Annotated in this window: 231 protein-coding genes, 4 tRNA genes and 9 pseudogenes (2 of these 244 cut by a window edge); 111 read left to right on the top strand and 133 right to left on the bottom strand. The window is 65.0% G+C overall.

Annotated elements, in window-relative coordinates; translation table 11 throughout:
- Both H9L13_RS09245 and H9L13_RS09250 read right to left on the bottom strand, forming a co-directional pair.
- Nucleotides 1-448, bottom strand: the beginning of a protein-coding gene (locus H9L13_RS09245; RefSeq protein ID WP_187537432.1) for an NAD(P)(+) transhydrogenase (Re/Si-specific) subunit beta. Its footprint begins 962 nt before the window's first position; only the first 448 of its 1,410 coding nucleotides appear in the window; it begins with the start codon at nt 446-448; its stop codon lies off the left edge, out of view.
- Nucleotides 441-752: an NAD(P) transhydrogenase subunit alpha part 2 gene (locus H9L13_RS09250; protein WP_187537433.1), complete on the bottom strand. Its 312-nt coding sequence runs from the start codon at nt 750-752 to the stop codon at nt 441-443. Before H9L13_RS09250 ends, H9L13_RS09245 begins: the two co-directional genes overlap by 8 nt.
- Nucleotides 753-927: 175 nt before the next feature.
- On the opposite strand from H9L13_RS09250, the gene H9L13_RS09255 reads away from it, so the two are divergent.
- The 3 genes from H9L13_RS09255 (at nt 928) to H9L13_RS09265 (ending at nt 4,581) form a co-directional block, all read left to right on the top strand.
- On the top strand, nt 928-3,222 hold the full coding sequence (locus tag H9L13_RS09255) for an EAL domain-containing protein (RefSeq protein WP_187537434.1): 2,295 nt from the start codon (nt 928-930) through the stop codon (nt 3,220-3,222).
- 457 nt (nt 3,223-3,679) lie between these two features.
- Nucleotides 3,680-4,102, top strand: coding sequence for a secondary thiamine-phosphate synthase enzyme YjbQ (locus H9L13_RS09260; protein WP_425326501.1), 423 nt, complete (start codon nt 3,680-3,682; stop codon nt 4,100-4,102).
- A complete protein-coding gene (locus tag H9L13_RS09265; RefSeq protein WP_187537436.1) occupies nt 4,099-4,581 on the top strand; it encodes a YbaK/EbsC family protein in 483 nt (160 codons plus the stop codon). Before H9L13_RS09260 ends, H9L13_RS09265 begins: the two co-directional genes overlap by 4 nt.
- Here the strand turns inward: H9L13_RS09265 and H9L13_RS09270 are convergent.
- The 3 genes from H9L13_RS09270 to H9L13_RS09280 are packed head-to-tail and all read right to left on the bottom strand — an operon-like array spanning nt 4,546 to nt 6,971.
- Complete coding sequence (locus tag H9L13_RS09270) at nt 4,546-5,673, bottom strand: NAD(P)/FAD-dependent oxidoreductase (protein WP_187537437.1); 1,128 nt, start codon at nt 5,671-5,673, stop codon at nt 4,546-4,548. The genes H9L13_RS09265 and H9L13_RS09270 overlap by 36 nt on opposite strands.
- A gap of 1 nt (nt 5,674) precedes the next feature.
- Entirely contained in the window at nt 5,675-6,805 is a 1,131-nt protein-coding gene (locus H9L13_RS09275; RefSeq protein WP_187537438.1) for a Re/Si-specific NAD(P)(+) transhydrogenase subunit alpha, read from the bottom strand.
- Nucleotides 6,806-6,821: 16 nt separating this feature from the next.
- The gene (locus H9L13_RS09280; protein WP_187537439.1) at nt 6,822-6,971 is read right to left on the bottom strand and encodes a hypothetical protein; all 150 of its coding nucleotides are present in this window, start codon (nt 6,969-6,971) and stop codon (nt 6,822-6,824) included.
- Nucleotides 6,972-7,100: 129 nt separating this feature from the next.
- Between H9L13_RS09280 and H9L13_RS09285 the strand changes: the two genes are divergently transcribed.
- Together H9L13_RS09285 and H9L13_RS09290 are read left to right on the top strand one after the other, a co-directional pair.
- Nucleotides 7,101-8,534 (top strand): sigma-54-dependent transcriptional regulator, encoded by a 1,434-nt coding sequence (locus tag H9L13_RS09285; protein WP_187537440.1) that lies wholly within the window; start codon nt 7,101-7,103, stop codon nt 8,532-8,534.
- A 17-nt stretch (nt 8,535-8,551) separates the two neighbouring features.
- A complete protein-coding gene (locus H9L13_RS09290) occupies nt 8,552-9,325 on the top strand; it encodes a phosphodiester glycosidase family protein (protein WP_187537441.1) in 774 nt (257 codons plus the stop codon).
- Here H9L13_RS09290 and folP read toward each other — a convergent pair.
- The 9 genes from folP to H9L13_RS09335 form a co-directional block, all read right to left on the bottom strand.
- On the bottom strand, nt 9,276-10,352 hold the full coding sequence (folP, locus tag H9L13_RS09295) for a dihydropteroate synthase (RefSeq protein ID WP_187537442.1): 1,077 nt from the start codon (nt 10,350-10,352) through the stop codon (nt 9,276-9,278). The genes H9L13_RS09290 and folP overlap by 50 nt on opposite strands.
- Before the next feature lie 131 nt (nt 10,353-10,483).
- A complete protein-coding gene (locus H9L13_RS09300) occupies nt 10,484-11,620 on the bottom strand; it encodes a site-specific DNA-methyltransferase (protein ID WP_187537443.1) in 1,137 nt (378 codons plus the stop codon).
- Nucleotides 11,621-11,754: 134 nt separating this feature from the next.
- The gene (locus H9L13_RS09305) at nt 11,755-12,447 is read right to left on the bottom strand and encodes a ribonuclease HII (protein WP_187537444.1); all 693 of its coding nucleotides are present in this window, start codon (nt 12,445-12,447) and stop codon (nt 11,755-11,757) included.
- A gap of 82 nt (nt 12,448-12,529) precedes the next feature.
- Nucleotides 12,530-13,708 (bottom strand): bifunctional hydroxymethylpyrimidine kinase/phosphomethylpyrimidine kinase, encoded by a 1,179-nt coding sequence (gene thiD / locus H9L13_RS09310; protein WP_187537445.1) that lies wholly within the window; start codon nt 13,706-13,708, stop codon nt 12,530-12,532.
- Nucleotides 13,709-13,793: 85 nt separating this feature from the next.
- Nucleotides 13,794-15,131, bottom strand: a complete 1,338-nt coding sequence (glmM, locus tag H9L13_RS09315; RefSeq protein WP_187537446.1) for a phosphoglucosamine mutase — start codon at nt 15,129-15,131, stop codon at nt 13,794-13,796.
- 18 nt (nt 15,132-15,149) lie between these two features.
- Nucleotides 15,150-15,800, bottom strand: coding sequence for an NnrU family protein (locus H9L13_RS09320; protein WP_187540302.1), 651 nt, complete (start codon nt 15,798-15,800; stop codon nt 15,150-15,152).
- A 5-nt stretch (nt 15,801-15,805) separates the two neighbouring features.
- Nucleotides 15,806-17,185, bottom strand: a complete 1,380-nt coding sequence (locus H9L13_RS09325; protein ID WP_187537447.1) for an amidohydrolase family protein — start codon at nt 17,183-17,185, stop codon at nt 15,806-15,808.
- A complete protein-coding gene (locus H9L13_RS09330) occupies nt 17,182-18,582 on the bottom strand; it encodes an amidohydrolase (RefSeq protein ID WP_187537448.1) in 1,401 nt (466 codons plus the stop codon). Before H9L13_RS09330 ends, H9L13_RS09325 begins: the two co-directional genes overlap by 4 nt.
- Entirely contained in the window at nt 18,582-20,222 is a 1,641-nt protein-coding gene (locus H9L13_RS09335) for a peptide MFS transporter (protein ID WP_187537449.1), read from the bottom strand. The genes H9L13_RS09330 and H9L13_RS09335 overlap by 1 nt, the downstream gene beginning before the upstream one ends.
- Before the next feature lie 118 nt (nt 20,223-20,340).
- Between H9L13_RS09335 and H9L13_RS09340 the strand changes: the two genes are divergently transcribed.
- Genes H9L13_RS09340 through H9L13_RS09350 form a run of 3 tightly spaced genes read left to right on the top strand, consistent with a single transcriptional unit; the run spans nt 20,341 to nt 22,285 of the window.
- Nucleotides 20,341-20,928, top strand: a complete 588-nt coding sequence (locus tag H9L13_RS09340; protein ID WP_187537450.1) for a nitroreductase family protein — start codon at nt 20,341-20,343, stop codon at nt 20,926-20,928.
- Nucleotides 20,929-20,976: 48 nt separating this feature from the next.
- Nucleotides 20,977-21,333, top strand: a complete 357-nt coding sequence (locus tag H9L13_RS09345; protein ID WP_187537451.1) for a GntR family transcriptional regulator — start codon at nt 20,977-20,979, stop codon at nt 21,331-21,333.
- A gap of 37 nt (nt 21,334-21,370) precedes the next feature.
- Nucleotides 21,371-22,285, top strand: a complete 915-nt coding sequence (locus H9L13_RS09350; protein ID WP_187537452.1) for an L-threonylcarbamoyladenylate synthase — start codon at nt 21,371-21,373, stop codon at nt 22,283-22,285.
- Here the strand turns inward: H9L13_RS09350 and msrA are convergent.
- Complete coding sequence (gene msrA, locus H9L13_RS09355) at nt 22,282-22,830, bottom strand: peptide-methionine (S)-S-oxide reductase MsrA (RefSeq protein ID WP_187537453.1); 549 nt, start codon at nt 22,828-22,830, stop codon at nt 22,282-22,284. The genes H9L13_RS09350 and msrA overlap by 4 nt on opposite strands.
- 40 nt (nt 22,831-22,870) lie before the next feature.
- Nucleotides 22,871-23,581: a PilZ domain-containing protein gene (locus H9L13_RS09360; protein ID WP_187537454.1), complete on the bottom strand. Its 711-nt coding sequence runs from the start codon at nt 23,579-23,581 to the stop codon at nt 22,871-22,873.
- A gap of 136 nt (nt 23,582-23,717) precedes the next feature.
- Between H9L13_RS09360 and H9L13_RS09365 the strand changes: the two genes are divergently transcribed.
- Both H9L13_RS09365 and H9L13_RS09370 read left to right on the top strand, forming a co-directional pair.
- The gene (locus H9L13_RS09365) at nt 23,718-24,107 is read left to right on the top strand and encodes a response regulator (RefSeq protein WP_187537455.1); all 390 of its coding nucleotides are present in this window, start codon (nt 23,718-23,720) and stop codon (nt 24,105-24,107) included.
- Nucleotides 24,104-24,958, top strand: coding sequence for an EAL domain-containing protein (locus H9L13_RS09370; protein WP_187537456.1), 855 nt, complete (start codon nt 24,104-24,106; stop codon nt 24,956-24,958). Before H9L13_RS09365 ends, H9L13_RS09370 begins: the two co-directional genes overlap by 4 nt.
- Here H9L13_RS09370 and amaB read toward each other — a convergent pair.
- The 3 genes from amaB to H9L13_RS09380 are packed head-to-tail and all read right to left on the bottom strand — an operon-like array spanning nt 24,917 to nt 27,527.
- Nucleotides 24,917-26,377, bottom strand: coding sequence for an L-piperidine-6-carboxylate dehydrogenase (gene amaB / locus H9L13_RS09375; RefSeq protein WP_187537457.1), 1,461 nt, complete (start codon nt 26,375-26,377; stop codon nt 24,917-24,919). The genes H9L13_RS09370 and amaB overlap by 42 nt on opposite strands.
- Nucleotides 26,374-26,682 carry an aminotransferase class I/II-fold pyridoxal phosphate-dependent enzyme gene (locus H9L13_RS13065; protein WP_425326485.1) on the bottom strand — a complete coding sequence of 103 codons (309 nt, stop codon included), beginning with the start codon at nt 26,680-26,682 and terminating at the stop codon, nt 26,374-26,376. Before H9L13_RS13065 ends, amaB begins: the two co-directional genes overlap by 4 nt.
- Nucleotides 26,683-26,708: 26 nt before the next feature.
- The gene (locus H9L13_RS09380; RefSeq protein WP_425326486.1) at nt 26,709-27,527 is read right to left on the bottom strand and encodes an aminotransferase class I/II-fold pyridoxal phosphate-dependent enzyme; all 819 of its coding nucleotides are present in this window, start codon (nt 27,525-27,527) and stop codon (nt 26,709-26,711) included.
- Nucleotides 27,528-27,661: 134 nt separating this feature from the next.
- Between H9L13_RS09380 and H9L13_RS09385 the strand changes: the two genes are divergently transcribed.
- Both H9L13_RS09385 and H9L13_RS12780 read left to right on the top strand, forming a co-directional pair.
- Nucleotides 27,662-27,922, top strand: coding sequence for a glutaredoxin domain-containing protein (locus tag H9L13_RS09385; RefSeq protein ID WP_187537458.1), 261 nt, complete (start codon nt 27,662-27,664; stop codon nt 27,920-27,922).
- A 27-nt stretch (nt 27,923-27,949) separates the two neighbouring features.
- Complete coding sequence (locus tag H9L13_RS12780; protein ID WP_235090876.1) at nt 27,950-28,273, top strand: hypothetical protein; 324 nt, start codon at nt 27,950-27,952, stop codon at nt 28,271-28,273.
- Here the strand turns inward: H9L13_RS12780 and H9L13_RS13070 are convergent.
- Nucleotides 28,238-28,366 (bottom strand): annotated as a pseudogene (locus H9L13_RS13070) (hypothetical protein); the annotation flags it as partial. The gene H9L13_RS12780 and the pseudogene H9L13_RS13070 overlap by 36 nt on opposite strands.
- A gap of 204 nt (nt 28,367-28,570) precedes the next feature.
- Between H9L13_RS13070 and H9L13_RS09395 the strand changes: the two are divergent.
- The 12 genes and pseudogenes from H9L13_RS09395 to H9L13_RS09450 all read left to right on the top strand — a co-directional run bounded on the left by H9L13_RS09395 (nt 28,571) and on the right by H9L13_RS09450 (nt 37,608).
- Nucleotides 28,571-28,969 (top strand): DUF2231 domain-containing protein, encoded by a 399-nt coding sequence (locus H9L13_RS09395; protein ID WP_187537459.1) that lies wholly within the window; start codon nt 28,571-28,573, stop codon nt 28,967-28,969.
- Nucleotides 28,966-30,258 carry a PQQ-dependent sugar dehydrogenase gene (locus H9L13_RS09400; protein WP_187537460.1) on the top strand — a complete coding sequence of 431 codons (1,293 nt, stop codon included), beginning with the start codon at nt 28,966-28,968 and terminating at the stop codon, nt 30,256-30,258. The genes H9L13_RS09395 and H9L13_RS09400 overlap by 4 nt, the downstream gene beginning before the upstream one ends.
- Before the next feature lie 75 nt (nt 30,259-30,333).
- Nucleotides 30,334-31,587 (top strand): cation:proton antiporter, encoded by a 1,254-nt coding sequence (locus H9L13_RS09405; protein WP_187537461.1) that lies wholly within the window; start codon nt 30,334-30,336, stop codon nt 31,585-31,587.
- A gap of 155 nt (nt 31,588-31,742) precedes the next feature.
- On the top strand, nt 31,743-32,801 hold the full coding sequence (locus H9L13_RS09410; protein ID WP_187537462.1) for a L,D-transpeptidase family protein: 1,059 nt from the start codon (nt 31,743-31,745) through the stop codon (nt 32,799-32,801).
- Nucleotides 32,746-32,898, top strand: a pseudogene (locus tag H9L13_RS13090) (hypothetical protein); the annotation flags it as partial. The gene H9L13_RS09410 and the pseudogene H9L13_RS13090, both read left to right, overlap by 56 nt.
- A 59-nt stretch (nt 32,899-32,957) precedes the next feature.
- Nucleotides 32,958-33,866, top strand: a complete 909-nt coding sequence (locus H9L13_RS13095) for a sensor histidine kinase (protein WP_483409553.1) — start codon at nt 32,958-32,960, stop codon at nt 33,864-33,866.
- A complete protein-coding gene (locus H9L13_RS09425; RefSeq protein ID WP_187537465.1) occupies nt 33,863-34,267 on the top strand; it encodes a response regulator in 405 nt (134 codons plus the stop codon). The genes H9L13_RS13095 and H9L13_RS09425 overlap by 4 nt, the downstream gene beginning before the upstream one ends.
- 434 nt (nt 34,268-34,701) lie before the next feature.
- The gene (locus tag H9L13_RS09430) at nt 34,702-34,944 is read left to right on the top strand and encodes a MoaD/ThiS family protein (RefSeq protein WP_187537466.1); all 243 of its coding nucleotides are present in this window, start codon (nt 34,702-34,704) and stop codon (nt 34,942-34,944) included.
- Between the two features lie 17 nt (nt 34,945-34,961).
- The gene (locus tag H9L13_RS09435) at nt 34,962-35,402 is read left to right on the top strand and encodes a molybdenum cofactor biosynthesis protein MoaE (protein ID WP_223176441.1); all 441 of its coding nucleotides are present in this window, start codon (nt 34,962-34,964) and stop codon (nt 35,400-35,402) included.
- A gap of 3 nt (nt 35,403-35,405) precedes the next feature.
- Nucleotides 35,406-35,942: a molybdenum cofactor biosynthesis protein B gene (gene moaB, locus H9L13_RS09440; protein ID WP_187537468.1), complete on the top strand. Its 537-nt coding sequence runs from the start codon at nt 35,406-35,408 to the stop codon at nt 35,940-35,942.
- Nucleotides 35,939-36,421 carry a cyclic pyranopterin monophosphate synthase MoaC gene (gene moaC, locus H9L13_RS09445; RefSeq protein WP_187537469.1) on the top strand — a complete coding sequence of 161 codons (483 nt, stop codon included), beginning with the start codon at nt 35,939-35,941 and terminating at the stop codon, nt 36,419-36,421. Before moaB ends, moaC begins: the two co-directional genes overlap by 4 nt.
- Nucleotides 36,421-37,608 (top strand): molybdopterin molybdotransferase MoeA, encoded by a 1,188-nt coding sequence (locus tag H9L13_RS09450; RefSeq protein WP_187537470.1) that lies wholly within the window; start codon nt 36,421-36,423, stop codon nt 37,606-37,608. Before moaC ends, H9L13_RS09450 begins: the two co-directional genes overlap by 1 nt.
- Before the next feature lie 450 nt (nt 37,609-38,058).
- Here the strand turns inward: H9L13_RS09450 and mobA are convergent, their stop codons facing one another.
- Both mobA and H9L13_RS09460 read right to left on the bottom strand, forming a co-directional pair.
- Complete coding sequence (mobA, locus tag H9L13_RS09455) at nt 38,059-38,637, bottom strand: molybdenum cofactor guanylyltransferase (RefSeq protein ID WP_187537471.1); 579 nt, start codon at nt 38,635-38,637, stop codon at nt 38,059-38,061.
- Nucleotides 38,634-39,374, bottom strand: coding sequence for a sulfite exporter TauE/SafE family protein (locus H9L13_RS09460; RefSeq protein WP_223176442.1), 741 nt, complete (start codon nt 39,372-39,374; stop codon nt 38,634-38,636). The genes mobA and H9L13_RS09460 overlap by 4 nt, the downstream gene beginning before the upstream one ends.
- 139 nt (nt 39,375-39,513) lie before the next feature.
- Between H9L13_RS09460 and H9L13_RS09465 the strand changes: the two genes are divergently transcribed.
- The gene (locus H9L13_RS09465) at nt 39,514-40,704 is read left to right on the top strand and encodes an alginate export family protein (RefSeq protein ID WP_187537472.1); all 1,191 of its coding nucleotides are present in this window, start codon (nt 39,514-39,516) and stop codon (nt 40,702-40,704) included.
- Here H9L13_RS09465 and H9L13_RS09470 read toward each other — a convergent pair.
- Nucleotides 40,701-41,450, bottom strand: coding sequence for a Crp/Fnr family transcriptional regulator (locus H9L13_RS09470; protein WP_187537473.1), 750 nt, complete (start codon nt 41,448-41,450; stop codon nt 40,701-40,703). The two genes, H9L13_RS09465 and H9L13_RS09470, sit on opposite strands and share 4 nt — an antisense overlap.
- A gap of 119 nt (nt 41,451-41,569) precedes the next feature.
- Between H9L13_RS09470 and H9L13_RS09475 the strand changes: the two genes are divergently transcribed.
- Nucleotides 41,570-42,061, top strand: a complete 492-nt coding sequence (locus tag H9L13_RS09475) for a hypothetical protein (protein ID WP_187537474.1) — start codon at nt 41,570-41,572, stop codon at nt 42,059-42,061.
- Here the strand turns inward: H9L13_RS09475 and H9L13_RS09480 are convergent.
- From H9L13_RS09480 to moaA, 9 genes are read right to left on the bottom strand one after another with little or no spacing between them, the layout of a single operon-like run.
- Nucleotides 42,018-42,227, bottom strand: coding sequence for a hypothetical protein (locus H9L13_RS09480; protein WP_187537475.1), 210 nt, complete (start codon nt 42,225-42,227; stop codon nt 42,018-42,020). The genes H9L13_RS09475 and H9L13_RS09480 overlap by 44 nt on opposite strands.
- Before the next feature lie 9 nt (nt 42,228-42,236).
- A complete protein-coding gene (locus tag H9L13_RS09485; RefSeq protein WP_187537476.1) occupies nt 42,237-42,554 on the bottom strand; it encodes a hypothetical protein in 318 nt (105 codons plus the stop codon).
- Nucleotides 42,554-43,462, bottom strand: coding sequence for a peptidylprolyl isomerase (locus H9L13_RS09490; RefSeq protein WP_187537477.1), 909 nt, complete (start codon nt 43,460-43,462; stop codon nt 42,554-42,556). Before H9L13_RS09490 ends, H9L13_RS09485 begins: the two co-directional genes overlap by 1 nt.
- Complete coding sequence (gene narI / locus H9L13_RS09495; RefSeq protein WP_187537478.1) at nt 43,459-44,250, bottom strand: respiratory nitrate reductase subunit gamma; 792 nt, start codon at nt 44,248-44,250, stop codon at nt 43,459-43,461. Before narI ends, H9L13_RS09490 begins: the two co-directional genes overlap by 4 nt.
- Nucleotides 44,247-44,945 carry a nitrate reductase molybdenum cofactor assembly chaperone gene (gene narJ, locus H9L13_RS09500; RefSeq protein WP_187537479.1) on the bottom strand — a complete coding sequence of 233 codons (699 nt, stop codon included), beginning with the start codon at nt 44,943-44,945 and terminating at the stop codon, nt 44,247-44,249. Before narJ ends, narI begins: the two co-directional genes overlap by 4 nt.
- Nucleotides 44,942-46,471: a nitrate reductase subunit beta gene (gene narH, locus H9L13_RS09505; protein WP_187537480.1), complete on the bottom strand. Its 1,530-nt coding sequence runs from the start codon at nt 46,469-46,471 to the stop codon at nt 44,942-44,944. The genes narJ and narH overlap by 4 nt, the downstream gene beginning before the upstream one ends.
- Nucleotides 46,468-50,265, bottom strand: a complete 3,798-nt coding sequence (locus tag H9L13_RS09510; protein ID WP_187537481.1) for a nitrate reductase subunit alpha — start codon at nt 50,263-50,265, stop codon at nt 46,468-46,470. Before H9L13_RS09510 ends, narH begins: the two co-directional genes overlap by 4 nt.
- 12 nt (nt 50,266-50,277) lie before the next feature.
- Nucleotides 50,278-53,061, bottom strand: coding sequence for a nitrate/nitrite transporter (locus H9L13_RS09515; protein WP_223176443.1), 2,784 nt, complete (start codon nt 53,059-53,061; stop codon nt 50,278-50,280).
- Nucleotides 53,062-53,101: 40 nt separating this feature from the next.
- Nucleotides 53,102-54,109, bottom strand: coding sequence for a GTP 3',8-cyclase MoaA (gene moaA / locus H9L13_RS09520; RefSeq protein WP_187537482.1), 1,008 nt, complete (start codon nt 54,107-54,109; stop codon nt 53,102-53,104).
- A gap of 108 nt (nt 54,110-54,217) precedes the next feature.
- Between moaA and hemN the strand changes: the two genes are divergently transcribed.
- The 3 genes from hemN to H9L13_RS09535 all read left to right on the top strand — a co-directional run bounded on the left by hemN (nt 54,218) and on the right by H9L13_RS09535 (nt 57,000).
- Entirely contained in the window at nt 54,218-55,576 is a 1,359-nt protein-coding gene (gene hemN / locus H9L13_RS09525; protein WP_223176444.1) for an oxygen-independent coproporphyrinogen III oxidase, read from the top strand.
- A 111-nt stretch (nt 55,577-55,687) separates the two neighbouring features.
- Nucleotides 55,688-56,290 (top strand): DUF6448 family protein, encoded by a 603-nt coding sequence (locus tag H9L13_RS09530; RefSeq protein ID WP_187537483.1) that lies wholly within the window; start codon nt 55,688-55,690, stop codon nt 56,288-56,290.
- Nucleotides 56,287-57,000 carry a cytochrome b/b6 domain-containing protein gene (locus H9L13_RS09535; protein WP_187537484.1) on the top strand — a complete coding sequence of 238 codons (714 nt, stop codon included), beginning with the start codon at nt 56,287-56,289 and terminating at the stop codon, nt 56,998-57,000. Before H9L13_RS09530 ends, H9L13_RS09535 begins: the two co-directional genes overlap by 4 nt.
- A gap of 32 nt (nt 57,001-57,032) precedes the next feature.
- Here the strand turns inward: H9L13_RS09535 and H9L13_RS09540 are convergent, their stop codons facing one another.
- Both H9L13_RS09540 and H9L13_RS09545 read right to left on the bottom strand, forming a co-directional pair.
- The gene (locus H9L13_RS09540) at nt 57,033-59,243 is read right to left on the bottom strand and encodes an adenosylcobalamin-dependent ribonucleoside-diphosphate reductase (protein ID WP_187537485.1); all 2,211 of its coding nucleotides are present in this window, start codon (nt 59,241-59,243) and stop codon (nt 57,033-57,035) included.
- Between the two features lie 72 nt (nt 59,244-59,315).
- The gene (locus H9L13_RS09545; RefSeq protein ID WP_223176445.1) at nt 59,316-60,533 is read right to left on the bottom strand and encodes an NnrS family protein; all 1,218 of its coding nucleotides are present in this window, start codon (nt 60,531-60,533) and stop codon (nt 59,316-59,318) included.
- 120 nt (nt 60,534-60,653) lie between these two features.
- On the opposite strand from H9L13_RS09545, the gene H9L13_RS09550 reads away from it, so the two are divergent.
- On the top strand, nt 60,654-61,070 hold the full coding sequence (locus tag H9L13_RS09550) for a hypothetical protein (RefSeq protein ID WP_187537486.1): 417 nt from the start codon (nt 60,654-60,656) through the stop codon (nt 61,068-61,070).
- Nucleotides 61,071-61,982: 912 nt separating this feature from the next.
- On the top strand, nt 61,983-63,074 hold the full coding sequence (locus H9L13_RS09555; RefSeq protein WP_187537487.1) for a sensor histidine kinase: 1,092 nt from the start codon (nt 61,983-61,985) through the stop codon (nt 63,072-63,074).
- 130 nt (nt 63,075-63,204) lie between these two features.
- Here the strand turns inward: H9L13_RS09555 and H9L13_RS09560 are convergent.
- Nucleotides 63,205-63,279 (bottom strand) — tRNA-Gln (locus tag H9L13_RS09560).
- A 110-nt stretch (nt 63,280-63,389) separates the two neighbouring features.
- On the opposite strand from H9L13_RS09560, the gene H9L13_RS09565 reads away from it, so the two are divergent.
- On the top strand, nt 63,390-63,722 hold the full coding sequence (locus H9L13_RS09565) for a DOPA 4,5-dioxygenase family protein (protein WP_187537488.1): 333 nt from the start codon (nt 63,390-63,392) through the stop codon (nt 63,720-63,722).
- On the opposite strand, the gene H9L13_RS09570 is transcribed toward H9L13_RS09565, so the two are convergent.
- From H9L13_RS09570 to H9L13_RS09610, 9 genes and pseudogenes are all read right to left on the bottom strand, one after another.
- Nucleotides 63,719-64,609: a branched-chain amino acid aminotransferase gene (locus tag H9L13_RS09570; protein WP_187537489.1), complete on the bottom strand. Its 891-nt coding sequence runs from the start codon at nt 64,607-64,609 to the stop codon at nt 63,719-63,721. The two genes, H9L13_RS09565 and H9L13_RS09570, sit on opposite strands and share 4 nt — an antisense overlap.
- A 46-nt stretch (nt 64,610-64,655) precedes the next feature.
- A complete protein-coding gene (locus H9L13_RS09575) occupies nt 64,656-65,480 on the bottom strand; it encodes a pyrroline-5-carboxylate reductase family protein (RefSeq protein WP_187537490.1) in 825 nt (274 codons plus the stop codon).
- Nucleotides 65,480-65,992, bottom strand: coding sequence for a type III secretion system chaperone family protein (locus tag H9L13_RS09580; protein ID WP_408022134.1), 513 nt, complete (start codon nt 65,990-65,992; stop codon nt 65,480-65,482). The genes H9L13_RS09575 and H9L13_RS09580 overlap by 1 nt, the downstream gene beginning before the upstream one ends.
- Nucleotides 65,992-66,291, bottom strand: a complete 300-nt coding sequence (locus tag H9L13_RS09585; RefSeq protein ID WP_187537491.1) for an accessory factor UbiK family protein — start codon at nt 66,289-66,291, stop codon at nt 65,992-65,994. The genes H9L13_RS09580 and H9L13_RS09585 overlap by 1 nt, the downstream gene beginning before the upstream one ends.
- A gap of 85 nt (nt 66,292-66,376) precedes the next feature.
- Entirely contained in the window at nt 66,377-66,895 is a 519-nt protein-coding gene (locus H9L13_RS09590; RefSeq protein ID WP_187537492.1) for a TspO/MBR family protein, read from the bottom strand.
- A pseudogene (locus tag H9L13_RS09595) lies at nt 66,888-67,625 on the bottom strand (TlyA family RNA methyltransferase); the annotation flags it as partial. The pseudogene H9L13_RS09595 and the gene H9L13_RS09590, both read right to left, overlap by 8 nt.
- A complete protein-coding gene (gene dxs, locus H9L13_RS09600) occupies nt 67,622-69,547 on the bottom strand; it encodes a 1-deoxy-D-xylulose-5-phosphate synthase (protein WP_187537493.1) in 1,926 nt (641 codons plus the stop codon). The pseudogene H9L13_RS09595 and the gene dxs, both read right to left, overlap by 4 nt.
- 94 nt (nt 69,548-69,641) lie before the next feature.
- Nucleotides 69,642-70,103, bottom strand: a complete 462-nt coding sequence (locus H9L13_RS09605; RefSeq protein ID WP_187537494.1) for a Fur family transcriptional regulator — start codon at nt 70,101-70,103, stop codon at nt 69,642-69,644.
- Between the two features lie 50 nt (nt 70,104-70,153).
- Nucleotides 70,154-70,531 carry a MerC domain-containing protein gene (locus tag H9L13_RS09610; RefSeq protein ID WP_187537495.1) on the bottom strand — a complete coding sequence of 126 codons (378 nt, stop codon included), beginning with the start codon at nt 70,529-70,531 and terminating at the stop codon, nt 70,154-70,156.
- A 90-nt stretch (nt 70,532-70,621) separates the two neighbouring features.
- Between H9L13_RS09610 and H9L13_RS09615 the strand changes: the two genes are divergently transcribed.
- The 3 genes from H9L13_RS09615 (at nt 70,622) to H9L13_RS09625 (ending at nt 72,218) form a co-directional block, all read left to right on the top strand.
- Nucleotides 70,622-71,659 (top strand): COX15/CtaA family protein, encoded by a 1,038-nt coding sequence (locus H9L13_RS09615; RefSeq protein ID WP_187537496.1) that lies wholly within the window; start codon nt 70,622-70,624, stop codon nt 71,657-71,659.
- Nucleotides 71,656-71,970 carry a divalent-cation tolerance protein CutA gene (cutA, locus tag H9L13_RS09620; protein WP_187537497.1) on the top strand — a complete coding sequence of 105 codons (315 nt, stop codon included), beginning with the start codon at nt 71,656-71,658 and terminating at the stop codon, nt 71,968-71,970. The genes H9L13_RS09615 and cutA overlap by 4 nt, the downstream gene beginning before the upstream one ends.
- 74 nt (nt 71,971-72,044) lie before the next feature.
- On the top strand, nt 72,045-72,218 hold the full coding sequence (locus H9L13_RS09625; protein ID WP_187537498.1) for a hypothetical protein: 174 nt from the start codon (nt 72,045-72,047) through the stop codon (nt 72,216-72,218).
- An 8-nt stretch (nt 72,219-72,226) separates the two neighbouring features.
- Here H9L13_RS09625 and H9L13_RS09630 read toward each other — a convergent pair whose 3' ends face one another.
- Nucleotides 72,227-72,523 carry a hypothetical protein gene (locus H9L13_RS09630; RefSeq protein WP_187537499.1) on the bottom strand — a complete coding sequence of 99 codons (297 nt, stop codon included), beginning with the start codon at nt 72,521-72,523 and terminating at the stop codon, nt 72,227-72,229.
- Nucleotides 72,524-72,780: 257 nt separating this feature from the next.
- Between H9L13_RS09630 and rplM the strand changes: the two genes are divergently transcribed.
- Both rplM and rpsI read left to right on the top strand, forming a co-directional pair.
- Nucleotides 72,781-73,260: a 50S ribosomal protein L13 gene (gene rplM, locus H9L13_RS09635; protein ID WP_187537500.1), complete on the top strand. Its 480-nt coding sequence runs from the start codon at nt 72,781-72,783 to the stop codon at nt 73,258-73,260.
- Nucleotide 73,261: 1 nt separating this feature from the next.
- Complete coding sequence (gene rpsI / locus H9L13_RS09640; RefSeq protein WP_187537501.1) at nt 73,262-73,894, top strand: 30S ribosomal protein S9; 633 nt, start codon at nt 73,262-73,264, stop codon at nt 73,892-73,894.
- Between the two features lie 61 nt (nt 73,895-73,955).
- On the opposite strand, the gene H9L13_RS09645 is transcribed toward rpsI, so the two are convergent.
- A complete protein-coding gene (locus H9L13_RS09645) occupies nt 73,956-75,818 on the bottom strand; it encodes a M3 family oligoendopeptidase (protein ID WP_187537502.1) in 1,863 nt (620 codons plus the stop codon).
- A gap of 136 nt (nt 75,819-75,954) precedes the next feature.
- Here H9L13_RS09645 and H9L13_RS09650 point away from each other — a divergent pair.
- A tRNA-Gly gene (locus H9L13_RS09650) sits at nt 75,955-76,028 on the top strand.
- Nucleotides 76,029-76,119: 91 nt separating this feature from the next.
- The gene (locus H9L13_RS09655; protein ID WP_187537503.1) at nt 76,120-76,413 is read left to right on the top strand and encodes a hypothetical protein; all 294 of its coding nucleotides are present in this window, start codon (nt 76,120-76,122) and stop codon (nt 76,411-76,413) included.
- Here H9L13_RS09655 and H9L13_RS12920 read toward each other — a convergent pair.
- From H9L13_RS12920 to H9L13_RS09665, 3 genes and pseudogenes are all read right to left on the bottom strand, one after another.
- A complete protein-coding gene (locus H9L13_RS12920; RefSeq protein WP_268825676.1) occupies nt 76,410-76,541 on the bottom strand; it encodes a hypothetical protein in 132 nt (43 codons plus the stop codon). The two genes, H9L13_RS09655 and H9L13_RS12920, sit on opposite strands and share 4 nt — an antisense overlap.
- A gap of 62 nt (nt 76,542-76,603) precedes the next feature.
- Entirely contained in the window at nt 76,604-78,502 is a 1,899-nt protein-coding gene (locus tag H9L13_RS09660; RefSeq protein WP_187537504.1) for a TIR domain-containing protein, read from the bottom strand.
- A gap of 67 nt (nt 78,503-78,569) precedes the next feature.
- A pseudogene (locus H9L13_RS09665) lies at nt 78,570-79,336 on the bottom strand (competence/damage-inducible protein A).
- A gap of 111 nt (nt 79,337-79,447) precedes the next feature.
- Here H9L13_RS09665 and H9L13_RS09670 point away from each other — a divergent pair.
- The 4 genes from H9L13_RS09670 to H9L13_RS09685 all read left to right on the top strand — a co-directional run bounded on the left by H9L13_RS09670 (nt 79,448) and on the right by H9L13_RS09685 (nt 83,823).
- A complete protein-coding gene (locus H9L13_RS09670; protein ID WP_187537505.1) occupies nt 79,448-80,497 on the top strand; it encodes a DUF5694 domain-containing protein in 1,050 nt (349 codons plus the stop codon).
- Nucleotides 80,498-80,537: 40 nt separating this feature from the next.
- Complete coding sequence (gene map / locus H9L13_RS09675; RefSeq protein ID WP_187537506.1) at nt 80,538-81,368, top strand: type I methionyl aminopeptidase; 831 nt, start codon at nt 80,538-80,540, stop codon at nt 81,366-81,368.
- Between the two features lie 74 nt (nt 81,369-81,442).
- Nucleotides 81,443-83,371, top strand: a complete 1,929-nt coding sequence (locus H9L13_RS09680; protein WP_235090886.1) for a DUF885 domain-containing protein — start codon at nt 81,443-81,445, stop codon at nt 83,369-83,371.
- A 62-nt stretch (nt 83,372-83,433) separates the two neighbouring features.
- The gene (locus tag H9L13_RS09685; RefSeq protein ID WP_187537507.1) at nt 83,434-83,823 is read left to right on the top strand and encodes an acyl-CoA thioesterase; all 390 of its coding nucleotides are present in this window, start codon (nt 83,434-83,436) and stop codon (nt 83,821-83,823) included.
- A gap of 20 nt (nt 83,824-83,843) precedes the next feature.
- Here H9L13_RS09685 and H9L13_RS09690 read toward each other — a convergent pair whose 3' ends face one another.
- Nucleotides 83,844-84,572, bottom strand: coding sequence for a phosphocholine cytidylyltransferase family protein (locus H9L13_RS09690; RefSeq protein WP_187537508.1), 729 nt, complete (start codon nt 84,570-84,572; stop codon nt 83,844-83,846).
- A gap of 52 nt (nt 84,573-84,624) precedes the next feature.
- Here H9L13_RS09690 and H9L13_RS09695 point away from each other — a divergent pair, with 52 nt between their 5' ends.
- The 4 genes from H9L13_RS09695 to H9L13_RS09710 all read left to right on the top strand — a co-directional run bounded on the left by H9L13_RS09695 (nt 84,625) and on the right by H9L13_RS09710 (nt 86,907).
- Entirely contained in the window at nt 84,625-84,963 is a 339-nt protein-coding gene (locus H9L13_RS09695; RefSeq protein WP_187537509.1) for a P-II family nitrogen regulator, read from the top strand.
- A 290-nt stretch (nt 84,964-85,253) separates the two neighbouring features.
- Nucleotides 85,254-85,460: a helix-turn-helix domain-containing protein gene (locus H9L13_RS09700; protein ID WP_187537510.1), complete on the top strand. Its 207-nt coding sequence runs from the start codon at nt 85,254-85,256 to the stop codon at nt 85,458-85,460.
- On the top strand, nt 85,460-86,302 hold the full coding sequence (hemF, locus tag H9L13_RS09705; protein ID WP_187537511.1) for an oxygen-dependent coproporphyrinogen oxidase: 843 nt from the start codon (nt 85,460-85,462) through the stop codon (nt 86,300-86,302). The genes H9L13_RS09700 and hemF overlap by 1 nt, the downstream gene beginning before the upstream one ends.
- Complete coding sequence (locus H9L13_RS09710; protein ID WP_187537512.1) at nt 86,299-86,907, top strand: GNAT family N-acetyltransferase; 609 nt, start codon at nt 86,299-86,301, stop codon at nt 86,905-86,907. The genes hemF and H9L13_RS09710 overlap by 4 nt, the downstream gene beginning before the upstream one ends.
- Here H9L13_RS09710 and H9L13_RS09715 read toward each other — a convergent pair.
- Nucleotides 86,856-87,650: a DUF7847 domain-containing protein gene (locus tag H9L13_RS09715; protein ID WP_187537513.1), complete on the bottom strand. Its 795-nt coding sequence runs from the start codon at nt 87,648-87,650 to the stop codon at nt 86,856-86,858. The genes H9L13_RS09710 and H9L13_RS09715 overlap by 52 nt on opposite strands.
- 96 nt (nt 87,651-87,746) lie before the next feature.
- Between H9L13_RS09715 and lipB the strand changes: the two genes are divergently transcribed.
- The 3 genes from lipB to H9L13_RS09730 all read left to right on the top strand — a co-directional run bounded on the left by lipB (nt 87,747) and on the right by H9L13_RS09730 (nt 89,215).
- The gene (gene lipB / locus H9L13_RS09720; protein WP_187537514.1) at nt 87,747-88,409 is read left to right on the top strand and encodes a lipoyl(octanoyl) transferase LipB; all 663 of its coding nucleotides are present in this window, start codon (nt 87,747-87,749) and stop codon (nt 88,407-88,409) included.
- 84 nt (nt 88,410-88,493) lie between these two features.
- Nucleotides 88,494-88,751, top strand: a complete 258-nt coding sequence (locus tag H9L13_RS09725) for a hypothetical protein (protein WP_187537515.1) — start codon at nt 88,494-88,496, stop codon at nt 88,749-88,751.
- Between the two features lie 98 nt (nt 88,752-88,849).
- Nucleotides 88,850-89,215 carry a hypothetical protein gene (locus H9L13_RS09730; protein ID WP_187537516.1) on the top strand — a complete coding sequence of 122 codons (366 nt, stop codon included), beginning with the start codon at nt 88,850-88,852 and terminating at the stop codon, nt 89,213-89,215.
- On the opposite strand, the gene queC is transcribed toward H9L13_RS09730, so the two are convergent.
- From queC to H9L13_RS09765, 7 genes are all read right to left on the bottom strand, one after another.
- Entirely contained in the window at nt 89,216-89,836 is a 621-nt protein-coding gene (queC, locus tag H9L13_RS09735; protein ID WP_235091330.1) for a 7-cyano-7-deazaguanine synthase QueC, read from the bottom strand.
- A gap of 41 nt (nt 89,837-89,877) precedes the next feature.
- On the bottom strand, nt 89,878-90,228 hold the full coding sequence (locus H9L13_RS09740) for a DUF3147 family protein (protein WP_187537518.1): 351 nt from the start codon (nt 90,226-90,228) through the stop codon (nt 89,878-89,880).
- Between the two features lie 169 nt (nt 90,229-90,397).
- On the bottom strand, nt 90,398-90,793 hold the full coding sequence (locus H9L13_RS09745; RefSeq protein ID WP_187537519.1) for a DUF3617 domain-containing protein: 396 nt from the start codon (nt 90,791-90,793) through the stop codon (nt 90,398-90,400).
- Between the two features lie 50 nt (nt 90,794-90,843).
- The gene (gene hslO, locus H9L13_RS09750) at nt 90,844-91,746 is read right to left on the bottom strand and encodes an Hsp33 family molecular chaperone HslO (protein ID WP_187537520.1); all 903 of its coding nucleotides are present in this window, start codon (nt 91,744-91,746) and stop codon (nt 90,844-90,846) included.
- 107 nt (nt 91,747-91,853) lie between these two features.
- Entirely contained in the window at nt 91,854-93,044 is a 1,191-nt protein-coding gene (locus H9L13_RS09755) for an aspartate aminotransferase family protein (protein WP_187537521.1), read from the bottom strand.
- A gap of 136 nt (nt 93,045-93,180) precedes the next feature.
- A complete protein-coding gene (locus H9L13_RS09760; RefSeq protein WP_187537522.1) occupies nt 93,181-93,681 on the bottom strand; it encodes a siphovirus Gp157 family protein in 501 nt (166 codons plus the stop codon).
- Between the two features lie 116 nt (nt 93,682-93,797).
- Nucleotides 93,798-94,625, bottom strand: a complete 828-nt coding sequence (locus H9L13_RS09765) for an ABC transporter permease (protein WP_187537523.1) — start codon at nt 94,623-94,625, stop codon at nt 93,798-93,800.
- A 64-nt stretch (nt 94,626-94,689) separates the two neighbouring features.
- Here H9L13_RS09765 and H9L13_RS09770 point away from each other — a divergent pair, with 64 nt between their 5' ends.
- The gene (locus tag H9L13_RS09770) at nt 94,690-95,352 is read left to right on the top strand and encodes a GcrA family cell cycle regulator (RefSeq protein WP_187537524.1); all 663 of its coding nucleotides are present in this window, start codon (nt 94,690-94,692) and stop codon (nt 95,350-95,352) included.
- A 31-nt stretch (nt 95,353-95,383) separates the two neighbouring features.
- Here H9L13_RS09770 and H9L13_RS09775 read toward each other — a convergent pair whose 3' ends face one another.
- The gene (locus H9L13_RS09775) at nt 95,384-97,195 is read right to left on the bottom strand and encodes an alpha/beta fold hydrolase (RefSeq protein ID WP_187537525.1); all 1,812 of its coding nucleotides are present in this window, start codon (nt 97,193-97,195) and stop codon (nt 95,384-95,386) included.
- A gap of 318 nt (nt 97,196-97,513) precedes the next feature.
- On the opposite strand from H9L13_RS09775, the gene H9L13_RS09780 reads away from it, so the two are divergent.
- From H9L13_RS09780 to H9L13_RS09795, 4 genes are all read left to right on the top strand, one after another.
- Nucleotides 97,514-98,419, top strand: a complete 906-nt coding sequence (locus H9L13_RS09780) for a diiron oxygenase (RefSeq protein WP_187537526.1) — start codon at nt 97,514-97,516, stop codon at nt 98,417-98,419.
- 23 nt (nt 98,420-98,442) lie between these two features.
- Nucleotides 98,443-99,003, top strand: a complete 561-nt coding sequence (locus tag H9L13_RS09785; protein ID WP_235090888.1) for an OsmC family protein — start codon at nt 98,443-98,445, stop codon at nt 99,001-99,003.
- Nucleotides 99,004-99,078: 75 nt separating this feature from the next.
- Nucleotides 99,079-99,912: a class I SAM-dependent methyltransferase gene (locus H9L13_RS09790; protein ID WP_235090889.1), complete on the top strand. Its 834-nt coding sequence runs from the start codon at nt 99,079-99,081 to the stop codon at nt 99,910-99,912.
- A 71-nt stretch (nt 99,913-99,983) separates the two neighbouring features.
- Nucleotides 99,984-100,175, top strand: coding sequence for a hypothetical protein (locus H9L13_RS09795; RefSeq protein WP_187537527.1), 192 nt, complete (start codon nt 99,984-99,986; stop codon nt 100,173-100,175).
- Here H9L13_RS09795 and H9L13_RS09800 read toward each other — a convergent pair whose 3' ends face one another.
- Nucleotides 100,176-100,430, bottom strand: coding sequence for a YdeI/OmpD-associated family protein (locus H9L13_RS09800; RefSeq protein ID WP_187537528.1), 255 nt, complete (start codon nt 100,428-100,430; stop codon nt 100,176-100,178).
- 68 nt (nt 100,431-100,498) lie between these two features.
- Between H9L13_RS09800 and H9L13_RS09805 the strand changes: the two genes are divergently transcribed.
- From H9L13_RS09805 to H9L13_RS09815, 3 genes are read left to right on the top strand one after another with little or no spacing between them, the layout of a single operon-like run.
- On the top strand, nt 100,499-101,686 hold the full coding sequence (locus H9L13_RS09805; RefSeq protein WP_187537529.1) for an MASE1 domain-containing protein: 1,188 nt from the start codon (nt 100,499-100,501) through the stop codon (nt 101,684-101,686).
- Nucleotides 101,676-102,497: a sensor histidine kinase gene (locus H9L13_RS09810; RefSeq protein ID WP_187537530.1), complete on the top strand. Its 822-nt coding sequence runs from the start codon at nt 101,676-101,678 to the stop codon at nt 102,495-102,497. The genes H9L13_RS09805 and H9L13_RS09810 overlap by 11 nt, the downstream gene beginning before the upstream one ends.
- Before the next feature lie 10 nt (nt 102,498-102,507).
- Nucleotides 102,508-102,912: a response regulator gene (locus H9L13_RS09815; RefSeq protein ID WP_235091331.1), complete on the top strand. Its 405-nt coding sequence runs from the start codon at nt 102,508-102,510 to the stop codon at nt 102,910-102,912.
- A 22-nt stretch (nt 102,913-102,934) separates the two neighbouring features.
- On the opposite strand, the gene H9L13_RS09820 is transcribed toward H9L13_RS09815, so the two are convergent.
- Nucleotides 102,935-103,723 carry a MauE/DoxX family redox-associated membrane protein gene (locus tag H9L13_RS09820; RefSeq protein ID WP_187540320.1) on the bottom strand — a complete coding sequence of 263 codons (789 nt, stop codon included), beginning with the start codon at nt 103,721-103,723 and terminating at the stop codon, nt 102,935-102,937.
- Between the two features lie 76 nt (nt 103,724-103,799).
- On the opposite strand from H9L13_RS09820, the pseudogene H9L13_RS09825 reads away from it, so the two are divergent.
- A pseudogene (locus H9L13_RS09825) lies at nt 103,800-104,187 on the top strand (MerR family transcriptional regulator).
- A gap of 45 nt (nt 104,188-104,232) precedes the next feature.
- On the opposite strand, the gene H9L13_RS09830 reads toward H9L13_RS09825, so the two are convergent.
- Nucleotides 104,233-104,748: an Hsp20 family protein gene (locus H9L13_RS09830; RefSeq protein WP_187537532.1), complete on the bottom strand. Its 516-nt coding sequence runs from the start codon at nt 104,746-104,748 to the stop codon at nt 104,233-104,235.
- A 228-nt stretch (nt 104,749-104,976) separates the two neighbouring features.
- Here H9L13_RS09830 and H9L13_RS09835 point away from each other — a divergent pair, with 228 nt between their 5' ends.
- Together H9L13_RS09835 and parE are read left to right on the top strand one after the other, a co-directional pair.
- Nucleotides 104,977-105,414 (top strand): DoxX family protein, encoded by a 438-nt coding sequence (locus tag H9L13_RS09835; RefSeq protein WP_187537533.1) that lies wholly within the window; start codon nt 104,977-104,979, stop codon nt 105,412-105,414.
- Nucleotides 105,415-105,480: 66 nt separating this feature from the next.
- Nucleotides 105,481-107,463 carry a DNA topoisomerase IV subunit B gene (gene parE, locus H9L13_RS09840; RefSeq protein ID WP_187537534.1) on the top strand — a complete coding sequence of 661 codons (1,983 nt, stop codon included), beginning with the start codon at nt 105,481-105,483 and terminating at the stop codon, nt 107,461-107,463.
- A 5-nt stretch (nt 107,464-107,468) separates the two neighbouring features.
- Here parE and H9L13_RS09845 read toward each other — a convergent pair whose 3' ends face one another.
- Nucleotides 107,469-108,176: a hypothetical protein gene (locus H9L13_RS09845; protein ID WP_187537535.1), complete on the bottom strand. Its 708-nt coding sequence runs from the start codon at nt 108,174-108,176 to the stop codon at nt 107,469-107,471.
- 60 nt (nt 108,177-108,236) lie between these two features.
- On the bottom strand, nt 108,237-108,596 hold the full coding sequence (locus tag H9L13_RS09850; RefSeq protein ID WP_187537536.1) for a hypothetical protein: 360 nt from the start codon (nt 108,594-108,596) through the stop codon (nt 108,237-108,239).
- Between the two features lie 252 nt (nt 108,597-108,848).
- On the opposite strand from H9L13_RS09850, the gene H9L13_RS09855 reads away from it, so the two are divergent.
- Genes H9L13_RS09855 through H9L13_RS09865 form a run of 3 tightly spaced genes read left to right on the top strand, consistent with a single transcriptional unit; the run spans nt 108,849 to nt 109,642 of the window.
- Complete coding sequence (locus H9L13_RS09855; RefSeq protein WP_187537537.1) at nt 108,849-109,055, top strand: cold-shock protein; 207 nt, start codon at nt 108,849-108,851, stop codon at nt 109,053-109,055.
- Between the two features lie 57 nt (nt 109,056-109,112).
- Nucleotides 109,113-109,328 (top strand): hypothetical protein, encoded by a 216-nt coding sequence (locus H9L13_RS09860; protein WP_187537538.1) that lies wholly within the window; start codon nt 109,113-109,115, stop codon nt 109,326-109,328.
- Nucleotides 109,325-109,642, top strand: coding sequence for a DUF6481 family protein (locus H9L13_RS09865; protein WP_187537539.1), 318 nt, complete (start codon nt 109,325-109,327; stop codon nt 109,640-109,642). Before H9L13_RS09860 ends, H9L13_RS09865 begins: the two co-directional genes overlap by 4 nt.
- Before the next feature lie 21 nt (nt 109,643-109,663).
- On the opposite strand, the gene H9L13_RS09870 is transcribed toward H9L13_RS09865, so the two are convergent.
- A complete protein-coding gene (locus H9L13_RS09870; RefSeq protein WP_235091332.1) occupies nt 109,664-111,637 on the bottom strand; it encodes a TonB-dependent receptor plug domain-containing protein in 1,974 nt (657 codons plus the stop codon).
- A 19-nt stretch (nt 111,638-111,656) separates the two neighbouring features.
- Entirely contained in the window at nt 111,657-112,373 is a 717-nt protein-coding gene (locus H9L13_RS09875) for a Crp/Fnr family transcriptional regulator (protein WP_187537540.1), read from the bottom strand.
- 234 nt (nt 112,374-112,607) lie between these two features.
- On the opposite strand from H9L13_RS09875, the gene H9L13_RS09880 reads away from it, so the two are divergent.
- Entirely contained in the window at nt 112,608-113,933 is a 1,326-nt protein-coding gene (locus H9L13_RS09880; protein ID WP_187537541.1) for a L,D-transpeptidase family protein, read from the top strand.
- Here the strand turns inward: H9L13_RS09880 and H9L13_RS09885 are convergent.
- Both H9L13_RS09885 and H9L13_RS09890 read right to left on the bottom strand, forming a co-directional pair.
- Nucleotides 113,899-115,173, bottom strand: coding sequence for a sugar transferase (locus H9L13_RS09885; protein WP_187537542.1), 1,275 nt, complete (start codon nt 115,171-115,173; stop codon nt 113,899-113,901). The two genes, H9L13_RS09880 and H9L13_RS09885, sit on opposite strands and share 35 nt — an antisense overlap.
- Before the next feature lie 100 nt (nt 115,174-115,273).
- A complete protein-coding gene (locus H9L13_RS09890) occupies nt 115,274-116,593 on the bottom strand; it encodes a UDP-glucose dehydrogenase family protein (RefSeq protein ID WP_187537543.1) in 1,320 nt (439 codons plus the stop codon).
- 104 nt (nt 116,594-116,697) lie between these two features.
- Here H9L13_RS09890 and H9L13_RS09895 point away from each other — a divergent pair, with 104 nt between their 5' ends.
- The 6 genes from H9L13_RS09895 to H9L13_RS09920 all read left to right on the top strand — a co-directional run bounded on the left by H9L13_RS09895 (nt 116,698) and on the right by H9L13_RS09920 (nt 123,079).
- Nucleotides 116,698-117,744 (top strand): potassium channel family protein, encoded by a 1,047-nt coding sequence (locus tag H9L13_RS09895; RefSeq protein ID WP_235090893.1) that lies wholly within the window; start codon nt 116,698-116,700, stop codon nt 117,742-117,744.
- 439 nt (nt 117,745-118,183) lie between these two features.
- Nucleotides 118,184-119,536, top strand: coding sequence for a 30S ribosomal protein S12 methylthiotransferase RimO (gene rimO, locus H9L13_RS09900; RefSeq protein ID WP_187537544.1), 1,353 nt, complete (start codon nt 118,184-118,186; stop codon nt 119,534-119,536).
- 70 nt (nt 119,537-119,606) lie between these two features.
- The gene (locus tag H9L13_RS09905) at nt 119,607-119,840 is read left to right on the top strand and encodes a WGxxGxxG family protein (protein WP_187537545.1); all 234 of its coding nucleotides are present in this window, start codon (nt 119,607-119,609) and stop codon (nt 119,838-119,840) included.
- Nucleotides 119,841-119,901: 61 nt separating this feature from the next.
- The gene (locus H9L13_RS09910) at nt 119,902-120,348 is read left to right on the top strand and encodes a Flp family type IVb pilin (protein WP_187537546.1); all 447 of its coding nucleotides are present in this window, start codon (nt 119,902-119,904) and stop codon (nt 120,346-120,348) included.
- 140 nt (nt 120,349-120,488) lie between these two features.
- Nucleotides 120,489-121,901 (top strand): type I glutamate--ammonia ligase, encoded by a 1,413-nt coding sequence (gene glnA / locus H9L13_RS09915; RefSeq protein ID WP_187537547.1) that lies wholly within the window; start codon nt 120,489-120,491, stop codon nt 121,899-121,901.
- A 326-nt stretch (nt 121,902-122,227) separates the two neighbouring features.
- Nucleotides 122,228-123,079: a PilZ domain-containing protein gene (locus H9L13_RS09920; RefSeq protein WP_187537548.1), complete on the top strand. Its 852-nt coding sequence runs from the start codon at nt 122,228-122,230 to the stop codon at nt 123,077-123,079.
- Here the strand turns inward: H9L13_RS09920 and H9L13_RS09925 are convergent.
- The 7 genes and pseudogenes from H9L13_RS09925 to H9L13_RS09955 all read right to left on the bottom strand — a co-directional run bounded on the left by H9L13_RS09925 (nt 123,076) and on the right by H9L13_RS09955 (nt 134,106).
- Nucleotides 123,076-124,473: a hypothetical protein gene (locus tag H9L13_RS09925; RefSeq protein WP_187537549.1), complete on the bottom strand. Its 1,398-nt coding sequence runs from the start codon at nt 124,471-124,473 to the stop codon at nt 123,076-123,078. The genes H9L13_RS09920 and H9L13_RS09925 overlap by 4 nt on opposite strands.
- On the bottom strand, nt 124,473-125,753 hold the full coding sequence (locus H9L13_RS09930) for an MFS transporter (protein ID WP_235090895.1): 1,281 nt from the start codon (nt 125,751-125,753) through the stop codon (nt 124,473-124,475). Before H9L13_RS09930 ends, H9L13_RS09925 begins: the two co-directional genes overlap by 1 nt.
- The gene (locus H9L13_RS09935) at nt 125,750-126,103 is read right to left on the bottom strand and encodes an endonuclease domain-containing protein (RefSeq protein ID WP_187537550.1); all 354 of its coding nucleotides are present in this window, start codon (nt 126,101-126,103) and stop codon (nt 125,750-125,752) included. Before H9L13_RS09935 ends, H9L13_RS09930 begins: the two co-directional genes overlap by 4 nt.
- A gap of 61 nt (nt 126,104-126,164) precedes the next feature.
- Entirely contained in the window at nt 126,165-127,634 is a 1,470-nt protein-coding gene (locus tag H9L13_RS09940) for an amino acid permease (protein ID WP_425326487.1), read from the bottom strand.
- A gap of 63 nt (nt 127,635-127,697) precedes the next feature.
- A complete protein-coding gene (locus H9L13_RS09945; protein WP_235090897.1) occupies nt 127,698-131,864 on the bottom strand; it encodes a translocation/assembly module TamB domain-containing protein in 4,167 nt (1,388 codons plus the stop codon).
- A gap of 3 nt (nt 131,865-131,867) precedes the next feature.
- Nucleotides 131,868-133,843, bottom strand: a pseudogene (locus H9L13_RS12790) (autotransporter assembly complex protein TamA).
- Nucleotides 133,844-133,896: 53 nt separating this feature from the next.
- Nucleotides 133,897-134,106 (bottom strand): hypothetical protein, encoded by a 210-nt coding sequence (locus H9L13_RS09955; protein WP_187537551.1) that lies wholly within the window; start codon nt 134,104-134,106, stop codon nt 133,897-133,899.
- Between the two features lie 222 nt (nt 134,107-134,328).
- Between H9L13_RS09955 and H9L13_RS09960 the strand changes: the two genes are divergently transcribed.
- Nucleotides 134,329-134,502 carry a hypothetical protein gene (locus H9L13_RS09960; RefSeq protein ID WP_187540448.1) on the top strand — a complete coding sequence of 58 codons (174 nt, stop codon included), beginning with the start codon at nt 134,329-134,331 and terminating at the stop codon, nt 134,500-134,502.
- Here H9L13_RS09960 and H9L13_RS09965 read toward each other — a convergent pair whose 3' ends face one another.
- From H9L13_RS09965 to H9L13_RS09975, 3 genes are all read right to left on the bottom strand, one after another.
- Nucleotides 134,503-135,150: a S24 family peptidase gene (locus tag H9L13_RS09965; protein ID WP_187537552.1), complete on the bottom strand. Its 648-nt coding sequence runs from the start codon at nt 135,148-135,150 to the stop codon at nt 134,503-134,505.
- A gap of 590 nt (nt 135,151-135,740) precedes the next feature.
- Nucleotides 135,741-136,214, bottom strand: coding sequence for a hypothetical protein (locus H9L13_RS09970; RefSeq protein WP_187537553.1), 474 nt, complete (start codon nt 136,212-136,214; stop codon nt 135,741-135,743).
- A gap of 36 nt (nt 136,215-136,250) precedes the next feature.
- On the bottom strand, nt 136,251-136,808 hold the full coding sequence (locus H9L13_RS09975) for a type 1 glutamine amidotransferase domain-containing protein (protein WP_187537554.1): 558 nt from the start codon (nt 136,806-136,808) through the stop codon (nt 136,251-136,253).
- 27 nt (nt 136,809-136,835) lie between these two features.
- On the opposite strand from H9L13_RS09975, the gene H9L13_RS09980 reads away from it, so the two are divergent.
- Entirely contained in the window at nt 136,836-137,879 is a 1,044-nt protein-coding gene (locus H9L13_RS09980; RefSeq protein ID WP_187537555.1) for a DNA topoisomerase IB, read from the top strand.
- Between the two features lie 48 nt (nt 137,880-137,927).
- Entirely contained in the window at nt 137,928-139,040 is a 1,113-nt protein-coding gene (locus H9L13_RS09985) for a mechanosensitive ion channel family protein (RefSeq protein ID WP_187537556.1), read from the top strand.
- On the opposite strand, the gene H9L13_RS12795 is transcribed toward H9L13_RS09985, so the two are convergent.
- A complete protein-coding gene (locus H9L13_RS12795) occupies nt 139,022-139,171 on the bottom strand; it encodes a hypothetical protein (RefSeq protein ID WP_244954844.1) in 150 nt (49 codons plus the stop codon). The two genes, H9L13_RS09985 and H9L13_RS12795, sit on opposite strands and share 19 nt — an antisense overlap.
- Here H9L13_RS12795 and H9L13_RS09990 point away from each other — a divergent pair.
- The 6 genes and pseudogenes from H9L13_RS09990 (at nt 139,106) to H9L13_RS10015 (ending at nt 144,947) form a co-directional block, all read left to right on the top strand.
- Nucleotides 139,106-139,494, top strand: a pseudogene (locus tag H9L13_RS09990) (MaoC family dehydratase). The gene H9L13_RS12795 and the pseudogene H9L13_RS09990 sit on opposite strands and share 66 nt — an antisense overlap.
- Before the next feature lie 10 nt (nt 139,495-139,504).
- Nucleotides 139,505-140,683: an acetyl-CoA C-acyltransferase gene (locus H9L13_RS09995; RefSeq protein WP_187537557.1), complete on the top strand. Its 1,179-nt coding sequence runs from the start codon at nt 139,505-139,507 to the stop codon at nt 140,681-140,683.
- Between the two features lie 158 nt (nt 140,684-140,841).
- A complete protein-coding gene (locus tag H9L13_RS10000) occupies nt 140,842-141,441 on the top strand; it encodes a DUF4126 domain-containing protein (RefSeq protein ID WP_187537558.1) in 600 nt (199 codons plus the stop codon).
- A gap of 22 nt (nt 141,442-141,463) precedes the next feature.
- Nucleotides 141,464-141,712 carry a hypothetical protein gene (locus tag H9L13_RS10005; protein ID WP_187537559.1) on the top strand — a complete coding sequence of 83 codons (249 nt, stop codon included), beginning with the start codon at nt 141,464-141,466 and terminating at the stop codon, nt 141,710-141,712.
- Nucleotides 141,709-143,112 (top strand): MFS transporter, encoded by a 1,404-nt coding sequence (locus H9L13_RS10010; protein ID WP_187537560.1) that lies wholly within the window; start codon nt 141,709-141,711, stop codon nt 143,110-143,112. Before H9L13_RS10005 ends, H9L13_RS10010 begins: the two co-directional genes overlap by 4 nt.
- Nucleotides 143,113-143,177: 65 nt before the next feature.
- Nucleotides 143,178-144,947: a tetratricopeptide repeat protein gene (locus H9L13_RS10015; protein WP_187537561.1), complete on the top strand. Its 1,770-nt coding sequence runs from the start codon at nt 143,178-143,180 to the stop codon at nt 144,945-144,947.
- Between the two features lie 79 nt (nt 144,948-145,026).
- Here the strand turns inward: H9L13_RS10015 and H9L13_RS10020 are convergent, their stop codons facing one another.
- The gene (locus H9L13_RS10020; RefSeq protein ID WP_187537562.1) at nt 145,027-146,259 is read right to left on the bottom strand and encodes a polyhydroxyalkanoate depolymerase; all 1,233 of its coding nucleotides are present in this window, start codon (nt 146,257-146,259) and stop codon (nt 145,027-145,029) included.
- A 182-nt stretch (nt 146,260-146,441) separates the two neighbouring features.
- Here H9L13_RS10020 and H9L13_RS10025 point away from each other — a divergent pair, with 182 nt between their 5' ends.
- Nucleotides 146,442-147,431 (top strand): phosphatase PAP2 family protein, encoded by a 990-nt coding sequence (locus H9L13_RS10025; protein WP_187537563.1) that lies wholly within the window; start codon nt 146,442-146,444, stop codon nt 147,429-147,431.
- A gap of 35 nt (nt 147,432-147,466) precedes the next feature.
- The gene (locus tag H9L13_RS10030) at nt 147,467-149,245 is read left to right on the top strand and encodes an ABC transporter transmembrane domain-containing protein (RefSeq protein ID WP_187537564.1); all 1,779 of its coding nucleotides are present in this window, start codon (nt 147,467-147,469) and stop codon (nt 149,243-149,245) included.
- 4 nt (nt 149,246-149,249) lie between these two features.
- Here the strand turns inward: H9L13_RS10030 and H9L13_RS10035 are convergent, their stop codons facing one another.
- From H9L13_RS10035 to phaR, 3 genes are all read right to left on the bottom strand, one after another.
- Complete coding sequence (locus H9L13_RS10035; RefSeq protein ID WP_187537565.1) at nt 149,250-149,726, bottom strand: hypothetical protein; 477 nt, start codon at nt 149,724-149,726, stop codon at nt 149,250-149,252.
- Between the two features lie 517 nt (nt 149,727-150,243).
- Nucleotides 150,244-150,711: a hypothetical protein gene (locus H9L13_RS10040; protein ID WP_187537566.1), complete on the bottom strand. Its 468-nt coding sequence runs from the start codon at nt 150,709-150,711 to the stop codon at nt 150,244-150,246.
- Between the two features lie 5 nt (nt 150,712-150,716).
- Nucleotides 150,717-151,223: a polyhydroxyalkanoate synthesis repressor PhaR gene (gene phaR, locus H9L13_RS10045; RefSeq protein WP_187537567.1), complete on the bottom strand. Its 507-nt coding sequence runs from the start codon at nt 151,221-151,223 to the stop codon at nt 150,717-150,719.
- A 97-nt stretch (nt 151,224-151,320) separates the two neighbouring features.
- Here phaR and H9L13_RS10050 point away from each other — a divergent pair, with 97 nt between their 5' ends.
- The 6 genes from H9L13_RS10050 to H9L13_RS10075 all read left to right on the top strand — a co-directional run bounded on the left by H9L13_RS10050 (nt 151,321) and on the right by H9L13_RS10075 (nt 157,129).
- Nucleotides 151,321-152,310, top strand: a complete 990-nt coding sequence (locus H9L13_RS10050) for an alpha/beta hydrolase (protein WP_235090906.1) — start codon at nt 151,321-151,323, stop codon at nt 152,308-152,310.
- A 12-nt stretch (nt 152,311-152,322) separates the two neighbouring features.
- Nucleotides 152,323-152,399 (top strand) — tRNA-Arg (locus tag H9L13_RS10055).
- 165 nt (nt 152,400-152,564) lie between these two features.
- Entirely contained in the window at nt 152,565-153,989 is a 1,425-nt protein-coding gene (locus H9L13_RS10060) for a sensor histidine kinase (RefSeq protein ID WP_235090908.1), read from the top strand.
- Between the two features lie 26 nt (nt 153,990-154,015).
- Nucleotides 154,016-154,426, top strand: coding sequence for a response regulator (locus H9L13_RS10065; protein WP_223176507.1), 411 nt, complete (start codon nt 154,016-154,018; stop codon nt 154,424-154,426).
- Complete coding sequence (locus H9L13_RS10070; protein WP_187537569.1) at nt 154,426-155,463, top strand: sensor histidine kinase; 1,038 nt, start codon at nt 154,426-154,428, stop codon at nt 155,461-155,463. The genes H9L13_RS10065 and H9L13_RS10070 overlap by 1 nt, the downstream gene beginning before the upstream one ends.
- Nucleotides 155,464-155,518: 55 nt before the next feature.
- Nucleotides 155,519-157,129 carry an MFS transporter gene (locus H9L13_RS10075; protein ID WP_187537570.1) on the top strand — a complete coding sequence of 537 codons (1,611 nt, stop codon included), beginning with the start codon at nt 155,519-155,521 and terminating at the stop codon, nt 157,127-157,129.
- Here the strand turns inward: H9L13_RS10075 and H9L13_RS10080 are convergent.
- From H9L13_RS10080 to paaI, 10 genes are all read right to left on the bottom strand, one after another.
- Nucleotides 157,126-158,178 (bottom strand): AI-2E family transporter, encoded by a 1,053-nt coding sequence (locus tag H9L13_RS10080; RefSeq protein WP_187537571.1) that lies wholly within the window; start codon nt 158,176-158,178, stop codon nt 157,126-157,128. The two genes, H9L13_RS10075 and H9L13_RS10080, sit on opposite strands and share 4 nt — an antisense overlap.
- 68 nt (nt 158,179-158,246) lie before the next feature.
- On the bottom strand, nt 158,247-159,458 hold the full coding sequence (locus tag H9L13_RS10085; protein ID WP_187537572.1) for a dihydrolipoamide acetyltransferase family protein: 1,212 nt from the start codon (nt 159,456-159,458) through the stop codon (nt 158,247-158,249).
- Between the two features lies 1 nt (nt 159,459).
- Nucleotides 159,460-161,511, bottom strand: coding sequence for an alpha-ketoacid dehydrogenase subunit alpha/beta (locus tag H9L13_RS10090; RefSeq protein WP_187537573.1), 2,052 nt, complete (start codon nt 161,509-161,511; stop codon nt 159,460-159,462).
- Nucleotides 161,504-162,703 (bottom strand): amino acid aminotransferase, encoded by a 1,200-nt coding sequence (locus tag H9L13_RS10095; protein WP_187537574.1) that lies wholly within the window; start codon nt 162,701-162,703, stop codon nt 161,504-161,506. The genes H9L13_RS10090 and H9L13_RS10095 overlap by 8 nt, the downstream gene beginning before the upstream one ends.
- 45 nt (nt 162,704-162,748) lie before the next feature.
- On the bottom strand, nt 162,749-163,822 hold the full coding sequence (locus H9L13_RS10100) for a 2Fe-2S iron-sulfur cluster-binding protein (RefSeq protein ID WP_187537575.1): 1,074 nt from the start codon (nt 163,820-163,822) through the stop codon (nt 162,749-162,751).
- A 106-nt stretch (nt 163,823-163,928) separates the two neighbouring features.
- Nucleotides 163,929-164,570, bottom strand: a complete 642-nt coding sequence (paaC, locus tag H9L13_RS10105) for a 1,2-phenylacetyl-CoA epoxidase subunit PaaC (protein ID WP_342354492.1) — start codon at nt 164,568-164,570, stop codon at nt 163,929-163,931.
- Entirely contained in the window at nt 164,549-164,767 is a 219-nt protein-coding gene (locus H9L13_RS12800) for a phenylacetate-CoA oxygenase subunit PaaI (RefSeq protein ID WP_244954804.1), read from the bottom strand. Before H9L13_RS12800 ends, paaC begins: the two co-directional genes overlap by 22 nt.
- A complete protein-coding gene (paaB, locus tag H9L13_RS10110; protein ID WP_187537576.1) occupies nt 164,767-165,051 on the bottom strand; it encodes a 1,2-phenylacetyl-CoA epoxidase subunit PaaB in 285 nt (94 codons plus the stop codon). Before paaB ends, H9L13_RS12800 begins: the two co-directional genes overlap by 1 nt.
- A 129-nt stretch (nt 165,052-165,180) precedes the next feature.
- Nucleotides 165,181-166,161, bottom strand: coding sequence for a 1,2-phenylacetyl-CoA epoxidase subunit PaaA (gene paaA, locus H9L13_RS10115; RefSeq protein WP_187537577.1), 981 nt, complete (start codon nt 166,159-166,161; stop codon nt 165,181-165,183).
- A gap of 31 nt (nt 166,162-166,192) precedes the next feature.
- On the bottom strand, nt 166,193-166,618 hold the full coding sequence (paaI, locus tag H9L13_RS10120) for a hydroxyphenylacetyl-CoA thioesterase PaaI (RefSeq protein ID WP_187537578.1): 426 nt from the start codon (nt 166,616-166,618) through the stop codon (nt 166,193-166,195).
- A gap of 26 nt (nt 166,619-166,644) precedes the next feature.
- Between paaI and paaG the strand changes: the two genes are divergently transcribed.
- Nucleotides 166,645-167,424 (top strand): 2-(1,2-epoxy-1,2-dihydrophenyl)acetyl-CoA isomerase PaaG, encoded by a 780-nt coding sequence (paaG, locus tag H9L13_RS10125; RefSeq protein WP_187537579.1) that lies wholly within the window; start codon nt 166,645-166,647, stop codon nt 167,422-167,424.
- 157 nt (nt 167,425-167,581) lie between these two features.
- Here paaG and H9L13_RS10130 read toward each other — a convergent pair whose 3' ends face one another.
- Both H9L13_RS10130 and H9L13_RS10135 read right to left on the bottom strand, forming a co-directional pair.
- Nucleotides 167,582-168,601, bottom strand: a complete 1,020-nt coding sequence (locus H9L13_RS10130) for a phosphotransferase family protein (RefSeq protein WP_187537580.1) — start codon at nt 168,599-168,601, stop codon at nt 167,582-167,584.
- Nucleotides 168,598-169,833 (bottom strand): acyl-CoA dehydrogenase family protein, encoded by a 1,236-nt coding sequence (locus H9L13_RS10135; protein WP_187537581.1) that lies wholly within the window; start codon nt 169,831-169,833, stop codon nt 168,598-168,600. Before H9L13_RS10135 ends, H9L13_RS10130 begins: the two co-directional genes overlap by 4 nt.
- 47 nt (nt 169,834-169,880) lie before the next feature.
- Between H9L13_RS10135 and H9L13_RS10140 the strand changes: the two genes are divergently transcribed.
- The 4 genes from H9L13_RS10140 to H9L13_RS10155 all read left to right on the top strand — a co-directional run bounded on the left by H9L13_RS10140 (nt 169,881) and on the right by H9L13_RS10155 (nt 175,066).
- Complete coding sequence (locus H9L13_RS10140) at nt 169,881-170,633, top strand: SDR family NAD(P)-dependent oxidoreductase (RefSeq protein ID WP_187537582.1); 753 nt, start codon at nt 169,881-169,883, stop codon at nt 170,631-170,633.
- 306 nt (nt 170,634-170,939) lie between these two features.
- A complete protein-coding gene (gene paaZ, locus H9L13_RS10145; protein WP_187537583.1) occupies nt 170,940-172,958 on the top strand; it encodes a phenylacetic acid degradation bifunctional protein PaaZ in 2,019 nt (672 codons plus the stop codon).
- 30 nt (nt 172,959-172,988) lie between these two features.
- On the top strand, nt 172,989-174,644 hold the full coding sequence (locus H9L13_RS10150) for an FAD-dependent oxidoreductase (protein WP_328282551.1): 1,656 nt from the start codon (nt 172,989-172,991) through the stop codon (nt 174,642-174,644).
- Nucleotides 174,641-175,066 carry a CBS domain-containing protein gene (locus tag H9L13_RS10155; protein WP_187537585.1) on the top strand — a complete coding sequence of 142 codons (426 nt, stop codon included), beginning with the start codon at nt 174,641-174,643 and terminating at the stop codon, nt 175,064-175,066. Before H9L13_RS10150 ends, H9L13_RS10155 begins: the two co-directional genes overlap by 4 nt.
- Nucleotides 175,067-175,069: 3 nt before the next feature.
- On the opposite strand, the gene H9L13_RS10160 is transcribed toward H9L13_RS10155, so the two are convergent.
- From H9L13_RS10160 to H9L13_RS10195, 8 genes are all read right to left on the bottom strand, one after another.
- Nucleotides 175,070-175,621, bottom strand: coding sequence for a F0F1 ATP synthase subunit B family protein (locus tag H9L13_RS10160; protein WP_187537586.1), 552 nt, complete (start codon nt 175,619-175,621; stop codon nt 175,070-175,072).
- Nucleotides 175,614-176,105: a F0F1 ATP synthase subunit B family protein gene (locus H9L13_RS10165; protein WP_187537587.1), complete on the bottom strand. Its 492-nt coding sequence runs from the start codon at nt 176,103-176,105 to the stop codon at nt 175,614-175,616. The genes H9L13_RS10160 and H9L13_RS10165 overlap by 8 nt, the downstream gene beginning before the upstream one ends.
- Nucleotides 176,106-176,123: 18 nt before the next feature.
- Nucleotides 176,124-176,360 carry a F0F1 ATP synthase subunit C gene (locus H9L13_RS10170; RefSeq protein ID WP_187537588.1) on the bottom strand — a complete coding sequence of 79 codons (237 nt, stop codon included), beginning with the start codon at nt 176,358-176,360 and terminating at the stop codon, nt 176,124-176,126.
- Nucleotides 176,361-176,384: 24 nt separating this feature from the next.
- Complete coding sequence (locus tag H9L13_RS10175; protein WP_187537589.1) at nt 176,385-177,161, bottom strand: F0F1 ATP synthase subunit A; 777 nt, start codon at nt 177,159-177,161, stop codon at nt 176,385-176,387.
- 8 nt (nt 177,162-177,169) lie between these two features.
- Nucleotides 177,170-177,511, bottom strand: coding sequence for an AtpZ/AtpI family protein (locus H9L13_RS10180; protein ID WP_187537590.1), 342 nt, complete (start codon nt 177,509-177,511; stop codon nt 177,170-177,172).
- Between the two features lie 113 nt (nt 177,512-177,624).
- Nucleotides 177,625-178,023, bottom strand: coding sequence for a YdbL family probable chaperone protein (locus H9L13_RS10185; RefSeq protein ID WP_187537591.1), 399 nt, complete (start codon nt 178,021-178,023; stop codon nt 177,625-177,627).
- A complete protein-coding gene (locus H9L13_RS10190) occupies nt 178,020-178,220 on the bottom strand; it encodes a YnbE family lipoprotein (protein WP_187537592.1) in 201 nt (66 codons plus the stop codon). Before H9L13_RS10190 ends, H9L13_RS10185 begins: the two co-directional genes overlap by 4 nt.
- 5 nt (nt 178,221-178,225) lie before the next feature.
- Nucleotides 178,226-181,453 carry an intermembrane phospholipid transport protein YdbH family protein gene (locus H9L13_RS10195; RefSeq protein WP_187537593.1) on the bottom strand — a complete coding sequence of 1,076 codons (3,228 nt, stop codon included), beginning with the start codon at nt 181,451-181,453 and terminating at the stop codon, nt 178,226-178,228.
- A gap of 140 nt (nt 181,454-181,593) precedes the next feature.
- Between H9L13_RS10195 and radC the strand changes: the two genes are divergently transcribed.
- A complete protein-coding gene (radC, locus tag H9L13_RS10200; protein ID WP_187537594.1) occupies nt 181,594-182,292 on the top strand; it encodes a RadC family protein in 699 nt (232 codons plus the stop codon).
- Nucleotides 182,293-182,295: 3 nt separating this feature from the next.
- Here the strand turns inward: radC and H9L13_RS10205 are convergent, their stop codons facing one another.
- Nucleotides 182,296-182,538, bottom strand: a complete 243-nt coding sequence (locus H9L13_RS10205) for a hypothetical protein (protein ID WP_187537595.1) — start codon at nt 182,536-182,538, stop codon at nt 182,296-182,298.
- A gap of 89 nt (nt 182,539-182,627) precedes the next feature.
- On the opposite strand from H9L13_RS10205, the gene purB reads away from it, so the two are divergent.
- Both purB and H9L13_RS10215 read left to right on the top strand, forming a co-directional pair.
- Nucleotides 182,628-183,950 carry an adenylosuccinate lyase gene (gene purB, locus H9L13_RS10210; RefSeq protein WP_187537596.1) on the top strand — a complete coding sequence of 441 codons (1,323 nt, stop codon included), beginning with the start codon at nt 182,628-182,630 and terminating at the stop codon, nt 183,948-183,950.
- On the top strand, nt 183,947-184,741 hold the full coding sequence (locus H9L13_RS10215; RefSeq protein ID WP_187537597.1) for a phytochrome family protein: 795 nt from the start codon (nt 183,947-183,949) through the stop codon (nt 184,739-184,741). Before purB ends, H9L13_RS10215 begins: the two co-directional genes overlap by 4 nt.
- Here the strand turns inward: H9L13_RS10215 and dnaJ are convergent.
- From dnaJ to fabD, 4 genes are all read right to left on the bottom strand, one after another.
- Nucleotides 184,738-185,856, bottom strand: coding sequence for a molecular chaperone DnaJ (dnaJ, locus tag H9L13_RS10220; protein WP_408022135.1), 1,119 nt, complete (start codon nt 185,854-185,856; stop codon nt 184,738-184,740). The genes H9L13_RS10215 and dnaJ overlap by 4 nt on opposite strands.
- Nucleotides 185,857-185,897: 41 nt before the next feature.
- Nucleotides 185,898-187,829, bottom strand: coding sequence for a molecular chaperone DnaK (dnaK, locus tag H9L13_RS10225; protein ID WP_187537599.1), 1,932 nt, complete (start codon nt 187,827-187,829; stop codon nt 185,898-185,900).
- Between the two features lie 117 nt (nt 187,830-187,946).
- On the bottom strand, nt 187,947-188,684 hold the full coding sequence (gene fabG, locus H9L13_RS10230; RefSeq protein ID WP_187540339.1) for a 3-oxoacyl-[acyl-carrier-protein] reductase: 738 nt from the start codon (nt 188,682-188,684) through the stop codon (nt 187,947-187,949).
- Nucleotides 188,684-189,610: an ACP S-malonyltransferase gene (fabD, locus tag H9L13_RS10235; protein WP_187537600.1), complete on the bottom strand. Its 927-nt coding sequence runs from the start codon at nt 189,608-189,610 to the stop codon at nt 188,684-188,686. The genes fabG and fabD overlap by 1 nt, the downstream gene beginning before the upstream one ends.
- A 105-nt stretch (nt 189,611-189,715) precedes the next feature.
- Between fabD and H9L13_RS10240 the strand changes: the two genes are divergently transcribed.
- Both H9L13_RS10240 and H9L13_RS10245 read left to right on the top strand, forming a co-directional pair.
- Entirely contained in the window at nt 189,716-190,615 is a 900-nt protein-coding gene (locus H9L13_RS10240) for an APC family permease (protein WP_187537601.1), read from the top strand.
- On the top strand, nt 190,582-190,983 hold the full coding sequence (locus H9L13_RS10245) for a hypothetical protein (RefSeq protein WP_187537602.1): 402 nt from the start codon (nt 190,582-190,584) through the stop codon (nt 190,981-190,983). Before H9L13_RS10240 ends, H9L13_RS10245 begins: the two co-directional genes overlap by 34 nt.
- Here H9L13_RS10245 and H9L13_RS10250 read toward each other — a convergent pair.
- The gene (locus H9L13_RS10250; RefSeq protein ID WP_187540341.1) at nt 190,931-192,130 is read right to left on the bottom strand and encodes an aromatic ring-hydroxylating oxygenase subunit alpha; all 1,200 of its coding nucleotides are present in this window, start codon (nt 192,128-192,130) and stop codon (nt 190,931-190,933) included. The two genes, H9L13_RS10245 and H9L13_RS10250, sit on opposite strands and share 53 nt — an antisense overlap.
- A 35-nt stretch (nt 192,131-192,165) precedes the next feature.
- Entirely contained in the window at nt 192,166-192,906 is a 741-nt protein-coding gene (locus H9L13_RS10255) for a hypothetical protein (RefSeq protein ID WP_187537603.1), read from the bottom strand.
- Nucleotides 192,907-193,426: 520 nt separating this feature from the next.
- Here H9L13_RS10255 and rpsF point away from each other — a divergent pair.
- The 4 genes from rpsF to H9L13_RS10275 all read left to right on the top strand — a co-directional run bounded on the left by rpsF (nt 193,427) and on the right by H9L13_RS10275 (nt 195,413).
- The gene (gene rpsF / locus H9L13_RS10260) at nt 193,427-193,843 is read left to right on the top strand and encodes a 30S ribosomal protein S6 (protein ID WP_187537604.1); all 417 of its coding nucleotides are present in this window, start codon (nt 193,427-193,429) and stop codon (nt 193,841-193,843) included.
- Nucleotides 193,843-194,067, top strand: a complete 225-nt coding sequence (gene rpsR / locus H9L13_RS10265; RefSeq protein WP_187537605.1) for a 30S ribosomal protein S18 — start codon at nt 193,843-193,845, stop codon at nt 194,065-194,067. Before rpsF ends, rpsR begins: the two co-directional genes overlap by 1 nt.
- Before the next feature lie 12 nt (nt 194,068-194,079).
- A complete protein-coding gene (gene rplI / locus H9L13_RS10270; RefSeq protein ID WP_187537606.1) occupies nt 194,080-194,730 on the top strand; it encodes a 50S ribosomal protein L9 in 651 nt (216 codons plus the stop codon).
- 173 nt (nt 194,731-194,903) lie between these two features.
- Nucleotides 194,904-195,413: a hypothetical protein gene (locus H9L13_RS10275; protein ID WP_187537607.1), complete on the top strand. Its 510-nt coding sequence runs from the start codon at nt 194,904-194,906 to the stop codon at nt 195,411-195,413.
- 69 nt (nt 195,414-195,482) lie between these two features.
- On the opposite strand, the gene H9L13_RS10280 is transcribed toward H9L13_RS10275, so the two are convergent.
- Nucleotides 195,483-195,869: a DUF6456 domain-containing protein gene (locus tag H9L13_RS10280; RefSeq protein WP_235091334.1), complete on the bottom strand. Its 387-nt coding sequence runs from the start codon at nt 195,867-195,869 to the stop codon at nt 195,483-195,485.
- 171 nt (nt 195,870-196,040) lie between these two features.
- Between H9L13_RS10280 and H9L13_RS10285 the strand changes: the two genes are divergently transcribed.
- Nucleotides 196,041-196,604 carry a helix-turn-helix domain-containing protein gene (locus H9L13_RS10285; protein ID WP_187537608.1) on the top strand — a complete coding sequence of 188 codons (564 nt, stop codon included), beginning with the start codon at nt 196,041-196,043 and terminating at the stop codon, nt 196,602-196,604.
- Nucleotides 196,605-196,647: 43 nt separating this feature from the next.
- A tRNA-Val gene (locus tag H9L13_RS10290) sits at nt 196,648-196,723 on the top strand.
- Between the two features lie 6 nt (nt 196,724-196,729).
- On the opposite strand, the gene H9L13_RS10295 is transcribed toward H9L13_RS10290, so the two are convergent.
- Both H9L13_RS10295 and H9L13_RS10300 read right to left on the bottom strand, forming a co-directional pair.
- On the bottom strand, nt 196,730-197,089 hold the full coding sequence (locus H9L13_RS10295; protein ID WP_187537609.1) for a S24 family peptidase: 360 nt from the start codon (nt 197,087-197,089) through the stop codon (nt 196,730-196,732).
- A gap of 476 nt (nt 197,090-197,565) precedes the next feature.
- Nucleotides 197,566-198,489 (bottom strand): MarR family winged helix-turn-helix transcriptional regulator, encoded by a 924-nt coding sequence (locus H9L13_RS10300; protein ID WP_187537610.1) that lies wholly within the window; start codon nt 198,487-198,489, stop codon nt 197,566-197,568.
- A 155-nt stretch (nt 198,490-198,644) separates the two neighbouring features.
- Between H9L13_RS10300 and H9L13_RS10305 the strand changes: the two genes are divergently transcribed.
- Nucleotides 198,645-198,923, top strand: coding sequence for a hypothetical protein (locus H9L13_RS10305; RefSeq protein ID WP_187537611.1), 279 nt, complete (start codon nt 198,645-198,647; stop codon nt 198,921-198,923).
- On the opposite strand, the gene cysQ is transcribed toward H9L13_RS10305, so the two are convergent.
- On the bottom strand, nt 198,911-199,735 hold the full coding sequence (gene cysQ, locus H9L13_RS10310) for a 3'(2'),5'-bisphosphate nucleotidase CysQ (RefSeq protein WP_235090918.1): 825 nt from the start codon (nt 199,733-199,735) through the stop codon (nt 198,911-198,913). The two genes, H9L13_RS10305 and cysQ, sit on opposite strands and share 13 nt — an antisense overlap.
- Before the next feature lie 2 nt (nt 199,736-199,737).
- Nucleotides 199,738-200,517 carry an SDR family NAD(P)-dependent oxidoreductase gene (locus tag H9L13_RS10315; protein ID WP_187537612.1) on the bottom strand — a complete coding sequence of 260 codons (780 nt, stop codon included), beginning with the start codon at nt 200,515-200,517 and terminating at the stop codon, nt 199,738-199,740.
- 199 nt (nt 200,518-200,716) lie between these two features.
- On the opposite strand from H9L13_RS10315, the gene H9L13_RS10320 reads away from it, so the two are divergent.
- On the top strand, nt 200,717-202,030 hold the full coding sequence (locus H9L13_RS10320) for a L,D-transpeptidase family protein (RefSeq protein WP_187537613.1): 1,314 nt from the start codon (nt 200,717-200,719) through the stop codon (nt 202,028-202,030).
- A gap of 67 nt (nt 202,031-202,097) precedes the next feature.
- On the opposite strand, the gene H9L13_RS10325 is transcribed toward H9L13_RS10320, so the two are convergent.
- From H9L13_RS10325 to H9L13_RS12805, 4 genes are all read right to left on the bottom strand, one after another.
- Nucleotides 202,098-203,066, bottom strand: a complete 969-nt coding sequence (locus tag H9L13_RS10325) for an outer membrane protein (protein ID WP_187537614.1) — start codon at nt 203,064-203,066, stop codon at nt 202,098-202,100.
- A gap of 154 nt (nt 203,067-203,220) precedes the next feature.
- Nucleotides 203,221-203,496 (bottom strand): hypothetical protein, encoded by a 276-nt coding sequence (locus tag H9L13_RS10330; RefSeq protein WP_187537615.1) that lies wholly within the window; start codon nt 203,494-203,496, stop codon nt 203,221-203,223.
- A gap of 90 nt (nt 203,497-203,586) precedes the next feature.
- Entirely contained in the window at nt 203,587-203,718 is a 132-nt protein-coding gene (locus H9L13_RS12925) for a hypothetical protein (protein ID WP_280528163.1), read from the bottom strand.
- Between the two features lies 1 nt (nt 203,719).
- Nucleotides 203,720-203,908, bottom strand: a complete 189-nt coding sequence (locus H9L13_RS12805; RefSeq protein ID WP_244954805.1) for a hypothetical protein — start codon at nt 203,906-203,908, stop codon at nt 203,720-203,722.
- A gap of 90 nt (nt 203,909-203,998) precedes the next feature.
- Between H9L13_RS12805 and H9L13_RS13075 the strand changes: the two are divergent.
- Both H9L13_RS13075 and H9L13_RS12815 read left to right on the top strand, forming a co-directional pair.
- Nucleotides 203,999-204,187 (top strand): annotated as a pseudogene (locus tag H9L13_RS13075) (hypothetical protein); the annotation flags it as partial.
- 125 nt (nt 204,188-204,312) lie between these two features.
- Nucleotides 204,313-204,552, top strand: coding sequence for a hypothetical protein (locus H9L13_RS12815; protein ID WP_244954807.1), 240 nt, complete (start codon nt 204,313-204,315; stop codon nt 204,550-204,552).
- Here H9L13_RS12815 and H9L13_RS10340 read toward each other — a convergent pair.
- The 3 genes from H9L13_RS10340 to H9L13_RS10350 form a co-directional block, all read right to left on the bottom strand.
- Nucleotides 204,525-204,902 carry an HK97 family phage prohead protease gene (locus H9L13_RS10340; RefSeq protein WP_244954808.1) on the bottom strand — a complete coding sequence of 126 codons (378 nt, stop codon included), beginning with the start codon at nt 204,900-204,902 and terminating at the stop codon, nt 204,525-204,527. The two genes, H9L13_RS12815 and H9L13_RS10340, sit on opposite strands and share 28 nt — an antisense overlap.
- A 73-nt stretch (nt 204,903-204,975) precedes the next feature.
- Nucleotides 204,976-205,254 carry a DUF6127 family protein gene (locus tag H9L13_RS10345; protein ID WP_223176508.1) on the bottom strand — a complete coding sequence of 93 codons (279 nt, stop codon included), beginning with the start codon at nt 205,252-205,254 and terminating at the stop codon, nt 204,976-204,978.
- Nucleotides 205,255-205,280: 26 nt separating this feature from the next.
- Complete coding sequence (locus H9L13_RS10350; RefSeq protein WP_187537618.1) at nt 205,281-206,402, bottom strand: phage portal protein; 1,122 nt, start codon at nt 206,400-206,402, stop codon at nt 205,281-205,283.
- A gap of 189 nt (nt 206,403-206,591) precedes the next feature.
- Between H9L13_RS10350 and H9L13_RS10355 the strand changes: the two genes are divergently transcribed.
- Nucleotides 206,592-206,867: a DUF1294 domain-containing protein gene (locus H9L13_RS10355; protein WP_187537619.1), complete on the top strand. Its 276-nt coding sequence runs from the start codon at nt 206,592-206,594 to the stop codon at nt 206,865-206,867.
- Here H9L13_RS10355 and H9L13_RS10360 read toward each other — a convergent pair.
- The 11 genes and pseudogenes from H9L13_RS10360 to H9L13_RS10405 all read right to left on the bottom strand — a co-directional run bounded on the left by H9L13_RS10360 (nt 206,864) and on the right by H9L13_RS10405 (nt 215,111).
- The gene (locus H9L13_RS10360) at nt 206,864-208,183 is read right to left on the bottom strand and encodes a terminase large subunit domain-containing protein (protein ID WP_235090923.1); all 1,320 of its coding nucleotides are present in this window, start codon (nt 208,181-208,183) and stop codon (nt 206,864-206,866) included. The two genes, H9L13_RS10355 and H9L13_RS10360, sit on opposite strands and share 4 nt — an antisense overlap.
- The gene (locus H9L13_RS10365) at nt 208,146-208,718 is read right to left on the bottom strand and encodes a hypothetical protein (protein ID WP_187537621.1); all 573 of its coding nucleotides are present in this window, start codon (nt 208,716-208,718) and stop codon (nt 208,146-208,148) included. Before H9L13_RS10365 ends, H9L13_RS10360 begins: the two co-directional genes overlap by 38 nt.
- Before the next feature lie 330 nt (nt 208,719-209,048).
- The gene (locus tag H9L13_RS10370) at nt 209,049-209,561 is read right to left on the bottom strand and encodes a hemerythrin domain-containing protein (RefSeq protein ID WP_187537622.1); all 513 of its coding nucleotides are present in this window, start codon (nt 209,559-209,561) and stop codon (nt 209,049-209,051) included.
- A 77-nt stretch (nt 209,562-209,638) separates the two neighbouring features.
- A complete protein-coding gene (locus tag H9L13_RS10375; RefSeq protein ID WP_187537623.1) occupies nt 209,639-210,064 on the bottom strand; it encodes a DUF1801 domain-containing protein in 426 nt (141 codons plus the stop codon).
- Nucleotides 210,065-210,224: 160 nt separating this feature from the next.
- The gene (locus H9L13_RS10380; protein ID WP_187537624.1) at nt 210,225-210,986 is read right to left on the bottom strand and encodes a YadA-like family protein; all 762 of its coding nucleotides are present in this window, start codon (nt 210,984-210,986) and stop codon (nt 210,225-210,227) included.
- 243 nt (nt 210,987-211,229) lie between these two features.
- Nucleotides 211,230-211,607: pseudogene (locus tag H9L13_RS13080) on the bottom strand (hypothetical protein); the annotation flags it as partial.
- A 114-nt stretch (nt 211,608-211,721) separates the two neighbouring features.
- Nucleotides 211,722-212,255, bottom strand: a complete 534-nt coding sequence (locus tag H9L13_RS10385) for a helix-turn-helix transcriptional regulator (RefSeq protein WP_187537625.1) — start codon at nt 212,253-212,255, stop codon at nt 211,722-211,724.
- A 92-nt stretch (nt 212,256-212,347) separates the two neighbouring features.
- Entirely contained in the window at nt 212,348-212,698 is a 351-nt protein-coding gene (locus H9L13_RS10390; RefSeq protein WP_187537626.1) for a hypothetical protein, read from the bottom strand.
- A gap of 198 nt (nt 212,699-212,896) precedes the next feature.
- On the bottom strand, nt 212,897-213,424 hold the full coding sequence (locus H9L13_RS10395) for a hypothetical protein (RefSeq protein WP_187537627.1): 528 nt from the start codon (nt 213,422-213,424) through the stop codon (nt 212,897-212,899).
- 130 nt (nt 213,425-213,554) lie between these two features.
- Complete coding sequence (locus H9L13_RS10400; RefSeq protein WP_187537628.1) at nt 213,555-213,944, bottom strand: low affinity iron permease family protein; 390 nt, start codon at nt 213,942-213,944, stop codon at nt 213,555-213,557.
- A 6-nt stretch (nt 213,945-213,950) separates the two neighbouring features.
- Nucleotides 213,951-215,111 (bottom strand): glycosyltransferase, encoded by a 1,161-nt coding sequence (locus tag H9L13_RS10405; protein WP_187537629.1) that lies wholly within the window; start codon nt 215,109-215,111, stop codon nt 213,951-213,953.
- 919 nt (nt 215,112-216,030) lie between these two features.
- Between H9L13_RS10405 and H9L13_RS10410 the strand changes: the two genes are divergently transcribed.
- Both H9L13_RS10410 and H9L13_RS10415 read left to right on the top strand, forming a co-directional pair.
- Entirely contained in the window at nt 216,031-218,322 is a 2,292-nt protein-coding gene (locus H9L13_RS10410) for an ATP-dependent helicase (protein WP_187537630.1), read from the top strand.
- Between the two features lie 32 nt (nt 218,323-218,354).
- On the top strand, nt 218,355-219,696 hold the 5' portion of the coding sequence (locus H9L13_RS10415) for a S9 family peptidase (RefSeq protein WP_187537631.1). Its footprint extends 584 nt past the window's final position; the window shows 1,342 of its 1,926 coding nt (coding positions 1-1,342); the start codon lies at nt 218,355-218,357; the stop codon falls past the right edge of the window.

Below are 219,696 nucleotides of genomic sequence, written 5' to 3' on the forward strand. Positions count from 1 at the left end.
CGATCACCGAGCCGGAGAAGGTGATCGCGCCGATCGCTACGCCGAGGCCCATTTCGATGCGGCTGACCGGCTCGATGCCATCGGGCCCGAGGATGCCGAACGCGCCGGGATTGAGGAACGCCGCCGCGCCGACCAGTACTGCGGCCATGCCAACGAGGCTATGAAAGGCCGCAACCAGCTGCGGCATCGCCGTCATCTGGATCTTGCGTGCGGTGATCAAACCGATGCCGCCGCCGATCGCCACCGCGGCGAGGATTTCGGGCAGGCTTGCAATCTCATGCACCGCGAGCGTCGTCACGACCGCAATGGCCATGCCGATCATCCCCGCGCGGTTGCCGCGGCGGCTGCTTTCCGGGCTCGACAGTCCGCGCAGCGCGAGGATGAAGCAGACCCCGGCGATCAGATAGGCGATCAGCACCCAGGCGGGCGTCGCCGCCGCCTCATGCATGGGTCTTGTCTCCCTGCGGAACCGGACGCTCCTTCTTCTTGTACATCGCGAGCATCCGAGCGGTGACTGCGAAGCCGCCGAAGATGTTGACGCTCGCCAGCACCACGCCGAGCAGGCCGAGCCACTTCGCCGCCGGGCTCGCCGCCGAAGCCGCCGCGATCAGCGCGCCGACGATGATCACTGACGAGATGGCGTTGGTCACGCTCATCAGCGGGGTGTGAAGCGCGGGGGTTACCGACCAGACGACATAATAGCCGACGAAGCAGGACAGCACGAAGATCGACAGGATTGAAACGAAGTCCATGAGCCCTCCGCCAAGCAGCAGGCGTTTGTGGCCGCTCGCTTCCAGGCTGTCGAGAGGGGTTTGGAATGGAGGTTCAACGCGCCGGACCGAACGTTGTTAATTCGAACGGGGTTATCGAATTAATAACCTTTCCCCGCGCACACATATGCCCGTGTTCAATGGGGAGAAGTGCTCGGTGCGCTCTCGGGAGGAAAAGACAGCTGCGCGGTCGCCGTCTTGGCTCCTGCTATGGACGGCGCTCGCCGGGCTGATCTTCGGCCTGATCCAGTTCGGCGAACCGCTGGAGGATGCGCTTCGCACCCTCCGCAATCAAACGCATTCCAATCGAGCAAGCGGCGATATCGTCATCGTCAAGATCGACGAAGCATCTGTCCGTGAGGTCGCCGCATGGCCCTGGTCGCGCCGCGAATACGCCCGATTGACCGACGAGCTGGCCCGGTCCGGTGCGCGCCGGATCTTCTTCACCACGCCGTTCTACGGTCCGACGACCGCAGCCGACGACCGGAAATTCGCCGATGCGCTGAAACGCTCCGGGCGAAGCGTATTGGCGGTCAAGACCGTTACCGGCAGCAGCTCCAGCCTGCAGACGGGCGCCTTGCCCTATGCGCCCCTGGCAGACGCAGCCCAACTGGGATCGACCAGCGTCCGGTACAATTTCCGCTACACGGCATGGAAAATGCCGTTCGCGATGCCGATCGATGGGCGGACGCTGCCGTCCTTCTCAGCCCTGCTCGCCAATGTCGAGGGCCGGGCAACGGGCGAAACCTTCATCGTTGATTATTCCATCGACCCTGCCAGCATCCCCTCGGTTTCAGCGCGGTCCGTGCTCGGCAACCGGCTTCCGGCTGAGTTCGTCCGCGGCAAGGACGTCATCGTCGGACCGACCACGACAACCGCCGCCAATGAGCTGTCGAACATTCCCGGTATCGGCGAAATGGGCAGCGTCTATCTTCATGCGCTGGGAGCGGAGACACTCAAGGACGGACGTCCACTCTACCTCGGCTGGGTGCCCTTCTATCTGGCGGCGATGGTGCTTGCTGCGCTCTCCCTGCGGTTAAGGCATTCGCGCCGGCAGGTCCCGCTCATCGGCGGCTTTATTGCTTTCCTGCTGGTCGGGACGATCCCGCTCGAAGCGCGCGGCATCCACGCCGATATTACGCCAGCCTTGTTCGTCATCCTCACCGTGACGTCCGCGATCGCCTGGCGGCAGTATCGACAGCGAGGCATGCTGAACGCCGTCTCCGGGTTGCCGAATCTGACCGCACTCCAGGCGAGGCGCGCCGGCCGGAACGAAGCGATGATCGTTGCACGCATCCTTAACTATGCGGAAATTGTCGCAGCCTTGGCGGCCGAAAACGAAAAGCAGCTCGTCGATCAGATTGTCGCCCGACTGTCGCTCGGCTCGAAAGACCGAACCTTCTATCACGGGGACGGCGGGCTTTTCGCCTGGTTCGAGCAATCGGCGGAACCGTTCGGACATCACATCGATGCGCTTTACGCGTTATTCCGCAATCCAGTGAGGATCGCGGGCTTGCCGATCGACGTCGCGATCAGCTTCGGCGTCGAGATCGGCAGCGGCCGTTCGCTGGCCAACCGTCTCGCCAGTGCCACCGTGGCTGCCGAGGAAGCCGCGCATGCAGGCCTCAAGTGGAAATATCACGATCCCGGCACGATCGAGGATGCGTCGTGGAAGCTATCGATGCTCAGCCAGCTCGACTCGGCCATCGACAAGGGCGAAGTTTGGATTGCTTTACAGCCTCAGCTCGACCTTAGGACTGGTCGCATCTCTGGCGCCGAAGCGCTGGCGCGATGGACGCACCCGGAAAAGGGGCCGATCGCCGCATCCGAATTCGTCGCCGCGGCTGAACAACACGACCGCATCGGCAAGCTGACCGACTTCGTCCTGGAAAAGGCCATTGTGGCCGCGGCGGAAATCAACAGTCGCGGCCATGAATTCGGGGTGGCCGTGAACCTGTCCGCACGCCTTTTGTCGGACCGCCAACTGACCATGCGGGTTGCCGCGCTCCTCTCCCGCCATGGGCTTGCGCCCAAGCACCTCACCCTTGAGCTGACGGAGACGACGGAGTTGGCGGAAGGCGGGGAGGCGCTCGCCATGCTTTCGCGGCTGCGCGACCTCGGTGTCGAGATTTCGATCGACGATTACGGCACCGGCCTGTCGACGTTGAACTATCTGAAGAAGATCCCCGCCAACGAGATCAAGATCGACCAAAGCTTCGTCAAAGGATTGTGCGACAATCGCAGCGACCGCTTGATGGTGCAGTCGACCATCAGCCTTGCTCATTCGCTCGAGCGGCGAGTCGTTGCCGAGGGGGTCGAGGAACGCGAAACGCTCGATACGCTTGCGGAAATGGAATGCGATCTGGCGCAGGGATACATCATCGGCCGTCCGATGAGCCTTGAAAGCCTAATGAAACGCATTGTCGCCGACTCGCGCCGACGCGTCGCGTAACTTCAAACAACTTGCGGAATTGGTGCACTTGCTTGCTGACGTAGGTGCGCGACTTGAACGAATTGGTTAATCTGTTGCTAACCATCTCAATTAAGGTTAATGTCCCCTCAACTGCCGAATCGCAGTTTGAACAGGGGAATGACGATGAAAAAGCAAACCCGTGGGTTCTGGGATCTGCTTGGTTGGTTTTGGCGCTAAGCCGAAGCAAGATTAGCTGAGGCCGGGCTTCCGGCTTAAATCTCAGGCAAATCAAAACGTTAAGGCGTCTGCAGGAATGCGGGCGCTTTTTCGTAGTTGCGTCTCCCATCTATTGCGAAGTGCGGCGAAGTAACGATCCGAGGCGGACCGGCCTGACCCCTGCCGCGAGTTGGCGACTCGGACCGAATGCGTCCGCTCACGACTGGTATTGCGATCGTCCCCTGATCTTGGCCCAATGCCCTGCTACAGCGCCAACATGCTGCGTCAGTTCATCGGCTCCGTCATCGTTCAAGCGCCCGCCCAAGGCCTTCATCCTGTGGGTCGCGAGGTCGGACAGTGGCTTTCCGCACAGCCGATCACTGACGGCTTGCTGACGCTCCTTTGCCGCCACACTTCGGCTTCCCTTCTCATACAGGAGAATGCGGCCCCGGCGGCGCGGCGCGACCTCGAAGCATATTTCGCCCGCGTTGCGCCCGAGAGCACCGATTACGAGCATGATGACGAGGGCCCGGACGACATGCCCGCGCACGTTCGTTCGGCGCTGACCCAGACGTCGCTGTCGATCCCGGTATCCCGGGGCCGCCTGACGCTCGGCATGTGGCAGGGCATCTACCTGTTCGAACATCGCCGCCAGCCGCCCGCGCGAGAGATCGCGCTGCATCTCATCGGCGAACCGGGATGAGCCTGGAAAGCGTCCGCGCCTGGCTGGCCGAAAATGCGCCCGACCTGCCCCTCATCGAGGTCGACGCCAGCACCGCGACCGTCGAAAGTGCAGCCAAGGCGCTCGGTGTCGAGCCGGCACGAATCGCCAAGACGCTCGCGATCCGCGCGGGCGATCTGACGTTCCTTCTTGTCACACGCGGCGACGCGCGGCTCGACAACCGCAAGTGCAAGGATGAATTCGGCGCAAGGCCGCGAATGCTTGGCGCGGCGGAGACGCTCGACCTGACCGGCCATCCGGTCGGCGGGGTCAACCCCTTCGGACTGAAGGCGGCGTTGCCGGTCTATCTCGACGTGTCGCTGCGACCGTTCGATGTCGTTTATCCGGCCGGCGGGTCGCTCAATACCTCGGTCGAAGTGCCGACGAACCGGCTGTTCGACCTCGTCGGCGAACGCTGGGTCGATCTATGCCGCTTGCCCGAGGAACCGGGCGGGGCTTAGCTCGCCGGGCGCGGCATCTGCGACCGGCCACGGCGTGCTGGCAATGAGCGATTCGACGATCGCGGCCACCGCCGGTGCCGTCTGCAACCCCGCCCCGCCCTGCCCCGCCAGCCAGAAAAAGCCCTCCGCGTCAGGCGCGAAGCCGACGACCGGCAGGCGGTCCGGTGCAAAGCTCCGCAGTCCGGCCCAGCGGTGCACGATGCGGCGCACCTTCATCACCGTCCGCTCCTCGATCCGGTGCGCGGCCAGGGCCATTTCATATTCTTCGGGCTGTGCATCGCATGGGTCGGTCGCGACCTCGTCCATCGGCGAGGCGAAAATGCGCCCGGCTTCGGGGCCGAAATAGACTTCGTCGCCGACCGTCTTGGTGAACGGCAGGCGCGCGACATCCACGCCGTCCGGCGCGTCGAACACGATGATCGTGCGCCGCATCGGCTGTAGGCCGATCGGCGTGACGTGCGCGAGCCGCGCCACGGCATCAGCCCACGCCCCCGCGGCGTTGATCAACAACGGCGCTTCGAATGCGTCCCCGCGCTCGGTGTCGAGCCGCCACCCGCTCCCCGTTCGCGCGATCGTCGCGACTCGGCCATTGCCATGAACCTCGCCGCCGTATGCGCGAAGCTGGTGCACGAGCCCCTGCAGCAGCGCATGACCGTCAAGCTTCAGCGCCGTTCGGTCGATGAACCCCCGCTCCGCCTCGCCGGGCCCGATCCGCAGCACCGGACATTCGGCGCGCAAGCCATCGGCGTCGAGCCAGTCGATCTCGGTGAAGGGCGTCAGGTCGTCGGCCAGTGCCTCCAGCTGCGCGAACTCGCTTTCGCGCGCGGGCGTCAGGATCGGGAGGCGCGTGGACAGTTCGCCGAAACCCTCGGGCGGGATTTCGAAAAAGTCGCGGCTGGCCTGCGTCAGCCGACGTACCGGCGGGTTGCCGAGCGCATAATGGAGCAGCGCGGCACTTCGACCCGAAGAATGGAAGCCCGGCTGCTCCTCGGCTTCGACGACGCGGACCCTGGCGTGCCGGGATAGCGCTGCTGCCGCCGACAACCCCGCGACGCCCCCGCCGATGACCAGGATGTCGCTGATGTGCGTCACCTCACGCCGCGGTCAGGCGCTCGTGAATCACTTTCCCGCCTTGTGTCAGACGGATTCCGCGAACGATCTCATCGTCGTCGGGAAGCACCGGGCGGCCCTGCTCCTTGTCCCAGAAGGCGGACAGGAAGTTGAACAGGTTGCGCGCGAACAAGGCCGAAGAATCCGCCGGCAGGCTGCGCGCCAGATTGGATGCCCCGATAAGGGTCACGCCATGCTTGGCCGCTTCCTCACCGGCAACCGTCCCTTCGACATTGCCACCGGCATCGGCCGCCATGTCGACGACCACGCTGCCCGGCCGCATCGTCGCCAGTTGCGCGTCGCTGATCAAGCGCGGCGCGGGCCGCCCGGGGATCAGCGCCGTGGTAATGACGATGTCCTGCTTGGCGATATGGCTCGAGACCAGCTCCGCCTGGGCTTTCTGATATTCCTCGGACATTTCGGTGGCGTAGCCGCCGGCGCCTTCGCCCTCGATCCCCGCGACATTCTCGACAAAGATGGGCTTGGCCCCCAGCGACTGGATCTGCTCCCTGGTGGCCGAGCGCACATCGGTCGCGCTGACCTGCGCGCCGAGCCGCCGAGCGGTGGCGATCGCCTGCAGCCCAGCGACCCCGACGCCCATGACAAAGACTTTCGCGGGGCTGACCGTGCCCGCCGCGGTCATCATCATCGGAAAAGCGCGGCCATAGCGCGCCGCGCCGTCGATCACCGCCTTGTATCCGGCGAGGTTCGACTGCGACGACAAGATATCCATCGACTGCGCGCGCGTGATGCGCGGCATCCATTCCATCGCCAGCGCCTCGAGCCCTGCCTTGGCATAGGCATCGACGGCTTCCCTGCGCCGCATCGGATCGAGCGCGCCGACCAGCAAGGCGCCGCTTTCCGCGCCCTTCAGCTCGCCCGCCTCGGGCCCGTTGATGCACAATATGATGCCGGCGCCCTTGAGGACCTCGGCGCGGTTGCCAACCTTCGCGCCTGCCGCCGCGAAGTCGGCGTCGGGGATCGATGCCTGCGCCCCTGCCCCGCTCTCGACTGCGACCTCGGCGCCCAGCGCGGCGAATTTCTTCACCGTCTCCGCAATCGCCGCAATGCGCGTTTCGCCCGCGGCCGATTCCTTGAGGACGGCGATTTTCATGGCGATTGCGAGCCGCCTAATTGGCGATGATGACGACGACGATCGCGGCGATCACGAAGGAGATCACCGCGCCCCATTTGAACATTGCCGTGAACCACGAATAATCGCGGACGTGCGGCACCATTTCCGGCTTGGGATTGGTGAACAAAGATTCGTCCTGGCTCATGTCGCTTTCAACTCCCTTGCACGCAGCGCGCGTCGTGGGGTGTCCATAACAAGGCAATCGGGCCCGCCCAAGCCCTCCTTTAAGGCGGCCTTTACCCCTCGCATCTACAATGAGCGGCGAAAGGCCGACATGACCGAAGACCGCGTCCGCTCTTTGCTGCTGCTCGATTCCGACGCCGATGAGCGCCGGTTGATCTCGGCCAATGCTGCGCGGGTGGGCTGGAGTGTTGTGGGGGCAGCAGACGAGGAAACCGCGACCGCGCTTCTGCAGGGGCCGCATGGCCGCGAGGTTCAGGCCGCGCTTCTGGGGTCGTGGAGTGCCGAGCACGGGCCGCAGATGATCGCCAACCTGCGCAATCTTCGGCCCGATCTGCCGGTCATCGTCCTGTCGCATGGCGATAGCGTATCGGTTGCGGTCGAAGCGATGCGCGCCGGCGCCTCCGATTTCCTGGTCCGTCCGGTCGCGCCCGAACGCCTGCTCGACGCGCTGGCCACCAGTTCCGACCGCCGCAAGGCCGTTGGCGAACTTGCGCCGGTGTCCGAAAAGCTCGCGCCGTGCCTGTCGCTCGAACAATTGATCGGCGCCGCCCCTGAGTTCCGCTCGGCCCTGGCGGTTGCCGCCAAGGCGGCGCGCAATCGCCTGCCGATCCTGATCATCGGCGAGCCCGGTACCGGCAAGGAAACGATCGCCCGCGCCATTCATTCGGCCAGCCTGCGCGCCAAGGGGCCGCTACTCACGCTCGATTGCAAGGCAGTCGCCGCAAACATCATCGACAGTGAGCTGTTCGGCCACGAAAAGGGTGCCTTCCCCGGCGCGTTCGCGGCCAAAACCGGCAAGCTGGTTCAGGCCGACACCGGCACGCTGCTGCTCGACGAGATCGCCGCGCTGCCGATGGAAACGCAGGAGCGGCTCGACCGCGCACTCGCCACCGGCGAGGTGCGGCCGGTGGGCCTCAACGGCAGCTATTCGGTCGACGTGCGGGTAATCGCGACCAGCAGCCGTCCTCTGCCCGACGATTTCCTGCCCGGCCTGGCCGAGCGGATCGCGACGACCGTTACACTGCCCCCGCTGCGGGAACGTAGCGGCGACATCCCCGGCCTCGCCCGGCACCTGTTGCAGCGGCTCGGCGAGCAGACCGGCCTGCCGCCGCTGTCGATCGGCAATGACGCCCTTGCCGTGCTGATGCGCTACGGCTGGCCGGGCAACGTGCGCCAGCTGGCGGGCGTGCTGTTTCGCGCGGGCCTGCAGTGCGATGGAAGTTCTCTCACCGCCGAACATTTCCCGCATATCGCGGTGCAATCGCGCTTCTCCGGCCGTCGCAGCGATTTCACGCCCAACATCGGCAAGGGCGGCCGCGACGAAGCGATCGGCGGCCTTCCCGGCGTCACCTTGTACGAAAGCGACGGCAACCTGCGCCCACTCGAAGAGATCGAAGCCGACATTATCCGCCTTGCCATCGGCCACTATCGCGGCCGCATGACCGAAGTCGCGCGGCGCCTGGGGATCGGGCGCTCGACGCTTTACCGGAAGCTCGGCGAACTGGGCATCGACACCGCCGCCTGAGGCGCTAGCCTCGCGCCATGCGATTGCTGCTTGGCGCTCTCCTGCTCACCCACACCTCATGCGACCGGCCAACCGCAAAGGCGGAGGCGCCGCCATCCCCATGCCGCGAGGAGCGCTTTGACGGATCGCGCTTCACCGTCTGCGACCCCAAGGGCGGAGAGCTCGTCCTCGTCGCGGCAGGGAAAGGCGAGCCGCCTGCACGAAGCTTCGCCGAAGTCGGCGGCACGATCGACGCGAACCGCGTCGCCTTCGCCATGAACGCGGGCATGTTCGACGAAGACGGTCGGCCGATCGGTCTTGCCATCGTCGACGGGCGCGAGGTGCGCGCCCTCAACCGGCGCGAGGGCGGCGGCAATTTCCACCTCATGCCCAACGGGGTCTTCCAGGTTACGCGTGACGGCAATGCCGCGGTTATCGCTACCACCGCGTGGAAGCTGAATCCCAACATCAGGTTCGCGTCGCAATCCGGGCCCATGCTCGTCATTGGCGGCAAGCTTCATCCGAAGCTCGGTCATGACGGGACGTCGCGGCTCATTCGCAACGGCGTCGGCACGCACAAAGGCAAGGCGCTGTTCGTTATCTCCGAGGATGGCGTGTCGCTCGGCAAGTTCGCGCGCTTCTTCCGCGATCAACTCAAAACGCCGGACGCGCTCTACTTCGACGGGTCGGTCAGTTCGCTGTGGGATCCGGCCAACGGCCGCCAGGATTCGCTGACGCCGCTGGGGCCGATCATCATTGCGCTCAAACCCGCGGCGTCAGCGCCTGGTCGCGGAAGCCCCGCCACACCTTGAGCGCCTGCACTGTCTCCGGAACGTCGTGGACGCGGATCACTTGCGCGCCCTGCTCCGCCGCCTTGAGCGCAAACGCGAGGCTGCCCGCCAGCCGTTGATCGGCGGGCGCTTCGTTGGATAGCGCACCGATTGTCCGCTTGCGGCTCGCACCCAAGGCGATCGGGCAGCCGAGCGAATGGAATAGCGCAAGGCCGTTCATCAGCTCGAGATTGTGCCCGACATTCTTGCCGAAGCCGAAGCCGGGATCGATCAAGATCTTGTTGCGCGCGATTCCCGCCGCTTCCGCCGCCGCGATCCGCTCTTCGAGCCACAAATAAACCTCCACCAGCACGTCGGCGTAGCGCGGGTCGTCCTGCATCGTCGCCGGATCGCCCCGGTGGTGCATCAAGACTACGGGAACGCCCGCCGCCGCCGCCGTCTCTGCCGAACGAGGGTCGTAAGTCTGTGCCGACACATCGTTGATGAGCTGCGCGCCGGCCTGCACCGCTGCCGTCATGACGTCAGCCTTGCGCGTGTCGACCGATACCGCCGCGCCGCCGCCGGCGAGTTGGCGAATAACCGGCACGACGCGCGCGATTTCGTCGCCTTCCCAGACGGTCTGCGCGCCGGGGCGGGTCGATTCCCCGCCGACGTCGATGATCGCGGCGCCCGCTCCAGCCATGTCGGCCCCCGCCGCCGCAGCTTCGGCCGCATCGGCGAAGCGACCGCCGTCGGAAAAGCTGTCTGGGGTGACGTTGAGGATTCCCATCACCTGCGGTTGATCGAGCCGGATCGTGCGCCCGCCCAGCTGCAGCGGCGCGCGCGCACTGGTCAGCGCCGCCCACTGCCCGGCCATGTCATCGTCGAGACGGCTTTCGATGTCAGCGATCGGCGCCAGTTCGGTGGCGGTCCTGCGGCCATTATGAATCGAAATCAGTTCGACCATCGCGAAGAAATTGAGCCCGCCGGCCAGCCGCGCGACCTTCCCGTCGTGACCGAAAGGAGAATCGACGAAGCCGGTGGGTCGGAGCAGGGTTCGCGTTGCCATATGTTCGTTCGTCCTGAGCGAAGTCGAAGGGCGCTGGCAAGCCGGTCGTGCCAAGCGCCCTTCGACGTAGTTTATCCTGAGTGACGCCGCAGACGGCGTCGAAGGGCTTCGCTCCGCTCAGGACGAACGGATTAGGTCAGCGCGCTCAGATGCTGTTGCCGCAGCTCGTCCAGCACCTGCAGCTTGCCGCCTGCGACGTGCCAGAAGGTCCAGCCATTGCACGACGGCGCATTCTGCAGCGCGGCGCCGACCTTGTGGATCGATCCGGCGTGGGTCGCGCAGGCGATCGATCCGTCGGCGCGGACCGTGGCGGTCCAGCGGCGCTTGGCGTCGGTCAGCGCGGTGCCCGGCGGCACGAGGCCGCTTTCGACCAGCACCCCGAACGCTACGCGCGGCGCTTCGCGCTTGTCGGCCATGGTCTGCATCGCGCTTTCGTCGAGCGGCAGCGTTGCCGCGATGCGCTCGCGTGCAACCTTTACGTAGGCCGGCTCCCGCTCGATCCCGATCCACCGCCGGCCGAGCCGCCGCGCCACCGCGCCGGTCGTGCCGGTGCCGAAGAACGGGTCGAGCACCACCTGCCCCGGCTTGGTGCAGGCAAGCAGGATCCGGTACAGCAACGCCTCGGGCTTTTGCGTCGGATGCGCCTTCGCTCCGTTGGCGCCCTTGACCCGCTCCTGACCCGCGCAGATCGGCATCAGCCAATCAGACCGCATCTGAAGATCGTCGTTCAAACCCTTCATCGCGCGGTAATTGAAGGTGTAGCGCGCGCCCTCGTTCTTGGCGCACCACAGCAAGGTTTCATGCGCGTTGGTAAAGCGCGTGCCGCGAAAATTGGGCATCGGGTTGGTCTTGCGCCAGACGATGTCGTTCAAGATCCAGAAGTCCGCGTCCTGGAGCAGCGACCCGACGCGGTAGATGTTGTGATAGCTGCCGATCACCCAGATCGTGCCGTCATCCTTGAGGATGCGCCGCGCCTCCGCCAGCCAGGCGCGAGTAAAGGCGTCATAGGTGGTCAGGCTATCAAACTTGTCCCAATCGTCGTCGACCGCGTCGACGCGCCCGCCCTCGGGCCGGAACAGGTCGCCGCCAAGCTGCAGGTTGTACGGCGGGTCGGCAAAGATCATGTCGACGGATTTGTCGGGCAGCTTGGCCATCTCCTCGATGCAATCGCCTTCGAGGATGACGTTGAAGGGCAGGAACTCGCGCGGGCCGATCGGCTTGGGGCGCAGCAGTCCGCGCTCATCCGCAATGCGGGCGATCAAATTCATAGGCCTTATCGTCCCCCTATTGCCGGGGAACGTGAGTCAGCGCGGACTCGCGGTCAACATCGAAGAGGTTAACGGGAGCCCGCCAGCCACGAGAACAAGACAAGTCCGTAACGATCCGGACACAAGATATTGAGTCAGGCGGCGGCGCGCGGACCCAACTGGTGGTGGTGTGGCGCGGAGGACTCGCCTGGGCGCTTTTCCGCCATCTTGAGCTCGGGCTGCGCCGCGGCGTCGATCATCTGGCGCACCAGGCCGAAGCTTTTGCGGTGCAGCGGGGTCGGCCCGAGCTCGCGCAAGGCGCGGCGATGATCGGGCGTCGGATAGCCGCGGTTGCGCTCCCAGCCGTAGCCCGGATGCGCCTCGGCATAGCTGACCATCATGCGGTCGCGCGTCACCTTGGCGATGATCGACGCGGCGGCGATCGAGCGGCATTTGGCGTCGCCGTCGACGATCGCCTTCGACGGCCGGGACCATTTGGGGCAGGCGTTGCCGTCGACCAGCACCCACGCCGGATCGAGCCCCAGCGCCTCGACCGCGCGGGTCATCGCCAGCATCCGCGCCCAGTAGATGTTGATCTCGTCGATTTCCTCGACCGTCGCGATCCCCACGCCCCACGCCGCGACTTTGGTGATCTTGGCGTAAAGCGCCTCGCGCTTCTCCAGCGGCAAATTCTTGCTGTCGTCGATCCCGCGCGGGAATTTGGCGCGGTCGAGGATCACCGCCCCCGCCACCACCGGCCCCGCCAACGGCGCACACCCCGCCTCGTCCACGCCCGCAAGCGGCTGCGGATAATCGAGCTCAAGCCGGAAAGAACAGCGCCGGGGCATGGCGCTTGTTATTCGTCATTCCCGCGAAGGCGGAAACCCGGATTTTTGCGCACGAAGCCACAATCCACAAATAAGTGCGGATTCAATCCCTCATCCGCCACGGCGGGAAGCGGCGCGCCTCGCCGGCTTTGTAGAGGAAAATGATGTTGCCGTCCGGGTCGCGGAGGCGTGCTTCGCGCCACATCCATGGTTGGTTGCGCGGGCCGTGTTCGAAGATGAGGCCGCTGCGCGCGAGCTGCTCGACCCGGCTGTCGAGATCGTCGCATTCGAAATAGACCGCAGTCGTGGCGATGATCTTTTCCTCGGCGTCGATCTGGACCGAGAAGGTCGCGCCGCCGGCGGTCTCGAAGCGCGCATAATCGGGCGGATTGTCAACGATCTGCTTGAGCCCGAGCTTGAGGTAGAATTCGACCGAGCGCGCATAATTGGTGCCGGTGACCGTCACCTGGTTGAGCCGCGGCGCGCCGCCGACGTCAAGGCGCACATTGGCCTGGCCGATCGGCCCCGCCCCCTGCCCCAGCCCCGGCGCATCGTGCAGCGCGACGCGGACAAACTCGCGCGCCCGCGCCACCGCGTCGGACAGGCTCGCGCCGCCAGCGAGGAAGAACGCGATCGCGCTGGCGAGGGTGCAGCCGGTGCCGTGGGTGCTCGTCGTGTCAATCCGCTGGCCCTGCCAGCTGGTCATATTGTCGGTTTCGATCAGCGCGTCGGCGAGTGCGTCGCCTTCCTCGTGCCCGCCCTTGATCAGGACCGCGCAGCCATGCTCGCCCACCAGATGCAACGCGGCAGCGACCGGGTCTTCTTCGGCGGTCAGGCGGCTCAGTTCGGGCAGATTGGGGGTGACGATCGTCGCGACCTTCATCAGCCGCCCAAACGCCGCGACGGTGGCGTCGTCGGCGAGCGTCGCGCCGCTGGTCGCGACCATCACCGGATCGAACACGATCGGCAGGCCGGGCTGATCGGCGCGCAGCCGTTCGAGCCGCGCCGCCACCTGCTCGGCGGTGAAAGCGCTCCCGATCATCCCGATCTTGACCGCGTCGACCCCGATGTCGTCCACGACGGCGTCAATCTGCGCGAGGATTATTTCGGCCGGCACAGGATGCACTGCGGTCACGCCGAGCGTGTTCTGCGCAGTGATCGCGGTGACCGCAGTCATCGCGTGACCGCCGAGCATGGTGACGGTCTTGATGTCCGCCTGAATCCCGGCTCCGCCGCCGGAATCGGAGCCAGCAACGATCAGGATCCGCGCAGTCGACGTCATTGCATTTGACCTCGACCCCCGCGTCGGGGCGAAGTTGTCCATGTGCACGATGTCGTGCGTAGGGGGAAAAGTCCCAACAAAGCGTTCACGCGGCGGCCTGGACCGCCTCACAGATGCTGTCGACAAGCCGCTCGACCTGCGCGGCATCATCGCCCTCGGCCATGACGCGGATCAAGGGTTCGGTGCCCGATTTGCGAATGAGCAAGCGGCCGCGGCCTTCAAGTTCGGCTTCAGCCGCCGCGATGCGCTGCTTGACCTCGGCCGCTTCGAGCGGCGCGCCGCCGTCGAAACGGACGTTCTTGAGCAATTGCGGGACCGGTTCGAACTGGCGCAGCAGCTCGCTCGCGGGTCTTTGCGCCTCGACCAGGGTCGCAAGAACCTGAAGCCCCGCGACCAGCCCGTCGCCGGTGGTCGAATGGTCGGTCAGGATGATGTGCCCCGATTGTTCGCCGCCGATATTGCAGCCGCTGCGCCGCATCTCCTCAAGCACGTAGCGGTCGCCGACTTGCGTGCGGGCAAGCCTGATCCCCGCCGCTTCCATTCGCCGCTCGAGCCCGAGGTTTGACATCACCGTTGCGACGAGGGCGTTACCGCGCAACTCACCGCGCCGCTGCAGGCCGAGCGCGATCAACGCCATCAATTGGTCGCCGTCGACCAGCTGGCCTTTCTCATCGACCACGATCAGCCGATCGGCGTCGCCGTCGAGGGCAAGCCCAATGTCCGCGCCGCTCGCGACCACGGTTTCCTGCAGCGTCGCCGGCTGGGTCGACCCGCAGCCGTCGTTGATGTTGAGCCCGTCAGGCGCAACTCCGAGCGGTACGACCTCGGCGCCAAGCTCCCACAAAGCTTCGGGCGCCACCTGGTACGCCGCGCCATTGGCGCAATCGACGACCACCTTGAGGCCATCGAGCCGAAGTTGCTCAGGGAAAGTGGTCTTGAGGAAATGGATGTAGCGGCCACGCGCGTCGTCGATCCGCCGGACCCGCCCGATCGCACCCGGATTGGCAAGCTCGCCCTTGCCCTTCATCCGCGTCTCGATCTCCATCTCGGCTTCGTCGCTGAGCTTGTAGCCGTCGGGGCCGAACAATTTGATGCCATTGTCCTGGAAGGCGTTGTGCGAGGCGCTGATCATCACACCCAGGTCCGCGCGCATCGACCGCGTCAGCATCGCCACCGCGGGGGTCGGCAACGGGCCGAGAAGGACGACATCCATGCCGACGCTGGCAAAGCCCGCGACCAGCGCCGATTCCATCATGTAGCCGGAAAGTCGCGTGTCCTTACCGATCACCACGCGATGGCGGTGGTCGCCGCGCAGAAAATGCGCCCCCGCCGCCATGCCGACGCGCAGCGCGGTCTCGGCCGTCATCGGTTCGCTGTTGGTGAGCCCACGAATGCCATCGGTGCCGAACAATTTGCGCGTCATGCGGCGCCCCTAGCGCGATTAGCCGATCCAGCGCCAGAAGCCTGCGGGCATCGGGTGAAGCCAGGTCGCAAGCAGGAACAGCAATGTCCCGCCGACCAGCGCGACCATGCCGGGGTTCGCAAGCCCCCGCGTGAACGGCACGAAAGCGGTCTGCGCGGTCCATTCGTGAAAACGTTCACCCATGCGCGCGGCTTTCTTGCGGTCCTGTCCGACCGATCCGGCGAGCGCGAGGACGAGGATCGCGCCATCAAGCAGAAGCGATTTCGGAGTCGCGACGACGATCAGGTGAACGATCGCCCAGATGGCAAAGCCCCACATCATCGGGTGGCGGGTGATGGCGAACACCCCGTGCGGAAGCATGCCCTGCTCGAGCCGCGCGCCCGGCAACGCGGGGTTGCGCACGAATGACCCGACGAGGAGGATCGAGCCGAACCACATCAGCAGGCTGGCCAGGATCCAACCGGCATCGCTCGCGACCCAGTATGGCGTCTGATCGCCGATCCGGCCGTAGATCCAGATCGCGACACCGAGCGTGACCAGCGCAATGAGCGAATAGAATCCCTGAAACGCTCTTTCGCCCATGCCCCGGACGAGGAGCTCGCGCAGCGGGTGCGACATCAAGAAATGCGTGCCGACGAAGGCCGCAAGGGCAAGCGCAAGGCCGCCCATCCCGCTCAATGCCGGTACGCCTCCGGCAGGTCGCGCTTGGTGAGGTCGCGGTAACGGTCGCGCAGGCGTGTCTGATGGTTGTCGAGTGGCTGGCGGACGCCGTCGATGAAGACCATTTCCGCCGCGCTCGTGCCATCCAGCGGGTCGCCTGACCAGACGACCACGTCCCCGCGCCGGCCCGCGGCAATGCTGCCAATCTCCCCGCCCATGCCGATGGCCTGCGCCGGGCGCGATGTGATCATCGCCAGCGCCTCGCCCCAGCTGACGCCGCTGGCGCCCGGCACGCGCTGCAGCGCAACCAAATTCCCGGCATAGTTGCGCTGGCGGAATACCATGCGGGTATCGTCGTCATCGATGGTCCCGATCGCCACCTGCACCCCCACCGCGCGCATTCGGCCGACGTTGGACTGGGTCGCGGCAAGCTGCTCGAAGCTGGCCGGAAGGTCGTTCACGGCGGAAGCGATCACCGGCACGCCGGCGCGGGCGATGCGATCCGCTACTGTCCAGCCTTCGCTGGCCCCGACGAGGACGAGCTTGAGCGACGGGAATTCGCGCTTGAGTCCCAACACCTGAAGGATGTCGCTGGCCCGCTCGACATGGACCAGCAGATATTGCCGGCCTTGCAGCACGGGCACGAGAGCGGTCGCGTCAAACCGCGTCAGCAAAACGTCATCGTTGCGCTGGGCGTCGAAGACGCGCGATTCATTGGGATCACGGACCACGGGGTCGAGGCGCGCGTCTGGCTGATCACCACCGCCGCCCTGCACGGAGGGTGCGAAGCGCCGCAGCTGACTGGCTTCGCGCAAGGCATTGCGGAACAAGGCATAGGCCGCCGAGCGCGAACCGCCAGCGGTGCCCGCGCCCGATTCGCCCAGTTCGACGAACTGGAACCGGCGCGCCGCGGTGATCGGCTCCATGTCGGCGCCGGTATCGATAACGGCACCCTGCCCCGCGAAGATGCTCTTCCCCGTGCTTGGCGCGACGATCGCGCGAGTCACGCCATCGTGGCGGTTGACGGCAATGGCGGACGCGAGCGGATTGATCGAAGGCACGACATCGAGCGCCGCGCTGAACGGAGAGTTGTTCGCTTCGCTATCGTTCGTGGCGTCGACCGCGTCGACTTCGACGAGGCCGAGCCGTGAAAAGCCACCGACGATGCCCGGCGTGATCCATTTGCCCGTCGCATCGACCACTTGCGCATCCGCGGGGATACGAATGCCAGCGCCGGCCGCGACGATACGGCCATTGCGGATGACGACCGTCCCGCCCTGCACCGGCTCGGTCCCATCGCCGGTGGCGAGGATGCCGTTGGTGATGGCGATGGTTTGCGCCTGTGCCGGTAAAGCAGCGGTGAGGAGCACCACCGCGAGCGCGGCGCGGATCACTTGACGTCCCCTTCGCCGGGCTGGCCAAGCTCGAAATCGCTGACCGGGCGCCTTTTCGGATCATTTGCGTCGTACATCAGCGCGCCGTCAATCCACACGCGCTCGGGCCGGCTGTAATGGCTGAACGGATTGCCGTTCCACAGCACCACGTCCGCCATCTTGCCCGCCTTCAAGGTTCCCGTTTTGTCGAGGATCCCAAGCGCATAGGCGGGATTGCGGCTGAGCCAGGTCCAGGCGATCGGTTCTGACAGGTTGGGCACCCCGGCGCGAATGCCGTCGGCAAGTGCCTTGGCGGCTTCCTGGTTGAGGCGTTGGATCCCGTTAGGATCGTCGGAATGGACGATCGCGCAGGCGCCGGCATTGTGGACGAACGGGATATTCTCCTTGATCCCGTCGTAGCTTTCCATCTTGAAGCCGTACCAGTCTGACCACATCGCCGAGCAGATGCCTTCCTTTGCGAGGATGTCGGCGACCTTGTAACTTTCGACCGCGTGATGGAACGTGCCGATGCGGTAACCGAACTCCTTGGCCATATCGATCATCTGTGCCATTTCGTCGGCGCGGTAACAGTGATTGTGGATGATGATCTGCTTGGCCAGAACGCCGCGCAGCGTATCCATGGCGATATCGCGCTCGGGCATTTCGCCGCCGTTGCGCTCGTACCGGTCCCATTTGCGCTTATAGGCCTGCGCCTTCAGCCACACGCCGCGCGCATAAGCGATGTTCCCCATGCGCGTCTGCGGCATCTGCCCTTTGCCGCCGTAGTTGCGCTTGGGGTTTTCGCCGCACGCCATCTTGAGGCCATAGGGCGCTCCGGGGAACTTCATGCCCTGCGCGGTGCGCGCCGGCACGTTCTTGAGCGTGACCGAGCGGCCGCCGAAGAGATTGGCCGACCCCGGCAGCACTTGAAATGTCGTGACGCCGCCGTTGATCAGCGCGCGCGAAAAGCCCGGGTCCTGCGGCCACACGCTATGTTCGGCCCACACTTCCGGGCGCGCCGGCGACGTCGATTCATTGCCGTCCGAATGCGCCGGTACGCCTGGCGAGGGATAATTGCCGAGGTGACTGTGCACGTCGATGATTCCGGGCGTTACATATTTCCCCGTGCCGTCGATGACCTGCGCGCCGGCCGGAACCGGCAGGTCCGCCCCGCCGACGCCAACGATCGCACCGTCGGCGAAAACGATCGTGCCGTTGTTGATCTGCTGCCCCTCGCCATCGAACACCGTGGCGCCGCGGATCACCGTCGGCACACCGGCATAGCGCTGGTAGGTCGACGGATAGGGGTTGAGATTGACCTTGATCGGCGGCGCGGCCTTGGGCTTCGGGGCCAGCGACGCACAACCGGACAGCGCCAGCAACGCCAGCGCCGCCCCTGCCAGCCGTCCGGTGCGCATCAGCTGCGCGCCGGTCCCGGGGTGGTCTCGTCCTGCGGACGCATGCCCGGCGCGGCCGGTTCGGCAAGCTCATCGCGTCCCGCGAGCGGATCACGATCCTGCAGCGTGTCGAGGTGCATCCACCTCTTGACGATTGGCGAGAGCGCCAGGACGGCAACCGCCGCACCGATCGAGATCCAGCCGAACAAGGCGTAGATTTCGAGCAGCTTGTCCTTGCTCATTTCGCCGCCGTGGCCGCCAGTCGCTTCACCGATCTTGCCGGCGACGAAATTGCCGACCGCGGTCATGTAGAACCATGCACCCATGATCAGAGACGCGAGAAAGGACGGTGCAAGCCGGTTCATCGCGCTGAGGCCGACCGGCGACAGGCACAGCTCGCCGGTGGTGGCGAGCAGGTAGTACAGGAAGACGAAGATGACCGGGGTCATCGCCGCCAGCCCGTACGCCTGCGCGCCCCATACGAGCACGAGGTTGGCGAGGCCCATTTGCGCCAGCGCCAATCCGAACTTGGCCGGTGCAGACGGCTCCTTGCCGCGCTTGGCGAGCTGGACCCACAACCCGGCAAATAGCGGGGCGAGCAGGATGATGTAGATCGGATTGATCGACTGGAAGATCGACGCCGGAACGCCGGAACGGTCGACGAAACGATCGGTGAACAGATTCATCGATCCGCCCGCCTGCTCGAATAGGCCCCAGAAAAGCGGATTGAGCGCGATCAGGAAGAGGATCGCGAACATCCGCTCGCGCGGCTCCTTGTCGAGCTTGAAGCTTTCGTAAAGCACGTAGCCAAGCAGCCCGATGCCCGAGACAACGAGCAGCGACTGGATGATGTCCTGATACTGGACCAGGGCCCAAATCACTGCCACCGCGCCGATGCCGATCGCATAGAGAGTCCATTCCTTGGACTTGGAGAGCGCGCGGGGCGCTTCGCCAGCGCCGTGCAAGGCGCCTCTGCCGAGGACGAACACGACGAGGCCGGCAAGCATGCCCAAGCCGGCAAGACCGAAGCCGTAGCCCCAGCCGATCGTCTGGCCGAGGTAGCCGACGAGAATCGTGCCGACCGCCGCGCCGAGGTTAATGCCCATGTAGAAGATGGTGTAGGCACCGTCGCGGCGAACGTCGGTGAGTTTGTAGAGCTGGCCGACCATCACCGAGATATTGGCCTTGAGAAAGCCCGAGCCGACGATGATGAAGGCGAGCGCGGCCCAGAAAACGTTGATCGTCGGGTCCGACTGACCGCCGACGCCTTCGACCGCCATCAAGCTGTGCCCCGCGGCAAGCAGCACACCGCCAAACAGCACAGCCTTGCGCTGACCGAGGTAGCGGTCGGCTAGGTAGCCGCCGAGAACCGGCGTGATGTACACCAAACTGGTGTAGGCGCCGTAAATCAGCGTCGACTTGGAATCGCTGAAAAGCCAGTGTTGCGTCAGATAGAAAATCAGCAGCGCCCGCATTCCGTAGTAGGAGAAACGTTCCCACATCTCGGCGAAGAAGAGCATGTAGAGGCCCTTGGGATGGCCCGCGAATTCCGGCTCTTTCTGGATGGCGACCTTGGCGCCGACCGTCAGGAAGATGGCGAGAACAAAAACGGCAACAGCGGCGATCCAGTCGCCTTCCTGCCACAAGCCCATGGGTTTCATGCAAAAAGTCCCGTGCTGCAGGCGTGCAAACGCCCCGAATACCGGCGCAACCTAACGGCCCAATCTGATCTGTGAAGCGCATTGTTGCATTCCGCCGCCGCCTCTAGATGGGCGGGGCATGCTCAACGACTGCACTTCCGCCCGTTCCCTGCTGGAGACGCGACGCTCGGGCCGCCCGGCCGAAATGACCGGCCCAGGCCCGACGCCCGATGAGCTGAACGCCATGCTGGCAATCGCCGCGCGCACGCCCGATCACGGCAAGCTCTGTCCATGGCGCTTCGTCACGGTGTCGTCGCTGCAGCGCGATGCGTTCGCCGACCTCCTGCTGCGCGCACTCGCGGAGGCGAATCCGCACGCCAATGACGCGCATCGGGAGAAGGAAGCGGCATTTGCATATTATCCCGGCCAGCTGGTGGTCCTCGTCTCGGCCCCCGTCCCCGACCACAAGATCCCGCTTTGGGAGCAGGAGTTGTCGTGCGGCGCGGCAGGGATGAACCTGCTTCACGCCGCGAGCGCATTGGGTTTCGTCGGTGGCTGGCTTACCGGATGGCGCGCTTACTCGGAGCGTGTGCGCGCGGCCTTCTGCGCCCCCGGTGAACGAATCGCCGGTTTCATCTTCATCGGCCATCCGGCGCGCGAGCTGGAGGAACGGCCGCGCCCCTCCCTGACGCAAGTCGTCCGTAGCTGGCAGGCGCCGATAGCCTGAAACTCTCTTCACCATTGCTTTTTCTGCGCGGCGCTGTATTACAACAGCATGACGCTTCGGACGCAGCATGAGAAGCCGGTTTACGTCCGCCTTCGTGAGACGATCGCGGATGCGATCCTGACCGGCCAATATGGCGATGGCGATCCGCTACCCTCGGTACGTGCCCTTGCCGCAGACGAGCAGGCCAACCCGTTGACGGTGGCCAAGGCCTATCAGGGCTTCCAGGACGAAGGTCTGATCGTCGTGAAGCGGGGCGTCGGCATGTTCGTCGCGCCCGGCGCTCGCGCCCGGTTGCGCGAATCCGAGCGATCTCGCTTCGTGACTGAGGAATGGCCCGAAATTCGCGCACGTATGAAGCGTTTGGGCCTTGATCCTGTCGAGTTGCTGGACCGAGAACGCGCCTGAGCTTCCGGCAAGCGCCGGAATCCCCTAGCGGCGGCGCATGGCGACCGCCAAAACCCGTGTCCTTGGCTATGACTGTGAGGCCATTGCCGAAGCCGCGCGGCTGATCCTGGCCGGCGATCCGGTCGCGATGCCGACCGAGACCGTCTACGGCCTCGCTGCCGACGCGACCAACGCTCAGGCAGTCGCGCGCATTTATGAAGCCAAGGGCCGGCCGAGTTTCAACCCGCTGATCGTCCACGTCCCCCACCTCGCTGCCGCAGAGATGATCGGCGTGCTGGACGATGCCGCCATTGCCCTCGCGGAGCAGCATTGGCCCGGCCCCCTCACCCTCGTCGTCCCGCTGAATCCCACGGCAGGCATCACATCAATCGTAACCGCAGGGTTGCCCACGGTCGGCATTCGCGTGCCCGCACATCCGGCGATGCAGGAACTGCTGCAGGCAGTCGGCCGCCCGCTGGCCGCACCATCCGCCAACGCCAGCGGCGCGATCAGCCCGACGCGCGCCGAGCATGTCCTGAAGAGCCTGGGCGGCCGCATCCCGCTCATCGTCGACGGCGGGGCGACCGAACGGGGCATCGAATCCACCATCGTCGCGGCCACCGGCGGCCCATTGCGCCTCCTCCGCGCAGGGCCGATCGAGGTCGAAGCCGCGCCCGTTTCTGGATCGAAGATCGAAGCGCCGGGACAACTCGCCAGCCATTACGCGCCTTCGAAGCCGCTGCGCCTCAACGCCACGGCGGCGGCGGCGGACGAATTCCTCATCGGCTTCGGCGCCGTGGCTGGTCATGCCAACCTCAGCTCAACCGGCGACCTCGTCGAAGCCGCGGCGCGCCTGTTCGACCTGCTGCATCAAGCGGATGCAGCGCCGCAGCCCCGGATCGGCGTCGCGCCAATCCCTGGAGAAGGGCTAGGCGCCGCGATCAATGACCGCCTGCTCCGTGCCGCGGCTTAAGCTGCGGCAGCGGAACCTTTCGTGCGTGCCTGGAAGCTTTTCCGCAATTTCTGCAACTTGGGCGGAATGGTTGCCAGGCAATAGGGATTGCGCTGGCCTTCGCCCGACCAATAATCCTGATGATAATCCTCGGCCGAATACCATTCGCCCATCGGCTCGATGGTAGTCACCACGCGCCCGGCCTGCTCGTTGTTGGCCCGCGCGATGCCCGCTCGTGCTCCCTCAGACTGTTCCTCGTTCTGCGGAAAGATCGCCGAGCGATATTGCGTGCCGACGTCGTTGCCCTGGCGATTCAGCTGGGTCGGGTCGTGCGTGGCAAAGAAGATGTCGAGCAAGTCGGCGTAACTGACCTCATCGGGATCAAAGGTTATGCGGATCGCTTCCGCATGGCCGGTGTCGCCACCGCACACCTGCTTGTAGGTCGGATTGGCGACGCTGCCGCCGGTGTAGCCGCTTTCGACCGATTTCACCCCGACGACGTCGAGAAACACCGCTTCGGTGCACCAGAAACATCCGCCCGCCAGGACGGCGACTTCCTCGGCCATATCTTCGCTCCTGTCTGATCAGGTGCTTAGATAGGTCGGCTCAATTGCGGTTGTAAGACGCCTTCAGGCTGGCGAGCTCGAGGCGCTTGCCCACCCATTCGGCAAGCTCGTCGAAGTCGAGCGGCTTGTCGAACACGATGCCCGCCTTGCGCTCATTGTACCAGCGCACCTCGCCCTGGATCGGCTTGAGGCTTTCGACCACGACGATGACCTTCTTGCCGACGCAATATTCCTCGATCGGCTCGACCTTCATTCCGCCCAGCGAAATGTCGTGCACGTCCACGGTATAATAGAGCTTCCCGACACGCACCGACGCCTTGCACGGGATTTCCAGGCGCGGCGGGCGCGGGCGGAAGCCGTGGCGCGGCTTGCGCCCAGCGAGAAGTTCGCCGAGGTCGACATTCTGGTCGAACTTGAAGCCGACCGTGTCGTCGCGGGTCCAGATCACCGTCGACGGGATTTTTTGCGACGAAAGTTCGACGTGAACGTGGCTACCTACCGACGGCGTGGGCGAAACGATCGCCATCAGCCCGCCGGCGGAAAGATTCTTGACGCGGATCAGTTGCTGTTCGCCCGACGCATCGCATATTTTTCCGACGCGAAGCGTGGACGAGACGCGTGCATCCGATCGTTCTTCCGACGACGGCCGCGGCACGGCCGTTGAAAGGGAGACCGTGGTCGAGTCGAAGGCCAACTCGGCATCGCGAGAGGCGAGATGAGCCGGTTTCCTGCGGATTAGCGAGCCGAACATGCGCGCAGATGCCTCCAATGGCGAAGCGAACCGCTCCAAATTGGGACTTTAGGGCTCACAGGGTTAAAAGAGCGTTTCTCCGGTTGACCTCGTGGGTAGCGGGAGCGCACTCACGCGGTCGGGGAGAGAGGTATTGATGGCGCAGCCGCGCTTGCTGTTGATCGATGACGAGCCGGCGCTTGCCGATTTCCTTGCCAGCGCCGCGGGAAATTGCGGGTTCGATCCGGTCGTCACCGCCCGTGACGACGAATTTCGCGCTGAATTCCTCGCACATCGGCCCGATACCGTCGCCCTGGATCTTGGGATGCCGGGCATGGACGGCGTGGAATTGCTCCGCTTTCTCGCCGATCAGGATTTCCGCGCGCCGGTCTTGATTGTCAGCGGCTTCGACCGCCGCGTCCTTGAATCCGCTTTTCGGCTTGGCGAAGCGCTCGGCCTAACGATGGCCGGTCCGCTCGCGAAGCCGGTCAGGCTTGCCGACATGGAAGCGCAGCTTCTTCAGCTGAAGGCCATGCTTACGGCATGACTCGAACAGGCGAAGCCCGATTGCTCAGCGGGTTCGAAACGGCCCTGGCCGAACATCGCCTGCACATGGTCTATCAACCCAAGGTGGCGCTTCGCGACGGTCATCTGATTCGCGTCGAGGCGCTCGTTCGCTGGGAGGATCCCGAGCTTGGAGCGGTCGAGCCATCGCGCTTCGTTCCGCTGGCGGAGCGCCACGGGCTGATCGATGACCTCACGCAATGGGGCCTTCGCACGATTCTCAAGCAATGGCGGCGGTGGCGCGACGAGGGCATCGAAACGTGCGTCGCCTTCAACATTTCCGCGCTTAGTCTGGAGCATCTCGATTTCCCCGACCTGGTCGAGCGCATGTGCCGTGCGCTCGACGTGCCGACCGACCAGCTTGTGCTGGAGCTGACCGAGGGCGCGACACAGCCGCTGATCAAGCTGATGGACACGCTGACCCGATTCCGCATCAAGGGCATCGGCCTCGCCATCGACGATTTCGGGACCGGCTATTCGTCGCTAATGCAGTTGCGGCAGTTGCCGTTCACGGAAGTGAAGATCGACAAGGCGTTCGTAGCCGACATCACACGCTCGCGTGATTGCCGCCTCATCGTCCAGTCGATCGTCGATCTGGCGCATGGCCTGGGGCTGACGGCGACGGCGGAAGGCGTGGAAACGATCGAACAATTGCGGCTGGTGCGCGAACTGGGCTGCGATCTTGCTCAGGGCTTTCTGATCTCGCAGCCGTTGGAGCCCTCGAAGATGGGCGAATGGCACAGGTCATTCCGCAGCGCCTGGCCGAAGATGCTTGCCGACGACGATCTCGAGCTATGGAGCGACGTCGAACCGGATGCCTTGGGCCAAAGGTAGGTCCGTCCCATAATTCACCGTGTTCGTCTGCCGCCGCATATAGGCGCGCCAACTGTCCGACCCGCTCTCCCGACCGCCGCCGGTTTCCTTCTCTCCACCGAAAGCCCCACCGATCTCCGCGCCAGACGGGCCGATATTGACGTTGGCGATGCCGCAGTCCGAACCCGCCGCTGACATGAAGCGCTCCGCTTCGCGCACCTCACTGGTGAAGATTGCCGACGATAGCCCCTGAGGAACGGCATTGTTGAGGCGCAGCGCCTCATCGAAGTCCGAATAGCGCACGACGTAGAGGATCGGCGCGAAGGTCTCCTGCATCATCGTGCCGCCCTGCGCGTCGAGCTCGACGATGGCAGGGCGGACGTAGTGCCCACCTTCGACCGCCGCCACGCGTTCAGCCTTGTCGCCAATGACCCGCGCCATGCCCTCGAACGCGCCTGCGTCGATCAGCGGGCCGATCAGCGTGTCGGGATCCCGCGGATCGCCGATCTTGATCGCCGTAAACAGCTGCTTGAGGCGCGCGACCAGCCTGTCGGCAACCCCCTCATGGACGATCAGCCGCCGGAGCGTGGTGCAGCGCTGCCCCGCCGTCCCTGCCGCCGAGAACAGGATCGCGCGCGCGGCAAGCTCCAGGTCGGCGCTCGGGCAGACGATCATCGCATTGTTACCGCCAAGCTCCAGCAGCACGCGCCCGAAGCGCTTCGCCACGCGCGGGCCGACGGCGCGGCCCATCGCGGTCGATCCGGTCGCCGACACCAAAGCGATGCGTTCGTCGTCGACCAGCTGCTCGCCAATCTCGCGGCCGCCCTGCACCACCTGCAGCAGCCCGTCGGGCGCGTCGAAGCGCGCCAGCGCGCGCCGCGCCAGCGCCATCACCGCCTCGGCGGTCAGCGGTGTTTTCTCGCTCGGCTTCCAGATCACCGGATTGCCGCAGACCAGCGCCAGCGCCGCATTCCATGCCCACACCGCCACCGGGAAATTGAAGGCGCTGATCACCAGCACGGGGCCGAGCGGATGCCACTGCTCCATCATCCGGTGGTTGGGCCGCTCGCTGGCGATGGTCAGCCCATAGAGCTGGCGCGACAGTCCGACCGCGAAGTCGCAGATGTCGATCATCTCCTGAACTTCGCCCAGCCCCTCCTGGACGATCTTGCCTGCTTCGAGCGTGACCAGCCGCGCTAGCGGTTCCTTGGCCGCGCGAAGCTCCTCGCCCAGCAGCCGCACCAGTTCGCCTCGGCGAGGTGCCGGGATCGTTCGCCACTCAAGGAAAGCGGCCTGCGCCAGCTCTGCCGCGCGCGCGGGATCGCCCGACTGAACGCGCCCAATCTCCTTGCCGTCGATCGGAGAGTGGCTCGCCAGGTCGCCCGCGCTCGCGACGCCAAGCTGCTGCAGGATCGCGGCGGCATCTTCGGCCGGGCTCATGCCAACATCTCCTTGGCCTTGATCATCGCCGCGACCCCCGCATCGATCGTCTCGTCCTTCTTCCCGAAGCACAGCCGCACCAGATCGCGCGAGGGCTCCTGCTCGGCAAAGGCCGACAGCGGCACCACAGCGACCCCCGCTTGCTCGACCGCGGCCTGGGCGAAGCTATCGTCGTCCATTGCAATGCCCGATCTGGGCAAATCGACGCTGAGGAAATAGGTCGATGCGGCGTCTAGAACATGAAATCCCGCATCGCGCAGCCCCGCCGTCATGCGATCACGCGCCCGCGCAAACCGCGCTTGCATCGGCCCAATCCAAGCATCGCCGTCGTTCAAGCCGTAGGCCACCGCGGCCTGGAGATTGGGGCGGTCGAAAAGGTCAGGAACTGGTGCGCGCGCGCCGCCACGGCGGCAAGCTCGGGCGCAGCGACCATCCAGCCCACCTTCCATCCGGTTAGCGAGAAGATTTTCCCCGCCGAGCCGATCTTGATTGTCCGCTCAGCCATGCCGGGGAGCGACGCCAGCGGCACGAAGGTTTGCTCATCGAGCAGCACGTGCTCCCATACTTCGTCGCTGATCACGATCAGGTCATGCGCCTGCGCGAGGCCGGCGATCACCGCCAGCTCGTCGGCGTCGAACAGACGCGCCGCCGGGTTGTGGGGGTTGTTGAAGATGATCGCGCGGGTCTTGGGGCCGATCGCCGCCTCGATGCTCGCGCGCTCGATGCGCCACTCGGGCGGCTTCAGCGCGACTTCGCGGGGCACGCCGCCCGCGCGCCGCACCATCGGCGCATAGCTGTCATAGGCGGGGGTGAGCAGGATGACCTCGTTCCCCGGCTCGACCACCGCGAGGATCGCCGCGCCCAGTGCTTCCGTCGCGCCGCTGGTTACGCACACATGATCGGCGTGGAGATTCAACCCCTGATGCCGTCCATAATGCGCCGCAACGGCGTCGCGCAGCGCAGGCAGCCCGCGCGACGGCGCATATTGGTTCGATCCTTCGACCACGGCGCGTGCGGCGGCGTCGAGAATCTCGGGCGGCCAGCCAAAATCGGGAAAGCCCTGCCCCAGGTTCACCGCGCCATGCTTCGCCGCGAGACCGGACATGCGCTCGAACACGCTGACCTTCATTTGCTCGTAGATCGGGTTCATCCCCGCGCCATAGCGAGGGCGCACGGCAACCGCGAGACTGGCGTCTGGCCCATCGCCGCAACGTTTCGTCGGGGTTCGGCCGGGCCGCTCCTGCCGCGACGCCACCTTTCACCGCCTCGCGACGTTGAACCCGCATGACCGAAGCCCGCAAAGCCACCCTATACCGGATGGTCCTTCCCGATCACGTCTGCCCGTTCGGCGTTCGCGCGCTGCAGGCCTTGGAACGCCATGGATTCGAGGTGGACGATCGTTCGCTGAAAACCCGGATGGAGGTCGACGCCTTCAAAACCAAGCATGGGGTGTCGACGACGCCGCTGATCTTCATTGGTGGAAAACCCATTGGGGGCAGCCGCGACCTTGAGCGCTATCTGGCCAATGAGACGGCCAGGACCTGAGATCAACCGCCACCCAGCACCGCGCTGATGGCCGCCAGCGGTCGCGCCAGCGCCGACTGGACTATAATCACCATTCCGAACGTTAAGATTGCCGGCGATGGCAATCACGCCGGCGAATTCCAGGCGGCGGCCGCGAAAGCGGCTATCGTCCGGACGCAAGCAGCGGCGGCGTTCGCCTCCCGCCCCAGCGACGGCGGGAAGCGACGGCACCTCGCCAAGGATCATGATATCCTCGACGGGGACCCGAACGTCGCTCACCACACCAAGCCGCGCGCCTTCGACCCACACCACTCGGGCAATGATCACATGGCGCTGGTGACGCAGCTCAATCGATGTCCCGGGCTCCACTAACCCGCGCGAATGAAGCATTAAGCCCCGGCTCGACACGTTGAGGATGCAGGCATCACTCCACCCGCCTGTTGCACGCAGTCGTGCAGGTAGCATGACGCGCCGCCGCAATTCTCGGGGGCGCCTGCCCAAGGATGATTTCAGGTCCACTGCACGATGCTGCGCGCGGATTCTCTCGGCGCCATTAAGCTTCCCGCCGTTCCGGACCGACTTTGCAGAGATCGGAGGGGAAACCGAACGCGGGCGTCCTCGTTAGACCGTTCGGCGCTTGCTAACCGCGTCTAGATCGGAACGGCCACTTTGGACCGAAACCCAGCTCGCTCGATCCATCCGCTGCATGCCGCGCTGATTGCGGGGGCTCTGCCTTTGGTTCTCGGCGCCTTCCTGGCCGATATCGCCTACGCGCGAAGCTTCGAAGTGCAGTGGAAGAATTTTGCCTCATGGCTCATCGCCGGTGCGCTGGTTTTCGCAGGCTGTGCGCTGCTGTGGGCCGTCGTCGACCTTGTCCGCTTCCGATCGAGCCGGGCCGTGCTTTACTTCGGCACGCTTCTCGCAGCCTGGGCACTTGGCCTGGTCAACGCATTGGTGCATGCCAAAGACGGCTGGGCGAGCATGCCGGCGGCGACAATCCTATCGATCATCGTCGCCATATTGATAACCGCTGCCACAGCCTTCGCTTTGTCACCAGGTTCGCGATGAAAGTCCCGCTGGCAATCAGCCTCGCAATCGCCGTCGCAGCTTGCGGAAGCGATCCCGATCCGGCGCAATATGGCGCCAACCCCCAACTTCCCGAGCCTGAACGCGGCCTCCTGCCGCCAATGAAGATTGCTAGCCCCGCCGAATGGGGCGATGAGCGGCCCAGGGTCCCACAGGGCTATACGATCACGCCGATTGCCACAGGCTTCAAGATCCCACGGCAGACGCTCGTCCTGCCCAACGGCGACATCCTGGTTGCCGAGGGCAAGGGAGGTGGTGCCCCCAAGCTCACCCCGAAGGATGTCGTCGCGCCCTTCTTCAAGGCCAAGGGGACCAGCCCGGTAAAAGGCGGTAACCGGCTGTCGCTTCTGCGCGATGCGGATGGCGACGGGACCTATGAAGGCCGCGCCATTTTCGCCGATGGCTTGAATGCGCCTTACGGTCTCGCCCTGGTCGATGGGCGTCTTTACGTCGCCAACCAGGATGCGCTGGTGCGCTTCGACTATCGGGTTGGCCAGACGCGCGCATCGGGTCCACCGGTGACCGTTGCCGCGCTTCCCGCGGAACTCAATCATCACTGGACCAAATCGCTCGCCGCCAGCCCGAATGGTCGTTTCCTCTATGTCGGCATCGGTTCGAACAGCAACGTTGCCGAACGTGGCATGGCGGCCGAAGTCGGCCGTGCCGAAATTTGGGAAATCGACGCGCAGACCGGCGCGCACCGGCCTTACGCCACCGGCATTCGCAACCCTACCGCGCTCGCCTTCCAACCGGGCGCCAACCGTTTGTGGGCCGTCGTCAATGAACGCGACGAGATCGGCGCCAATCTCGTTCCCGATTACCTGACCTCAATCCGCGACGGCGGTTTTTACGGTTGGCCCTACAGCTATTGGGGCCGAACAGTGGATACGCGCGTGCGGCCTCAAAATCCGCAAAAGGTCGCTGCCGCCATTCGCCCCGATTTTTCGCTAGGATCGCACGTCGCGCCGCTCGGCCTTGCATTCTCAACCGCCGCCATGGGTGCCCGCTTCGCCGAGGGCGCGTTTGTGGGTGAGCACGGCAGCTGGAACCGCAAGACGCCGGTCGGCTACAAGGTCGTATTCGTGCCCTTCCGCAACGGCCGTCCCGCGGGTCCGCCGGTCGACTTCGCAACCGGCTTTCAGGGCTCGGACGGCAAGACCCGCGGGCGCCCCGTCGGCGTCACCGTCGATCCGCGCGGCGCGCTCATCATCGCCGACGATTTGTCCAATACCATCTGGCGTGTGACACCAGCGCGGCGCGCGGCAGCATAACGCCGGCGAACTTTCGATTGCATCGCGCGCGCCAACCACGCGCCGGCGCGTCATCCTCATTCGTAAGGCCCGTCGATGTTCGAACTTTCCCCCTACCATCTGCTCTTGGCGGCGTTCGGCCTAGCGATCATCCTTGCTTACTGGCTGCCGCGTTTCTTTTCGGGGCGCGAGCCCGCGGCATCAGCCCTGCTGATCGGCTTGGGGCTGCTCACCTTCGGTTGGATTCCGGGCATGCCCTCGGCAATCGACCCGATCGCCTTGCCCAAGCCATGGGAAGTCCTCAGCGAGATCTGCGTCGTCGTCGGCCTGTTCGGCGTGGGCCTTCGCATCGATCGCCTGGCCGATCGCAAGACATGGGCGCCGACCGTCCGGCTCCTCGCGATCGGCATGCCGCTGTGCATCGCAGCGGTGGCTTATGCGGGATGGATGTTTGCGGGGATGACCTTTGCCGGTGCCCTGCTCCTGGCAGCGGTCCTGGCGCCGACCGACCCGGTTCTTGCCGGCGACGTCCAGGTCGGGCCGCCGCTCGAAGGCGGCGAACATCCCGTGCGCTTCTCGCTGACCACCGAAGCCGGGCTCAACGACGGCCTTGCCTTTCCCTTCGTCTATCTGGCGCTCGCCGTCGCCGCCGCCGGCGGGTTCACCGGGGAGGTCCTCGGCGACTGGCTGTGGCGCGATGTCGCCTATCGCATCGTCCTCGGTGTCGCCGCCGGCGCTTTCCTTGGCTGGCTCCTCGGCAAGATCATGTTCGATTGGCCTAGCAAGAATGCGCTCGCCAACACCGAATCCGGTGTGATCGCGCTGGCCGGCGTGCTCGCGGTCTATGGCCTGACCGAACTGGTCGAAGGCTATGGCTTCATCGCCGCCTTCGTCTCGGGCCTGACCTTGCGGCGGCAGGAATCCGACCATGAATTCCACACCAAGCTTCACGATTTCACCGAATCGATCGAGCATGCGCTGACGGCGGTGATTCTCATCGCCCTGGGCGCTGCGCTGCCCGCCTTGTTGCCGTCGTTGAGCTGGGCGGCGGCCCTGATCAGTGCCGCGCTCATATTCGTCATCCGGCCTACCGTCGGCTGGCTCTCGCTGATCGGGACGATGGATCACGGGCGCGAGCGGATGGTCGTCGCATTCTACGGCGTGCGCGGAGTCGGGTCGATCTACTACTTGGCTTATGCGGGATCGCACATGGAACTGACTAACGAGGCCGAACTATGGGCCGCGGTGGCGGTGACGATCCTGCTTTCGACCATCGTGCATGGCTTTACCGCGGGCCTCGCCGTGGAGCGGGCGACCGGGGATAACGAGCCTGCCACTCCGCGAGAGTGACTGCTGAATCAGCGCCGAGATGATGCGAACAAGATTGCGCATGGCGACGGCGATTCTGCTGCGAGGCAGGACGAACGCTGCGCCTTCAGGGTGATGCCGGCCATAAGGGAATCACCGTAACGACGAGGACCGCGTGTCAGGCGATCATCCGGGCCATGACACTCAATCGCTGGATCGCAATCTCCTGGACTATCCTGGCGCTTGGCACTGCCGCGTCGGGCGCAATTGCCCAACAGGTTGACGTTGCCTCAGGCTCGGTCGTTCAGTCCGTATTGAAACTCCGTCCGGGCGAATATGTTTGGGAGCCCGACCTCGCCCCTAGCGGCCCAACTCTGCTCATCGTCAACACGACGGCACAACGCGCGCTGCTCTACCGGAACGGCATTCCGATCGCCGCTACAACCGTCTCCACGGGCCGACCCGGCTACCGGACACCGATCGGCATGTTCACCATTTTGCAAAAGCGCGTCGAGCATTATTCGAGCACGTACAACAATGCGCCGATGCCTTATATGCAACGCCTCACCTGGAAGGGCGTGGCACTGCACGCCGGCCAGCTGCCAGGCTATCCCGCGTCGCATGGATGCATCCGTCTGCCAAAGGGCTTTGCTCGCCTGCTATATGGCGTAACGACGCTCGGAATGACCGTGGTCGTGACGGATCACGCGACCACGCCGCGGGTGGCACCAACGCCGGAGATCGCGCTCGGTAAAGGCGTACCGGAGCTGCAGAGCGCCAGGACCAGCGAATGGAATCCCGGCAAGGCTCCTGCAGGGCCGGTATCGATCATCGTGAGTGCGGCCGACGGCCGCGCGATCGTGCTGCGCAACGGGGTCGAGATAGGCTCAGCTCCGGTGCGCATCGAGGGTCCCGTCACGGGCACGTGGGCCTATACGCTTCGCGGCATCGATGGCGATGGCCCGCATTGGCTGCGCATGGACCTTTCCGATGGGGGCGCCACTGACCGGCCTGTGCCGCGCGAGGAGTGGCGGCGGTTCCATGCACCTGAAAATTTCCGGCGTGCGGTGGCCGGGGTCGTGCAGCCTGGAACGACCGTCATCGTGACCGCCGACTCGCTGCAGCCTGGCGCTCCGGTTACGTGCCCGTCCGCGCCGAGGTCGTCAGCCTCGGCATATTCTGGCACGGACCGTCGCGGACATGATCGAATTGCGTATAGGCAGTCGGGTGGCGGAAGAGCGAAAGAAATCGCTTGAACGTCAGTCGGAGTTGCTGCGGGCGACCATTGACCACGTGCAGCAGGGCATTGGAGTGTTCGATTCCGACCTCAAGCTGGTGCTTTGGAACGACCTATTATTCGACTTGCTGGAGCTGCCAGGGAGCTGTGTGCAGAAGGATGCGACGCTGAGGTCATGCTGCTGGCAGCCGCGAAGGCGGGCATTTTTGGGCCAGGCAGTGTGGAAACGCTGGTTGGGGACTTGCTCGATTCCATTCGTTCGGCGCCCAGCCGCCGCTTGGACGTTCACTTGGCAAGTGGGCGCGTTTTGGACGCTTGGCGCGCGGCTATTTCCGAGGGTCGATCCATTCTTGCTGTCCAGGATGTTACGGAACAGCGCGGCGCGGAGCGGATGAAGGACGAGTTTGTTTCGACGGTCAGCCACGAGCTCAGGACGCCGCTGACGTCGATCAACGGCTCGCTCGCCATCCTGTCCAAGAGCTCTGAGGGGCGCCTCGATCAAACTGGGCAGCAAATGCTCGATATCGCTATCAGAAATATCGATCGCTTAAATAGGCTGATCAACGACATCCTCGACATCGAAAAGCTTGGGTCAGGGTCCGTTGTGATGCATGTCCAGCGGCTTGAGCTTGCTGAGCTGCTGAGCTGCGTCGTTAATGAAAATCGTCCCTTTGCGAATACCCATGGCGTCGATGTCCAGCTTGAACTTCCTGACGAACCTGTCCTGGTGTTGGGGGATCAGGGGCGGCTCGTACAAGCCGTCACCAACTTAATTGCCAACGCCTGTAAATTCTCGCCGCCTGGCGCGATCGTGGATGTGAGTTGCCAGAAAGCTGACGGCCGGGCAATCATCGAGGTTCAGGACACTGGACCGGGTATCCCCGTTGAGTTTCGGCCTCACGTCTTCCAGCGATTTGCTCAAGCGAGCCCCGACCATCAGCAGGGCAGATCAGGGTCGGGCTTGGGGTTGGCCATCACCAAAGCCATCATCGAACAGCATGAAGGGAACATCGGCTTTGACTCCGTAGTCGGGTCCGGGTCACGATTCTGGCTGACGCTGCCGCTGTTGGGAGAGCAAAGTTGAAACAACTGCGGCACGTCGTGCTGGTGGAAGACGACCCTGATATTGCGGCTCTCGCGCAAATCGCGTTGCGTGATTTTGGGCAGTTAGAGTGCACGCATTTCTCTTCTGGCGAGGAGGCGTTGGAGCGCTTGCCTGCTATCGCGCCCGACCTAATCGTACTCGATTTTCGGCTTCCTGGGATGAATGGTCAGCAGGTACTCGAGAAGATCAGGTCGGATGGCGCCAACCCGCAGCCACCCGTCGTCTTTATGACCGCGAGCCTGATGCCTAACCATGTCGAAAAGCTGATTGCGGCGGGAGCGCTCGCGGTCCTGCCCAAGCCGTTCGATCCCCTCGCCCTGCCTGATCGGCTCAAGGAGATTTGGGAAAGCACGCAGTGCATGCCTTCGCGAGTGCAATAACGAAAAATCAGTTTCACGTGAGCTCATAACCTGGCGTTTTTGCTCAGCTGGGCTTCGGCGCGCGCCCTGGAACCAAAGCGTATGCCCAAAGTACCTCGCCGCGAAGTTGGCGATATTCACTCATGACAAAAGTGACAAAATGTCATGAGTAGCCGTAATGCGACTGTCAGCCTCGAAAATGATCTGGATCATCGCTTATTCTGACGGGCCGTTTCATGAAGGTGACGAGAGGTTCGGACGGACACCCACCCAGCCCCTCGTTCCGGACCGCTCGGTCTGTCCCGGATCCCCTTCCGGCGGACATGAGTGCTGAAAGCCCCGGCTGCCGACGCTGATAAAGGCCGGGGCTTTTTGCATCTACTGGACTGTTGACGCCAAGCGCACTTCGACCGAAGTCCGGGGGCGCGCAATCATTACCGACTATAAGGTGGTGCGTGAAAGTTCGATCCTACGGCAAACTGGCAGACCTGCTGGGGCAGGAAAGGATCGTCCACCTCCAGGCGCCATGCACCGTCGCCGAGCTGCGCGCCTGCCTGGCCGCGGAATGCCCCGAAGCCGCCCAGCCGCTTGCGAGCAGGCGGGTGCTTGCCTGCGTGGGAGATTTGGTCGTTCCCGACAACCATGTCGTGGCGCCAGGAGAAACGGTCGAGTTTCTTGCTCCCGTGTCGGGCGGCTGATGCCTTTCAGAGCCAGGTTGGCTGAGCATGCTTTCGATCCCGCGGCCGAGCTCGCCGAGCTGACGCGCTGCGCCGCCGGCGACGGGGCCGTGGTGAGCTTCGTCGGTCTCGCCCGGCCTGTCACCAAAGCGGGCGAGGCGCTGCAAGCCCTCGTCCTCGAGCATCACCCCCGCCTGACGGCCAAGTCGCTAGATGACATCGCCTCGAATGCGTTGCTCCGCTTCGCCGTCAGCCACGTCCGGGTGGTACATCGATGCGGCGAGATATCTCCCGGCGAGCCGATCGTGTTCGCGGGGGCAAGTTCGATGCACCGGCGCGCCGCGTTCGAGGCGGCAGACTATTTGATGGACCGCTTGAAAACCGAGGCGATCTTCTGGAAGCGCGAGGAGGGTCCGAATGGTTCTTCCTGGATTGAGCCGACCGAAGCGGATTATGCGGACCGCCACCGTTGGGAGTGAGCCTTGGCTGGAATCGACGAGACGCTGACCTTCTATCCGTTGCGGATCGCGGTGCTCACCGTCTCTGACACTCGCGACGAGAACAGCGACAAGTCGGGCGCCTTGTTGGCCGAGCGGCTAACGAATGCGAGGCATGAGCTGGCCGGAAAGGCCATCGTGAAGGATGAGGTCGAGGCGATCCGCCAACGGGTCCAGGATTGGGTCGACGATGAATCCGTGGACGCCATCATCTCCACCGGCGGCACCGGCTTCGCGCCGCGCGACGTCACGCCAGAGGCGGTCAAGCCGCTTTTCCGGCGCGAGATGGACGGCTTCTCCGTGCTGTTCCACCAGGCGAGCTTCGGCACGGTCGGCCTGTCGACCTTGCAGTCGCGGGCCTTTGCCGGACAGATCGGGGACACCTTCATCTTCTGCCTGCCAGGCTCGACCGGTGCGTGCCGGGACGGATGGGACCTCGTCCTCCGGCACGAACTTGACAGCCGCTACCGCCCGTGTTCGCTCGCCGGACAGATTCCGCGGCTGAGGCACCTCTGCGCATGACCAGGCTGACCCATCTCGACGACGAGGGCCGCGCGCGGATGGTTGACGTGTCCGGCAAGGAGCCCACCGCTCGGGTAGCGACCGCCGAAGGCACGCTTTCCTGCGCCCGCGAGACGCTCGATCAGGTGCGCGCCGGAACGACGCCCAAGGGCTCGGTCGTCGGCACTGCCGAGCTTGCCGGCGTGATGGCGGCGAAGCGAACGGCAGACCTCATCCCCCTCTGTCATCCGCTGCCGCTCACCAAGGCAGAAGTTCGCGTCGAGTTGGACGATGACCTACCCGGCTTCCACGTAACGGCTCAGGTCAAGACGACTGGCGTCACAGGCGTTGAAATGGAGGCCCTCACCGCCGTGTCCATAGCCTGCCTGACCCTGTTCGACATGCTGAAGGCGATCGATCGGACCATGGTGATCGGTGCGATCCAGGTCACTTGCAAGAGCGGCGGCAAGTCAGGCGACTGGAAACGCTCGCAGGCCTGATGATCAGTTTCGACGAGGCTCTCGCGCACGTCCGGGCGGTCGCCCAACCGCTTGGTAAGGAAGTAGTAGCGGTCAGCGAGGCTGCAGGCCGCGTGCTGGCCGCGCCGGTCATCGCCCGGATTTCGTCTCCGCGCTCCGATGTCTCGGCGATGGACGGCTATGCCGTCCGCGAGGCGGACCTTGCTGCTCTCCCGGCGCAGCTAGGGGTGGTCGGCGAGTCCTTCGCGGGGAGCAGCTGGGACGGGACTGTCGGCTCCGGCCAGTGCGCCCGCGTCTTCACTGGAGCGCCCGTCCCAGCCGGTGCGGATCGGGTGGTCATCCAGGAAGACGTGCGCCGCGAAGATGACGTGGCCATCGTCGAGCGACATCCGGGCAACGCCCGGCACATCCGCAAACAAGGCGGCGATTTTGAACAGGGGGACGAGGTCCTCCCCGCGGGACGGCTGCTCGACAAGCGCGCCATCGTCGCAGCGGCTGCGGCCGACGCGGCGATTGTCGAGGTCTTCACTCGTCCCCGCGTGCACATCCTGAGCACGGGTGACGAACTCGCCGAGCCGGGGACGGCGGCGGAGACGCCCGATGCCATCCCCGAGAGTGTGTCGCTCGGCGTCGCCGCGCTCGCGGCGGAATGGGGCGCGGAGGTCGTCGGCCGGACGCGGCTCCGCGACGACCTCCGAGCGATGGAAGTAGCGGCAGCGCAGGCGATCGTTGACGCCGACCTGGTCGTCGTCACGGGCGGCGCGTCGGTCGGCGAGAAGGACTTCGCCAAGACGATGTTCGAGCCAGCTGCTCTCGACGTCATCTTCGCCAAGGTCTCGATCAAGCCGGGCAAGCCAGTGTGGCTCGGCCGCGCCGGCAACGCGTTGGTCATGGGGCTGCCGGGCAATCCTACGTCCGCGCTGGTAACCGGCCGCTTGCTGCTCGCGCCGTTGTTGGCCGGGCTCGCTGGGCAGGAGGTCGCCGATGCCCTGCATTGGCGCAGCGCTAGGTTGGGCAGTCCGCTTGATGCCTGCGGTGCTCGCGAAACGTTCCACCGCGCCCAATGGATCGGCGATTCAGTGGAACTGCTGCGCTTTCAAGATTCGGGAGCCCAGAAGGCCCTTGCGGAAGCCGATGTTCTCATCCGCCAGTCCGCACATTCCTCCGCTCTTCCCCTAGGCTCGGAAGTGACGATTCTCGACTTCTGACGAGTGATCCAGATCAACGAGGCCGCGTGCGCGAAGCCTAGATTGCACTCATGCGCCGGGAATCCATGACCGAGCGGGCAAGCCCGTCACACCTTGCCCGACAAGCCGAACGCCTCGAACAAGCCGCGGCCTTCATGAGCAGGCCGGACTGTCGAACGCACATCCTGGAAAAGGCGGCCGAGTTTCGCGCCCAGGACGTGCTGATGAGAATCTCGCGGAGATACGCTGGAGACCGTTTGCATACTGCCTGAGGCCGCCCGCTGCTGCTTCAAGGACATGAAGGGAGGCGACAGTGGACCTGAACTATTTCCTTTATCGCCAGCAGGTCGAGCGGACCTTGGCTCAAAGCGCGGCGTGCCCGGAAGCGCGCGCCGTCCATGCGGAGCTTGCGGCGCCTTACGAGGCCAGAATCGAGCGAGCGACCAAAGGGAATCTGACGTTCATGCGCGCTCAGCGAAGCCGTTGCTCCGCCGCCGCGAGATCCTCGGCAGCGTTGATATTGAAGAAAGGATCCGCCGGGTCTGCGGGCCATTCCACGACCACGTATCCGACGGCTTCGGCGAAGCCCCTGAGCGACCGGTTGCCAGTACTGAGATAGCCGGGCACGTATTGAAGGGCGGAGGTCGGCCACAGCCCGCAAACCGGGTGCAAGTGACCGCCGCTGGCAGCGATCGCGGCCTGGTGGCCGCTCACTGCGGACGCCAAGCGACCGGGAAGATCGGTCGGCAAGAACGGCATATCTGCGGGGATGGTCAGCAGGCCGTCGCAGCCCAGAGCTTTGGCCTCGCGGAGGGCGGCCGCCAGCCCGGCAAGGGGGCCCTCGATGCCCGGCTCGTCAAGGATAGAAAAGGACTCCGTTCCAGCCGCCTGCGGCCGGTCCCGCACGGCGACGAAGACGAGGCCCGACCATTGCCGCGCCTGCTCAACCGCGCGATTGAGCAAGGTCCGGCCTGCGAGCACCCGCAAGGGCTTGTTGCCGCCGATACGGCGCCCCTGCCCCCCGGCAAGGATGACTACGGCGATCCTCAAGTGACGAACAGCTTCAAGGCGGCGATCACGAGAACGATTGCAAGGCCTTGCAGCAATCGAGGCCGGGGAAGGCGCGCGACGCCCAGCCAGGTTCCAACCAGCGCACCACCGAAGACCGAAGCGACGAGAATCGGCAGCTCGGCTGGCAGCCGCTGGACGCTAGCCAGATTGCCGAGCAGCCCCGCGGCCGAATTAAGTACGATGAATGCGGCGGCGATACCGGAGGTCTTCCTCGCATCTTCCCAGCCGAACAGGATGATCAGCGGGCTTAGGAATATCCCACCCCCAGTTCCCGTAAGACCAGCGAGCATGCCCAGAGCCGCTCCGGTCGGAAGCGTGACCGCCAGCGACGGCGCGTACGCGGGCCTGGCAGCCCGCCGCTCTGGTTGCCAGAAAAGCCGCACGGCGGCGCCCAACAACACCAACCCGACGAGTGGGCGATATACTGTCGGCGGAAGCTCAATGCTGCCGCCGATATAAGCCGCAGGAACGGCAGTCGCCGCAAAGGCTGCGAGAAGCCGCCAGTTCGTCTGGCCCTTCAGTGCAAATCGCGCCGCTGCGAAGGTCGCAACGACGAGATTCAGTGCGAGTGCTGTCGGGCGCATCGTCTCCGGCGTGACCGAAAACAGCGCCATGATCGCGAGATAGGCCGACGCGCCGCCGTGGCCGACGCTTGAGTAAAGCGCGGCGGCGATTGCCATGAGCGCGGCAATCCAAAAAACAATGGCCGGGTCCAATTTCCCTCCATAGCGGCCGCCCTGGCGAGCTTTGCGCCAGATCACTTCCACAGCGCATCCGGTGGCGTAGTGAAACTGCTAATCTCTACAAGGGGGAGCGTTGGCGATGCGGACTTTCGTTGTGATCTTGGGAGCGACAATGCTCTTCGTGCCGGCGGCCGCGCATGCAGCGGAAGCAGATAAGGAAGCGATGTCGGAGACGCTGCAGATCAAGCCGATCGTCGATGCCAGGCTGCGATGGGAGAGCGTCGACCAGGGCGAGCTCAACGCGGACGCGGTGACTTTGCGGCTGCGCGCCGGAGCCGAGGTCAAGCTCGGGGCTTTCTCATTGTTTGCGGAAGGCGAAGGAACGGTTGCGCCGGTCAACGACTATAACGCCTTCCCCTTCCCCATCGACGACGGTCAGCGGCGCCCGCAGTTCGCGGTCGTCGCCGACCCGCAGAACGCCGAACTCAACCGGCTGCAGCTACAGTATAAGTCGGAACCGCTCACCGCGACGGTTGGCCGGCAGCGCATCAACCTCGATGACCAGCGCTGGGTCGGTTCGGTCGGATGGCGGCAGAACGAGCAAACCTTCGATGCGGCGCGAGGCGAGGCGAAACTCGGACCGGCTTCCCTCGACCTCACCTATGCAATGGCTCAGCGCACCATCTTCGGCGAAGATGCAGGGCCGCAGACATCCTTTCGCGGAGACTTCGTCTTCGCGGGCATCGGCTCCAATCTGGGCCCGGTGGAGGGCAAGCTCTTCTCCTACGTGCTGGATTATGACGAGGACTTCTTCCTCGCCAACAGCAGCCAGACGTACGGCGGTTTCCTCAATGGCACCTTCCCCGTGAGAGCCGCAAAGCTGTCGCTTCGCGCCAGCTATGCGCGCCAGTCGGACTATGGCAGCAACCCCTTCGACTTTGCCGCGGATTATTGGTCGTTTGAAGGCGGTGCGAAGCTCGCGGGCTTCACCCTCACCGGAGGGTGGGAGCAGCTGGGCAGCGACAATGGCCGCGCGCTCCAGACCCCGATGGCGACGCTGCACAAGTTCAATGGCTGGGCGGACCTCTTTCTGACGACGCCGGCATCGGGCCTAGAGGACGCTTATGTCTCAGTCGGAAAGACATTCGACGGCATGAAACTCCTCCCCGGCCTGAACGCCAATGTCGTGTTCCACCAGTTCGACAGCGCCGTGGGGGACGTCGAATATGGGACCGAGTGGGATGCCTCTCTGAGTTTCAAGATCGGCAAGGTCGGCCTGCTCCTGAAATATGCCGATTACAATGCACAGGACTTCGGCGCCGATACGCGCAAGCTGTGGCTCCAGGCCGAGTGGGCCTTCTAGCCCAAAACCTCGGCAGTCTCCCCCTGCGCCATTCCCCGAAGCGCGTCGCGATCGAGGACCTCGACACAACTTTGCGATTGCAGTCGAATGAGGCCGCGGCTCCGCAGGTGCGCAAGCATCCGGCTCACCGTTTCCTTGGTGAGGCCTAGATAATCGGCGATGTCGATCCGGGTCATCGGCAGGTCGAAGCTCGTCTCGCGCTCGCCGCTGACGCGCTCGGTCCGCTCAAGCAAGGACAGGAAAAAGCTCGCCAGCCGCTCGGCGGCCGCCTTCCTGCCGAGCAACACCATCTGCCGCTGCGCTTCGGCCAACTCGTGCGCCGCTAGCCGGTAAAGCTCGCGCTCGATCTGTGGATGTTCACCCACGAACCGGTCGAATGCCTCGCGCGAGAACCACCACAATTCCGTGTTTTTTAAGGCTTCGACGGTGAAGGCATATTCTTCGTCGACGCTGACGCCGAGGAAATCGCCGGGAAACATGAAGCCCGTGATTTGGCGCCGCCCGTCCGCAAGCAAGGTATAAAGCTTCAGCGCGCCCTGGGTGACCATGAACACCCGCTTGGCCGGGTCGCCTTCATGGAAGGCGGATTGCTCCGACCGCAGCCGCTGCATCGTTCCCAGTGAGCGCATCCCCGCCAGCGTCGCCGCATCGAGACCGCGGCAGATAGTTATCGGTCGCACGGGGCAGGTCTCGCACGGGTGCCCATGCGGCAGGTCGGTTAGCTTCCCGGTCGGTACGTAGGGCAATGCGACTTCCCCAAAGGCACCATCCGCCTGCTGCGCGACGAATGATCTGGCTCAAGGGTGCAATAGCTGATCCCCTCTAGCGTTCAAACTCCCACAGCTTGTGGAGCGCATGAGGGCCGATGCAGGATTTGATTGTCCAAGCGATCGACAAGGAGCAGCTTGCGCTCGCCTACCCGCTGGTCCGGTCGGCAACGCGGGTCAGCCTCGAACGATGGGAACAGTTCGGGGGTGAGCTTGTCTCCGATGGTGGTGGAGTGCTCGCTGTGGTCTCGCCTGATAATTGCGTCCACGGAGTCGCCGCCTATCGCCCGGGACGCAACTTGCGCCACGAACAGAGCCTCGATGTGGAAGTGATCGTTGCGTTCGACCTGCAAGGCGGCGACCGGGTCCGATCCGCACTATGCGATGAACTGGAACGGATCGCGTCGATGTTGGGCTGCAGCGCGGTGAACTTCACGGTCGCGGCGAAGAGCGCCGAGCCGGCTTCGCGGGCGCGATCGCGCCTCGAGCGGCTCGGGCTCAAGTTCGATACGGCGAGCTTCGTCCGCGAACTGCCCGAAGAGAGGGCTAGACGAGGAAATAGACCGCTAGCGCGACGCAGACGACGGTGACGACCAGCCAGATTATGGGCCAGCCCTCGCCTTCCCGTTCCTTCGCGGAGGTCGTGTCGATCGGCGCAGGGGATGACTCCTTCGTCGGATACACGGTCTCCGTCCCGCTTTTCAGTGCGGGATTGAGCGGGGCATCGCGCCGCCCGTCCTTGGATTGATCAGTCATGGTTTCCCCTCAGCCATTATGGGCAATCGCGGGTGAGTGCTCAGCGCAGCCGCGCGCGGTCAAGCGCCAGTGCACCATTGCGAGAAGGCAGACGGTGCCCGGGTCGTCGCTGTCCTTGAGACTTGACGTGAGCGTCGCCCAGTCCTCCTCGGCGGCAAAGCGATTGAAGTCCGCTATCGCAGCGCGGACATAGCCGGTCGGGGTCATCCCTTGCTGTCTCGCCGCAGATTTGACGTCCGCCGCGAGTGCTGCGTCCGACCGCTCAAGCCATGCCTGGAAACCGCTGGATGAGGTCCTCGCCGCAGCCAGCAGGTCGCCGAGCATCATTAGTCCGATCCTCCGATGGTCACCCCTTCGACGTGGCTGCGGGCGGCGACCTCGGCAACGTACCGGGCGGCCTCGACCGACCAGCTGCGCGCCTCGAGCATGTCGGCGATCCTGGCGCGAACCATGTCGAATTCCAGGGTCCGGCCGGCGATGCGACGATGAAGTCTGAGGATGTGCCAGCCGAAGCGCGACCGAACCGGCTCACGCGCAGTCGTCCCCTCCGTGAGCGCTTCGAGGCCGGCCTGAACCTCGGGCACGAGCTCACCGCGGCGGATCTGGCCCAGCGATCCGTCCTGCTGGGCCGAGGTGCAGCCCGAATGGGCGCGAGCCGCTTTCGCGAACGCCGCCGGGTCGTCACCGACCTCCGACACGATCGCACGCGCCCGCTCGAGCGCCGCGCTCCACGCTTGGTCGTCCGAGCCTTCGGGCTCGATCAGGATATGTGCGGCTTCGAACAAGTCGGGAGTCCGGAACCGGTCGACATTGGCATCGTAATAGCGGCGGCACTCCGTATCTCCCGGCTCCGCCGGCTCGACCTCCTCTTCGAGCAGCGCGCGGATGACTGCATCCTCTTCGATCTCGGCTCGCCCCGCCTCATCGGTCGAAGGATCGGCGGCGACGCAGGTGCGGCGGGCTTCCTGCAGCAGCAACTCGCGGACCGCTAAGGCGCGCGCCGCTTCGACCCAAGCTGTCTCGGCGTCGGGCGCGGGATGGTGCTGGATCTCCTGCGCGATTGCTTCCGGCGGAATCTCGACGCCGTTGACGCGGACTTCACCGAAGCTGGGGGGCGGCGGGATCAGAGGCTCCGGCCCTCCGCCGCAGCCGCCCGTTTCGCAGCTGCTCATCATCTTCGGCGTCGGGCGCTGCCCCGGATCGTCGAGATTAATGACGTCGAGGCGCCGGCTCATGCGCCCTCCTGCCCGCTTTCGGCGAGTTGGCGCAGGACTGTCGGTCCGCCGTAGCTCGGCGCTCCGCCCGCCGGCCCGTGGGTCGGCGAAGGCTTTCGCTTGGTGCTGCGCGACCGCACGATCTGGAAGCCCGGACGAAGCAGGTACCAGACCGGCGCGCTCCAAATGTGCACTAACCGCGTGAACGGCGTGATCAGGAACAAGGTCAGGCCGAGGATGATGTGCAGCTTGTAGACCAGCGCGACGTCCTGAATCTGCTGCGGCGCTGCGGGGTCGAGCGTGAGGATGCCATTGGCCCAGTTCATGAACCGCAGCATTTCGCTTCCGTCCAGATGTTCGAGCGTCCACCAGGTCGTGAGAATGCCGAGTGTCAGCTGGACCCAGATCAGCACGAGCACGAGGATGTCGCCGATCGACGAGCTCTTGCGGATGCGAGCGTCGAAAAGCCGCCGATGAAGCAGGAGCGTACAACCGACGTAGGCGGCGACGCCGGCGATGCCGCCGACGACAAGCGCCGCAGTCTGCTTGAAGCTATGGCTGATGCGTAGCGTGTCGATGACAGTGACGGGAGTCAGCAATCCCACGAGATGGCCGAAGAAAAGAACAATGATTCCCATGTGGAACAGGTTCGATCCAATCACCATCTGCCGGCGCCGCAGGAACTGGCTTGATTGTGATCGCCAGCTATACTGGTTGGCGTCGAACCGCAGGATGCTGCCGACCACCAGCACGGTCACAGCGAGATAAGGGTACCAGCCGAACGCCAGCTGGTTGATGAAGTCCATCATCGTGCGACCTCCTGGTTCACGGGCCGATTCGACGCCCTGATCTTCGCGACCACGCCGGTGGGGCCGCCCATTTCATGCGCGCCGCCGAGGTTGAAGGAGACCGGCGCGTCCTCCCATTCGGCATCGATGTCGGCGCCGTCCTCGGCCGGCGTATTCTCGTCGACCACGGCCCGCGCGTCGGCGTCGATCCGCGTTTTCGCGAGCGACACGAGGCAATGGAAGATGCCCGCATAATCCGTCCCGCGCTTGTCGAGCCGCTCGGCGAGCGCCGCGAACACGTGCGCCGGCTGGCCGAGCATCTCGCGCGTCTCTTCCAGCGGCAGGCATGACGCATATTCGAGGAACACCGGCACGAAGTCGGGGAACTCGCCGCCGTCTAGGAAGAAGCCGCTTTCGACATATTGCTGGCCTAAGTCGATCATTGCCTGGCCGCGCTCGCGGCTGTCGCCGTGGACGTGCTCGAACAGGTGAAGCGACAGAGACCGCGAGCGGTCGAACAGTTCGCTATAGCCTGCCTGCAGGTCCAAAAGGTCCTCGCGCTCGAAACGGCGCAGCAAGGGCTCAATGCGGGAAAAATCCGCAACGCTTAACAGCCCGTCGCGGATGATCGCTTTGCGGACTTCGCCGATATTAGACTGCAGATCGCTCGACGGGTAGCCGAGCAAGGCGGCAAGTGCTCTCAAGGTCAGCTTCATGTGGGGATATCCATTCTCGGTTCGCGCTTGGCACGGTCGGAGCCGCCGCCGAACAGGTTGACTTTCGTCTTACCTCTGGTCGCCTCATTGAAGCCGAACCCGGAGGAGCCGCGCAGCACGTAGGCGTCCTCATCGAGCTCGCGCCGGGCGGTCGGGATCACGTAGCGGTCTTCGTAGGCGGCGAGCGCCATGATCCGGTACATCTCCTCGATGCGGTCGCGGGTCAGGCCGACCCGCTCGGGGATGCTCTCGTCGATGCGGCCCTCGACGCTCTTCGCCCGCATGTAAGAGCGCATTGCGAGCATGCGCTCGAGCGCAGCCGCAATCGGCTCCTCGTCGCCAGCGGTGAGGAGGTTGGCCAGATATTTGAGAGGGATGCGAAGAGACCGGACATCCGGCATCCCGTCCTGCACCGACATCTTGCCAGCCTCGGCCGCCGACTGGATCGGCGACAAGGGCGGCACGTACCAGACCATCGGCAGCGTCCGGTACTCCGGGTGCAGCGGGAAGGCGATCTTCCACTCGACCGCCATCTTGTAGACCGGCGAGCGCATCGCGGCCTCGAGCCACTGGTCGGTGATGCCCTCAGCCCGCGCCGCCTCCTGCACCGTGACGTCATTGGGATCGAGGAACACTCCGAGCTGCGCCGGATAGAGGTCCTTCGGGTTCTCGACCGACGCCGCTTCCTCAATCCGGTCAGCGTCGTACAGGACAACGCCGAGATACCGGATCCGCCCCACGCAGGTTTCGGAGCAGACGGTCGGCTGCCCCGTCTCGATGCGCGGGTAGCAAAAGATGCACTTCTCGGACTTACCCGTCGCCCAGTTGTAGTAGATCTTCTTGTACGGGCAGCCCGAGACACACATCCGCCAGCCGCGGCATTTTTCCTGGTCGATCAGGACAATGCCGTCTTCGGCTCGCTTATAAATCGCTCCCGACGGGCATGATGCGAGGCAGGACGGGTTGAGGCAATGCTCGCACAGCCTCGGCAAGTACATCATGAACGTCTTTTCGAACTGGCCGTAGATTTCCTTCTGGACGCCGTCGAAGTTGTAGTCGTGGCTCCGCTTCTCGAACTCGCCGCCAAGCATATCTTCCCAATTGCCCGACCATTCGATCTTGTTGAGCCGCTCGCCGGTGAGCAGCGAGCGCGGCCGCGCCGTCGGCTGCGCCTGCAGCTCTGGCGCCGACTGCAGCCACTCATACTCGAACGTATAGGGCTCGTAAAAATCGTCGATCTCGGGCAGGTGCGGGTTGGCGAAGATCTTCGACAGGATGCGCCACTTGGCGCCCTGGCGCGGAACGATCTTGCCGTTCTTTTTGCGGACCCAGCCGCCCTTCCAGCGCTCCTGGTTCTCCCAGTCCTTCGGGTAGCCGATGCCCGGCTTGGTCTCGACGTTGTTGAACCAGACATATTCGACGCCCTCGCGGTTAGTCCAGACGTTCTTGCAAGTGATCGAGCAGGTGTGACAGCCGATGCACTTGTCGAGGTTCAGGACCATCGCAATCTGCGCGCGGACCTTCATCGTTCCATCTCCTTGTCCGCTGCCTGACCTTTGACGCCGGTCCCCCAGTCCGCCGTTCCACCGTCGACGTTGGCGCTGTCGTCCGCGGCTTTGTCGAACCAGTTCACCTCGCTCATCTTCCTCACGATCACGAACTCGTCGCGGTTCGCCCCGACCGTCCCGTAGTAATTGAAGCCGTAGGCGAGCTGGACGTAGCCGCCGATCATGTGCGTCGGCTTCATGTTGATGCGGGTCACGCTGTTATGGATTCCACCGCGCTGGCCCGTGATTTCCGAGCCCACCGTGTTCGTGAGCTTTTCCTGCGCGTGGTACATGATGGCAGAGCCCGGCATGATGCGCTGTGACACAATCGCGCGAGCGGTCAGGGCGCCGTTGATGTTGAAAACTTCGATCCAGTCGTTGTCGACAATACCAGCTGCCTTTGCGTCGTCCTCGCTGATCCACACCGTGGGCCCGCCTCGGTTAAGGCTGAGCATGATGAGGTTCTCGGTATAGGTCGAATGGATACCCCATTTCTGGTGGGGCGTGAGGATGTTGAGTAGGATCTCCTTGTTTCCGTTCGGTAGCTTGCCCAACACCTGCCCAACGGTCTTGGTGTCGATTGGCGGCCGCCAGGTAACGAATCCCTCGCCAAACGCGCGCATCCAATGATGATCTTGGTATAGCTGTTGGCGCCCGGTCAGCGTCCGCCAGGGGATCAATTCGTGGACGTTTGTGTAGCCCGCGTTGTAGCAGACATGCTCGCTTTCGAGCCCCGACCAGATCGGCGATGAGATGATCTTGCGCGGTTGGGCCGCAACATCGCGGAAGCGAATTTTCTCCTCTTCCTTGCCCTCGGCGAGGTGGCCGTGATCCCGACCCGTCGCTTTGCTGAGCGCCTGCCACGCCTTGACCGCAACCTCGCCGTTGGTTTCCGGCGCCAGCATCAGGATAGTCTCGCAGGCATCGATGTCAGTATCGATTTTTGGCCGGCCCGCGGTGGGGCCGTCGAGCACCCGACCATTGAGGTCGCCAAGCAATTCGACCTCGTGCCCGGTGTCCCAATTGAGACCCTTCGCACCATTGCCCAGCTTTTCAAGCAATGGGCCCATTGAGGTGAACCGGGCGTAGGTTTCGGGATAGTTGCGCTCAACCAGGGACACGTTCGGCATGGTCTTGCCCGGGATCGGGTCGCACTCGCCCTTAAGCCAATCCTTCGGTTCATATGCCTGCGCCAACTCGGCCGGCGTGTCGTGCAGGATCGGGGTCATCACCAGGTCGTGCTCGACGCCAAGCACCTCAGGAGCAACGTCCGAGAATTTCTTCGCAATGGCGCGGAAGATGTTCCAGTCGCTCTTGGTCTCCCACGCCGGGTCCACCGCGGCCGACAGCGGATGGATGAACGGGTGCATGTCCGACGTGTTGAGGTCGTGCTTTTCGTACCAGGTCGCCGTCGGCAAGACGATGTCGGAGTAAAGGCTGGTGGTCGACATCCGGAAGTCGATGTTGACCATCAGGTCGAGCTTTCCGACCGGAGCCTCGTCGTGCCACACGACGTCTTTGGGTCGCTCCAGCCCAGCGCCCTCCTCGTCCGTGCCAATCACGCCATGCATCGAGCCAACGAGATGCTTCAGGAAATATTCGTGCCCTTTGCCGCTCGCTCCGAGCACGTTCGAGCGCCAGAAGAACATGTTGCGCGGCCAGTTGACCGGATTGTCGGGATCGAGGCTGGCGGGCTTGAGCTCGCCCGACTTGAACGCGTCCGCAATCGCCTGCGCGGGGTCGGCACCGGATTGCTTCAGGCGATTGCCCCATTCAATGGGACTGGCGTTGAACTGGGGTGCCGAGGGCAGCCAGCCCATCCGTTCTGCCTTGGCATTGTAGTCGAGCATGCTGCCCGACCAGTCTCCCTCCGGCGCCAGCGGCGACAGAATTTCCGACATCTTCAGCGATTCATAACGCCATTGATCGGTGTGCGCGTAAAAGAAGCTGGTCCCGTTCATCTGGCGTGGCGGCCGCGACCAGTCGAGACCGAAGGCGAGCGGCAGCCAGCCTGTTTGCGGACGCAGTTTCTCCTGCCCGACATAGTGCGACCAGCCGCCGCCCGACTGGCCGATGCATCCGCACATAATGAGCAGCGAGATGATCCCGCGGTAGCTCATGTCCATATGGTACCAATGATTGAGTCCGGCCCCAAGGATGACCATCGACCGGCCCTTGGTAATTGCGGCGTTGGACGCAAATTCACGAGCGACCTGGATGATGGCCTGTCGCGGCACGCCGGTGACCTTCTCTGCCCAGGCCGGTGTGAAGGGCACATCATCGTCGAAGCTGAGGGCGACATTCTCGCCGCCGAAACCGCGATCGACTCCGTAGTTCGCGCAGTAAAGATCGAACACTGTTGCGACGGCGGTCGTCGAGCCGTCGGCGAGCTTGAGAGTCTTTACCGGGATGTTGCGCAGCAGGACGTCGTCATGCGCTGTCGCGACAAAGTCGTGCGGCGCATCGCCGCCGAAATAAGGGAAAGCGACCGCCTCTATCGAGTCATGATCGTCCGCCAATGTCGTACGCAGCCGGACATCCTTGCCCTTGCCGTCCTTTTCTTCGAGGTTCCACTTTCCCGGGTCACCCCAGCGATGCCCGGCGGAACCGAGCGGGCAGACCAGCTTTCCACTGATCTCGTCATAGGCGAGGGCCTTCCAGTCCGGGTTGGCCTTCTCTCCGAGAGCGCCCTTGATGTCCGCGGCACGCAGGAGGCGATCGGCAACCAGCCGTCCGTCGCGCTCCACGAGTTTCACCAGCAGTGGAAAGTCTGAATATTTCCGCGTGTAGTCGCTGAAATATTCGGTCTGCTTGTCGACGTAGAATTCGCGCAGGACAACGTGGCCGAGCGCGAGAGCAAGGGCGGCGTCAGTCCCCTGCTTCGGGTGCAGCCACATATCGGAGAATTTCGCCGCCTCGTTGAAGTCCGGGGCGATGACCACGCTCTTGGCGCCGCGGTAGCGCACCTCCGAATAGAAATGCGCGTCGGGCGCTCGGGTCATCGGGATATTCGATCCCCAGACCAGCAGGAACCCGGCGTTGTACCAGTCCGCGCTCTCGGGCACGTCGGTCTGCTCGCCCCAGGTCTGCGGGCTCGAAGGCGGGAGGTCGCAATACCAGTCGTAGAAGCTGAGTAGGGTGCCGCCGATCAGCGACAAATATCGGCTTCCGGCCGCATAGCTGATCATCGACATTGCCGGGATCGGCGAGAAACCCGCGACCCGGTCCGGGCCATATTCCTTGATTGTATAGGCGTTGGCGGCGGCGATGATCTCGGTCACCTCGTCCCAACCGACGCGTACGAAACCGCCACGCCCGCGCTTCGACACCCAATCGCGCCGCTTATCGGTGTCCTGCACAATCGACTTCCACGCTGCGACAGGAGTCAGCGATTTGCGCGCTTCGCGCCAGTGTCGGATCAGCCGCGCCCGAACGAGCGGATATTTGATGCGGGTCCCCGAGTAGAGGTACCAACTGTAGCTGGCGCCGCGCGGACAACCGCGAGGTTCATGGTTGGGGAGGTCCGGCCGAGTCCGCGGATAGTCAGTCTGCTGCGTCTCCCAAGTGACGATCCCGCCCTTTACGTAAATCTTCCACGAACATGATCCGGTGCAGTTCACCCCGTGGGTCGACCGGACGATTTTGTCCGCCGCCCACCGCTTGCGGTACGCGTCTTCCCACTCGCGCGCCTCGTCAGTCGTGATGCCGTGGCCGTCGGAGAACTTCTCCTGTGTCCGACGAAAGTAGGTGAGGCGGTCGAGGAAATGACTCATCCCGGGATCCTTCTATGCGGGCACGGTTGTGGGTGATTGGACAGCGCGTTTACGCTCTGCCTCGCGCAGCAGGCCGCGAGGGCCGCTATATGCGAACCGGGTCAGAGCGGCACAGCTGACGTAGAACAGTAGGAAGCCCCAGAGCGCGGCGTTTGCCGTTCCCGTAAGCTCGATTGATGAGCCATAGGCCTTCGGGATGTAGAAGGCGCCGTAGGCGGCAATGGCGGAAGTGAACCCGATCACAGCCGCCGACTCCCGCTCCGCCTGCGCCCGTCGCTGCGCTTCTGGAAGAGCCGGCTCCGTCCGGTCGACCTCGATGCGCATGATGCCGGGCACCATCTGGAAGGTTGAAGCATTGCCGACGCCGCTCGCCAGGAATAGCAGCAACACCATGGCGAAGAAGCCGGGGAAGCTGCGAGCGTCCAGGAACCAGATCATTCCAAGGATCGCGACGATCTGGACAGAGAACACCCAGAAACTTACTCGCGCCCCGCCGTATCGGTCCGAAATCCAGCCCGTGGCGGCCCGGGACAACGCTCCCAGCAGCGGACCGATGAAGGCGTATTTGAGAGCGTTTACTTCGGGGAAGACGAGCTTCGCCAGCAAGGGAAAGCCGGCCGACATACCGATGAACGTGCCAAAGGTACCGGTGTAGAGCCAGCACATCAGCCACGTGTGGATTCTGCCGAAGATCGCGGCCTGATCGGCAAAGGATGATTTGGCGCTGAGAATGTCGTTCATCCCGAACCACGCCGCGATTGCACCGGCCATGATTAGAGGGATCCATACGAACCCCGCATTCTGCATCCAGAACTGGGTTCCGTCAGAGGCGACTTGCGCCTGGCCGCCGAGGGCTCCGAACAGGCCCATGGTGATGACTACCGGGACCATGAATTGCATCAGGCTGACCCCAAGGTTCCCAAGGCCCGCATTGAGCGCCAGCGCATTTCCCTTCTCCGACTTTGGGAAGAAGAAGCTGATGTTTGCCATCGATGAAGCGAAATTGCCGCCTCCGAGCCCGCACAACAGCGCAAGGACGAGGAATAGCAGGTAAGGCGTTTCCGGATTCTGCACAGCGTAGCCGATCCCGAAGGCCGGAATCAGCAACGAGGCGGTGGAAAGGGTCGTCCACAGCCGGCCACCGAAGACCGGTACTAGGAAGGCATAGAAGATGCGCAAGGTGGCGCCCGAAAGCCCGGGCAGTGCCGCCAGCCAGAACAATTGGTCAGTCGTGAAGTCGAACCCGATGGCCGGTAGGCGCGCGACGACTACGCTCCAGACCATCCAGACGGCGAACGACAGCATTAGGCAATAAGTAGAAATCCACAAATTGCGCCGGGCTACCGCGCGACCCCGCTTGCGCCAGAAATCTGCGTCCTCGGGCCGCCAGTCTTCGATCGGGCCAGCGATGCGCGGGGGTGCCTTGATTCCAGGCTCGCCGAAGCTCCGCATCTCCGGGAGTTCCGGAACCTGCGCCTGTTCGCCGCGACCCGCCGCAGAGTGTTCCATCTGGCGAACGGCAAAGTGCATCCACGTGAGGGCCACTGAGACCAGTACGAAGAGCAGGACGAATGAACTGGTCCAGACGCCCGTCAGGTCAAGCAGCGCGCCGAATGCAAGCGGCAGGACGAACCCGCCGAGGCCGCCGATCATGCCAACGAGGCCGCCCACCGCGCCGACATGGTTCGGGTAATAAACCGGAATATGCTTGAACACCGCCGCCTTGCCGAGGCTCATGAAGAAGCCGAGCACGAAGATCGTCACCAAGAATGGAGCGAGGCTCATTTCCGTCCGGAAGGTAATCGGGCCACGAATGCCTTCGATGATGTAGGTGGTCGGCGGATAGGACAGCATGAAGGTGGTCAGCACCGAAATCCCAAACGTCACGTACAGCACGGATCGGGCGCCGTAGCGGTCCGAGAGTTTTCCGCCGTAGATCCGGAACAGGCTTGCCGGGACCGAATAGAAGGCAGCGAGCATGCCGGCCGTCTTCACGTCGAGGCCATAGACACCCATCAGATACCTGGGCAGCCACAAGGCAAGCGCCACGAAGGCGCCGAAGACAAAGAAATAATAGAGCGCGAAGCGCCAAACCTGGACATTTTTCAAGATCGCAAGCTGCGTGCTCATGCTAGCGGCCTTGCGCCCCGAACTGGCCCGCTCGAGCTGTTCCGGATCTTCTTTCGTGAGAAGCAGGAACAGGACGGCCGTGACGATCAGCGCGGCGGCCCAGACCTGCGCAACCGCCTGCCACCCCATCGCGACCATTACGAACGGGGCCAGGAACTTGGTCACCGCCGAGCCGACATTGCCGGCGCCGAAAATACCGAGCGCGAGGCCCTGCTCATTCTTCGGATAGAATTTAGACACGTAAGTAACGCCGACCGAGAACGCACCGCCCGCAATTCCCACGCCGAGCGCTGCGGTCAGCAGCTCGGCATAGGTGTCTGCATATGAGGTAAGGAAGGTCGCGATCGCGGCGAGTACCATCACTCCGGCAAAGACACGCCGGCCCCCGAACTGGTCAGCCCAGACGCCGAGGAATACGCGGGTAAGCGACCCGGTTAGAATCGGCGTGCCGACAAGCAGCCCGAACTCGGTTTCGCTCAGGCCGAGCTCTTCCTTCACGCCAAGACCGATGATCGAAAAGATCGTCCAGACGGCAAAGCAGACAGTGAAAGCAATCGTGCTCGACCAAAGTGCCTGGTTCGCGCCGCTCGCCGGCTGCTCCCTCGTTAGAACCACCACCCTTACCCCCGCCATCCGCGATTCGTGACGCAGTGCCTCTCGCAGCACGCGGTGGGGTAGCGATTGATCAGAATCATTTCGCTGCTGCTCAGCCCCCCGTCACGCTCATATGCCTCGCAACTGCAGGAGCGCCCCCGATCCTGAATTCATGCCGCCTTGGTTTGCCTGCCAAGAGCCGATCCATCAGCTCGTCGACCGCTTGAGCACCGCCGCACCGGAGTGCGTCGCGCAGCTCCACCTTTTGATCGTGGCCAAGGCAGCCGTAGACCGTGCCGGTCGCGGCGATGCGGATGCGGTTACAGCCGTCGCAGAAATTATTGGTGAGCGGCGTAATAATGCCCAGCTGCGACTGCAGCTCGGGAATGTCGAAATAGCGCGCCGGACCACCGGTCTTCTTGACCGACGGCACGAAGGTGAACTGCTGTTCCAGGCGCCGCTTGACAACGTCGAGGGGCAGATAGTGATCGGTGCGGTCCTCCTCGACCTCACCCAGCGGCATCGTCTCGATTAGCGTCAGGTCGACCGCCATCGCCGCGCACCAGCGCAGCATGTCCTCGATCTCGTCCTCGTTGATGCCGGCGAGCGCGACCACGTTGATCTTGACCGCCAGCCCGGCCGTCAGCGCCGCGTCGATCCCACGGAGCACCTGGTTCAGGTCTCCGCCGCGGGTTATGTGCGCGAACCTGTCCGGCCGCCGACTATCGAGGCTGACGTTGATCCGCCGGATTCCTGCCTCGAACAGCTCACCCGCGAACCGCTCGAGCCGAGTGCCGTTGGTCGTGAGCACCAGCTCGTCCAGGCCGGCGCCAATCCTCCTGCCTAGCGACCGGATCAGTTCCATCACACCCTTTCGGACCAAAGGCTCGCCGCCGGTCAGCCGGATCTTGCGGACCCCACGCGTGATCAGAATGTCCGCAAGCGCAGTCATTTCCTCGAACGTCAGGATTTCACGCTTGGGGAGGAACTGCATGCGCTCGGCCATGCAATATCGACAGCGCAGGTCGCAGCGGTCGGTGACCGAGAGCCGCGCATAGGTGATCCCTCGACCAAAGCTGTCAACGAGACCGACCGATTTTTCCGCCGCAAATTCACTCACGACCTGGGCCACTCCGTGCTTCCACGCCCAACGGCTATTTGGTCGCGTACGCCGCGTTGATGATCTGGATCAAGTGTGCGCCTCAATGATTCCGATAGCTCGCTCGAAATGATCGATACGCTGTCCCCTGACCTCCTTCACCGCTACGCCGAAGCACGCATACCGCGTTACACGAGCTATCCCACCGCCCCCAATTTCTCGGCCGATGTGCGTGAGGCGCAATACCGCTCGTGGCTGGCGTCGACCTGCAGCGAGAATGCTTCTCTTTACTTCCACATCCCGTTCTGCCGAGCCATGTGCTGGTACTGCGGCTGTCACACTACCCTGGCAGCGCGAGAGGCACCGGTGCTTCGCTACCTCGATTGCCTCTGCAAAGAGGTTGAGCTGGTGGCTCGCTGCACAGGCGGACCGCTGTCCGTGGGCTATGTTCACTTCGGCGGCGGCACGCCGACCTTGGTTCCTCCCGAGCAGCTGCGGTTGCTGATGGCGGACCTACGGCGTCACTATGGAATCCGGCGGGATGCCGAGATCGCGATCGAGATCGACCCCCGGACCTTGACGGGGGAAATGGCGAAGATGCTTGGCGCGTGCGGCTTTAATCGAGCCAGCCTCGGCGTGCAGAGCTTCGACCCGGCAGTTCAACGCGCGATCAACCGCGTCCAGAGCTTCGAAGAAACCGAAGCGGCGGTCCGCTTGCTGCGCAGGAACGGCATAGATCGGATCAACTTCGACCTAATCTACGGCCTTCCGCTCGAGTCAGCGGAGTCCTGCCTCGCCACCGTGGAGCAGGCGCTCGAGCTCGGCCCCGACCGGTTCGCCGTCTTCGGCTATGCCCATGTGCCTTCCTTCAAGCCGCACCAGCGCAAGATCGACGAGGCAGCATTGCCTGACTCAGAAGCGCGCTTTGCTCATTCGCGCGCCATCGCGGATGCGCTGGTCGGCGCTGGCTATATCGAGGTAGGGTTTGACCATTTTGCACTGCCCGGCGATCCGCTCGCGATCGCGGCAGCGAGCGGTGGGCTGCACAGGAACTTCCAGGGTTATACGACCGACGATGCCGACCTGTTGATCGGCTTTGGTGCGTCTGCAATCGGACGAATGCCGCAGGGCTTCGTACAGAATGAGGTTCGCATTCCGGAATACCAGAGACTGGTCAGCGGCGGCCGGCTGCCGATCGCGCGCGGTCATCGCTTCACTGGCGATGACCGAGTCCGCGCCGAAGTGATCGAACGGCTGATGTGCGATCACCGGGCCGACGTCGGCGCAATCTGCGATCGCTTCGGCGCCGATTCCAGCGGGCTGCTTGGATCGGCGGGAGGATTGGATAGGCTAGAGGGTGAAGGACTCGCAAGGCGCAGCGGCTCGGTCATCGAGGTGACCGACGCGGCTCGACCGCTGGTCCGTGTCGTGGCCGCCACCTTCGACCGGTATCTCGATGCCGGGACCACCTACTCACGCGCGATCTGACAATTCGAGCGTCGTCGTTCGCCATTGATCTCGGTCAACACGCGCGCCGCTGATCGGCGCATGGAAGCCTCCAACCATCTTCAATAGGATGCCGACATGCGTCTTACCTCCTTGGTCGCCGCCGCCACATTTGCCGCCGCCCTTACGATTCCAACGCCGGCGCTCGCCCATTGCGACGGGCTGGATGGGCCGGTTGTCGCCGCCGCCAAGAACGCGCTCCAATCCGGCAATCCCAATCCTGTTCTGATCTGGGTTCAGCCCGCCGATGAGCCTGAGATTAAGCGCGCCTTTGCTGAAGCCGAGAGGGTGAGGAAGCTCGGGCCCGAAGCCCGCGAGATGGCCGATCGCTACTTTTTCGAGACGCTCGTCCGCATTCACCGTGCTGGTGAAGGTGCTCCGTACACCGGGCTCAAGCCTGCCGGTCGCGACCTCGGTCCCGCCATACCGCTCGCAGACAACGCCGTCGCGACCGGCTCGGCTAGAGAGTTGAGCGCCTTCGCGGTGAAGGAAGTCGAGCGCGGCATCGCCGAGAAGTTCGCCGACCTCCAGAAGAAGCGGAGCTTCCAGCCCGACGAAGTCACGGCAGGACGCGCATATATCGCCAGCTATGTCACGTTCGTGCACTATGTGGAGGGCATCCACCAAGCGGTCGAAGCAGGGGCTGCCGGACATTATTCGGAAGGGCTGCCTGCGCCCGCGGAGCACCACCAATGACATCCGAACGCAACATCAGGGTGTGGGATTGGCCCCTGCGGCTCTTTCACTGGCTGCTCGTGTTCGCCATCGCCATCGCCTTCCTCTCTTCGGAAGAGGACAGCGCTCTCAACCAGTGGCACGTGCTCTCCGGATGGGTGGCGGCAGTGTTGATCGCATTCCGCCTCGTGTGGGGGTTCGTCGGCGGAGAACACAGCCGCTTCACGGACTTCATCCGCCCGGCGCGCATCGCCGAGCACATTTCTGGGCTCCTGAGCGGGCGCAGAGAAGCGTCGCTTGGTCATAATCCGCTTGGCGCGATCGCCGTAATGCTTCTTCTCGCGCTAACTGGCGCCACTGTCTGGACGGGCGCGTTCGGTGGCGAAGCGTTCGAGGATTTGCACGAGCTCATCGCCTGGATTCTCCTCGCGATGGTTGGGCTGCACGTCGCGGCTGTGATCGTAATGTCGCTGCTTGAACGAGAGAATCTTGCCCGGGCAATGGTCACCGGCAAGAAGCCGGCAGCGCGTCATCCTGATGCCGCCGACGCAAAGCCGCCGAGCGCAATTGGGCTGTTCCTCGCGTTCGCGGTTATTGCAGTGAGCGCTTACGCCATTCTCCGCTACGACCCGCAGGCATTCACGTTGCGACGCGCTGAGTCATTCGAGCACCGGGCTAACGCCGGCAGCGGGCCGTCCGCCGCTGAAGAGGAGCGCGAGCACGAGGACTGATGGTGAAAGCCTGCTTTTTGAGCGGGCATTCTTTAGCCGCATTTCGAATAGCCGCAGTCGAGGCAATTGTTGCAGCCTTCCACCTTGACCAGGGCCGACGCCCCACATTGCGGGCATCCCGGCATCCCCTTCGGCGCGGCGGAAGCGAACGCGTTGGCTGGCACTGGCTCAGGCATTAATCCGCCTAAGTGCCGCTCGACGACATCGCCGATCGCCGCAAGCAATGAGGGTACATATCGACCTTGCATCCACGCGCCGCCGCGTGGGTCGAACACGGCTTTCAGTTCCTCTGCTACGAAGGCGACATCGGGGCTGCGGCGAAACACCGCGGAAATCATCCGCGTCAGCCCAAGCGTCCAGGCATAATGCTCCATGTTCTTGGAGTTGATGAACATTTCGAACGGCCGCCGCCTGCCCTCCTGGTCGACATCGTTGATGGTCACATAGACGGCGTGCGCACTCTCCGGCCATTTGAGCTTGTAAGTCGTGCCGTGAAGCTGCTCAGCACGCGGCGCGAGCGGCGGCTCGGCAACTTCAGGCTCGGGCGTCGCCGTGGTGCCCACGCTCAGGACCGATCCCGTCACGGCATTGGGACGGTACGTGGTCAGCCCTTTGCAACCAAGATGATAGCCTTCGACATAGATGTCCGAAAACTCATCGAAGCCGATGTCCTCGGGGCAGTTGACCGTCTTGGAGATTGAGCTGTCGATCAGCGCCTGCGCGGCCGCCTGCATTGTCAAATGGTCTGACGGTGAGAGGGTCTGCGCGCTGACAAACAGCTCTGCAGGAGGCGGCGCGTCGCCCCTCAGCTCGCACCAGACTCGCATCGCATAATCTTCGACCTGCTCTTCGCGCGTCGTGCCGTCCTGCTGGCGGATCTTGCGCGCGTAACTGTACGCAAACACCGGCTCGATCCCCGACGAGACGTTGCCGGCTAGCAGCGACGTTGTGCCGGTCGGCGCGATTGAAGTCAGGCAGCCGTTACGCAAACCATGGTCCGCGATCAGTGCGCGCGTCTCCTCATCGAGATCGGCCAAGTTGGGCCGATCGAGCATCACTGCGTCGTACAGCGGGAACGATCCCTTCTCGCGAGCGAGGAGCGCCGAAGCGCGATAGGCCTCGCGCTTGATGACTCCCAGCCACTGCCGCGTTAGCGCAACCGCCTCACTGCTACCGTATGCCGCGCCGCAGAACAGCAGGGCATCGGCCAGGCCAGTAATCCCGAGGCCAATCCGCCGCTTTGCCTTTGCTTCGGCCTCCTGCTCTGGAAGCGGATACCGAGAAATGTCGATAACATTGTCGAGCATCCGCACGGCAATATGTGTCAGCCCGCCAAGCTGGGCTTCATCGAGCTTGCCCCCTTCAAACGGCCGATCGACTAGCCGCGCCAAGTTGATCGAGCCGAGCAGGCACGCGCCGTATGGCGGGAGCATTTGCTCGCCGCATGGATTGCTGGCGCTGATTGTCTCGCAATGCGCAAGATTGTTCGCGGCATTGACCCGGTCGACGAAGATGACGCCCGGCTCGGCAACATCGTAGGTCGCGCGCATAAGCCGCTCCCAAAGCTCACGCGCGCGAACCGTCCGCGCCGCCTCCCCGTTGAAGACGAGGGGCCAGTCCCCATCGCTTCCCAGCGCGGACATGAATGCGTCCGTGACCAGCACAGACAGATTGAAGTTGCGGAACCGGCCCGGATCGCGCTTCGCGTCGATAAATGCTTCGATGTCCGGATGGTCGATGCGCAAGCACCCCATCATCGCCCCGCGCCGCTGCCCCGCGGAATGGACCGTGCGGCACATCGAGTCCCAACAGTCCATGAAGGTCAGCGGCCCCGACGCGTCCGCGCCCACGCCCCGTACCAGGCTTCCCGCGGGACGGATGTTCGAAAAGTCCATGCCGACCCCGCCCCCCTGCTGCATGGTCAGCGCCGCCTGCTTCAGATGCTCGAAAATCCCATCCAGGCTGTCCGGAATGGTCCCCATGACAAAGCAGTTGAACAGCGTGACGCTCCGCTCCGTGCCTGCCCCGGCAAGAACCCGGCCGGCCGGGATGAAGCGCATGTCGGCGACGGCGTCGCGGAACCGCGCTTCCCACTTCTCCCGCAGTTCCGGGGCCTCCGCCAGCGCCACGGCCCGAGCGACCCGCTCGGCGGTTTCCACGAAGCTCCGATCGCCTTCTCCCTCGCGCGGAGCAAAGCGGTACTTGACCGTCCAGATCTCTTCCGCAAGCGCCAAGTCGAACATCTGCCCCCTCCCACATGTTGCGGGGAGATCGTGGCAGGCCACAAGATGCTGCGATTGATCTAGCGCAATTCGCTAGCCGGCCGCACTTTCGCCGAGCCGCGGGCCGAACAGCATCGGACCGTAAGCGACCAGAAACAGCAGGAACGCGCCAATCCACGCCGCGCCCGCAATCTCCATCCCGAGCCGATAGTCGATGAGCCCGAGTGGAGCCGTCACCCGCAACAGCGCCCCAACAGTCACGAGCGCATAGGCCGCCTGCGTCACCGCACCAGCGCGAAGTTCGCGGCCAGTGTGGCCGAGCGTCGCCCGGCTCATCACCGCGAGGATCATCGTCGCCATCGCCCCCGCCGTCAGCGCATGGACCGCCGCGGATCGCGGCACCGGCTCGCCGAAATCGACCGCCGCAAGCAAGGCCAGACCAATCGGCACCCAGGCATAGCCAACGTGAAGGATGAGCACGAGCGGATCTGCCAGCGTCCTCCACCCTTTCCAGCGCGCCAAGCGAAGCGCCTGCCCAGCCGCCGCGGTTGCGAACAGCGCGCCGGTGAACCAGCCCGGAGGCGCCGTGATCCAGGCGAGGAAGGCCAGGGCCGTCAGTAAGATGACACCGAGATCAAATCGGTTCGGCTGAAGCGGAAGGCTTTCACGAACGCCCTGCTTGGCCAGCCAATTGCGGGTGAACGACGGGACGATCCGGCCGCCGATAAGCGAAATGAGGACGATCACCAGGGCGACAGCACATTTCCAAGCGAGGTCCGGATCCATCAACCCCGCCGCACCGGCATGGTCGAAGCCGTTCACGACTCCGAACAGCAAGACGAGCCCGACGACCGGCAGATTACGGTTGCCGGCCTGCAGTACTTCCCGAGCACCGACGAACGCTAGCAGAAGGAAGAAGCCGACGTCGATCGCCGCCGCCAGCCACGCTCCCGCTACGGCGGAAAAAAGCACGGCCACCCGCCCCGCGAGCCAGAAAGCGAACAGGGCGGCCAGCGGCGTGCCAGCGATCGGAAGACGCCCGGTCCAGTTCGGGATCGCGGTCAGCAGGAAGCCCGCGATCACCGCCCCGACAAAGCCAAACAGCATTTCGTGCCGGTGCCAGGTGAGTGCATCGAACGCGGAGGGCACGCTCGCGCCTGTGGCCAGGACCACGAGCCAGACGGACAGCGCCACGATCGCCCAGGCGGCCCCGCCCAAGAAGAACGGTCGAAAGCCGCCGCGCAGGAATGCGGGCGCCGCCGCCATCCGCTCCTTCCTCAATGCCAACATCAATTCGCCGCGGGTCTGCACATGTACCTCCATCCAATCGGCCGACCAGTGCCGCCCCGCCGGTCGCCGGCTTTTGATCTACGTCAAATCACCTGGTTGGGCTGCGCTTACGATTCACCCCCATAAGAGGAGAACAAGTTCATGCGTCGCATCGATCAAGCCAAGCTTATTGCTTCTGAAGAGGTCGTCGAAAGCCCGACCGCGCGCGCCTGCCAGGATCAGAGTTTCGAGCTGCCAACCGGCGTCTATGTCGCTATGGCGCTCATGTTCGCCGGCTTCGTCACGGTGCTCGCCTTCGCGTTTCACGGCAGCATGGCGGTGTCTTACGGAGTGATTTTCACCTTCCTAACCGCCTTTTTTGCAATCCCGGCGATTTTTCCTCGCATGGCGCGCGAACCCCGCTCCCAGCCACTGCAATGGAACCAGTTTCTTTCGCGCGGAATCGAGACTGCCACCGGGCACACAAGCGCGGCCTCAGCCACGGTTCTGGTGCTTACCTTGCCGTTCTTGATTTTGTGCTTTGCCGTTGCAATCGCGACGATCAACGCTCTCGTTTGACACAATCAGCTCGATCAAATGGTCAGTGCTCCCAGCGCGACGGCGACGGCGTGGGCTGCGAGCGATGATTTGGCGCGCCGAGCGTGCTACCCAATGCGCTTTGTGACCAAGGTTGCGATTGCGCTCGTCGCGTCGAATTTCCTGCCGCCTGGAAAGGCGGGCGCGCAAGTGGTCCAGCACGGAACAACATTCACCTGTACGCCCATCGCGGTGTGGGACGGCGACGGCCCGATTTGGTGCGCTGAGGGACAGAAAGTCCGCATTGCCGGCGTTGCCGCGCGGGAACTGGATGGGACTTGCCGATCACGCCAGCCCTGCCCGCCGGTCAAGCGATCGACGCGCGCGACCGGCTTGTGCGGTTGCTGGGCGGGCCCCGGGGCGTCCGGCCCGAAGGCCACGTCCGTGTATCCGCAAGCCCCATGACCTGTGTCAGCGAGGGATCCGCCGGCGGCTCAAGGACGGCCGCTTGGTGCCGCTCGCGCGCAGTGTCGGCGACCTGTCGTGCGCCGTGTGCAAGCTGGCGGTGCCGTCCGCTGGCCGCGTTATTGGAAGGGGCACACATGCTGAAGGACGCGGAGAGACGGCCAAAGCCCCTCCCCCCCGTCGTGACGCACATGTTGTGAAAAGTATTTTGGATACGCTTCAAAACCGCGAAACACGCGTCAAACAGCGCGGATAGGGCTGCTTTTAGTACCGGTGGCGAAATGCGAAAATGATGACTTTGGCACGACAGCCGCTGACCGCGTGTCACTCATGACAAATGGCGTAAAATGTCCTGGGTGCTTAATGTCAGCTTTCGACCCATTGCGGACATTAGCAGATTGGCGTCGCTACGTGTAAGACACTGCATGGCTGAACTTTAAATCTGGCCAAGGTCTGCCTCGACGGGCCGAGTATTCGGAGTTTTAGCCAATGTCAGGGACCAGTTCATCCTCCAGAGAGGCCGCGCGGATTGCAGCCGTACGGCGGTACGACATTCTGGACAGTCCACCCGATGGGGCGTTCGATCGTATTACGGCGCTGGCTGCTCGCAGATTTGCGGTTCCAATTGCGATCATCAGCATCGTCGATGCGGACCGGATCTGGTTCAAGTCGCATCATGGGTTGCCGGTTCATCAGATCGACCGTGAGCCCGGGCTGTGCGCCTCGGCCATTCTGGGCGACACGCCCTATCTGATCGAGGACGCACGGAAAGATCCGCGATCGTTGGCGAACCCGCTCGTCGCAGGGGACTTCGGCTTACGCTTCTATGCTGCCGTTCCTCTCACCACCGACGATGGTCACAACCTTGGCACCTTATGCGTAATCGACAAAGAACCTCGCCCGATCGAACCTGACCAGATCGAGGATTTGAAGGATCTTGCCTCGATCGTGATGGATCAGCTCGAGCTTGGCCTGTCGGCCCGGCACGCGGTGGGTAAGGCGAACCTGATGGCGAAGGAGATCGATCACCGGGTAATGAACAGTCTTCAGTTCGTTTCTGGCTTACTCTCGATGCAAAGCCGATCACTCGGAGAGGGCAGGGCCGCCGTTCACCTTGAGCTAGCGGCTCAACGCGTTGCTGCGGTCGCTCAAGTTCATCGCCACTTTTATGCAGGCGCAGCGGTTGAGGTTTCGTGCGTCGACTACCTGCGGCGACTTTGCGGAGATCTGGCGTCCATCCTTGATCGAGAAGTCGTCGTTGAGGGCGATGAGGAAATGGTCCCGGCGGCTTCAATTCAATCCATTGGATTGATCACGAACGAGCTTGTGACGAATGCCGCCAAACATGGCGCCGGCCGAATCGAGGTTGGCTTCCGAGTGTCGGGCAACACGAACCGGCTCATAGTCTGCGACGAAGGATGTGGTCTGCCTTCAGGCTTCGATCCGCTCTCAGCAAACACCGGTCTCGGAATGCGGGTAATCACTACCTTGGTGAAGCAAATCAAAGGCACGGTAGAAGCGGGTCCGCGAGCGGGCGGGATCGGAGCTTGTTTCACCGTACAGTTCCCGCGCGCCGCGTAACGTCTGTTTTCCACCCAAAGCAGACATTGAGCCCGCTTGCGTGCCAGTACGATTTTCATCCTCATCCGGGGCTTCAGTCCGCAAATTGCGGAACGAAGTGCGGAACGGTAATCGGAAATTGAGCTAGTGTTGGCTGGGGCGGCAGGATTCGAACCTGCGAATGCCGGTACCAAAAACCGGTGCCTTACCACTTGGCGACGCCCCAGCAGGCGCCCGTCTGGCGGGAGAAACGCGGCTTATAGCCGCCGCGCCGCGCAAGAAAAGGGCACATGGTTGTGACTTGAAGGCAGCGCAACGGGCGGCGATGTTCCCCGAATGAGCCAGATCATCCGCGACTTCCATGCGCATATCTATTTCGATCCCGAACAACTGGCCGAAGCGCAGGCGCTCGGCGCCGCCGCGCGCGACCGCTTCGGGGTTCCCGTCGGCCATTTCCACGTCCGCCCCGTCGGCCCGCATCCGCGGGGCAGCTGCCAGCTGACGGTCCAGCCAGAGCAATGGGGCGAATTCTCGCAATGGATCGCCCTCAACCGCCGCGGGCTGACGATCTTCGCGCACACCTCGACCGGCGACGATCGCGCCGACCATACGGAGAATGTCATTTGGTTCGGTCCGAGCGAGCCGCTCAACCTCGCCATGTTTGATTAAGCGTTGGGGATGCGCCCGTTGACCAGGTCGTCGTAATCCTTGGCCAGCTGGCGCGACAAGTCGCCAACCTCGAAATTCCAAGGGCCCACTTCGCGGATAAACGTCACCTCGGCCGCGCTGCCGGTGATGAACATCTGCTCGAAGCTTTCCAGCTCCTCGGGCCAGATCGCGCGCTCGGTCACCTCGATCCCGCGATTGCGCGCCAGGTCCATCACCGTGCGGCGCGTGATCCCGTCGAGGAAACAGTCAGGCGTCGGCGTATGGATCGCACCGTCGCGCACGAAGAATGCATTGGCGCCGGTCGCTTCGGCAACTTGCCCGCGCCAGTCGAACATGATGGCATCGTCATATCCGCGCGCCTCGGCCTGCTGCCGGGCAAGCGTGCAGATCATGTACAGGCCACTCGCCTTGCTGTGCACCGGCGCGGTGTAGGGTGCCGGGCGCCGCCACTTCGAAATGTCGAGCCGCAGCCCCTTGGCGGCAATCTCCGCCGGGAAATATTTGCCCCAGTCCCAGGCGGCGATGGCGACGTGGCACTGCGTCCCCCGCGCAGTGACGCCCATTTGCTCCGACCCGCGCCACGCGACGGGGCGCATGTAGGCATCGACCAGATTGTTCGCCTTGATCACGTCGTTGCAGGCGGCATTCAGCTGTTCGACGCTGTAGGGGATTTCCATGCCGAGCAATTGGGCGCTCTTGTGCAACCGCTCGCTATGCTCGTTCAGCTTGAAGATTTCTCCGCCATAGGCGCGCTGCCCTTCGAACACCGATGAGGCATAATGCAACGCGTGGGTCAGGACGTGGATCTGCGCATCGCCCCACGGCACCAACTTGCCGTCGAGCCAGATCCATCCCTCACGGTCGTCGAAGGGGCGCTGCTCTGCCATTCAATGTCCTGCCGTCGTTGCTGGAGCGCGCCTAGGCGAGCCCCGCTTATTCGGCAAGCGAACCGGACTTTGCCTCGGCGGCAAGCGCTGCGCCGCGCCGCGCCGCGGCCTCGATGGTGCGAATGACCAGGTCGCGCAATTCCGGATCGAGCACCGCAAGCCCCGCCTCGGTTGTGCCGTTGGGGCTGGCAACGCGCCGCGCGACATCGGCCGCATCTTCACCCGTCGTCGCCTGCATCCACGCCGTGCCGAGCACCGTTTCCAGCGCAATCGTGCCCGCGATTTCGCGCGTCAGCCCGCGTTCGACGCCGGCGTCCGAAAGCGCACCAATGAATCGCGCGACATAAGCCGGGCCAGCACCCGCTACCGCGCCAATCGCGGCGAACTTGGCTTCGTCCGCGGCCCACATGGCGAAGCCGAGCGCCGCGAACAGATCGCCGAGCATGCGCTGCGAATCGGGGTCGAGCGGCTCGCCGTACAGCGCCGTAACCCCGCGCCGGATGGCGACTGGCAGGTTGGGCATGGCCCGAACGATCTTGCCGGCGTTTGAGAAGCGTTCGCGCAGGGACTGCACCTCGACTCCGGCGAGCAATGACACCACTGTCGATTGGGAGGTAAGCCACGGGTTGAGCGCGGGCCCGACTTCGCCGAGCTTCTGCGGCTTGAACGCGAGCACGACGAGTTGCGGCGCAAGCCCGGCATCGTCGAATTTCTGCACGGTGCGCATGCCGGGTACTGGCGTCCCGCTAGGCCGGATGACGACGGCGCTGGACAGGTCGATGCCTGCCGTCCGCCAGCCTTCGACGATCGCCCCGCCCATATTGCCGCAGCCGACGAACCAGGTCGGAACGGGAAGTTCGGGAACGGCCATCAGGCTTCGCCGTGCGTGTCGATCAGGGCGGCGGCGATGGCTTCGCCCGGCGCTTTGCCGCCCCACAGTACGAATTGGAACACGGGATAGAAGCGCTCGCATTCCTCGACCGCGGCCTCAGCGATGGCCTCAGCCTGCTCAAGGCTCAGCCCCTCGTCCTCGCGCGCGTCGAGGATGGTTGAATGGCGAAACACGACCAGGCCCGAGCCCGACCACATCTCGAAGTGCCCGAGCCACAATTGCTCGTTGATCAGGCTTAGCGCTTCGAAAATGGCGCTGCGTTTTTCGGCCGCGACCTTGATATCTGGGAAGGCGAGGAATTGCAGGACTTGGTCTTCGGGCCGCCACACGCCGCGCAGTTCATACTGTGCCCAGCTGCCCGTGGCCGAGGCCACAATCTCGCCCTCGCCGGTACGCTCGCACGCCCAGCCGCGCGCCTCGAAATATTGTTCGAGAACCTCAATCGGCGCGCCGTCGTCGCGCTCTTCGGTCACCTGTTCCTCGCTCAGGATCAGGCCCCGGGGCCCGGCTTGGGCTTGGCGGCTTTCTTCGGGGCGGCGGCAGCGCTGACCCCTTTGGCTTCAAGCGCGGCGATGCGCGCTCTGAGCGCCTCATTCTCGTCGCGCGCGGCGGCGGCCATCGCCTTGACCGCTTCAAATTCATCGCGGCCAACAAAATCCTGCCCGCCAATCCATTCGCGGAATTTCTCGCGCGCCGAGCCTTCGGCTTCGCGGCCCATGCCGGCCATCGTGCCGGCAAAGCCGTTCACCATCTTCACGAAGTCGTCGAACATCCTGTTCTCGGACTGCATAGGAATATCCTCCGCTATCGCGGCGGAAATAGGGGGTCGCCGCACCTTCTGCCACCCTTCGGCGGCAGACTATCCCCAGCTATCTTCAGCCAAACAGGGCCGTTCCGGCACCGTGATTGAGATCCTCGATCGCCGAATTCAGGGTCGCGGCGAAGATCAGCCACGCAAGGTACGGGATCAGCAGCAACCCGGCCGTCCGACGCAAACGCAGGAACTGGCCCGCGGCTCCCGCGGCAACCACGGCCATGACGAAGATGACATATTTGGCCAGCGTGATGTCATGTGCCGCGAAGAAGATCGGTGACCAGGCGAAATTCATTGCAAGCTGGACGAAAAAAAGGACGAGCCCGGTTCGACGCCGCTGCGACGGCGGCTCCGACAAGACCATTGCCAGCGCCACGCCCATCAACGCGTAGAGAATTGGCCAGACCAGGCCGAACGCCCAGCCCGGCGGCATGAAGAACGGCTTCCGAAGACCGTCGAACCAATCATTGCCGTAGCCGCTGTTCGACAGCCAGCCGCTGGCCGAGCCTAGCAAGACGATCAGCGGGACCGTGACGATCGCGATCCTCGACCAGCTTCGCGTGCGTGCGGCATCAACCATCTTTTTCCGCTCCAAGCAGGAATTCGATATTGCCCTCGGGCCCAGTAATCGGGCTTTGGACCACGCCAAGCACGCGCCACCCCTGCCCTTCAACCCAGCCTTTGGCCTCGGCGCAAACGCGCGCGTGGACCGCCGGGTCCCGCACCACCCCGCCCTTGCCGACCTCGCCACGTCCCGCCTCGAACTGCGGCTTGACCAGCGCCACAAGGTGCGCACCCGCCCTGGCGAGCCGGAGCGGCGCTTCGAGCACCTTCGCAAGCCCGATGAAGCTGGCGTCGCACACAACGATGTCGATCGCTTCCGGAATCTGCTCTCCGGTCAGGTGGCGCGCATTGGTCTGCTCCAGCACAATGACTCGATCGTCCTGCCGAAGTTTCCACGCGAGCTGGTTCGTCCCGACATCCACCGCATAGACTCGCGCCGCGCCGCGCGAGAGCAGCACATCGGTAAACCCGCCGGTCGAACTGCCGACGTCGAGCGCGATGGCGCCGATGACGTCGATCCCGAAATGGCTCAGCCCATGATCGAGCTTGATGCCCCCTCGCGACACCCACGGATGGTCCTTGCCCCGCACCTCGAGCGCCGCATCCTCGGCTAGCAGGTCGCCCGCCTTGGCGATCTTCCGCTCCCCGGAGAAGACCGCGCCCGCCATGATCAGCGCCTGCGCCCGCGTCCGGCTATCAGCGAGCCCGCGAGCGACAAGAAGCTGGTCGACGCGGAGCTTGGCTACGCCAGTGCCTCCTCGACCCCCACGCTGTTGGAGCGCAGCGCCTTCAGCACCGTGTCGACGATGTGCGGCGCATTGAGGCCGGCTTCCTCATATTGCTTGTCGGGCTTGTCATGATCCTGGAAGCGGTCGGGCAGACGCAGCGTGCGGATCTTGAGGCCGCCGTCGAGCAGCCCCTCGTCGCTGGCGAGCGTCAGCACGTGCGCGCCTAACCCACCGATCGACGCTTCCTCGATCGTCACCACAACGTCGTGCGTGGTCATCAGCCGGCGGATCAGCGCGACGTCGAGCGGCTTGGCGAAGCGCAGATCGGCGATGGTCGTCGACAGCCCCTTGGCCTCGAGCTCGTCGGCGGCCTTCTCGGCTTCCGCCAGGCGCGTGCCGAGCGACAGGATGGCAACCGTCTTGCCTTCGCGGATGATGCGGCCCTTGCCGATCACCAGCGGCTCGGGGTCGGCGGGCAGCGGCACGCCGCGACCCTCGCCTCGCGGATAGCGCACCGCGATCGGTCCGCTGTCATGCTGCTGCATGGTCTTCACCATATGCGCCAGCTCGGCCTCGTCCGACGGCGCCATGACAATGAAATTGGGCAAGGTGCAGAGGTAAGCAAGGTCGAAGCTGCCGGCGTGGGTCGCGCCGTCGGCGCCGACCAGTCCCGCGCGGTCCATCGCGAAGCGTACCGGCAAATTCTGAATGGCGACATCGTGGACGACCTGGTCGTAGGCGCGCTGCAGGAAGGTCGAGTAAATGGCGACGAACGGACGCATGCCCTGGGCCGCGAGGCCGGCAGCGAAGGTCACGCCATGCTGCTCGGCAATGCCGACGTCGAAGGCGCGGTCGGGATGCGCGGCGGCGAACTTGTCGACCCCGGTGCCCGACGGCATCGCCGCAGTGATGGCAACGATCTTGTCATCCCTATCGGCCAGCTTGGCGAGCGTTTCGCCGAACACATTCTGGTAGGAGGGAGGTCCGCCGCCCGCGCCCTTGTCCTGCTTGCCCGACACGACATCGAACTTGACCACGCCATGATATTTGTCGGCGCTGCTTTCGGCCGGGCCGTAGCCCTTGCCCTTCTGAGTCACGACATGCACGAGCATTGGGCCGATGTTGGCGTCGCGGACATTTTCGAGAACTTCGACCAAAGCGTTCACGTCGTGCCCGTCGACCGGGCCGACATAATAGAAGCCCAGTTCCTCGAACAACGTCCCGCCGGTGACCCAGCCGCGGACATATTCCTCGGTCCGCTCGGCGAAGCGCTGGACGGTCTCGGGCATCTTGCTGGCGAGCTTTGCGGCAAGCGCGCGCGGCGTCAGATATTTCTGCGAGCTGACCAGCCGCGCGAGGCTGTTGCGCAAGCTGCCCACCGGCGGGGCGATCGACATGTCATTGTCGTTGAGGATGACGATCAGCCGGTTGCCTGCGGCCTCGGCGTTGTTCATCGCCTCATAGGCCATGCCCGCGCTCATCGCGCCGTCGCCGATCACCGCGATCGCGCGACCTGGCTTGTTCGACAGCTTGTTGGCGATGGCGAAGCCAAGCGCGGCGGAGATCGAAGTCGAGCTGTGCGCGGCACCGAACGGGTCATATTCGCTCTCGCTACGCTTGGTGAAGCCACTGAGGCCCCCGCCCTGCCGAAGCGTGCGGATACGGTCGCGGCGGCCGGTGACGATCTTGTGCGGATAGGCCTGGTGGCCGACGTCCCAAATCAATTTGTCGTCGGGCGTGTCGAACACATAGTGCGCGGCAACGGTCAGCTCGACCACGCCAAGGCCTGCGCCCAGGTGCCCGCCGGTCACGGACACCGCCGAAATCATCTCCTGCCGAAGCTCATCGGCAAGCTGGGGCAGGTCGTCCTTGTCGAGGGCGCGGATGTCGGCGGGATAGCGGACCCTGTCGAGCAGGGGGGTGTGCGGTCGGTCGTTCATCGGGCGGGGACATTAAGGGCCACGGGCGCGGAAGTCATCAACCTGCCCCAAGGCCTGTACGATTTCAGAGATTGCTCAGAGGAAGCTCAGGCGCTCAGTCGCCGCAATCGCCGCAGGTACCGCGCACTTCGATGACCGGGCGCGGAGCGGTGAAGCCGGCAGTCTTGGCGGCATCGCGGACACCCCCGGAAAGGCTGTCGTCGTCGATATGCACGGTCTGCCCGCACGTGTCGCAAATCAGGAAGATGCAGTCGTGCAGGCAGTCGGGATGCGCGTTAGCGACGTAGGCGTTAGCGCTTTCCACCCGCCGCGCGAGGTTGGCGCCGACGAACAGGTCGAGGATCCGATAGACGCTGTTGGCGGCAACCCGGCGGCCCTGCGTGCCGGACACCGCTTCCGCGATATCATAGGCCGACGCCGGCTTGTCGAAACCGGCCAGCGCGTCGAACACCGCTGCACGCATGTCCGTCCATTGTTCGCCCTGCTGGGTCAGCCGGTCGCGCGCTGCGCTCTTGAGCGAGTCGCCTTCGTGGAGCTGGTGATCGTGCCTGGTCATCGATGTTGGACAGATAGTCCCGCGTGCCCTGTCGGGCAAGCAATCGGCGGCTATTCGCCGGCGATGAAATTGAGGCGGTGGCCGAGCGCGACGATGCCGACGCCGATCATCGTGTAAAGCGCCTCGGTCCCGTCGTGCGGCATGGTCAGCGCGCCCGCCATCACACCAAGGCCAAGTCCGCCAACCGCAACCGGCATCATGAAGCCATGTTCGACAACGCCGCGGTAGAGCGCGGTGGCGCCGAGCAGCATCGCAAGCGTCAGCCCGACTTCGTGGATGATCGGTGCGCCGAGGAATCCGCCCGCTGCCGACAATACCGCCAGCGCCACCGCCGTCGCCAGGCAATGGACCAGGCAGAGGCCCGACAGGCCCATCGCAATCCGGTCGAGGCGAGAGGTGGCAAGCGTCAGCTGCATCGTCGCCGGCATATAGCGCGGCTCAAGCGAAGTTACAACATAACATAGCAAAGATTCGGCCTCTTGTCCGGCAGGCCTGCGCCCGCGCATAGGCGCTTGCCAATGGCTTCCGAATCCCCCTCGTCCGCCCGGCCGCGCGGCCTGAGCAACCTGTTGCTCCTGACGGCCGCGCTTGTATTCGCGATGGTGATCGTGGGCGGAATCACGCGGCTCACTGAGAGCGGGCTGTCGATCACTGAGTGGCGGCCGATCAGCGGGGCGATCCCTCCGCTCAACAGCGCCGATTGGGATCATGCCTTTTCGCTTTACCAGCAGACTCCGGAGTATCGCGAGATCAACGGGCCCGCAGGAATGACGCTGGCGCAGTTCAAGCAGATTTATTGGTGGGAGTTTCTCCACCGCCTGCTGGGCCGGGTCGTTGGGCTCGTCTTCGGGCTTGGCCTGCTTTGGTTCGCTATCCGCCAGGCGATTCCGCGAGGCTATGCGTGGAAAATGGTGGCGCTGTTCGTGCTGGGCGGTCTGCAGGGCGCGCTCGGCTGGTACATGGTCGTATCCGGTCTCAGCGATCGCACCGACGTCAGCCACTTTCGTCTGTCGGCCCATCTGCTCTTGGCGCTGGCCATAATGGCTGCCTTGATATGGACTGCTCTCGATCTCCGGCGGCTTGCGGCGAGTGGTGAGGACCGCCCATCAAGACTGACGCGCGTCGGCCTAGTCACTGCCGCCATCCTGTTCGTGCAATTGCTCTACGGCGCCTGGGTCGCCGGGCTAAATGCCGGGCAAGTCTCGCCAACCTGGCCCGATATGCAGGGCCGCTTCATCCCCGACGGCATCGATTGGTCGCAAGGGATTGGTTGGGCGCTCTCACATGACCCCTATCTCATCCACTTCATCCACCGATGGTGGGCATGGGTCGCGGCCGCCGCGTTGGTCATTTTTGCGCGCAAGGTGCGCGCGGTGCCGGGCGGGCGACCGGCGTCGATCGCCATCCATTCCGCTTTTGGGACTCAAATCATCATCGGCACCCTGACCGTGCTCAGCGGCGTCGCGATCTGGCTTGCGGCCCTTCACCAAGCGATCGGTGCCATGCTCGTTGCCGCCGTGGCGTGGGGTGCGCATGTCCAGGGTCGGCGCACGTGACCATTGTCTCGGTCTACGCCGTCTTTGCCAACGCCGAGGAGGCCGAACGCATCGGCCGCGCCGTCGTCGAGGAGGGCCTCGCCGCCTGCATCAACATCTTCGCCCCGGTGCGTTCGATCTATCGATGGAAAGGCGCGGTAGAATCGGCGAGTGAGGCCGCTGCAATCCTGAAGACAACGGTCGACCGCGCCGACGCGCTGATCACGCGGATCGCCGCCCTGCATAGTTATGAGGTGCCATGCCTCGTCACCTGGCCGATCGACAAGGTGATCGGCCCTTACGCGGATTGGGTGGAAGACAGTACGGGCTAGCACTATCCCACTGTAACGTAAGTAATTCTGCCGTCGTGTCAGCCGTGCTAGTCCCCCGCGTAGAGGGGGCGTACGTGACGGCGTACAGACTGTACTGGCTTGATGGGGCGGGAAAGATCCTGACGGCCGAGTGGCTCGAAGCCGTGGATGACGATTGCGCCTTGGCGGAGATCCGCGCTCGCAACGAAAACCGGTCGTGCGAAGTCTGGGAGCAGCGGCGGCTGGTTGGCCGTATCGATCCGAATTGAGTGAAGGCTTAGCCGGTCTTCTTGGTGGAGGTGAACGGCACCGCGTCCAGCTTGCGCTGCAGGTCATCCATCGACGCCCGGTCCGCGTCGGACCCATAGCGCGCCTCCAACTCGGCCTCGTCCGGCGATTGTTCGCGGAAGTAGGTGATGGTCAGCCGCTTCCCGAACACTTCGTCGCCGCGGATCTTCATTTCCGCCTCGTGGCCGTCGGGCAAATTGTCGCGGATGGTTTCGAGATAGCGGATAAGGTCGTCCAGCGAGGTATATTCGCTGATGTCGATGAAGTCCTTGACGCGTCTCGGCACGGCGCCACTCTCCGCTTTTACTGTTTCTGCTGGAGCGATGCGTTCCTAATGCCCGCATTGGCGAAGGGCAATTGTCAGGTCCGCTCGTCCGGCCCGGTTCTCGCCTGCTGTTGGCAGCCCTGATCGTGAAAGGGTATTATTTTACCCGCCGCGAATGCGTGACTTTTCCTTGACTTTTGACCCGCGGAACGCAAATAGCCGCCGCATTGCGCTGCCCCGCTGGCGGCGCTTTTTCGTTTTTGAAAAGAGGATCCGCCATGAAGGCGCTGATGAAGACGACGAAGTCGGCGAAGCCGGCCGAGGTCGAAAAGAAGTGGCATCTCATTGATGCCGACGGCCTGGTGGTCGGACGCGTGGCGTCGATCATCGCCAACATCCTGCGCGGCAAGCACAAGCCGAGCTACACGCCGCACGTCGATTGCGGCGACCATGTCGTGGTGATCAACGCCGACAAGGTCCGCTTCACGGGCAACAAGCTCAAGCAGAAGATCTATTATAAGCACACCGGCTATGCCGGCGGCTTGAAGGAAGTGACCGCGGGCAAGATCCTCGAAGGCCGCTTTCCCGAGCGCGTGCTTGAAAAGGCGGTCGAGCGGATGATCCCGCGCGGGCCCCTGGGGCGCGACCAGATGCGTGCCTTGCACCTCTATAACGGCACCGAGCATCCGCACGGCGGCCAGAACCCGCAGACGCTCGACGTGGCGTCGATGAACCGCAAGAACAAGGTGGGCGCATAACATGGCCGACAAGAAGAAGAGCCTCGCCGACCTCGGCGCATTGACCAACCCGGAGCCTGAAGCCCCGGCGGTTGCCGAACCTGCGGCTGAAACCGCGGCCCCCGCGACCGACGAGCCCGCGCCGATGGCACCCGCGCCTGCGCCGGAAGCCAAGGCCGACACCGAAGAGGCCGCGCCCGACAAGGATGGTGTTTCCACCCAGGGTCCGCAGATCCAGGCCGTGCTGCGCGAACAGCAGCTCGACAAGCAGGGCCGTGCTTATGCAACGGGCCGCCGGAAGGATGCTGTTGCGCGCGTCTGGCTCAAGCCCGGCTCTGGCAAGATCACGGTCAACGGCCGCGAGCAGGAAGTTTACTTCGCACGCCCGACATTGCGCCTGATCATCAACCAGGTGTTCGACGTGACCGATCGCAAGGGCCAGTATGACGTCGACGTCACGGTCAAGGGCGGCGGCTTGTCGGGCCAGGCGGGCGCCGTTCGCCACGGCATCTCGACCGCGCTGACCCGTTACGAGCCGGCGCTGCGCACTACCGTCAAGCGCGAGGGCTTCCTGACCCGCGACCCGCGCGTCGTCGAGCGCAAGAAGTACGGCCGCGCCAAGGCTCGCCGCAGCTTCCAGTTCTCGAAGCGCTAGGCTATACTCCAACCTTACGCGAAGGGCGGCCGGGCAATCCCCGGCCGCCTTTTTTTCGCCTTCAGATCAGCGCTTCGGCCTGATCGAGCACCTTGCTGAAGCTGTCGACCAGCAGACGGTAGGGTTCCGCCGTCGCCATATCGAGCCCGCCCTTCTTGAGCAGATTGTAGCCGAAGTCCGACCCGCCGGCGCGCAGCACCGCGAGATAGCGGTCGCGCTCGGCCGCGCCGCCGCTCATCACCTTTTGCGCGAAGTAGTTCGCCGCGGTGATCGAGGTCGCATACTGCCAGACGTAGAAGCCGTTGTAGAAGTGCGGGATGTACGCCCATTCGGCGGCATAGGCCGGTTCCATCCGCACCCGCGGGCCATGGTAGCGCTTCAGCAGGTCGTAATAGAGCGCCGACATCTTCTCGCCCGACAGCGCCTCGCCCTTGTTGGCCATGTCGTTGATGGCCAGCTGGAATTCGGCGAACATCGATTGGCGGAAGAATGTCCCGCGGTAATTCTCCATCGCCTGTCCAAGGTAGAAGAGCTTTTCTTCCTTGGTCCTAGCGCGCTCGACCATCATGTTCGACAGGAATACCTCGTGCGCGGTCGACGCGACTTCCGCGGTGAAGGTCGGATAATAAGCCGTCTCGAACGGCTGCGCGGCCTTGGCAAGCAAGGTGTGCATCGCGTGGCCCCATTCATGCGAATAGGTGGTGAGGCCGTCATATTTGTCGCTAAGGTTGAGCAACAGATAGGGGTGCACGTCATAGCCCCCGCTATTCATGTACGCGCCGGACGCCTTGCCGGGCCGCGGGAACGGATCCATCCACCGCTTGGAGCTCGCGTCGGCGAAGATCCGGCCATATTCCTCGCCAAGCGGCTTCAAGGATTCCAGCGTCAGCTGGCGCATTTCGGCGAGACTGTAGCTGCGGTCCGATTTCACTAGCGGCGGGTAGATGTCCCAGTAGCCAATGTCGGGCAGACCGAGCATGCGCCGCCGAAGCTCGAAATAGCGGTGCAGCACGGGCAATCCGCGATTGGCTTCGGCGATGAGCGACCGGTACACGGCTTCCGGCAGGTTGCTGCTGTCGAGCGCCGCCTGAAGCGCGCTGTCGTATTTTCGGGCCTTGGCGATGAACTTGTCGCCGTTGACCTTGGTCGCCAGCACCGTGCCTAGCGAATTTTCGAACCCTTTGTAGCTCGCCCAGAATTTGTCGAAGACCATCTTACGGTCGTCACGGTTGAGCGCGCCCCGGGCGATCGTATAGCCCTGGTCGTCGAGGCGGATTTCGCGGCCTTCGCTCAGCTTGACCGTGGGCCGCGGGATGTCCGAGGCGGCGAGTTGGTCGCGGATGTCGCTAGGGCCCGCAAGGGGCGATCCGGCCGCTGCGAGCAGGGCTTCCTCCGAAGGCGACAATGTGTGCTCGGCGGTGCGGAGCGTGTCGCGCAGCTGAAAGGCGAATTTGTCCAGTCCGCGGTCCGCGGCGATGAAGGCATTGACCTTGGCTGCCCCCAAAGCGACAATTTCGGGACTGGTCCAGGCGGTCGCTTCACCGAGTGCGGTGAAGACATCTTGGGCCTTGCTCTTGCGCTCCTGATTCGGCGCAATCCGCACGTCCTCGTCCGCCTTGAGCGACGCATAGGTAAACAGGCGCAGGGTGCGGCGGCTGATGTCCGACTGTTCCTGGAGCACAGAGCGCATCGTCGCCGCACTGCGGCCCAGCGTCCCCTGGTGCCGCTTCAGCGCCGGAATGGCGTTCATCAACGCCTGCCGCTCGGTTTCCCACGCGGCATCGTTTGGGAACAGGTCGGTCAGATCCCACGCCGCGCCGCCTGCAGTGGCGGCCGCTCCCTGCGCCAGCGCACCCACCGGAACCGACGACAAAGCGGTGGCCAGCGCCCCCGTTGCGAGCAACTCCCGACGCGAAACATCCATCCTGCAGCTTCCCTCCCCCAATGCCCCGGATTGGCATGGTGGCCCGCGCTTCGCCAAACGCTGATCGACGAACCGGCAAACGGCGGGTGGCGCGTTGACGGGCCGGGCCCGCGCACCTAATTCAAGCCGCGCTCGAGCGGGCGTAGCTCAATGGTAGAGCAGAAGCTTCCCAAGCTTACGACGAGGGTTCGATTCCCTTCGCCCGCTCCACGCCGGCATCCAGGAGCGGACCGAAGCGTTGGAGCATATTCGCCAAGCCGGTGGAAAGGCTGCTGGATCCCAAGCATCCGGGCGCGTGCTTATGACTGGTATTTCCCAACCCTACCCGGTCACGCCTGACGGTCGCTACTTCGTCGTTCGCGGGCGGTTGTGGCGTATGAGCGACCCGTCGCTCGATCCCGCGCGGCGCGATGCCCTCGTGCGCGAATTGATGGATGCGCGGCGCAAGCGCGACCGCGCGCGCGTCGACGCTGCCAAGCGCGCGCTGGGCGAGCGCGGCCTGCCGTGGTGGAACGACGGGACGCCGGACTTCAATCGTTATCTCGCCAAGAACACGCCCTATGCGGACTGGTTCGCGACGATCCCTGCCAGCTAGAGGCTGCGGTCGTCGGGATTGCCTTCGGGTTCAGGGGCCGGCGCGCGGCGATCGTCCGGATTGCCGCGGTCGTCGGGACTGGCAGGCCGTCTTGGCTCGTCGTTCGGACCGGTCGAAATATTGACCATGCTGGCTCTCCTCCTGAAGGGGTGCCACGGATCGCATGAATCCGGCGCGTGCGATAGCCCGCTCACGCAAAGCCCAGACTGTGCACCAGGCCGCGATAGCGCGGCTCGTTCGCCAATGGCGCCAGAAACGGGTCGGTGGCGAGCGCGACCAGGCCCGAATCACCCACCGCGCGAGCCCGTTCCAGCCGATCGAGCGCGTCGTTTGATCGCCCCCATTGCGCCAGCACTTGCGCCTGCTGGTAGAGCGCGGCGTCGCCTTCTTGCGCCACCAGGTCGCGGAAGCTGGCCTCGGCCAGCGCGGCGTCCTTCGCCTTGTGCGCGTAAATCGCCAATCCGGTGAGTCGGAACATCGCGCTGTTTTCCTGGTCGAGCGCGGCCCGAGCCTCGGGCAGCCGCCCCAATCGGATCAACGCATAGCCCTTGAGCGCGTGCGCGTTGGACATTGCGGGATTGAGTGCCAGCGCCTTGTCGAACCGGCTGATTGCCTCCTGCGCGCGACCCGAAGCAAAGGCGATCGAGCCCGCGGCGCGCCACGTCCGGGGGTTGAGCGGATCCAGCGCGAGTGCGCGCTCGATCGCATCGCGCGCCTCGGCAAAGCGGCGCGTGCGCACGGCATAGATGGCGTAGAGCAAGACGATATCGGCATCGCCGCGCCCATAGCGATAGGCGGCGTCATAAGCGGCGCGGGCACCGCGAACGTCGAGGAAGCCCGCGAACCGCGCATAAGCCAGTGCAAGATGCCCCTCGGCCCGGGTCGGCGCAAGAGCGATGGCATGTTCGGCATGGCCGACCGCGGCAGCGTAGAGCGGCTTCAGCTCGCGCGCTTCGGCATGGGTCGAGGCAATCGAGGCAATCGCCCGCGATAGCGCCGCATGCGCCAGCGCGAAGCGCGGGTCGGCGCCGATCGCAAGCTCGAAGTTCGCCCGAGCCGCACGGTCGCTCGCCTCGTCCTTGGCAAGGTTGTAGAGCGCCTTGCCGCGCAAATAGGCCTCGTACGCGCGGACGTTGCGCGTGCCTCCGGCCACCGGGGCATCGGTCGCCAGCCGCACCGACAATGCCTGCGCGATGCTTCTGGCGATCTCGCTCTGGAACGCGAAGATGTCGCCCAGTTTGCGGTCTACGCTTTCCGACCAGGTGGAAAATCCAGTGCGCCCGTCCGCGAGATTCATCGCCACGCGCACGCGGTCGCCGGACCGCTGCACCGACCCATCGAGCAGATGCGCGACGCCAAGTTTCCTGGCGACTGAGCGCGCATCGCCTGGTTGATCACGGACAGCATTGGAACTGGTGGCTGCGAGCACCAGCAGGCCGAGGTTGCGTGACAACGCCGAGCGGATTTCCTCGGTCAGCCCTTCGGACAAATAGGATTGCCGCGGATCGCCACTGAGGTTCTTGAACGGCAACACGGCGATACTGCGCGCCTCCGCTTCGCCTGGGGCCAGCAAACCGCTTTGCCAGGCGATCAGGCCGCCGCCGACGACCGCAGCCGCAGCGCCCGCAGCCACGGCTTGCCGACGGGTCAGAAGCGTTTCGTGCACTGCCCGCGGCGGCGGCGGATCCTGGCCGAGCGCTATGCTTACCGCGCGTCGAACGGCCTCCATCTGCACGCTATCGGCACGGCCCCGCCAATGCGACAGGTCGATGACTTGCAACTGCCGAAAGCCGAGCGGCGGCTGAGTGCCGTCAAGTGTCAGCGGGACCAGGCGATGGCGGTCGCGTCCCTGCGCTGCTTCATCCCTGACCCAATCCGATTCGATCGAATGACGCGACCACAGGACGACGACCGCGTCGGCCTTCTGCAGAGCCTCGTCGATCGTTGCGGCATAACGGCTGCCGCCTTCGATCAATGCATCCCACCAGATCGTATAGCCGGACCGTTCGAGCGCCTTGGCAACGCGCCGCGCCTGCGGCTGGTCGCGATGCGCATAGCTCAGGAAGATCGTCGGCTCGGCGCTCGACATGTACCCCCGCCTCCCCGCGCGGTCCGATAGGCTTAGTGCCTATTGGCGGTGCGGGAAATAGCGGTGCTCAAATGCCGCCCACGACCGGATCATATCCCGCCGTGCCAAGCCGCGTGCAAAGGTCGTCTGCAGTTGCTTGCGCCAATTCTTCATCGTCCGAACGGATGACGAAGTTGGCGCCGTAGCGGCCATCCTTGAAGAAAGGATAGCTGCCGATCGCCACTCCCGGGTGCGCCGCTTCGGTTTCGCGCAGCAAATCGGCGACGTCGCTTTCCGGCGCGCGCGCGCCGACCGTCAACGAAACCATGGGTCGTCCACCCTCCAGCTTGCCTGTCAGCGCCTCGAGCATGCTCGCAGCGATGTGCGGTACGCCGGCAAGGATATAGACGTTGCCGATGTTGATCCCGGGCGCGCCCGAGGTCGGGTTGGCGATCAGGTCGGCACCCTTCGGAAAGCGCGCCATGCGCAGCCGCGCCTCGGTCAGCCCGCCCGGACGGTCGCGATAATAATCCTCGAGGATCTTGCGCGCCGCGGGGTGCACGATGACCTCGACGCCGATCGCTTGGGCGACGGCATCAACGGTAATGTCGTCATGCGTCGGGCCAATGCCCCAGTGGTGAAAAGATAGTCGTACCGTTCACGCAGCGCATTCACTGCCTCGACGATGCGCGCCTGATCGTCGGGCACGACGCGCACTTCGGCAAGCCGGATACCTTGGTCGTTCAACCAGGTCGCGACCTGCGCGACATTCTTGTCCTGCGTCCGCCCCGACAGGATTTCATCGCCGATGATGCACAGGGCGGCGGTCCAAACACGAGTCATGCCCGCCGCCATACGCCTAGCCGCCACGCAAGATCAAAGTGCTTGACCAAGACTACACGTGTAGCGGATGGTGCGGTTCGATCTCAGCAGAATTTGAGGTTGTCAGAGAAGGGGGACGGATCGATGTTTCGGATCGTTGCGGCATTGGCGACACTGGTTGCCGCACCGGCCATGGCGCAGGGCCCGCTGGGATCGGTTCCGATCAACGGCCCCAAGACCCAGGTCATGACGCTCGGCAGCATGCACTTGTCCGAACATGCCGGCTGGAGTCCGGCAATGCTCGAGCCTCTGCTGGCCAAGCTTTCGGCTTTCGCTCCGGACGTAGTCACGATTGAGGGCTTGTCGGGCCAGCAGTGCGCTGCGCTGAAGTTGTTCCCTGACGTCACCGGACGCGCCTACAGCCAATATTGCTGGAATCCGGATGAGATCATCGCCGACACCCGGCTGAGCGTTCCCCAGGCCGCGCTTGAAATCCGCCAGACGCTCGCCGCCTGGCCAAAATCACCCACGGCCTCTCAACGGCGCAAGCTTGCGCTCCTCTTCCTCGCCGCGGGTGAGCGAGCCTCGGCACGGGTGCAATGGCTGCGTCTCGCCCCGGCGGAGCGCCGCGCCGCCGACGGCCTGACCGACAAGATGATCGAGATCATCACCCGCAAGGGTCGCCCAATGAATGAGAGCTATGAGGTCGCCGCCGTCCTTGCAGCCCGCCTCGGCCATGAGCGCGTCCATGCGGTCGACGACCACACGAGCGATGCCATCTACGCGGATGTCCCTGATGATTATTACGATGACTTCGAAAACCGCGGGAAGGAGCCTGCGCTTGTTGCCAGCCTCGCCGCCAACAAGGCGCAGATCGCACGCGTCGTCGACGGCGCGACACTGCTCGACGTCTATCGGGAAATGAATTCGCCAGACGGGGTAAAAAATCAGGTCCTTGCGGATTTCGGCGGGGCGCTGGTGATGCCGTCAAAGCGCTATGCGGGTCGGACCTATGTCGGCTGGTGGGACGTGCGCAACCTGCGCATGGTCGCCAACGCCCGCGCCGCCTTCGCGACGCGTCCCGGCGCGCGCGTGCTCAACATCGTCGGCTCGTCGCACAAGCCGTGGTACGATGTGCTGTTCGCGACCATGCCCGATGTCGAGGTCGTCGACGCCGCTGCAGTGCTCCGCTGACCGGGTCGCAATTTGCGGCCGTTCCCATTATTTAGCGGCCATGACCCAATACATCACTGTCTCCGCCGACGATCGTGTCGAAGCGCGCAACGGCGTCATCAAGCTTCACGGACCCGAAGGGTTTGAAGGCATGCGCCGCGCCGGGCGTCTGGCGGCGGAGATCCTCGACGCGCTCGCGCCGCACGTCGTCCCCGGCGTATCGACTCAGGAACTGGATGATTTCGTCTATCAGCGCATGCTTGACGGCGGCGCGGTTCCCGCGACGCTCGGCTATCGCGGCTACACCAAGAGCAGCTGCATCTCGATCAACCATGTCGTCTGCCACGGCATCCCAGGCGAAAAGACGCTCAAGGACGGCGACATCGTCAATATCGACGTGACGCCCCTGCTTGACGGCTGGCACGGCGATACGAGCCGGATGTTCCTGGTCGGCGACGTCGCGATCAAGGCGCGCAAGCTGGTCGACGTGACCTACGAATGCCTGATGCTGGGACTCGAGCAGGCGAAGCCCGGCAACCATCTCGGCGATATCGCCAACGCCATCCAGCGACACGCCGAAAGCCGCCGCTACAGCGTCGTTCGCGATTTCTGCGGTCACGGCGTCGGCCGCCTGTTCCACGACAGCCCCGAAGTGATCCATGCAGGCCGCCCCGGAACGGGTCCGGAGCTTCGCCCCGGCATGTTCTTCACCGTCGAACCGATGATCAACATCGGCCGTGCGGACGTGAAGGTGCTCGACGACGGCTGGACGGCGGTCACCCGCGACCGCTCGCTGTCGGCGCAGTTCGAACATTCGATCGGCATCACTGAAGACGGTTGCGAGATCTTTACGAAGAGCCCCACGGGCCGCGATCAGCCGCCTTACGCTTGAGTGTCGACATGCAGTAGACGACGGCGACGAAGCAGCTAAACAGACCTCCTGCATTCAGCTTGGGGGTCACGCTCGTGAAACTTGCACTTCCGTTTTCCGCGCTTCTTCTCGCCACCGCCTGCGCGACAACCGCGCCGGCCCCGGCGCCGCCGCCCCTAGCGGAGGCGCCGCCGCCTGCAGCGCCGGCACCCGCAATCGACTCCGCGGCCGAGGACAAGCGCCTGATGGCCTTCCTCGACGCCGCGTTTGAGGAACAACTGGCACGGTCGCCCCAAGCGCTGACCCAATTGGGCCGCAAGGAGCAGTACGACCGGCTGAACAATTTCACCGACGCATATCGCCAACAGGGACTTGACCTCTCGCGCCGCCAGCTTGCCGACATGCGCGCCCAGTTTCGGCCCGAGAATCTGACCCCCGCGGGCCGCCTCAGCTATCGCCTGTTCGAGGTTGAAGTGCAGCAGGAGATCGATGGCTTCCAGTGGCGTTGGCACGGCTTTCCCGCGAGCACCAATGGCAGCCCCGCAGGCAGTTTTCCCGTTTTCCTCATCAACAATCATCGCGTCTCCAGCGTCGCCGACGCGGAGGCCTATATTGCGCGCCTGCGCGAGGTCGAGCGCGCGATGAACGAGATCACCGCCAACATGCGTCAGCAGGCGGCGATGGGAATTGTCCCGTCCAAATTCAATTTCGCGCCCGTCCGCGCGGATACCCGGCGCGTGCTCAACGGGGCGCCTTTCTCTACCGGAGCCGACACGCCGGTCTGGGCCGACTTCAAGGCGAAGGTTGCCAAGCTCGATGCGCCGCAAGCCGAAAAGGATCGTCTGATGGCCGCTGCGCGCGACGCGCTCACCGGACCGTTTCAGCGTGGCTACCGAACCTTTGCCGCGACGTGGGATTCCCTCGAGGCGCAGTCGCAGGGCAACCGAGGCGCCTGGAGTCTGCCCAATGGCGCGGCGTTCTACGCGCACCAAGTGAAGACATCGACGACGACCGACCTCACGCCCGACCAGATCCACCAAATCGGGCTGCAGCAGGTCGCCAGCATCCATGCCGAGATGGAGCGCATCAAGACTCAGGTCGGCTTCCGCGGCACGCTGCGCGAATTTTTCAAGGAGATCACCGCCGGCGCGAAGTACAAATATCCCAACACCGCGGCCGGGCGTCAGCAATATCTGACGGATGCCAAGCGCTATGTCGCACAGGTGATGGCGGCGTCGCCGCAATGGTTCCGTCGCCTGCCCAAGGCCCCGCTCGATGTCCGCGCGGTCGAAACCTGGCGTCAGGAAACCGCGCCGATCGCTTTCTACAACAGCCCGTCGGAAGACGGCACGCGGCCCGGCATTTATTACGTCAACCTCGCCGACATGAACCAGGTGCTGAAACCGCAGATCGAGGCGATCAGCTATCACGAAGGCGCGCCGGGCCACCACTTCCAGATCGCGCTGGCACAGGAACTTCCCGACGTTCCCAAGTTCCGCCGCTTCAGCGGCTATGGCGCGTATTCCGAAGGTTGGGGTCTTTACGCCGAACGCCTGGGCAAGGAGATGGGCTTCTACCAGGACCCGATCTCCGAATTCGGCATGTTGTCGACGTCGCTATGGCGCGCCGTGCGCCTGGTGACCGACACGGGCATCCATCACAAGCAATGGACCCGTGAACAGACCATCCAATATTTCCTCGATAATGCTCTGTTGTCCGAGCGCGACGCGACCAAGGAGGTCGAGCGCTACTTCAACTGGCCCGGCCAGGCGACGAGCTACATGATCGGGCAGATCAAGATTTTCGAGCTGCGCGACAAGGCACGCCGGGCGCTCGGGCCGCGCTTCGACATTCGCGATTTCCACGCGGTGGTCCTCGAAAATGGCTCGGTTCCGCTCGACGTTCTCGAGGAGCTGGTGGACGGCTATATCGCCCGGGGCGGCAGTGCACCGGGCTACACGCCACCCGTCGCCCCGGCATCTATGCCGGCGGCAACGGCCGCCGAACGCGGTGAACGGGGCTAGAAAAAGCGCAAACGGAACAGGAGCTTATTGACAGGCGTGTCAGCAGGTGAGAGCCTGCTGGCATGTTCCGCTATGCCGTCGCCATCCAGCCGTCCGACATCGACCACATGGGTCACGTCAACAACAGCGTCTATCTGAAATGGGTGCAGGACGCGGTGGTCGATTACTGGCGCAGTGTCGCCCCGCCCGACGCCGTTGCCAGCCACTTATGGGTCGCGCTCAAGCACGAGATTTCCTACCGCAAGCCGACTTTCCTGCAGGACAAGGTCGTGGCCGAGGTGATTGCGGAAAAGGTCGAGGGCGCCCGCGCCCATTTCACCACCGTGGTCCGACGCGGTCATGAGGTGCTCAGCGAGGTCAAGAGCACTTGGTGTTGCCTCGACGCCAACAGCCTCCGTCCCTCGCGTCTCGCGCGGGAAGTGGCGGCGCGCTTCCTGCCGCCCCAGAACTGACGCCGCCCCAGAACTGACCTCTAGGCCGAATCCCACCGGGCGGTCAGGTCGCGGGCCCGCTTGACGTCCTCTGGGAAATCGACCTCGCCCCACTCTTCGCCGCTAATATCGAGCGTCCACACGTCGCTGCCCTGCGCGATGTGATTGATGACGCGCAGATACCAGATGGTCGTGCCTTCAGGCGTGCGCATTGCGCGCTCGATCGCCTCGCGGAACGTCTCCGCACCGCCGGCACGAAAGGCGAGGAGACCGATGGATTCGGCGTTGACCCCGTCGCTCAGCCGCTTGCCGATGGCCTTAAGCCGCCCTTCGGCCTCGACGACCTTCATGTCGTCGCTGTCGTACGCTTCCTTCCGATCGATGGTGACGCAGATCCCGGACCGGTCGTTCTCGACGACACGGCGCATCAGCGCGTCGGAAACCAGCGTGTCGCCGTTCCACACCAGGCAATCGCCGCTGAGCGCCTCCCGCGCCATGTAGAGCGATCCAGTATTGTCGGCGACCTTGTAGAAGGGGTTGAAGATCGTCTGCACCCGCGGCCCGCCGCTGCGCGCCGCAATCGCAGCATCGACCAGTTCGTCGTGGAAGCCGGTCACGACCAACGCTTCCTCCACCCCGTTGGCCGCCAGCGTATCCAGCTGCCGGTCAAGCAGGCTGCGCCCATTGAAGTCGATCAGGCACTTGGGCCGGTCGTCGACCATATGGCCCAGGCGGCTGCCCTGCCCCGCGGAAAGAATGATGGCTTTCATGTGGGGCGCGGACTGCCTTTCAAATGCGGCGGCGATTGGGCATGAGGGCTGCGTGAAGAAGATCGAAGCGATCATCAAGCCGTTCAAGCTCGACGACGTGAAGGACGCGCTCCACGAGGTCGGCGTGTCCGGGCTGACCGTCGCCGAGGTCAAGGGCTTCGGCCGCCAGAAGGGTCATACCGAGCTCTACCGCGGCGCCGAATATGTCATCGACTTCCTGCCCAAGGTGAAGGTCGAGGTGGTGGTCGAGGATTCGATGGTCGACAATGTCGTCGAAGCGATCGAAAACGCCGCCCGCACCGGCCGCATCGGTGACGGCAAGATCTTCGTGATCGATGTCGTGCAGGCGGTGCGCATTCGGACGGGCGACCGAGGGGCAGACGCGATTTGAGCCGCCGAGCGTAGCGTAACGATTGCGACGCAATCGGGTCGCAGCGCGTAGAGACGGCGAAAACCGGACGGCCTGCCCGCGAAGACGGGACAGGACCGACGGCGCGAATTTACTTCGCGCCGGCCCACGCGCCAATGATCAACCAACCAACCCCGCTCATCTTGAGAAGGGTCGGAGCGCAGCGAGGGGCTGTATCGAAGGATGCACCACGGTCCTTCGATACGCCGCTTGCGCGGCTACTCAGGATGAGCGGGGTTCCAGAGGCATACATCCTGTGGCTAAGACGAATCATGGACGAACGCCTCGCCTCCATGTCTCCCGACGAGTTGCGGTCCGCGATGCGCAGCCTTGGCTACCGCACCCAAAACGACCTCGCCCAGGCGATCGGCGTGTCTCGATCGGCGGTCAGCCTGTGGCTCGAAGGCAAGGTGGGCGTCCCTCGCCCGGTGGCAATGTTGCTGCGCATGCTGCTCGCGGCGCAAAGACGACCGTTCTGATGCAAGCCCTCGACAATCAGCAGCAGGCCGCGCGCGAGTGGTTCGAAAGCCTGCGCGACCGCATCATCGCAGAGTTCGAGGCGATTGAGCGCGAGGCCGGGTCCGACGCCGCGTTCGACTACATCCCGTGGGAACGCACCGATCCTAGCGGAGAACCCGGCGGCGGGGGCGTGCGCGGGCAGATGCACGGCAAGGTGTTCGAAAAGGTCGGCGTCAACGTCTCGACCGTCGGCGGCACCTTCAGCCCCGAATTCGCCATGTCGATCCCCGGCGCCGAGGACGACCCCAGCTTCTTCGCCACCGGCATCAGCCTGGTCGCGCACATGGCCAACCCACACGTGCCCGCGGTGCACATGAACTGCCGTTTCCTGACCACGACCAAGCGCTGGTTCGGCGGCGGCGCCGACCTCAACCCGGCAATCCCCTATGCGGAAGATACCGACGCCTTCCACGCCCGGCTGCGCGCCGCCTGCGCCGCGCACGACCCGACCTTCTATCCGCGCTTCTCCAAATGGGCCGAGGACTATTTCTGGCTGCCTCACCGCAATGTCGCGCGAGGTGTCGGTGGGATCTTCTATGACCACCTGGAAGATCATTTCGATGCGCATTTCGCCTTCACCCGCGACGTGGGTAAAGCTTTTCTCGACATCTTCCCGCGGATTGTCCGCGGCCGCCGCGACACTCCATTCACGGAGGCGGATATGCAGCGACTGCTGGAATTTCGCGGCCGCTATGTCGAATTCAACCTTCTCTACGATCGCGGGACGCTGTTCGGGCTAAAAACCGGCGGCAACATTGACGCTATTCTGATGAGCTTGCCCCCGCTTGCGAGGTGGTCATGACACGCGATCGCGTCCCCGACGGCGAACTGGCCGCAATCGTTACCCATCTCGAGATGCGCCAGGCGTCGGCGGCGCCGATGCCGGAGGGGACGCTTCGCCTGAGCCGTGTGGCCCAACCCACCCCTGACCAATATCGCGCGATCTTCCGCAAGGTTGGTGCACGCTGGCTCTGGTTTTCGCGGTTGGTGATGGACGACGCCAGGCTCGAATCAATCATTACCAGCCCAGCGGTCGAGCTTTACGAGGTCACTGCTGTCGAAGCCGTGGTCGGTATGCTGGAGCTCGACTTCCGCAATGCGGGCGAATGCGAGCTTGCCTTCGTCGGCCTCGTTCCCGAACTTTCAGGCCAGGGCCACGGACGCTGGCTCCTCGCGCGGGCACTTGATCTGGCGTGGCGCGACAGCATCACCCGCGTTCACGTTCACACCTGCACGCTCGATCATCCGGCGGCGCTTCCCGCCTATCTCCGCGCCGGCTTCAAGGCCGTGCGCCGCGAGGTCGAGCACTTTCCGGACCCACGCCTGGCCGGTATCCTCCCGGCCGATTGCGCGCCTCAGGTCCCGCTGCTGGGAACGCTGACTTGTGCGGAAGCGCCAGCCAGCTGAGCGTAGATCCGGCCGAGCATTCCTAGGTAGAAGATCAGCAGCAGGCTGGTCACCACTTGCGTCACCAACGCCGTAAGCAATCGCGTCAGGCTCATCGGCTCGCTCGGCCCGAAGGCGGCCGCAACGACCGAACCGAACACCAGTTCAACAGCTAGAAGAACGCACAATGCCGCGATCAGGAACAGCATCAGGAAAGCGAACAGCCGCCACCAGCTGCCGCGAGTCAGCTGCCAGCTCCGTCGGATTGCGGCGATAGGCCCGATCGGCTCCTCGCTAACAACGGCGGGAAGGACGATCATCCGCACGACCGCCAGGATGATCACGACAAACAGGATAATGATGGCAAGGGAAACGCCAAGGCTCGGCTGGCCGCGGGTCATGGACTCGCCCAACGCGACCATGATCGCCGCGAGCGGCAACAGCCACAACAAGACTGCCGCAAGCAGGGTCAAAAGACGCCGCACGCCGTGTGCGATGGCTTCCTTGACCGAAGTGCCGGGTGCCGCGAGCAAGCGGATGATCGCCAGCTGCCCCACAATGCCGAGGAGGGTCGCAACGCCGGCAATCGCAATCCACGGTCCCGCCGGCGGAAGCTGCCCCGGCGTCGCATCGGGCGTCACGAGCCCTTGAACAGTGCCCGGAAGCGCCATGAGGGCAAGGGCAACTGCCGCCAGCAGCCGTCCGTTGCGAATGACGGCGCCGCGGCAATCTTCCCAGGCCTTGGATAGCGACAGGCGTTTCATTTGCGCTCCTCGAGAAAACGGCTCCTCTTATGGAAAGCCGCGACCGCCGGCGCAATCGTCCTTGCCGCCCGCAGCTTGCGGCGCCATTTCCGCTGCGTGGAGGTCATCGACGACATCGAATGGCGGGTCAGTGCAGCGCCCGTGCCTTATGCCGACGCGCTTGCGGAGATGGAGGCGCGCGCCGCGGCCGTTCGCGAAGGGACGGCGCGGGAGCTCATTTGGCTGCTTGAACACCCGCCCTTGTTTACCGCCGGGACCAGTGCCGACCCGGCCGAGCTGTTCAATCCGCACGGCTTTCCAGTGCATCAGGCGGGGCGCGGCGGGCGCTACACCTATCACGGGCCCGGGCAGCGGATTGTCTATGTCATCCTCGATCTCGACCGTCGCGGACGCGATATCCGCGGTTTCGTACATGGGCTTGAAGGGTGGATGATTGCCGCGCTGGCGCAACTTGGCGTTGCCGCGCACCGTGCGCCAGGACGCATTGGCATTTGGGTGGGAGAAGGCGCCGACGAGTCCAAGATCGGCGCGCTCGGAGTTCGCGTTAAGCGCTGGGTGACGCTGCACGGCTTCGCCATCAACGTGTCACCGGACCTGTCCCACTTTTCGGGCATCGTGCCGTGCGGAATCGCCGAGTTCGGGGTCACCAGCCTCGCAAAAGAAGGGAAACAAATTGGGCTGACAGGTGTTGATGCCGCCCTGAAGCGTGGTTTCCAGCCGTTTCTCAACGGCTTGCAGGGTCCCTCCAAAGTCTCTTGATGGAATGAAGCGCTTCAGACTATTGTCCGCGCGATTTGCGAACGGGTGGACCCGTGCAGATCGCAAATAAATAGGGAGTCTTGAATGCGTGCTCTTATCCTGGTCGCTGGTGCGGCCCTGGCCGTTGCAGCTTGCAGCAGCAACGAAGATGCCAACAACACCATGATGAACGAAGACCTCAACGCGGTCGACATGAACGCGACGATGGACATGAACGCGATGGACATGAACGCGGCCGACGCGAACATGACCATGGACGCTGCCAACAGCGCGATGGACGCGAACAACGCTGCGGACGCTGCAAACGCCGCTGCCGACGCGACCGCCAACAACGCGATGTAATTTTAACGCCTCCCGCAACGGAGGCGTTGGCGTTTGAAGAGGCTGCCGGTATTTGCCGGCAGCCTCTTTTTTTGGCCCTTGGTTTTTGGGAGTCGGCAATGCGCGGATGGATGCTGTTGACGGGCGCGGCGATGGTGCTTGCGGCGTGCGGCCAGGACAATCAGGCCGAGGACGGCGGCGACCTCAACCAGAGCCTGACAGCACAGAATATCGTCGCCAATGACGTGACTGCGATCGATGCTGTCACCGGCCAGGCCGCCAACATGGCGGCCGATGTCGATTTCACCGACGCATTGGCCAACGAACTCGACGTGCCGGACGGCAATCGTGCGGCATCTGGGATGACACCCCGCCGCCCCGCGGCGTCCGGTCGCCCGGCGACGGAGCGGCGAACGCCCGAGGAAAGCGCACCAGGGCCGGCTCCCGCGCCTGCCGCCGAATCCACGCGCAACGCGACCGAATAATCAGGTCAACGCCGGATCGGGCCAGCCCGCCTCGGCAAAGCCCTTGGCGCGCAAGCGACAGGATTCGCACGCGCCGCACGACCGCCCGTCCGACTGCGGGTCGTAGCAGGACCAGCTCATCCCCGGATCGAGCCCCAGCCGTCGCGCCTCGCGCACGATGTCGGCCTTGCTCATCGCGATCAGGGGCGCGTGCACCGTGAACCCGTCGCCTTCGTCGCCCGCCTTCGTGGCGATCCCCGCCAACTTCTCGAACGCGTCGATGAAGGCCGGGCGGCAATCGGGATAGCCCGAATAATCCAGCGCATTGGCGCCGATGAACAGGTCGCGCGCGCCGCGCGCCTCGGCCAGTGCCAGGGCCAGGCTAAGGAAGACGGTGTTGCGCGCGGGCACGTAGGTCACCGGGATCGCGTCCCCCGCAGCCTCCTTCGGCACGGCAATGTCGTCGGTCAGCGCCGATCCACCGAATGCCCGCAGGTCGAGCGGCAGGACCAGATGCTCTTCGGCCAATTCGGCGGCGATCCGCGCCGCCGATTGCAGCTCGATCCGGTGGCGCTGGTTGTAATCCACCGTGAGCGCCAGCACGCGGAAACCCGCTTCTTTCGCAAGCCCCGCGCAGACCATCGAATCCAGCCCGCCCGACAGCAGCACGACTGCCGCCGGGCTCACAGTCGCACCCCCAGTCGGGCGCTGACGGCCGCCATCGCCGCGTAAAGGGCAATGGTCATTACGCATGCAATGGCCATCGTCAGCCAGAAGCCTACGCCCGCCCGAAGCAGCATCGGAATGACCAGGAACATCGGGACCGAAGGCAGGAAGAACCAGAAAGTGCTCATCGCCTGGGCCGAAATCTTCTCGGCATCGCCCGTGTCACGCCACAGCCACATCATCGCCAGCACCGATGTCAAAGGTAGCGAGGCCAGCAGCCCGCCCCACCCTGGCTGCCGCCGTGCCACTTCAGAGATGACCGCGATCAGCACGCCCGAAATTGCGGCTTTGATGAGGAGGTAGAGCATAGCGGCCGCGCTATAGAAGTTCGGCAGGCCCAACGAAAAGAGGGCCGCTCCCCAAAGGAAGCGGCCCAGTGATCGGACTTACGCCCGATTGGGAGGAAAGCGTGCCAAATCCGGCACGACGCATGTGTACATCAAGACGGTTAAACGCCGCCTTAATGGCGGGTGCCGGTCATCCGCGCTCTGGACAATCGCCGACGCGCCGCGCCTGAAGCGTGTAACTGAACGGCAGCCGGTCGGAGATTCCCTGAGTCTCGATCTTGAGCGAGCGGGGCGTCACGACGGTCACCTTGCTCCGTCCGAAATCGCCGCCCGAACACTCATATTGGATCACGACGCTGCTCGCGCTTTCGGTCAGAAGGTTGCGCTTGCAGCTCTTCTGGCGGTGCTCGAATTGCGCCAGCGTCGCGACATCCGCGACGCACTGCCGCACGTTTGCCTGCGCCCCGGGCGCACCCGAGACCTCCCAGACGCCTGCGCTGGCCTGCGCAAGCGCCGACGGCCTTTGTGCCGCCGTAAGCGTCAGCGCCGCAACGGCACCAGCCACGAAGATCACCCCGAGTCTCATGCCCGACTCTCTAGCATGATTCGGTTAAGCCATGACTACAGCAGCGCTTCTTAATCGAATTCTTCGAGTGCGAGCGGAAAGCTGGTCGAGCAGAACTCGCAATCGACGCGAATCAGGCCGTCCTCGCCTACCATGTCGGCACGCTCCTCAGCCGGGAACTTGGCGATGACGGAGCGGACGTAATCCGGGTCGCAGCGGCATCCCTTGCGAAGCGCGATCGCGTCCAGCGTGCGCACTTCGTCCTCTTCGTGGAACAGCCGCCACAGCAGATCGTCGAGCGGAAGCCCGGTATCAGTCAACTCCTCCGCTTTCACCGATCCGGCGAGGATCGCGACATGCGGCCAGTCAGGATGGTCGAGCCGCGTGTGCAGTCGCTCGCGCCCTTCCTCGCCCTCCGGAAGGTGCTGGAACAAGAGGCCGCCCGCGCTCCAGTGCCCGTCGCGCTTCTGGGCGGCGAGCCGGACGATGCTTGGGATCTGCTCCGACTGCGCGAAAAAGCTCTGCGCCGCTTCGCCCAGGCTTCCGCCCTCCAGCGGGACGATCCCCTGATAACGCTCCTTCATGCCGGGATGGTCGAAGGTGATCGCAAGATAGCCTTTGCCGAACAGCGCAAACAGCGACGGCGTCGGACCCGCCTCGGCCAGCCGCTGGGGATCGTAGCGAATGTAGCCGCGGAGTTCGCCGCTGCGGTAATCGCACACCATCAGGTCGATGACGCCAGCCTCGGTCTGCGCCTGCATGGTGATCTGCCCTTCGGGCTCCTTGAGCAGCGAGCCAAGCAGGGCCGTCAGCACCAAAGCCTCGGCCAGCAACCGCTCGATCACCGGCGGATAATCGTGCTTTGCAAGCACGTCGTCGACCACCGACCCCAGCCGCGCCAGTCGGCCACGCGCATTCCGCGAAGGGATCGCCACGCCCAGCGCGACGTCAGTGCTCAATTCCGTTGTGGGCATGGAAAGAAGATAGGGAGACAAACCGCGGCGCTCAACCATCCGGTCCCGACGCGCCTCGTCGCTCAGCGACGGCACTCCTTGCCTCCGCCTAACGAATGTTTGAACGGTCAAGCGGCCGCGGCCGGCACCTCATATTCCGCCGCCGCCGCCGACAGGCCATCGACGAACTCGCGGATATGGCTTTCCTCGATATTGAGCGGGGGCAGCACGCGCAGCACATTGTCACCTGCGGCGACCGCCAGGATGCCGCGTTCGCGCAGATAGGCGACAAACGCCCGGCTATCGGACTTGAGCTTGACGCCGAGCATCAGCCCAGTCCCGCGCACGCTATCGAACAGATGATCGTGGTTGGGGATCATCTGCTCGAGCGCGGCGCGCAGCCGGTCACCCTTGCTGCGTACCGCAGCCAGGAATTCGTCGTTGGCGACGACGTCGAGGACAGCCTGCCCCGCGGCCATCGCCAGGGGGTTGCCGCCGAAAGTCGATCCGTGCGTGCCGATGACCATCCCCGCCGCCGCTTTTTCGGTGGCCAGGCACGCGCCCATCGGAAAGCCGCCGCCGATGCCCTTGGCGGTCGCCAGGATGTCGGGCTCGATGCCGTACAATTCGTATGCGTAGAGCGCGCCGGTGCGCGCCACGCCCGATTGCACTTCGTCCAGCACCAGCATCAGGTCATGCTCGTCGCACGCCTTGCGCAGGCCGGTCATGAAGTCGTGTGTCGCCGGTCGGATGCCGCCCTCGCCCTGAATCGGCTCGAGCAGAAAGCCCGCGGTATGTTCGTCGACCGCCGCGAGCGCCGCGTCGAGATCGTTGAACTCGACCACGGTGAAGCCCGTCAGCAGTGGCGCGAAGCCTTCGCGCAGCTTGGCCTGGTCGGTCGCGCTGATCGTCGCCATCGTCCGCCCGTGGAAGGCGTTGGAGAAGGTGATGAGGTTGTGCTTTTCCGGCTTGCCTTTGGCGAAGTGGTAGCGGCGCGCGGTCTTGATCGCGCACTCGACCGCCTCGGCGCCCGAATTGGTGAAGAACACCGTATCGGCGAAGGTCAGGTCGACCAGCCGCTGCGCCAGCGCCTCGCCCTGCGGTGAGCCGTACAGGTTGGACACGTGCATCAAGGTCGCCGCCTGATCCTGGATCGCCTTGGTCAGCACCGGATGGCCGTGGCCCAGCAGGTTGACCGCAATTCCCGCCGCGAAGTCGAGGTATTTCTCGCCGTTCTCGCCGTACAGATATGCCCCCTCGCCCCGCACCGGACGAACCGGCGATCGCGGATAAACGGGCATAAGCGGCGTGATGGCCATGGCGGACGGCTCCAGGTCTAAGAGATGCGAAAACGGCCCCCCAGGACCGCGCCCGAGCTATAGCCGCGAGCCCTGAAAAGAAAAAGGCGCCGAGGATTTCTCCCCGGCGCCGATTCCAGTGACGTTAGCGCGATGCTCAGTCGGGATCGCGATCTTCGTCGTAATTGCGGCCACGGTCGCGCTCGAAGCGATCGTCGAGACCGTCGCGGTCACGGTCGTAATAACCGTTGCCCCACTGGCTCTGGCCCCAGCGGCGGCCGTCCCAAGCGTCGCGCACCAGGCGCTGCTCAAGCCGGACGAGGCGATATTCGATGCGCTGCGCCTCGACCGGGTGCAGGCCATTGCGGCTGGCAACGCGCAGGCGATACTCCAGCTCGCGAGTGGCTTCGCGCAGGCGGCGCGCTTCGCGTTCGCTGATACGGTCGCGGTTGTCGAGCCGCGCGATGCGCCGCTGCAACTGATCGATCCGCGCCTGAAGCGACCGGATGTGGCCCCAATTGTTATAGCCGTAGTTGTTGTAACCGTAGGCGTTGCCGTACGGAACCGGAGCCACCGGGCCCCACTGGGCAGCGGCAGGCGCCGCGACCGCGAGAGCCGAGGCAGCAGCGACGGCAGTCAGAATCAATTTACGCATCATGGCTCTCCTTTGAGCAACGTTGATGCGTATCTTCTGGCCGAGTCGCAGTGATTGAGGTCTGAACGCGTCCGTTATTCGCCGTTCAACAAGCTTAACTCGTTAACCGCTTGAAACGACTAGGCTTTGATCTTCCAGCCACTTTTGAGCAGCGCGTAGCAGAGCACGAACAGGGCGATGTTCAGCGCCAGCAGCGCCACCCCGCCGACCCACAAAGGCGAATCGCTGACCCCAAGAAAGCCGGCGCGGAAACCTGAGATGACGTAGAAAAAGGGATTGGCGTGGCTGATTGCCTGCCAGGTCGGCGACAGTTGGTGGACCGAATAAAAGGTGCCGCTGAGCAGCGACAACGGGGTCACCACGAAATTGCTGACCACCGCGGCATGGTCGAACTTTTCGGCCCAGATGCTCGTCAGCAGGCCGAGGAACGACAGCATCAGCGATCCCATCAGTCCGAACCACAGCAATAGTTCGGGCCGCCGCACCGCGACCGACACGCCGGGCCACAACAGCATCGCCAGCCACACCGCGCCCCCGACCAGCGCCGCGCGAGTCACCGCGGCGCCGATCAGTCCCGCGATCAACTCGCCAGTCGATAGCGGCGGCATCAGATAATCGACGATATTGCCCTGGATCTTGCCGACCAGCAGCGAGAAGCTGGAATTGGCGAAGGCGTTCTGGATCATCGCCATGACGATCAGGCCCGGGGCGAGGAAGTCGGCGAAATGCACCCCCATCACCGTCCGTCCGCTGCCGCCGAGCGCGACGGTGAAGATCGCAAGGTAGAGCAAGGTGGTGATCGCTGGCGCCCAGACGGTCTGCATCTGCACCTTGAAGAAGCGGCGCACCTCCTTGATATAGAGGGTCTGCAGGCCACCCCGATTGACGCCCTTCAGCACCGGCTCGCCCGGTGCATGGCGCACCCAATTGCGGGGTTGGTCGTTCACGTGTGAGCGCCTATCGGCTGGGGCCGGTGGCCGCAAGCTCGGCACAGATGGAGCGAAACTTTAAATGTCTTGGACCGACGAGCGCATCGAGCGCCTGAAGAAGATGTGGGCCGACGGCGCGACCGCCAGCCAGATCGCCGATGAGCTCGGCGGAGTCAGTCGCAACGCCGTGATCGGCAAGGCCCACCGTCTCGGCCTCGAGCAGCGTCCCTCCCCGGTCAAGCCGGGCGAGGAAAAGAAGGCCGCCGCGACCGCCCCGGCGGCGGCAGCCGCACCGGTCAAGCCCGCCGCTCCGCCCCGCGCCGAGACGCCCGCGCGCACGGCGCCCGCGCCTGCGTCCCCGGCGCAGTCCACGGCCGCAACCGGTACCCCTCAGCGCCCGCAGGCAGAACTGCAGTATCGCTCGATCGGCCCCGGCGGCTTCGTTCGCCAGGGTCCCGGCGACCAGCAGGCGCCGATCCCGCCCGCGCCCCCGCGCCGCCTGGTCCCCGCCAAGCCGAGCCCCGAGGTCGCCGACAAGACTGGCCTGCTCGACCTCAACGACCGCATTTGCAAATGGCCGATCGGACATCCCGGCGAGCCCGACTTCCACTTTTGCGGCGAGCAAGCCAATCCCGGCTTCCCCTATTGCGTCCAGCATTGCGGCGTCGCCTACCAGGCGCAACTGCCGCGCCGCGACCGTCGTCCGCCGCCGCCGCTCCCTTACGGTGGACCGCGCGTTCGATAATCAACCTCCGTTCCCGCCTGCGGGAGGGAGTTCAATCGTCCAGAAATCCCCGCATTTCATGGATGAAGCGGCGAAACGCCGGCTCATCGCCGAGCAGGATATGATTGGCGCTGTCGAGCGGGACGAACTGGGCGCCGGGAATGTCGCGGGCCAGCAGTTCGCCCTGCGTGAACGGTACCGCCTGATCGTTGCGCGCGTGCAGCACCAGCGTTGGCACCCGCACCTGCGGCAGCAGGTCGCGCACGTCGAGCGCGGACAGCACGCGCATCAGCTTTGCGGCATTTTCGGGTGAAGTACTGCGCCGCTGAAGCTCATTGTACCAATGCACCTGCCCCGGCTTCGCGCCGGGAACGTAGAGGTTGGTAAAGATCTGCCGATAGGCGGGATTGTCATTGCCCCAGCCAAGTTCGGTCAGCGTCACCATCGCCTCGCGGCGGCTGATCTCCTCATTGTCCGCCCGCGCGCGCCAGCCGCAAGCGTAACCGCCGAGCAGCACCAGCCGGCGCACGCGATTGGGATATCGCACCGCGTAAGCGATCGACACCGGCGCTCCCTGCGAAATGCCGAACAGGTCGAAGCGATCGAACCCGGCGTCGTCGACCACGCACGCGAGGTCGTCGACGAACGCGTCGAGACTCATCTGGGGCGTGTCCCAGTCGCTCAAGCCATTGCCGCGCTCGTCGTAGCGCAGGAAGGCAAAGTGCGCGCTGATCTCGCGCAGCCACGGCTTCCAAATGGGGCTTTCGAAATCAAACACCAGGTGGTTGAGCCAGTTCGCGGTCTTTACCAGCGGCCGTCCTTCGCCGACGATCGAATAGGCTAGCCGCGTTCCGTCGGAGGCCTCGCAGTAGCGCACTTGCTGTGGCGGCAAGGGCTTGCCCGCGGCGGCTTCGACCGCAGCGCGCTCCTCGGCCTCGACGCGCTTGCGCCATGTCGCGGGCGGCTCGCCAAATTCGCGCTTGAAGGCACGGTTGAACGCGGCCTCGCTGTTGAAACCGACCGAATATGCGATGTTGGCCGTCGAATCCTTGCCTTCGCGCAGCATGATCGATGCGATGCGCATCCGCCATCCCGCGCAATAGCGCATCGGCGGCTCGCCGATCAGCTCGACAAAGCGTTCGCCGAGCACGGTGCGCGACACCCCCGCCTCGCGCGCCAGCTCCTCCACGTCGAGGTCCTCGGCATAGCGCGAATGAATGATCGAAAGCGCCCGCGAGACCGCGGGATCGGTCAGCCCGCGCAGCCATCCGCCCTGCCCTGCCGGCAGCGCGGCAATGTAGGTGCGGATGGCTTCGGCGAAGAACAGTTCTGCCAAGCGCGCGACGAGATCGGCCGACGGTTCCTGCTGGGACATGAAGCGGAGCGACGTCTCAAGCCATGTCTCCTGGCTTTCGTGCACATCGAGCACCAGGATCGGCGGCAGGCTGTCGAGCAAGGGGTGGTGGCTGGTCGACACGCCGAGATAGCCGCAGAACATCTCGGTCGCCTCGCCGTCGCCCGAAACGGTGACGCGCTGCAGTCCCGAGGGCAGAATTTCGATCTTGTCGCCGATGTCGGCCGGCTCAAGCCCCTCGCGGCTGTAGAGCAGGTGCGGGTCGTTGCGCGGCAGCATGACGACGTGGCCGGCCGGCACCTCGACCGGCGGATGCCCTTCGAGCCGCGCGGTCAGCTTGCCCGACCGCACATAATGATAGCCGATGATGTGTCCGGGCACGGGGAAAAACGGCGCGCAATCCTCTTCAGTGAATTGCGACAGCATGCACCAGTCGCCGCGCGCGGACGCGTCGATGACCACGCCGCCGGTCAGGCGCAGCGAAGCCAGAATGTCACTCAGGACGTCCATCGCGAGCCCCCGCCGGACGCGTTTCCGGCGTTTCGATCAAATTATCCGGCAGCGCGGTCATTTTGGCAATCTCGCGTCAAGCGTAGAAACTGATCCATCAACTGCGGGCGAGTAACCCGACGCTGGAAGCATCCGCTTTCGGCGGCGGTGGAATTCGTCCCAAGAAAAGGGACAAGAACATGAGTGGCTATCAACTTTCACTTCGCATGCAGAGCGCGTCGATCTTCGTGGTCTTCGCCATGTCCAGCGTGTCGGCCTTCCTGACTTCGCTGGTCCTGCTCACCATGCTCGGCTGATTGCTTCGAAAAGGGGATCATCATGTACCATGACTTCAACTATCAGGCGACGCTGGCGACATCCCTCCGCGCGCAGTGGCAGCTCGATGACGTGCTGCGCGCGGATCAGGAGCTCGATTTCACCCGCAATTTCATGCCCGAAAGCCTGGCACGGACCGCGGCGCTCGATACGCTAAATCCGTACGAGCAGCGCATCCTCAACCAGATCAGCGCGCATCAGTACCTGTGCATTTTCGGGGTGGTCGAGGAGTTCATCCTCCCGTTCCTGCTCGATCATGCGCGGCCCGCGCTGCGCGGCGACGATTGGCGCATCCGCGCTTTGATCAACTTCGCCAGCGAGGAAGCCAAGCACATCCATTTGTTCAAGCGCTTCCACGAGGCGTTCGCCCGTGGCTTCCCGGTTGAGTGCCAGATGATCGGGCCGTCCGAAGCGATCGGCGCAAAGGTGCTGAGCCACGACCCGCTCGCGGTCGGGCTCGTCATCCTGATGATCGAGTGGATGACGCAGCAGCATTATCTCGGCTCGATCCGCGACGAACGCGACATCGACCCTTTGTTCAAAAGCCTGATGCGGCATCACTGGATCGAGGAGGCGCAGCACGCCAAGCTCGACACGCTGATCGTCGATGCGCTTGGGCAAGGCCGCAGCGAGGACGAGGTTGACCGCGCGATCGACGAATTCTTCGCGATCGGCGGTTTCCTCGACGACGGGCTGAAGGCGCAGGCCGGCTTCAATCTCGACGCGCTCGAAAAGGTCATCGGACGCAGCCTCGACGACCGTGACGCGATCCTTGCGCAGCAGCACCAGGCCGCGCGCTGGACCTACCTCGGCTCGGGCATGGTCCACGACCGCTTCAAGGCCACGCTCGAAGCCCTGTCGCCCCGCGCTGCCGCACGAATCGCCGAAGCGGCGCCGATGTTCGCTTGATCATCTGTCAGAAGGAATTGAACATGCTTGATAAAGTGCAATCCCGCGTCAACGGCCTCGATCTCACGGCCCTTGGCGAGACCGTCGAAGCGATCGAACAGGATGCCGCCAAGGCGCTGGTCAGCTTCGATGTCACGACCCGTTGGACGGGGCAGACCCGCAGCGAATCCACCGTGACCGGTTTCACCCTCGCCGGCGAGCGGATCGCGCGCAGCCACACCATCGTCGCCGACGAACCTTGCGAGCTGCTCGGCACTGACAGCGCCCCTAATCCGCAGGAGCTGCTGATGGCGGCGCTCAATGCCTGCATGATGGTCGGCTACGTCGCGGGCGCCTCACTCAAGGGCATCAATCTCGACACGGTCGAGATCGTGACTCGCGGTCAGCTCGACCTGCGTGGCTTCCTTGGCCTCAGCGACGATGTCGCGCCAGGCTACGAAGCGATCGACTATGACGTCCGCATCACGGGCGACGGCACGCGTGAGCAATATGAGGACATCCACCAGACGGTGATGAAAACCTCGCCCAACTACTTCAACCTCAACCGCCCCATTCGCATGAATGGCCATTTGACGGTTGCTTGAATCCAAGTTCCCGGGCGCGCCGAACCCTTTCCCCTCCAGGCGTGTCCGGGACACCTATTTGACAGGAGACCTATTGTGGCCGACCTCGGCATTCCTATGACCAATCCCAACAAAGCGCTTTGGGAAAAGGGCGACTTCACGCGCATTGCATCGACCATGCGGCGCAGCGGTGAAGAGCTGGTCGACACGCTTGGCATCCAACCGCACATGAAGGTTCTTGACCTCGGCTGCGGCGACGGCACCATCGCGCTGCCCGCCGCGCAGCGCGGCGCCATTGTCCTGGGCATCGACATCGCCGACAATCTCGTCGCGGCGGGCAACGCCCGCGCCGCCAAGGCAGGACTCGACAACATCCGCTTCCAGCAGGGCGACGCCAGCAAGCTGACCGGTATTGCCGACGGCACCTTCGATCTTGTCGTCAGCATCTTTGGCGCAATGTTCGCCCCGCGCCCGTTCGACGTTGCGCATGAAATGGTCCGCGTGACCAAGCCGGGCGGCCGGATCGTCATGGGCAATTGGATCCCCGGCGATCCCACGCTCGTCGCGCAGATCCTCAAGATCAGCGCCGCTTACACCCCGCCGCCGCCCGAAGGCTTCGTCAGCCCGATGACCTGGGGCGATGAGGCACTCGTCACGGAGCGCTTCGGTGCCGCCGGCGTTCCGGCCGACAATATCAGTTTCGATCGCGTAACCTGGCACCTCCGCGGCGATGGTCCGCCGGAAGAGCTCTTCACCATCTTCCGCGATTATTACGGCCCGATGATGAACGCGTTCGAATCCGCCGACAAAGCTGGACGCCGCGCCGAGCTCGATGCCGAATTGAAGGCGTTGTTCGTCGCGCAGAACCGTGGCGGCGATGTGACCGAGGTTCCGGCCACCTATCTCAAGGTCACGGTTCGTAAACGCTGAGCTGCTAAACGCCCCGGGCGCTTGTCGTCCGAAACCCGCCGCGCCCGGGGTTTTTTTCGAAGGTCTTGTTGATGAAGCACGAGAAAATTGGCGACGACGCGCGCGTCTGGACCGTCACGCGCGGTCCGACAGGACGCTTGAAGCCAAGCATCGATCCGCAACTCTTCGCTGCCCTCAACCCCGGCATGAGCTCCGCGCAAATCGAAGAAGCGATCGCTATTGCGGCCGGCACTATGGAGGTGGCGAAAACACGCGTCTGGTAGCTAACGGTGCGGGCAGCCCGGCCAGCAGCAGGGTCGGCGCTTGCCGTCGCGCAGGTTCTCCGTGCCCCAAGTGATGCGCTTTGCACGCGTTTCGGCCTTCTTCGCCGACGTCACCCAGCAGATCCATTCGTTGCGGGCGAGCGGCGTGATGTCATGCCACGTCGCTTGGGCCACTTCGTCAACCAATAGGGCTTGGCAGAGGTCGGATGGCAGGTCGTGGACAACCCCACCGGGAAGGCGTGCGTCATTTCCCATGACCCGGTCTTACCGTGGGCTGCGGTTGATCCAAGGGGCGCGATCATTTTGTCCCCTCGAGTGCACCTTTGGCACGATCGTCCAGCGGGCGTGCGGGGGAGCTCTGGCGTCGGCGCGTGCTTCGGGTAAATGCCGGTTCATCTGAGTCGGACTCGAAACGATTGATTATGACGCAAGCTGCTCGCCAGAGAGCGATCCTCGTCATCTTCGTAGTGACTGTACTCGCCTACGGCGTTTCCGCGCAGCTTGGGCTTCAGCTTATCGATCCAGCGCGCAAGATTGCTTTGTTCTGGCCCGCCGCGGGAATTGCCGTCGGATTGATGGCGTCGGTGAGAACCCGTCATGTGCCCGTCGTCGCACTTGCTATCTTCACCGCTGCTCTTGCTGCCAATCTCGCCGTCGGAAAGGACGTTGGTCCAACCCTCGTCCTATCGCTCGCGAATGCCTTCGAAGCCATGACGGCCGCATTTTTGCTTCATGGCCTGGATAGGAATGACCGCTTTCGCTTGACCGACCTCGTGTCGCTTCGGCGCTTCCTCCTCAGTACGGTTGCCGCCGTCGCAATCGGCGGCGGGATCAGCACGTTCGGACTATATTTGACTGGGGAGGTTTCGGCGCCCCTTCTCTCGTCGTGGCTCGTCTGGGTCCTGGGTAATGGGGTGGGCATCCTGACGCTCGCGCCGCTGATCATTGTCGCGACCGATCGATCCTATTGGTTTCAGCCCGAACGACCGTGGGAGACTGCGGGCGCTATCACTGTTCTGGGCGCGGTCTTGCTGGTGGTGATTCAGCCTGATCGAAACGCATGGTATCAACTTGCGCCGCTCGCGGTGCTTGCTCCACCACTGTTGTGGATTGCTCTTCGCGGCAACACGCTCGCGGCGGCCAGCGCGCCTGCCCTGACTGCCTTGGCCATCGTCGCCGGCACGGTGCACGGTCTCGGACCTTTTGCGGATGCCGCCGACGGTTCGGCATCCAGTTTCTACGCGGCGCAAGCAGCCCTTACGACCGCATCAATAGGGTCGCTGGCTGTCCATTTCCTTTTGCTCGAGCTCCAGTCGCGGAATGCCGAACTGAGCTCACTTCTGAAGGAGGCGCCGCTCGGCCTCGCCTTCTTCGACGATGAATATCGATATCTGAGGATCAACGACGAACTGGCCTCAATCAACGGAATTCCCGCGCCCGATCATCTTGGCCGGACGATCACCGAACTGCTTCCGGTCAACGCGGTCAGGCGTTCGCCCGGTGATCGATGAGGTGTTCGAGAATGCCCGCGTCATTCGCGACCTGGAAATCGTCGGCGAAACGCCGCTTAAGCCGGGCGAGGAACGCTATTGGCTGACCGGCTTCTTCCCGGTGAAGCGAAGTGACGGAGCCGTCAGTTCATGCGGCGCGTGGGTGGTGGAAGTCACTGACAAGAAGCGGGTCGAGCAGGCGCTGGTCGAAGCCAATCAAGCCAAGGATGTGTTGCTCTACGAGGTTAACCACAGGATCAAGAATTCGCTGCAACTCGTCGTTTCCCTACTCACGTTGCACGCCCGGGGAATGACGGACGATGGTGCTCGGACGGCATTGGGCGATGCGCAACAGCGGATCGAAGTCATCGCCCGAATTCACCAGAACCTGTATTCACTTGGTCGACACGACCATGTGGATTTCACCTCTTTCGTGGGTGAACTCGCATCGGGGATCGCCGATTCCTTGATTGGAGGACGAAAGGTTCGGCTAACCGTGAATGCCGAGCCCGACATCATTCTTCCGATCGACCGGGCTGTGCCTATGGCGTTGGCGATAAGCGAGTTGCTGACCAATGCCATCAAGCATGGCGCGAACGCCCCCCGGGGTGCGAACGTTGGGGTTGAATTGGCTAAGGCTGCCGATGCCATCCGGATCGCGGTCTTCGATGATGGGGTCGGCCTTCCCACGGATTTCAACTTCGACACGGCGTCAGGCCTGGGCATGAAGATCGTCCGATCACTTGTGCATCAGGCACGAAGCAGCCTGACGATCACCGATCGTGCGCCCGGTACCGAGTTCGTGATCCTCCTTCCTCTTTCGAAAGCCTGACGTGCGGATCATGATCGTGGAAGATGAGGCACTGGTCGCACTGCTCATCGAAGATATTCTGCTTGCTAACGGCCACGAGGTCGTGGGGATCGCCGACGACGCGTTGAGTGCACTGGCGGCTGTCGACGGCGATCAGCCCAATCTGGCGCTTGTCGACGTTTGCCTGGCCGGCAACGCGAACGGGGTCGATGTTGCTAAGGCGTTCGCCGACCGCGGAATCCCGAGCTTATTCGTCACGGGAAATTGCCCCGCCGAGGATATGCCGATTGCCATTGGATGCCTTCACAAGCCTTTCACCGAAGAAAGCCTCTCCGCCGCCGTCGCTTGCGCCGAACGTCTTCTGGAAGGCCATGCGGCAAGAAGCCTTCCGGCCAATATGCACCTCTATTCCAGCTTTGCTGCCAACGGCAGGTAGTAAGCCCTGCGGGCAATCGAGGTCAGGCCGCACCTTGGGCGACATGTGGTGCCATTCCAAAAGCCGATAGTGCCATCCACAGCGCCATCGCGATCATCATCAGGTTTTCGGTCAGCGAGATGAAGCCCAGCGGCACGTTGCCGCCCCCGCCGACGCACGCGCATTTGAGCTCACGCTTGTCGACATAAACCGCCTTGAACACCGAGACCGCGCCGATTGTCCCGATGAACAGCGCGATCGGCACCGACAGCCAGGTCAGCGCGCCCGCGACCATCAGCACCCCTGCAACACCTTCGGCAAATGGATAGATGTAGCTGTACGGCACCCACCGCTTGGCGAGGAGATCATAGTTGAGGAACATGGTCGCGAACGTCTCGACATTCTGCAGCTTCAGCAATGCCAGCACGACCATCGACATGCCGATGAACCATTCCGCTGCGCGCAGCGTGAACGCGCTTCCCGTCACCGCGTAGCTGGCCGCCATCGCCATCAGTGCAGTCATCGTGAAGAGGGCAATGACCGGGCGGTAACTGGTCGCCTTGGGATCCGCGACCGTTTTGCCTAGGAACCGGCGCAGATCGTCATAGCCGCCGATCCGCTTGCCGCCGATAAACACCTGCGGCGTCGTCTGCACCTTATGAGCTGCCTTGAACGCGTCGGTTTCGGCGCGTGTCGTCAGATGATGATCCTCAACCGCATAACCCGACCGTTCAAGCAAATCCTTTGCCTTGAGGCCGTACGGACAAGTGTGTTCCGGCATCACCATGCGGTGCAGCACCGCCGTCTTCGCCGCCTTGGGGTGGTTGGTCATGTCCGACACGTCAGCTCTCCATTTGCGATCTCGTCGGCGCTGATATAGCCTCCGTACCGTGGTACAGAGTCAAGGGCTGCAATCGATCACCATCGGCCGGCTTGCCGCCGCCGGCGGCGTGGGGGTCGAAACGATCCGCTTCCTATCAGCGCAAGGGCCTGATCGATCAGCCAACGCGCGACGGCGGCGTTCGCCGCTACGGCAGCGAGGACGTCCGGCGACTGCGCTTCATTCGCCAGGCGCAGGCGGCGGGCTTCACGCTCGACCAGATCAAAGAGCTGCTCGACCTCGACGCCGGGCAGGACCGCGCCCGCGCCCGCGCGCTGGCGAGCGACCGCATCGCCGCTCTCGACGCGAAGATCGCGGACCTTAAGAAAGCCCGCGATTCCCTTCAGCGTCTCGCCCGCGAATGCGGCAAAGGCGAGACCGGCCCCTGCCCGATCCTCACCAGCTTCGGCGTCTGAAGCGCAAAAAAAGCCCCGGAGGCGCGGAGGCTTCCGGGGCTCGTGTCATCGCCAATGATCAGGCGTGTTCAACCTCGGCGTCGACCGTCTGGCGCGATGCCGGGGTGTCGCCGCCCCGATCGCCGAGCGCTCGGCGCCGGTGCCGATGTCGATCTTGCGCGGCTTCATCGCCTCCGGGATTTCGCGGACGAGATCGACCACCAGCAGGCCGTCGCGCATGTCGGCGCCCTTGACCTGGATATGGTCGGCAAGCGCGAAGCGCCGCTCGAACGAGCGGTTGGCGATCCCGCGATAGACATAGTCCACGCGCTCGTCGCTGGTTTCATCGGACTTGCGGCCCGATACCAGCAGCACGTTCTGCTGCGCGGTGATCTCCAGTTCCTCGGGCTTGAAGCCGGCGACGGCAAGCTCGATGCGATACTGGTTCTCGCCGGTCTTGATGAGGTCGAACGGCGGGTAATTTTCCTGGCTCTGGCCGGAGCTGTTTTCGAGCATGTCGAACAGCCGGTCGAAGCCGACGGTGGAGCGCCGGAAAGGCGCGAAATCGAAAGCACTACGCATATCATCCTCCTCTGATGAGCAAGGCGGGCGGCGCAGCCGTCGAAACGGCATCGACCGTCCCGTCACCGGGCCCCTGAGGCACCCGGCGGCGCTGATTTGGGTCGCGCCATCGCCGTTTCAAGGGCCTCGGACAGGCCTTTCGACGGGTCGAAACGCACCATTGGTCGAAGCAGGCTTGGCGGCACGCGAGGACCGCGCTTTACGGTTGGCAAAACGGGAAGGGGACCCATGACGGCTCGCGATTTTCTATTTCTGCCGCGCAATGCGCGCTTCGCCGATCTCGGCCTGCTTTTGCTCCGTGTCGTGACCGGCGCTTTCCTCATCTATCAAAGCCACGACAACGTCTTTTCCGCCGCGCGGATGGACGAATTCGTCAAGTTCCTGACCGCCTTCGGCTTTCCCGCACCCGAAATGATGGCGCCGCTGTCGGTCTACGCCCAGTTCGGCGCCGGCATCGCCTTCATCCTGGGCCTGTTCACCCGCTGGGCGGGCCTCATCACCGCGTTCAACTTCATCGTCGCGGTCTACATGGTCCACTTCGCCGACCCCGTCCCCAAGATCTGGCCCGCCGCCATCCTCATCTTCCTCGGCCTCTACTTTGGCCTGCGCGGTAGCGGCCGCTACGGCCTCGACCCCATGCTGGAAGGCCGCGCTGGCCCGCGTTAGCTGGGGATAACTCCCCCTGCCCCGCCTTGGCACCGCCGGAATCGCGGTCTTATAGCGGAACGGACCATGTCCGACCTCTTCGCTTCGTCCGCCGCTGCGTCCGCGCCCGACAGCTATGACGCCTCTTCGATCGAGGTGCTCGAGGGACTCGAACCCGTCCGCCGCCGCCCCGGCATGTACATCGGCGGCACCGACGCCCGCGCGCTCCATCACCTCGCGGCCGAAGTCATCGACAACAGCATGGACGAGGCGGTCGCCGGCCACGCCAGCCGGATTGAGGTCACGCTCGAGTCCGGCAACCGCTTGACCGTCGCCGACAATGGCCGCGGCATCCCCGTTGCCGAGCACCCCAAATATCCCGGCAAGTCGGCGCTCGAGGTCATCATGACCACGCTCCATTCGGGGGGCAAGTTCGAAGGCAAGGCGTACAGCACCAGCGGCGGCTTGCACGGCGTCGGCGTCAGCGTCGTGAACGCGCTGTCGACCGAAACCATCGTCGAGGTGGCGCGCGACAAGCAGCTCTATCGGCAGACCTTCGCGCGCGGCCTTGCCACCTCGAAACTGGAGCAGGTCGGCGCCGCGCCCAACCGTCGCGGCACCACCGTCGCCTTCACCCCCGATCCCGAGATTTTCGGCGCCGACGCGATCTTTGACCCCGCGCGTCTGTACAAGCTCGCGCGGTCCAAGGCCTACCTTTTCGCCGGGGTCGAGATCCGCTGGCGCTGCGATCCGTCGCTGGCCTCTGCGGAAGTTCCGGAAAGCGCGGTGTTCCAATTTCCCGGCGGACTTGCCGATCACCTTGCAGAGCAGCTGGGCGAGCGGCCCGCGGTTACCAACCAGCCCTTCACCGGGCGCCAGGCTTTCCCCAACGATCAGGGCAGCGCCGAATGGGCCGTCGCCTGGCCGCTCTATTCGGATGGCAGCGAAAGCTATTACTGCAACACCATCCCGACCCCCGACGGCGGCACCCATGAGGCGGGCCTGCGCGCGGCGCTGACCAAAGGCATCCGCGGCTTCGGCGAGCTGGTCGGCAACAAGCGCGCCAAGGACATCACCGCCGACGACGTGTTCAACGGCGTCGAGCTGATGCTCAGCGTGTTCATCCGCAATCCGCATTTCCAGAGCCAGACCAAGGACCGCCTCACCAGCCTCGAAGCCGCGCGCTTCGTCGAGGCTGCGGTACGCGATCATTTCGACCATTATCTCGCCGACAATATGGATCGCGGCCGCGCGCTGTTGGGTTCGATCGTCGAGCGCATGGAGGAGCGCCTCAAGCGCCGCGCCGAGCGCGAGGTGCAGCGCAAGACCGCCACGTCCGCGCGCAAGCTGCGCCTGCCCGGCAAGCTCACCGATTGCAGCAGCGACGACCCCGAAGGCACCGAATTGTTCATCGTCGAGGGGGACAGCGCGGGCGGCAGCGCCAAGCAGGCACGCAACCGCAAGACGCAGGCGATCCTGCCCATTCGCGGCAAGATCCTCAATGTCGCCTCCGCCACCGCCGACAAGATCCGCGCCAACCAGGAAGTCGCCGATCTCCAACTCGCACTCGGCTGCGGCACGCGCGACAAGTGGAACGAGGAGGCGCTGCGCTACGAGCGCGTGATCATCATGACCGACGCCGACGTCGACGGCGCCCACATCGCGACCCTGCTGATGACCTTCTTCTTCCAGGAAATGCCTGAGCTGGTGCGGCGCGGCCACCTGTTCCTCGCCCAGCCCCCGCTCTACCGCCTAACCGCCGGCGCTAAGACGCTCTACGCCCGCGACGACGCCCACCGCGCCGAGCTCGAAGCACGCGAATTCAAGGGCAAGAAGGTCGAGGTGTCACGCTTCAAGGGATTGGGCGAAATGAACCCCAACCAGCTCAAGGAAACCACCATGGACCCGGCGAGCCGGTCAATGCTCAAAGTCACCCTTCCCGCCGCTTACGAAGACCGCCAGCCGGTCAAGGATCTCGTCGAACGCCTGATGGGCAAGGACCCCGCCCACCGCTTCGAATTCATCCAGCGCAGCGCGTCCGCCGTCGACGAGGACGCAATCGACGCCTGACGCCGTCAGTCCTTCGGAATTGAAGCGGCCTTGACCGAAACTCGGCTGCCGTCGGGAAGCACGCACGGCCTGAAAAGCAATTCGCGAACCGCAGTCCTGTCTTCAGGCGCGAATTGCAGGTCGAGCGACTTGGCATTTGCAAGCCACTGAGTGCCGCCAAGCCGCAGAATATCATTCGATCCGCGAGCGGACGCCACGGCGCGCGCAAGGCGATCGCGCGACACGTCTGTCAGTTGTGGATGCTTCTCCAACGTCTTGAGCTCGTTGATGATATCGAATTCGCGCTGGTTCATGCCGCGGATCGCCTCGGTAAACGCGAACAGATTGGCGTAATCATTGCGAACGTTGGCGGGCATGTGCGCGACCGCGCCGGACGCCGTTGCCGAATCCCACGCCGAGGTCGACCACAAGCGCAGCGCGCCCATGTTGATGTCCAGGTCGTTCGTGGCCCGCGTGCCCGCGATCACCTCATCGAGAAAGTCGAGTTGGTGGGCGGTGCAAGCATGCAGCGCGATCCGTTCGGTGCTCGCATATTTGGACTCGAGCAGCTGGCTGTCGAGGCTCGCACGCGCCTCCGCCACGTCGCCTCGCCAGCGGCGGCTCTCGACCAATTCCTGCCCTGCGAGCGCGATCAGCACGCCAGCAACGATGATCCCGACTTCGCCGAGAAACTGACGCCATCCATGCAGCGGCTTGATCGCGGGAATTCGCATCAGCTTTTACCTTCGGGCAGGAAAGGGATCGGCAAGGGGACGAGGCGCCTGGGCACGCGCTTATCCCTGGACCTTCAAGGGCTGGCAGATCACCGATTTCCGAACATGATCGCGCATCGAGCGCGCAAGCGATTGGCCGATACCGTCGATCCGCGGAAGCCGGCCGGTGCGGCGCGCGTCGGCCAGAATTTGCGTCAATTCATTCAACCGCCGATCCATGCACGGCTGCTGGAACGTGCGCTCCTCGAAGCTCTTCGCGTTGAGCGCGAGCTCGGCCTCGACCGCGGCGAGCGATTCGCGGGCACGGCGCCGGTCGTCCCAATCGGAAGCCAATTGCTGCGCGCCCAGTGCGATCAGCACGCCAAGCACGATGATCCCGACTTCGCCCCAGAACACGCGCCAGCCGTTAATCGGCTTCACTAACCGCAAGATCGGCGCCCCCCAAAGCCCGTTCCAGCGCGAGCGTAACAGCGGCCCGCCGAAACGCCAGCGCCTTCGCGGCCGCCGCGCCCAACGGCCCTGCACTAACAATCGGCGTGAAAGTCCCTATATGAGTGCCTGCTACAGTCGCAATCAGACGGTCTTCGGCGCTTTGCGGCTCCTATTCCTTCTCGCTTCTACAGCAACGAAAAGGGGCCGCTTCGGCCTCTTCATCCGTAAAGGAATATGGATATGCCGATCGGCACCGTGAAATTCTTCGACATGGCCAAGGGCTATGGCTTCATCACCAACGAATCCGGGGGCAGCGATGCCTTCGTCCACATCAGCGCGGTCGAAGCCGCTGGCATGCACTCGCTCGAAAAGGAGCAGCGCATTTCCTACGAGCTCGAGAATGACAAGCGCGGCAAGACCAGCGCCGTCAATCTCCAGTCTGCGTAACAAGGAAGGCGGGTGTCGAAAGGCACCCGCCTTTTTTTTCGATTTGAAGGGAGCGTCATGACCGTGCAGCTGGACTTCTACCGCAAGCAGGCCGCCGACGCGCGCGCCGGCGCGGATGCCGCCACGCTGGCCAACATTCGCGATCGCTGGCTCCGGTCCGAAGCGACTTGGATGCAACTTGCCGATCGCAGCGAGCGCGCGGAAAAATTCCGCCAGACGCTCGCTGCCAAGCACGCGGCTCCGCCGGCTCAGGGCGAGACCGCCGCTTCGTGAAGGGGTTTAAGGAGCCCGATTTCCACGACCGTATCTCCCGCGCGGCGGAGGCCAAGGCGAAAGCGCTCGATCAAATGCGCGCAAGGCCGGCGATGGACGAAGCAACCTTGGCCGCGCGCGCCGAACAAGCCCGCAGACGCGATGCCGCCGCCGCCGCCAACCGCGATGCCCGCAAAGCCGCCACCCAGGCTGCCAAGGATGAAAAAGCGGCAACCGCCGCCGCCAAGAAGGCGGCCGTCAAACCCATCCTCACCGACGTCGAGCGCAAAGCCGCGCGAGACGCCCGCTACGCCGCGCGAAAGAAGCGAAAATAGGCCTTTGCGCAGCGCCGGCGCTCAGTGCGCCCCGCCAAACCGCAAACGCACGCCGCCGTTGAGGACGAAGCCATCGGTCGGCGCCCATACCTCCACGGTCCACCGACCATCGGGCGCGCGCGCCGGCAACAGCACCGGTTCGTAACGCGTCTGCCGCACATTCAGCAGGTTTTCCGCGTTGACGAACAACCTGGCCTTGCCGACGACGACCTCGCCCAGCACGCCAAGGTGAACATAGGGCCGACTGACTGACCGGTAGGGATTGTCGTCGAGCCGTTGGCGACCGGTGTAATAGGCCTCGACCCCGACCCGGCCCTTGTCATGGTCTTCCCACATCGCGACCAGCCCGCCCGTGTGGCGCGGCGTCAGCGGGGTACGCACCCGCCCCCCGCCATCCGGATTTGGCTCGGTCGAATGAGTAAAGACGTAGCTGCCGCTGACCGTCATCTGCTTCCAGCGATAGCGCAGCAGCAGTTCGGTGCCGCGCACGCGCGTCGGGCCATCGACATTGACCAGCCGCACGCGATCCGCCGCGACGGGGTCTATCCGCGTCGCATGGGTGATATTCGATCCGAACAGCGTCATGCTCGCCTCGACCGGCCCGCGCGCATAGCCCACATCGATCGAAGCTGACCGCGCGGTCTCCGCCTCCAGGTCGCCGAGGGGCTCCAGCCGCGACAACCCTGCCTCCTCGATTTCCTCGACGAAGGGCGTCGGCGCGTAGAAGCCGCGGCCCACCGATGCCCGCACGCGCCACGGTCCGGGCCGGTACAACATCGACAGCCGCGGGCTGAGCTGCGTGCCGTAGACGCTATGGACATCCAGCCGCGCGCTCGCGGCCACGGTCAACGCTTCGTGAAGGTCGTGCTCGACTTGGCCGAACACCGCCGGGACCGTGTGGGTATAATCGAATGCCGGGAAGGTCTCCGACCGAAAGACGTCGCGCTGGATGGCGACGCCCGCGACCCACGGCGTGCCCGCCGAGCCGCCGGCAACCGACGCCTCCGCGAACAATGTCCCGTGACGGTCATCCTCGGCGACATCGCCGAACAGATGATCGTGCCCCTGGGTCATCGCGGCCCCGCGGAAGTGCACCGTCCCAAGCCCGGCGACGGGAGCCTCGGCGACAATTCCGGCGTCGAACCGTCGCGTGCGCTGTTCCTGCGGGAATGCGCTTCCATCGGGCACGGTGGCGCCCGGTTCGGTGCCGCCGACCCTGTCCTCCACCATCGCCCCTGCTGTGAGGTAGGCTGACGCGCCGTCACGCCCCTCCCAGAACAGCCGTGGACGGACCGACCAGCGCGCGTAGCGCGGCATGTCGATCCAGCCGTCGTCGTCCAGGTCCTGGCGGCTTTGCCGATGAAACCCGCCAGTCATCGAAGCGCCCAGGTCCGGCCCGATCTTTCCCGCCGCATACGCGGTCACGTCCTGTCCGCCGCGCGTCGTCGCATTCAGCAGCGTCTCGATCTCGGGCTCCTCCCCGGGTCGCCGGGATACGAGGTTGATCACCCCGCCCAGCGCCGAAGGCCCGTAGAGCGCCGAAGCCGCGCCCTTGATCACCTCGACCTGGCCAAGATCGGTTGGTGCGACCTGCAGTACGCCGAGCGAAGACGCTTGCCCGCCGTAAAGCGGCAGTCCGTCGGCCAAGAGCTGCGTGTACCGCCCGTCCATACCCTGGACACGGATGTTCGCCGCTCCCAGCGACGGCGCCGTCACCTGGACCCGCACCCCGCCCGTTTCGTTGACCAGCATGGCAATATTGCCCGGCCGCATCAGCAATTTCTCTTCGATCTCTTCGCGCGTGATCACCTCGACGCGAAGGGGTTCGTCCTGCACTCGCCGCCGCGACCGCGTTGCCTGAACGATGATCTCTTCGTCCTCGTCCTCTTCCGCCTCGACGACGCTTGCGACGTCCTGCGCGAGGGCGACCGATGGATTGATGGGGACAGAAACTGGGAGAAGCGCCCAGCGCAGATGAGCGCACATTTTCATCATTTTCACGCGAGCGCTGCTCTCAACTCGGCTTCTGCCGCAGGTAGAGATAGCGCGGGTCGAACTCCCCAATTTCCCGCAGCCGGGCGTGGTCGTGGATCGTCAGATAGCGCTGCTCGAGCGTGATGAGGCCGTCGGCGCGAAGGGCCTGCAGCGTCCGGTTCACGTGCACGGGGGTGATTCCCAAGCATTCGCTGAGCTGGGCCTGGGTCAGAGGAAGAGCATAGCCGTCGTCGTCTGCCAACCCGCCGACGCGCAGCCTTTCGAACAATTCGCAGAACAGGTGCGCGGCCCGCGACATTGCGCTTCGGCTGCCAAGCGAGAGCGTCAGTTCGCGCTGGATCGAAGCGTCGACGTTGGTCATCAGCCAGTAGAGTCGCGTAAGCCGCGGAAAGCGCTCGGTCAGCCGCGTCAGCCGATCGTGCGGCACGACGCCGAGCCGCACGGGGGTCAAGGCAATGACGTCATGATCGAGCGCCTTGAGCGTAAAACTGTGGAGATCGGCAAAGTCGCCGGGGACGTGCAGCTCGAGGATCTGGCGGTTGCCGCGCTTGACGTCCTTGGCGCGGGCCAGCCAGCCGTCGAGAAGCAGCAGGCTGACATTGAGCTCGACGCCCTCGTGGATCACTGTCTTGTGGGCGGAAAAAGTCCGGACTTCCGACACCAGTTCGCGTATCGCGTCTTCTTCCGCGGCACTCACCGAGTCACGCATTCGAAGCTTGCGCAAATGTGCTTCCATCGCCTTCTCCTACCCGGCGCGCTGAACGTTCATCCAGGAATTTCGTCGCGACGGCGCGGTTGGGTTTGTTCGGCCGAATCGTCAAGCACTTGAAAGGCCTGCATTTTCTGCGCATCTTCGTTCACTGCAGAGGCAGGATTGGCGCTTTACCGGAGGCGCGATAGACCTAAGCGCATTCTGGGGCGTTGAGCTTCAAGCAAACAGGTGCCGCGATCGTCCGCGGCTGGAGACGTGATGAACATGGTAAAAATTGCTCGACCTTTCCTCGTGACTGCCGCCGCGTTGGCGGTCGCCGCCGTTCCGATGATCGTTCCGGCGGCGCCTGCCGTGGCCCAGAAGCGCGGCAATTCGGTCGAGCGGGAAGTCGCCGCATTTTACGCCGCGCGCGGCGGCCAGCTGGTCTGGTTGACCCCCACCTCCGGCACCGCGGCACGCGACCTGCTTCAGCTGCTCGCCACATCGCAGGTCGAAGGGTTGAACCCCAACCGTTACAATGTTCGCGGCATCACCCGCGCGTTGCAGTCGGGCGGCGGGCAGCGCGCCGATATGATGCTGTCGACCGCCTTCGTGAACTACGTCCGCGATACCAAGCGCGATCCTGGCATCGGCATTGTATATGTCGACCAGGAATTGAAGCCCGGCGCCGCTTCTGCCTCCAGCTTGCTAAGTCAGGCGGCCTCCGCGCCCTCCTTGTCCAGCTACGTCCAGAGCCTGGGCTGGATGAACCCGATCTACGGCCAGCTCCGCCAGGCGCTCGCCAGCCGGCTCTACCGCAGCGAGCGCGAACGCCAGTTGTTGACGCTCAATCTCGACCGTGCCCGCGTCCTGCCGTCGGGCAGCCAGCGCTACGTGGTCATCAACAACGCCGCGGCCCGCCTCTACATGTACGAGAATGGCCGCGTGGTGGATTCGATGCGGGTCGTCACCGGCAAGCCGACCCCGGCCGCGCAGACGCCGATGATGAACGCCTTCATCCGCTTCGCTGTCCTCAACCCGTACTGGAACTCGCCCCCCGACATCACGGCGCACAATCTTGCGCCCAACGTGCTCAAGCGCGGACCCGCCTACCTTAAGGAAAAGGGCTATGAAGTGATGTCCGACTGGTCGGACAATGCCCGCGTGCTCAGCCCAGCCAGCGTCAATTGGCGCGCCGTCGTCGCCGGGCAGCAGGAAATCCGCCTGCGCCAGAAGCCCGGCCCGGCCAATTCGATGGGCCGCATGAAGTTCATGTTCCCCAACTCGCAGGGCATCTGGCTCCACGACACCCCGCTCAAGGAGAAGATCGAGGATGCGGCGCGGCTACAGAGCAACGGCTGCGTCCGGCTGGAGGATGCGCCGCGCTTCGCCCGCTGGCTGTTCGGCCAGAATTTGAAGCCCGCCGGGGCGCGGCCCGAGCAGAAGGTGGCTCTGCCGACACCGGTACCGCTTTACATTACCTACCTGACTGCGGTGCCGTCGGGGACGTCGATCACCTATTTCGACGATTTCTACGGCTGGGATCGGGCGCGGTTGGGCCGCGTCGCGTCTAACGTGAGCCGAAGCCCGTCACCATCGTCTTGATCGTCCGCAGCAGGATCAACAGATCCAGCCAGGGCGAGAAATATTTGATGTAGTAGAAGTCGTACTGGAGCTTGCGGTGGACCTCGTCGACCTCCGCCACATGCCCCTGGTTGACTTGCGCCCAGCCGGAAATGCCTGGCTTAACGACATGCCGGTAGCGGTAGAACGGGATTTCGCCCGTGTACCAAACCGACAGCACCTGCGCTTCTGGCCGCGGGCCGATCCAGCTCATCTGCCATTGCAGGATGTTGAAGATCTGCGGCAGCTCATCGAGCCGGTTGTTGCGTAGCCAGCGGCCGACGCGGGTGACGCGGTCGTCGTCGTCGGTCGTGATTGCTGCGCGCCGGCTTTGCTCTTCAGTCGCGACGCGCATGGTACGGAATTTGTAGACTGTGAATTGCCTTCCCGCGTGGCCGACGCGGCGTTGCTTGAACAACGCCCCGCCCGGGCTTTCCCAGCGGATGGCGAGCGCGATCACGGCCATGAACGGCAAGACGACCGGCAGAACGAGGATTGCGGCAATGAAATCGCCGACGGCTTTGAGGTGGAAATAGCCGCGCGCGGGCAGAAGCGACCCGAAGCTATTCTCCGACAGATGTTCCAGCTCGACCCGGCCGGTCAGCGATTCCGATAATTGCTTTACCTGATAGACGATGCGCCCGGCAAGCGCCGCATCGGCCAGGAAGGCCTCCCACTCATCCGGCAGATCGGAGCTGAAATCGGCGACGATGGCGTCGCACCGGCGGGCATCGTGAAGCCGGGGACGCGACAGGCGCACCCAGTCAACGCCCGGGATCTGGTCAAGGATTCCGACCCGCCCGAAGGGAACGACGGCGATCCGCCGCCGAAGCTGCCGCTCGGCAAAGATATACAGGGCGTAAAGCCAAAGCACATGGAGCACGAAGCCGACCGTCAAGGCCAGCCGGTCGTAGGGGAAGCGGGTGAGGACGAACCACACCAGGGTGATGCCATGCGCCGTCAGCGCCGACGGCAGGATCACGTAGCTGCGGCGGATGCCCGGATAAGTCTCGATCGACAGGCGCATCCAGAAGGCGATGACGACCGCGATGGCATTGGCGTAGAACGCGGTGATCGATGCCGGCTCGATGATCATCCCGGGCAAGGGCCCGCGCATCAGCCACGGCAAAAGCGCGCCGATGATCAATGCTCCGGCGAACTGAAAGCGCTTCCGGGTAAGAATGGACGTCTCCCGCGTTTGCGGCAGGCGGTCGTGCCGCATCAGCCCCGCCTCGCGGCAGCTGGGATGATCAGCCCGACCCTCATCAACTCATTCATACGCAACAAAACTCGTCACGGACGCAAATGGCGCCATTACGAACCTATCTAGCCGATCCCTGCCGTCCACGGCCAACGCCAAAATAGGTTAAGCCGGCACGTTCGGCTTCTTCCCGGTCGTACACATTGCGCAGATCGACCAGCGCCCGGCCGCGCATGGCGCCGGCCATCTCCTCCAGGTCGAGCGCCCTGAACTCGTCCCATTCGGTGACGATCACCACCGCGTCGGCGCCGGCGACTGCCGCCGCTGCGTCCGCTGCGAAGGAAATGTCCGTGAAAATCCGCTCGGCCTGCTCGCGCGCCACAGGGTCGAAGGCCGCGACTTCGGCACCGCGTTCGACCAGCGACTGGACGAGCGGGATCGACGGCGCGTCGCGCATGTCGTCGGTATTGGGCTTGAAGGCCAGACCCAGGACGCCGATCCGCTTGCCCGACAGCTCGCCGCCTAGCGCGGCGGCGACGCGGTCGACCATGCTCGCTTTGCGGTCATCGTTGACCGCGACGGTCGTGCGCACAATGCGCTGGTCCACGCCGACCTTGTCCGCAGTCTGAAGCAGCGCGAGCGTGTCCTTGGGGAAGCAGCTGCCGCCATAGCCCGGACCGGCATGCAGGAACTTGGGCCCGATGCGGTTGTCGAGGCCGATGCCGCGCGCGACATCCTGGACGTCGGCGTCCACCGCCTCACACAAATTGGCGATTTCGTTGATGAAGCTGATCTTGACCGCAAGGAAAGCGTTCGCGGCATATTTCGTCAGTTCCGCCGTCCGCCGCCCGGTAAACAGGATCGGCGCGCGGTTGAGGAACAACGGGCGGTAAATCTCGCGCAGCACGTCGCGCGCATGCTCGTCCTCGGCGCCGACGACGATGCGGTCGGGGTGCTTGAAGTCGGCGATGGCTGCGCCTTCGCGTAGGAATTCAGGGTTGGACGCGACCGATACGCCCTCGACGCCCTCTTCCTTGAGGATCTTCTCGATCTCGTCGCCAGTGCCGACCGGGACGGTCGACTTGGTCACGACCACGGTCCCCGGCTTGATGACCTTGGCAAGCTCGCGCACCGCGGCGTGAACGAAGCTGAGGTCGGCGTGGCCGTCGCCGCGCCGCGCGGGCGTGCCCACTGCGATGAAGATCGCTTCGGCGTCCGCCACCCCGCTGGGGAGGTCGGTGGTGAAGGTCAGCCGGCCGCGTTCGGCATTCGACTTGACCAGGGATTCCAGGCCCGGTTCCCAGATCGGCATGCGCCCGGCATGGAGCCCGTCGATCTTGCCCGAATCCTTGTCGATGCAGCACACCTGATGCCCGAAATCCGCAAAGCAGGCGCCCGAGACGAGCCCGACATAGCCGGTTCCGATCATCGCGATACGCATGCTTGCTCCTGTACTTGTTCGATTGCTGTGGTCGGGAGAGCGCGGCCTTTAGCCAGCGCTTTCGGCAATAGCCAGCACCCCCGCCCCTAGTTATGACGGTCGCGATGGCGACCGAAGCCCCCAAGTTCGTGCCTCCGAGGCGTTGGCATCTCGACCCCCTGCACATGACGCTGCGGCGGACGTCACGCATGCGGCCATGGGCGCAGTTCGGTGTCCGCATGGCGATCATGATCGGCATGATCGTGTTCATCGTCGCCTTCCACTGGTGCGAACGCGACAGCCTGAAGGACACGCATGACGGGCAGATCTCGTTCGTCGACGTGATCTATTTCACCATGATCAGCGCGACGACCACCGGCTATGGCGACGTCGTCCCGGTGACCGAGCGGGCGCGCTTGTTCGATGCCTTGATCGTCACGCCGATCCGCGTCTTTTTCCTGCTCTTGCTGGCGGGAACGGCCTACACGTTCATAATCAAGAGAACCTGGAACAGGTGGTTGATGAAACTCATCCAGAAGAACCTTCGTGACCACATTCTGCTCGCCGGGTTCGGCATCAGTAACGACAAGGCGCTCGAAGAGTTGTTGGCCCGGGGCACCCCGGCCAAGCGCATCGTCGTCATAGATAGCGACCAGGATGCGCTGGATCGCGCCGCCGAATGTGGCGTCGCGGTGTTGCTGGGTGACAGCACGCGCGATGAAACATTGCTCGCGACCCATGTCGAGCGCGCCGCGGCGCTGCTGGTGTCGACCGGACGCGACGACAGCAACATCCTCGTCACCCTGACGGCGCGCAAGCTGTCTCCCCGGGTCAAGATCAGCGTCACGATTCGCGAAACGGATAACGAGGACATTGCGCGCCAGGCCGGTGCCGACACGGTGATCAACCCGGTCAGCTTCACCGGCCTACTCCTCGCCAGCTCGCTCGAAGGACCGTATCGCGCCGATTACATCGCCGATCTCGCCACGTCGGCCGGAAGCGTCGAGTTGCGCGAACGCTTGGTCATGCCCGGTGAAGTGGGTAGATCGCTTCACGACATCCACACCGGCCAGGCAGTGCGCCTGATCCGCGATGGCAAGGTGATTTCGCGGACGGACAGCCAGCAGCTCGCACCAGGCGACCGAATCCTGGAAATCATTGACAGCGTGTGACGCGCGCATTGACCGCCCGTCGCGCAATCACCTTGCTTGCCGTCGGCCTGGCAATCGGGATCGTCATCTTCTTCGGCGGCCGATCCTAGCCCGTTCGCAAAATCGTCCCGACCGGCGAGGCCGAACGGTTTCGACTGATCCAGACCGCCGAGCAAGTCCGATCAAATGCCGACAACCTCAACCTCGTTGCCGGCCAAATCCGCGATCGGCTGGCGTACACAAAGCTCCTCCTGCCCAAGGCGGAGCTCGATAAGCAACTGGCGGACAGCGGAACGATCAAATTCTGCTGCGATAAGGGCTATCCACTCGACAAGCTGCGCGCGCCCGATCCGAATTCGGTCGACTTTTGAGCCCGGGCTGCTGCCACGCTCGTACGTGAAGCGACGTCGTATCCGCCTAGTTTTCGCCCAACTTTTCCTTTAAGGGCGCGACCCTTCCGATGAACGTCACCACCTTCCCCAAGCCCCCGCGCGTCGGGCTGGTCTCGCTCGGCTGTCCCAAGAATCTGGTCGACAGCGAGCGGATCATGACCAAGCTGCGCGCCGACGGTTACGACATGTCGCCCGATTATGCGGGCGCAGACGTCGTGCTGGTCAACACCTGCGGCTTCCTCGACAGCGCCAAGGAAGAAAGCCTGGAAGCGATCGGCGAGGCGATCGCCGAGAACGGGCGCGTTGTCGTCACCGGCTGCATGGGCAAGGAAGCCGAAGCCATTCGCGCCCGCTTCCCGGACGTGCTCGCGATCACCGGCGCGCACCAGTATGAAGAAGTCATCGCCGCAGTCCATGATGCGGCGCCGGCGGTGCCCTCGCCGTTCATCGACTTGGTGCCCGAATCCGGGCTGAAACTGACTCCGCGCCACTACAGCTATTTGAAGATTTCCGAGGGCTGCAACCATCGCTGCGCCTTTTGCATCATCCCGCACCTGCGCGGCGATCTCGTCAGCCGCCGCCCCGATGCGGTGCTTCGCGAGGCCGAAAAGCTGGTCGCCGCAGGGACGAAGGAACTGCTGGTCATCAGCCAGGACACGTCGGCCTACGGCGTCGACCTGCGCCACAAGGCTTGGCCGTGGAAGGGTAACGAAGTTCGCGCCCACATGACCGATCTCGCGCGCGAACTTGGCAAGCTTCGCACGCCCGACGGCGATACGCCGTGGGTGCGGCTGCATTACGTCTATCCCTATCCGCACGTGAACGACGTCATCCCGTTGATGGCCGAAGGTCTGGTGCTGCCCTATCTCGACATCCCCTTCCAGCATGCCAGCCCCGACGTGCTGCGCCGGATGCGGCGGCCCGCCAACGATGCCAAAGTGCTTGAGCGGATTCGCAACTGGCGCGCCTTGGTGCCGAATCTTGCGATCCGCTCGAGCTTCGTCGTCGGCTTCCCCGGCGAGACCGACGCGGATTTCGATTATCTCCTGCGCTGGCTCGAAGAGGCGCAGCTCGACCGCGTCGGCGCGTTCAAGTTTGAGCCGGTCGAAGGCGCGCCGGCGACGGTCATGCCCGATCAGGTGCCGGACGAGGTCAAGCAGTACCGGTTCGAACAAGTCATGGCCCTGTCCGCGAAGATCAGCGCCGACAAGCTCGCGGCCAAGGTCGGCCGTACGGTGGATGTCCTGATCGACGCGGTGGACGCGGAGACGGGGGGCGCCACGGGCCGGTCGAAGGCGGACGCGCCGGAGATCGACGGCGAAGTCCATCTTCGCGATGCCGGACACCTGGAACCCGGCGATTTTGTCACCGTGCAGGTCGAGGATGCCGACGCGCACGACTTGTTCGGCGCGCCCGCCTGACAAACGAGAGGGAACGTCCGCCTGCCGTCGCGCGTTGGGGACTGGTTCCAAATCGGTGGTGGAGGCGATTATGCGTGCACACCGGAAGGCGGCAATCCTCCTTGCATTCCTGATGCTGGCCACTCCGGCGGCCGTGCCGGCCCAGGATCGCGGAGGCATTCCGACCGAGACTCAGGAGCGGATGCAGCAGCGCTTTGATTACGACCTGTTGTGGAACATCCTCGGCCTGTTCGGCCTGCTCGGACTCTTCGGCCTCAAGCGCGGCCATACCGAAGATAGTTACCATCCCGCCGCCTTCGAATAAGCCTGCGGCGTTAACCCTGTTCGTTTAACCGGGGTCAACGCGTTGCAGCTAAAGGGCTGGTGTGGACAAGTCAGGATCTGGGCACGCGGCGTTGCTGTCGCGTGGACGGCGTCACGCTGTCGAGCTCGAAGCGGCCATCGTCCGCGATGGCGTCGAGCAGTGGAACCGAGTCACGGACCTGTCCCTAGACGGCTGCTGCCTCAGCGGCGATTTCCTGATCGGCGAGCAAGTGACAGTGCGGATCCCGCCTCTGGGGACGTTCCGGGCGCAGGTCCGCTGGGCGCTTTCGGGGCGCGCCGGCGCGCGCTTCATCCGGACTGGTCAAACCGCTGCCCCGACGTCGCTGTCGAAGGACAAGCGCGGCGTTGCGGCGATCGAATATGCGCTGATCGCAAGCCTCATCGCGATCGCGCTCGTCGCGGCGGTCGGCGGCACCGGCGAAGCGGTCGGAGACAGGTGGAACGGCGTTGACAAGGCGATGCCTGGGGGCGTGCACTACCAATCGTGACAAGTGAAATATTCGCGCGGCGCTGACTCTTCGCGCAGGCTCGGGAATCACTCACGCATAAGCTCGAATCGTAGCTGCGCACCTGGCTCGCACCGGGTCCGTGGGCGCTCGGGCATCATTGCGAGAGCGAGGGCGATCTCATGGCGAACGATGCAGGCAAGGTGCTTTCCCGGCTGAAGGACGAGGAGATCGATTGGGTCGACCTCCGCTTTACCGATCCCAAGGGCAAGTGGCAGCATCTGACGATGGCGTCGGGCGTGATCGACGAGGACATGCTGACCGACGGCTTCATGTTCGACGGCAGCTCGATCGCCGGCTGGAAGGCGATCAACGAATCCGACATGATCCTGAAGCCCGATCTCGACGCGGTCTATGTCGACCCGTTCAGCGCGACTCCGATGATGATCCTGTTCTGCAACGTCGTCGAACCCTCGACCGGTGAACTCTACGGCCGCGACCCTCGCTCGACCGCGACGCGCGCCGAAGCCTATCTCAAGGCCACCGGCCTTGGCGACACGGTGTTCGTCGGCCCCGAAGCCGAGTTCTTCATGTTCGACGACGTCCGCTTCGAAGACACCTACACCAGCTCCTACTTCAAGCTCGACGATATCGAGATGCCGACCAACAGCGGCCGCGAATATGACGGCGGCAACATGGCTCACCGGCCGCGCGCCAAGGGCGGCTACTTCCCCGTCGCGCCGGTCGACAGCGCGCAGGACATCCGGGGAGAGATGGTTTCGACCATGCTCGAAATGGGCCTGCCGTGCGACAAGCATCACCATGAAGTCGCCGCCGCACAGCATGAGCTCGGCCTGACTTACGGCGGCCTCGTCGAAACCGCCGACCGCATGCAGATCTACAAATATGTCGTGCACATGGTTGCCCACGCTTACGGCAAGACCGCGACCTTCATGCCCAAGCCGATCGCCAAGGATAATGGCAGCGGCATGCACACCCACATGTCGATCTGGAAGGGCAAGAAGCCGTTGTTCGCGGGCGACGGCTATGCCGGCCTTTCAGAAATGGCGCTCTATTTCATTGGCGGCGTGATCAAGCATGCGCGAGCGCTGAACGCCTTCACCAACCCGACGACCAACAGCTACAAGCGCCTTGTCCCGGGCTTCGAAGCCCCGGTGCTCCTCGCTTATTCCAGCCGCAACCGCTCCGCCTCCTGCCGCATTCCCTATGGCGCGGGCGAAAAGTCGAAGCGCGTCGAGTTTCGTTTCCCGGACGCGATGGCCAACCCTTACCTGGCTTATTCGGCGCTGCTGATGGCGGGCCTCGACGGGATCCAGAACCGCATCCATCCGGGCGACCCGATGGACAAGAACCTCTACGACCTGCCGCCGCAGGAGCTGGTCAACGTGCCGACGGTCTGCGGGTCGCTCCGCGAAGCCCTCGTCAGCCTGGCCGAAGACCGCGCCTTCCTGACCCGCGGCGACGTTTTCAGCGACGACCAGATCGACAGCTACATCGACCTCAAGTGGGAAGAAGTGATGCGCTGGGAAACGACCCCCAGTCCGGTCGAGTTCGACATGTATTATTCAAGCTGATTGCCCGGCAGTCCCTGCTGCGTTCGACAGTCGGGGCAAATCCCGGTAGATTGTGACGGTGCCGCAAGGGGGGACTTTCGCATGGCCCGTCGACCTTTATCGCTGATCGCCTGGTTGCTTGGCGTGACGATTATCGTGCTCATCCTGCTGCAATGGGGATTCGGCGTCCAGATCTTCTAAAGGCGCGGTGCCAGGCCGAAGCTCGCGACGGAACCATTCCGTAACCCTGTCGTGCGTATATCACGCGCGAATATGGATCACGGAGCGGCGGGATGAATATCCGGGCGAAAGTTTTCGGTGGCAAGAATCAGGGCGATGCAGCCCCCATGCTGGCATCCAAAAAGCCGCGCGGCGCCAAGGCCGACATGCTCAACAGCGTGTCGGTGGCACGCGAGGAAACGCGCCGCGGCGACACGCGCGCGGGTGATCGCCATCGCTTGCCGCAGGAGCAGGTGCGCGTCGCCTACAACGGCAAGTCGCACGATGTGCAGTTGATCAACCTGTCGGGCGGCGGCGCGATGGTCGAAGGCGACTTCGCGCCCTTGCTGTGGGATCGGGTCGACCTTCACCTGGGCGGCGATGGCGTGATTGAATGCGCGGTGCGCTGGCTGCGCGACGATCGCGTCGGACTGGAATTTGCGCATGAAACGCGGCTCGAATGTTCGGCCGACGAGCGCGCATCGGTGCTTCGCGAAACGATTAACCGCAGTTTTCCGGATATCGCCTTCGAGACCTCCGACGAGGAGCCGGCGCCGGCGGCGCCCGAACCGGCCGCGATTGAGGATGGCCGGCGCGAGCGGCGCCACCCGCTCATCTGGTCCGGCATTATCCATCACGACTATCAGAGCACGCCCGTCCGCCTGCGCAACATTTCCAGCACCGGCGCGCTGATCGAATGCGAACAATCGCTCCGGGTCGGCGCCGAACCTTTGCTGGATCTCGGCGACGCGGGCCAGGTGTTTGCCACCGTGACCTGGCGGATCGGCGATCAGGCCGGCCTCAAGTTCCAGAAGCATTTCGACTTGGCGCAGTTGGCGCGGGCAAAGCCGCAGGTCGCCAGCAAGAGCTGGAATGCGCCGACCTATCTGACGTCGGAACCGGCGGCCGGCGACACGCCGTGGGGCCGGATGTCGCTTAGCGAGCTTCGCGACGAGCTCGAAGGCTTCATGAAGCGCTAATTGCGGACGTAGATCGCACCGATATTGTCCTGGTGGATTTTGCGCCATTGCGGTGACTGGTCGAGCAGTGCAATCAGCTTGGGATAGCGCGGCGGCAGGATCGCCCAGCGAATGTTCCAGCGCCGCACCGCAGCGTCGAGCTCTGCCGCATTGCCCTCCGTGATCCGCTTGTAGCCGACAACCAGCTCATCGCCGTACATGTCGCCGCGCCCGTCGACGTAGGGCCGAATGCCCGACAGGATCAGCGGCCCGCCCATTGAATAGCCGTTGAGCACCGGCTGCGTGCGCAACTCCGGCGGGACAGCGGCGATCAGCTTCCACGGATTGGCCGAGTTTTCGGGAAGGGTGATCGGGAGCACCGCGCGCACCAAGACAAGTGCCGCCGCAACCGAAACTGCGACAACGGTCAGCAGTCGCCCGGCTGGTCGCCCGGCAAGGCCCGCGCAACCCGCCGGCACAAGCATCGCCGCAGCAATTGCGAAGACCGCCTGGTGTCGCATCTGCATCATCGCCATGCCGAGCAACAAGGCGAGCAAGAGCCAGCGCACCGGATGCAGCTTCGGCCGGCCTTGCCAGGCGAGCAGCGCGCCAAAAGCCGACGCGACAAAGAAGAAGGGCGTCGTGCGTGGATTGGACGGCTTCCATTCGTCGATGAGCGGCAGCATTTCGAGATTGGCGATGGTCAGGGGGTGAAGCACGCCGTCGATACCGTTGGCGTTGACGAGCCCACCGATCGCGCAGGCAAGGCCGAACAACCCCCATTGGCGCAGCGCGCGCGCGCGATCTGGCGTCGTAAGCAGGGCTTCGAGGCCGAAGGCGGCGGCGATCACCAGCGCAATGGCAAAGCTGCCATGAAGATTGACCCAGACCACGATCAGCAAGGCAGCGGCAAGCGGCGGAGCGCGATCGCGCTCGCGGGCGCGGAGAAGCATCGACAACCAGAAAGCGAGGAGCGCCCAGGCGAGGAGATGCGGGCGTGCGAGCATCATGGGAATGAGGATGAGGTCGAGCAGGACGACGATCGCGGCCGCTGCCCAGGGCGGCACGAAACGCAAGGCGTTCACCGTCACCAGCAGGTTGAGCGCGATGAGCGCCGCCGTCACCAGCGCCGCGAGCCCGCTGTAGCCTGCCAGCCGATGCGCGCCCGTCATGACCACTTCCGCCAGCCATTCGATCGGCACCCACGGCTTGCCTCCCCAGGTGAAGGAGAAGGGATCGGTGTCGGGGATGGCGCGGTGGTCGATGATCCACTGCCCGGTCGCGAGATGCCAACTGACGTCGCCGTCATTGAAAATCCCCGCCGAACTGCCGAGCGCCGCAGCGAGGAGCACCGCAAACAACAGGACGATAAAGGATTTGCGCCGCGCTTCGGCGCCGTCGTCCGTGCCGATCATTACCCTTCCTCGATCAGGCTGCTGGTGCGCGTCTCGCGCATGCGGATGTAGGCGATCAGCGAGCAGGCAGCGAGCGCCGATATGTAGATGTAGAACCAGCGTTCGTGCCCGACGTCCTTGAGGTAGAGCGCGACATATTCCGCGCTCCCGCCGAACACCGCGTTGGCGATGGCGTAGGGCAATGCAACGCCGAGCGCGCGGATGTCCGCCGGAAATAGCTCGGCCTTCACGATGGCGTTGATCGACGTATAGCCGGTGACGATCACCAGCGACGCCAGCGCCAGTGCGAAGGCCACGGCGACGCTGTCGGTCTGCTCCAGCGCGACGAAGATCGGATAGGTGAACAGGGTCGCGCAGACGCCGAAGAAGATCATCAGCGGCTTGCGACCGAGCCGGTCGGACAAGCGCCCCGCAACGGGTTGCATCAGCAGCATCAGCGCCAGCGCGGCAGTCATGATCTGCGACGCCGTCGCGCGGTCGAACCCACTCGTGTTGGCCAGGAATTTCTGCAGGTATATCGTGTAGGCGTAGAAGCTCGCAGTGCCCCCTGCGGTCAGCGCGATGACCAGCAGCGCCTCCCGCGGATGGTGGCGAAACAGGTTGCGCGCGCTCGACTTGCGGCGATCGGGGCGCGCTGCGACGTTCGCAAAGCTCTGCGTTTCATCGAGCCGGCGGCGGATGATGAACACCACGACGGCAAGCACCGCCCCGGCGAAGAAGCCGATCCGCCAACCCCACGCCTGCATCGCGCCCTCGCCGAGCAGGAGCTGCAACACCACCAGCAGCCCGAGCGCGGCCAGCTGCCCGCCGATGATCGTCACATATTGGAAGCTCGACCAGAAGCCGCGGCGGTCGCGGTCGGCGATTTCCGACAGATAAGTCGCGCTCGACCCATATTCGCCGCCCAGGCTCAACCCCTGGATGATCCGCGCGAGGAGGAGGATCGCCGGAGACAGGATCCCCGCCTGCGCGTAGGTCGGCGCGATCGCGATCAGCAGCGAGCCGAAGCACATCAGCGACACCGACAGGGTCAGCCCCGCCTTGCGCCCGCGTCGGTCGGCATAAATGCCCATCAGCCACGCCCCGATCGGCCGCACGACGAAGCCGATGGCGAAGATCGCCGCGGTCTGGAGCAATTGCGCGGTCGCATCGCCCTCGGGAAAGAACGAACTCGCAAAATACAGTGCGAAAGCGGAATAGACGTACCAGTCGAACCACTCGACAAGGTTCCCCGCCGAGCCGCCGATGATATTCTTCAGGACGGACTGGCGCTGCTTCACAATTCCTCCCCGATACGGGGAGGTGGCGGCGCGAAGCGCCGACGGAGGGGCTGCGCCGCACCGCACCGAAGGACAATTGCCTCCACCACGCCCCCCACATTTTGCAGTACGTCCCGCGCCGAGATCCGCAACGTCGAGAAGCCCTGGTTGGCAAGCCATTCGTCTCGGCAATCGTCACGATGCGAATGATCCCCACGCTCGTGGGATTCGCCATCGATTTCGATCGCGAGCCGTGAGGCCACGCAGGCGAAGTCGAGCACGTAGGCGCCAGCCGGATGTTGCCGGCGAAACTTGTAACCGCCGGGCCGTCGCCGCAACTGCTGCCGGAGAATGACTTCGGGCAAGCTCATCGCTCCGCGAAGACGCCGAGCGTTGCCGATCGTGGCGCCAGGTCCGGTCAGCACGGGCGTCCTACCTCGCCGAAGCCCCTCCGTCAGCCCTGTGGGCTGCCACCTCCCCGATGGGGGAGGATCGCGTAACCCGCGCGCGGTCGGCCGCGCGGTGGCCGTAGATGAAGTAGAGCAGCAAGCCGATCCCCTGCGCGGCGAAGAACAGCAGCTGCGTCTGGGTCGGGAGGCTTATGAACAGATAGATGCAGCCGAGGATTCCGGCCCCACCGACCAGGGGTGCCACAGGCGTGCGGAACCGGCGCTCACGGTCCGGCTCACGCCGGCGCAGCACCAGCATCGCTGCGCATACCGCAACGAACGCCGCCAGCGTCCCGGCATTGGCAAGGGCGGCAATCGCATCGAGCGGGATCAGCCCGGCGAAGATCGAGGTGACGATGGCTGTGAAGATGGTGATCCGCACCGGCGTGCCGCGGCTCGACACACGGGCGAGCGAGCCGGGCAAAAGCCCGTCGCGCGCGACCGTGAAGAAAATCCGGCTCTGCCCGTAGAAGAACGCCAGGATCACCGTCGGCAGCGCAATCACCGCCGACACGCCGAGGATCTGCGCCGCCCACGGCTGGCCGATTTCGCGCAGGATCAGGGCGAGCGGCTCGGGGCTGTCGGCGAAGCCGGCGGGCGCCACGGCGCCGATCGCGGCGGCGGCGACGACCATGTAGATGAGTACACACAGCGCCATCGAACCGACGATGCCAATGGCGAGGTCGCGGCTCGGGTTTTTGGCCTCCTCCGCCGCAGTCGCGATGGCGTCGAACCCGTAAAAAGCGAAGAAGATGATCGCCGCGGCGGCCATCACCCCGACCTCGCTCCCGGCTGGGCCGGAGCGCGGGAAGCCATAGGGCATGAACGGCTGGAAATGATCGGCGTTGAACGCGCTCATCGCCACGACGATGAACAAGGCGAGCGCGGCCAGCTTGATCACCACCAATATGGCGTTGAGCGTCGCGCTTTCGCGCGTGCCGGCCATCAGCAGCCCCGCGACCACAACGATGATGAAGATCGCGGGCACGTTGACGACGCCGCCCAGCTCGGGCCCCTGGATCAGCGCTTGCGGTAATCCGAGCCCGACCGATTCAAGGAAGCCCGCGGCATAGCCCGACCAGCCGACCGCGACCGCACTGACGACCAACGTATATTCGAGGATCAGCGCGACCCCGATCATCCAAGCAATCATCTCGCCGAAGACGACGTAGGAATAAGTATAGGCCGAGCCGCTCGCGGGGATCATCGTCGCGACTTCGGCATAAGCGAGCGCGGCGCAGGCGCAGATCAGGCCGGCAATGGCGAAGGACAGGATGACGGCAGGCCCGGCCTTCCCCGCGCCGACGCCGATCAGGGTAAGGATGCCGGTGCCGACAATCGCCCCGACGCCGAGCGCGACGAGGTGCGGCCACGACAGCGACTGCTTCAGCCGATGCTCCTCGGGCATGTCCTCGCGCGAAACGACGCCCTTGCGATAATTCCAGTTCTTCATGATGCCCCCTGTTCGTGCCCACGAGCGTAGCGAAGCCTTTGCGCGGCGCAACCGGCTTAGAGGTCAATAATCCTTGCTGATGCGGACGCTCGCGCTCGTGCGGCCGATGGTCGACACGGTCGACAGCAAGGAGAGCCAGCGCGTCATCTGATATTCGACGCGTGTCGCGGAATAGCCCTGCCCGTCGGTCACCACCTCGACGAACAACTTGCGCGTGAGATATTTGCCCGCGGCGATCGATGTCCGCTGCCCGGTCGACACGTCCGCCGGGACGATGCGCAGGCGATCGAGCCCGATCGCGCGGCGCAGGGCATTGATCGGGTCGAGGCTGCCCGAACCCGATTGCAGCGCCGCCACCGCCGAGGCCAGCTGCAGCGCCTCGGGCGCGGACAGGTTGGTGATCGAGGTACCGAACAGGATGCGCGACAGCAATTCGTCCTGCGGCAGCTGCGGCGTGCTGGCGAAGGTGATTTCCGGCCGGAGCCCGCTGCCCTGGACGAGGACGCGGGCGTCGAGGCCTTGAACCTGCGCCTCGGCGCGGATGTCGAGCTGCGGGTCGGGCGGGCTTTCGCCGCGGAAACGGATGATCCCGCGCTCGAGGCGGAAATTGCGCCCGGCGAAGTCATAGTCGCCGCGCACCAGGTCGGCCCGGCCGGTGAAGCGCGGCGCATCCGCCGTGCCGCCGACGTTCAAATCGGTCGTCCAGCGGCTGTCGATGCCAAGGCCCGTCACCTGCAAATCGCTGCCCGCGATCTTGAGGTCGAGCCGCCACGGGCGAAGGTCGCGGCTTTCAATCACTTCTTCGGGATCGAGCCCGCTCTGCCGCACATTCAGGCGCGGCACCGACGCCGCGGCGCTTGCCCGGCCAAGCTGGAAGCGGCCCTTGTTGAGCACGAGATTGCCCGAGATCGTCCCACCCTGCCCGTCTGAGCGGATTTGCACGGGGCCAGTCACGCGCGCGGCGATGTCGTCGCGGTTGAGCAGCAGCGCCTGGTCGGCCTTGAAATTGAGGTTGAGCGCGGTGTGCCCGCCCGAAAAGGTCACCGACCCATTGCCCGACAGCGCGCCCCCGCCGGTGGTACGTCCGGTCATCTGGGTGAAAATGAGTTGCGGACCGGAAAAGCGCGCCTGGCTGGCGAGCTGTTCGATGACCATGCCGGTGACCGGACTTTCCATCCGCGCATTCTGCGTGCGCAGCGAGCCGCGGATCACGGGATTGGCGAAGCTGCCGCTGATGTCCGCGCCGACCGCGAGCGGGCCGGAGAGATCGAGGATCTGGCTCCCCGACAAGCGCCACAACGTGTCCGCGGGTCCGGCATAGCGCAGCTGAGCAAACAGCCTCGCGCTCAGCAATTCGGCAAGTAACGGCCCACCCCCGAGCGGGGCGAAGCGCGCCTGTGCGCGCCCGACGACTGCCCCATTGCTCGCCGCAACCGCACGGATCGCGGCGCTGTTGCCGTTGACCGCAGCGGCAATGCCGACATCGATCGGCTTGGACGCAAGCACGAGGCCCGCCCGGCTGAGCCCGCGCACCTTGAGGTCGAGGCGGCCGGTGCGGTTGCCCTTCCAGGCATAATCGAGCCGCCCGGTCGCCGAACCTTTGAGATCGAGGTTGGGCCAGGCGATGTTGAGGATTTCGAGCGGCATGCCCTGCAGCTGCGCCTGCACTTCAGGCCGCGATCCGCTTCGCCCCGACAACGTCGCCGTGCCGCCGGCAAAGGTCAGCCGCGTCGGGGCAAGCGTCCAGCCATCCCCCGATCGGGTCAGCACCGCGACCGTATTGAGCACGAGCGGCCGGCGCTCGATCCGGCCGTTGCCCGACAGGCGGATCTGGTCCGGCGTAACGCTCGCAAGCGCGTTGAAGGCGAAGGCCGCACCGCGCCGCCCGGCGAAGGCGGCGCGCACCTGTCCCGACCCGTTGATCAGCCGGGCATTGGCGGTCAGCCGCGCCAGGGTGATCCCGCCGCTCTGGAGCCCGCGCGCATCGAGCGTGCCTTCGATGGTGGTGCGCCCCTCGGCCAGCACGATCGTGCCATCAGCGCGGCCATTGCGCACCGCGAAGGCGCCGGGGAAGCGGGCATTGGTGGCGGTCAGATGCGCCTCGATCTTCTGCGCGCCCGCTTGCGGCGCGAAATCGAGCGTTCCGTCGAGCGTTCCCCCGGCGAGCACCAGCCGCCCGGTGAACCCGCCCAGATCGGATCGAAGGTCGCCGCGCGCCCGCGCCCCGCCCGCGTCGAGCGCGGCGATCGAGATCGTCGTGCGCCCGCCCTTCGGCAGCAGGATCCGTCCGTGCGAGGTAAAGGGTCCAAGCTTCGACCCACCCGCTGCGCGATAATCGAAGCCCGCCGGGGTCGGATCGAGCTGCAGCCGCACATTGGTCAGGCCGAGCGCTTCGTTGGGATGGTCGAGCAGCAGGTCGATGCGCGGCCGCTCGATCCGCCCATCGAGCGTCATCCTGAGCGCGCCATATTTCGCCTGCCGCCCACTTGCGACGATGTGGAAGGTGCCGTCACGGTTGCGCTGGCCAGAGCCCGACAACCGCAGCTTGGGCGAGTAAAGCTGGAGATTGGTGAAGCGAACGATCCCGTCGCTTCCGCGCGTCAAATTGGTTTCGAGCCGCGGCAGCCCGCCCGTCAGCTCGGCGAAGAAGCTGTTGTCGAGCCGCCGCACCCACGCCTTGGCGGTGCCGGTGACGTAGCTGCCCTTACCCGTCGGCGACGGCACGACCTTGAGATCGGTGACGACGTCGACGATCCCCAGGCCGGGAATCTGGTAGCGCGTCATCGCACCCGACATCAGCACTTCGAAGCGCCCGGTGACGAGGTCGATCAGCAGCGACAGCTTGCCGTTGAGCCTTGCGCTTGTCAGGCGCAGGCCATCGCCGCGCACCAGCTTGGGGGTGACCGTCAGCCAGCCGTCGATCCGCGGGTTGGCGAGAATCGCGCCCGCGACGTCGCCGATGCCCGTGATCGCGCGCGCCTGCAGCCGCAACGGGACGCGCATCGGCCACGGCCCGAATCGCCCACGCCCCTCCGCGCGCAGATCGACGAAGCCCGTATTGTCGAACTTCACCTGCGGCGAACTTAAGCGGTACGAATAATTGGCGGTCGCGAACGGCCCGTCGAGCGTCCACACCATGCGCACGTTGCGACCGGTCATGTTGGGGAACAAAGCCGGCGGGCGCAGCAGGTCGATCCCCAGCCGCATTCGGCGATAGCGATTCTCGGCCAGGTCGACCGTCCCCCGCGCCACTGCGCGCAACGCGGGCGACGTCAGGGTCAGGGTCCCATCGAGCTGGCGATCGAGCAGGGTCGCATCGCCGCGCACGTTAACCGCCGGCGCGGTCAGGCGCTGGAGCCGTCCCTTGAGGAAAGGCGCCGGCGCCCAACGTCCCTGCAGGCGATAGCGGCCGCCGTCGACGCCCAGCGCCAGCCGCGCGGTCGGACGACCCGACAGGTCGAGCGCGCCGCTTCCGCGCCACCGGCTCCAGCGCCCGTCGCCGTCGATGCTAAGGTCGATCGACCGCCGCGTGCCCACGAGAGCGGGAATGACACCGTTCGCGGGCGACACCACTCGCGCGGCAATGTCGAAGCGGTCGCGGTCGGGCTCCGAATCCAGCCGCACCGCAATACGGTCGCCGCCATCGTTGAGCATGGCCGCCAGCTCGACCAGCGCCCGCCCCGATCGCACGTCGGCCTTTCCGGTAAGCCGGCCACTCTGCGGTTTGCCGCTGACTTGCGGGCCGATTTCGAGCCGCCGCACGTCGAGCCGGCCGATGTGGATATCGAAGCCGGGCAGGATCGCCCCGCGCCGCCCCGTCGGCCTCAGCTTCGGCACGCGCACCAAGGTCACGCGCTCGGCGGTCATGCTGTCGACGTGGAGCTTATTGGTCAGCCACGCGCCCGGCGTCCAATCGAGCTTGATGTTGGGCGAGGTCAGGAACACGCCCTGGCTGTCGTAGACAGCGACGCTGCGCAGTTGCGACTTGCCGAAGATCGACCCGTCGATGCGCCCGATCTGGATGCGCAGGCCCGATGCGGTCTCGATCCGCGCGATGCGGTCGACGATCCACCGGTGCCCGGGCGCGGAGTCGAGCAGCACGAGGCCGATCGCCAGCAACAGCAACAGTGCGATGAACAGCGCCACCAATTCATTGAGTAGCCGGCGCGGCCAGTCGGCGCGCAGGCGCCGCCGCGGTGCCCCTTCGCTCTGCGCGACGGCGTCGGTCACGGCCTAAAAGGCCTGGCCGAGCGAGACAGTGACGGCGACGCGGCCGTCGCCCGACTGGCGGTTGAGCGGCACGCCGACATCCAGCCGGATCGGCCCGAAGCTCGAATAATAACGCGCGCCAAGCCCGACCGCGAAGCGCCAGTCGGTCAGGTCGGGGAAGCTGCTGTCGCTGAGCGTCCCGCCGTCGATGAACGGCACGATTCCAAGGTTGCCGCCGAACTGCCGCAAGCGAACGCGCGCTTCGAGCGCGAATTCGGCAAGGCCGCGGCCACCGATCGGATCCCCGTCGACATCCTTCGGGCCAAGCCGCTGATAGCCGTAGCCGCGCACCGATCCACCGCCCCCGAATAGAAGCGGCGCGATGGCGCAAGATCGAACAGGCCGGCGCCGCCGATCGTCCCCAAACGGATTCGCCCGGCGGCCACCACCCGGTCTGACAGCGGGCGGTAGGCGCTGGCGTCGAACTGGGCGCGCACATAGGTCGAGCCGCCGCCTTCGAACGAAAGCTCGGGGCTGACCCGGCCGAGCAGGCGAAAACCGGTCGTCGGGTCGAGCAGGCTGTCGCTGCCGTCAAAGCCCAGGCTCGCGGGCGCCGCGGCGATGAGGAAGGTCTCGGTGTCCTTGACGCCCGATGCCGCGAACACGCCGCGCTCGTCGGTCGCGAGGAATTCGGCGCCGCCGGTCCAGGTCCACGTCTTCTGCCAGATGAAATTGCTTTGCCGTTCGAAATTGCCGGCAAGCAGCAGCGTGCTTGCCTCATAAGCGTCGAACTCGCGGTGCGATCCTGTCGCCTGCACGTTCAGCACCTGGTCGCGGCGCAGGAAGTTGTTGCGGCGGAACGCTACCCCGGCAAGCTGCTCGTTGGTGCCGAGCACTCCGCGCAAGGTCAGCGCGCCTTCGGGATTGAAGAAGTTGCGGTGCTGCCAGCTGCCCTCGACCCGTGCGCCTTCGCCCGTGCCATAGCCAAGCTCGCCGGCAATCGTCCGCGCCGGTGCGGGCTCGAGCTTCACGGCGAGGTCCACCGTGCGGCCGCCGTCGGCGGGGACTACCTGCACCTCGGCCACCGACACCAGCCCGGTCGCGATCAGCGCGCGGCGCAGGTCATCGACCTTCGACCTCTTGTAGGGGTCGCCGCGCTTGAACCGCGCGATCGTCCCGACATGGCGCGCGCTAAACGGCGGCTGGCCGCTCACCCGGATCGCACCGAACCGCGCGATCGGTCCCGGGTCGACCGGCAAAGTCAGCGTTGCAAGCCGCGTCTGGTGATTGATCTCGATATCCTGCTTGCCGATCCGCGCTTCGGCATAGCCTTGCTCACCAAGGGCGGTGCGCAAGGCCACCTCGCCCGCAAGGACCTCCTGCGCGATGACCGGATCGCCCGACTTGACCCCGAACCTTTGGCGCAGGGCCGCAGCTTCCTCGGCGCCCGCGGCGTCCAAACCGGGCAGGCGCACCTCGACGAAGCGGTATTGCTGGCCCGGTTCGGCGGCAATGACGATGCGCAGCATCTCACCGACAGTCTCGGCACGCGCCTCGACGGTCGCGTCATAATAGCCGCGGGCACGGAGCAATTCGGCAAGCAATTCCGCATCAGCGCGCGAGCGGCGGTCGATTTGCGCGACGTTGGCCGTCTCGTCTCCTTCGGCCTGGAGCGCGGACTGCTTGCGGAAGGCCTCCAATAGTTCGGCGGCAGCGGGCAAGGCCGACAAGCCTTCGACCGCAATGGCGTAGCGCCGTTCGCTCGCGCCTTCGGTCATTGTAGGTGCAGGTGCCGGCGCTGGGGTTGTTTCGGCCGGAGCCGGTGGCGGGTTCGCGGCGTCGAGATCGGGCCAGTCGACCTCCAGGCCGGGCATCGCGTCGAGCGGCGCAGTGGGATCCAGGTCGTCGCTGGTCTGCGCGGCTGCGCTTGCGGCGAGCGCGCACGACGCGGCCGCGCACAGCAGCCGCGCGGCAAACCGCTTCGATCCCCGCCCACTCATCGTCCAGCAGCCTTAGCCAGCGCTCCTGAACCGCGCCAGTATGACGGCCGCGATCAATGGACGGTGCCGAACACCTCGTCACTGCAGAGCGTGGCGATCACCCGCTCGATCTGCCGCCAATGGCAGAAGCGCACGACATTGCCGTTGTCGCGGCTGCGTTCCGCCCGCGCCGCGGCTTCGAAGCCGGCGTCGTCGCCATAACGCGCGATAAGGTCAGACGCGTCGGCAAGGGCGAGGCGTCCATGGATGAAGGGCGTGGCCATGCAGCCGCCATCGCATGGGGCCAGTTTCGCGACTGCCGACAAATGTCGTCAAGAGTCCGTTGACCATGTTAGAGGACGACCCTTGGGGGCTGCCGATGTCGGATGTACAAGACCGAGGATCGGCCCCAGGTGCGTCCTCCGCGCTTCGGGGCGATCGAAGCGAAGTTTGACTTCCTGGCCTGATTGCTGGCGCTTCGATCGGGCGCGTGGCAGGACGCGGCGATGCACGGCAGAAGCAGTAGCGCGGGCGGATTTTTCCTCGCCCTTTGCATCGTCATCGGGCTGGTCATCGGGGTGGCGATGGGCAACGGCATGCTGGGCGTGCTGGTCGGCGCCGCAACCGGAATCGCGCTCGCCCTCCTGACTTGGCTGATCGACCGGCGCCGGGCGTCCTAGTCAGACGACCTTGCGGCTGGCCCAGATGACGCGGCCGATGCAATGAATGTCCTCGATCCCACAATCGGGCCAGTCGGGATAGGCCGGATTGTCGGACTGGACCGTCAGCCGCCGCCCCATGGGATTGAGCGCCAGCCGCTTCACCACCAGCGCATCATCCACCCGCAGCACATAAATGCCGTCACGCAGCCGGTCTGCGCAGCCGCCAAGATCGACAAGAATCTCATCGCCGGGGTTGAGCGTCGGCGACATCGAATCGCCTTCGACGCGCACGATCGACAGCTTTGATGGCGGCGTCGGGGTCAGTGATTTCAGCCAGCGCTCGTCAAAGCCGATGAACGGCCGTCCCCCCTCTTCATCGACCACCGCGCCCGGCCCGGCCGACACCAGGACAGGATGGCGTTGCACCGTGATTAATCCGTTGTCGCGCCCCGGCTCCTCGATCGGCCCGCCAAGGACGCTCTCGGCAATGCCGAAATAGCGCGCAAGCTTGCGCCGCTCCTCCTCCCGAAGGCGCTTGGGCACACCGCGGCGGATATATTGCTGAATGTAGGCCGGGTTGCGCCCCAGCATGCGCGAAAGCCCGGCGAAATCCTCGCCCCTCTCGTCGCACAACCGCTCAAGCACCACGCGGGGGTTAGTTAACATGATCCGCCTTTAATAATAGGTAACTGCCTAGACAAGTAGGAAATGCGTTGGGAAGGAAGCCGCGCCGAGTCGCGTAAGAATATAAGGATTACAACGTGCATCTGCTTCGAGAGGTCGAAAAATTTCTCCGCCATAGTGACGTCGCTCCGACCCGATTCGGACGTGAAGTCGTCGGCGATCCAAGATTCGTTTTCGACTTGAGAAACGGCCGAGACCCCCGCCCCGAGACGATCGCTCGGGTGCGCGCATACATGGGGGCGGCGCAATGATTCGACTAGGGCTTTCTACCGCAGCCGCAGCGCTCCTGCGGGCACTGATCGCCAGGGCCGGCATTCCGCGCGATAGGGTTTTGCTTACGCATTGGCGGTCCGTGGATTGGCAATCGCTTACTTTCGTCGGCGAGCGGCACGAAATGGTCCTTCATCTTGTCGGCCCTGATTCGCACCGCGCCGCAACGCGACTCGCGGAAGGCTTAGCCGAGGCGGAATTCGCAATTCCCGGTCAGATCGTCGCGGACATCGCCGTTCTCGCGCGCACTTATGAGGATGATGGTTCGCCCTGCCTCACGATCGAGGCGCTGACGATTAGGATCAGCGCAAGGAACGGCGAAGGTCCGCAAGCGCATCGAACAAGGCTTGCGATGCATCGGGCGGTTCGGCCGACGGACCGGCGAGGTGACGGTCGATGCGGGCTTTAAGCTCGCCGGGCGTCGGCATCGCCGCGGCGTCGAACAGTCGCACTACCCGAGAATGCTCGTCCGGCACGGCGAGTACATCTTCAAGCAGCAGCGCTTGCGGATCGCCGCAGACATCATCCGCGGTCAGGAGGAGCTCGTCGGGCTCAAGGTCGGCCACTTCGAAGTCCGGCATTGCGAAACGCGGCGCCTCGGGCGGGACCCCCCGCAACGCTGCATAGCCTGCGGCAAGGCACGTCAACGCAGCTGCGCCGGCGAAGGGAGTCGCGATTCCGGCACTCGAAGCGGTCCACCCGACGGCACTGCCAAGCGCCGCCGCCGCAACCAGGTCGATGCCACGCTCAGCCCAATGGATGACAATCGCGTCCATGGGGCCGCATGATAGGCGACAATCCTTGCCAGCCGGTTAGGCCGGTGCGGGCGCCTGCACGTTTTCGAGCATTTCCATCAATGCATGCGTGAACGCGGCCACATCGTCAGGATTGCGACTGGTGATCAAATTGCCGTCCACGGCCGCAGGCTTATCGACCACGTCGGCGCCGGCATTCCTCAGGTCCGTGCGGATCGAGGGCCAACTGGTCACGGTCTTGCCGCGCACGACATCGGCCTCGACCAGCAGCCACGGGCCGTGGCAGATCGCCGCGACCGGTTTCCCGCTGGCCACGAAGTCCCGCACGATCTGCACCGCGCGCGCATTCATCCGCAGCTGGTCGGGATTGCGCACCCCGCCGGGCAACACCAGCGCGTCGAAATCGTCCTCGCGCACATCGTCCAGGATCATGTCCGGGCGGATCGTCTTGCCCGGATCGTCATGAACCGTCGCCTGGATCGGCGCGCGGCCGGGCGATGCCAGGACGACCTCCGCCCCCGCCTGCTGCAGGATCTCGCGTGGCCCGAACAGCTCGGATTCTTCGAATCCGTCGGTGGCGACGATTAGGACTTTGGCCTCGGTTACTCTCGGCATGGGAACCTCCTGCTCGGTCGGCGGCTTATGCCCGCCGATGAGTCGAGCAAAGTCCCATGCGCCGTGTTGAGGCATAGCAGCGACGCGGAGCCGGGGATCACCCGCAAGCGCCAGGGCCGCTATTGGGCCTATTTCGATCCCAAGGGGCAAAGGATCACCGACCGCGACGAGATCGATCGGCTCAACGCCGTCGGCCTTCCGCCGGCCTATAAAAACGCCTGGTTCTGCACCGACGCCAATGGCCATTTGCAGGCCACCGGCGTCGATGCGCGAGGGCGCAAGCAATATCGGTACCATGCCGACTATCGCGCCAAGCAGGACGACGCCAAGTTCGACGGTCTGCTCGAGTTCGGCAAGGCACTGCCCAAGATCCGCCGCCGGGTCGAGCAGGACCTCAAGCGCCGCAGCCTCGACTGCGACAATGTCCTCGCCGCGATCGTCCGCCTGCTCGACACGCAATATGTGCGCATCGGCAACGAACAATATGCCAAGGCGAACAAGAGCTTCGGGCTGACCACGCTGCGCGGACGCCATTTGCGCAAGAAGGGCGGCAAGATGTTGATGCGTTTCACCGGCAAGCACGGCATCGTGCATGAAGTCAGCGTCACCGACAGCCATTTGAAGCGCGTGATCAAGAAGTGCCAGGAGCTTCCCGGCCAAATGCTGTTCCAGTGCATCGGCGCGGACGGCGAGCCACGCGCCATCTCCTCGACCGACGTCAACGCTTATATCAAGGACGCCAGCGGCTGCGATTATACCGCCAAGCATTTCCGCACTTGGGGCGCGAGCGTCATCGCACTCGAACAATTGCTGAAAAAGGCCGAGGACGCGCGGATCAGCGTGAAAACGGTGATCGAGCCGGTCGCCGAAGCGCTTGGCAACACCGAGGCGATGAGCCGCAAGGCCTACGTCCACCCGGCATTGATCGAGGCCGTGAAAAGCGACGCGCGCGACCCCCTCAATGGCATGGCCCGCCCGCGCGCCCGCAAGCGCCTGTCTTCGGAGGAAGTCGCGCTGCTTGCCTTCCTCGCCAAGGGCAAGCGGCGCGGACGGCGCAAGGCCGCGGCATGATCCCGCCGGCTTGATCCGCACGCCCCCCGCCGCCAGAAGGCGCGCGCAATGAATCCCAACCTCGCCGCGCTCCGCCAGACCCCGAATGTGATCGACTGGCTGATCGCCAATCGCGAAGGCGTGCTGATCGGCGCGCTCGTCGCGCTTGGCATCGTCGGCGTCATGCTGATCGTCCGCACGGTGGGCCAGCGGATGGTCGCGCACGAAGCCGCGGGCGATCGGATCGGCTGGCGCGGCGTGGTCGGTCGGGTGCTTGCGCGAACCACCGTCCTGTTCATGGTCATGGCGGCGATCGATATCGTCGCGACCTATGCGCAGCCTCCGGCGCGGGCGCAGCGCCTGGTCGACGCCGGCTTCATCATCGCCTTCGCGCTGCAGGGCGCAATCTGGGCGCGCGAGCTGATTCTTGCCCTTATCGCCAAGCGCACGGGCAACGGCGCCGGTGAGGCGGCGGCGCTAAGCAATGCCCACGCGCTCATTCGCGTCCTGGTCAGCGTCATCCTGTTCGCGCTGGCGATCGTCGTCATCCTCGACAACCTCGGCGTCAACGTCACCGCGCTCGTCGCCGGCCTCGGCATCGGCGGCATCGCCATCGGCCTTGCCGCGCAGGGCATTTTTTCCGACCTGTTCGCGGCGCTTGCGATCCTGTTCGACAAGCCGTTCCGCAAGGGAGACACGATCCGCTTCGACCAGACCGTCGGCCGGGTCGAGCAAATTGGCCTCAAGACGACCCGCATGCGCTCCTTGAGCGGCGAGCAGATCATCATGGCCAACACCAAGCTGCTCGAGCGCGAGATCCACAATCTCGCCGACGGCCGCGTGCGCCGGATCACCATCCCCTTTGGCATCCGCTACGAGACGCCGACCGACAAGCTCGCGCGGATGGAGGAGATGGTCACCGAGGTTGTCGAAAGCGTCAAAGGCTGCAAGCCGCAGCGCTGCACCCTCGTCAATTTCGGTGCGTCGAGCCTCGATTATCAGCTCGTGCTCGAGCTTAAGAGCCTCGACCCCGACAAGCTCGCCCGCGACCGCGCCGCAGTGATGCTGGCGCTGATCGAGCGCTTTGCGGCGGAAGGCATCGAATTCGCATATCCGGTGCAGATCGCGTTCAATGCTGCCCCGGACGGCAGCTTCGTCATGCCCTACAACGACGACGCCTGATGCCCATTGCCACCCTCGACGAAATCCGCGCGCACATCGGCCAGGAGGTCGGCGTCTCCGCCTGGTTGACGGTCGACCAGGCGCGGATCGACGCGTTCGCCGACGCGACCGAGGACCGGCAGTTCATCCATGTCGACCCGGCCACCGCCGCGCAAACGCCGTTCGGGGCACGATCGCACACGGTTTCCTCTCGCTGTCCTTGTTGTCTCGTATGGCGGCCGAGGCGACGTTGCTGCCCGACAGCCTCAAGATGGCGGTCAATTACGGGTTCGACCGAGTCCGGTTCATCGCCCCGGTGCGATCGGGCAAGCGCGTTCGCGGCCGCTTCACGCTTGACTCGGTGGACGAGAAAGCGCCGGGGCAATATCTGATGCGCCACAACGTCACGGTCGAAATCGAAGGCGAGGAAAAGCCCGCTCTGACCGCCCTGTGGCTGGGCCTGATGTTCACCTGAGGAGCAAAGAATGCGCGACGCCGTCATCGTTTCCACTGCCCGCACTCCAATCGGCCGCGCCTACAAGGGTGCGTTCAACGCGACGCCCGGCCCGACACTCGGCAGCTTCTCGCTCAAGCCCGCGATCGAGCGCGCGGGCATCGACGCCGGCGACATCGACGATGTCGTATGGGGCGCGGTGCTGACGCAGGGCACGCAGTTCGGCAATATCGGGCGCCAGGTCGCGCTTCGCGCCGGCTGTCCGGTGACCGTCGCGGCGATGACCATCGACCGCCAATGCTCCTCGGGCCTGATGGCGATCGCCACCGCCGCCAAGCAGATCATCACCGACAAGATGGATATTGTTGCCGCGGGCGGTCAGGACAGCATCTCGCTTGTCCAGACCCCCGAAATGCGCATCGCGCCCGATCCATCGCTGATCGCGATGCACAAGGACGTCTACATGCCGATGCTGCAGACCGCCGAGACGGTCTCGCGGCGCTACGGCATCCCGCGCGACCGCCAGGACGAATATGCGCTCAAGAGCCAACAGCGCACCGCCGCCGCGCAAGCCGCCGGCCGCTTCGACGACGAAATCGTCCCCGTTACAACGACGATGATGGTTAAGGACAAGGAGACGGGCGAGGTCTCGAAAAAGGAGATCACCATCGCCAAGGACGAAGGCAATCGCGCGGACACGACGCTCGAAGGCCTTTCCAGCCTCAATCCGGTCCTCGGCCCCGACACCTCGATCACCGCCGGCAATGCCAGCCAGCTTTCGGACGGCAGCTCGGCGTCGATCCTGATGGAGGCCAAGGAAGCCGAACGCCGCGGCATCGCGCCGATGGGCCGCTATGTCGGCATGGCGGTCGCGGGCACCGAACCTGACGAAATGGGCATCGGCCCCGTCGACGCGGTGGGCAAGCTGTTGAAGCGCTTTGACCTCAAGCCCGACGACATCGGCCTGTGGGAGCTCAACGAGGCATTCGCGGTGCAGGTGCTCTACAGCGCGGACCAGATCGGCATTCCGGAAGACCGGCTCAACGTTAACGGCGGCTCGATCTCGATCGGCCACCCCTACGGCATGAGCGGCGCGCGCATGACCGGCCACGCCCTGATCGAAGGCAAGCGCCGCGGCGTGCGCTACGTCGTCGTCACCATGTGCGTCGGCGGCGGCATGGGTGCGGCGGGGCTGTTTGAAGTCCTGTAGCGCCGAGAATAGGGCCGCCGACGCGACGCGGCGCCGGCACTAATCAAGAGACGCGAAAGGCGGCCGACAGGTCGCGGCAGCGAACCTGATCGACGTCACGGGATTCACTCCCGTGACGGCCCTTGCGCACCTTAACCCCCACCGTCATGCTCCCTCGCGTGAACGCCGTCGAACTTCTCGCCCTCGCCTCGACCGCGAGCCTGCTCGCCGGTTGGCGCCTCTACCTCGTCACCTTCGTCGTTGGTCTGGCGATGAAGTTCGGCTGGGTTGCCCTGCCGGACCATCTCAGCGCGCTCGACGTGCTTGCCAATAACTGGATCATCGGCATCGCCGGCGTCGCCGCGCTGGCCGAATTCTTCGCCGACAAGATCGCCTGGGTCGATAGCGCATGGGACGCGGTGCACAGCGTCATCCGCCCCCTCGGCGGCGCGCTTCTCAGCCTGGCCATCGTCGATGCCGGCGACCCAACCTGGCAAGTCGGCAGCTTCCTGCTCGGCGGCGGCGCGGCCTTCCTCGCGCATGCCGGTAAGTCGGGCGCGCGGGCGATGGTCAACGCCAGTCCCGAGCCATTTTCCAACATCGTCGTCTCGACTGGAGAGGACGTTGCCACCGCCGGGCTGCTCGCGCTGGCGATTGCCAATCCGATCATCGCCGCCGTAATCGCGCTGGCCCTCGTCGTCCTTTCGCTGTGGCTGGTTTTCAAGGCCCGGCGCGCGCTGCGCCGCTGGCTTGAACCCAAACGCCCACGAACGGGTTGAGCCCTCGCGAAGGAGGGAAAGCATGCCCGTATCCGAACAACCCATCGTCGAACGTGTCGCCCGCGTCCTGGCCGGGGCCGCGCACAGCAGCAATGCCGAGGGCAGCGACCCCTCCGCCGGGGGGAAAGTCGACCTCGTCTGGAAGGAGCACGTCAACCAGGCGCTCGCCGTGCTGCATACTATGCGTGAACCGGACGAGAGCATGGCCGCAGTCGGCGATGCCGAGACCTGGTCGCGCATGGTCGAAAAAGCGATCGAAACGGCGGAGTGAACGCACGCGCCCGCGAACGGCCGCGGACGACTGGTCATCCCACCTGGACGCTTGTTACCTGCGTCCTCGCCTCCAGCCTGTCCTTTGTCGAAGGCTCGGTGCTCGGCGTCGCCTTGCCGGCGATCCGCGAAAGCTACGGCGCCGGCGCGCAGGAAGTGCAGTGGGTGGTCAACGCCTACCTTTTGCCGCTTTCGGCCTTGCTCTTACTCGGTGGCGCGCTGGGCGACCATTTCGGCCGTCGGCGCCTGCTGGTCATCGGCACCGCCATCTTCGCCGCGACCTCGCTCGTCTGCGCGCTTGCGCCGAGCCTCGAGGTGCTGCTTGCCGCGCGGGCGACCCAAGGCATCGGCGCGGCGCTTCTGCTACCCAACAGCCTCGCCCTGCTTAACGCCGCGTTCCAGGGCGAGAAGCGCGGCCGCGCCGTCGGCATCTGGGCAGCCTCGGGTGCCGCCGCTGCAGCGGTCGCCCCGCTGATCGGCGGCTGGCTCGTCGGCACTGCGGGCTGGCCGGCGATCTTCTACATCAACCTCCCGCTGGCGCTCGGCGCGATCCTGCTCGCGCTTAAATTCGTCGCGGAAAGCCGTGAGGCGGGCGGCGGGCGCACCGATTATGCCGGCGCCTTGCTGGCCACCGCGGGCCTTGGCGGAATCACCTACGCGCTGACCCTGTGGTCGGCCGAAAGCCGCTTCACCGCAGGGGCAATTGCTGCGGCGATATTGGGGATCGTGACGCTCGCCGCCTTTCTGCTCGTCGAACGCCACCGCGGGCGACGCGCGATGATGCCTCTCGACCTGTTCGCCAACCGCTGCTTCACCGGCCTCAACCTGCTCACTTTTCTGCTCTACGGCGCCTTCTCCGCGGCGATGCTGCTGGTCCCCTACGTGCTCATCACTAGCGGGGGCTATTCGCCGGTTGGCGCCGGACTGGCGATGCTGCCGCTGCCGATCGTCATGACCGCGCTGTCGCCGACGATGGGCGGGCTCGCCGCGCGCATCGGTCCGCGCGTCCCGCTGACGATCGGCCCGCTTGTTGTCGCGGCCGGCATGGCGCTGGCGTGGCTGGTGCAGCCGGACGGCAGCTACTGGACCGGCCTGTTCCCGATGATCCTGGTGCTGGCAATCGGCATGACCATCGCCGTGGCGCCGCTGACCGCATCCGTCCTCGGCGCGGTCGAGGAGCAGCATGTCGCCATGGCCTCGGGCTTCAACAGCGCCGTCGCGCGTACCGGCGGGCTGATCGCCACCGCCCTGCTCGGCGCGGTGCTGGGCAGCGAGGGCGCGCGGCTGTTCGGCGGCTTCCACGCCGCACTGACGATCGCCGCCGCGGTGTCCGCCATTGCCAGCCTCGTCGCGCTCACGATGCTTCCCGGCGTGCGCATGAAGGCAAACGGGCACGGCTAAACCCGCGGCGCGGATTGTGCTAAAATCAGCACGCTAACGACTCCACCAGACATGGGGGTGTGGAGATGACCGCGACCGTGCGTCCGTTTGCGTTCCTGTTCGCTGCCGGTGCGCTGATGAGCGTCAGCCCCGCCGAGGAACCGCAATTCTCAAAATCCTATTTGGCCATGCTCGATCCCACTGGGCCAGTCATGAACCTGTGCGGCGGCAAGAATGGCGGGATGCGCGCCAAGCTGATGCTGTCCGCCGCCGTGGTGCAGGGTGCCGCGCTTCCCGCGACGGAGCCTCTGCTCGATGGTCTCGGCAAGGTCGATTTCGCGATTACGACGGGAAACCCGCTTGCCCGGCGCTACTTCAACCAGGGACTGAGCTTCGCCTACGGCTTCAACCACGCCGCGGCGATCGCCGCCTTCCGCGAAGCGCAGCGGCTCGATCCCGACTGCGCGATGTGCTTCTGGGGTGAGGCGCTTGCGCACGGCCCGAACATCAATGCGCCGATGGATGCCGCCGTCAACGCACGCGCCGTCGGCCTTGCCCGCTATGCCAATTGGCTCGCGCGCAAGGGCACGCCCGCAGAGAAGGCGGCGACGGCGGCGATGCTGACCCGCTACGCACCTGACGCAAACGCCGACCGTGCCGCACTCGATGCCGCTTATGCCGATGCCATGCTCGCGGCAGCCAAGGCCCACCCCACGCACGACGACCTTGCATTGCTCGCCGCCGAAGCCGCAATGGACACCAAGCCGTGGGATTATTGGACACCCGACAAGCAGCCCCAGCCCCGCATCGGCGAGGCAATCCAGCTTGTCGAGACGGTCTACACCCGCAATCCCGACCATCCGCAGGCCGCGCACCTCTACATCCACCTGATGGAAAACGGGCCTGACCCAAAGCGTGCCGAGGCCGCCGCGGACAAGCTGGCCGCACCGCTTGCGCCCACCGCCGGTCACCTCGTCCACATGCCGGCGCACATTTACTACCGGCTGGGGCGCTGGAAGGATTCAATGCGCGTCAACGTCGATGCCGCGCGCGCCGACGAAACGTGGATCAAGGCCAGCGGTGACCGTGGCCTCGTCCGCTACGGTTACTACCCGCACAACGTCCATTTCATCGTCACCTCGGCACAGATGGCGGGCGATATTCCAACCGCCTTGCGCGAAAGCCGCAAGCTCGCCGGCATCCTCGATCCCAAGGTCAGCTCGCAAATCGGCTGGATCCAGGCCGTCAACGCTGCGCCCTACTTCGCAGCGCTCCAGATCGCGAGCCCGGCGCAGGTGCTCGCGCTGCGCGCGCCCGACCCACGCCTGCCCTACGCCAATGCCATGCGTCACTACGCCCGCGCGTCGGCCTACGCCCAGCAACGCAACCGTGGTGGCTTCGAGCGCGAGCTCGGCCGCCTCCGCGCGATCCGCGCGTCGGGCGATTTCAAGGGGATGGTCGACCAGGGCGTGCCCGCGACCGACCTGCTCCAGCTTGCCGAAACCGTCGCGCGCGCCCGCTGGGCCTACGCCGGCCGCAACTACGCCGAAGCCGCGCGCCTGTACCGCGAGGCGATCTCGGTCGAAGGCAAGATCAGCTATATGGAGCCGCCCTGGTGGTACTATCCCGTCCACCAGTCGCTCGGCGCGGCGCTCTACCGCGCGGGCAAATATGCCGAGGCGCAGGAGGCGTTTACCGCGGCGCTCGCCCGCTCACCCAATAACGGCTGGGCGCTTTACGGCCTGGCCGCGTCGGAACGCGCACTCGGGCACCGCGACCGCGCAGCCGCCGCCAACCTCGCCCTGCGCAAGGCCTGGCTCGGCAATCCCAACTGGCTGACGATGGACCGGCTTTAGCATTTCCCGTCACTGCGAGGGGCCGAAGGCGACGCGGCAATCCACGCCCGGGATTGCCTCGCTCCACTCGCAATGACAGCTAGGCGGCGTTCTTCGCGATGAAATCCTCAACCACCGGGGCGATCCGCTCGCGCCACTTGCGGCCGTTGAAGATGCCGTAATGGCCAACATCCTTGGCCAGATGATATTGCTTCTTCGACGCCGGCAGCTTGGTCGAAATGTCGAGCGCGGCGCGGGTTTGACCGATTCCTGAAATATCGTCTCGCTCGCCTTCGATCGCCAGCAGCGCCGTGTCGCGGATCGCGGCGGGATCGACGCGGCGCCCGCGATGCATCATCTTGCCCTTGGGCAGCAGGTGGCGCTGGAAGACCACGTCGACGGTCTGCAGATAGAATTCGGCGGTCATGTCGCACACCGCGCGATATTCGGCATAGAAATCGCCGGTCTGATCCGCGCTTTCCTCGTCGCCGACAACGAGATGCTTGAACATCTCCCAATGGCTGATGAGGTGGCTGCCAAGGTTCATGGTCATGAACCCGGCCAGCTGCAGGAAGCCCGGATAGACCTTCCGCCCCGCGCCCGGGTAGATCATCGGTACGGTCGCGATCACATTGTTCTGGAACCAGGCGTGCGGCCGCTGGGTAGCCAGCGTGTTGACCGCGGTCGGTGCCTTGCGCGTGTCGATGGGCCCGCCCATCATCGTCAGCGTTTTCGGCCGCCAGGCGCTCTTCGCGGCGTTCATCACCGCGGTCGCGGCATAGGCCGGCACGGCGGGCTGGCACACCGCAAGCAAATGCGGCCGCTCGCCGCGTCGTTCGCCGATCAGCTCCAGGAATTCGATGAGATAATCGACATAATCGTCGAGGTCGAAGCGCCCGTCGCGCGCCGGCACCAGCTTCGCGTCGCGCCAATCGGTGATGTACACGTCATGCCCCGGCAGCATCCGCTCGACCGTGCCGCGCAGCAAGGTCGCATAATGGCCCGACATCGGCGCCACGATCAGCAGCGGCGGCCCATCGTCCACTCCTTCGCGGATGAAATGCTTGAGCTGCCCGAACGGCTTGCGCAGCAGGATCTCTTCGCTCACCCGGACCTGCTTGCGGCCGACCGTGACGCGGTCGATCCCGAACTCGGGCTTGCCGCGCGGCGCCGAGGCATGCGCGAACACTTCCAAGCTTGCGCCGACGACGGGCCCCATCGAGCTGTAAGCCCAGGGATTTGCGGGATTGCTGAGCCAGCCGGCGCCCAGACCTGCAAGCTTGCTTGCTCCGGCAAGCAGCGAGCGCTGCATTTCATAGGCGTCGTAGAGCATTTAACCTCAATGTTCGGGGGAGCTTTGGCTGCAACAGATGTGGCGACGCTTTGCTCCCCACGCAAGCTTATGTTGCACCGCGAGAGGGCCGTCCGGGGAGTGAGGCGCCGCAGCAACACCGCCATCGCGCGAAACCAGGCGGGGCTTACGGTTCGTGAAGGAAAAGATGGTAAAGGCGGCAAATGATGGGGCGCGAAGCAATGCTGGGGGACGCGGCGGCGGTGGAGCCTGCCATGAAGCCGCGCCTCGGCTTCCGGCAACGCACTTCGAGTGATGCTGAGTCCGCGGCGGTCGGGCTGTATCGTCGTTTTTCACTGATGATCGTCGTGGCCGCGCTCCTGGTCGCGGTGCTCTTGTTCCTCGTCACGGACGTGGCGTTCGATCCGGCGGGGATGGGCATGGCCATGCTGCTGCTCGCAGTGACGACCGCGGGAACCCTTTGCCGCTGGACCAATCCTTGGCTGCGCCGCGTCGGCGACGCCTGCGGAATGATGGGCCTGACCTGGACCATGGCCCTCGCTGGCGGCTTCATCAGCCTTCTGGGACTGCGCCTGCGACTGCCGCTTGCCGACGACGCCCTGCTGCGCGCCGACCGCTGGCTCGGGGTCGATGGGCCGCAGTGGATTGCCGCGTTCCTGACCCGCGCCGATTGGCCGGCGATGGTCACCATGTCGTATAACCACACCGTCCCCGTGCTGACCTTGAGCCTGGCCGCGCAGGCGCTGGCCGGATGCCGCGCCGAGGCGTGGCGCGCGGCCTTCTGTTTCGCCGCATCGCTCCTGACCGTGTGCCTGGTCTCGATTCTGACCCCGGCGCGCGGCCTTGGCATGTGGCTGACCGACGCAACGCTAGCGCAATTGCCCGGCGGCGCCGCGCGCTATTTCTGGCCGAGCTTCGACCGTTTCTACAGCGGCGGGGGCGATGCGGTGCTGACTCTGGCGGCGATCGACGGGGTCGTTTCCTTCCCTTCGTTTCACACGGTGATGGGGCTGATCACGCTCGGCCTGTGGCGCCACTCGCCGATCGGCTTCGGCCTCGCGCTCGCCTGGTTCGTGCAGATGATGGCCGGCACTATGCCGCTCGGCGGTCATTATTTCGTCGATCTGCTCGGCGGGCTTGGCGTGTGGGCGCTGTGGTTCGCCGTGTCGCGCCGGGTCGAACGCCAGCACTAGAGGAGCGTCGGTCGCGCTGCTAACAGCCTTTCACGATGGCTGCGCTCCCCAACCGCCCCAAGGGCCGTTCTCTCAAGGATTTGCGGATGGTCTGGCGGTTTGCGCTGCGCCATCCGACGCAGATCGCCATTGCGGGCTTCGCGCTGCTCGTTGCCGCGGCGGCGACCTCGGGCATCCCTTATTCGTTCAAGCTGATCATCGACAAAGGCTTCGCCGGCGGCGGGGACATGGGCGATATCGGCCGCTGGTTCGAATATCTGCTGATGCTGGTGGTGATCATGGCCGCCGCCACCGCGCTCCGCTTTTATTTCGTATCGTGGATCGGGGAGCGGACCGTGGCCGACATCCGCCTCGCGGTGCATCGCAACCTGCTGCGCCTGTCGCCCGGCTTCTTCGAGGAGAACCGCCCGGCCGAGATCACCTCGCGGATCACCGTCGACACCACGATCATCGAACAGGTCGTCGGCAGCTCGGTTTCGATCGCCCTGCGCAACATCGTGATGGGCGCCGCCTGCGTCGTCATCCTGTTCGCGCTTGCGCCCAAGCTTGCCGGACTGATGCTTCTGGGCGTGCCGTTGGTGGTCGTGCCGATCACCTTCCTTGGCCGCCGGGTGCGGTCGATCTCCACGCGCAGCCAGGACCGCATCGCCGAAGTCGGCTCGGTCACCAGCGAAGTGCTGGGCGCGATGAAGATCGTCCAGGCGTTCGGACAGCAGGGCCGCGAAACGTCGCGCTTTACCGACGCTGTCGAGCGTGTGTTCGCGACCGCCAAGCGCCGCATCCTGCTGCGCGCGATGATGACCGGCATCGTCATCCTGCTGATGTTCGGCGCGATCACCATGATCATCTGGCAGGGCGCGATCGACGTCGCCGCCGGGCGGATGACCGGTGGCACCATCGCCGCCTTCGTCCTGTACGGCGGCTTGCTCGCCGGCGCGTTCGGCGCGCTGTCCGAAGTCTACGGCGACCTGCTGCGTGCCGCCGGGGCATCGCAGCGGCTTGCCGAACTGCTCGAGGCCAAGCCCGACATCGAAGCGCCGGCCAATCCGGCGACGCTGCCCGTCCCGCCGCGCGGCGAGCTCGCCTTCGACCGCGTCACCTTCCACTATCCGACGCGCCCCGAAACCTCGGCGCTCAATGATTTCTCGCTGGTGGTGAAACCGCGCGAACGGCTCGCCGTCGTCGGACCTTCGGGCGCGGGCAAGACTACCCTATTCCAGCTCGCCGAGCGCTTTTACGATCCGCAATCGGGCCGCGTGCTACTCGACGGCGTCGACCTCACCGCCGCCGACCCCGCCGACATCCGCGACCGCATTTCACTGGTTCCGCAGGACAATGTGATCTTTGCCGCATCGGCCCGCGACAACCTCCGCTATGGCGCTTGGGACGCGAGCGAAGATCAACTCTGGCAAGCTGCTCGGGATGCCAATGCGGAAGAATTCCTGCGTGCCCTGCCGCAGGGGCTCGACACCTTCATGGGCGAAGGCGGTGCGCGACTTTCCGGGGGTCAGCGCCAGCGCATCGCCATTGCCCGCGCCTTGCTGCGGGACGCGCCGCTGCTTCTGCTGGACGAGGCCACGTCCGCGCTGGATGCGGAAAGCGAACGGCTCGTGCAGGACGCGCTTGACCGCTTGATGGCGGACCGCACGACGATCGTCATTGCGCACCGCCTCGCCACCGTGCGCGCCGCCGACCGGATCGTCGTCATGGACGCCGGTCGCATCGTCGAGGAAGGAACGCACGCCACGCTCACCGCGCGCGGTGGGTTGTACGCGCGGCTGGCGCGGCTGCAGTTCGAAGACCGCGCGGCCTGACCCCTTAGCTCTTGGCGGGGCTCCGGGGCTTCGCTGGCGCGCGCTTGCGCGTCGTCGTGCGCCGCTTGGCCGCGGGCTTGGCCGCGCTGGTGCGCGCCTTTGCCGTTGTCGAGCGTGCGGCTGCCGCGCGCGGCTTCGCTGCCGCCTTGCGCTTGGCCGGGGCCTTGCGCTTGGTCGCCGCCTTGCGCGTCGTGCCGGTGCTCTTCGCAGTCTGCGCACGCGCGGGCGTATCGTCGTCGCTCCACTTACCCGACATCACGCGTTGCGCCGCATCGGCGACGGCTTCGGCGATGATCGAACCAAGCTTGGTCGCGCTGCTCATCATGTTTGTGGCGGCAGCCGACGCGCTGTCCGCCGCATCAAGTCCCGCGTCGCGGATCTTGCGCCGCGCCGCTGGGCTCGCGCTGATCGCAGCGGCAGCAGCGGCGAGTCCGGCCGCAAGCATTTCCTTGCTCATCGCGGCCTTCGCCAATTTATCCATCGTGTCCGACGTCGAAGGCTTGGTAGTTTTCCGGGTAGTGGTCCGTTTCGCGGATTTCGCCATTACAATTCTCCCACCGTTTCGCAGAAAAGACTTCAACAGCCGTAACGGTTCCCAAATGATCTCGCAAACGCCCGTCGACGGGCAGAAAATGTAAAGGGCACCGCCGCGGTTTCGCAGCGATGCCCTTCGACATGGTCAGCGGCCTGAAGGTGTGGCCGTCCGTCAGCTCATTCAGCTGTTACGAACACCCCTCTCCGACCTCTGTGCTGAACCATGAGACATCGGATCACCTCCTTTCGCTGCTTGATTGCAGGAGTGAAGATGAGTCTTATTCGGTTTAAACACAAGACTTGTCGTGATGTGAAATATCGGCAATCTTCTTTGGCTTCCGCAACTCGAGGCGCCAGTGCAGGTGCGCGGTTGCGCGGCAGTCGCAAGCCAGCACGAAGAGACGTCGAGATACGGACGGCCTGCGCGCAGCCGGCAGCACTCGCGTGACGCACCGCCGGTCAAGTCAGACTCGGCAGTCCTCCACAACGCGCGAAATTTCACCAGCCACCGGCATCACCAATGCGGGTCCGCCCGATACGCTGACCGCAATCCGGCCGCGGCTGAAGGCCATCGCGTCGAGCAACGGGTCCATTGCCGTCAACCCCGCGGCTAGGCGCGCTTGCGCAATATCGAAACGCGCCGGGACGTTGCGCCACTGGCCGCTCGTCCAGACCATGACCGCGGGCGCAGCCGCGCTTGCGGGTTTGAGGATGTCTACGCGCCGCTGCGACCGCGTGCACTGAATGGTCAGTTGCGGGCGCCCGGACGCGTCGCGGAAGACAGCCTGGCTGCCGTCCGCAAGTGTGCCGTGCACCCACGTACCGGGAAGCGGCGTCGCATAGCTGAAGTCGGGCCCGGCAGCGGCGGGCGTTTGCGCGAAAAGCGGGGTCGAAGCGGCCATCGCAAGCACCGCGAAAACGCGAAGGTGCATGCGTTCTACCGGTTCAGCTTGTCGACTTTGGCCTGCAATGCGGCAAGCTCGGCACGCAACGCATCGACTTCGCTGTCAGTGGGCTTGGCTTTGCCGGCAAACGCGCGGCTGGCATCTTCGAACATGGCCATGTTGCGCTTTGCAAGATCGGTCAGCACGTTGCCGCCGAAGGCATTGTGCGCGGCGCTCTGGTTCGCCTTGAAGGCATCCATTGCGGCCTCGAGGTAGGATGGGACGAAGGTCTGCATCGAATTGCCATAGAGGCCGATCAGCTGCTTGAGGAAGCTTAGCGGCAGCATGGTTGCGCCGCGTGCTTCTTCATCCACGATGATCTGAGTAAGCACTTGGCGGGTGATGTCTTCGCCGCTCTTGGCATCGACGACTTCGAACTCGCGGCCCTCGCGCACCATCTGCGCCAGCCGGTCGAGCGTGATGTAAGCCGAGCTTTCGGTGTCATATAGACGCCGGTTCGCATACTTCTTGATCGTCACCTTGGACGAAGACTTGGCCATGGAATGCTCCCAGAACGCGCCGCGCGGTCTACTACCGGATCATAGTGCGCTGCAACATGAACGCGCGCCGCGCCCGCTGCCGCTATTCCTGGAGCTTGTGCGTCAGCTGTCCACGCGCGATCCCGACCTCGCACGCGACGCGCTTGCTGGCCTGCGCGCCTACGCCGCAGCGCCGCGTCCCGACGCGCCGCCGCCACCGCCCGAGATTGCACGCGTGCGCGGCGCCTGCCTTCGCGATCATGGCGGCGCCGGCCCACCCGCCGTCCTCATCCCGTCGCTCATCAACCCACCGCGAATCCTCGACCTCGACCCCGATGTGTCGCTTGCCGCTGCGGTTGCGCGCATGGGCCGGCGATCTTTGCTGCTCGATTGGGGGCTCGCCCGCGACCGCGCCGATCTCGACGTTGCCGGGCACGTCGAGCATGTGCTTGTGCCGCTGCTCCGCGAGCTGGGTCAGCCGCCCGCGCTGGTCGGCTACTGCCTTGGCGGGACGATGGCGCTCGCCGCCGCCAATTTGATCGCCTGCGAACGCGTCGCAACGCTCGCGACGCCGTGGAATTTCGCCACCTATCCCGACCGCTCTCTGGAGGCGATCCGCGACACCTGGACGCACGCTCGCGCCGCCGCCGCCGACCTTGGTGCGCTTCCGATGGAAGTTCTGCAGGCGAACTTCTGGTCGCTCGACCCCCAACGCACTGTGGCCAAGTTTGCCGAGTTCGGCCACCTCGATCCCGCAAGTCCGAGCGCTGCACGATTCGTCGAGCTTGAGGATTGGGCCAATGGCGGTGAGCCGCTCCCATTCCCTGCCGCACGTGAGTTGATGGAGGACATCTTCGGGCGCGATTTGCCCGGCAAAGGCGAATGGCTGGTCGGCGGCGTCGCGGTCACCGACGACTTGCCCATTCCCCGCCTCCACCTCCTTGCCGCAAGCGATCGCATCGCGCCGCCGGCGACGGCGGCAGCCGGCAGAACGATCGCGATTGCCAGCGGGCACGTTGGCATGGTGGTCGGGTCCGCTCGCAAGAAGCTCCATGCCGAGCTCGCCGGCTTCCTAGACTCGCTTGCCGCTGGCAGCGCTGGCCGCTAAGCCGCGCGCCACGCACCCATAGCTCAGCTGGATAGAGCGCTGCCCTCCGAAGGCAGAGGTCAGAGGTTCGAATCCTCTTGGGTGCGCCAATTTAGGCGCAGCCATAAGGATCGAACCGCGGTTCGGAGTCGAGCGAAGCGAAGACAATCCCCTTGGGTGCGCCGTTATGGCGTTGAGGGCATATTCCCAGCTTCTTCCAGGTCGACACCCGCCGCTTCAATCAGCTCGCGCTGGCTGGAATCCTGGCCGGGTTCGTGCTGCTGCTCGCGGCCTTCGGGACGGTCGTCAGCGTGTTCGTCAACAACCACGCGTCTGCCGACCGCGTTCGTCACACATATGACGTCGTGGCCGAATTGTCGCAGCTCGAAACACAGCTTGAGCGCGCGGAGAACGGGCGGCGCGGCTATCTCATCGCGCCATCCCCCTACCGCTTCGAAGTCTATGCCGAGAACGCCAGGCTGGTCCCGCAAACCCTAGAAGGGGTGAGTGAACTCGTCAGCGACAATCGCACCCAGGTCGCTCGCCTGCGTGAATTGCGCCAGCTCATCATATTGCAAATGGCCGACATCCATCGGTCGATGGCGCTCGCCCGCGGCGGCCGCACTAATGAGGCCGTGCAGACCCTTCGTGCCGCCCATGATGCAAACATCATCCGTCGCATCCGGGAGGTCACCGGTGCCATGCGGCAGGAGGAATATGCCCTTCTTCAGCAGCGATCAGCGGCGGAGCGCGACACGCTGTCGCGGCTCCAGTTCGTGCTCGGCGTCACGGGCATCCTTCTGCTGCTCGTGGCGGTGGCGGCTTTCCTCCTGGTTCGCCGCTACACGCTCGACCTTGCCGCCACGCGCGACCGTCTCAACCTGCTCAATACCGACCTCGAAGCCGCGGTCACCGAGCGCACGGCCGACCTGCGCCGCGCCAACGACGAAATCCAGCGCTTTGCTTACATCGTCAGTCATGATTTGCGTTCGCCGCTGGTCAACATCCTCGGCTTCACGTCCGAGCTTGAGAGCACCAACAAGTCGCTTGGCAAGCTGATCGAGCGTGCCGAAAAGGACGCGCCGCAGATCATCACGGAAGACGTCCGCAACGCGCGCGAGGACTTGCCCGAAGCGATCGGATTTATCCGCTCCTCGACCCAGAAGATGGATCGGCTGATCAACGCCATCCTGCGTTTGTCGCGCGAGGGTCGCCGAACGCTCTCGCCCGAACCGCTCGAGATGGAGGCGGTGATCAAGGAAATCGCGGCGTCGCTCGAACATCGGGTCAATGAGGTCGGTGCAGAGATCCGCATTGAGCGCCCCATCCCGAACATGGTCAGTGACCGCGTGGCGATCGAGCAGATTTTCTCCAACGTGATCGAGAATGCCGTCAAATATCTCGATCCCGCGCGGCCGGGTCGGGTCGCGGTGCGCGGCCGCAAGGACGGCGCGAACGTGATCTATGAGATTGCGGACAATGGCCGCGGCATTGCAGACAAGGATCGTGAGCGCGTCTTCGACCTGTTTCGCCGTGCCGGAACGCAGGACCAGCCCGGCGAGGGCATCGGCCTTGCTCACGTACGGGCGCTCGCCTTCCGCCTTGGCGGCTTCATCGATGTGCAATCGGAGCTTGGTAAAGGCTCCACATTTCGTCTAAATCTTCCAGCAACTTACGTCGAGCAAGGAGGCGCAGCTTGAACGACCAGCGGCCCGTGAACATCATCATGATCGAAGACGATGAGGGGCACGCGCGCCTGATCGAAAAGAACATTCGCCGCGCGGGAATCTCCAACCATCTGCGCCATTTCCTCGACGGCGGGACCGCGCTCGATTTCCTGTTCAACCATCCTGAAGGGCCGGCCAAGAACGGCCCCGCCTTGGTCTTGCTCGACCTCAACCTGCCGGACATGAGTGGCACCGACATCCTGCAGCGCATCAAGTCCGACGAAGCGCTGAAGCGCACTCCGGTGGTCGTCCTGACGACGACCGACGACAAGGTCGAAATCCAGCGCTGCTACGACCTTGGCTGCAACGTCTACATCACCAAGCCGGTCAATTACGAGAATTTCGCCGACGCTATCCGCCAGCTCGGCCTGTTCCTGTCGGTGATCCAGGTTCCCGACCCGCAGGCCTGATGCACGAACCGCGCCGCATCCTCTACATTGACGATGACGACGGCCTGCGTCGTCTGGTCGAGAAAATGCTCACCCGCCGCGGGCATGACGTGGTCGGTGCCGGCAGTGGGCGCGAGGGCGTCGCGCGCGCCGGCGAAGGCGGCTTCGATCTCGTCGCGGTCGACCATTACATGCCGGAGATGGACGGGCTCGAAACCTTGGCCGAGCTGCGCAAGCTGCCCGATTGTCCCCCCGTGGTCTACGTTACCGGGTCGGAGGAAAGCCGCGTCGCGGTTGCCGCGCTGAAGGCCGGCGCCACCGAATATGTCGTCAAATCGACCGGTGAGGATTTCGTCGATTTACTCGAACAGGCATTCTCGCTCGCGCTCGCCAAACGCCGCCTGGCAGAGGAAAAGGCCGCTGCCGAAAGCGCGCTCAAGGAATCGAACGAGCGGCTTCAGCTCCTCCTGCGTGAGGTGAACCACCGCGTCGCCAACTCGCTGCAGATCGTATCGACCATGGTCGGCATGCAGGCGCGCTTGTTGTCCGATGATCTCGCCCGCGACGCGCTCGACGATACGCAGCGGCGCGTCGATGCGATCGCCAAGGTCCACCGCAACCTCTACACCTCGAACGACGTCAACAGCGTCGCCATGGACGAATATTTCGCCGCGCTGATCGCCGAGCTTGAGGGCACCTGGTCGACCCCGACGGCGCCGCGCGAGATCCAGCTTCGGTCGGAACCGCTTCACCTCCATGCCGACAAGGCCGTGTCGCTTGGCGTGATCGTCAACGAACTTGTCACCAACGCCTGCAAATATGCCTATCCGTCGGATTCGCCCGGCGTCATCCGCGTCGATTTCGCAAGGTCGGGCGACAACCACTTCCACCTCAGCGTCGAAGACGACGGCTGCGGCATGCAGGCCGGCGACGCCCCGCGCGGCACCGGGCTGGGCACCAAGCTGATCACCGCCATGGCGCGCTCGCTCGGCAGCAAGGTGGTTTACGACGTCGGCCGCGACGGCGGCGTCAAGGCGAGCCTCAAGGCTGCCGCTTAGCCGCTAGGCATTCCCTGCGGAACCGGCCATCCTGCCCGACGAAAGGGGGAGCCGAATGACCGCAGATTCGAACGGCCGCACGCGGCGCCAGGATGCGCTGGTGATCGGCGCCTCGTCGCTTGGCACGGTGTTCGAATGGTATGATTTCTACCTTTACGGCCTGCTCGCGGCGATCATTTCCGAACAATTCTTCTCGGGCGTCGACCCCACCACCGGCTTCATCTTCGCGCTCGCCGCCTTTGCCGCGGGCTTCGCGGTCCGCCCCTTCGGCGCGCTTGTGTTCGGCCGCCTGGGTGACCTCGTCGGCCGCAAATATACCTTCCTCGTGACCATGGGCCTGATGGGCCTGTCGACCTTCCTTGTCGGCCTGCTTCCCAGTTACGCCAGCATCGGCGTCGCCGCACCGATCCTCCTTATCGTCCTTCGCCTGGTGCAGGGCCTCGCGCTGGGCGGGGAATATGGCGGCGCTGCCACCTATGTCGCCGAACATGCGCCGGATGGTCGCCGCGGCTTTTATACAAGCTGGATCCAGACCACTGCGACGCTCGGGCTCTTCGCCGCTCTGCTCGTTGTCATCGGCATCCGCACCACCGTCGGCGAGGACGCATTCCGCGACTGGGCGTGGCGCCTGCCGTTCCTGCTGTCGATCCTGCTGCTCGGCGTATCACTGTGGATCCGCCTGCAGCTCGCCGAAAGCCCCGCGTTCGTGCGGATGAAGGAGGAAGGCACGCGCTCGAAAGCGCCGATCCGCGAAGCCTTCGGCCGCTGGCCCAACCTCAAGCTCGTTCTCATTGCCTTGTTCGGTGCCGTCGCGGGCCAGGCGGTCGTCTGGTACACCGGCCAATTCTACGCGCTCTTCTTCCTCGAACGCGTGGTCAAGGTCGATCCCGCTGCGGCCAACATCATGATCGCCGTGGCACTGGCGCTGGCGACGCCCTTCTTCATCCTGTTCGGCTGGCTGTCGGACAAGATCGGGCGAAAGCCGATCATCATGGCCGGGTTGCTGCTTGCAGCCGCCACCTATTTTCCCTTGTTCAAGGCGCTCACCGTCGCCGCCAATCCCGCGCTCGCCGCCGCGCAAGCCAGCGCCCCGGTCACCGTCGTCGCTGACCCTGCGACCTGTGCCTTCCAGTTCGACCCCGTCGGCAAGAGCAAATTCGAAAGCCCTTGCGACATCGCCAACTCTTATCTGGCGAAGTCCGGCGTCTCCTACGCCAGCCAGGACGGCGCAGCGGGAAGCGCAACCACGGTGCGGATCGGTGCAACCGGCCTCGGCGTGAACGACGCGAAAGCGTTCGAAGCGCAGGCCCGCGCCGCGCTCGATGCCGCCGGCTATCCCGCCAAGGCCGATCCTGCGGCGATCAACCGCCCGCTGGTCGTCGCCATCCTGTTCCTGCTCGTGCTCTATGTGACGATGGTTTACGGGCCGATCGCCGCGCTGCTGGTCGAGCTTTTCCCGACGCGCATCCGCTATACGTCGATGTCCCTACCCTATCACATCGGCAACGGCTGGTTCGGCGGCTTCCTCCCCGCAACCGCCTTCGCGATCGTCGCCGCGACGGGGAATATCTACAGCGGTCTGTGGTATCCGATCATTATCGCGAGTGCGGGCCTCATCATCGGGCTTCTGCTGCTCCCCGAAACCCGCGACCGCTCGCTCGACTAACTCTTGCCCTCGCCCGGAATGGGCGTCGGCGTGTCGAGCGTCTCGATCACGTAGAGCCGCTTGACCATCACCATCAGCACCACCGCCAGCGGCGCGGCCAGGATCACCCCCAGCGTCCCGAACAAGGTGCCGAATGCGATCAGCGAAAACAGCAGCACCGCGCCGGGCAGATCCACCGCATATTGCTGGACCAGCGGGGACAGCAAATTGCCCTCGAACTGCTGGATGCCGAAGTACAGAAGCGCCACCCACAAAGCGAGGTCGGGGCTGACTGCAAGTGCCAGCAGCAAGGCCGGGATCGCGGCGATGATCGGCCCCGCAAACGGAATGAACTCGAGCAATCCCGCGGCAAGACCGAGTACGAACGCCGACGGCATCCCCAGGAACCACAGGCCGATGCCCGTCATCAGCCCGACGACGACCATCGCGATCGCCTGGCCCTTCAGCCACAGGCGAAGCGCGCGGTCGGACTCAAGCAGCGCTTCTTCGGCGATTTCACGGCGCCGCGGCGGCACCAGCTTGATCACGCCGGTGCGGTAGAATTTGGCCTGCGTCGCAAGATAAATCCCGGCGAAGATCACCACCACCAGGTCGGCGATCCCACCGCCGATCGACATGAGCGTCTGCCCGATCCTTGAGACGCCGCCGCTGGGCTTGGAAAAGCTCGCCACCAGTTGGTCGAGTTGTGCGCCCAGACCCATGTCGCCGACGCGTTTCTCGAACGCCGCCCAGGCGTCGGGCAATGTCTCGCGCAAGGTCGTAAGCTGCTGGCTGACCTGCGCCCCGAAAAGGGCAACCATCCCGATCACGCCACCCAGCACGATGAGGATCGACAGGGCAGTCGCGACCCCGGCCGGCACCCGCGTGTAATGGCAGATGAGGTCGGCCACCGCGCGGAAGATGGTGGCGATCACCACCGCACCGAACAGCATCAGGAAGATGATCCGCAGCTGCCACAGCAGGAACAGCAGCGCGGCAAGCCCAAGGACGATGAGCACGCGGCGAACGAAGATGTGCTCGCTCTGGCCGTCTTTCTTTGTCGCCGCCATGCCCTACTCCGCTGCTACTCGGCGATGAAAGCGCTGAAACGGCTAACTGTTCCGCCTTGGCAACGAGTTCAGTCGGCCGGCCACGTTTCGATGATCTCGACGAAGCGCGACAGCCAGGCGTTGGTCTGGTGCCCGTCGACCACGCGATGGTCGATGGTCAGCGTCACATAAGCCATCGGCCGGATGAGGATCGCGTCCTGCCCTCCGATCGTGCGGACCACCACGCGCTTATCCAGCTTGCCGACGCCCAGGATCGCCGCCTGCCCCTGATGGAGGATGATCGGCGCGGCGAGCAGGCTGCCCGACACACCATGGTTGGAAATGGTGAAGCTCCCGCCCGAAACGTCGGCGCGGTCGAGCTTGCCGTCGCGAGCTTTGGTCGTGAGTGCGTTGAGCCGCTCGCCAATCGCTTCAAGCGACAATGATCCGGCATCCTTAACCACCGGCACGACCAAGCCCTTTTCGCCGAGCGCGGTGCCGACGCCGATGTCGATCGTCGGCGCAATCGCAATGCGGTCTTCTTCCCAACGCCCGTTGATCGCCGGGGCCACCGCCATCGCCTCCGCCGCGGCTTTCACGATATAGGCGGTGTAGCTGAGCTTCATCCCCCGCGCGGCGAGCGCCGCCTTGTGCGCGGCAATCGCGGAAAAATCCGCCTCGAACAAAGCCGTGACGTGCGGCGCGTCGGTCACCGCGCGCACCATATTTTCGGCAATCGTGCGCCGCATCCGGTCGTGCGGAATGTCCTGCGCGGAAAAGTGCCGCGGCTGCGCGGTGGTCGGCTCACCGACACTCACCGTCGTCGCACTGGCCACCGCGCGGTCGACATCCTCGCGGGTGACCCGCCCGTTGCGCCCGGTTCCCGAAATGCGCGCCGGGTCGATGCCATGCTGCAGGCACGCGCGGCGAACCGAGGGCGATAAACGGGCTTCTTGCCCTCCTCCAACCTCGTTCGTCCTGAGCGAAGTCGAAGGGCGCTCTGCCACGCCTTGCGCCACACGCCCTTCGACTTCGCGCTCCGCGCTCCGCTCAGGACGAACGGATGTTTGTTCGCTGCTAATCCGCCCCAGCACCGCCCCCGGCACCGCCTCGGCATCGGTCTCAAGCAAAATCTCGCTCAGCACCCCCGCCGCCGGCGCGGGCACCTCCTGAGTCACCTTGTCGGTTTCAAGCTCGACCAGGGGATCGTTCTCTGCGACCGCATCGCCAACCCGCTTGAGCCAAGCGCGCACCACCGCCTTGGTCCCCTCCTGCTCATCGGGAACGCGCACTTCGATCATTTCAAAATCCCACCAACCGATCGATCTCCGCGCGGATGCTCGCTGGCGACGGCAGCGCCCATTCCATCAGCTTGGGATGATGCGGGCTCGGGATGTCCGGCATTGTGACGCGCGCGACCGGCGCGTCGAGATCGAGAAAGGCTTCGTCCGCAACCACCGCGGCAATCTCCGCGCCAAAGCCGCCCGTGCGCAAATCCTCGTGCACGATCAGGCAGCGGCGCGTGCGCCGCACGCTCGCCAGCACCATCTCCCGATCCCACGGCATCAAAGTCCGCAAGTCGATCACATCGGCGCTGACACCCTCCGCCGCCGCCTCGCAGCGCGGCACCATCGCGCCCCAGGTGACGATCGTGATCTTGTCGCCCTCGCGCGTCTTCTTCGCTCGCCCGAACGGCAGCACGTAATCATCGCCGGGCCAGGCCCGCCGCGCCCAACTGTCGTCGAGCATCGCACGATGTTCGAAAAACAGCACCGGGTCGTTGCCGCGCAGGCTTCCGCGCAGCAGCCCGACGGCATCCTCGGCATTGCTTGGCACCGCGACCTTCCAGCCGGGATTGTGCACGAACTCGACCTCGTTGGTCATCGAATGCCACGGGTCGCCGCCTTTGAAGAAGCCGCCCGGCACGCGCAGCACCATCGGCGCGGCAAAGCGGTTGTTTGTGCGCCAGCGCATCGTCCCGCAGTCGTGGATCTGCTCAGTTGCCGGCTCGGCATATTTGCGGAACTGGATTTCGGGCACGGGCATCAGGCCCGCCAGCGCCATCCCCACCGCGCGCCCGACGATCCCTTCCTCGTTGAGCGACGTGTCGAACACCCGCTCGCGACCGAACTTTTCCTGCAGCCCAAGCGTCACCGCATGGACGCCGCCCTTGGGCCCGACATCCTCGCCGAACACCAGCATGCGCGGATTGGCTTGTAGCTCCTGGTCGAGCACGCGGCGGATCGCGGTCACCATGTTGATCCGCTGGCCCTCCGGCGCAGGCGTGTCGGTGGTGCCGTCCAGGCTCAGCCCCGCCCCGCCACCGACCTGCTGCATCTCGCCTTCGAAAAAGACGTTGCGCGTGACATTCTCGGGCAACGACACGCCACGCGCTTCGGCCTTGGTACGCGCCGCCTCGACCTGCCACGCGGTCTCGCGCTCGATATCGGCCCATTGCTGCTCGCCGATCTGCATCTTCTCGCAATGTGCCTTGAGCTTGGGCAGCGGATCGCGCGCCCATTCGGCCGCGATCTCGTCCTCGCTCTTGTAGGTCTGCGTGTCCTGGAAGCTATGCCCCTCCAGCCGCGGGACGGTCAGCCGCAGCAGCGCCGGCGCGCGGTTGCCCCGCACGTGGCTGACCGCGGCGTTCACCAGGCGCGCCGCCTCGACCGGATCGGTCCCGTCGCCGTTGAAGATCGTCAGCCCGCTGAAGCTTTCGAGATTGGCGGCAATGTCGCGCCCGGGTGTTTGATAATCCGACGTGACAGAGATGCCGTAGCCATTGTCCTCGACGTAAATGAGCAGCGGCAATTGTTGCGTTGTAGCAATTGTTACCGCAGACCAAAATCCCCCGGTCGCGCAGCTCGCATCGCCGCCAAGCACTAGGGCGATCGCATCGTCCGGCCCGTCCTTGAGCACCTGCTGCTTATACGCAATCGCCTGCGCCCAGCCGGCTGCCGGCGTATATTGCGCCCCCACCCCGCCGCACATCGGCAGCGCGTGCGCGCCGCCGGGGTTTGGATAGTTGAACACGACGCCGATATCGCGCCCGTCCGAATATCCGCCCGCCAGGCCCATGCCCGATCCCAGCGCATCCGCCAGCGGCACGCCGAGCGCGAGCAGCAACGGTCGCGAGCGATAATAGCCGCACGCTGCGTCGCCGTCCTTGAGCTGCATGCCGAGCAGCACCTGCGCCATGTCGTGCCCGCGCGCGCTGAACTGGTAGAGCACCTTCTTGGCGGGGACGAGCTCCTGCTCCTCCAGCCGGTCCATCTCGCGGCTGGTCAGCACCAGCCGCGCAACCTCGCGCCAATCCACGTCGGCCGTCACCTTGCCCGGGTCGCGCTCAGCCATTCAGCGCCTCGACCACCGCGGCGGTAAATCGGTCGATCTGGTCGTCGCTGAGGCCGACCACGTTGAAGCGCCCGCTGTCGGCCATGTAGATCGCATGATCCTCGCGCAGCTTGAGCACTTGCTCGCGGCTCAGCGGGAGCATCGAGAACATGCCCCACTGCCGCCCGATGAAGGCCAGCCGCGGGTCAGCCGCGGCAAGGCGCTGGCGAACCGCATTGATGCGATCGCGCATCGCGGTCAGCTCGACAAGCCAATCGGCCTTGAGCGCAGCATCGTCGAGGATGATCCGCACGCACGCCGCGCCATGATCGGGCGGCATCGACCACATCTCTCGCGCGCGCATGGACACATGCTTCATCGCCAGCGCGGTCGCGCTTTCCGACCCCGTCTTCACGAACAAGGATCCGACGCGGTCGCGATAGACGCTGAAATTCTTGTCGCAGCTTTGCGCGATCACGACCTCGTCGCACGTCTCGAGCATCAGCCGGACGCCGAACGCATCCTCGTCGAGTCCGCGCCCAAAGCCTTGATAGGCAATGTCGACGAATGGGATCAGCCCGCGCTTGGCGACGATCCGCGCAACTTCACGCCACTGATCTTCATCAAGGTCGGCGCCTGTCGGGTTGTGGCAGCAGCCGTGGAGCAGCGCGACATCGCCCGCGTTGGCCGCGGACAGCGCATCGACCATCGCGTCAAAGCGGATGCTGCCCTGCCCGCGCTCGTAATAAGGATATTCGGCGACTTCGAGCCCCACGGCGCGGATGATCGGCGGGTGGTTGGGCCAGGTGGGCGTGCCGACGTGGACCCGCGCCGACGGAATGGCCAGCGCCAGAAGCTCGAACCCCAGGCGGAGCGCGCCGCAGCCGCCGGGCGTCTGCAATCCGGCGATCCGCGCATCGTCTGCCAGCGGCCCGAGCAGGATCGGGCGCAACAGCTCGGCATAGCGCTTGTCGCCCTGCATCCCGAGATAGGCCTTGGTCTCCTGCGTCTCGCGCAGGATCTCCTCGGCCCGCTTGATCACCTTCAGGATCGGCGTGTTGCCCGCGCCGTCGCGGAACACCCCGACGCCGACGTCGATCTTCTCGGGCCGCGGATCCGCCGCGCACAATGTGATCAGCTGGAGGAGCGAATCGCTTTCGACCTCGGGAAGGTCCGCGAGGGGGCTATGACGCGCTTGCGTGTCGCTCAACATGCAGCGGCGATTAGCGTGTCTCGTTCCCCGACGAAAGCCGGGGGTTCAGGCGTCGTAATCCACCGCCACGCCGTCCCCCACAGGCACCGACTGGCAGGTCAGCACATAGCCTGCAGCAACCTCCTCGTCGGTCAGGCCGTAGCGCGCCGCCATTTCGACCTTGCCGGAGGTTACGCGCGCCCGGCACGTCGCGCACACCCCCGCCTTGCACGCGAAGGGCGCCGGCAGGCCGGACTCGCGCGCACTGTCGAGGATGTTGCCGGCGGTGAAGGGCACCTTGCGCGTCCGGCCGTCCAGCGTGACCGACATGCTGACGCCCGCCGCCTGCGTCTGCAGCTGCGCCATCTCCGCCGCGAGCGCGGCCGAGGGCCGGCCCGCGGTAAAGCGCTCGATATGGATGCGCTCCTTGGGCACATCACGCTCGAGCAACGCGGCTTCGGCGGCGTCCATCATCGGCCCGGGGCCGCAGATGAACCATTCGCCGATCGCGGCCGGATCCCCGATCAGCTGGTCGATCGCCGCGCCGCACGTCGCCTGGTCGAGCATGCCGTTGAATAGCTCGACATCCTGCTCCTCGTCGCTGAGGAAGTGATACAGCTCGAACCGCCCGAGATAGCGGTCCTTGAGTGCCGCCAGCGCCTCAAGGAAAATCACCGAGCTGCTGTCGCGATTGCCGTAGAAAAGCGTGAAGCGACTGCACGGTTCGACCGAAAGCGCCGTGCGGATGAGCGAGATGATCGGCGTAATCCCCGATCCGCCGGCAAAGCCGACATAATGCCGCGACTGCGCGGCATCGAACGGCACGGTGAAGCTGCCGTGCGGCGGCATCACCGCCAGCCGCTGCCCGGGCTTCAACTCCTCCGCCACCCAATTGGAAAAGACCCCGCCCGCGATGCGCTTGACGGTCACCATCAGCTGGTTGTCGGCGGGCGCGGTGCACAACGAATAGTTGCGCCGCACTTCCTCGTCGCCGACGATCCCCATCAAGGTCAGATGCTGCCCCGCCTTGAATCGGAACGCCTCGGCCAGCTCGGGCGGGACCTTGAAGCGGATCGACACCGCTTCGTCGGTCTCAGGCACGATCTCCTCGATCTCCAGCGCGTGGAAATGCTCGGCCATCAGCTTAGCGTGCTCGTATCCAAAACCGTTTGTGTCGAGCGAAGTCGAGACACGTCGGCGTCAACGTCCCTCGACTTCGCTCGGGACGAACGGGTGGGGAACTCACTTACCACTTGGCGTCGGGGTAGGCGCGCGGCAGATATTGCATCACCGCCAGCAAATGGCCGAGATGCTCGCTGTGATGGCCACGACGCCCGCCCAGGATCGGCCGCTGGTCGGGCGGCATCGTCAGCTTCGCTTCAGCCAGCACCGCTTCGATCGCGTTGTAATATTCGGTCTCGAACCCGCGCGGATCGGGCACCGTCTGGCGCGCGATCATTTCCTCCAGGCTCTCATCGACCTCGAACAGCTCGGGCACGAAGCGCCAGCACCAGTCGATGCCCTCGGCCATGCGCCGCGCGCTTTCCTCGGTCCCGTCGCCCAGCCGGATCACCCATTCGCCCGCCAGCTCGCGGTGATAGGCGACTTCCTTGACCGCCTTGGCCGCCAGTTCGCGCAGGAACGTGTCGGGGCTCTCGGTCAGCTCGCGATAGAGCAGGTGCTGCCACGTCGAGAACAGAAGCTGGCGCGCCATCGTCTGCGCGAAATCGCCGTTGGGCTGTTCGACCAGCAGGCAATTCTTGAAATCGAGCACGTCGCGCCGAAACGCCAGCTCGTCCGCATCGCCATTATTGGCGTGGCCGAGCAGCAGCGTCGCCTGCCCGATGAGGTCGAGCGATAGGTTGGTCAGCGACAGGTCGACTTCCAGCGCCGGCGCGTGCCCGCACCATTCCCCAGTCGCTGGCCAAGGATCAGCGAGTCATCGCCCAGCCGCATCAGATAATCATAATAGACGTCCTCGAGCGGGTCGCGGACCATCGTGACGTCCTCATCGAACGCGCCATGGTCCGGCGCGACCTTGGCCTTGTCGATCACGTCTTTTTCGTAGGAGGGGAGCGAGGGCATTAGATGTGCTTCACCTCGTCCGGGATGTCGTAGAACGTCGGGTGGCGGTATACCTTGTTCTCCGCCGGCTCGAACAATTCCCCCGCCTGGTCGGGGTCGCTCGCGACGATATCGGCCGAGCGGATGACCCACAGGCTCACCCCTTCCTGCCGGCGCGTATAGGTATCGCGTGAATGCGCCAGCGCCAGCTCCGCGTCGGGCGCGTGCACGCTGCCCACGTGACGATGGCTCAGCCCGCCCTTGGCGCGGACGAACACTTCCCACAGCGGCCAGTCACCGGACATCGAAACATCCTTCGAGACGGGTCTTCGACGCGCTTCGCTTACTCAGCCCCTCCTCAGGACGAGCGGAAAGAGAATACCGCTCATGCTGAGGAGCCGCTGAGCTTGTCGAAGCGGCGTCTCGAAGCACCATCAAGCCGCTTTCCTCTCGCGCCGCTTCGCCTCATGCGCATCCGCCGCCTCGCGCACCCAGGCGCCATTGTCCCAGGCATCGCGGCGCGCCTTCATGCGCTCCTTGGCGACCGGCCCTTCGCCGCGCACCACCGCGTAAAATTCTTCCCAGTCGATCGTGCCGAAGTCGTAGCCGCCCTTGGCCTCGTTCCACACCAAATCGTCGTCGGGCACGCGAAGGCCCAGGAAATCCGCCTGCGGCACGGTGATATCGACGAACTTCTGGCGCAGCTCGTCATTGGTCTCGCGCTTGATCCGCCAGCGCATCGACTGCGCGGTGTTGGGCGAATTCTCATCCGGCGGGCCGAACATCATCAGGCTCGGCCACCACCAGCGGTTGAGCGCGTCCTGCGCCATGCGCTTCTGCTCCGCCGTGCCGCCCGCCAGCGCAATCATGATCTCATAGCCCTGGCGCTGGTGGAAGCTTTCTTCCTTGCACACGCGAACCATCGCGCGGGCATAGGGGCCATAGCTGGTGCGCTGCAGCGGCACCTGGTTCATGATCGCCGCGCCGTCGACCAGCCAGCCGATCGCGCCCATGTCGGCCCAGGTCAGCGTCGGGTAATTGAAGATCGTGCTGTACTTGGCTTTGCCCGAATGCAGCGCCTCGATCATTTGCTGGCGGCTCGTGCCCAGGGTCTCCGCCGCGCAATAAAGGTAGAGGCCATGCCCCGCCTCGTCCTGCACCTTGGCGAGCAGGATCGCCTTGCGACGCAGCGAGGGCGCGCGCGTGATCCAATTGCCTTCGGGCAGCATGCCGACGATTTCGCTATGCGCATGCTGGCTGATCTGCCGCGTGAGCGTGCCGCGATAGGCCTCGGGCATCCAGTCCTTGGGCTCGATAAACTCGTCCGCCGCGACCCGCGCCTCGAATGCCTCGAGCAGCGCCGGATCCTCAAGGCTCTCGACCTTGGCGGTTTTCTGCAATTCGGTGGTGTACATAGTCCGGCTCTAGCCTCCGCAGGCGTAACGTTCAAACCTCGACAACCGCTCCGCCAAGCGTGCGCGAATAGCCGGTAAATTCCGCGACCGTCCGGCCGTCGCCGGCGCGGACCGCGACCCGCGTCACCCCTGCCCGGCCTTCGCGTGCGACCTCCGTTGCTTCGGCAATCAACGTCTCGCCCTCGCGGACCTTGTCGAGAAAGACGATCGACGCCTGCGCCGCCATGCTCGCATGGTTGGCGCCGTTGCAGACGTAAGCGAAGGCGCTGTCGGCGAGCGCGAAGATCATGCCGCCATGCGCATAGCCATGCCCGTTGAGCATATCGGCGCGCACCACCATCGACACCCGCGCATGACCCTCGCGGATTTCTTCGAGCTTGAGGCCCCAAGCCGGGCCCGTGCCCTCCGCGGCAAGCATCGTCTCGGCGACGCGCTTCGCGAGTTCGTTTGCGTCCACGCCCTCTCCTTCGCTAGGCGCCGGGCATGGCTTACGAGTTCATCGACTTCAAGATCAACGGCGCGATCGCCCGCATCACCCTCAACCGCCCCGACCGCCTCAACAGCTTCACCGCGGCGATGCATGCCGAGCTGCGCGACGCGCTCGCCAATCTCGGCGACGCGCGCGTTCTCGTCCTCGCCGCCGCCGGGCGCGGCTTCTGCGCGGGGCAGGACCTCAACGACCGCAATGTCGCCCCGGGCGAGCCCGTCGATCTTGGCGAAACCGTTGAGCGCGACTGGAACCCGCTGGTCCGCGCCCTCGCCGCCCTTCCGCAGCCGGTCATCGCGCGCGTCCAGGGCGTCGCCGCCGGCGCCGGCGCCAGCCTGGCGCTCGCCTGCGACCTGGTCATCGCCGGCCGCGCCGCCAAGTTCATCCAGAGCTTCGCCGCGATCGGCCTCGTCCCCGACACCGGCGGCAGCTGGCACCTCACCCGCCACCTCGGCCAGGCCCGCGCCATGGGCCTCGCACTGACCGGCGAGCCCCTACCCGCCGAGCAAGCCGCGGAGTGGGGCCTCATCTGGAAATGCGTCGACCACGATGCGCTCGACAGCGAAGTCGAGGCCCTCGCACAAAAGCTCGCCGCTTTGCCCCCGCTCGGCCTCGCCGCGATCAAGGCGATGGTTCGCACCAGCTGGGACCGCACCCTCGACGCCGAACTCGACCTTCAGCGCGACGAAATGCGCCGCCTTGGCTTCACCCAGGACTATCGCGAGGGCGTCGCTGCGTTTCTGGAAAAGCGGCCGGCGGTGTTCACGGGTCGCTGAACAGTCAGACCCTTAACACCCAGCCCCGCTCATCCTGAGGAGCCGCTGAGCGAAGTCGAAGCGGCGTCTCGAAGGACGCACGGATCCCTCGAGACGGGCCTTCGACGCGCTTCGCTTGCTCAGTCCCTCCTCAGGATGAGCGGGTGTGGGCGGTTCACTAAGCCCCCGCCTTCACGGCAAAGCCCCACGCCGCCCCCGCCAGCATCGGCACGCGCTTGGCCATCTCCGCAGCTTGCGCGTGGCTCGCGGTGCCGTCGATGACGCGCTTCTTGATGCCCTGGACGATGCCCGCCAGGCGGAACAGATTATAGGCGAAGTACCAGTCGAGCTGGCCCGCCACCGGCACCCCGGATCGCGCCGAGTAACGCTCGACCACCTCCTCCAGCGAAGGAATGCCGAGCGCCGGCAAATCGAGTCCTGCCAGCCCCGCGCCGCCGTCCGCCGGCATCATCCATTGCATCGCCAAGTAGGAAAAATCCGCCAGCGGATCGCCGAGCGTCGACAGCTCCCAATCGAGCACCGCGGTCAGCGTCCCGTCGCCGTCGAACAAGGCGTTGTCGATGCGATAATCGCCATGGACGATCGAGGTGCGCGATTGCTGCGGCAGCGTCTCGGGCAGGAAGGCGATCAGCCGCTCCATCTCGGGCACGTAATCGGTCTGCGAGTCGCGATACTGCCGCGTCCAGCGCATCACTTGCCGCTCGAAATAATTGCCCGGCTTGCCGAAGTCGCCGAGCTCCGCCGCGGCGGGGTCGATGTTGTGCAAATCAGCCAAGGTATCGACCAATTGCTCGTACATCCGCCGCCGGGTCGCTGGGTCGAAGTCGGGCAGCGCGCCATCGGCATAGGGCCGCCCGTGCGCCATCTCCATCACGTAGAAGATCGCCCCGATCACCTCGGGATCGCTGCACAAGGCGAACGGCCGCGGCACGGGAAAATCGAGCGGATGAAGCGCGGAGATCAGCCGATATTCGCGGTCGACCGCATGCGCGGACGGCAACAGCTGGCCGAACGGCTTGCGGCGCAGCACATAATCGCCCGAGGCGGCGCTGATGCGGTAGGTCGGGTTGGACTGGCCCGACGGGAACTTGCCCAGTTCGAACGGGCCGCTGAAGCCTTCGACATTGGCCTCGAGCCACTCGCCCAGCGCAGCTTCGTCGATCGCCTGCTCGCTCACCGGTGCTTCTTATACTCCAGCCGGGCGATCGCGCGCCGGTGCACTTCGTCGGGACCGTCGGCGAGCCGCAGCGTGCGGATCGACGCATAAGCATGCGCCAGCCCCGTGTCCGCACTGACCCCCGCCGCGCCATGCGCCTGGATCGCGTCGTCGATGACCTTGAGCGCCATCAGCGGCGCAGCGACCTTGATCATCGCAATCTCGCCCTGCGCCGCCTTGTTGCCCGCGCGGTCCATCATGTCCGCGGCTTTCAGGCAGAGCAGCCGCGTCATTTCGATGTCGATCCGCGCATTGGCGACGCGCTCTTCCCACACGCCCTGCTCCGCAATCGTCTTGCCGAAGGCGGTGCGGCTCATCAGGCGCTTGACCATCAGATCGAGCGCTTCTTCCGCCGCGCCGATGGTGCGCATGCAATGGTGGATTCGCCCCGGCCCCAGCCGCCCTTGCGCAATCTCGAACCCGCGGCCTTCGCCCAGCAGCATCGCCGACCCCGGCAGTTCGACATTGTCGAGCCGGATTTCCATGTGCCCATGCGGCGCGTCGTCATAGCCGAACACCGGCAGGTGGCGCTCGATCGTCACGCCCGGCGCGTCGAGCGGCATCAGCAGCATCGACTGCTGCTTGTGCTTTTCCGCACCCGGATCGGTCTTGCCCATCAGGATCGCGACCTTGGCGCGCGGATCGCCCGCCCCGCTCGACCACCATTTGCGGCCGTTGACGACATAGCCGTTGCCGCGCTTTTCGATCCGGCACTGGATGTTGGTCGCGTCGGATGAAGCGACGTCGGGCTCGGTCATCAGGAAGGCCGAGCGGATCTCGCCGTCCATCAGCGGCTTCAGCCACTCGTCCTTCTGCTCGCGCGTGCCGTAGCGGTTGATGACTTCCATGTTGCCGGTGTCGGGCGCCGAACAATTGAAGGCCTCGGACGCCCACAGGATGCGCCCCATCTCCTCCGCGCACACCGCATATTGCAAATTGCTCAGCCCCGGCCCGTCGAAGGTGAAACTGGCATCGACCGGGGTTGCGCCGTGCGACGGCGGCATGAACAGGTTCCATAGCCCCTCGGCCCGCGCCTGCGTCTTCAGATCCTCGACGACCGGGAGCACCTTCCAGCGCTCGCCATCGCGCTGTTGCGCTTCGTAATCCGCGACGCGCGGGCGGACCTTTTCGTCCATGAAGGCGCGGACGCGGTCGCGCCATTCTGTGTCGGCACTGCCAAGCGTGAAGTCCATCGCGAAGCGCCTATCAGCAACCTTCCGCCGTGGCTATGATCGGGCGGATGGGCAGGCTGCAAGGCAAGATCGCAATCGTCACCGGCGCCGCGTCGGGCATTGGCAAGGCGACGGTGGATCTCTTCCGCAACGAAGGCGCGACGGTCATCGGCGCGGACGCGGTCAAGGGCGCCGACATCCTCGCCGACGCGGGCAGCGAGACCGCGGTCGAAACGCTCATCAAGAACGTCGTCGCCAAGCATGGCGGGCTCGACATCATGTTCGCCAACGCCGGCGTGTCGGGCGGCTTCGCCTCGATCGCCGAACAGACGGCGGAGGATTGGGCGGAGATCCTGCGCGTCAACCTCATCGGCCCGTTCCTCGCGATCAAATATGCCGCGCCCTTCATCCACAAGCGCGGCGGCGGGTCGATCATCTGCACCGCCAGCGTCGCCGGCTTGCGCTCGGGCGCGGGCGGCGCGGCGTATTCGGCGTCCAAAGCCGGCGTCGTGAACCTCGTCCAGACCGCCGCGCAACAGCTCTCGGGCAGCAACATCCGCGTCAACGCCATCTGCCCCGGCCTGATCGAAACCGGGATGACCAAGCCGATCTACGACCTCGCTCGCGATCGCGGCAAAGCCGACCGGCTGGGCGAGCTCAACCCGATGGCGCGCGGCGGCGAACCGATCGAGATCGCCCAGGCCGCGCTGTGGCTTGCGTCGAACGACAGCAGCTACGTCAACGGCAGCGCAATCACCGTCGACGGCGGCCTTGCCAGCAGCCACCCAACCACGCGGCGGTTCGACATAAGGATGCTTTAAAGGGAGGGGCTAGGGCTGGGTGCGGGAAAAGCGCGCGTCAAACAACGCGCTCGCAAAATAGGATTTCGCCTGTCAGTCTCGCGGCCATGACCGTGCTTTCGTCTCGTGATCGGGTCCACCCCGCGCGAAACCGAAGGTCACACCTTAGCGTCCGTTCACAGAGCGGTGAGGGGCGGTCAAACGTCCTTTCGGACGCGAACTTAGTGACTTTCGACGATGCCTCTCTTTAAGGCCGTCATTGCGAGGAGCGCAGCGACGCGGCAATCCGGGCTTGGATCGCTTTGTTCGCAATGACGGGATAAACGCATGAAGACCGCGCAATTGCTCAATTACGAACGCGACCGCTGGATCGCTGGGGACAATCCGGCGGAGATCGTGTCCGCCATCGACGGCGCCCCGGTCGCCACGACCGGGTCGGGCGGGATCGATTTCGGCGCCATGCTGCGCCACGCCCGCGACGTCGGCGGGCCGGCCTTGCGCAGGCTGACCTTCCATGAGCGGGCGCGGATGATCAAGGCGCTCGGCCTGGCGATCATGGCCCGCAAGGAGGAACTGTACGAGCTCAACTATCTGACCGGCGCGACGCGCAAGGACGGCTGGATCGACATCGAAGGCGGCGCCGGCACGCTCTTCTCCTTTTCCTCCAAGGGCCGGCGCGAGCTGCCTGATGCCCACGTCCTGCTCGACGGCCAGCTCGAGGGACTGTCCAAGCAGGGGACCTTCGTCGGCCAGCATATCTACACCTCGCTCCAGGGCGCGGCGGTGCATATCAACGCCTTCAACTTTCCCGTCTGGGGGATGCTCGAAAAGCTCGCGCCGACGATCCTTGCAGGGGTGCCGGCGATCGTGAAGCCGGCCAGCTCGACCGCCTATTTGTGCGAAGCCGCCTTCCGGGTGATGATCGAGGCCGCGGTCCTGCCGCCGGGCGCGATCCAGCTGATCGTCGGCGGAGTCGGCGATTTGTTCGATCACCTCACCGGGCAGGACGTGGTCAGCTTTACCGGCTCGGCCCACACCGCGTCCAAGCTCAAGAGCCACCCGACTGTGATGCGCGAATCGGTCAAGTTCATCGCCGAACAGGACAGCCTCAACGCCTCGCTGCTCGGCCCTGACGCAGCGCCCGGCACGCCCGAATTCGACCTCTTCATTCGCGAGGTGGCGACCGAGATGACGGTCAAGGCGGGGCAAAAGTGCACTGCGATCCGCCGCGCGATGGCCCCTGCCGAGCATCTCGACGCGGTCCAGCAGGCGCTGTCCGAACGGCTGGCGAAGACCAAATTCGGCGACCCCCGTGCCGAGGGCACGCGCATGGGCGCGCTGGTCAGCCTCAGCCAGCGCGACGACGTCTGCGCCCGCATCGCCGAGCTCGAGGCGGCGGGCGCGCGCATCGTCGCCGGCGATCCCGCGGCCGATCCGCCGGTCGCGGGCGGCGCGTTCCTTCCTCCGATCTTGTTGCGCACCGACGATCCGTGGGCGGCGCAGGCGGTGCACGATGTCGAGGCGTTCGGGCCGGTGTCGACCATCATGCCCTATCGCGACCTCGCCGACGCCGTCGCGCTCGCCAATCGCGGCAAGGGCAGCCTGGCATTGTCCTTGTTCACCCATTCGCCCGACGCCGCGCGCGAATTCGTCCAGGGCGCGGCCGCTTTCCACGGCCGGATGCTGGTGCTCAACCGCGACAATGCGGCCGAGAGCACGGGCCACGGCTCGCCGCTGCCCGTCCTTGTCCACGGCGGTCCGGGCCGCGCCGGCGGCAGCGAGGAGATGGGCGGCATCCGTGGGGTCAAGCATTACATGCAGCGCACCGCGGTCCAGTCGACCCCGACGATGATCGCCGCGATCAGCGAGCAATATATCCCCGGCGCGCCCAAGGACTTCCGCGACGGCCACCCCTTCCGCAAGCGGATGAGCGAGCTTCACATCGGCGACACGCTGAGGACCGAAAGCCGCACCGTCAGCGTCGCCGACATCGAGCATTTCGCCGAATTCACCGGCGACAAGTTCTACGCCCACATGGACGAGGAAGCGGCCAAGGCCTCGCCCATCTTCGAAGGCCGCGTCGCCCACGGCTATCTCATCCTCAGCTTCGCCGCGGGCCTGTTCGTCGATCCCGATCCCGGCCCCGTGCTCGCCAATACCGGCCTTGAGAACCTGCGCTTCCTGACCCCGCTCTACCCCGGCGATTCCCTGCGCGTCGAACTGACCGTCCGCTCGAAGTCGCTGAAGAGCGAGGACACCGGCGTCGTCCGCTGGGCGGTTGAAATCTTCAATCAGAAGGACGACCTCGTGGCGACGTACGACCTACTGACCGAAAACGTCCCTTAAAGGAGCAGCGGCACCCTCAAGATGGAAAGCATGGGTGGCGAACTGCGTTTCATGACGCCACAGCCCTTCGCCGGCGAAATGCTGGCGTCGCTTCGGGATATCTCCTCCATTCGTCACTATCCGGCCGGGACCTTCGTTGCCCGGGTCGGCGATCCCCTCGATCGATTTGTCGTCGTCGAGGAGGGCGAGATTGAGGTGGTCGACCCCTACACCAACGAACGTCTGGTTCCGTCCACGCTCGGGCCGGGGCAATTCATGGGCGAGTTGTCGTTCCTCAATGCCGGCAGCGTTACCCTGGCGACACGCGCTGCGGTGGATACCCGCACCCTTGAGGCGCCGCGCGCGGCGATGCTCGATCTGATGGCGCGGGTGCCGGAGATCGGCGATCATGTGCTCACCGTCTTCGCCGCCCGCCGCCGCATGCAGTTCGAAGAGGGGCGAAGTGCGATCAAGCTGATCGGCGCCGACGCCGATCCCGCTATTCAGCGCATCGCCACCTTCCTCTCGCGCAACCGCATTCCTTTTCAGTCCTACGACCTTGACGAGAAAGGCGATGAAGCGCGGGCGGCTTGCACCATTGCGGAGCACAAGCCCGCAGTCATCGTCGGCAAGGGCCATCCGGTCGACGATCCAACCCCGCGCAAGGTCGCGGCCCTGCTTGGCCTCGACCTGTCGACCAGCGATCCCGAACAGTTCGACCTGCTGATCGTCGGTGGCGGCCCGGCCGGCGTCGCCGCCGCCGTTTATGCCGGGTCGGAAGGGCTGAAGGCGCTGGTGATCGAAGATTCGGCGATCGGCGGGCAAGCGGGCACCAGCAGCCGGATCGAAAACTACATGGGCTTTCCGACGGGCATTTCGGGCACCGACCTCATTTTCCGCGGGCAGGTGCAGGCAATGAAGTTCGGAACCCGCTTCGCCATGCCCCGCGCCGTGCGCCGGCTCGAAAAGGCAGGGGACGGCTTTTGCGCGACGCTCGATGGCGGCGACACCCTGTGCGCCCGCGCCGTGCTGGTGGCGACCGGTGTCCAGTATCGGCGGCTGCCGGTACCGCGGATCGCGGAGTTCGAAGGCGCAGGCGTCTATTATGCCGCGACCGAGATGGAGGCGCGCTTTTGCCGCGAGACCGAAGCGGTGGTTGTCGGCGGCGGCAACTCCGCCGGCCAGGCCGCGATGTACCTGTCGCGTTTCGCCAACCACGTGCACGTCGTGGTTCGGGGCGGAAGCCTTGCCAGTTCGATGAGCGCCTATCTCCGCTCGCGCCTTGAAGCCGATCCGCGAATCTCGATCCACTATGGGGCGCAGCTCGCCGGCCTGGAGGGCGCACAACATCTCTCGGCCATCCGGCTGACGACGCCCGATGGCGAACGGACACTGCCCTGCTCGGCCCTGTTCCTGATGATCGGCGCGCAGCCGAATACCGGCTGGCTGTCCGGCCTTGTCGACCTCGACAGCAAGGGGTTCGTGAAGACCGGCGCTGCGGCCGGCGTCGCCAGCGATTTCCAGACCTCGCAGCCCGGCATTTTCGCGGTCGGCGACGTGCGCGCCAACTCGGTCAAGCGCGTCGCCTCGGCGGTTGGCGAAGGATCGGTCGTGGTCAGCGCGATCTGGTCGCACCTCGACGATGCCGCGCAACACGCAGCGCTGTCAGTCGTTGAAAGCCTCGTCCAGCAGGAGAGCGGAAGATGAAGATCAGCGATGTGATGACGCGCGACGTCCAGACGATCCAGCCCGATCAGACCGCGCAGGAAGCGGCTCGGTTCATGGTCAGCACCGACGCGGGGTCGATTCCCGTGACGGAGGGCGATCGCCTGATCGGCATGATCACCGACCGCGACATTGCGGTACGCGGCGTGGCCGAGGGCCGTGGTCCCGACACCAAGGTGCGCGATCTGATGACTGACGGAATCGTCTGCGCCGGAATCGACGAGGACGTCGACACGGTCGCGCAGAAAATGAGCGACGCGCAGGTGCGCCGTCTGCCGGTCGTCGACGGGGAGCAGAAGCTGTGCGGCATCGTCAGCCTCGGTGATCTTGCGCGCGAGAGCGAAGGCGAGGCGGCGCACGAGGCGCTTGAAGGCGTCAGCCAGCCGGGTGGCCAGCCGCGATAAGGGTCAACGGGCGGCGATCTCGCCGATCGCGCGATTGACGATCTGTGCGTCGGTCGCCGGGTCCTGACGCTCGGCGATGAGCCGCGCCGCGGCCTTGGCGGCGGCGTCGGCCGCCGTGGCGCGCAGCTGCTCGACCGCGGACCGTTCCTCGGCGGCGATCTTGTCCTCGGCCATGCGCGTGCGGCGCGCGATCAGCGCCTCGGCGTCGGTCTTGGCCTTGGCGATGATTTCGTCCGCCTCATGCTGGGCGCGCTCCATCAGCGCCTTGCGGTCCTTGTCGACCGCCTTGGACTTCTTTTCATATTCGGCCTTGAGCGCCTCGGCTTCCTTGCGCAGCGTCTCCGCTTCGTCGAGCTGATCGCGGATCACGGCGATCTTGCTGTCGAGCGCGCGGCCGATAGCGCCGGGCACCTTCTTCCAGATCATGATCGCGATGACCGTGAGCATCGCGAGGCCGATGAACATCGGCGCGGTCAGGAAGCCGAATGCCGTCGGCGCGCCATGCGCTGCTTCGCCGGCTTCGACGGCGGCGGCGATTAGAAGACCCTCAGACATTGAGCTCAGCCTTTACCGCAGCAGCGGCGTCCGTCTTGTCGACCTTGATGCCCGTCAGGCGCCCGACCATGTCCTGCGCGGCTTCGGCGGCGACCGTTTCGATTTCGGCCCGCGCCGCCGTCAGCGCGTCGCGGATCTTGGCTTCGGCAGCGTCGACCTTGAGGCCGATCTTGTCCGCCGCCTTGCGCACCTTGTCTTCGGTCTGGCGAGCACTTTCCTGGCGCGCGTCCTGCGCCAGCTTTGCCGCCTCGGCCCGGGCGGCGTCCATGCGCGCACGCCAATCGGCTTCCGTCTTCTCCGCAGCCTCGCGCGCGGCCTGCGCCCGCTCGAGGTCGTCGGAGATCTTCTTCTCGCGGGCTTCGACCGTCGACTGGATCTTCGGCACCATCCCCCGCCCGATGACGAAGTAGATGAACCCGAACACGATCAGCAGCCAGAACAGCTGCGAGAAGAAGATTTCGGAGAGCTGATTGATCTGAGGCATGGCGCCTAGCCTTCGCTCTTAGGCGCTCGGCGGCGCGTAGAGGATGATCATCGCAACGGCGAACGCGATCAGGCCGAGAAGCTCGGCGGCCGCGAAGCCGATGAACAGGCGGCCCTGCTGGCCGTCGGCCGCCGCGGGGTTGCGCAGCGCGCTCTCAAGGAACGAGCCGAACACGTTGCCCACGCCGATGGCGGCGGCGCCAACGCCGATCGCGGCGAGGCCGGCGCCGATCACCTGTGCGGAAGTCAGATCCATTGGAAACTCCTCTTGTCCAAAACTCTAGTGAAGGTTGATTGCGTCGTTGAGATAAAGGGTCGTCAGAAGCGCGAACACATAGGCCTGGATTGCGCAGACCAAGAGCTCGAGCGCGCTGACGAAGATGATGAAGAGCAGGCTGAGGATGCCGACGCCCCAACCCATCGGGCCGCCGTTGAAGCCGCTGACGATGAAGCTGCCGAACACTTCCATCAGGATGTGCCCGGCAATCATCGCGACGAACAGTCGCAGCCCAAGGCTGAATGGACGCACCATGAAGGAGATGAACTCGATCAGGAAGATGAGCGGCACCATCACTGCTGGCGTGCCGTGCGGCACGAACAGCGAGAAGAAGTGGAGGCCGTGCTTGGCGAAGCCGACGATCAGCACGATCGAGAAGCTCAAGACCGCGAGGACGCCAGTGATGCTGAAGTGGCTGGTGGTGGTGAACTGGTGCTGCCCGGGAATGATCGACAGCGGGAACAGGCCGAGCAGGTTCGCGGTCAGGATGAATACGAACAGCGAGAAGATGTAGGGCATGAACGCCTTTCCCTTGGGCCCGATGTTCACCTTGACCATGTCGTCGATGAAGCCGGTGACGCCCTCGACCGCCATCTGCCAGCGGCCCGGCACAAGCTCACGGCGCATGCCCATTGCCATGAAGCCGAAGATCAGCACCAGGGCGATCATCAGCCAGGCGGAGCTGTTGGTAAAGCTGAGGTCGTAACCACCGATGTTCAGCGGAACCAGCGGTTCCACCGTGAACTGATGCATCGGGTCGATCTTGCCTTCGGCGGCCACTGCGCTTGCTACCTCTTCTTACCGGCGCTGCCGGATTTGGTGATTCGCATCACGTTCCGCAGACCGACACCGAACCCGAAGAACAGCATCAGCAGCAGGAACAACGGAAAAGTCCGGTAGCCGGCAAGAGCCGCCAGGCTGTCCAGACCCCATCCGATCACTGCCCCGCCAACCGGAGCGCCGACCAGATGGCCAAAGGCCTGCTGCGCAATCCGGGTGGCCGGGTTGGGCTGCACGACTTCGGTCCGCTTGGCTTCCGCCTGCTGCAAGCGATCGAGCCGCTCATCGAGCGATTCGAGCCGTGCATCTGGTGGAAGCTTCGAAACCTCGGCTTCTTCATCCTCTGCCATGCTTCACTCCTGTGCGTCGCCCCGCTGGAGAACAGGGCCTGCTCGGGACGAAAAACATGGCGGCGAACGAGCCCGCCAAGGCGCGGCCCCTTTATGAACCGGACCGACGATAGTCAACCGCGCGTGCGGCGCCGTCCGTCGTCAGGCGCGGCAATAATCCGGGATCGGCGCCGCTTGGCCCGGCGCGCGGCGGCGCCAGACGCGATCCGCCAACATATAGGCCTCCCCACGCGAACCCGCGCAAGCAGCTGGCAGCCCGCCGTGATCCCCACTTCCCCCGGGCTCACGCCACGGCTGGTGGCGAGGTTGCTGTACAATGTGCGGCGCTGGATATTGATCGTCGCCACCTGGCTTCGCACGGCAGATGATGGCGGTGAGGCTACGCCGACGAAGCCGTCGTACCGTTCCCCCACGACCCCCGCCGCGCGGGCGGCGTCGACCGCCGGCGTTTGCGCTATCGCCGCCGTCGCTACGGCGACAAATACGGCGCCGAGCGCCAAGCCCCGAATCATTGCCGCGGCCTCTCCGGAAAGGCCTGCGGGTTCTGCTGGATGAGCTGCTCGACATCCCGCTGGAGGCGCACCAGCACTTCCTGCCGGATATTGACGTTGAGGTTGATCTCGATCGGTTTCTCGGGCGCCTTCAGGGAAATGCATCCGCCAAGCGGCGCGGCGAGCGCGGCTGCGGCAAGCAATCGGCTGGGTTTCATGGCTTTCATCTCTCGGTTGGGGGTGGCGCGGTTTCGACCTGTTCATCGACAGGTGTCTGGGTTTGGGTTTGTTGCTCTTCGATGCGGCGGACCTCGGTCGCAATGCCGGGGATGTCCTCAAGTGGGCGCGGAAGGACATCGCCGATGACCTGCCGCGGGTCGCGGATCGACTTGGCGGTGGCAATCAGCGCGCGGAATGGCCCGGTGATGTTGACGTTGAGCTTGAGCGGGATGCGCGCCAGCAAGCCGCGGATGAAGCGCTGGGTCGAGGTCGACTGGCCGATCGCCACGCCCTCGATCGCCAGGCGCGCGGCGAATTCGCCGGCGAGATCGCCATCAAGGCGGATGATCATCGATTCGAAGCGCAGGTCGCGAAGCGCGTTGAAAGCGATATTGCCCATCGTCCCCAAATTCGCGCGATTGACCTCCCCGACATAAGCGAGCGAGCCGCCGCCGGGGCGTGAGTCGAGCCGGCCGCCGACGATCCGCCCGCCATCTTCGTCGAAGATCATCGGCAGCACGCCATCGAAGGTGCCGGTCGCCTGGAGGCCTGGGAAGTTGAGCGTGCGGACGAAGGTGTTGGCGTCAAGCCCGACGACCTCGAACGTCAGACGCTTGGCGGTCGGGCGCGCAAAATTGATCACCGTTTCCTGAAGAATCAGCCGCCCGCCCATGAACGGCCATTCGCCGCGCTCGATCCGCACCAGCTTGTTGGGTAGCAACTGATACCGCAACGTCCCGTTCTCGACGAGGATGCCCGGGTTGATTGAACCGATGGTCGCGACCTGGTTCGGCGCGGTTTCAAGCTTGAGCAGGTCCGTGAAACGAACGGTTGTGGCCAGGCCCGTCACCGGACCGAACGGCGCCGCCAGATCCATGCCCGCAGTGCTGAATTCGCCGGTCGATGTGACCCGGCCGCCCGGCGCCCAGTCGATCCGCCCCTGCCCGGTGACCGTGCCGCGGACGAGGGCAATGACGCTTTCGGTCAAGCGGGTCAGTTCCGACGGCTGAAGGCCAGGGCCAAAGGTGATGCCGGGGACGTTGAGGTCGGCGTGCCCGCGTTGCGCGGCGAGGCTGTGTTCGATCGATACGTCGGCGACGCGCGTGCCCGTTGGCGGATGACGAAGCGCGCCGTTGGCGCGGACCAGGCCATCGATCAGGGTCAGCTGCAGATCGTCCCCGCGCAGGGGGTAGAAGCGCGGATTGGCGTCGCGGTCGGACACCGTGCCGGCGGCGTTGACGCGGATGTCGCCATCCTTGACGTACCAGCGGCCTGACGCATCGCTGAGCAAGATCGGCACATTGCCGATGGTCGAGCGCGCGCCGGCGAAATTGCCACTCGTCCCCACGCCCGCGAACGACCCGGTGAGGCGGTTCGCGTCGATGACCAGCGGGGTCGCCGAGCGGCCAAGACGGAAGTTGAGGTTGCTTGCTGCAAATTCATCGCCCGTGATCTGCGCGCCCGCCGCGCGGAACGTGAAGGGCGAGTTGCCGAGCCGCCCGCCAAGATAGGGGCTGTTGACCCGCGCGCGCGTGAGGACTGGCCCATTCGGTGCCTTGGAGATTATTGCCGGCCCCACCGGGCAGACCGGCAGGCGCGACCGGTCGAGGCGCAACGTGCCGATTTGCAGAAGGTCGAAGCTGACGACCTGGCAGGTGGTTCCGAAGGCGAAACTGCCGCCCTGCCCGACGCGGCCGCTGATCGGCACGCGCAGCGCCTGGACCCGACCGTCGGGGAACGGCCCGTCGAGCTGCGCCGTGGTGCTGACCGCCGTCGCGCCGCCAGGCAGCGGGCCAAAGCGGATCGGCGTTAGCGCAAGCCGCTGGCCGCGCGCGCTGTACGGCGCGATCTCGGCGACCCCGCTCATCGGGCCGCCGACCTTGGCCTGGCGCAGGCTGACGCGACCGCTGGGCAAGCCGCCGCCGCCCATTTCGATATTGCCGTCGATGCGCAGGCCGTTCTGCGGCCAATAATAAGTGATGCCTGTGCCGCCGGCGACGCGCGCGCGGGCGCCGCCCGGACCGCGCACGTCGGCAGTATCGATTCGCGCCGCGCCGCCGCCGGGGAAGTTGACCACGCGGATCGTCCCCGTTGCGTCGAAATTGCGCACGGTGCGCTTGATGGCGTCGCCAATCGCGGTGGTGATCGGCCCAAGCGGCGTACTCGCCGCGGCGGCAAGCGGCCCGTTGACCGCCGCCAGCATCGATTCATCGAGCCGCGCACTATTGGCGGCGACATCACCGACCATGCTGAAGGTGCCGCCTTGCGCGCCCAGGCGATAGGCGCCGTCGAGACGCGTGCGGTCCGCATAGATGGTGCCCAGACGCGATTGCCGCGCCGACAGCCGCACCTCGCCTCGCACGTCTTCCAGCGGTCCCTTGTACGTCAGCTCGCCGGCGAAGGCGGACAGGCCGTTGGCGCCGGCGACGAGGGTCTGGATCGCCATCCGCCCGCGCCCGTCGACGCGAGTAAAGGATTCGTTGAAGCTGGCGGTCGCGTCGAAGCGCGGCGCGGCAATATCGAAGCGGCTGGCGGGGCAGACGAAGCGGTCGAGCGTCACGGGCCCGTCGATGCCGGGCCGCCGCGCAACCACCGCCACCGCGACGTTCGCGCGCACATTGGTCGCGGCGCAGCGGCCCGGCACCAGTCGCGGACTGGTCAGGGCGGCGCGGCCCTTGAAGCCCCCGCTAAGCCGCCCCGACCCCTGCAGCGCGACGCCGACCGGGCCGAACGGCGTCACCAGTGCGATACTGCTGTCGGCGACGTCGAGAACGAAATTGGGCAGCTGGAACGGCTTGTCACTGGGCGGCGGGAGCAATTTGTCGACCTGGCCGAACCGCACCCGGCCGCCGGTCAGGCGTCCGCGCAAGCGTACTCCGCGGGCAACGATGCGATAAACTTCGAAGCTGCCGTTCCACTTCAGCCGCATCTGGATCTGCGCATAGCGCGCGATGAGGTCGGGCCGCAGCGGATCGCCGATGACGAGATTGCTGACTTCCTGCGTGCGAAAGCCGACGCGGTCGAGCGAATAGGTCGCCTGCACGCCGCGCCGCTCGAATTCGCGCTTCAGATATTCGGTGGCGATCGGCCGCCGCTGGACCCACACCAGGGCGATCGCAATGGCGAGCAGGACGAGGATACCGAGCGAAATCATCCCGATCGCGCGCGCCCAGGGGCGGCGACGGACGATGATGGTCTCCTCCGGTTCCTGGTTGCTCCGCCGATCGCTCATGAACGTAGTTCAACCCCCGCCAGCGGGGACCGTTCCAGCGGCGGCATGAACGCGCCGCGGCTGTTGCCCCCGCGACACTTCCCCGCCCCGCGCGCGGCGACTAGGAAGGGGACGCTCGGACGGTCGCAAAGGGGGCGGCGTTGCACGGGCGCGCATCCAAAACGGAACCATCGGATCTTGCAAGCGGCCATCGCGCGCGCCTGCGCCAGCGGCTGCTCGACGCGGGCCCGGACGGCTTCCACGATTATGAGCTGATCGAATATCTGCTGACGCTGACGATCCCCCGCGTCGACACCAAGCCGCTGGCGAAGCGGCTGATCGACAGTTTCGGCGGGGTCGGGCCGTTGCTCGAGGCCAGCCCCGACACGCTGCGCCGCGAGGGCGTGTCCGATGCCGCGATCGCCGCGCTGCAGATCGCCCGCGCGGCCGCGCTGCGCTTGCTCGAGGTACGCGTCGAGGGCCGGCCGATCCTGTCGAGCTGGGACGCGCTGGGCGATTACCTTCACGCCGCAATGGCGCATGCGCGGGTCGAGGAAGTGCGGATCCTGTTCCTCAACTCGAAGAACATGCTGATCGCCAATGAGGCGCTGTGGCAGGGCTCGGTCGATGAGGCCTCGGTCCACGTCCGCGAAGTTATCGCCCGCGCCATTGCGCTTGGCGCCACCGCGCTGATTATTGTTCACAACCACCCTAGCGGCGACCCGTCACCGTCGAGCCAGGACATTCGCCTGACCAAGGACCTCGTCGAAGCCGGCCGCCACATGAAGATCGCCATCCACGACCACGTCATCGTCGGCGCGCAAGGCCGAACGAGCATGCGCGCGATGGGGCTGATTTAGGGCTTATCCGGCGCGAAGTGGGATGAGCTTGAATTTCCGTGCGGCGTAAAGCGGTACGATCACCGACAGCGCGATCCCGGCCAACGAGCAGAAGCCGAGCCACAGCGCCATCCATGCCCCGCCCGATAGATACATGCCGTAAAGCACCGGCACGGCAAGGACGAGGCCGCGGATTTCGTTGGCGACCAGCGCCACGAATCCGACCTTCAGCAGGGCCGCGCCGAGGATCGAGAGGAACTCGCTCATGGCGGCCTTGTCGCAGAACGAGGTAACCAATCGGTTTAAACGGCGACGAATTTGCGACTTTTTTCCGCCCCTGCTAGCCGCCCGAGCATATGATCCCGCGCTATTCCCGTCCCGAAATGACGGCCATCTGGTCGGCCGAGAACCGCTATCGCATCTGGTGGCAGATCGAAGTCTTCGCCGCGGAGGCGATGGGCAAGATCGGCATGATCCCGGCCGAGGACGCACGGACGATCCGCGCCGCCTATGACGCGGATGCGCTGGGCGAGATCGATATCGACGCGATCGACGCGATCGAGGCGGTGACCAAGCATGACGTGATCGCCTTCCTGACCTGGGCCGGCGAGAAATTGGGGCCGGAGAAGCGCTGGCTGCACCAGGGCATGACCAGCAGCGACGTGCTCGACACCACGCTCGCCGTGCAGCTGAAGCAGGCCGCCGACCTGCTGATCCGCGAGCTCGATGTGCTGCTCGAGGTCCTGAAGCGGCGGGCCGAAGAGCATAAACTCACGCCCACGATCGGCCGCAGCCATGGCATCCACGCTGAGCCGACGACGTTCGGGCTCAAGCTGGCGCAAGCCTACGCCGAATTCGCGCGCAACCGCACGCGACTGGTCGCCGCGCGCGACGATGTCGCGACCTGCGCGATCTCCGGCGCGGTCGGCACCTTCGCCAACGTCCCGCCCGAGGTCGAGGTGCATGTCGCGGCCGAACTCGGCCTGGCCGTTGAGCCGGTGTCGACGCAGGTCATCCCGCGCGACCGCCATGCCATGTTCTTCGCAACGCTCGGCGTCATTGCCTCATCGATCGAGCGGCTGGCGACCGAGGTCCGCCACCTCCAGCGCACCGAGGTGCTTGAAGCCGAGGAATATTTCTCGCCCGGCCAAAAGGGCAGCTCGGCGATGCCGCACAAGCGCAATCCGGTGCTTACCGAAAATCTCACCGGCCTCGCCCGCATGGTGCGCAGCTACGCGCTGCCGGCGATGGAGAACGTCGCTTTGTGGCATGAGCGCGACATCTCGCACTCGTCGGTCGAGCGCTACATCGGCCCCGACGCGACCATCACGCTCGACTTCGCGCTTGGGCGTTTGACCGGCGTGATGGACAAATTGCTTGTCTACCCTGAGCGGATGCAGAAGAACCTCGACCGCATGGGCGGGCTGGTCCACTCCCAGCGCGTCCTGCTCGCGCTTACGCAGGCTGGCCTCAGCCGCGAGGATTCCTACTCACTTGTCCAGCGCAACGCGATGAAGGTGTGGGAATCGGACGGCCAGCTATCGCTTCTCGAACTGCTCAAGGGCGATGACGAGGTGCGCGCGCGCTTGTCGGATAGTGAGTTGGCGAAGCTGTTCGACCTCGATCATCACCTGAAGCATGTCGACACCATCTTTGCGCGGGTCTTCGCCGCGCAATGAGCAAGCCGAAAATTCAATCCGCCGGCTTCCTGCTTGAGCTGTCGCACGACTGGTTGATCCTCGGCGCATCGGAAAATGCGCATGCGTTCCTCGGCGAATATCACCAGCGACTGATCGGCGAGCCTCTATCCAACTTCACGCTGGCGCAACCGCTTCACGATTTGCGCAACAGCCTGTCGCGCCAGCGCAGCAGCAGTGGTGTTGCGCGCGCCTATCGCATTCGCCTGTTCGACGATCCGCGCTGGTTCGACATTGCCTTCCAGCTGCGCGAAAGCACCATCCTGCTCGAAGGATTGCCGAGCAGCGATGCGGGCTTCGGCGAATATCTGGGGTCGGTCGGCCGACTGCTTGAACGGCTTCCGACCGATCGGCGGCAATCGGCGATGGAGGGCGCGGCGCGCTGCATGCGCGCGCTGACCGGTTACGACCGCGTCGCACTGACGGTCGGCGGCGACCGCGTCGAAAGTAGCCGCGGCAAGCTTCCCTCGCTCAGCGTCGAGGGCGATCTTCCGCAGATCGTCGCGGACTCTGCAACCGAAGCCGTCGCCATTTTTCCGAATGGTGGAGGCGAGGATGCTGGCCATGCGCTCCTTCGCGCCCCCACTGCAGCGCAGGCCGGGGCGTTGCGCGATGCGGGGACGCATTCGCTGCTGCGCGTGCCCGTGATCCGCGGCGAGCAGGCGATTGGCGAATTCCTGTGCGATTGCCGCACGCCGCAGCCGGCGTCGTTCGAACGGCACGCGGCCGCCGAATTGTTCGCGCAGATGCTTGGGATGCTGCTGCCCGGCTAACCGCCGAGCGCGTCGCGGATGCGGCTGAAGAAACCTTTGGCCGCAGGACATTCGTCACCCGTCTCGGTCGCGCGAAACTCCTCGAGCAGCTTCTTCTGCTTGGATGACATGCGCGTCGGCGTTTCGACAAGAATGCGCGCGATCAGATCGCCACGGCCACGCCCGTTGAGCACGCTCATGCCTGCGCCGCGGTGCCGCAATTGCTCGCCCGACTGCACGCCGGCGGGGATCTTGATCTCGACCGTATCGCCATCGACGCCGGGCAGGCTGATCGCTCCGCCCAAGGCCGCGGTGGTGAAGCTGACTGGGCATTCGGCGATGAGCGTCGTGCCTTCGCGGGCGAAGATCGGGTGGCGCTTCATGTGCACGAAGATGTAGAGGTCGCCGCTGGCCGCGCCGCGCATGCCCGTCTCGCCCTCGCCCCCGACACGGATGCGCGTGCCATCATCGACGCCGGCGGGAATCTTGACCGACAGGCTGCGCTTGGTGACCGCACGGCCTTCGCCGTCGCATGACGGGCAAGGATCGGTGATCACCTCGCCGCTGCCGCGGCAGGTGGGGCAGCCGCGTTCCACCACGAAAAAGCCTTGCTGCGCGCGGACCTTGCCCATGCCGTTGCAGGTCGTGCAGGTGCTGGCGCAATTGTCGGAGCGCGTGCAGCCCCGGCCGCCGCAATTCTCGCACGCCGCAAGCGCGTTGATAGTGATCGTCTTTTCGGCCCCGCTGAACGCTTCCTCAAGCGTCATTTCCAGGTCGTAGCGCAGGTCGGCGCCGCGCGCGGCGTTCTGCCGCTGCCCGCGCGGATCCATGAACTCCCCGAAGATGGTCGAAAAGATATCCGAGAAGCCGTTGAAGCCGGCGTCGCCGAACGGGTCGCCGCCGCCATTTTGGAAGGCCGCGGTGCCGAACCGGTCGTAGGCCGCGCGCTTCTGCGGATCCTTGAGGACGTCATAAGCCTCGTTGATCGCCTTGAAGTGCGCTTCGGATTGCTTGCAGCCGTTCCTGCGGTCGGGGTGGTGTTCCTTCGCCAGGCGGCGATAGGCGGCCTTGATGGTTGCGTCGTCCGCACCGCGCGCGACGCCAAGCAGCTGATAATAATCCTGCTCGACCATCAGGCCCCCCTACGAGCGGATGCCGGCGGTGCAGCCGGCATCGCTCAGCCCTTCTGTTCGTCGTCGACTTCGGAAAATTCGGCGTCGACGACGTCCTCGTCCGCGGGCTTGGCCTCCGCCGTCTCGCCGTCCGGCGCGGCAGCGCCTTGCGCCTGCTCCTGCTGCGACTTGTACATCGCCTCGCCGAGCTTCATCGCCGCCTGGGCGAGCGCATTGGTCTTTTCGCTCATCTGGTCGGCATCACCGCCTTCGACCGCCGTCTTGGCCTCGGCCAGTGCGGTTTCGATCTCGGTCTTGACCTCGGGCGCAACCTTGTCGCCGTGCTCCTGGAGCTGCTTCTCGGTCGTGTGGATGAGGCTTTCGGCGTTGTTCTTCGCCTCGGCCGCAGCGCGCCTTTTCTTGTCCTCGTCGGCGAACTGCTCGGCCTCCTTGACCATCTTTTCGATGTCTTCGTCCTTGAGGCCGCCCGATGCCTGGATGCGGATTTGCTGTTCCTTGCCGGTGCCCTTATCCTTGGCACTGACGTTGACGATGCCGTTGGCGTCGATGTCGAAGGTGACTTCGATCTGCGGCACGCCGCGCGGCGCGGGCGGAATACCCTCCAGGTTGAACTGGCCGAGCAACTTGTTGTCGCGCGCCATTTCACGCTCGCCCTGGAAGACGCTGATGGTCACCGCATTCTGGTTGTCCTCGGCGGTCGAGAACACCTGGCTCTTCTTGGTCGGGATCGTGGTGTTGCGGTCGATCAGGCGCGTGAACACGCCGCCCAACGTCTCAATGCCGAGCGACAGCGGCGTGACGTCGAGCAGGAGCACGTCCTTGACGTCGCCCTGCAGGACACCGGCCTGGATCGCCGCGCCCATCGCAACAACCTCGTCCGGATTGACGCCGGTGTGCGGATCGCGGCCGAAGAATTCCTTCACCCGCTCGCGCACGCGCGGCATGCGCGTCTGGCCGCCGACCAGGACGACTTCGGAAATATCCTTGGCATCGACGCCCGCATCCTTGAGCGCCTTCTGGCACGGCTCGATCGTACGCTCGATCAGATCCTCGACCAGCTTTTCGAGGTCGGCACGGGTCAGCGTCTCGACCAGGTGAAGCGGGGTCGTCGCGCCGCCTTCCATGCGCGCGGTGATGAACGGCTGGTTGATTTCGGTCGATGCCGCCGACGACAGCTCGATCTTTGCCTTTTCGGCGGCTTCCTTGAGCCGCTGCAGCGCGAGCCGGTCGGTGCGAAGGTCGATATTTTCCTTCGCCTTGAAGCGGTCGGCAAGGTGATTGACGATGCGCGCATCGAAATCCTCACCGCCGAGGAAGGTGTCGCCGTTGGTCGACTTCACCTCAAACACGCCATCGCCGATTTCGAGGATCGAGACGTCGAAGGTACCGCCGCCAAGATCGTAGACGGCGATCGTCTTGCCGTCCTGCTTGTCGAGGCCATAGGCCAGCGCGGCGGCGGTCGGCTCGTTGATGATGCGCAGCACTTCGAGGCCCGCGATCTGGCCGGCGTCCTTGGTCGCCTGGCGCTGCGCGTCGTTGAAGTAAGCGGGGACAGTGATGACCGCTTGGGTCACCGGCTCGCCGAGATAGGCTTCGGCGGTTTCCTTCATCTTCTGCAGGATGAAGGCGCTGATCTGCGAGGGCGAATAATCCTTGCCGCCCGCCTGCACCCACGCATCGCCATTGGCGCCCTTGACGATCTTGTAGGGCACCAGTTCGGTGTCCTTCTTGGTGATCGGGTCATCGTAGCGGCGGCCGATTAGGCGCTTCACCGCGAAGATGGTGTTATCGGGATTGGTGACCGCCTGGCGCTTGGCCGGCTGTCCGATCAGTCGCTCGCCATCCTTGGTGAACGCGACCGTCGACGGCGTCGTGCGCGCGCCTTCCGTGTTTTCGATGACCTTGGGCTTGCCGCCTTCCATAACCGCGACGCAGCTATTGGTCGTGCCCAAGTCGATGCCGATGACCTTGGCCATGGTTTCTCTACCCTCTCTTCAGCCCCACTCGGCCCCATATCAACGGCAGCCGAAATGTTGATTTTCAGAGAGGGATATAGGTGGCCGTTCCGGGTCAACAAGGGCGGACGGAACCCCTCAGAGCATCGCCATCCCGCCGTTGACGTGCAACGTCTGCCCGGTGACGTAGCCGGCTTCCATGGACGCAAGGTAGACAACCGCCGCGCCAATATCGTCACCGCTCCCCATCGCGCCCAGCGGGATCCTCGACAGAATCGCTTCACGTTGCTGGTCATTGAGCGCGTCGGTCATCGCCGAGGTCATGAAACCCGGCGCAATGGCGTTGGCGGTCACGCCGCGGCTGGCGAGTTCCTGCGCCACCGACTTGGTCATGCCGATCAGCCCTGCCTTGGAGGCGACGTAATTGGCCTGACCCGGATTGCCGGTCACGCCCACGACGGAGGTGACCGAGATGATGCGGCCGAAGCGCGCTTTCATCATCGGCTTGGCGGCCGCGCGCATTAGGCGGAAGGCGGCTTCGAGATTGATGCGGATGACATCCTCAAACTCTTCGTCCTTCATGCGCATCAGGAGGTTGTCGCGCGTCACGCCCGCATTGTTGACGAGGATGTCGAGCTTGCCGAGCGCCTCCACCGCTTGCGGGACGAGTTGGTCGACCGCCGCACCGTCGCCGAGATTGCACGGCAGCGCGACATGGTCGCCGCCGAGGCCGGCGCGAAAGCTCTCGAGCTTGTCGGCATTGCTGCCCGACACCGCCAGCCGCGCGCCCTGACCGGCCAGCGCCCTGGCGATCGCGCTCCCCAGACCGCCCGACGCGCCCGTCACCAGCGCCGTCATCCCGCTGAGGTCGAACATCATGCAATCTCCTTCGCAAGCGCGTCGACATCCTCGATCTTCACCACGCTCGTTACCTTCACGTCGGGTGCGATGCGCTTGACCATCGGGCCGAGCACCTTGCCGCCGATTTCGACGAATTCCTCGACGCCCGCCGCCGCCATGTTGGCAATGCTTTCCCGCCAGCGAACCATGCCCGTGACCTGCTCGACCAGCTGGTTGCGGATCGAGTCCGGATCGCGCGTCGGCGCGGCGGTGACGTTGGCGAATAGCGGCACCGCCGGATCGCCAAGAACCTCGTAGGAAAGCGCGTCACCCATCGCGTCCGCCGCGGGCTGCATCAACGAGCAGTGAAAAGGCGCGGACACGGGCAGCTGGACGGCGCGCTTGGCACCCATTTCCTTCGCCATACCGATCGCCCGCTCGATCGCACCCGCGTGGCCCGACAGCACGACCTGGCTCGGGTCGTTGTCATTGGCGACATCGCAGACTTCGCCCTGCGCGGCGGCCTCGGCAATCTTCCTGGCGAGCTCGAGGTCGGCGGCCAGCAGCGCCGCCATTGCGCCCACCCCGACCGGCACCGCGGCCTGCATGGCCTTGCCGCGGATCTTCAGCAGCTTGGCCGTGTTGGCGAGCGCGAACGTCTCTGCCGCGCACAGCGCCGAATATTCGCCGAGGCTGTGACCGGCGACGAAATGCGCGACGTCGGGCAAGCGTACGCCCATCGTCCGAAGCACCGCGATCGAATGCGCCATGATCGCCGGCTGCGCATTTTCGGTGAGCTTGAGCTCGTCGTCGGGCCCCTCGCGCATCAGCCGGAACAGGCTCTGGCCGAGCGCCTCGTCGACCTCGTCGAACACGTCCCGCGCCGCGCGGCTCGCGCCGGCGAGCGCCGCGCCCATGCCGACCGCCTGGCTGCCTTGCCCCGGAAAAATGAATGCGCGCATGCGGTCCCCTGTTCGTCTAGCGTGGCGTGCCGACTAGGACGCGGGGCGCCGAAATCCAAGGGGGGCGGAATGCAAAGGACTGGCGAGCGACAACTCGGGCCGTGGATGACCACGGCGTTCGTCGTCGGAGGGATGATTGGCGCGGGCATCTTCATGCTGCCTGCCAGTCTCGCGCCCTATGGCCGCAATGCGCCGATCGCGTGGGTCGTCAGCGGCCTCGGCGCGGTCGCACTTGCGTTCGCACTTTCTTCGCTCGCCCGCCGCTCTGGCGGGGGACATGGCATGCAAGCGCATGTCGAAGCCGCCTTGGGACCAACCTTTGGTTTTCTCGCGGGCTTCTCTTTCTGGGTCTCGGTATGGGTGTCCAACGCCGCCGTCGGGATCACCGGCGCCTCCGCGCTTGCGCGGATTGTCCCCGCGCTGTCCGGGGAAACTTCAATTCTGCTCGTCGCTGCCGGGTTCATCCTGTTCCTGGCGATCGTCAATGCCCTTGGCGCCGTAGTCAGCGGACGGTTCGCGGTGGCGACGACGTTGATCAAGCTCACTCCTCTAGTTGGGGTGCTCGTTCTGGCCGGCGCATTCACCGCCGAAGGCCAGCCGATGGCTCCCTTGGCGGTGATGCCGGTTACCTTCGACAATATCGCGGGCGCTTGCGCCATTGCCCTGTTCGCGTTGCTCGGTTTCGAAACCGCGCTCGCCCCCGTCGACAAGATCCGCAACCCACAGCGGACAATTCCCTTGGCGATGATCGGCGGCACCGCCTTCGTCGCTACTCTTTACCTGCTCACGACGTCCGCAATTGCAGGACTTGTCCCGGCCGAGCAGCTTGTCGAGTCGAAAGCCCCTTCGCCGACGCCCTCGTTCTGGGACTGGGTGGATTGGGAGTCGCTATTGCCGTGCTGGGCATGGCCGTCAGCGCTTTCGGCTATATCAACGGGGGCATTCTCATCAGCGGCGAACTTGGCCTGGCGATGGCGCTTCGTGGCGATCTGCCGGCTTCGATGACGCGAACCCGGGGCGCGGGTACGCCCGTCGTCGCGCAGCTCGTGGCCTCCGGTCTTGCCCTCCTGCTGATTGCCGCCAATGCCTCGAAGGGCACCGTGGGGCTTTTCACCTTTTCCGTCCTGCTCACCACCAGCGCGTCACTTTGGATGTACGTCCTTTGCGCGATTGCCGCATGGCGTATGACGAGCTCGATCGGCAGCAAAGCGGTGATCTTTGCGGGCATCGCCTTCGTCGCGCTCGCCTTCTACGGCTCGGGATGGGAGGCCAACGCCTGGAGCATTGTCCTGCTTCTGGCGGGTCTCGCGGTGCGCTGGATTATCCGTTCGCGCGGCGGCTCCAGCCCGGAGGTGGCGGAGACGCGAGCCTAGCCTCCGGGATCATCGCCCGCAGCTTTCGCGCAAAACTGCGCAGGCAGACTTCGCTCGTCCCCAGCGGTCCCGCCGCGTAACTCGCCGATTGCATGCCCAGTTGAACGCGGGTGATCAGCTCGGTGTCTTCCGCATTCACGCGGCGATTGATCATCCAGTTGAGGTGCCGCGCCGCCTTCATCTCGCGCCGGTCATCGGGCAGCGCATAGCTGATCTCGCGGATCACCGTTTCGGTCGCGCTGACCGGAATGAACTGCATGAAGTCGACCTGATCGGGATAGATGTCGAAGGCGACGTTGGGGAACAGCTTGTAATAGAGCCACTTGCGCTGATGCGTCGCGGGCAAATGCTCCACCGCCGGCAGGAAATGCTGGTACGCGCGCTCGGCGGCGTTCGCCGAGGGCTTCTCGACCAGGTCACCTTCCATCCGGTCGACGTGCTCCTGCGCCTCGATCCGGTAATTGCGTTCGAACAGGCGCGACAGGCCGGGATGCCCGACCGGAATGTGGAGGTGATCCGAATAATTGTCGGCGATCGTCTTCCAATTTAGCGGGCGCGGGCGAAGCGTCACGCGGCCGACGACCCGCAGCTCTTCGAAACGATACAGCGCCACCTCGTCCGCATAGGGTGCCATCATCTCTGCCACTGACGGCGCGCGCCCTGTCCCGAGCGAAGCCGAGGGGGGCTCGAGGGTGACGAAGAGGAAGCCGTGCCAATTTTCCAGCGCCACCGGCACCAGGCCAAGCTGCTCGGTCTCCAGGCCCGGATATTCGTGGCGATGCGGGACGCCGACCAGCCGTCCGTCGCGGGCATAGCTCCAGGCGTGATAGGGGCAGGTCAGCACCTTCGCGCACCCGCCGTTGCCGTCGACCAGCCGCGACCCGCGATGGCGGCAGACATTGTGAAACGCACGCACCGCACCGTCATCGCCGCGCATGACGATGACGCTCTCGCCGAGATATTCCAGGCTGCGCCATTCGCCCGGCGCGGCAATCTCGCTTTCGTGACAGACCACTTGCGGTGCCGCGCGAAGGAAGGCCGCTTGCTCCGCGGCGAAGAACTCAGGGTCGTGATAAAGCCAGCCAGGCAGGCTCACGTCATCGAGCGGATCGGATGCCGACGAAGCGGTGCGCAGGTGCGTCGCCATGTGCAAAGCCTGCCAGTCCGCAGCGTCCGCGGCAATCACTTCGGCGCGCCTGAGGCGACCAGGGGCCGGCGTCCGAACAACTCCGCGAGTTGCTTGCGGAAAGCGATGAGCGCGGCGACCACGGCGGCGAGCGCGGCGATCAGCGTCTTGGTCAGGCCTGACAGCGCCACCACCCCAGCGACGAAATCCTCGAACCACTGCATCCACGTCACTGCAACCGGGATGGTCTTGCTCTTCGATTGCAGCAGGGTTTCCGACTGCGCGCCGTCGGGGCCCTTGGCGACGATAAAGGCACTCAAGGTCAGCGCATGACGCGGCGCCTTGAGCGCGGTCACTTGCCAGTCCCAGCGCGCGCCGTCGCCAATGCCGAGGTTGCGGGTCTGAAGGCCGTCAGGGGTGATCTTGAAGCCGTCCCCCTGAAGCAGCGCAGCCATGCGCCGTGCGACCTTGAGCTTGAACTCCTCGGTCGGTGCGCTGCCCAGCAAATCGGTCGGGGTGGGTCCTCCGCCCGGCCCGGCGCGTGACACCACGAAGGATACGGTCCGCGTCTCGCCGCGGGTCATTTCCCTGGGGAAGTCGACGCCGCCAACGCCTTGGCGCGCATTGCGGTAAATGGCGGTGAAGTGGCGGCACTCAGCGGGAGTCGCGGCATCGCCCAGCACCGGGCAATCGATCAGTTCGTCCTGGGCTGACGCAGGCGCATCGCCGCCATCGTCGCTCTCCATGACCCCGCCGGTCTGGGCGAGGTCGCCCCGGTCGCCCTCGTCCCGCTGCAAACGCCGGGAGGCGCTGCGCCGCGGTGCGCCTTGCGAAGGCGGGAGGCCGACGGAGCCTACCGGAGAAACGCTGGTGTACGTCCCAACGCCAGTTGCTGGCGGGGGCGGTGGTGAAGGCTCTGGCGGCGGTGGCGGCGGCGGTGGCGGTGGCGGTGGCGGCGGCGGGGGTTCCATGACCGCCGACGAAGCACAGCCGACCGTACCCGCGCAGGTCAGGCTCAAGGCCAGGATTGCAAACGCCCGCCCAAGCATGGCGCGGGACCAACGGCCGGCCGGCGAACTCGTTGACGACATGCGGCCCCTCCCCCTGCGGCGTGCTGCGTCCGAGCAGTGCCCTGCACTACCAGCAAGTCCGCCGGACAGGAATAGCCGGGCGGCCGTGCTTGCATTTCGACGCCGTTTTGCGCATAGGCCGCACCGCTGGCGCGCGGCTCTGCCCCGCGCCGCTTTAGTTTGAACGACAGCCGGAGGGGCGCGCCATTGGGGCGCGTCAGCGATCGGCCAACATGGAAGATACCGTATGCCGCTTTACGAGCATACGTTCCTCGCGCGGCAGGATCTGGCCCAGGCCCAGGTCGATGCGCTCGCGGAGAACGCCACCAGCATCATCAAGGATAACGGCGGGAAGGTCGTCAAGACCGAAACGTGGGGCCTGCGCAGCCTCGCCTATCGCATCGCGAAGAACCGCAAGGCGCATTACGTGATGCTCGACATCGACGCCCCCGCGCCGGCCCTCGCCGAGCTTGAGCGCCAGTCGAACATCAATGAGGACATCATCCGTTTCCTCACCATCCGCGTCGACGAGCATGAAAGCGGCCCGTCCGCGATGATGCGCCGTGGCGAGAAGGAGCGCGAGCGTCGTTCCGACCGTGGTGATCGTGGCGATCGCCCGGAGCGGTCCGAATTCCGCGTCGCCCGTGAAGAGGAGGTCGAATAATGGCCCGCGCATTTTTCCGCCGCCGCAAGAGCTGCCCCTTTTCGGGCAAGGACGCGCCGCGCATCGACTACAAGGACGTGCGCCTGCTGCAGGGCTTCGTGTCCGAACGCGGCAAGATCGTCCCGTCGCGCATCACCGCCGTGTCGTCCAAGAAGCAGCGCGAGCTGGCCAAGGCGATCAAGCGGTCGCGCCACCTGGGCCTGCTGCCCTACGTCGTGAAATAAGGAGCGCTCGACATGGAAGTCATTCTGCTTGAGCGCGTCGAAAAGCTCGGCGCCATCGGCGACGTGGTCAAGGTCAAGGACGGGTTCGCCCGCAACTACCTGCTGCCGCGCAAGAAAGCGCTGCGCGCCAACGAGTCCAACCGCAAGGTGTTCGAAGCCAATCGCGCGCGGATCGAGGAAGACAATGCCTCGAAGCGTTCGGAGGCCGAAAAGGCGTCCAAGGGCGTCGAAGGCAAGACGGTGAAGCTGATCCGTCAGGCATCCAACACCGGCCAGCTCTATGGCTCGGTTTCGGCGCGCGACATCGTCGACGCGTTGGAAGCCGAAGGCGCCAAGGTGTCGAAAAGCCAGATCGTCCTTGCCCGCCCGATCAAGGCGATCGGCATGCATGACGTGAAGATTGCGCTTCACCCGGAAGTGTCGGTCGACGTTCGCGTCAACGTCGCGCGCTCGCCGGAGGAAGCCGATTTGCAGGCGCAGGGCGTCGACGTGATGGCGCAGATGTTCGAGCGCGATACCGCTGCCTTCACCGAGGACTTCGTCCCCGGTGCGGAGCCCGGCATTCCCGAGGACGTTGCCGCTGAAAATGGGGAAACGCAGCCTGCCGCCACCGCGGGGGCTCCGGCCGCCGATGCTTCCGAAGAGGCTGCGCAAGAGGGCTAACGCCCGCCTTTGGGCAAAGGAACGGAAATTGGGTCGCCGGGCGCTTGCTCGGCGGCCCTTTTTTGCTTGCGACCGACCGTTCGTCGCAAATGAGGGTTCGACGGTGGGAACGGCGTCGGTCGCGCCATGTTTAGCGATTGGAGCAAGCGGGGCCCGTGAAAAGGATCTTTGGCATGGCTGACGAACGCGAAAACGATCAATTTGGAACGCAGGACAACAACGACCAGAACTCGACCGGTCAGAGCCAGCAGGGCACTGCCGGCCAGCAGGGCCAGGATCCGTCAAGCCAGTCGGGTCAGTCGGGTCAGCCGATCGGCGGCAATGACAGCGCGACGGGCAGCGGCACGCCGCAATCGCAAGGCAGCGACCTTGGCAGCCAAAGCGGCGGCCAGAGCTCGACCGGCCAGTCGCAGTCGGATCTCGGCGGCGATACGCTGACGCAATCAGACAGTACCGGCGGTTCGGGTGACGGCACCAGCGGCGGCTTCACCGGCTCGGGCGGTCAGCCCAGCGAAGGCTTCATCGGTTCGCAAGGCGACAATACGGGCGACTATCTGCAGCCCGACAGCACGACCGGCGCATCGTCGTCCGAAGCCACCGAAGGCACCGACTTCGCCGAACGCGGCCAGGGCGCGAGCGAAGAAGACGACAGCGAGACCGGGACGTCCGGCTCGACGATCTAATCTGCCATCGACGTGTTGAAAGACGCCGCGTCCCTCACCGGGGCGCGGCGTTTTTGATGCCCCTTCATTTCAGCGAAGCCGATAGAAATCGGCGACCCGGTCGAGCGCGAAGGTCAGTACCAGCTTGCCCGCCCGCGCCGGCCAGCCGAGCGCCGTTTCCGCATCGCGCATCCCCTCACCCGCGCAGACCACCCGCCACAGGATGTCGGCCAGTCCTGGGCCGGCGCTCGCAACCGCATCGTCGAAGCGTTTTCGAGCGTCGATTTGCGAACCATTGAGGTCCACGCCAGAGGCCGCGCCTCCGCGACCGCGCGCGACTGGCGCGGCGTCCCACGCCATCGTCACCCGCGGCGCGAGCTGCGCGCGCTCCCAATCGCTTCGAAGGCGCTCGCCCGCCTCGAACTGACGGGGACTGACGTGCCCGTGGGCGAGCAGCCATCCGAGCGGCGATTCCATCTTGTTGACCGTCACGGATCGCGCGGCCCGGCCAACCCCACCCGCTCCGCCGACATCTTGCCCTTCCGGCTCCCTCTGCGCCTTCATCCACCACTCCTCCTCGATTCGGCTTGCCACAACGGGAAAAGTGTAGGACAGCATAAAAACCGTTTTGGTTAGTCGGGAGGTCGAATGATCACGCGCATCCGCGAAGTGCGTCGCGCGCGCGGGCTGACGTTGGATGACGTAGCGCAACGCTGCGAACCGCCGACTACGCCCCAGACGATCGGCCGGCTCGAAACGGGCACTCGAACAGTTTCGGTCGGATGGTTGAATCGGATCGCGCGCGCGCTTGAGGTCGACGCACAGGATCTCGTCGACCGCGAAGACACGGCCCATCTCAAGGTCGTTGCGGTCCTTGGTCCCGGCGGCCCAACCGCGCCGCGCCGCGCGGCCATCGTCGTCCCGCCGCGCGCCGATGACGGGCAGGTCGCGATCCTGGTGTCGTCGAGTACCGGCGATTACCGCGCAGGTGACGAAATCTGGTGCGACATGCTCGCCGCTGAAGATTTCGGACGGGCTCTCAATCGCGACGTGCTGCTGCCTCGTTCCGGCGGCCGATTCATGTTCGGCCGGCTGATCGACCGGGACAAGGACCGGCTGCAGCTCCTCCCCCTTGGAACGGGCGGCCGCCAACAGGTCGTCGCGAATCCGCCGTGGATCGCGGTAGCGCGCCGCCTTGTTCGAAGTCTCTGACTTTGACGTTCCGCGCCTCGCGTGGCAGGTCGCGATGCGCGCCGGGCGGTTAGCTCAGTTGGTAGAGCATCTCGTTTACACCGAGAGGGTCGGCGGTTCGAGCCCGTCACCGCCCACCAATTCCGTCAGAACAATTCCCCTGCGACCCTCATGATCGCGGCAACATGCTCGAGCCGGATCGAAATGGTGAAGTCGGGCTGAAATTGCCGGAGCCGAAGGCCTGAACGGGTGCGATCCGTCAGATGCATGATGAGCACGCTGTCGAATTCGCCTGTCGTACTCCCGGACAAGGCGCGCGGCTTTACGACAACGTCGTCGCCAGGCGCGACTTTTGACTGAGGGGAGACAGCCACGCGCCGACCCTCGCTGAATCGCGGCCACATCGAGTTCGTGACGATCGTGAGCGCAAAGGCCTCATGGTCGAGCGCAAGGCTCGACGGACGCGGGAGCAATTCCGAACGCGGCTCGCGCACAATCTCGGTCAAGTCGACCCGCCCTTCAGGCGCATCCCACGTTCCCCCACCCGCGAGGAGAAAAGCGGAAGCGAAGGCAGTGGGGCGTGACCCCAGGGCCGACCGACATCTCCAAGGGCGGCGTGCGACGTGCCTGGCCCGATCGCGTGTGGGCCGATCCGCAGCGCCTCGAACTCGGCAAGGCTTGATCCGGCCACGGCAAGCAGCTTTTCGAGCGTGCGCCGCGAAGGATTGCCGTGGCGCCGCATGTCGGACCAGACGGTGCGGCTGACCCCAGCTCGCACTGCCCAGGCATTCGGGGATAATCCGTCCGGCCTGAATCGCATGAGGTCCGTGTAGATTGGGGACTCTTCGGGCGGCAGCGTCACGACCGCGTCTATTGCGTGCGGGCCCGGCGTCCGCAACGCCGCATTGCCCGCCGGCACGGCCGTTTGACTTACATGTCAGACTTTTCTAACGCCCGCCATATGGGTTTGCGGCATCGGCCATCAAATGACGGGGACCGTGGAATCGACCTCGGCGAAGTAACGGCGCAGCGCGTGGCTGGTTTGCGGCGCCAGCTCGACAAACACGCGCCGCCCGTCGTGCGGGTCGGCACGCCGCATGAAGACATTTTGCTGCACCATGGTCTTCAACCACCGCAACGCGGTCGTCGCTGGTACCGCGGCCGCGATGCACAAGCTCGACACGGGCACGCGCAGGTGGGCGATTTCCGCTTGCAGCAGGTCGAGCAGCATGTCCCATGCAGGATCGGCAAACAGCTCCTCGGAAAAATAGCGCGACCGCAGTCGGCGCGCCCGGATTACCGACCTCACGGTTTCGGCCGACACAGGTGGAACGTCGTCGCCTTCGGTCATGACAGGGCGGGGCGTCGGCAGCGACGGGCCCTCGGACAGGCGCGCGAGCGTGGACGCAATTCGGCTGACTTCCTCGCTCAACTGACGGATGCGCTGCGCATTTTTCTCCGCCGCGACATCGGAAACGCGCAGGGGACGGCGCGAATTCCCGATTGCCAGCGCAAGCGCGGTGGCGCGCTCGAATTCCTGTCCGTCAACGACGACTTCAATTCCGGGATCGTCAATGTTGCCAACCACGCGGTCGATAAGATCGGCGGTAACGCCGACGACCGCAGCATAGCGCCCGGCCTCTACATCAAATTCAACCTGCTTGAGGAGGACGTCGAGGGCTGGTCCGCAATCTTCTTCGAGTTCGATCCAGACTGCGGCGGCCGATGCTTGGTCGGCGATCCGGCGCGATGCCTCGTCGAGCGTGATGCGGCCGCCGACGCGTGCGCCCGTTGCTTCGACAAAGGCCGCAGCCCGATTGATCGCGGCTTGGCCCGATCCTGTGACCAAGACGGGTGCACCATCGGAATAGGGAACTGTGCTCGAGCCGATTGGATACGCATTCATGACAGGGGATCCCCCACCTACAAAAGGACCGAGCACGCATTCGGTAGCGCGCATTGTGGAGAAAGGTTAGACGGTTTCGGCTCCACAATGGAGGGGAACCTCACGCGCTTGCAAGCAACGGCCCGATAGTGGCTACAGGTTGGCAGGAGTAACGCGTGCGTCGAGATCGGAGCGAGGAAGCGGCGGCAGCGCGCGCGCATTGGCTGGCCGAGCTCGCCGAAGCCTTGCGCCAGGCTCAGGACCTGGCCTGGCAACTCGGGCCATCGGTTGGCAATGGCGCAGAACGCATGGACCTTTATGGCCGGATCGAAGCACTGCTGGGGGAGGTCCGCTCGCTACAGCTCCGGCCTGCGGAGGCGCCGCCGCAGGAAAATGCTCCACAATGGACCAGTAAGTCTCCCTGGTGCTCTCCGGATCGCGATCACACACCCTGAGGTAGGTCGCCGCCACCCGCGAAGCTCGCAAGGAAAGGATCAATCGACGGCGCCTGCCAGCCAGCGGTGGCGACAAAGGCGCGGTTGAGGAAGGCGGGCTTGCCATATTGCAGGGCGTCTCCGCCGGGTCCGTCAACGCGACCGCCCGCGGCCAGCAGCACGGCATGTCCCGCCGCAGTATCCCACTCGCTTGTGGGCGACAGCCGCGGATAAATATCGGCCTTGCCTTCGGCGATGATGCAGAATTTCAGGGATGATCCAATGGCGACCCGCTCGCACGTCCCCACCGCACTTTCCAGGTAATCCACGGTTGCCTGGTTGAGATGGGATTTTGAGGCGACCGCCGCGATCTTCGGCCCCCGCGACCGAACGTTGATGCGCGATCGTTCACCATTGTCCACCAGCCACGCCCCCTCCCCGACGGATCCCGTGTGGAGCCGCCCGCTGGCCGGTGCATAGACCACCCCCATCACCGGTTGGCCGCCTTCGATGAGACCGATGTTGACGGTATAATCGGCGCCGCCGCGGACGAACTCCTTGGTTCCGTCGAGCGGATCGACAAGGAAATAGGTGTTTCCGTGCCGGGGGATGCGGCCGGCCGCGACCTCCTCCTCGGCGATCACCGGAATGTTCGGAGCAAGATGCGAAAGGGCCGCGAGGATGATCGCTTCGGCAGCCTGATCGGCCTCGGTCACGGGCGATGCGTCCGACTTGCGCTGTACCTCGAATCCCCGTTCGACCACGCGCAGGATGGCCTCCCCCGCGGCGCGCGCCGTGTCTTCCAGCCCCTCCAGGAGGCGGGAACGGTTCAAGTTCAGCGCGGCGCCATGCGGATACCGCCATCGAGCCGGATCGCCGCGGCGTTCATGTACGGATTCTCGATCAGGAAGCGCGCCAGCCGGCCATATTCCTCGGCACTGCCCAACCTTTTCGGAAAGGGCACTTGTTGTCCCAGCGCGTCCTGCACGTTGGGCGGCATCATCGCCACCATCGGGGTCTTGAATACGCCGGGAAGGATCGTGTTCACGCGCACGCCGTCGTTCATCAGGTCACGCGCGATCGGCAGGGCCATCGCAAGAACCCCGCCCTTCGACGCCGAATAGGCCGCCTGGCCGATCTGCCCGTCTTCCGCCGCGACCGACGCGGTGTTGATGATGACGCCGCGCTCCCCATCGGTCAGCGGATCGAGGTCGACCATCCCGAATGCCGAATTGGCGATGCAGCGAAACGTGCCGATCAGGTTGATCTGGATCGCCAGCTCGAACTGTTGCATCGGATAGCGCTTGGCGGCCTTGGTCTCCTTGTCGCGACCAACCGTTTTGGCAGCATTGGCAACGCCGGCGCAATTGACCAGGATACGCTCCTGCCCATGCGCAGCGCGCGCACGCTCGAACGCCGCCGCGACCTTTTCGTCGCTGGTCACGTCGACTTCGCAGAAAACGCCGCCGATCTCCTTGGCGACCTGCTCCCCGCGCGCAGCGTCGCGGTCGAAGATTGCGACCTTCGCGCCGGCCCCGGCCAGTTCGCGGGCAGTCGCTTCGCCCAGCCCCGATGCGGCCCCGGTGACGACCGCCGCCACTCCACTGATGTCCATTGTTGCTCTTGCTCCTGCGCTTCTCGTCCAAGCGCCTACCCGCCAAAAAGCGGCGAAGACAAGCCGAAGCGCGGCTTTATCTGGTGTCGCCGCGCGGCCACAGGCCAAAGGCCGTTCTGCAATTCATCGCAAATGCAGGTTCAATAACGGATAAGTCTTGCTTAGATTCCAAGGCCATTTCGGTGCGAGGGGGATTTCGGTGACGGGCAGGAAGATCACAATCGCCGCGATCGGCGCGACTGCAGCGGGCCTTCTGTCGATGCCGGCGTCGGCGCAGGCACCCGCACCTGCGGCCGGCCAGTCCTCAATGCTCCCGGCGGCGGCATCGGTCGCGTCCTTCTACGCAACGCATGGCAAGCAGGGCATCTGGTTTCGCGGCGGCGATCAAAGCGCTGCGGCCGCGCAGCTCGTCAGTATCCTTGAACGGGCGCCGTTCGACGGTCTCGCGACCGGACCGCAGGTTGCGGCCGAGGTCAGGGCCGCCCTCTCCCGCGCGATGAGCCGGCAGCCGGCCGACGTCATGGCGGCGGAACAGGCGATGTCCGCGGCCTGGGTGCAATATGTCCAGGCGATCAAGCGGCCGACCCCGGGCATGGTCTACGCCATCCCGGTCCTCGGCCCGCAGGGCACGCGCGCCGACCAGATCCTGCTGACCGCCGCCGCTGCGCCGTCGCTCGATCGGCACTTGGCGACCGTGTCCAGCGTCAATCCGATGTACGCGCAGCTTCGCGACACGGCATGGGCCCAGGCGCAGGCCAGCGGCAACATGACTCCGGACCCGCGATTGCTCGCCAATCTCGAGCGCATTCGCTCCATTCCTTCCACGGGCAAGTTCATCGTCGTCGATTCCGGCACGCAGCTGATGACGATGTTTGAAAACGGCCGACCGGTGGATTCGATGAAGATCGTCGTTGGCAAGACCGGCTATGAAACGCCGATGATCGCCAGCATCATGTACTACATCGTCTACAACCCGTACTGGAATGCGCCCGATCATCTCGTGCGCAAAATCGCGCAGAACTATCTGTCGATGGGCGACAAATATCTGAAGTCGCGCGGCTATCAGGTGATGAAGGATTGGACGGCGGCGTCCGCGGTCGTTCCCAACGACCAGGTCAATTGGAAGGCGGTCGCTTCGGGCAAGGAGCAGATCCGCATCCGGCAGAAACCACAGGACGACAACAGCATGGGGGATTTGAAATTCCCCTTCGTCAACGATCTCGACATCTTCCTGCACGACACGCCGCACAAGGAATATTTCGGCCGCGCCAACCGCTATTTGTCCAATGGCTGCGTGCGGCTGGAAGATGCGCGGCGATTTGGCCGCTGGTTGCTCGGCACCGAGCCCAAGCCACCTGGTGACGATGCCGAAATCCAGGTTCAGTTGCCGCGCGGCGTTCCGATCTATCTGACCTACACCACTGCGCAGGCCCGGGATGGCAAGCTCAGCTATCTGCCTGATGCATACGGTTGGGATCGCCGCCCTGCTCAACTTGCCAACGCAGGCAAGTAACCGGCCTCCATTCTGATCGCTCGGCGGCCTTCGGGTGCGCGATGTCTACGCGTGTCCGCGCGCTGGATCACGACCTTGCGCGCAACCTAGGCACAGCGAACGCCCGCGTTCTCTGCGCACAAAAGAAAACCGGCCCGGGCGAGGTGCCCGAGCCGGTGTTTCTTTTCGCAGTGCTTACTGACCGCGTTCCGGCGCCGGCGGCGGCGGCGGAGGCGGAGGCGGCGGAGCCGGGCAGACGTCCGTCGCCAGGATCACCGTACCGTCCGGGCACGTCTGCGTCGCCGGAGGCGGCGGAGGCGGCGGGGCGGAGGCGGCGGGGCGGCGGCGGCGGCGGGGCCGACGCGAAGTTGTAGATCAGGCTCGCCAGAAGGCTGTGCGAACGGAAACGGGCGGTGACATCCGACGTGGTGAAGTCGGTGATGTCTTGCCCGGTAGACAGCGCCGGAGAATCCGTCTCGTAGCGCAGGCGCTGCACGTTGAAGAAACGATACTTCAGGCCCAGGTCGACGTTCGGGCCAAGCGCCCACTTCACGCCGAGGATCGCCTGCCACGCAAAGCGCGTATGCGAGTCCGAGAACTCGACGCCACCGAAAGGCGGCAGGTCGTCGAGGTCGATGTCGTACTTGACGTTGGCAACGCCAACGCCGCCGCCGGCATAGCCGGTCATGCCGTCGTCATCACCGAATTCGAAGAGGACGTTGCCCATCAGGGAGAGCGCAGTGCCCTCGCCGTCGGCGTCGAAGCCCTCGGTCGTGGTGCGAACTTCGTCCACGCCCGCAGTCTTGTAGCCGAGCTCGGCTTCAACCCGGACCGAACCGAAATCGTAACCGGCGATCGCGTCGACGTCCCAGCCGTAGCGGTGATCGGCGATGTAGGGGAAGGTGATCCCCGTATCGCGCGGCGTCACCTCGATAGCCATATCTTCGACGACCATGAGGCCGCCTTCGAGGCCGACGTAGAACGAGTCATCACGAGCGACAGCAGGTGTCGCCAGTGCCGTTGATGCGAGCGCCACCGCAATGGCCAGCTTGCGCATATATGTCCCCTTTCACATGCGTTGTAAGTTTGATCCGCGGCGGCACATTATGAGAGCGCCACAGTCCGCGCAAGCTGGGGATTCCGCCCTCTGTTGCCAAAAAGTCGCATTAGAGGGCTCATGAACGCGCAAGCTATTGTGGGAATTGGATTTATTACGATTCAATCAAGCCATGTGAGCGCATCGCGTCCAGGGCGGTTTTCAGAGCTGCGCGAGCCTCCAAATCTACAGTGTCTCCGCCGTCCGGAGAAACGATTGCCGGCTGCCGCTTTCCGACCACCTGCCGACCATCGATCGTAACGTTGGTCCCACGGAGCACGGTGGGCGGCATGCTTCGAACGATTGCCGAAGCAGAGATCTGAATACCGCTCGGCGTTTGCGTACGCACGATTGCCTGCTGACCTTCGCTCCAGGAGGGAAGCTCGATCATGCGCAACGTGTCCGCTCGGGCCAGCGTGCACAACCCAATAAAAAAGGCCGCGAAATCGCGACCTTCGGCTTCCCTGACCGGAAAGACTGTCTAGACCGGCGGCATGTCCGCCACCGGCACCTTCGCCTTCGAAACCCGCTCCTCATGTCCGGCCTGCGGCTCGCCGGAATCGCGCCGGCGCTTCGCCGCCCGCTTCGACCAGCCGCCGATCGCCGGTTTCATCTCATCCTTCTACAAGATCGATCCCGCACGCCTCGACGGCACCTATGACGCACGCCAGTGCACCGCCTGTGGCACCTTTTTCCAGGCCGAGGTCGGCAACGACGCGCTGCTCGAGCAGCTCTACACGCACTGGGTCTTCGAAATCGGCGATCCCATGCGCGATCCGCATTACGCCTTCGACGTCACCCACCCTGCACTATCCCGCGACGGCCACGAACTGATGACCGCCGCCGCCGTCCTGGGCCGCGACCTCCAGGCCATGCGCACGCTCGACTTCGGCATGGGCTGGGCCGGCTGGGCCCGCGTCGCCAAAAGCCTTGGCTGCGACTCCTACGGCCACGAACTCTCCGCCGATCGTGTCGCTTACGCGGCCACGCATGGCATCAAGCCGTTCGATCCGAAGCTCACCTATCATTTCATCAACACCGAACAGGTGTTCGAACATCTCACCGATCCGCTCGGAGCGGCGCACATGCTCGCCGGCGTCCTCGCGCCCGGCGGAATCCTCAAAATCTCGCTCCCCTCCCCCACGGCCTCGATCGCCTGCTCGACCGGCTCAAGCCCGGCGAAGGCGACGTCAGCTACGAAGAGATCATGCCCCTGCAACCGCTGGAGCACGTCAATTGCTTCACCGTCGCCGGTTTGCGCGCGCTCGCCGGCAAGACCGGCCTCAGCTTCACCCGCCCGCCGATCCTCCGTTCCTACCTCACCCTCGCCCGCCGCCGCGCGCTCGACCCGCGCCTTCCGAAGCAAGTCGCCAAGGAACTCGCGCGGCCCTTCTACCGCCGCCTCAATCCGCGCAACCATCACGTCTGGCTGCGCAAGCCCGCCTGAACCGCATGCACCCGCGCTCGCGGCTGCATCGGATTGGCAACCAGGCTGACCTCGACCAGGTCGAGCGCGATCAGCTCGCGCTTGCCGCCCGCCGCCGACGCTTCACGCACGCGATAACCGAAGCTCAAACCATTGATCTTGCCGCCGCCGACCAACCGCGCAGCGCGCGCATCCTCGACCGCCGCAATCACCCGCAGCCCGCGCTTGTCCTCGCTCAAATGCTCGATCCGCCCAACCACCGCGCCCGCTTTGTGCTGCCACACCAAAGGCACCTCGCCCGCGCGCCGCAATGCCTCGGCAAACGCCCCGGCGCGGATCACATCCCCGCCTTTGTCCGGCCGTCCAAACACCGCCGCATAGCCCGCGAACCTTACCTCCCCCTCCCGCCTGCGGGAGGGGGCCGGGGGAGAGCCTGTCGCCCGCTCACGAGAACAAATCCGTCAGCCGCAGCCGCACCGCGATCCCGATCAGCAACAGGGCCAGCGCCACCCGCACGATCCAGCCGACGATCGCCTGCCGCGCGCTTTTCTTCGCATCGCGCCAGGCCGACAGCAGTTCGCGCAATTCATCCATGTCGCGCCGCGCCCGCGAATCGTCGAGGCCGAGCTGCGCCAACGCCCGCCGCGCCCCCGCCTCGGACGATTCCTCGGCCAGCGCGCGCAAGGTGATCATGTCCACCCCGCGCCCCTCGGCCTGCGCCATCAAGCTCGCGAGAAGGGCCTCCGCGCTCACGATCGCACCTCCGCTTCAAACCCGAGCATCTCGCGCTTCTCCGCATCGCTGAGGAACGTCGCCGCTCCCACCTGCTCCCACAATTTCGCGCGGTCCTCGGCCAGCTCGCTCAGCTGGTCGGTATCCACCGCCAGCCGCACCGGCCCCAGCCAGTCGCCCAGCATCTCGCCCAGCGCGTTCAGCACCCGCGCCGCCATCGGCAGCACCGTCTGGCGATAGAGCGCCCGCCCCGCCTCGCGTGCATTGGCATAGGTCGCGTCGCCCGGCAGCCCGACCAGCACCGGCGGCACGCCGAACGCCAGCGCGATATCGCGCGCCGCGCCTTCCTTCAGCGCAACGAAATCCATGTCCGCGGGCGTCAGGCTCAGCGGCAGCCACTTGAGCCCGCCGTCGAGCAGTAGCGGCCGCCCGGCATTGCCCGCGCCGGCAAATTCCACCGCCAGTTCCTCGCGCAGCCGCGCGAATTGCTCGCCCGTCAACACGCTGCCGTCGGCCGGCTCGTAGCTCATCGCCCCGCTCGGCCGCGCGGCATTGTCGAGCAGCGACTTGTTCCATTTCGCCGCGCGGTTGTGCACGCTCGCCGCGCCGATCGCCGCGTCCAGGCAGCCCAGCCCATAATGGTCGTCGCGCGGGTTGAGCGCCTTGATATGCGCGATGCTCCGCCGGTCGAGCCCGTCGGCGCGGTTGATCCGCACCGCCTGCCCGCCCGCGCGGTAAAGATAGCCGACCGGCCAGCCGCGATCGTCGCTGATCACGCTCACCCGCTCGGGCCGCAGCAGGCACAATTCCGCCGGCGCATCGCGGTCGTCGGCGATCAGCTGCACATAGGCATTGCCGTGCAACAACAGGTTCGCCGCGATCGTCTCGAGCAGCCCGTCACGCTGCACCTGGCTCGCCGCCCGCGCGTCACCCTCCGCTGCATAAACCGGTAACGCACCGAGCATCCCCGCCACCAGCCGCACCGCGCGCTGGCCGACGGGATTGCGTCGGTACACTTCCTCGACCTGCGCCGAATAGGAGCGAGCGAACCCCACCTCATCTGCATCACTCTGCAGCCACGCGGGCACAATCGGCCTCACGTCCGCCGGCGCGCTCTTGCGCCCGAACCACCACCCCATGTTCGCTCTCCTTGAGCCGCCACGCATAAGCGGCAAATTGCGCAGCGATTTGCTGCTTATGTCGATGAGACGGCGAAAGCCGGCCGGCCTGCGCGGCAAACCGCGACAGGACCGACGTCACGGGATTCACTCCCGTGACGGCCCCGCGTCATTAAACTCTTGCCCAGAAACGTTTGCTAAGCGCCTGGCATGACCATCCCGTGGACCTACGCCTTGCCCGCGCTGCTGTTCGTCAATGTCTGGACGTACGTCAGCTTCTGCCAAGACAAGCGCCTCGCCCAGAAGGGTCTCCACCGCATCCCGGAAAGCAATCTGCTCATGCTAGCAGCCTTGGGCGGATCACCGGCCGCACTGCTCGCGCGCCATCGCTTCCGCCACAAGACCCGCAAGCAGCCGTTTTCCACGCTCCTCTTCGTCATCATCGCGCTTCAAATCGGCGCCCTCATGGGATGGTTCGTGATCTAAATCCGCACCACCCGCGGCACCCCGCTGCGTGTCTCCCCAAGCGCCGTCAGCGCCCATACCATCGCATCCGCGCGATCGGGCGACCGCCCCGGCCCTTCGTAACCGCCGCCCGCGATCATCCCGGACAGCTCGGCCTCCAGCTCCGGAAAATCGCCCGCCAAAAACGCCTTGCCCGCCTCGAACTTGAGCGCGACCGGCTCGGCCCGCGCACACTTCCCGCGGCTCGCGTGCACCAGCCGCACCTTCAGCCCGAAGTCCGCGGCCTTGAGCACGCTTTCGACCATCACCCCGCCATTATTGGCCTCGGCCACCACCAGCCCCGCGCCCCATCGCGCCGCCGCCGACGCCACGCGGCTCGCCCAGCCTTCGGGACTCAATCCCTGGACGCTTGCATCTTCGAGCACATAGAGCGCTTGGCCGATCGACCCGGCGACGACGACCCCGCAAGCATCGGCGCCAGCCCCCACGCTCGCCGGCGGATCGACGCCCACGACGATCCGGTCGAAACATGCTGCCCGCTCATCCTGAGTGGCCGCTGAGCGAAGCCGAAGCGGCGTATCGAAGGACGCACTCAACAACTCGCGCGTCCACAGCGCCCCCTCGAAATCCGCGAGCAGCTCACCGTCCAATTCCTGCCGCCCAATGCGCGTCCCGCCATAGGTTGCACGAAGCATGTCCACCGTCCGCTCGTCGAGGTTGATGTTGTCGCTCGTCCGCCCGCGCGTGGTCACCGTCCATGGCTCCCCCATGATCCGCCCCAGCAGCGTCAAGGTGCGCGGCGTGGTGGTGATCAGCACGCGCGGTCGCGTGCCCCGCCGCATTCCGAATTGCAGATTCATCCACGCATCTTCGATCTCTCGCCACTTGGCCATTTCGTCGGCCCAGGCGAAATCATGCTCGGGCCCGCGCAGGCCGTCGGCATGCTCGCCTGAAAACAGCTTTACCTCGCTCCCGTTGGGCCAGGTCAGCCGGTGCAGGCTCGGCTCCCAGTTCAGCCGGCGCCGCTTGCGCCGGGCAATGCTGAGCAGTCCACTGACCCCTTCCACCATGATCGTCCGCGCATCCGCCAGATTGGCGCCGATGCAGGCGATCTTCAGGTTCGGCTTCCCGCTGGCCAGGCGGAAGATCCATTCCGCCCCGGCGCGCGTCTTGCCGAACCCGCGCCCGGCCATCATCAGCCACGTCCGCCAGCCCTCGCCGTTCGGCGGCAGCTGGTTTTCGTGCGCCCATTGCTCGAAGTCGGCATCGAAGGCGAGCGCGTCGCCGACCGACATCTGCTCAATGGCGCGTCGCTGGATCTCCGGTGGGGCATTCATCAGCATCGCCATCTCGTGGCGAGTCACCCCGTAATTCGACTCTGGCCGCTTCTTGCTCGTCATGTCGCTTTTTCAATCGCTGCAATTTGTTGACCAGCCGGGCGCGGATCTCGTCCAGGTCGTCGGGCGGCAGTTCGGCATCGCTCTCGACCGCGGTTTCGCGGTGCATCTTGAGCAAGGTCAGCGCCATCTGGTTGGGGTACTCGCGCACCCGTTCCTCGCTGCCATCCTTGCGCGTGATGACCTTTTCGGTCCCATTGAAGGCCCGGTCGAGCAGCAGCGCTTCGAGCCGCTGGTAACCGATCGCGATCGCTTCCAGCCAGGCGGCGCGAAACGCCGCATCCATCTTGCGCCGCCGATAGGCGACCGTCACCGGCACGCCGCTGGTGCGGCACGCTTCGCTGACGTTGCAGGTTGCCGCAAGCGTTTCGAGAAAGGCCTCGGCCTTCTCTTTCGACCAGTCGCGCGGCGCGCATCTCTTCAATTGCGGCGCCGCCGCCGCGACCAGAGTCAGCGCCTTCCGTCTTTGCCCCACCCATGCCTCCAAACGAAAAGGGCCGGGTCGCTCCCTTGGGAACGCCGGCCCTCGAACCCCGCGGGGTCCGAATCACAGTCCTTCACTGTTCAGTCTTGAGCGCCCGAGCATAAGCGAGCGGTTGCGCAGCGACCGAACGCTTGTGTCGAAGAGAGCGCGAAAGCCGGACGGCCTGCGCGCGAAGACGCGACAGGACCGACGGCGCGGATTTATTCCGTGCCGGCGCCGCCCATCAGCGACTCACACTTTTCGACTGTTCCTGTCGTCTAACCAAACATCGTCACGATGTCAACAGTTATTTTGCCTATTTGGTTATAAAGTTCGCGAGCCCTAGACCGTGGTCTGGGCCATCGTCTTCAGCTCGGGCTTGGGAATCCCGTTCGCCTCGAACTGCTGCGTCAGCTCGGCCTTGCGCGCCGCGAGCTGTTCGCCCAGCGCCTCCATGTCGAGCCCGGCCTTGCGCGCTTGCGCAAACAGGCCTTCCATCCGCTTCTCTTCCTCCTGCACGTGGTGCTCGATCTCTTCGCTCAGCACCTTGACCTTGCTGTCGTAGAATTCGTCATCCGGCCCGCCGCCCAGGATTTCCGCGATCAGCACCTTGGCGCCGTCATGCTCGACAAAGCTTTCCTTGAGCAGATCCTCTTCGACCTTGCCTTCGCACGCCGGATAGAAAATCTCCTCCTCGATCGTCGCATGGACCGAAAGCTCAAGGCAGATCTTCTGCGCCAGACGCTCCTTGCGTCCGTCGCCGCTCGCCTTTTCAAATTGTTCGAACAGGTCCTCGACGGTGCGATGGTCCTTCTTCAGCAATGCAACGGCGTCGAGCTTGTCGGTGTCGGCCATGGGAAAACTCCTTCTCGGTCGACCGCTCAACATCGCACCGAATTGCGAGTTCCGCCGGCTTAACCGACGTTAGTCGGTCAACAGACCGTGCAGCGGTCCGCGCCCTCGGTCGCCGCATAGGTTCGGCGCACGATCTCCTCGAGCACGCCCAAATCCACATCGGCCAGCTTGTTGATGTACAGGCACGCCTTGGACGTCTTGTGCTTGCCCAGTTTGCCGAGCAGCGCCGCATAATCGTCGAACCCGCCGACATAGAGCACAAGATTGGCCGATCGCGGCGAATAGCCGATGCGGCAGGCGTCGCCTTCATGCCCGCTGTCGTAGCGATAATGATAGCTGCCGAAGCCCACGATCGACGGCCCCCACATCACCGCCGGTTCACCAGTGACGCGCTCCATCATCGCGCGCAGCGCGTGGCCGTCGGCACGGCGAACGGGGTTTGCGACACCATCTAGAAAGGCATCGACACTGACGTCGGTTGCCTTGGTCTTCGTCTCGGCCATGCGACGCTCCCCGCCATGCCTTTGAACTTGGCGTCATCGACACAGCGAGCACCCCCCGATGTCAATAGCCGCTTGCGCATTCGGCATGGCCCGCCGCCGGCGCGGCCGGCAGCGGGCCGCGGCCAGGGAGAAGCCGTCCGCCGGCCGCTATTTCCTCGGGTCAGAACCCAAACGTCACCCCGGCGCGAAGCGCGGTCTTGCCACCCTTGTTGAAACCGTGCGCGACGCCCGCATTGACCGCGACATTGTCGCTGACCAGCGCTCCGGCCTGGATCGCCGCGGCGACCGCGCCGCGATAGGCGCCGACATTGCCGGTCAGGTTGAAGCTCTTGCCCGGCAGGAACATGCCGCCCGACAGCGCCACCGCCGCCGCGGTCCCCGCCGCCGCGCGGTCGTCGACATCGTCGAGCTCGCGCGCGAAATCGAGCGCCAGCACCTCGAGCCCCGTCACCCGCGAATCGAACGCCACGTCCGCCGCCTGCAACGCGCTGATTTGCGAGCCCTGCGCGGCGACGGTCGTGTTGGTCGTCGCCAGCCCGGTTTGCAGGTTGGTGATCTGCGTGCCCTGCGTGGTCACGGTCGTTTGCAGCGCGGTGACGTTGGTCGTGATGCCGCTGGTCGCCGCAGTTAGCTGACTGACGTTGACTGCGTCGGTCGCCGCCGTCCCCGCCGCAACATTGACGATGCGCCGTTCATTACCGGCGGACCCGACCGAAACCGTATTGACCTGATTGGCGATTGAGCCAGCGCCAAGCGCGACACTGTTGGCCGCGGACGCATCGCTGTCGACGCCGATCGCAATTGCTCCGCCGGCGCGAGCGCGAGCGCCGAGGGTGTCAACGTTACCGTCGCTTCCAATTGCGATGCTGTTGATCCCGCTTGCGACCGCGTCGGTTCCGAAGGCGAGCGAATTAGTCCCCAATGACAAGGCTCTCAGACCGAGGGCGGTTGATACGTTTCCTATGGCTGCAGAAAATGCCCCAAGCGCAGTGGTCCCAAATTCTGACGCTAGCGCCTGATTTCCGAGCGCGGTGCCAGTCGAACTGGTTACCCTCGCAAAGGCACCAATTGCGGTTCCGTTGGTTACACTCCTGATTTCCCCTGTCAGCGGATCGACAACAAATCCGACTAGCGCCTTGAATCCCAGGGCGAGCGAATTCGACCCGACGGCAGTCGCCTGGGTTCCTACGGCAACGGATCCGCTTCCTCCTAGGAGATCGAAGTAATGCGAGCTGAAGAATGATCCGGGGGCATTAACGGCGGCAGCCCCATAACCGAATGCCGCCGTGTTCTCCGCGCCGGCGATGCTGTCATTCCCTACTGCCGTGCTGTTGTCCGAATTTGCCGACGCACTCGCGCCGCAGGCCAACGACTCGGTCCCGAGGGCGCTAGCGCCGGCGTCGGCGCTGGCGGCATTGGGCCCGGCGTTCGTGCCGTTGAGGTCGCAGGTGACTTGCGCTTGCGCCGGAGAGGCCAGGCCGAATGCCGTTACGGAAGCGGCGACGAGCAGTGCGCGCTTTGGACTGGTGATGTTCGAGAGCATGGCTTCTTCTCCCTGTTGAACGCCTCGCGTCGGCGAGGCCGATCGGGGAAGATTCCTATGTGGATAAGCCGCGCGCCTCTTGGCGTGATGCGCAGCACCTTGTCCTGATGCGAATCAATGCCGCGTTTCGAGCGCCTCGCCGTGCCGGACGTCGCTCGGCGTCATGCCATAGGCGGCGCGGAACGCATGGTTGAACCAGGACAGGTCGGAGAAGCCGCAATCGAACGCGATGCTGGCAATCGACCGGTGGGCATGCAGCGGATCGACCAGCCGCCGGCGTGCAAGCCGCAGGCGCTCGGTCCGAACCCACCTCGAGAAGCTCGTCCCTTCCTGCTCAAACAGCAACTGAACGTAACGCGGGCTGATCCGCTTTGCGGCCGCAGCCTTATGCAGGGACAGCGCCGGGTCGGAAAGCCGCTTGAGCAGCCACGACTTGACCGCCGCCGCGCGCGCCGCGCGCAGCCCGCGTCCTGCGGCGACCTCGGCCGCATCGCGCGTCGTCCCGACGGCGAGCGCGACAAGGTCGGCGACGTGCAGCGAAATCGCATGAGCGACTTCCGGGCATTGCGGCTCACCGTTGATGCGTAGGATTTCGAGATAGCTGTTGAGCAGCTGCATTGCTTCGGACGCGGCCGGGACCGGACGCATCAACCGGTCCTCGGGAGCTTGCAGGAGCGGGGCAAGCAGCCGGCGCGACAACCGCACGTTGGCAAAGGGAAATAGTGAGTGAGTCTCGCCGATCATCGGTTCGGAGCAGGTCGCGAACGCGCCGGTTCCGTCGCCCCTGATCTCCTCATCCCGGTGCACCAGGCGTCCATTCGCAGGGTGCCTGGCCCACAGGCCAGCATCAGGTCGTCATTCTCGAGGCTGCGGTCGTGGCCCGTGATGCCGAGATGCGGCGAGCCGCGCCCCCAGGTAATCGCCAACCCCGGCAAAAGCCGGATCTCGAACTCGAAGATCGGATTGTCGTCGAGCGGCGTGAATTCCATGTTAACGACGCCCCGCCCGAAGACCTCGGTTAGCGTTTCGCGGCGTTCCCGCTCGGGCACGCGATCGAGCGAGAAACGGATGATCGATGGCTGCCCTTCCATACGCCCTCCCCGCCAAATCCACTAACCGATTAATCTAACATCTATTGGTCATCGATCCACTATACGAAGGTTAAGGGGGAGCACTCGATGCCGCACGGTGCGTAAGCGCCCGCGCATCGATTCGCCTCGCCATGCACAGCAGCGTTTCTTCAGCTAGGTGCCGCGCGCCGCGCACGACGCACGCGCGCGGGTGACGCTTTAGACCACCTGCTCCGAATGGCCGTACACCAGCACCATCATGTGCGCTTGCTTGGGCTCGGCCGGAGCATTGGTGCTGGCCGCGAATTTCTCCGCCTTGGCCTCGTCGCAGCCGTAATCGGGCTTCACGCCGCCATGCGTCGCGACGATCTTGCAGCCCTTGACGCTGCCCGCGGCATCGATCGCCAGAGCCATGATTGATCCGCCGAGAAGCGTGTCACCCGGGTGCAGCTTTTTCACATCGGGAAGCTCGGCGCCCGGCGCGAAGCGGCGCTCGAACGTGATCTTGGTGAACTGCTCGCTGTTGTCGGACTTGCCGGCCGCCTTGGCGTCCGCGCCTTCGACGGCGCAGACGTCAGCGCCGCTGATGCTCGATTCGTAACGGCAGGACTGCGGCTGGCCGTCGCCGGTCATGGTGACGGTGATCTTTTCCCACCACGGGCCGGTGGCGTTGAGCGGCGTTTCGGAAATCTGCGGGGTTGCCAATGTCGTCGAGGCGGCAAAGGCCAAAGCGGCGAGCTTGAGCACGTCTCACACTCCTAATCGTGCCCGCCTACTCCAACGGCCTTTCGGGCCGCCGCCACCTGATTCGCCTAACGCGCGAACGTGCTTTTGGTCCCGGCCGCAAAATATCGGTTCGTCGATTCTGCCGTGCGGCCTAGCGCCGTGCGATCATCCGCTCGACCGCTTCGTGCCGGGTTTTCTCGTCGCCCGCGGTGCGCTCGATCTCCTCGATCACGCGCAGCAATTGGTCCTCGGACAAATGCTCGATGCCGATGAATTCCTTGCGTGCACGGCCCACTGCGCGGATCAATTCGTCGAGCTTGGCCTGGATCGCCGAGGCGTCACGGTTCTGCGCATTCTGGATCAGGAACACCATCAGGAAGGTGACGATCGTGGTCCCGGTGTTGATCACCAGCTGCCACGTGTCCGACCATTTGAAGATCGGCCCCGTAACCGCCCAGACGATGATGATCGTCAGCGCAATGGCAAAGGCACTGGTGCGTCCCGTCCACGCCGCGACGGCTTTGGCGATCTTGTCGAACATGTTGCTTTACCCCCTGTGCACGACGGCCCGGTCCAGGGCGTCGAGATATGCTGCCGCGCTCGCATCTACGCTATACGGTTCGGCGATGCGTTGCAGCATGGCGCGGTCGCGCGGCCGGTCGAGCGTGGCCAGGATCGCCGCGGCGGTCGCTGCCGGATCGTCCATCGGCACGAGCATTCCGCCGTCGCCATTCTCGAGCAATTCGACCGATCCGCCCGGGCAGCGCGTCGCGACCACCGGCAGCCCGGCGGCCAGCGCTTCGATCAGCACCGCCGGCGATCCTTCGAATGCCGACGTCGAAACCAGCAGGTCGGCCGCCGCCATCCATGCTCCGACGTCCGGCACATTGCCCGGCAGCTGCACCGCATCGGCAAGCTTGAGCCGCGCAACCTGCTTTTCCAGGTCGCCGCGAAAGCGACCCTCGCCAAGGATGATCGCCCGCACCTCGCGCGTCCGCCGGACAATCGCGATCGCCTCGATCAGAACGTCGAACCGTTTCTGCCACGCCAGCCGCCCGACGCCGAGGACCAGCGGCACCCCGCCTCCGATCCACGGGTGGCCCGGCGTTCGCGCAAGGCACGCGGTGAACTGCGGGGTGATCGCCGGGTTGGGCAGCACCACGCAGCGTTCGGGGCGCCGCATGTCGGCGCGCAGGGCCGCGGCAGTCTCGCCCGACACCGCGATCACCAGGTCGGCGCGGTCGTACAAGCGCCGCCGGGTCGCGCGTTCGACCGGCTCGAACAATCGCTTGAACGGCCGCGACCAGGGAAAGTCGCGGCGCGGATGCCGGCTCGCGCGCAACGCCACGATCGGCTTCGTCTGCACTTGCCGCGCCGCCCGCAATGCCGGTCCGTGGACCGTCGTGATCCCGGCCAGCAGCACATCGACCGGATGCAGGGAAAGCCACTCCCGGAGGGCCGCCCATCCTTCGAACATCCACGGCTTCCACACGGGCTTGGTGCTGGGGTCGAGGACGCTGAGCTTCACTGCGGGGTCGAGCAAACGGTCGACATCCCCGCCTGCGCGCAGCGCGACGAAATGCACCTCCCGCCCCGCCGCCGCAAAGGCGTTGGCCAACGTCACCAACCGCCGCTGCGCCCCGCCCGCGTTGAGCGAATGCACCACGACGGCGATTTTCTGGGCCGCGGGGAATGGATCGGTCGACATTCCGTGCGCCTAACAGCCCGTGGCGAACGTTGTCAGCCCCGCCCCAAAACCAAATCGCGCTGCCGCTATTCGCAAGCCATCACTTGGGCTTCACCACGCCTGGCGCGGAAGCGGGCTGTCGGACGCACCACCCAGCCGCCAGACGATCGGCTTCTGATATTTGCCCGTGATCGCGCGTCCCACTCGTCGCGGGCCGTCTCGAATCGCGCCCGCAAGCGAAACAGCGCGCAGCTCTGCTCATCAAGAGCGTCCGCGCGGACCGCAAACAGAAATGGGGGCCGGCATTGCTGCCAGCCCCCACTGCGCCGAGCGAAGGATCTGCCGGTGTTCGCGACTTGGACAACGCCGGCCCGAAGGCCAATGCCGTCCCGTCCTCGATCCTGGCTCACCAGCTCAGGCGTCGCATCCCACTGGACTGCTCTCTCCGGGGGAGAAGCCCGGCCTCTCTACCTGACTGCGCGGCCCGAGGGTTCGCTGGTCTTTCGAGTGGCGGGCCGGCCGTGAGGCCAAGCCGTCCGATGTTCCGCGGCCCTTCTTGGGTCGGTCACTCGTGCGTCCCGCTTTGCTTCCGGCGATCCGAAGACCGCTGAATGCCGCGTCGCGCTTGAGGAAGACCAACTCTTCCGGCGCCTCTTCCCGGCTGGCCCCGTCTCCGCTTCCGAAAAAGCTTCGACATTGCCTGCCGGCGGAGATCGGAACTTTGGTCCCTGCCGCACCCGTCTGGCCGTTGCCGACTTTCCGGGGAGGCCGGGAACCGCTGTCCCGATCACCCAGCGACAATGCACCTCGCCCCCTAGTCGGGGAAGCGGAATCTTTAGGGAGAAGCCTGTGGAAAACGGGGATATCGGTAACAACAACGGGAACCTTTTTCGAAGCGCCCTTTATTGCTCGAATCGCCCGCGCCCCCTACCTCCGCCAAGTGCCTGAATCCTCTGCCCTCTCTCCCGAACCCGCCTATCTCCAGGGCCTTAATCCGCCACAGCGCGAAGCCGTGCTGACCACCGACGGCCCGGTGCTCGTGCTAGCCGGCGCGGGCACGGGCAAGACCGCCGCGCTGACCGCGCGCCTCGCGCACCTCATTGCCACGCGCCGCGCCTGGCCGAGCCAGATCCTCGCCGTCACCTTCACCAACAAGGCCGCGCGCGAGATGAAGGCGCGCGTGTCGGCCATCTCGGGAGGCGCAATCGAGGGGATGCCGTGGCTGGGCACCTTCCACTCGGTTGCCGCGCGCATGCTGCGCACCCATGCCGAGCTTGTCGGCCTGCAATCGAACTTCACCATCCTCGACACTGACGATCAACTGCGCGTGCTCAAACAATTGATCGCCGCTGCCAATCTCGACGAAAAGCGCTGGCCCGCGCGCCAGCTCGCGGGTCTCATCGACCGCTGGAAGAACCGCGGCTGGACGCCAGAACAAGTGGACGCCGGCGAGGCGGAAGCCTTTGCCGCCGGACGCGGGGCGGAGTTATACGAGCAATATCAGGCGCGGCTGCGCACGCTCAATGCCTGCGACTTCGGCGATCTTTTGCTCCACATGCTGCGCATCTTCCGCAAGCACGACGATATTCTCGAACGGTACCGCGACCGCTTCCGCTACATCCTGGTCGACGAATATCAGGATACAAACCAGGGCCAGTATGAATGGCTCAAGCTGCTTGCCGAGCCGCGCCGCAACCTGTGCTGCGTCGGCGACGACGATCAGTCGATCTATTCGTGGCGCGGCGCCGAAGTCGCCAACATCCTCCGCTTCGAACGCGACTTTCCGGGCGCCGCGGTCATTCGCCTCGAACAAAATTACCGCTCGACCAGCCACATCCTCGCCGCCGCCGACGGCCTCATCGCGCATAACAGCGGTCGCCTTGGCAAGACCCTGTGGACCGACCGCGGCGACGGAGAGAAAGTACGCGTCATCGGCGTGTGGGACGGCCCGGAGGAAGCGCGGCGGGTCGGCGAGGAGATCGAAAGCTTCCAGGCGCGCGGCGGTTCGCTCGACGACATCGCGATCCTTGTCCGCGCGCAATTCCAGACGCGCGAATTCGAAGAGCGCTTCATCGCCATCGGGCTGAGCTATCAGATCATCGGGGGCTTCCGCTTCTACGAGCGCGCCGAGATCCGCGATGCGATCGCCTACCTCCGGCTGATCGCGCAGCCCGCCGACGATCTCGCCTTCGAACGCATCGTCAACCAGCCCAAACGCGGGCTCGGCGACAAGGCGGTCGCCGCGATCCACCGCCACGCCCGCGCTACCCAGCTGCCCCTTCTGATGGCCGCCGCCCAGATGCTCGACAGCGACGAAATGACGCCTCAGGCGCGGCGGTCGCTGGGGCGCTTCGTCGGCGACGTCATGAGCTGGCGCGACAAGGCCGGCTCACTCCCGCATCCCGAATTGGCGCGCATCGTCCTCGAAGAATCGGGTTACACAACGATGCTCCAGGCCGACCGCTCGGCGGAAAGCGCCGGCCGGCTCGAAAACCTTGCCGAGCTCACGCGCGCGATGGAGGAATATGAGAATCTCGGCGCCTTCCTCGAGCACGTGTCACTGGTCATGGACAATGACGAGGCGCGGCAGGGCGAGCGCGTGACGATCATGACCATCCACGCCGCCAAGGGCCTCGAGTTCGACACTGTTTTCCTCCCCGGCTGGGAAGAAGGCGTGTTTCCTTCGCAGCGGGCGATGGACGAGGGCGGTCTCGCCAGCCTCGAGGAGGAGCGCCGCCTCGCCTATGTCGCGATCACCCGCGCGCGTCGAAAAGCGACGATCTTCCACGCCGCCAACCGCCGCATCTACGGCCAGTGGACCAGCTCGATCCCCTCGCGCTTCCTCGGCGAACTGCCCAAGGAAAATATCGACGAGGGAACAACGATGACCGGCGGCGAAAGCCTGTGGCGCGCGCAATGGAGCGAACGCACCGACCCCTTCGCCCACCTCGCCGCCGCCCAATCCAACCGCGCCAGCACCCGCGGTCCCGGCTGGCAGCGCGCCAGCCGCGGCGGCACCTTCAACAGCGAACCGCAGCGGGTGATCGAAGCCCGCGCCTCGGCCGTCTCCCTCGGCAACAAGGGCCGCGACGACCTCGCGCTCGGCCAGCGCGTTTTCCACGGCAAGTTCGGCTACGGCACCATCGCCGTCATCGAAGGCAACAAGCTCGAAATCGACTTCGAGCACGCCGGCCGCAAGAAAGTGTTGGACAGCTTCGTCAGCGCGGGCTGAAACGACGCAACGCTTTTTCGAGAGGTCCATCCATGCGCGCCTGGCTTGTTGCGTCCCTCCTCCTCACCGCCCCCGTCGCGCTTGCCGCCCAGACCGTGGAAACCCGCACCGTCGGCTCGGCAACGCTCCAAAACGTCCCCGCCATCCCCGCCGACGTGAAGGCGGCGGTGCAGCGTTATCAGAATTACCGTGAGGCAGTATTTCGCGATTGGCTGCCCGACGGGACGATGCTGATTACCACGCGGTTCGGCGCGACAAACCAGGTGCACCGCGTCGCCGCCCCCGGTGCTGCGCGAACGCAATTGACCTTCTTCGAAGAGCCCGTCGCGGGGGCCGAGGTGATCCCGGGCACCAGCCGCTACGTCCTGTCGCGCGATACGGGCGGCGACGAATGGTTTCAGTACTTCGCCACAGGCCCGACGGGCGAGCCCGTTCAGCTGACCGAACCCGGCACGCGCAACCTCTTCAACGTGTTCTCAAAGGACGGGCGCCTCATCGTGTGGAGCCGCGCGACCAAGGGCTCGCCCGATTATGCGATCCTTGCCGCCGACCCCGCAGATCCGACCAGCGGCCGCGTGGTCTTTCAGGGCAAGGGCAGCATCTCCCCCACCGACATCTCAGCGGACAAGCGCCGCGTGCTGATTGGCCGAAACATCTCCAACCGCGAAACGCGGCTGTCGATCCTCGATTTGGCAACCGGCCAAGCGACCGAGCTGCCGTGGACGAGCGAGTCGGCGCGTTACGAAAGTGCGCGCTTCACCCCCGACGGCCGCGGCGTGCTGGTCATCACCGATTACCGCAGCGACCTCCGCCGCCTGGTCGAGATTGACCTTGCCAGTGGAAGCCGGCGGGCGGTGTCGCCCGACCTCAAATGGGACGTCGAAGCCTTCGACATGACCGACGACGGCCGCATCCTCGCCTATGTCGTCAACGAGGACGGCTTTTCGCGACTGCGGTTGATTGACCGCGCGAGCGGGCGCGAGTTGCCGCAGCCGCAGCTGCCCGGCGGGGTGCTGAGCGGCCTTGGGTTCTCGCCCGACGGCTCGAAGCTCGCGCTGAGCATGTCCACCGCACGATCGGCCGGCGATGTCTGGTCGCTGGATGTCGCAAGCGGCACGCTGACCCGCTGGACCAATTCGGAACTGGGCCCGCTCGATCCGAAGACGCTCGCCGAGCCGCAGCTGGTCCGGTTCCCCAGCTTCGACGGGCTTTCGGTCCCCGCCTTCGTCTATCGCCCGGCCGGCATCGCCGCAGGCACGAGGACACCGGTGCTGATCGACATCCACGGTGGCCCGGAAGCGCAGACCCGCCCGATCTGGAACCCCGGCGCGCAATATTTCGCGAACGTGCTCGGTGCGACGGTGATTCTGCCCA

This window comes from Sphingomonas lutea (assembly GCF_014396785.1).
Taxonomy (GTDB): Bacteria; Pseudomonadota; Alphaproteobacteria; order Sphingomonadales; family Sphingomonadaceae; genus Sphingomicrobium; species Sphingomicrobium luteum.

Excerpts from the sequence above, each read along its gene's own strand:
- H9L13_RS09610 (WP_187537495.1), bottom strand. The coding sequence starts at position 70,531 with ATGCCGGCGACGATGCAGCTGACGCTTGCCACCTCTCGCCTCGACCGG.
- H9L13_RS09350 (WP_187537452.1), top strand. The coding sequence starts at position 21,371 with ATGGCGACCGCCAAAACCCGTGTCCTTGGCTATGACTGTGAGGCCATT.
- H9L13_RS09815 (WP_235091331.1), top strand. The coding sequence starts at position 102,508 with ATGATCGTGGAAGATGAGGCACTGGTCGCACTGCTCATCGAAGATATT.
- H9L13_RS09320 (WP_187540302.1), bottom strand. The coding sequence starts at position 15,800 with ATGGGCGGCCTTGCGCTTGCCCTTGCGGCCTTCGTCGGCACGCATTTC.
- H9L13_RS09920 (WP_187537548.1), top strand. The coding sequence starts at position 122,228 with ATGCTGGCATCCAAAAAGCCGCGCGGCGCCAAGGCCGACATGCTCAAC.
- H9L13_RS10015 (WP_187537561.1), top strand. The coding sequence starts at position 143,178 with ATGACCGCGACCGTGCGTCCGTTTGCGTTCCTGTTCGCTGCCGGTGCG.
- H9L13_RS09590 (WP_187537492.1), bottom strand. The coding sequence starts at position 66,895 with ATGGTTGATGCCGCACGCACGCGAAGCTGGTCGAGGATCGCGATCGTC.
- H9L13_RS13095 (WP_483409553.1), top strand. The coding sequence starts at position 32,958 with ATGCTGCTGGCAGCCGCGAAGGCGGGCATTTTTGGGCCAGGCAGTGTG.
- H9L13_RS10250 (WP_187540341.1), bottom strand. The coding sequence starts at position 192,130 with ATGGCGACGCACCTGCGCACCGCTTCGTCGGCATCCGATCCGCTCGAT.
- fabG (WP_187540339.1), bottom strand. The coding sequence starts at position 188,684 with ATGTTCGACCTCAGCGGGATGACGGCGCTGGTGACGGGCGCGTCGGGC.
- H9L13_RS09540 (WP_187537485.1), bottom strand. The coding sequence starts at position 59,243 with ATGTTCGACTTGGCGCTTGCGGAAGAGATCTGGACGGTCAAGTACCGC.
- H9L13_RS09935 (WP_187537550.1), bottom strand. The coding sequence starts at position 126,103 with ATGAGCTTGCCCGAAGTCATTCTCCGGCAGCAGTTGCGGCGACGGCCC.
- H9L13_RS09605 (WP_187537494.1), bottom strand. The coding sequence starts at position 70,103 with ATGACCAGGCACGATCACCAGCTCCACGAAGGCGACTCGCTCAAGAGC.
- H9L13_RS09925 (WP_187537549.1), bottom strand. The coding sequence starts at position 124,473 with ATGATCGGCACGGACGACGGCGCCGAAGCGCGGCGCAAATCCTTTATC.
- H9L13_RS09965 (WP_187537552.1), bottom strand. The coding sequence starts at position 135,150 with ATGTTAACTAACCCCCGCGTGGTGCTTGAGCGGTTGTGCGACGAGAGG.
- rplM (WP_187537500.1), top strand. The coding sequence starts at position 72,781 with ATGAAGGCGCTGATGAAGACGACGAAGTCGGCGAAGCCGGCCGAGGTC.
- dxs (WP_187537493.1), bottom strand. The coding sequence starts at position 69,547 with ATGAACGACCGACCGCACACCCCCCTGCTCGACAGGGTCCGCTATCCC.
- H9L13_RS10020 (WP_187537562.1), bottom strand. The coding sequence starts at position 146,259 with ATGCTCTACGACGCCTATGAAATGCAGCGCTCGCTGCTTGCCGGAGCA.
- queC (WP_235091330.1), bottom strand. The coding sequence starts at position 89,836 with ATGGTCTGCGCGGGGCTTGCGAAAGAAGCGGGTTTCCGCGTGCTGGCG.
- H9L13_RS09690 (WP_187537508.1), bottom strand. The coding sequence starts at position 84,572 with ATGAAAGCCATCATTCTTTCCGCGGGGCAGGGCAGCCGCCTGGGCCAT.
- H9L13_RS09800 (WP_187537528.1), bottom strand. The coding sequence starts at position 100,430 with ATGGGAAATGACGCACGCCTTCCCGGTGGGGTTGTCCACGACCTGCCA.
- paaA (WP_187537577.1), bottom strand. The coding sequence starts at position 166,161 with ATGTACACCACCGAATTGCAGAAAACCGCCAAGGTCGAGAGCCTTGAG.
- narI (WP_187537478.1), bottom strand. The coding sequence starts at position 44,250 with ATGATGGACTTCATCAACCAGCTGGCGTTCGGCTGGTACCCTTATCTC.
- paaZ (WP_187537583.1), top strand. The coding sequence starts at position 170,940 with ATGAAGACCGCGCAATTGCTCAATTACGAACGCGACCGCTGGATCGCT.
- narJ (WP_187537479.1), bottom strand. The coding sequence starts at position 44,945 with ATGAAGCTGACCTTGAGAGCACTTGCCGCCTTGCTCGGCTACCCGTCG.
- H9L13_RS09875 (WP_187537540.1), bottom strand. The coding sequence starts at position 112,373 with ATGGAAGCACATTTGCGCAAGCTTCGAATGCGTGACTCGGTGAGTGCC.
- H9L13_RS09905 (WP_187537545.1), top strand. The coding sequence starts at position 119,607 with ATGCGTGCACACCGGAAGGCGGCAATCCTCCTTGCATTCCTGATGCTG.
- H9L13_RS12780 (WP_235090876.1), top strand. The coding sequence starts at position 27,950 with ATGGCCGCCAGCGGTCGCGCCAGCGCCGACTGGACTATAATCACCATT.
- thiD (WP_187537445.1), bottom strand. The coding sequence starts at position 13,708 with ATGACGTCGACTGCGCGGATCCTGATCGTTGCTGGCTCCGATTCCGGC.
- H9L13_RS10215 (WP_187537597.1), top strand. The coding sequence starts at position 183,947 with ATGAGCAAGCCGAAAATTCAATCCGCCGGCTTCCTGCTTGAGCTGTCG.
- H9L13_RS09290 (WP_187537441.1), top strand. The coding sequence starts at position 8,552 with ATGCGATTGCTGCTTGGCGCTCTCCTGCTCACCCACACCTCATGCGAC.
- H9L13_RS09450 (WP_187537470.1), top strand. The coding sequence starts at position 36,421 with ATGATCAGTTTCGACGAGGCTCTCGCGCACGTCCGGGCGGTCGCCCAA.
- H9L13_RS09835 (WP_187537533.1), top strand. The coding sequence starts at position 104,977 with ATGACGGCTCGCGATTTTCTATTTCTGCCGCGCAATGCGCGCTTCGCC.
- H9L13_RS09700 (WP_187537510.1), top strand. The coding sequence starts at position 85,254 with ATGGACGAACGCCTCGCCTCCATGTCTCCCGACGAGTTGCGGTCCGCG.
- H9L13_RS10065 (WP_223176507.1), top strand. The coding sequence starts at position 154,016 with ATGATCGAAGACGATGAGGGGCACGCGCGCCTGATCGAAAAGAACATT.
- H9L13_RS10155 (WP_187537585.1), top strand. The coding sequence starts at position 174,641 with ATGAAGATCAGCGATGTGATGACGCGCGACGTCCAGACGATCCAGCCC.
- H9L13_RS10135 (WP_187537581.1), bottom strand. The coding sequence starts at position 169,833 with ATGGACTTCACGCTTGGCAGTGCCGACACAGAATGGCGCGACCGCGTC.
- paaB (WP_187537576.1), bottom strand. The coding sequence starts at position 165,051 with ATGTCCGGTGACTGGCCGCTGTGGGAAGTGTTCGTCCGCGCCAAGGGC.
- H9L13_RS09465 (WP_187537472.1), top strand. The coding sequence starts at position 39,514 with ATGCTCTTCGTGCCGGCGGCCGCGCATGCAGCGGAAGCAGATAAGGAA.
- H9L13_RS10165 (WP_187537587.1), bottom strand. The coding sequence starts at position 176,105 with ATGCCTCAGATCAATCAGCTCTCCGAAATCTTCTTCTCGCAGCTGTTC.
- H9L13_RS09645 (WP_187537502.1), bottom strand. The coding sequence starts at position 75,818 with ATGGATGTTTCGCGTCGGGAGTTGCTCGCAACGGGGGCGCTGGCCACC.
- glmM (WP_187537446.1), bottom strand. The coding sequence starts at position 15,131 with ATGACGCGCAAATTGTTCGGCACCGATGGCATTCGTGGGCTCACCAAC.
- H9L13_RS09860 (WP_187537538.1), top strand. The coding sequence starts at position 109,113 with ATGACCGTGCAGCTGGACTTCTACCGCAAGCAGGCCGCCGACGCGCGC.
- H9L13_RS09305 (WP_187537444.1), bottom strand. The coding sequence starts at position 12,447 with ATGCCCCGGCGCTGTTCTTTCCGGCTTGAGCTCGATTATCCGCAGCCG.
- H9L13_RS09870 (WP_235091332.1), bottom strand. The coding sequence starts at position 111,637 with ATGATGAAAATGTGCGCTCATCTGCGCTGGGCGCTTCTCCCAGTTTCT.
- H9L13_RS09380 (WP_425326486.1), bottom strand. The coding sequence starts at position 27,527 with ATGAACCCGATCTACGAGCAAATGAAGGTCAGCGTGTTCGAGCGCATG.
- H9L13_RS09410 (WP_187537462.1), top strand. The coding sequence starts at position 31,743 with ATGACACTCAATCGCTGGATCGCAATCTCCTGGACTATCCTGGCGCTT.
- H9L13_RS09285 (WP_187537440.1), top strand. The coding sequence starts at position 7,101 with ATGACCGAAGACCGCGTCCGCTCTTTGCTGCTGCTCGATTCCGACGCC.
- H9L13_RS10325 (WP_187537614.1), bottom strand. The coding sequence starts at position 203,066 with ATGCGCAAGCTGGCCATTGCGGTGGCGCTCGCATCAACGGCACTGGCG.
- rimO (WP_187537544.1), top strand. The coding sequence starts at position 118,184 with ATGAACGTCACCACCTTCCCCAAGCCCCCGCGCGTCGGGCTGGTCTCG.
- H9L13_RS09845 (WP_187537535.1), bottom strand. The coding sequence starts at position 108,176 with ATGCGAATTCCCGCGATCAAGCCGCTGCATGGATGGCGTCAGTTTCTC.
- H9L13_RS09725 (WP_187537515.1), top strand. The coding sequence starts at position 88,494 with ATGCGTGCTCTTATCCTGGTCGCTGGTGCGGCCCTGGCCGTTGCAGCT.
- H9L13_RS10095 (WP_187537574.1), bottom strand. The coding sequence starts at position 162,703 with ATGTTGAGCGACACGCAAGCGCGTCATAGCCCCCTCGCGGACCTTCCC.
- H9L13_RS09330 (WP_187537448.1), bottom strand. The coding sequence starts at position 18,582 with ATGCGCACCGGACGGCTGGCAGGGGCGGCGCTGGCGTTGCTGGCGCTG.
- H9L13_RS09555 (WP_187537487.1), top strand. The coding sequence starts at position 61,983 with ATGTCAGGGACCAGTTCATCCTCCAGAGAGGCCGCGCGGATTGCAGCC.
- H9L13_RS10360 (WP_235090923.1), bottom strand. The coding sequence starts at position 208,183 with ATGAATGCCCCACCGGAGATCCAGCGACGCGCCATTGAGCAGATGTCG.
- H9L13_RS10190 (WP_187537592.1), bottom strand. The coding sequence starts at position 178,220 with ATGAAACCCAGCCGATTGCTTGCCGCAGCCGCGCTCGCCGCGCCGCTT.
- H9L13_RS10100 (WP_187537575.1), bottom strand. The coding sequence starts at position 163,822 with ATGGCCGAGCATTTCCACGCGCTGGAGATCGAGGAGATCGTGCCTGAG.
- H9L13_RS10075 (WP_187537570.1), top strand. The coding sequence starts at position 155,519 with ATGACCGCAGATTCGAACGGCCGCACGCGGCGCCAGGATGCGCTGGTG.
- moaC (WP_187537469.1), top strand. The coding sequence starts at position 35,939 with ATGACCAGGCTGACCCATCTCGACGACGAGGGCCGCGCGCGGATGGTT.
- H9L13_RS10345 (WP_223176508.1), bottom strand. The coding sequence starts at position 205,254 with ATGGCGCAGGCCGAGGGGCGCGGGGTGGACATGATCACCTTGCGCGCG.
- H9L13_RS09340 (WP_187537450.1), top strand. The coding sequence starts at position 20,341 with ATGCTCAACGACTGCACTTCCGCCCGTTCCCTGCTGGAGACGCGACGC.
- H9L13_RS10150 (WP_328282551.1), top strand. The coding sequence starts at position 172,989 with ATGGGTGGCGAACTGCGTTTCATGACGCCACAGCCCTTCGCCGGCGAA.
- H9L13_RS09335 (WP_187537449.1), bottom strand. The coding sequence starts at position 20,222 with ATGAAACCCATGGGCTTGTGGCAGGAAGGCGACTGGATCGCCGCTGTT.
- hemN (WP_223176444.1), top strand. The coding sequence starts at position 54,218 with ATGATCGATACGCTGTCCCCTGACCTCCTTCACCGCTACGCCGAAGCA.
- H9L13_RS09405 (WP_187537461.1), top strand. The coding sequence starts at position 30,334 with ATGTTCGAACTTTCCCCCTACCATCTGCTCTTGGCGGCGTTCGGCCTA.
- H9L13_RS10385 (WP_187537625.1), bottom strand. The coding sequence starts at position 212,255 with ATGCGTCCGGTCCCGGCCGCGTCCGAAGCAATGCAGCTGCTCAACAGC.
- H9L13_RS09775 (WP_187537525.1), bottom strand. The coding sequence starts at position 97,195 with ATGGACGTCCTGAGTGACATTCTGGCTTCGCTGCGCCTGACCGGCGGC.
- H9L13_RS10090 (WP_187537573.1), bottom strand. The coding sequence starts at position 161,511 with ATGGCTGAGCGCGACCCGGGCAAGGTGACGGCCGACGTGGATTGGCGC.
- H9L13_RS09890 (WP_187537543.1), bottom strand. The coding sequence starts at position 116,593 with ATGCGTATCGCGATGATCGGAACCGGCTATGTCGGGCTCGTCTCGGGC.
- hslO (WP_187537520.1), bottom strand. The coding sequence starts at position 91,746 with ATGCCCACAACGGAATTGAGCACTGACGTCGCGCTGGGCGTGGCGATC.
- H9L13_RS09755 (WP_187537521.1), bottom strand. The coding sequence starts at position 93,044 with ATGGCCATCACGCCGCTTATGCCCGTTTATCCGCGATCGCCGGTTCGT.
- H9L13_RS09565 (WP_187537488.1), top strand. The coding sequence starts at position 63,390 with ATGAGCCAGATCATCCGCGACTTCCATGCGCATATCTATTTCGATCCC.
- H9L13_RS10025 (WP_187537563.1), top strand. The coding sequence starts at position 146,442 with ATGATGGGGCGCGAAGCAATGCTGGGGGACGCGGCGGCGGTGGAGCCT.
- H9L13_RS10330 (WP_187537615.1), bottom strand. The coding sequence starts at position 203,496 with ATGATCGAGCTTCCCTCCTGGAGCGAAGGTCAGCAGGCAATCGTGCGT.
- H9L13_RS09685 (WP_187537507.1), top strand. The coding sequence starts at position 83,434 with ATGTTCCGCTATGCCGTCGCCATCCAGCCGTCCGACATCGACCACATG.
- H9L13_RS09385 (WP_187537458.1), top strand. The coding sequence starts at position 27,662 with ATGACCGAAGCCCGCAAAGCCACCCTATACCGGATGGTCCTTCCCGAT.
- rpsI (WP_187537501.1), top strand. The coding sequence starts at position 73,262 with ATGGCCGACAAGAAGAAGAGCCTCGCCGACCTCGGCGCATTGACCAAC.
- H9L13_RS10160 (WP_187537586.1), bottom strand. The coding sequence starts at position 175,621 with ATGTCTGAGGGTCTTCTAATCGCCGCCGCCGTCGAAGCCGGCGAAGCA.
- H9L13_RS10140 (WP_187537582.1), top strand. The coding sequence starts at position 169,881 with ATGGGCAGGCTGCAAGGCAAGATCGCAATCGTCACCGGCGCCGCGTCG.
- rpsF (WP_187537604.1), top strand. The coding sequence starts at position 193,427 with ATGCCGCTTTACGAGCATACGTTCCTCGCGCGGCAGGATCTGGCCCAG.
- H9L13_RS09780 (WP_187537526.1), top strand. The coding sequence starts at position 97,514 with ATGTACCATGACTTCAACTATCAGGCGACGCTGGCGACATCCCTCCGC.
- H9L13_RS09895 (WP_235090893.1), top strand. The coding sequence starts at position 116,698 with ATGGCGACCGAAGCCCCCAAGTTCGTGCCTCCGAGGCGTTGGCATCTC.
- H9L13_RS09585 (WP_187537491.1), bottom strand. The coding sequence starts at position 66,291 with ATGCAGTCCGAGAACAGGATGTTCGACGACTTCGTGAAGATGGTGAAC.
- parE (WP_187537534.1), top strand. The coding sequence starts at position 105,481 with ATGTCCGACCTCTTCGCTTCGTCCGCCGCTGCGTCCGCGCCCGACAGC.
- H9L13_RS09280 (WP_187537439.1), bottom strand. The coding sequence starts at position 6,971 with ATGAGCCAGGACGAATCTTTGTTCACCAATCCCAAGCCGGAAATGGTG.
- H9L13_RS10170 (WP_187537588.1), bottom strand. The coding sequence starts at position 176,360 with ATGGATCTGACTTCCGCACAGGTGATCGGCGCCGGCCTCGCCGCGATC.
- H9L13_RS10245 (WP_187537602.1), top strand. The coding sequence starts at position 190,582 with ATGGCGCTTCGTGGCGATCTGCCGGCTTCGATGACGCGAACCCGGGGC.
- H9L13_RS09365 (WP_187537455.1), top strand. The coding sequence starts at position 23,718 with ATGGCGCAGCCGCGCTTGCTGTTGATCGATGACGAGCCGGCGCTTGCC.
- H9L13_RS09345 (WP_187537451.1), top strand. The coding sequence starts at position 20,977 with ATGACGCTTCGGACGCAGCATGAGAAGCCGGTTTACGTCCGCCTTCGT.
- H9L13_RS09265 (WP_187537436.1), top strand. The coding sequence starts at position 4,099 with ATGAGCCTGGAAAGCGTCCGCGCCTGGCTGGCCGAAAATGCGCCCGAC.
- rplI (WP_187537606.1), top strand. The coding sequence starts at position 194,080 with ATGGAAGTCATTCTGCTTGAGCGCGTCGAAAAGCTCGGCGCCATCGGC.
- H9L13_RS09300 (WP_187537443.1), bottom strand. The coding sequence starts at position 11,620 with ATGAATTTGATCGCCCGCATTGCGGATGAGCGCGGACTGCTGCGCCCC.
- hemF (WP_187537511.1), top strand. The coding sequence starts at position 85,460 with ATGCAAGCCCTCGACAATCAGCAGCAGGCCGCGCGCGAGTGGTTCGAA.
- folP (WP_187537442.1), bottom strand. The coding sequence starts at position 10,352 with ATGGCAACGCGAACCCTGCTCCGACCCACCGGCTTCGTCGATTCTCCT.
- H9L13_RS09710 (WP_187537512.1), top strand. The coding sequence starts at position 86,299 with ATGACACGCGATCGCGTCCCCGACGGCGAACTGGCCGCAATCGTTACC.
- H9L13_RS10405 (WP_187537629.1), bottom strand. The coding sequence starts at position 215,111 with ATGTCGACCGATCCATTCCCCGCGGCCCAGAAAATCGCCGTCGTGGTG.
- H9L13_RS09370 (WP_187537456.1), top strand. The coding sequence starts at position 24,104 with ATGACTCGAACAGGCGAAGCCCGATTGCTCAGCGGGTTCGAAACGGCC.
- H9L13_RS10280 (WP_235091334.1), bottom strand. The coding sequence starts at position 195,869 with ATGGAATCGCCGCTCGGATGGCTGCTCGCCCACGGGCACGTCAGTCCC.
- paaG (WP_187537579.1), top strand. The coding sequence starts at position 166,645 with ATGGCTTACGAGTTCATCGACTTCAAGATCAACGGCGCGATCGCCCGC.
- amaB (WP_187537457.1), bottom strand. The coding sequence starts at position 26,377 with ATGAGCCCGGCCGAAGATGCCGCCGCGATCCTGCAGCAGCTTGGCGTC.
- H9L13_RS10390 (WP_187537626.1), bottom strand. The coding sequence starts at position 212,698 with ATGGAAGGGCAGCCATCGATCATCCGTTTCTCGCTCGATCGCGTGCCC.
- purB (WP_187537596.1), top strand. The coding sequence starts at position 182,628 with ATGATCCCGCGCTATTCCCGTCCCGAAATGACGGCCATCTGGTCGGCC.
- H9L13_RS09880 (WP_187537541.1), top strand. The coding sequence starts at position 112,608 with ATGAACATGGTAAAAATTGCTCGACCTTTCCTCGTGACTGCCGCCGCG.
- H9L13_RS10370 (WP_187537622.1), bottom strand. The coding sequence starts at position 209,561 with ATGGCCGACACCGACAAGCTCGACGCCGTTGCATTGCTGAAGAAGGAC.
- H9L13_RS09400 (WP_187537460.1), top strand. The coding sequence starts at position 28,966 with ATGAAAGTCCCGCTGGCAATCAGCCTCGCAATCGCCGTCGCAGCTTGC.
- H9L13_RS09615 (WP_187537496.1), top strand. The coding sequence starts at position 70,622 with ATGGCTTCCGAATCCCCCTCGTCCGCCCGGCCGCGCGGCCTGAGCAAC.
- H9L13_RS12800 (WP_244954804.1), bottom strand. The coding sequence starts at position 164,767 with ATGCCCTCGCTCCCCTCCTACGAAAAAGACGTGATCGACAAGGCCAAG.
- H9L13_RS10005 (WP_187537559.1), top strand. The coding sequence starts at position 141,464 with ATGCCCGTATCCGAACAACCCATCGTCGAACGTGTCGCCCGCGTCCTG.
- H9L13_RS13065 (WP_425326485.1), bottom strand. The coding sequence starts at position 26,682 with ATGCAAGCGCGGTTTGCGCGGGCGCGTGATCGCATGACGGCGGGGCTG.
- narH (WP_187537480.1), bottom strand. The coding sequence starts at position 46,471 with ATGAAGGTCCGCGCGCAGATTGCGATGGTCCTGAACCTCGACAAGTGC.
- H9L13_RS09670 (WP_187537505.1), top strand. The coding sequence starts at position 79,448 with ATGTTTCGGATCGTTGCGGCATTGGCGACACTGGTTGCCGCACCGGCC.
- rpsR (WP_187537605.1), top strand. The coding sequence starts at position 193,843 with ATGGCCCGCGCATTTTTCCGCCGCCGCAAGAGCTGCCCCTTTTCGGGC.
- H9L13_RS09715 (WP_187537513.1), bottom strand. The coding sequence starts at position 87,650 with ATGAAACGCCTGTCGCTATCCAAGGCCTGGGAAGATTGCCGCGGCGCC.
- H9L13_RS12920 (WP_268825676.1), bottom strand. The coding sequence starts at position 76,541 with ATGGTCAATATTTCGACCGGTCCGAACGACGAGCCAAGACGGCCTGCC.
- H9L13_RS10030 (WP_187537564.1), top strand. The coding sequence starts at position 147,467 with ATGGCTGCGCTCCCCAACCGCCCCAAGGGCCGTTCTCTCAAGGATTTG.
- H9L13_RS09510 (WP_187537481.1), bottom strand. The coding sequence starts at position 50,265 with ATGAGTCATTTCCTCGACCGCCTCACCTACTTTCGTCGGACACAGGAG.
- fabD (WP_187537600.1), bottom strand. The coding sequence starts at position 189,610 with ATGCGCGCATTCATTTTTCCGGGGCAAGGCAGCCAGGCGGTCGGCATG.
- H9L13_RS09960 (WP_187540448.1), top strand. The coding sequence starts at position 134,329 with ATGCACGGCAGAAGCAGTAGCGCGGGCGGATTTTTCCTCGCCCTTTGC.
- H9L13_RS09535 (WP_187537484.1), top strand. The coding sequence starts at position 56,287 with ATGACATCCGAACGCAACATCAGGGTGTGGGATTGGCCCCTGCGGCTC.
- H9L13_RS09785 (WP_235090888.1), top strand. The coding sequence starts at position 98,443 with ATGCTTGATAAAGTGCAATCCCGCGTCAACGGCCTCGATCTCACGGCC.
- H9L13_RS12925 (WP_280528163.1), bottom strand. The coding sequence starts at position 203,718 with ATGAAACCGGCGATCGGCGGCTGGTCGAAGCGGGCGGCGAAGCGCCGG.
- H9L13_RS09985 (WP_187537556.1), top strand. The coding sequence starts at position 137,928 with ATGAATCCCAACCTCGCCGCGCTCCGCCAGACCCCGAATGTGATCGAC.
- H9L13_RS09250 (WP_187537433.1), bottom strand. The coding sequence starts at position 752 with ATGGACTTCGTTTCAATCCTGTCGATCTTCGTGCTGTCCTGCTTCGTC.
- phaR (WP_187537567.1), bottom strand. The coding sequence starts at position 151,223 with ATGGCCAAGTCTTCGTCCAAGGTGACGATCAAGAAGTATGCGAACCGG.
- H9L13_RS09995 (WP_187537557.1), top strand. The coding sequence starts at position 139,505 with ATGCGCGACGCCGTCATCGTTTCCACTGCCCGCACTCCAATCGGCCGC.
- H9L13_RS10035 (WP_187537565.1), bottom strand. The coding sequence starts at position 149,726 with ATGGATAAATTGGCGAAGGCCGCGATGAGCAAGGAAATGCTTGCGGCC.
- dnaK (WP_187537599.1), bottom strand. The coding sequence starts at position 187,829 with ATGGCCAAGGTCATCGGCATCGACTTGGGCACGACCAATAGCTGCGTC.
- map (WP_187537506.1), top strand. The coding sequence starts at position 80,538 with ATGACCCAATACATCACTGTCTCCGCCGACGATCGTGTCGAAGCGCGC.
- H9L13_RS09485 (WP_187537476.1), bottom strand. The coding sequence starts at position 42,554 with ATGATGCTCGGCGACCTGCTGGCTGCGGCGAGGACCTCATCCAGCGGT.
- H9L13_RS09770 (WP_187537524.1), top strand. The coding sequence starts at position 94,690 with ATGTCTTGGACCGACGAGCGCATCGAGCGCCTGAAGAAGATGTGGGCC.
- H9L13_RS09820 (WP_187540320.1), bottom strand. The coding sequence starts at position 103,723 with ATGACCAACCACCCCAAGGCGGCGAAGACGGCGGTGCTGCACCGCATG.
- H9L13_RS10240 (WP_187537601.1), top strand. The coding sequence starts at position 189,716 with ATGACCACGGCGTTCGTCGTCGGAGGGATGATTGGCGCGGGCATCTTC.
- H9L13_RS10315 (WP_187537612.1), bottom strand. The coding sequence starts at position 200,517 with ATGGACATCAGTGGAGTGGCGGCGGTCGTCACCGGGGCCGCATCGGGG.
- H9L13_RS09940 (WP_425326487.1), bottom strand. The coding sequence starts at position 127,634 with ATGAAGAACTGGAATTATCGCAAGGGCGTCGTTTCGCGCGAGGACATG.
- H9L13_RS09275 (WP_187537438.1), bottom strand. The coding sequence starts at position 6,805 with ATGAAAATCGCCGTCCTCAAGGAATCGGCCGCGGGCGAAACGCGCATT.
- H9L13_RS10355 (WP_187537619.1), top strand. The coding sequence starts at position 206,592 with ATGACCATCCCGTGGACCTACGCCTTGCCCGCGCTGCTGTTCGTCAAT.
- H9L13_RS10400 (WP_187537628.1), bottom strand. The coding sequence starts at position 213,944 with ATGTTCGACAAGATCGCCAAAGCCGTCGCGGCGTGGACGGGACGCACC.
- H9L13_RS10180 (WP_187537590.1), bottom strand. The coding sequence starts at position 177,511 with ATGGCAGAGGATGAAGAAGCCGAGGTTTCGAAGCTTCCACCAGATGCA.
- H9L13_RS10185 (WP_187537591.1), bottom strand. The coding sequence starts at position 178,023 with ATGATTCGGGGCTTGGCGCTCGGCGCCGTATTTGTCGCCGTAGCGACG.
- H9L13_RS10375 (WP_187537623.1), bottom strand. The coding sequence starts at position 210,064 with ATGGCCGAGACGAAGACCAAGGCAACCGACGTCAGTGTCGATGCCTTT.
- H9L13_RS09740 (WP_187537518.1), bottom strand. The coding sequence starts at position 90,228 with ATGCTCTACCTCCTCATCAAAGCCGCAATTTCGGGCGTGCTGATCGCG.
- H9L13_RS09575 (WP_187537490.1), bottom strand. The coding sequence starts at position 65,480 with ATGGCCGTTCCCGAACTTCCCGTTCCGACCTGGTTCGTCGGCTGCGGC.
- H9L13_RS09970 (WP_187537553.1), bottom strand. The coding sequence starts at position 136,214 with ATGGACGCGATTGTCATCCATTGGGCTGAGCGTGGCATCGACCTGGTT.
- H9L13_RS09360 (WP_187537454.1), bottom strand. The coding sequence starts at position 23,581 with ATGTTCGGCTCGCTAATCCGCAGGAAACCGGCTCATCTCGCCTCTCGC.
- H9L13_RS09490 (WP_187537477.1), bottom strand. The coding sequence starts at position 43,462 with ATGAGCCGGCGCCTCGACGTCATTAATCTCGACGATCCGGGGCAGCGC.
- msrA (WP_187537453.1), bottom strand. The coding sequence starts at position 22,830 with ATGGCCGAGGAAGTCGCCGTCCTGGCGGGCGGATGTTTCTGGTGCACC.
- H9L13_RS09550 (WP_187537486.1), top strand. The coding sequence starts at position 60,654 with ATGCGTCGCATCGATCAAGCCAAGCTTATTGCTTCTGAAGAGGTCGTC.
- H9L13_RS12815 (WP_244954807.1), top strand. The coding sequence starts at position 204,313 with ATGCCCCTGCAACCGCTGGAGCACGTCAATTGCTTCACCGTCGCCGGT.
- H9L13_RS09475 (WP_187537474.1), top strand. The coding sequence starts at position 41,570 with ATGCAGGATTTGATTGTCCAAGCGATCGACAAGGAGCAGCTTGCGCTC.
- H9L13_RS10350 (WP_187537618.1), bottom strand. The coding sequence starts at position 206,402 with ATGGGGTGGTGGTTCGGGCGCAAGAGCGCGCCGGCGGACGTGAGGCCG.
- H9L13_RS10040 (WP_187537566.1), bottom strand. The coding sequence starts at position 150,711 with ATGCACCTTCGCGTTTTCGCGGTGCTTGCGATGGCCGCTTCGACCCCG.
- H9L13_RS10300 (WP_187537610.1), bottom strand. The coding sequence starts at position 198,489 with ATGAATGCGTATCCAATCGGCTCGAGCACAGTTCCCTATTCCGATGGT.
- H9L13_RS09655 (WP_187537503.1), top strand. The coding sequence starts at position 76,120 with ATGACTGGTATTTCCCAACCCTACCCGGTCACGCCTGACGGTCGCTAC.
- H9L13_RS10085 (WP_187537572.1), bottom strand. The coding sequence starts at position 159,458 with ATGATCGAAGTGCGCGTTCCCGATGAGCAGGAGGGGACCAAGGCGGTG.
- H9L13_RS10195 (WP_187537593.1), bottom strand. The coding sequence starts at position 181,453 with ATGAGCGATCGGCGGAGCAACCAGGAACCGGAGGAGACCATCATCGTC.
- glnA (WP_187537547.1), top strand. The coding sequence starts at position 120,489 with ATGGCGAACGATGCAGGCAAGGTGCTTTCCCGGCTGAAGGACGAGGAG.
- H9L13_RS09660 (WP_187537504.1), bottom strand. The coding sequence starts at position 78,502 with ATGTCGAGCGCCGAGCCGACGATCTTCCTGAGCTATGCGCATCGCGAC.
- H9L13_RS09975 (WP_187537554.1), bottom strand. The coding sequence starts at position 136,808 with ATGCCGAGAGTAACCGAGGCCAAAGTCCTAATCGTCGCCACCGACGGA.
- H9L13_RS09760 (WP_187537522.1), bottom strand. The coding sequence starts at position 93,681 with ATGATGCGTAAATTGATTCTGACTGCCGTCGCTGCTGCCTCGGCTCTC.
- H9L13_RS09980 (WP_187537555.1), top strand. The coding sequence starts at position 136,836 with ATGCCCGCCGATGAGTCGAGCAAAGTCCCATGCGCCGTGTTGAGGCAT.
- H9L13_RS10285 (WP_187537608.1), top strand. The coding sequence starts at position 196,041 with ATGATCACGCGCATCCGCGAAGTGCGTCGCGCGCGCGGGCTGACGTTG.
- H9L13_RS09480 (WP_187537475.1), bottom strand. The coding sequence starts at position 42,227 with ATGACTGATCAATCCAAGGACGGGCGGCGCGATGCCCCGCTCAATCCC.
- H9L13_RS09795 (WP_187537527.1), top strand. The coding sequence starts at position 99,984 with ATGAAGCACGAGAAAATTGGCGACGACGCGCGCGTCTGGACCGTCACG.
- H9L13_RS10275 (WP_187537607.1), top strand. The coding sequence starts at position 194,904 with ATGGCTGACGAACGCGAAAACGATCAATTTGGAACGCAGGACAACAAC.
- H9L13_RS09730 (WP_187537516.1), top strand. The coding sequence starts at position 88,850 with ATGCGCGGATGGATGCTGTTGACGGGCGCGGCGATGGTGCTTGCGGCG.
- H9L13_RS10080 (WP_187537571.1), bottom strand. The coding sequence starts at position 158,178 with ATGGCGGCGACAAAGAAAGACGGCCAGAGCGAGCACATCTTCGTTCGC.
- H9L13_RS10205 (WP_187537595.1), bottom strand. The coding sequence starts at position 182,538 with ATGAGCGAGTTCCTCTCGATCCTCGGCGCGGCCCTGCTGAAGGTCGGA.
- H9L13_RS10070 (WP_187537569.1), top strand. The coding sequence starts at position 154,426 with ATGCACGAACCGCGCCGCATCCTCTACATTGACGATGACGACGGCCTG.
- H9L13_RS09885 (WP_187537542.1), bottom strand. The coding sequence starts at position 115,173 with ATGCGGCACGACCGCCTGCCGCAAACGCGGGAGACGTCCATTCTTACC.
- H9L13_RS09955 (WP_187537551.1), bottom strand. The coding sequence starts at position 134,106 with ATGGCCACGCCCTTCATCCATGGACGCCTCGCCCTTGCCGACGCGTCT.
- H9L13_RS12795 (WP_244954844.1), bottom strand. The coding sequence starts at position 139,171 with ATGGATGAACTGCCGGTCCTCGGTCGCGTCGGCGAACGCGTCGATCCG.
- H9L13_RS09855 (WP_187537537.1), top strand. The coding sequence starts at position 108,849 with ATGCCGATCGGCACCGTGAAATTCTTCGACATGGCCAAGGGCTATGGC.
- H9L13_RS09745 (WP_187537519.1), bottom strand. The coding sequence starts at position 90,793 with ATGAGACTCGGGGTGATCTTCGTGGCTGGTGCCGTTGCGGCGCTGACG.
- H9L13_RS09570 (WP_187537489.1), bottom strand. The coding sequence starts at position 64,609 with ATGGCAGAGCAGCGCCCCTTCGACGACCGTGAGGGATGGATCTGGCTC.
- H9L13_RS09830 (WP_187537532.1), bottom strand. The coding sequence starts at position 104,748 with ATGCGTAGTGCTTTCGATTTCGCGCCTTTCCGGCGCTCCACCGTCGGC.